Consider the following 224,312-nt stretch of genomic DNA (forward strand, 5'->3'; position numbering starts at 1 on the left):
CAGGAAGCGCGCTACGAGGCCGTCGGCCAAGTGGTGTTCATGTGCCAGCGCGCCGGCATCGTCAAGGTCGGCTTCATCACGCAGCCACCGCCCAGAGGCTGAAACAGCGGGTCGCGGCTTGCGCCGCGCCTACCGACACCTGCGTAGGAGCGGCGCGAGCCGCGACCGCTTCAAGAGGAACGAAACATGGCAATGAGCGTAGGCACGAGCGGCTCCGGTGATCCGGAAACGATGGTGGACATCAACACCACGCCGTTGATCGACGTGATGCTGGTGCTGCTGATCATGCTGATCATCACGATTCCGGTGCAGACGCATGCGGTGAAGCTGGACATGCCGCAGGCGACACCGCCGAGCCAGGCGACACCGCCACCGGCAGTGGAGCTGGAGATCGACTTCGACGGCACGATTTTGTGGAACGGCCAGGTGATGGACGAAGCGACGGTGGAACGTCAGTTCCAGGTCGAAGGCGCCAAGCCGGTTGATCAGCAGGCGGAGTTTCATATTCGCCCGAACAAGCTGGTCGAATACAAGTACGTGGCCTTCGTGCTCGCCGCGGCGCAGCGCAACGGCGTCAACAAGATCGGACTGGTTGGAAACGAGGGAATGTAAGGGGGCACCGCCGCGATGCGGTGGTGGCCCCGTCAAGGTGTTTCGTGGTGCAAGCGCGGTTGCAGTAGAGGAAAAAGCAGCGGCTCCGTTTCGGTGCGGTCCCGCTTTGAAATTAGACAAGGCCGCCGGCTCGGAAGCGCTGAGCGATCGGAATAAGGGGAAGATAGATGAAGAACAGGTTTGCAGTCTGCGCAGGCCTCGTATTGAGCCTGATCGCCGGATCGGCTTTTGCGCAGGATGACGCCGCGTCGAACGGGATCGACGGGCGTTTCTATATCTCGCCGATGTTTTCGTACTCGTTCGCCGACAGCTCGCGGAAGACCGATGGCGGACTGGGCGGCACGCTGGCGATCGGCAAGGAGCTGGTGCCGAAGCTCAATCTGGAATTGAGCAGCAGCTATACGGACTTTTCGGCCAAGAGCGGCAGCGGCAGCGAAAAACTGACGGGCGTCGGCGTCGATGTGCTGCTGTTTCCGCTGAACTCGGTACCCGGCCTCTACGGCGCCGCCGGCATGGCGTATGGCTTCGGTTCTTCGAATGTGTCCGACGTTCCGGGCGCAGGGAATAACGGGCATATCTTCAATGTCGGCCTCGGCTACCTGTTCGGGCCGATCAGCTGGCTGAATGACGGCAGCCTGCGCTTCGATGTGCGTGAGCGCTTCGACGACAAGTTCAAGAAGGCGGAGACCAACAAGTTCGCCGATACGGTGGTGTCGATCGGTCTGCTGTATCCGCTGGGTGCACGACCGGTGAAGGCGGCGCCGCCGCAGGAACCGGTCCAGGTCGTGGCGCCGGTCGCGCCGACGGACAGTGATGCCGACGGCGTGCCCGACGATCGGGATCAGTGCCCGAACACGCCGAGCGGCACGCAGGTCAATGACGTGGGTTGTGCGTTGCCGCCACCGCCGCCGCCATGCAATCCGCCGCTGCCGGGGCAGCATGTCGACCTCGCCGGTTGCGGCGTCGGCGACACGATCACGCTCAGCGGCGTCAATTTCGACTTCGACAAGTCGACGCTGACGCTCAATGCCAAGACCATCCTCGATGACGTGGCCGCCGCTTTGATTGCGGCACCCGATATTCACGTCGAGGTGGCCGGCCATACCGACAGCCGCGGCAGCGATGCGTACAACCAGAAACTGTCGCAGGCCCGTGCCGAGGCGGTGATGGCGTATCTCGGCGAGCACGGCGTCGCTGCGGATCGCATGACGGCGCACGGCTATGGCGAGACCGAGCCGGTGGCGGACAACGACACCGATGAAGGTCGCGAGCGCAATCGTCGCGTCGAGTTGCGGATTACCGAATCCGCGAACCCCGCGGCACCACCCGCAGCGCAGGACAATGGCAGCGTACCGGCACCGGATGCGCCCACCCCGTTACCTGAGCCGGCCCCGGCCCCGGCCGCCGACGATACGTCGGCGCCGTCCCAGGGCTTCTGACGAACGGTTGCAACCATCATTGTTCATCGTTGTCGTCTAGTTTGTCGGTCATGCTTTCGACGATTGCAGTGCAGCTCCGTCGAACGACAACGGTCAGTTTCGGCGACTTGATGAAAGGCGCGCCGGCCGTCGGTCCCGTCGTGTGGATGGCTGACGGTACCGGCGTTGCCGTCTTGAGGAGGAGAGAGAGATGAGCGGCGAATTTGTATTGGAGTCCGGCACGGACCCGAAGGTGAAGTTTTCGGTGCTCGCGGCCATCATCGCAGCGTTCGCAATCGGCGCGGTCCTGCTGATGAAACCCGGTAGCACGACGCATGTCGCGGCTGCCAAGCCGGCAGCGGCTGCGCCTGCAGCTCGGGTGCCGGCGCAGCCTGCCGCGCCGCCGGCGCAGAGCGCAGACCCGTATGGTGATGCCGCAACGGCGGACGCCGCAGAGCCTGCACAGTCCTGGCCTGATGCCGCGCCGCCGGCGGAGACGTCTGCACCGACCACGTTCCAGGCGGCGACGGAGGCCACGACGGCGATGCCGTCGACCGCCGACAGCGGGTCGCCGGCGGCAAGCGCGGCACAGGCTAAGACGGCCACCGCCAGCAGCGCCGACGACTCCGCGTCGCAGCCACTGCAAACCTTTGATGATTCGGCCGACGCCGACGCCGACGCCGATGCCGGCGACGCGCTGTCGGCGAACGCGGGTGCCCAGCCGACCGACATGAACGACCTGATGGCGTCGCCGCCGGCGGCCAGCGCATCGTCACACCGTCGCGCCGAAGATCACCCGCGCCCGGCGGTTCGCGCGCCGTCCGCTCCGGCGATCGAGGCACTGCATGCCTGGTGGCGCAGCGACAAGTCCGGTGCGCTGGCCGTGCAGTACGTCGGTCCGGTGGCGGGCGAGCAGGCCCTGGTGGTGCGCCTGTCGCAGAGCGTTGCGAACGCCAATGACGCGGCGCAGCACATTCATGTCGTCGATCAGGCGGGCGCCAACGTGGCCGGCAACTGGAGCCTGGGCAGCAATCCGTACGTGCTGGTCTATCAGGGCGTGCAGCCGGGCCGCTACACGGTGCGCATCGATCCGGCGCTGCGCAGCGCCAGCGGTACCATGCTGGGCACGACGCTGCAGGGGCCGGTCTTTGTGCAGTGATGATGCGGTTGTGACGATCCCGCCGCGGGCGCCGCACATCGTCGGCGCTCTCGGCGGGCATCAACCGGTGATGCCGGCACCGGTTTCGAGTGTTTCGGCGAGCGTGCCGGCGTAAAGCGTCAGTCGCGTTTCGCGGGTGAAGCCGGCGAGTGTGATGCCGGCTTCGTTGGCGATGCGGATCGCCAGGGCCGTCGGTGCCGAGATCGCGGCGACAATCGGGCAGTCGGCCTGCGCGGCCTTGTGTACGACTTCGTACGATGCGCGTGACGTCACCAGCATCGCGTCGCCGCGTACGCCACGGCGCGCGGCGGCGCCGACCAGCTTGTCGATGGCGTTGTGACGGCCGACGTCTTCGCGAACCAGCAACTGTCCCTGGCCATGAATGAATGCCGCGGCGTGCGTCGCGCCGCATTGATCGTTGAGCGGCTGCGCGGCTTCGAGTGCCGACATGCCGGCCAACAGAGTGGCCATGTCGAGCTGCGCCGATATGCTGACGCGGCGCACCGGCCGTATTGCGTTCTGCAGCGAATCGGTCCCGCATAGGCCGCAGCCGGTGCGGCCGGTCAGGTTGCGATGACGAGAGTCGACGGCGGCATAGTGACGTTGCGGGATCAGCATCTGCAACGAAATGCCATGCGCGGTGTGCAAGCGATCGACGACCTCGATCTCGTCGGCGCGCGTGACGATGCCTTCGCTCAGTGAGAACCCGACCGCGAAGTCGTCGAGATCGGCGGGTGTGGCCATCATCACGGCGTACGGTCGACCGTTGTAAACGAGGGCGATCGGCGTTTCCTCGGCAACGGTTTCGACACTGGTCCGGTGCTCGGTGCCGTGCCGACGCTCGGCGGCGACGTCCTGTAGCGGAGTCCGGCTCATTACGCGCGCTCCAGGTGCTCACGCGCACGCGCTGTCAGGTGCAGGCGAGCAGGCTCCCCGTCATCGACCACAATGAGATCGAGGCCGCCGATCGTCGTGTCCGGCCCCAGCGCCGCCAGCAGGCGGCGCAGCTGACTCTGGCTCAGCTGCAGCGCCTTGGCGGCGCGTGCCAGCGACAGGCCATCATGGCGACCGACCAGATCAAGCAGCGCGGCAGCGGTCTCATCCATCAGGCAGCTACGTCGATGCTGCTGCGCTGCAGACGCACCGGAATCGACTTCGAGGTCGGTGTACGTGCGCGCTCGGCGTAGGAATCCAGCGGCACCAGTGGATTGGTCTCCGGGTAGTACGCACCGATGCAACCCGCCGGGATGTTGTACTCGACGAGGCGAAAGTGCGTGGCGACGCGCTCGCCGTCGTGCCAGACCGACACGATATCGACCCAATCGCCTTCGGCGTAGCCAAGCCGGTCGAGATCGCTGCGGCTGATGAAGCACACGCGACGTTCGCCCTTGATGCCGCGATAGCGGTCATGCAGGCCGTAGATCGTGGTGTTGTATTGATCGTGGCTGCGCATCGTCATCAGCGTCAGCAGCTGCGTATCGGGTGCGACCGTCGGTGCCAGCGGATGTACGCAGAACAGCGCCTTGCCGGCGTCGTTGCGCCACTGCCGATCGCGCGCCGAATTGCCGAGATAGAAGCCGCCCGGCTGGTGGACACGAGCATTGAAGTCGTCAAAGCCGTCGACGACCATCGCGATGCGATCGCGAATGCGGTCGTAGTCGGCGACCAGGTCCTGCCATGGCGTGCGGCTGTTCGGCAGCGTAGCCATCGCGATGCCGGCGATGATCGCCGGCTCCGAGCGCAGCTGCGGCGAGGCTGGCGCATTCATGCCGGTCGAGATGTGCACCATGCTCATCGAATCCTCGACGCTGACGCCCTGTACGCCACCGGCCTGCATGTCGATCTCGGTGCGGCCGAGGCAGGGCAGGATCAGCGCGTCGCGACCCTGCACGAGATGCGAGCGATTGAGCTTGGTTGACACCTGCACGGTCAGCGCGCAGTTGCGCAGCGCCGCCTGCGTGCGTTCGCTGTCCGGCGTGGCGACCGCGAAATTGCCGCCCATGCCGATGAAGACCTTGGCGTCGCCGGCGATCATCGCTTCGATCGCGCCGACCACGTCATGACCGTGGGCGCGCGGCGGCTCGAACGCGAAGGCACTGCCGAGCTTGTCGAGGAAGCGCGGCGACGGCTTTTCGTAAATGCCCATCGTGCGGTCACCCTGCACATTGGAGTGACCGCGCACCGGGCACAGGCCGGCGCCCGGCTTGCCGATGTGTCCGCGACTGAGCAGCAGATTGCCGATCATCTGGATCGTCGCGACCGCGCGCTTGTGCTGGGTAATGCCCATGCCCCAGCAGGCGATGGCGGCCTTGGACTGGCGGAAGATCGTTGCCGCCTGTTCGATCTGTTCGCGCGACAGGCCGGATTCGATCTCGATCGTCGCCCAATCGGCCGCACGCACGCTGTCGGCGATGGCGTCGAAGCCGGTCGTGTGGGCGTCGATGAATGCACGATCGATATCGCCGGCTTCGATCACGCACTTGAGCATGCCGGTGACGACGGCGAGGTCACCGCCCAGCCGCGGCTGGTAGTAGTGCGTGGCGATCGTGGTCGAGCCGCCGGTCGTCATTTCGACCGGCGACTGCGGATTGGCGAAGCGTTCGAGGCCGCGTTCCCGCACCGGATTGAACGCCAGAATCTTGCACCCGCGCTTGGCCGCGGTGCGCAACTCGCCGAGCATGCGCGGATGGTTGGTGCCGGGGTTGTGACCGAAGCTGAAAATCACATCGGCCTTCTCGAAGTCGTCGAGCGTGACCGTGCCCTTGCCGATGCCGATCTGTTCGGCGAGGCCGACGCTGGTCGGCTCGTGACACATGTTCGAGCAGTCCGGCATGTTGTTGGTGCCGTACTCGCGGGCGAGCAGCTGGTAAAGAAACGCGGCTTCGTTGGATGTGCGGCCGGAGGTATAGAACAGCGCCTGGTTCGGGTCGTCCAGCGCCTGCAAATGTGCGGCGATCCTGGCGAACGCGTCGTCCCAGCTGATCGGCACGTAGTGGTCGCTGGCGGCGTCGTACCGCATCGGTTCGGTGAGGCGGCCCTGGCCTTCGAGCCAGTAGTCGTCGTGCGTGGCCAGTTCGCTGACGCTGTACTCGGCGAAGAAGGCCGGCGTGACGCGTCGCGCCGTGGCTTCGGCGGCGACCGCCTTGACGCCGTTTTCGCAGAACTCGAATGTCGAATGATGGTTCTTGTCCGGCCATGCGCAGCCGGGGCAGTCGAAACCCTCGGGCTGGTTGGCCTTGAGCATGGTCAGCGAACCAAGACTGACGATGCCTTGCTCCTTGATGTGCTGATAGGAACTCAGCAATGCGTCCCAGCCGCCCGCTGCACCCTTGTAGGTTTCCTTGCTCATCTATCCTCCGCCGGGTTCGTCTCTGGTGTGAACCCGTCTGACCAGCCGATCCGCGATCATTGTAGGCGCCTGCCGCATGGTCGGCACAGTGAAACCCGGCGAACGTCGTTGCGCCCGTCGCGATGACGCGCGCGAGTGCAAAGCGGGGGCGATTGCGGCACACTGCGCCAGCCTCCGTCGGCGTTGCCGCGGACGAGCCCACCGCGGCCCCGCGCCGCCGAACAGAGCCGCCGATCGCCGCGGCCTTTTTATTGCACTCATTCACGAAAACAAGATCTGCATGTCCGTCAAAGCCGACGAAATCGCCCGTCTCATCGCTACTGAAATCGCCGCCCAGCCACGTCAGGTCGCCGCCGCCGTCGAGTTGCTCGACGAGGGTGCGACGGTGCCGTTCATCGCCCGTTACCGCAAGGAAGTGACCGGCGGTCTCGACGACACGCAGCTGCGCCTGCTCGAAGAGCGTCTGGGCTATCTGCGCGAGCTTGAAGCGCGCCGCGACACGGTGCTCGAGTCGATACGCTCGCAGGGCAAGCTGACCGAAGAGCTCGAATCGAAAATTGCCGGTGTGATGACCAAGGCCGAGCTCGAGGACTTGTACCTGCCTTACAAGCCCAAGCGTCGCACGCGCGCCGAAATCGCTCGCGAGCGCGGGCTGCAGACCCTGGCGGATGCGTTGATGGACGACCGCACGCTGGTGCCGACCGATGTCGCCGCCGCCTACGTCAAGGATGAGGTCGCCGACGTCAAGGCAGCGCTCGACGGTGCGCGCGACATTCTGATGGAGCGCTTCGCCGAAGACGCCGATCTGCTCGGTCGTCTGCGTACGCACATGAAGACGCATGCGTCGCTGCGCGCCAAGGTGCTCGACGGCAAGGAGCAGGCCGGCGCCAAGTTTTCCGATTACTTCGACCATCACGAGCGCTGGGCGACGGCGCCGAGCCATCGCGTGCTGGCGATGCTGCGCGGGCGCAATGAGGACGTGCTGTCGCTGGAGATCGAAGTCGACGTCGACGATCCATCGCCGCTTAAGCCGGCCGAGAAGATGATCGCCGACGCATTCGCGATTCCGGAGCGCGGTGCTGCGGCCGACGGCTGGCTGCTCGATGTTGCCAAATGGACCTGGCGCGTGAAGCTGTCGTTCTCGCTGGCGATGGACTTGATGACGGAGATGCGCGAGCGCGCCGAGGAAGAGGCGATTCATGTGTTCGCCAAGAACCTCAAGGATCTGCTGCTCGCCGCACCGGCTGGCGCCAAGGCGACGATGGGCCTCGATCCGGGCATTCGCACCGGCGTCAAGGTCGCAGTCGTCGACAACACCGGCAAGCTGCTCGATACGGCGACGGTCTATCCGTTCCAGCCGAAGAATGACGTGCGCGGCGCGCAGGCCGAGTTGGCGCGGTTGATCGCCAAGCACCAGGTCGAGTTGATCGCCATCGGCAACGGCACGGCGAGTCGCGAGACCGACAAGCTGGTCGCCGAACTGCTCTCGCATCTGGCGCCGCCGAAGCCGATCAAGATCGTCGTCAGCGAGGCCGGTGCGTCGGTCTATTCGGCGTCGGCCACCGCTGCCGCGGAGTTCCCGAACCTCGACGTGTCGCTGCGCGGCGCGGTGTCGATTGCGCGGCGCCTGCAGGATCCGCTGGCCGAGCTGGTGAAGATCGAACCGAAGGCGATCGGCGTCGGCCAGTACCAGCACGACGTTGATCAGTACCGGCTGGCGCGTGCGCTCGATGCGGTGGTCGAGGACGCGGTCAACGCGGTGGGGGTCGACCTCAACATGGCGTCGGCGCCGCTGCTGGCGCGCGTGTCGGGTCTGGGCGCGTCGCTGGCCGAAGCTATCGTCGCGCATCGCGATCAGCAGGGCGCGTTCAAGACGCGCAAGGATCTGCTCGATGTTGCGCGCCTGGGGCCGAAGACCTTCGAACAGTGCGCCGGCTTTCTGCGCATTTCCGGTGGTGCACAGCCGCTCGATGCGTCGTCGGTGCACCCGGAAGCCTATGACGTGGCGACGCGCATCGTCGCTGCCTGCGGCCGCGACGTGCGTGCGCTGATGGGTGACAGCAAGGCGTTGAAGGCCCTCGATCCGCGCGTGTTCGTCGACGAGCGTTTCGGCCTGCCGACGGTGCGCGACATCATTGCCGAACTGGAAAAGCCGGGCCGCGATCCGCGCCCGGAGTTCCGCACGGCGACGTTCGCCGACGACGTGCACGAGATCAGCGATCTCAAGCCCGGCATGGTGCTCGAAGGCACGGTGACCAATGTTGCGGCGTTCGGCGCCTTCGTCGACATCGGCGTTCACCAGGACGGCCTCGTTCACGTTTCGCAGCTCGCCGATCGCTTCGTCAAGGACCCGCATGAGGTGGTCAAGGCCGGCGACGTGGTGAAGGTGCGCGTGGTCGACGTCGATGCGGCGCGCAAGCGCATCGCGCTGTCGATGAAGAAGGACGACGGTAGTGCGACGCGTCAGCCGGGGCCACGGGCCAATGCGCCACGCGGTCGCGATGCCCCGCGCGGCAAGCCGCAACAGGGCTCGCTCGGCGACGCGCTGCTGGAAGCCTTGCGGCGCAAGTAGGCCAAGGTCGACGCGCGGTGTCAGCGCGTCGACGTCGCGTTGCGGAAGCGCTCGCGCTTGGCGTGCTTGCTGCGATACATCGCGCCGTCGGCCTCACGCATCAGTGCATCGGCCGTGGTCGCTGGCTGGTCGGCGGTCCAGTGCGCGAGGCCGACGCTGACGTCGACATACTGCGCCCGGCCATCGAGCATGACGGCAGCACCGGCGATGGCCTGTTGCAGCGCGATCGCGAGGGCCTCGGCGCCGGCCTCATCGTCGTCGGCGAGCAGCACGGTGAACTCGTCGCCTGCCAGTCGTGCCAGTAGGGCGCCCGGCGGCAGGCACGCCGACAGCCGCTCGGCGGCCTGTCGCAGCAGCGCATCGCCGACTTCGTGGCCCATCGAATCGTTGACCCGCTTGAAGCCGTCAAGATCGAGAAACAGCACGGACAGCGTGCTGTGCTCGGCGCGGGCGCGCTCGATCGCCAGCGGCAGTTGCTCGAACAGCGCACGTCGATTCGGCAGTCCGGTCAGTGCATCCTGGCGCGCCTCGCGTTCGCGGCGCAGCTCGGCCTGACGGCGCTCGGTGATGTCGTGCAGGAAGGCACTGAACAGCGTCCGACCATTGAGTTCGATCGGGCAGATGCGCAGTTCGATCGGAAACAGCTGGCCGTCGCGCCGTACCGCGCTGAGTTCCAGGCGCTTGTTCAGCACAGGGCCGTCGCCGCTGTTCAGGTAGTGGGCGAGGCCGCGACGGTGGGCCTCGCGCATGTCGGGCGGCACGATCAGCGTATCCAGCGCACGCCCCAGCGCTTCTATACGCGTCCAGCCGAACGTGATTTCCGCCTGATGGTTCCAGTCGGTGACCAGGCCCTGGGCGTCGATGCAGACATAGGCGTCGTGGGCGTTTTCGATCACCGAGCGCAGTTCCGCCTCGGAGTCGCCGAGGCGCCGGTTCGCTGCTTCCAGCGCCCGGGTGCGGTGTTCGACGCGGCGTTCCAGATCGTGCTGCAGACGGCGCAGCGCCTGCTCGGTTTCCTTTTGCTCGGTGATGTCTTCGATGACCGAGATGAAGTGATGTGGCCCTCCATCCGCATGACGGCGCAGTGCCACCGACAGCGTCGCCCAGATGACGTGTCCGTCCTTGCGGCGATAGCGCTTTTCCATGCGGTAGCGGTCGATCCAGCCGTCGCGCAGGTCCTGTAGCTGGGTGAGATCCGCGTCGAGATCCTCAGGGTGCGTCAAATCCTGAAAGGTCAGTCGCATCAGCTCCGATTCGCTGTAGCCGAGTATCTTGCACAGCGCCGAGTTGACCTTCATCCAGCTGCCGTCCAGGCCCACCAGGGCGATGCCGGCGGCGGCGAGTTCGAAGGCTGACTGATAGCGCACCGCGGTCTCTTCCAGGCGCTCCTGCAGGTTCAGGATTAGCCGCTGAACCGACAGCGCTTCCTGCCGCTGCTCGAGCTCGCGGGCGATGACGGCCGCCAAGTCCGTCAGCACCTGTTGCTGCGCGTCGGACAAGGTTCGCGGTTGCGGGGCTAGCGCGTACAACGTGCCGACGACGGCACCGTAAGTCGTGCGGATCGGTGCGCCCGCGTAGAAATGCAGTTGGGGCTGTTCGATGACCAGCGGGTGCTGCGAGAAGCGCGGATCGGCGTGCAAGTCGTCGACGATCAGCACAGTGCCTGGGGCGAGCGCCAGCTGCGTGCACAACGCCCGATCGCGCTGTGATTGGCGTGGATTCAGCCCGACGCAGGACTTGATCAGCGGGCGATCGTGCTCGGTCAGTGCCAGGACCACGATCGGCACGCCCAGCGCCGAGGCCAGGATGCGCGTGACCTGCTCGAATGCCGGTTCGGCTGGCGCGTCGAGCAGATCGAACAGATCGGACCGCGGCGGGCGGATCGGCTCGTCGGCGGAACCTTGGGCAGCAGACATGGGCGTGTCAGGCGTGCTCGGATGTACACGCAGTGTGCGATGCCTGAGCGCCGACGCCTAGCGTCACCCGACCAGCGTAGGGGTGCAGGGTTCCCTGCGGCCGGATCGCGGCGAGCGCGCGATCCGGCCTTTTCGCGCTGCGGTGCTAGCAGCCCAGCTGCTTGAGCGTGCGTTGCACGGCGCTCCGCAGGGCCCGCTCTTCGGTACCGGCCTGCGGGTCGGCCGGCCAGGCGTCGCCGAGGTCGGTGGCGATTGCCGTGCGCAGCTCTTCGGCGTCCGGGTGCGCATCGATCAGCGCGCGCAGCGCCAGGGTGTTGGCGATTTCGGCGCCACGCAGCTCGATGAGCTGTTCTTCGATTTTGTGTACCAGGCTGGCGATTGCCTGCGTTTCTTCTCTGTCCATCGTGATTGAAGGGGCAAGGGGAGGCCGCGCACTTTAGCGCCGTGTGCCGGAGGCTGCATGTCGCGACCGTTCGTCAGGTCTTACACTGCGCGCCGTATCGGAGCGTGGCCGCGATGTTTGAAACCTGGGATCCGCAGTTGCTGTCGAGTCTGCTCGCCTGTGCGTGCATGAGCGCGGCGGCGCTCGGTTTGCCGGTGCCGACGCTGCCCGCGCTGATCTATGCCGGCAGCATGGCCGCCTTGAGCCCGCACGCCCATGCCGGCTTTGCGGCGCTGGCGTTCAGCGGCGCCGTGGCCGGCGGCATGCTCGGCGACAGCCTCTGGTATTACGCCGGCCGTCGGCATGGGTTCCGGGTCTTGCGCCTGTTGTGCCGTCTGTCGCTGTCGCAGGACAGCTGCGTACGGCAGACCGAGACCTTTTTTGCGCGCCGCGGCATCCGCATCCTGCTGGTCGCGCGTTTTGTGCCGGGCCTGTCGGTGGTGTCGGTGCCGATGTCCGGAGTCGCCGCCGTGCCCTTCGCGCGCTTTGCGCTGCACGACATCCTGGGCGTGGTGCTGTGGGTCGCGGCCGGCCTGTGCATCGGTTACGCGTTTGCTGGCCAGGTCGATGCCGTGCTGGGCCTGCTGCAGCGCTTCGGCCTCGGCATCGGTGCGGCCGTGATGACCGTTCTCGTGATCTTCGTCGGTTTTCGCGCCTGGCGGCGTCGGCGCCTGCTGCAGGCCCTGGAAATGAGCCGGATTTCGGTCGACGAACTCTATGATCTGATGGCCGCCGGCACGACGCCGATCGTCATCGACGCGCGCTCTGCGGAGGGGCAGCAGCAGGACCCGTGGCGCATCCCGGGGGCGCGGCTCATCGATCTGGCGCAGCTCGAACACGCGGTCGGCGACCTGACACGGCGCGAACAGGTCGTGCTGTATTGCGCCTGCCCGAACGAGGTCTCGGCGGCGCTGGTCGCCCAGCGCTTGCGCAGCCTGGGCTTCAACGACGTGCGGCCGCTACTCGGCGGGCTCGACGCCTGGCGTGGAGCCGGCTGGGACCTCGAACCGATTGCCACGGTCCTTCGCGACGACGGCACCAGTGAAATCGGCATCGCCGCGCACGACTGACGACGTTTTCCGACAGCCGCCGGGAATGGATTTTGCTGCAATGCGGTAAAATCACGGCTCGGCGCGCCAAGGATGGGCGCCGGTTCCATCTGCGAATCGATGCGGTTGCCCGGGCAGTGACGCCCCGGCAGCACGGCGAATCACATGCTGAAAAACTGGCGAGTCCGGAGCCTTGTGGCGCTGCTGGGCCTGTGTCTTGCACTGCCGGCCGCCGGCAGTACGGCAAGCTCTTATGCCGAGGTACCGTTGACGGCGCTGTCGTCGCTGTACTGGTCGGCGGATTTCTACCGCAACCTGCTGCAGAAGATCGGCAGCGCCACGCTGGCGGCCGGCGAGCGCAGCGTGATGCGGATTCCCATGGCGCCGCGCTACAACTCCAACGTTCGTGCCGAGCTGCATTTTCAGGTGTCCGACGGCATCGGCCCGACCCTGCGGCAGCAGCTGGCCCAGCGCATGGTCTACGCCAATCCGCAGCAGGCGGTGCAAATCCGTACGGCGCTGAGCAGCGACTGGCTGTGGCAGGAATTCGATCATCACCTGTCGCGCGAGGGCTATGACAGCCGCGATCTGGGCGATGTGATGACCGCCTACTACGTCAGCAGCTGGGAGGTCGTGCACCACGCTGACGTCAGCTCCGAACAGTATCGCGCGGCGCGCAACCAGATCGTCTGGTATCTGCGCCGCAGCCCGGAAATCATGTTCATGACCGACATCGAAAAGCAGCGCGCCGCCGAGGCCTTTGCGCTACTGGTGTCGACGATACAAAGCGGCCGGCGCGATCTGCGACAGAAGCGCGACGACACTGGGCTGGCTTACCTGCAGAACCTGGTCTATCAATCGGTACTGACGCAGGGGGTCGACCTCAAGCGTCTGGACATCGGCCATCGCGGCTTCATTCCGGCGGCGCCGCCGAATCCCTGTGCGCAGCCGGCGCCGCCGGGCCAGCCGCCGCATTTTGGCTGCCGGCGCTGAGCGCTCAAGCCGCGCTGCGATGCAGCGGCGCGCCCTTCAGGCCGTTCTTGGTGTAGAGCTTCCACAGCAGCATCGGGATGTCATGCCCCTGGCGGATGCTCTTGCGCGGCAGCGCCAGCAGATCGAGTGCCGGATAGGCCGCGCCACGTTGGCAGGTGACGGCCGAGCTGTAGCCGGCCGCTGCGCAGGCATCGATCGCGGCCTGATCGACCGAGCCGAACGGGTAGCAGAAGTGCGGCACCGCGCGCCCCAGTTGGTCCTCGATGATGCGTTTGCTGTCGGCCAGCTCGGCGCGCAGCGTTGGCGCATCGACGCCCTTGAGTGCCGTGTGGAACAGGCCGTGTGAGCCGACTTCCATGCCCAGCGCCGGCAGGCGACGCACCTCGTCCCAGGTCATCAGCGGCGGCGTCGGCTGGCCGTCAACGGCGTACCAGCCGGCGTCGTCGCCAGCCTTGCTGGCCAGCACATAGACGATCGCCGGAAAGCCGTACTCCTGCAGGACCGGCACGGCGGTATCGATGAACGAGCGATAGCCGTCGTCGAACGTCAGCACCACCGCGCGTGGCGGGATCGGCCGTTCGCCGCGCAATGCGGCAACCGCCTCGGTCATCGTCAGTACGTTGGCGCCCCAGCGTTTGAGGAACGCCATCTGCCGGCGGAAATGCACCAGGTTGGTATAGCTGGCACGGTGCAGCTTGACGGTCGGAAAGTTGCCGACCTGGTGGTACATCAGGATCGAGATGCCGTTCATGCGCAGTGGGGGACGTCGCGGTACGCGCATCTTAGCCGACCGCGCACCGGCCGCTGACAGCCGCGCGCGCGTCGCGCAGAATGCCGGCCTTTATGCGCAACGAAGTGGGTGCCCGGTCCATGCGGATCGCTTTCTACTGCAATCTGATGGGCTGGCCGAAGAAGTCGGGCGGCGGGGTCCGGCAATGGGTGTTGGCACTGGCCAACGGCCTGGTGGCGCGCGGCCATACGGTCGACGTCCTGACCGAAGCGCCGCCGGCCAAGTTCCGCGACGAGCCGCGGCTCGACCCACGCATCGGCCGTGTGGTGCTCGGCCGCCGTGGCCCGCGCGCAACGCGGCGCCTGCGCGATTACTTGCTCGAAAGCGGCGACGTGCGCCTGGTCGCGGCGCTCAACGATTTCAATCTGACCGCCGCGCGGCTCAAGCCCAGGGTTGGCGCGCGTGCGCAGATCATGTTGACGCAGCACGAGAATCTGTCCGGCGACCGGGTTTGGCGCAAGAAGCTCAAGTACTGGTTGCTGGGCCGCGCCGTGCGCCGGGATTTTCGCCGCGCCGACAGCGTGGTTTGCGTCAGTCACGGCGTTGCCGACGATCTGCGCGAGCAGTTCGGCGTGCCGGCGGCCTTGCTGCACACGATCTACAACCCGGCGTTCAGCGAAGACTTCGTACGTGGTATGGATGCGCCGGTCGAGCATGCTTGGTTGCGCGACAAAACCGTGCCGGTCGTCATCGCGGTCGGGCGCCTGCATCCGGTGAAGGGCTTTGACGACTTGCTGCGCGCCTTCGCGCGTTTGCTCGAGCGGCGCGATGCGCGGCTGATCATTCTCGGGGAAGGGCGCTCGCGCGCCGATCTCGAAGCGCAGGTCGCGCGCGACGGGCTCACCGACAAGGTGGCGTTGCCCGGCCGGGTCGAGAACGTCGCGGCGTGGATGGCGCGTAGCGATCTGTTTGCGCTGACCTCGCACGCCGAAGGCTTCGGCAATGCGCTGGTCGAGGGGCTCGCGGCCGGGCTGCGCATCGTTGCCACCCGCTGCCCGAGCGGCCCGGCCGAAATCCTCGAGGACGGACGCTGGGGCACGCTGGTACCGGTTGGGGATCCGCAGGCGTTTGCCGATGCCATGGATCGGGCGCTGTCGGCACCATCGCCGGACCGTGAAGCACAGCTGGCCCGCGCCCGCGCGTTCTCGCTCGACGCGGCGCTCGATCAGTACCTGGCGCTCTGGTCACAGGCCCCGCGCGGCTGACCGTTCGTCAACGCAGCAGCGCCTGGATGCGCCCGACGACGCGGGCCAGATCGTCGTCATCTTCGGCGCGGTACGGGCGCTGAGCGGCCCGCTGCCCGAACAGCCCGATATGGCCGTCGTCGGCCAGTTGCCGTAGCCAGCGGTTGATATCGAGTGCCGCAGCGCTGCGTCCGGCACGCATCGTTGCCTGCGGAATCAGATGCCGGCTCTGGCGCTTGAGCCAATAGCGTGGCGTGTAGCGCAGCGGCCAGACCCACACCGGCTTGGTGCTGCGCCAGCATTCGGCCAGCATCGACGGCGAGTCGCCGCTGAGCACGATTTCATCGGCTTGGTGCAGATAGGCGGCGAATGGATTCTGAGCATCGCCGCGCACGAAGCGATAGGTTTCGCCGGGGAGTGCCGGCCGCCGGTCGAGCAGGCGCAGAACGTCGTTCGGCGTGCGCGGGCTGGTGGCGATCAGCAGGGTGCCGCGCTGACGTTCGACGCGGGCCGTGGTCGCCGCCAGCAAGCGCCCGGCGGTGGCGGCGTCGAAGCGGTACTGACGACTCACGCCGCCCAGCACCAGCAGCGTCCATGGCCGTGGCCAGTCTTGTGCGTGCAGGCGCTCGACGATCGCCGCGTCGGGTGCCGGCGGCGCCGGGTTGAACGGCATGCGGATCTTCTGGATGTTGTCGCCGTCCGGTATCACGTCCTGTGGCATGGGCACGATCAGGTCGATCTGGTCCCAGGCGACGCCGCGCGGCCGGCCGATCTGCACGAGCCGCACCTGCGGCGCGCGGTGACGCAGTTCGACGGCGGCGTCCAGCGTCTTGCCGAACGAGATCGCGATCTTCGGCCATGGCGGCTGCAGCGCTGCAAAGTCGAATTCGGCATGTCCACCGGCCAGCGGCTGGCGAGCGACGGCCAGTTCGCGAAACGGCAGCCCCAGTGCGTGGGCGAGGGCGCGCTGCTGGGTGATCTCGCCCGGTCGTGTGCCGGTCAGCAGCCAGACCGGAACGGCAGCGTCAGTGGCCAAAAAGCCGGCGCCAGCTGAAGGCGGGGCGCGTCACCGGGTTGCCCTTGTGGCGCCGCTCCGACTTCTTCGGGAAGTCACCGAAGATGGGCTGCGCGCGATAGTCGTCCGGCGACCGGCCGGCGGCCAGCGCGTCCTGGTATTCGGCCTCGAACAATGCCGCCAGATCGCTGCGCGGATGGCGCATGACCTTGCCGTCGAACCAGTGCGAGCGGCCCTCGGCATGCAGCCTGGCGAAGGTACGCTCGTGCGTGAACTGCGTGCCCATGTCCGAGTAGTGCAGGATCTTGATTGCGTCGGCCGGGCCGTCTTCGCCGTCGATGTTGTTGAATGCCGGGTCCATCGCCTGCACGCGCTCACGATGCTCGGCGCACCAGCGCGTCATCTCGCGGTGCGCTTCCGGGCGTGCGCGTAGCTGCTCGACATCCGGCAGGATCTCGCGTGCCGCCGCGCAGTCCCAGAGCATCACGCAATAACGCGGCATGTCGAGGTCGGTGCGCGCCGCGAACACGGCCGGGGCCGGCATCGGCATGGTCCACAGCTCGGCGATGTCGCCGAGCACGAGCATGTCGGTGTCCATATAGATGGCGCGGCCTTCGTAGCCGCAGCGCGACGGCACGCCCCAACGAAAACCGGAAAACGGGGTCGCCCAGCGCTCGGTCCGCCAGCCTTCACCGCGGCTGGGATCTGAATACCAGTGGCTGGCGGGGTCGCGGGACAGGCGCATCCACTCGATCTCGACCGGCAGGGAACTGCGCTTCCGGACGCTGTGTTCGAGCACCATCATCTGCTCGAGGTCGCAGTCGTTGGGATCGCAGCCGGCAAAGATTTTCACGAACGGTTCACGCATCACAGTATCGTATAGAGGCCGAGAGATGCCGGCCAGACGCAGAACCCGACAATGTCGTCGGCGGTCCGGTCGCTTGGTGAGACGAGGACGATGTAAATGGGTTATGGCGATGAGTTGATGGCGATCGGCGATGCCTGGCGCCTTCATCAGGCGGACCCGCAGAAGCGCCGTGTCGCGATCGGCGACGGCCGCTGCCGTCGCATCGATTACCCCGAATTGACGCATGGCCTCGATTTCCTCGCCAGCGAGGCGGAGGCGGCATCCGGTGAACTGCCGTGGGTCATCTCGTATCGCGCCTACCGTCCGTACCACGATCATGCGGCGATGCGCCGCGCATTTCGTGAGCGCCACCCGCTGCGCAGCCGGCTCCGGCGTCGGGTGCCCGATACACGGCTGGTCGATCTGCTCGGGTTTTTCCGCTACCGCCTCGATTACCGCCCGGCTCCGGCCCCGCTGGTGCTGACCGATGCCGAGCAAGCGGTCCGCGAGCAGTGGGCGCAGCGTCGCTTCGTACTGATCGAGCCGCATTGCAAGCAGGAGGCGGCGCCCGGCAAACGCTGGCCGTTCGAGCGCTACGCCGAGGTGGCGCAACAGCTGGCGGAGACGATCGAGGTCTGGCAAGTCGGTGCGCCAGAGACGCCACTGCTGCCGGGCGTGATGCGCGTGCCGACCCATAGCTTTCGCGATGTGCTGCCGTTTCTGGCGGCGGCACGGCTCTATATTGGGCCGGAGGGTGGCTTGCATCATGCAGCGGCAGCGATGAAGACGCCTGCAGTTGTCCTGTTCGGGGGATATACGCCGCCGCAGGTGACGGGTTATGACTTTCATGTCTGCCTCACCGGGAACTCCGACGAAGCTTGCGGAGTCCATCACAGTGAATGTGCACACTGCCGTGCGGCGATGACGGCGATTACGGTGGATCAGGTTGTCGCAGAGGCGCGGAGCTTGCTCGATCAATGAAGATCGTCTTTCCCTACATCGCTCAGTTTCATCAGATTCCGCACTCGCTGCCGATTGCGATCGAGCTGGCGCGCCGTCACCCGGAATGCGAGGTGCACATCGCTTACCCGGGCGAGCGCTACCTGCCGTTCATCCAGCGCCTGGTCAACGAGTACGCCCCGGGCGTCCCGCTGCATTTCGATTGCCTGCGGCTCGACCCGATCAACCGTGCCCGCGTCGCGAGCGAGCGGCTGGCCTGGAAGCAGTTCGCGCTGTGGCTCAACCGTGACTACTTCAACGGCTTCGACGCCATTGCCACGCCGGAGCGCACGTCGCTGTTCCTGCGCCGCATCGGGGTCACCAGGCCGAAGCTGATCTGGACCCGCCACGGCGCCGGCGACCGCGAAATCGGCTTCGCCAAGGACGTCGTCAAATTCGACTTCGTGTTGATGGCCGGGCATCGCATCGAAAAGCGCCTGCTCGAAAAGCGCTTGATCCGGCCGGGCGATTACGCGGTCGGCGTCTACGCCAAGTTCGACTGGCTGCGGCCGGGCGCCAGCGCCGCGCCGCACCTGTTCGACAACGATCGGCCGACCGTGCTGTACAACCCGCATTTCCGCGGATCGCTGTCGTCATGGCCGCATTTCGGGATGTCGGTGCTTGAGCAGTTTGCCGACAGCCAGCGCTACAACCTGATTTTTGCGCCGCACGTGCGCCTGTTCGATCCGCCGCGGGCCTCGAATCTGAAGCCGTTCCAGCGCTTTGTCGGCCTGCCGCATCTGCACATCGATCTGGGCAGCGAGCGCAGCATCGACATGAGCTATACGCGCGCCGCTGATCTGTATCTGGGCGATGTCAGCAGCCAGGTCTCCGAATTCGTGTTCCGGCCGCGGCCGTGCCTGTTCCTGAATGCGCACGGTGTCGAATGGCAGCGTGACCCCAGCTATGGTTTCTGGCAGCTGGGCCCGGTCAGCAACACGGCCGCCGCGATCGAGCATCAAGTGTCCTTGGCGTTCGATGCGCATCACGACTACCTCGACGTGCAGCGCCGTTACATCGATGAAACCTTCGCGCTGCCGCCGGGCAGCTGCTCCGCCGCCGGCGGGGCAGGCGCCATCGTGGCGTTCCTGCGGCGCAGCGCGCTACGGCAGACCCTGACGTCGGTGCCGCGGCCGCCAGCGCCCGGACCGGTGGCCGCCGATGCCCTGGTCGGTCAGATCATGGACGGCAACTATGATGCGGCGTCCGGGCGTTTCGGCCCTTCGACGATGGCGCCGACGGTCTATGCGTCGACCGTTCACGTCGGGCAGGGCGACGGTCCCACGGTTTCGGCCGAGGCCTGGGCGGCGGCGCTCGACGCGCCCCCCGCGGCGGGCACCCAGGATGCTCCGCGGCGGGTGCCTGCCGCGCTCGGCATTCCCTAAGCCCGACGGGCACTACCAGGCGGTGAACGCGGCCTGCACGGGCTGCGTCGTGTCCTGAGCGGCGCGCTTGCGCCGGGTCGGCGCGCGAGTGCGGGGTGACGCCGCGGCTGTTTCGATCGAATGCGCGTTTCTTGCCCCACGATCGTGTCCGCGACGCCGGTGGGAGCGCAACGACGATGGGGTCTGGCGCGTGCTCTTGAGGCTGACCGGCCGGCGGCCATCGCGCATCTGCGCCTGCCACGCGCTGCTGATATCGCTGGCTGCGACGACGCTTGGGCGTTCGCCCAGTTCGGTCTCCAGCTGCCGCAGCAACCGCATCGCATCCTCCGCCCAGGCGCGGCGCTGCTCGGCGGTCGGGCTTACCGCGCCGCGGCGCTCGAACATCCCGCACACCGCGTCGATCGCCCGCTTCAGCGCAAGGTCCGCCGTGCTGACGCCCAGTTCGTACTTGACGCGGCGCAGGACGGTCACCGTCTCCGGCGCCCAGCGCCGGCGCTCATCGCCGGTCCATGCCTGGTTCGGATGATTACGGGTCTCATACTGCGTGGCCAGCAACTGCGTGTCGCGCTGCAAAAGGTGAATTTCAGGAATCACGGACGGCTCCGGAGCTTTGGCTCCGTACAGCCTAAGTAGCGGCAGGCTCAATACCTGAGCTTGTTGCTGCCGGCAGCGGCATGGCTTCCCAAGCGAGCGGAGCGCGCTGCTTTTTTTGGCATCTGCAGCTGACTGATGGTGTGGCAGTCGCGTGATAAGGTCGGCGGCAGACGGGCCCACGGGTGATCGACATGACCGTGCGTGGCCCGTGGTCTATTCACCGACGCGAAGGCCGCCGTGCTCGATCAGTTCGCCGATCTCCCGACGCTCGCAGCGCGTCGGCTCAGGATGTGGTCCGGGTTACGCCCGGACATTCGCGCGTGGTCGATGCCGTGCTGGCCGGCGTCTGCGGCTGGTGGTGAGGCGCGCGCAGGCTCATGAGCTTGCCAGCCGAATACGATCTACGGCAGGGCGTGCCGCCCGCAAGCAGGCTGGCATTTGGCCGGCCCGGCTTCGATGCTGCTGCGGTCGCGGTCTTGTTCTGCGCCTACGCTGTCACGCTCTACGTCACGCATGAGCAACGGCTGAGTCAGGCCGTATGGGGTGCGGCCGCCAATATTGTGCCGGTGGTGGTGTTCGGGGGCGCGGCGCGGCGGGTCATCATTGCCCGGATCGTGGGACGCAGTGGATGGCGGCAGTTCGTGGGGCACCTCGGCCTCGGGCTGGCGTTCTCGGCGCTATCGCTCTGGCTGTTGCTGGTGCTGCTGGCCATGCTCAACGAACTGTCGGTCGCACACTTCACCGTGGTGCCGTTATCGGCGCGCGGCAATGCCTGGCAATTCCTGGAGAATGCGACGACGTATGCGGTGATCGCGATGCTGTCTTACCTACAGGCCTGGCAGCGCCAGCTGTGGCTGGCGTCGCATCCGGCCGTGCCCGAGGTCTCGCCGCCGCTTCCTGTGCCACCCCCGCCTGCGGCGCCACCCCGCGACGCGTCCCGACATTTCATTCGACGCGGGGAGGATATCCTGCCGGTCGACCTGGATCGAATCGTCTGCATCACCGGGGCCGACGACTATGTAGAAGTGAGTGCTGTGGATGGCACCTACCTGGTGAAAATGACGCTGACGGAGTTCACCCGCACGCTCGATCCGGTGCGCTTCCTGCGCGTTCATCGCTCGTCGATTATCAACGTGGCGTGCATCGAGCGCGCCGAGTCTGCGGGCGGCGGGCGCTTGCTGGTGCACATGAGCAATGGCCGCACGGTCAGGGCGAGTCGCGCCGGATCGCAACTGCTCCGCACACGCATCCTTTGACCGTTTTGCCGTGCCCGTTCGCTTGAGTCACGGGTTCGTTGACCGATTTTCCGTCTGACGCGCTTCCGGCGCCGCTACCGTGCGCTTGAACGGAGGCGCTCACGATGCGGATATTCCTGACTTTTTCTCTGGCCGGCGGGGCCTTGATCGCCGCCAGCGTGTTCACGGTTGCGAGTGCCACTGTCCAGCCCGAGCGGGCGCCGCCGTTGCGCGTAGCGCCCGACACGACCGTCGAAACGGCGGCGCCCGCCATGGCCAAGCTGGCGCTCGCTGTACTGGATCGCGAAATTCCCGGCGATCGCGAGACGCGACTGGACATGCGTTTCCGCCTGCAGTCGATCGCCGGGCAGCCGGCGAGGGCCGCCGCCACGCTTGCGGCGTTGCGTGACGCGCGGATTCGACGGCATGTCATGCAGGCCGGCGCCCGCGATCTGCAGTTCGCGATGCTGGCGCGCGCACGCCGTGATGGCCGGCTGACGGCAGCGCGTTTTGCCAAGGCCTTCCACGAGGTCGTCGACCCTCTCGATGACCGGACGGCTGCCTTGCTTGTGCGCCAAATCGACATCAGCCCGATCTACTACCCCTTTGCGCAACGCTTTGCCGAAGCCCTGAAGGCGGCGAAAACCCAAGCTGAACTATCGGTTGCCGAGTCCCTGGCCTTATTGAGCGCCTACCAGCGATACGATGCCTACCAGGCGTTCGCCGAATATGCACGACCGCTGATCGAGGCCGAGGACGCACGGCGCTACATCATCGAGGACGTGCAGGTGCCGACGGCCGATGGCGCCAGCATTTCGGTTCGTGTGGTCAGGCTGCGCCGGCTTTCAGGCAAGCTGCCGGCCTTGCTGAATTTCACGATCTACGCGGATCCCCAGAGTAGCCTCAACGAAGCGCGTCGCAGCGCCGCTCATGGCTATGTGGGCGTGGAAGGATTCACGCGCGGGAAATGGCGCAGTCCGGATGCGCCGGTCGCCTACGAGGACGACGGCCGGGACGCCGATGCCGTGATCGACTGGATCGCGCGCCAGCCGTGGAGCGACGGCCGCGTCGGCATGTATGGCGGTAGCTACGAGGGCTTTACGCAATGGGCGGCGGCCAAGCGTTTGCCGAAGGCCTTGAAGGCGCTGATGCCTTCCGTTTCCGCCGCGCCCGGTATCGACGTACCGATGGAGGGCAACGTCTTCCAGAGCTTTGTCTACTACTGGCCGTTGTACAGCTTGTCCAACAAGACGCTGGACGATGCGATGCTGAACGATCGCGCGCGCTGGTTTCGTATGCAGGACCACTGGTACGACAGCGGCCGGGCCTACCGCGACCTGCCAAAGATCGACGGCACGCCCAATCCGGCGTTCGAGCGCTGGCTCGACCACCCGTCCTACGACGCGTACTGGCAATCGATGATTCCGTATCGCCAGGATTTCGCCAAGATCGACATTCCGGTTCTGACGACCACGGGCTATTACGACGGTGGCCAGATCGGCGCGCTGTACTACTACCAACAGCACCGCGAGTACGCCCCCAACGCGGAAAGCTATCTTCTGATCGGCCCTTACGATCACGCGGCCGGGCAGCGCGGCACCATCAACGCCCTCGGTGAGCCGCGCGACAGCATCGACGGCTATCAGATCGACCCGGCTGCGCGTATCGATCTGGGGGCCTTGCGCTATGACTGGTTTGACTATGTGTTCAAACACAAACCCAGGCCGGCGATTCTCAAGGATCGCGTCAATTTCGAGGTGATGGGTGCGAACGTCTGGCGCCACGTGCCGTCGATTGCCGCGATGCATGCGGCGGAGCGGCGCTTCTACCTCACTCCGGGCGAGGGGGAATCGCGTCAGCGCCTTTCCGCCTCGCCGCGAAACGCCGCGGTCACGCCGCTGATTGTCGACCTGGCAGAACGCAAAGCGCAGGATCCGTTCGATGAGTACGGCCAGATTCCGACGCGCAGCATCGATGACTGGAACGGCTTGGTGTTCGTCAGTGCGCCCTTCGATCAAGCCGTACAGCTCAACGGACTGTTTCGCGGCGACTTCGATGTCGTCGCCAACAAGAAAGACTTCGACTTCGAGGTTGATCTCTACGAGCAGCGGCCCGATGGCCGCTACTTCCGGCTCTCGTACTACATGGCCCGTGCCAGCTACGTGCAGGACCGCAGCACCCGCCATCTCCTGACGCCCGGCGCGCACACGCACCTCCGCTTTGTCGCCGGCCGCATGACCAGTCGCGCGATGGCCAAGGGCAGTCGGCTGGTCATGGTGCTGAGCGTGATCAAGAACCCCTACGCGCAGATCAACTACGGCACCGGGCAGGACGTCAGCGCCGAGACCATCGCCGACGCGGGGGCGCCGCTCAAGTTGCGTTGGTACGGAGATAGCGCGCTCACCATTCCGCTTTGGTGATGACACGCTGGGTGCGTATGAACATGAGGAGAGCGGTCTCTTCTTGTGCGTTTAGCGGCCAGAAACACGTGTGCCCCCGGAGGGGCACACGTGGCACAGTAAACGCATCGAGCAAAAATCGCCCAGCGCAAGCCTCTGAATTTATTGGTGGTGATGGCTGAATCGCGCTGCACGCTGAAAAGGCCGCGTGAGTTGGAACAAAGCGGCCCTGCAGTCCTTTATTCATGCCGTACCACTGGTACGGCGCAGGCCCGGCATGCCTGCTGCTGAGCCCCATTATTTACTACCCAACCAGTCAGCGATCTGATGGAATTCTCGACCACTCTGAATGAGTGGTTTCGCATTGGCGCATTCTGAAGATTGTCAGATCGAATCAAGCAGGCGTTAGCCTACAAATCAAGTGATCTACGATACTTGGTATACGCGGGGCCAATCACATAGTCATCCAACTCCAATTCCGGGTTCATCATCGAAGTGGTGAAAATGATCTGAAAGGGCGCCGTCAGCTCTGTTGCTCGCTCGACAATTAGCTTCTGGAAGAGATGACTCCGTTCGAGTTCCATTCCCTTGTCTTCGATATTGTCCAGCAGCAGAAAACGCGGATGATTAAATTCGCGGTCAACCCCTGCCGCCAGAAGCAGGGAAAGGATTGCGGAATTTTTCAGAAATACATTGCTGCTCTCCGCAAAATTAACCTTGCCGTCGACGGACATGGCGTCATTAGCGAAGGCAAACTCCACCTTGGCGGCGGCGGTAAATTCCTCCTGACGATCCATGTCCGCATGAAGTAGCGAAACTGCGATTTCTGAAACGCGGCCGAGCGCAACATTGCGCCGCTTCTGAGAAGCCTTGTTTAGTGCTTCTGCCCGATTTTTTAAGCTCTGGACCTCCGCATCCAGCTCAGTGCGACGGCTTCTAAGTCTATCGACCTCTAAAACCGCATCGAGGTCACGCGTCAGATATTTCAGCTCGGTATCGGTCTTTCCAATCGCGCTGTTCTTTGAAGCCAAGTAAGCCTCTCGGGGGCCGTTTGCTCCCGAATACTTCATCACGAACTCGGCGAGTTCTGTCTCGTGTTCTCTGTTGAGGTAGCGTAGCTTCCTCTTGGCATCGGCAACACCGGCAATCTTATGCTCCTCAAGTTGGGTGGTCTCCCTTATTTGAGCATCGATATCAAAGCGAATCCGACCGTAGCGTGACTTCTCCTGAACCAAATCTCGCGGAGATTTGCAAAGATCGCATTCGTTTGGATTCTCAGAACTCTGGACGGGCTTTCCGCACGACGGGCAGTGAGTGATCTTAATTGAGCCAATCACCTCAGATGCTTTCTCGGCGATTTTGAGTTTCTCAGATAAGTCGACGAGATATTTTTTGAAAGCTTCGATTTCTCGAAGCTCGTACTCATCGTCGACGATCGTCCTTTCAATCTGTGTCGTGCGTCCACGAGCTTTCTCCAGTCGCGCTTGCGCTTCAGTTCGCTCTTTCAGAAAGCCTCGTATCTCCTCCGGGCGCACATTGCTGTCCACATTGGCAGCATCCCGCTGCAGGGTCTCCTTTTGGGCGCGCAACTCTTGCATCTGGGCATACAGTGTCTGGGGAGTTCGCAAAGCTTGGTCGGGAGGCAATGCTTTCAGTAGCGCATCAAGACTTCCGCTAATCTCTTCCAATTCTCGTTGCTTGTCTCGCAAAGAAAGCGAGGCTTCATAAGCTTCGTAGCCGCTGATGCCGCAGATCAGATCGCCGACCGCCTCCCGGATTCCCTGTGTATCGAAGCCTTCATAGCGAAACAATCGACTGCTGGGGGTTCGTTGGTCTGAGTAACAGAGACGAAGAATCTGATGGGATGTAATGTTTGAAGCTTTCTCGCTTTGAGCTTCGGGAATTCCGAGATTTCTAAAAAGCAGCTGTGAAAAGCTGTCGTGCGTCCCTCGGCGGCGAATCGGAAATCGCTCCCAGCCCTCTAGGGCATGCCTCATTGCAGCTTCTGCATCCCCGAAGAAGACATCTATAGGGGCAAGCTTAGAGTCGGTACTGCGACGCAACGTCAACGTCGTTGGTCCAGCACTTATCTCCGCTTGCACCTCATCACACCGGCTGGCCGCGTCCTTCCAGTCATCAAATTCGCCTCCGAGTATGAAGAAAATGAAATCCGCTATCGTCGACTTTCCAGAGCCGTTGTGGCCGCGGATTATGTTGACTCCTTCATGGAACCGCTCGTCATAAACCGGCTGGCCTCGCGACATTATGCGAAGGCGGTTTATCAGAAGGTTGAAATTATCTTTTGTCACATGACCCTCGAAAGGCCTGTTCGCCGCTTCAGCTCGAGATTTCCAATGTCCTCTGGCCCCAGAAAGGCTTCGACGATGAAGCGACAGAGTTTCAACTCCTCCTCGTTGCCAAGATCGGATAGCGACTGCACCACAGAGGTTTTTGACAGCCAGTACTTCCCGGACATCGCCAAGTCGTTGGATAGCAGCCCTCGCCCAAGCATCGCATCAACTGCATCCTTTTGAGTGGGTTCCATCCGCCTGAATAGCAGCGGCGCTGAAGGATAGGTGAGGAACGATTTCTCTGGCTTCGTGATCTGCAACGAGAGAAACACTTTGCGCACCTCAGCCGGCATGGATGCATGATGGAGTAAAGGCGGATTGGCCAAATAGAAATCCGCGATGCACAGTCGCTCGAACCCCGGTGCCGACGTGAATGCCCGCAGTAAAGTCGCAAGCCGGCGTATCGTGTCTATCAGGTCGAGTTGTGGATACCAGAGATGTGAGTTCATCCCGGGTTGTCCCACCGAATGTAGCACTGCTCAGTTAGGTAGTAGAGCGCGCTCACGATGTCCTTCGCGCTGAAGGTTGTGCCGCCAACCTTTCGGGAAGAGAGGGCATCAACAATCTGCGATTGAAGGGCCTCTCGCACTTCGGAGTCAGGACGATCTTTGCAGATCAAAGCGTGGAATACATGTGTGACAAAGCGAGTTTCCACTTCCCCGAGAAGTCGCTCATGATCGTCCTTCGCAGCAGTCAGTAGTCCCGAGCCGATAAACCTTCGCGCAAAGCGGTTCTGAGCCTCGTTAGCAAACGTGTATTCATGCTCTCTGCCTGCGTCAATCAGCTTCTGCAAAAGATCCCGTCGATCCGACTCGTGCGGCTTCACATACTCGCCATCGCTTACCGACACTGCGCGCTCTGCTTCAGATGCGGCAGATACGATCTTCACAACATGCCGCTTAATCCCTAAATAAATAGCGTCATTTTCCCCCTCTGGTTTGCAGAGCGAGATGTGATCCTTGTCCACCGGTACCGGCTCAACTCCAACAACACCGGGATCTGCGGACTCTCGACTCACAACGGTTACGGACTTGGTCGAGTATTTCTCGTAGTAAGCACGAGTAGCCAGGGTTGCCCGGCGTTGCTCAGCGTATCGGCGATAGAAATGATTGAGGTCTTGCAAGAAGCCCGTATCGTTTGCCAGAAAAGACACATGCTTGGAAGCCCCAGGAATCACACTTAGTACTTCCGCCAGATAGCTCCCTGTATGCGGTGTGCCCAAGAAGATCACCAGCTGTGTCGCATTGCCAACACGAACGTAGTCTTGGTCGCTAGAGTCGACAGCGGTCCGAAGCAGCACCTTGATTAGGAGGCCGCCTAGACTATGGGCGACTATCGCGATAGGGCGATTTCCCAGCCCCAGTCCAGCCCAGTAATCGAGCACCGCAGTGGAGCGCTCGAAAATATCCATCTCTTTCTTGAACCAGCGGTCGAACATGCTGGCGGAGTAGCCCAGTGTATAAATCGCTATGCGTCCGGGGTCCGATGAAAGCCATAGAGGCCAGAATGTTTTTGTCTTCGCGCACATCCATGTTTCATTCGCATCACCGGTTAGACCGTGAATGAAAACAAGGTCAATCAATGGATTTGAGCAAGAGTCCACTCGCTTGAAGACGAACTCGCTCATAGGGGAAAAAACCCCCACACGGACCGCCCCAGAACTGCCACCCCTATCGGGTCCGTGCCAGGCCCGATATCGATCTCCCGCATTCGCATCATTCCCCCGCTGGTAGCCGTCGCCTTTACCTTTGAGGCCGTGACGCCAATCCCGAGGCGCGATCAACGCCTGACGCCCCATCCGAGCGCCACCTCGAACTGGCGAGCACTTACCCCGATGCACATTTAACAGCGTGTGCGAAGAAAAATTAAGGGGACCGAGCATGGGGCGTGGACGGTTGCGCGCAAGCCGTAGGATAGAGGGTATAATTATTTATACCTTGTAGCGCGACGTTTCGCCAAGCGTTGGCACCCATGGACGCACTCACAGACCGGCAATCGCGTCTTCTCGCATATCTGCGGAAATACCAGGCAGAGAACGAGCTATCGCCGTCGATACCGGACATCTGCTCTTATTTCGGGTATGCCTCCCCTCGGGCGGCAGCCAAGCTGCTCGATAAATTGGTCGAAAAGGGAGCTATCGCCCGCGAACCAGGATCGCGGCGCGCTATCCGAATTCTGGATCGGCTTTCTTTTGATCCCAAGCGGCAATTGCCGCTGGTTGGTCGTATCGCAGCTGGCGCACCGATTTCATCGGGGGAGCACGCCGCCGAGTATGTCGATATAGGCGCCGATGTCTTTCGGCCTCGGGCCGATCTGCTGTTTAGGGTCCGGGGCGAGTCGATGCTTAACGCAGGGATCTGGGATGGAGATGTTGTCGGCGTACATCGTCAGGATACGGCGGCCGATGGACAGATCGTCGCGGTCGTTTCCGTCGATCCGGTAACTGACGATCCACAACTGACCCTCAAGCGATACCAGCGACGAGGCTCTGTAATTCGCCTGACCTCAGAGAACGACGATCAGGAGCGGTATGCGCCATTGACGTTCGACACCGCACGAGACGCTATTGAGATCGTGGGACTTTTCTGCGGCTTGATCCGCGCAGGCCTTTAGGTGGCTAGGTGGCGCTGAGTACAGCAAGTTCATTGCTAACGTTTGACGTTAGTATCGACAGGCGATAGTATCATCCATGATCAAATCATTCCGTTGCGCCGACACGGAAAGGCTGTACGGCGGCAAGCGCGTCCGGCGCTTCGTCAACATCGAGGCGGTCGCCATGCGCAAGCTCGCCATGCTCAATGCGGCCGGGCGGCTGGATGACTTGAGGATTCCGCCTGCCAACCGGCTTGAAGCTCTGAAAGGCGACCGGAAAGGGCGGTACAGCATCCGCATCAACGACCAGTGGCGGGTGTGCTTCATCTGGACGGCGGCCGGCCCGGAAGCGGTCGAAATTGTGGACTATCACTGAGAACAGTCATGCGCCAAGTTGCCTACCCGAAGCCCGGCGAAATCCTGCTGGAAGAGTTCTTGAAGCCGATGGGCATCACCCAGTACCGGCTAGCCAAGGAAATCAATGTGCCGCAGCGGCGCATCGGGGAAATTGTCGCCGGCACGCGCGCGATTACGGCCGATACGGGGTTGCGGCTGGCGAAGTTCTTCGGAACGTCTGAGGGGTTCTGGATTGCGCTGCAGTCGGACTATGAGCGGGAAATGACCAAGGACGCGCTGGCAGGGGTGCTGGCGGAGATCAAGCCTTGGTCGGAGGCGCGGGCGGCGTGAGAGAGTATGAGCTTGTCGGTTCAGGCGTGAGTCTCGTCAGCCAGGTTCTACCCCGATAGCGCGGACATATGCGAGAAAGCCGGGGCCGGTGAGGTCTACTACAGCAGGAGGTCCAGCCTTGCGGGAAATGGGCTGTCGGCGCTCGCCTCGCATAAGATGGTGCTGCGGTATTCGCACCTATCGGCGAGTCACTTGCTCGCACATGCGGAGCGTATTTCTGGCGCGTTGTAGAGGCTAGAAACGCGTGTGCCCCCGGAGGGGCACAAATTTGGCACAGTGGACGTATTGAGCAAAAATTGCCCAACGCAAGTCTCTGAATTTGTTGGTGGTGATGGCTGGAATCGAACCAGCGACCTCAGCATTATGAGTGCCGCGCTCTAACCGTCTGAGCTACATCACCGCCGTGGGGCGCGAATTGTAGGGAAAACGCGCGCGGACGTCGAGCGTTGTGTTCATCCGGCGTCTTCGTAGAGGTAGTTGCGGGTCAGTGGCAGGCGCTCGAGTTCCTTGGTCAGCTGCAGGTGGAAGACGCACAGGCCGCCCCAGCGGAACGCTGATTCGCAGGCGACCAGGTAGAACTCCCACATTCGGCAGAAGCGCTCGCCGAGTTTGTCGTGGAAGTGCTCGCGCGTGCGTTGGAAGCGGCGGTTCCACTCGGCCAGGGTTTCGGCGTAGTGCAGCCGCCAGATTTCGAGGTCGGTCATCAGCAGGTCGCTGGCTTCGACGACGCGGGTCATCTCCGAGGCGGCCGGAATGTAGCCGCCGGGAAAGATGTACTTGCGAATCCAGGCGTTGCCGGCGCCGGGCGGAGTCAGGCGGCCGATGGTGTGGATCAGCGCCGTGCCGTCCTGTTTGAGCAGTTCGCGGACGCGCTTGAAGAAGGTGCGGTACTGCGGACGGCCGACATGCTCGAACATGCCGACGCTGACGATGGCGTCGAACTCGCCGACGGTCTTGCGGTAGTCCTCGAGTCTGAATTCGATGCTGCCGGTGAGCCCGAGCTTTTCAATGCTGGCTTGTGCGACGGCCAGCTGTTCGCTGGACAAGGTAATGCCGGTGACGTGGACACCATGGTGGGTGGCGAGGTGAATGGCCAGGCCGCCCCAGCCGCAGCCGATGTCGAGGACGCGCATGCCGGGCTTGAGGTTGAGCTTGCGTGCGATCAGCGCGCACTTGGCCTGCTGCGCCTGTTCAAGCGTCATGTCCGGGCGCTCGAAGTAGGCACACGAGTAAAACATGCCCTCGTCGAGGAAGTACCGGTACAGCTCGGCATCGAGGTTGTAGTGATGCTCGACGTTCTTCTGGCTGGCCAGTGGGTTGTTGACCTCCATCATCTGGCCGAGCAGGGCGCGCACCTGATGGCCCTTGAGCCGGTGCTCTAGGTCTTCCTCGAATTTGACGCCGACTTCGAGGGCGCGCTGCAGGCCGCCTTCACCGGGCTCCCAATCGCCTTCCATGTAGGTTTCGCCGAAGCGCAGCGAGGGGCGCATCAGAATGTCGCGGAGTACGCTGGCATCACGCATCTTGATGTCGGCGACCGGTTCGCCGTGGCCCAGCATCCATGCTTCGTCGCCAGCGGTGAACTTCAGGGTGCCGCCGTTAAAGCCGTGGCCCAGCGCGGCAAGCAGCATCTGCATCGGGCTCATCGAATCTCCTTTGGAGCATCCCGCTCCGCTGTCGTTCCTGTGAGGTTGCCCCGGCAGGCTCGGCCGGCGCAGTCATCGGATCGTCATTCGATCGTCAGTTTCGCAGTCGATGATACGAAAACCGAGCTGTACTGTCGGTTGCTGGGCGGTTGCCGGCAAGCCTTCCGGGCCTGGCCCAAAAAAAGGCCGGCAATCAGCCGGCCTTGAGGCGTCCCGCGTGGACCTGCTCAGACGTTGAAGCGGAAATGCATGACGTCGCCTTCCTGGACGATGTATTCCTTGCCTTCGAGCCGCCACTTGCCGGCCTCCTTGGCGCCGGCCTCGCCGTTGTACTGAATGTAGTCGGCGTAGGCGATGACCTCGGCGCGGATGAAGCCTTTCTCGAAGTCGGTATGAATCACGCCGGCAGCCTGCGGACCGGTGGCGCCGATCTTGACCGTCCACGCGCGGACCTCCTGCACGCCGGCGGTGAAATAGGTCTGCAGGCCGAGCAGGGCGTACGCCGCGCGGATCACGCGGTTGAGGCCCGGCTCTTCGAGGCCCAGATCCTTGAGGAATTCGACTTTGTCGGCTTCGTCGAGCTGGGCGATCTCGGCTTCGATGGCGGCGCACACGGCAACCACCTGCGCACCTTCCTGCTTCGCGTATTCCTGCACGCGCGTCAGGTATTCATTGCCGTTCTTGAGGCCGGCTTCGTCGACATTGGCGATGTACAGCGCCGGCTTGGCGGTGATCAGGTGCAGGTCGCGCAGTTGCAGCTTTTCTTCGGCGTCCAGGCTCATCGCCCGCACCGGCGCGCCGCTGTCCAGGTGCGCCTGCACGCGCTTGAGCAGCTCGTGCCTGGCCAGCGCTTCCTTGTTGCCGGACTTGGCGGTCCTGGCGAGCCGTTCGGCGGCCTTGGTCACGCTTTCGAGATCGGCGAGCGCCAGCTCGGTGTTGATCACCTCGATGTCGCGAATCGGATCCGGGCTGCCGGCGACGTGGATGACATCCGGGTCGTCGAAGCAGCGGGCAACCTGCGCGATCGCATCGGTCTCGCGGATGTGGCCGAGGAACTGGTTGCCCAGGCCTTCACCCTTGGACGCACCGGCGACCAGACCGGCGATGTCGACGAACTCCACGGCCGCCGGCAGGATGCGCTGCGGCTTGACGATGGCGGCCAGTGCGTCGAGACGCGGGTCCGGCACGCCGACCACGCCGACATTGGGTTCGATCGTGCAGAACGGGTAGTTCTCGGCGGCGATCTGTGCCTTCGTCAGCGCGTTGAAGAGGGTCGACTTGCCGACGTTCGGTAGACCGACGATGCCGCATTGAATGCCCATGAATAGTCCTTCAGTCCTGATGCGCTCTTCGTCGCGTGATGTGCTCGAAGAGCCGGGGTGCGCCTAAAAATTCTGTGTCCGCGCATGGCATGTGCCGCCACGCCGGGGTTCAGCTCTTTGCCGTGTGCAACTGCGTGACCGCGCGCTCCCAGCCTCGCGACAGCCAGGTCTCGATGGCGGCGCCGGCATCATCGAACGCGTCGAGTATCGATTGCTCGTCGTTCTTGCTGGCGCGGCCGAGCACGTAGTTCAGCACCAGGTTCTTGTCGCCCGGATGTCCGATGCCGATGCGCAGGCGCAGATAGCTCTCGCCCAGAACCTTGTGAATGTCGCGCAGTCCGTTGTGGCCGCCGTGCCCGCCGCCGGCCTTGAGCCGCATGGTGCCGGCGGGCAGATCGAGTTCGTCGTGCGCGATCAGGATCGACGTCGGCGCCAGCTTGTAGAACTGCGCCAGCGCCTGCACGGCCTGGCCGCTGCGATTCATGAACGTCGATGGCTTGAGCAGCAGCACGTCCTGGCCGCCGAGGCTGATGCGCGCCAGCTGACCATGGAATTTCGATTCGGTGCGGAACGGCACACCGGCGCCGGCGGCGAGGCCGTCGACGAACCAGAAACCGGTGTTGTGACGCGTGCGCGCGTATTCGGGACCCGGGTTGCCGAGGCCGACGATGGCGTGAAGTTCGGAGGCAGGCATGATCTTCGACGGTGAGCGGAAAAGAAAAACCGCCCGTCCGGGTGAGGGACGAGCGGTTTTCGCTTCGACGGAAGCAAGCCGGGCGGTCGCGGCGCGCCATTCCCGAAGGGACGCGCCACGCCGCGTAGGGCCTTACTTCTTCTTCTCGTCCTTCTTCTCACCGGCCGCTTCAGCGGCGGCCGCGGCTTCAGCGGCTTCAGCCGCTTCTTCCTCGATGGCGCCACGCGGCAGATGGATGGAGACGACCGGCTGGTCGTTGTCGTGCTTGAGCTCGACGAGCGTCACGCCTTCCGGCAGCGGCAGCTCCGACAGATGGACGGAGCCGTTCAGTTCGAGCGCCGACAGGTCGACTTCGATGAACTCCGGCAGGTCCTTCGGCAGGCACTCGACCTGAACCTGGTTCAGGTGATGCTCGACGATGCCGCCGCCGGTCTTGACGCCCGGCGCGATGTCGGCGCCCTTGAAGTGCAGCGGCACCTGCATGTGCAGCAGCTTGTCGGCGAGCACGCGCTGGAAGTCGGCGTGGATCGCATAGCCGGTGACCGGGTGACGCTGCAGGTCCTTGAGGACGATCTGCTGCGAGTTGTCGCCGAGCTTCAGGGTCAGCAGGTGCGAGTAGAACGCCTCGACCTTCAGATGCTTGCCGAGCTCGTTGGCCGACAGGCTGATCGACAGCGGCGCTTCGGTGCCACCGTAGACGACGGCCGGGACCTTGCCCTCGCGACGCAGGCGGCGGCTCGCACCTTTGCCCTGGTCCGCGCGGTCTTCCGCGACCACAACAAAATTTTCTTTCATGGAACGCTCCAAAAATGCGTAAAACGACGAATCTGACGCCCGCGACCAGGCGGCAGGGGCGCGGATTGTACAGAAAACGGTAAAAAAATGCCCGGCGCGGGGCCGGGCATGGGGTGCAGCGCGAGGCTGACGGCTCAGTCGACGTAGAGCGAGCTGACCGATTCCTCGGCGGAAATGCGGCGGATCGTTTCGGCCAGCAGGCCGCCGATCGACAGCTGACGCACCTTCGGGCAGGCCTTGGCGGCGGCCGACAGCGGCATGGTGTCGGTGACGACCAGTTCGTCGAGCACCGAGTTGCTGATGTTGGTGATCGCCGGGCCGGACAGCACCGCGTGCGTGACATAGGCGACGACCTTGATTGCGCCTTCTTCCTTCAGCGCGGCGGCGGCCTTGCACAGCGTGCCGGCGGTATCGACCATGTCGTCGACAACGACGCAGGTGCGGCCTTTGACGTCGCCGATGATGTTCATCACGCGCGACTCGTTCGGCTTCGGCCGGCGCTTGTCGATGATCGCCAGGTCCGCGTCGTCGAGGCGCTTGGCGACCGCGCGGGCGCGCACCACGCCGCCGACGTCCGGCGCGACGACGATCAGCTTTTCGTATTTCTGACGCCAGATCTCGCCGAGCAGCACCGGGCTGGCGTAGACGTTGTCGACCGGGATGTTGAAGAAGCCCTGAATCTGGTCGGCATGCAGGTCGACCGTCAGCACGCGGTCGGCACCGACCTCGGCGATCATGTCGGCGACCACCTTGGCCGAGATCGGTACGCGCGCGCTGCGCGGGCGGCGATCCTGGCGGGCATAGCCGAAGTAGGGGATCACGGCGGTGACGCGGCCGGCCGACGAGCGCTTCAGCGCGTCGATCAGCATCATCAGCTCCATGACGTTGTCGTTGGTCGGCACGCAGGTCGGCTGAATGACGAACACGTCCTTGCCGCGCACGTTCTCCAGAATTTCGACCTGAACCTCGCCGTCCGAGAACTTGCCGACGATGGCCTGGCCTAGCGGCATCTTCAGATAGCCGGAGATATCCTGGGCGAGTTTCGGGTTCGCGTTACCGGCGAACAGCATCAACTTGTGATCGACCATGCGTGCGTTTTCTGTCGTGCGTGTGGCGATGGGCTCAGGACTGACTGCCGACTTCAGGGCCGACGACTGCGGCATTTGCCGTCAATCGGCGGCGAACAAACTTGGCTGGGGCGGATGGACTCGAACCACCGAATGGCGGGATCAAAACCCGCTGCCTTACCACTTGGCTACGCCCCAACATTTGCAAGAACGGACCGGCCGCTCAAACGGGCCGGCATTATAGTCGCATGCGTGCGTCGCTGCGATTGTCGGCAGCGACAACATCGCATCAGGAGCGGGCGATGGCGTCGAGCAGCGGCGAACGATTGCGCCCCTGCGTGACGAACGCCTGCCAGCCGTCCGGGACTTCGGCGGCGACTTCCTCGGCCTGATCGCGATAGGCGAAGGCGGCGAACACCGACGCGCCAGTGCCGGACATGCGCGCCTTCGACGCGCGCTTGCGCAGCCAGGCCAGCGCCTCGCCGACCTGCGGATAGCGCGCGCAGGTGATCGGCTCGCAGTCATTGCGGCCGCGGCCGGCAAGAAAATCGGCGAACTCGATCGGGAAATGATCGCGCGGCAGTTCCGGTGCCTGGAAGATGTCGCGGGTGCTGACCTCGACCGGCGGCACGACGATGACATAGGTCGGTTCGTCGATGACGACCGGCCGCAAGCGCTCGCCGACGCCCTCTGCCCAGGCCGACAGGCCGCGGACGAAGACCGGCACGTCGGCGCCCAGCGACAGGCCGATGTAGGCGAGCTCGTCGTTGGGCATGCCCAGATTCCACAGGCGATCCAGGGCGACCAGCGTGGTCGCCGCATTGCTCGAGCCGCCGCCTAGACCGGCGCCGAGCGGGATGCGCTTTTCGAGGCGGATATCGGCGCCCAGGCCATAGGCGCCCGATGCCTGGCGCAGCGCATTGGCGGCGCGCAGGATCAGATCGTCCTCGGCGCGGATGCCATCCGGCAGGCCGCTGACGTTGAATTCGCCATCGCCGCGCGGCGTGAAATACAGCATGTCCGCCAGCTCGACGAACTGGAACAGCGTCTGCAGCTCGTGATAGCCGTCCGCGCGGCGCCCGGTGACGTGCAGAAACAGATTCAGTTTGGCAGGCGCCGGCCACGCGAATCCGGTGGTGAAGGGGCGGGCCGGGGACGTCGGGTCAGAGTTCATGAACGATCTAGATGGGCGCGGAGCGCCGGCACAAATACGGTTCGGTCGCGAAAACGGCGCCCGTTGGCGGCGTTCGGCGAGCGTTCAGCCGCACAGTTTACGAGGATGCCGGGGGATTGTGGGAGGTTTCGATGTCCTGCCACTGATCGACCACCAGGCGCAGATCGATTTGCGCGCTGGTCGCCGCGAAGCGATGCGGCAGCGACAGGTCGCCGACCTCCTGGTAGTCCAGGTACTGCAGCGTCCAGCCATCCTGGGTCAGCGTTGCCAGCCGGCCCTGTGCGTCGAAGGTCGTCTTCGCCGGCGTTCCGGGCGCCGGCAGGCCCAGCGCCCACCAGCGCAGTCCGTCGATCGGAAACGTCCAGCCGGCCCGCTGCAGCATCCAGCCTTCCGGATCGGTGGTCTGTTCAGTGCCGTCCTTGGTGCGGATCTCGACGTCGTGCGGTGTGCCGCTGATGGCGACGGCGCCGGCGCCGAACGGCCCGGCGATGCGCGCCTCGAAGCGCGCGCCGGCGTATTGCCGCCAGCGCAGGTCGGCCTTGATCCCGTTGCCGGCGCCGGCACGGCCGTTGAGCTGGAACGACGAGATCGCGGCGACGGCCGTACGGTGTGCCTGCCATTTGCCGGCGACCTGTGCGGCGTCGACGGTGTCGGGCTTGGGCAGCGTCGCGCAGGCGCCGAGCGCCAGCAGGCTGACGGCGGCGGTCGCGTGCAGCAGCCAGCGCAGCGGCGAACGGATCATCTCGTTGACGGCCGGTGTCAGTGCTCGAAGCGCTCGACGGTCGCCTTCAGCACCGGATGATTCGGGTTGGCGCGCAGCGCCTGATCCCAAATGCCACGCGCCTCATCCTTGTGGCCTTGCGTCCACAGCACCTCGCCGAGATGGGCGGCGACTTCCGGGTCCGGGAAGTCGGCGAACGCGCGCTTCAGCAACTGGCTGGCGGCTTCGGTATTGCCGCGCTTGTATTCGACCCAGCCCATGCTGTCGATGATCGAAGCGTCGCTCGGGTCGAGCTTGAGCGCGCGGCTGATCAGATCGTGCGCCTCGTCGAGCCGCTTGGTGTGCACGGCCAGCATGTAGCCCAGCGCATTGAGCGCGCGCGGGTCGTCCGGCTGCGAGGCGATGATCTTGCGCAGGTCCTTTTCGGCGTCGTCGATGCGATTCAGGCGTTCGTAGACCAGCGAGCGGCTGTAGAGCAGGTCGTTGTCGTCGGGCTGCTGCTTGAGCGCGTCGTCCAGCGTTTGCAGCGCGTCGTCGTTGCGGTTGGCGTCGAGCAGCAACTCGGCTTCCGACAGCGTGAAGCGCTTGGCGAACTGCGGGAAGTTGTCGCGCAGCAGATGCAGTTGGTCGCGGGCTTCGTCGATCTTGCCAAGCTTGGCCAGCACGAACGACTGGCGCACCGCGGCCTCGATGGCCTGCGGGCCGTGGTCGACACGGTCGTAATAGTCGAGCGCGTCTTCGTTATCGCCCTTGGCCTCATACAGGCGACCGAGCTGGAAGGCGGCGTCTTCGCTGCGCTCGCCGTCGAGCAGCGCCTTCAGGTAGCTCTCGGCGGTGTCGTAGTCATGGTCGTTGATCGCCATCACCGCCAGTGCAAACATCGCGTCTGGCTGGTTGGCGGTGTGGTCGAGCACCTTGTGCAGCTGCGTGCGGGCCGGCTCGCGCTGGTTCGATTCGAGCAGCAGCTTGGCGTAGGCCAGGCGCAGATCGTCGGCGTTCTTGGTCTTGCGCGCCAGCTTGTCCATCATCGCGTCGCTTTCGCTGATGCGGCCGAGCTTGGTCAGCACGCCGATGCGCAGCAACTGCTCGTCGCGGCTGTCCGGCGCGCGCGCCAGCGCCTGCTGCGAAGCCCGATCGGCCAGCTCGTCGCGCTTGAAGCGCAGCGCCACCAGCGCCACCGCGTGCGGTGCGGCGGCGGTCTTCGGGTACTTCGCGGCGAGCTTCTGCATGACCGCGATCGCCGCGTCGGCGTCGGAGGTCTTGGCCTGGCTGAGAATCGAGGCCGCGATATGCAGGCCGTCGTCGGTGCCACCGGCGTGGCCATCGACGATCGCCGTCACTTGCTCGGTGGCGGTCTGCAGGTCGCCGTGGCTGATCGCCACGCGGGCGATGACTTCGCGCGGCTCCATCGCCGTCGGTTCGACCTGCAACCAACGCTGCGCGGCCTGCATCGCCAGGCCCTCGTCACCGGCGGCGATCGCCAGCCCGGTCGCGCGGCGCGCCAGTTCCGGGTCGGCGACGGTCTGCAGCGCTTCGATGAATTCCTGCGCGGCGATCGCCGGCTGCTGGCGACCGGCCGCCATTTCGCCGGCCATGACGTGGTACTGCGCCTCGGCGGCGGCCTCCTCGTCGATCGGCGGCTGCGCTGTGGCGGCGCTGGCGCTGTTGTGGTCCGGCGCCGGAGCGGGCGTGGCCTCCGGCGGGGCGGTCGGCGCCGTCGCGGGCGGCGGTGTGACCGGTGCGGTCGGGGTCGGCGCCGTTGCCGGGGGCGCGGCCGGTGTCGTTGACGTCTTGGGCTGCGGCACGGTGGCGCAGGCGGCGAACATCAGGCAGAGGCCGGAGGAGCACAGAAGCGGGGCAAGGCGCATGTCGAACGGTCTGACGGTTTACGAACAGACATTATGCGCTGATAGCCGGTTCCCCGTGACTGCGGCAGCGGGCGGTTCAGCGTAGTAAAATAGCGCGGAAATTCTGCACTGATAGCCAATGGCCCTCGTCACGCTCGGTCTCAGCCATCATCGTGCGCCTGTCGAGGCGCGCGAGCGGCTGGCGTTCACCGACGCCGACCTGGGGGCTTCGCTACAGCGCCTGCGGGCGCTGCCGGATGTGCACGAGGCGGCCATTGTCTCGACCTGCAATCGCACCGAAATCATGACGGTCACCAGCCTCGAGGCCGAGGCGCGACTGATCGAATGGTGGCGGCGCGAGCGCCAGGCGCCGGAAGGCTATATCGAGAAGTTCGCCTATACGCATCGCGACCTTTGCAGCATCACCCACAGCCTGCGCGTGGCCTCTGGTCTGGATTCGATGATCGTCGGCGAACCGCAGATTCTCGGGCAGATGAAGGACTCGTTCGCGGTCGCCAGCGAGGTCAAGTCGGTTGGGCCGGTGCTGTCGCGGCTGTTCCAGCACGCGTTCTCGGTGGCCAAGCTGGTGCGTTCGCAGACCCAGGTCGGCGCGCATCCGGTGTCGGTCGCCTATGCGGCGCTGCAGATGGCGCGGCGCATCTTCGCCGACATGAAGAACCAGACGGCGGTGCTGATCGGCGCCGGCGAGATGATCACGCTGGTGGCGCGTCACCTTCAGCAACACGGCGTCGGCCGCATCGTCGTCGCCAACCGCTCGCTGGAACGCGCCGAGCGCCTGGCCCGCGAGGTGCGCGGCTACGCGGTCAGCCTCGATGATCTGTCGACCTATCTGCCGGATGCCGATCTGGTGATCTCGTCGACGGCGGCGCGTGACTATGTGCTCGGCTCCGAAGTGATGCGTCGTGCGGTGGGTTCGCGGCGGCGCAAGCCGGTGCTGATGATCGACCTGGCGGTGCCGCGCGACATCGATCCGAAGATCGCGCAGATCGAAGACATTTATCTGTACACGATCGACGATCTGCGCGCGGTCATCGCCGAAAACATGAAGCTGCGTGAGGAAGCCGCGCGTCAGGCCGAGGTCTTGATCACGACGCAGGCCCAGCAGTTCTCGCGCTGGCTTGAAAGCCGCGATGCCGGCAACACGATCCGCTTGATTCGTGCGCAGGCGCGCGATCGTCGCGACGAGGTGCTGGACAAGGCGCGGCGCAAGCTGGCGGCCGGCGAGTCCATCGACGAGGTGCTCGGCTTCGTCGCCGACACGCTCAGCAACAAGATTCTGCATTCGCCATCGCAGGTGCTGCGTCGCGCCGATGCCGTCGAACAGGCACTGCTGCTCAACAGTGCGCGCAAACTGTTCGATCTCCCCGACGACGAGCCTTAGCAGCGCCCGTCCGCTGTCCGCTATCGCGCGGCCCGCCCGGGCCGTCGCTTTTCGTCTCGTCTGCTCCGTTTCAAAATTCCGTCGATGAAAGACAGTCTGCTCGCCAAGCTCGAAGCCATGGCCGAACGGCGCGAAGAAATTTCGCACGAACTCGGTGATCCGGATGTGATCGGCGACCAGGACAAGTTCCGCCGCCTGTCGCAGGAATACGCGCAGCTCGGCCCGCTGGCCGACAGCTTCGGCGCCTATCAGCAGTCCGTGCAGGCCTTGGCGGACCTGGAAGCCATGCAAAGCGACAGCGATCCGGACATGCGCGCGATGGCGCAGGCCGAGTGGCCCGAGGTGCGCGCGCGCATCGAAGCGCTTGAAGCCGAGCTGCACCAGTATCTGGTGCCCAAGGATCCGCTCGACAACAACAACGTCTTCCTCGAAGTCCGCGCCGGCACCGGCGGCGACGAGGCGGCGATCTTCGCTGGTGACCTGTTCCGCATGTACTCCAAGTACGCGGAAACGCGCGGCTGGCAGGTCGAGGTGCTCAGCGCCAACGAGGGCGAGCATGGCGGCTTCAAGGAAATCATCGCGCGCATCATTGGTTTCGGCGCGTATTCGCAGCTCAAGTACGAGTCCGGCGCGCATCGCGTGCAACGCGTGCCGGAAACCGAAGCGCAGGGTCGCATCCATACATCGGCGGCGACCGTCGCGGTGCTGCCGGAGGTCGAGGAATCGCAGATCACGATCAACCCGGCCGATCTGAAGTTCGACACCTTTCGTTCGAGCGGTGCCGGCGGTCAGCACGTCAACAAGACCGAGTCGGCGATTCGTGTCACGCACGTGCCGAGCGGCGTGGTCGTCGAATGTCAGGAAGAGCGCTCGCAGCACAAGAACCGCGCCAAGGCGCTGTCGTTGCTGCAGGCGCGGCTGTCGGAGGCCGAGCGCGAAAAGCACGCCAGCAGCCGCGCCGCCGAGCGCAAGAAGCTGGTCGGCTCCGGCGATCGTTCCGAGCGCATCCGCACCTACAACTTCCCGCAGGGGCGGGTCACCGACCACCGCATCAACCTGACGCTGTACCAGCTAGAACGCGTCATCGTCGGCGATCTTGATCCGGTGATTCAGCCGCTGCTCGCCGAGGCACAGGCCGAGGCGCTGGCCGAACTCGGCGAGGCATGAGCGAGGCTACGACGCTGCGCGCGGCGCTGCGCGACGCACAGACCGCGATCGCCGCGAGCAGCGACAGCGCGCGCCTCGACGCCGAGTGGCTGCTCGCGCATGTTCTGGGCTGCAGCCGCACGCAACTGATGATGCGCGGCGACGACGCACTGGCCGCAGCGGATGTACAGCGCTATGCCGCGCTCGTTGCGCGTCGCCGTGACGGCGAACCGGTCGCCTATCTGCTTGGCAACCAGGGATTCTGGTCGCTGGAGCTGCAGGTGACGCCGGACGTGCTGGTGCCGCGCCCGGAGACCGAGTTGCTCGTCGAGTGGGCGCTCGAATGCCTGCCGGCGGACGTTGCGGCGCAGGTCGTCGATCTCGGTACCGGCAGCGGCGCGATCGCGCTGGCGCTGGCCCGCGAGCGACCGACGGCGACGGTGACGGCGACCGATGTCTCGGCCGCGGCGCTGGCGATCGCGAGCGGCAATGCCGAACGCCTGGGGCTGGCGGTCGAGTTTCGCGAAGGCGCGTGGTGGCAGGCCTGCGCCGATCAATGTTTCGATCTGGTCGTCTCGAATCCGCCGTATATCGCGGCGGGCGACGAGCATTTGCCGGCGCTGCGTCATGAGCCCTTGCTGGCCTTGAGCGACGGCGCCGACGGCCTGCAGGCGCTGCGCGACATCATTGCCGGCGCACCGGCGCGGTTGCGCGCCGGCGGTAGGCTGCTGCTCGAGCATGGCTACGATCAGGGCGCCGCGGTGCGTGCACTGCTGAGCGCGGCGGGTTTTACCGAGGTGAGCACGCGCCGCGATCTGGAAGGTCGCGAACGCGCCAGTGGAGGGCGCCGATCATGAGTGACTTGATGCGCTACAGCCGGCAGATCGTGCTGCGCGAAGTGGGCGTCAACGGCCAGGAACTGCTGCGCGATTCGTCGGTGTTGGTGATCGGGCTCGGCGGCCTGGGTTCGACCGCCGCCAGCCATCTGGCCGGCGCCGGCATCGGCCGGTTGCTGCTGTGCGATCGCGATCGCGTCGAACTCAGCAACTTGCAGCGCCAAGTGTTGTACCGGCAAAGCGATGTCGGCCGTGCCAAGACCGTGGCCGCCGCTGCGCAGTTGGCGGCGCTGAACCGTGACGTCGAGATCGAGACCTTCGATGCCGACGACGGCCTGGCCGCCGTGCGTGACGCCGACATCGTGCTCGACTGTACCGATAATTTTCCGGCCCGCTATGCGATCAACGCCGCCTGCGTGGCGGCGCGCCGGCCGCTGGTTTCCGGCGCCGCGATCCGCTTCGAGGGCCAGCTCGCGGTCTTCGATCCGTCGCGTGGCGGGGCCTGCTACCGTTGCCTGTACGCCGATGACGGCGAGGCGGCCGAAACCTGCGAAGAGGCCGGTATTCTCGGGCCGGTGGTCGCCACGGTCGGCAGTCTGCAGGCGCTGGCGGCGATCAAATGGCTGCTCGGCCGGCGCGACGACGCCGGCACCCTGACGACTTGGGATGCGCTGCGCATGCAGTGGCGCACCCATCGCATCCCGGCCGATCCGGATTGCCCGGTTTGCGGCACCTCGCATCGTGGAGAATGACGTTCATGAATGAAGTCCTGGTAATGCCGCGCAATCTGGCGATCCGCATCCTGCACGCGGCGCAGATCGCGCAGCCGGAATCGATACGCGGTGCGGTGTACGCGCGTGGCGGCGAGCCGGCGTCGTTCGTTCAGGGGGATGATGCCGCCGCGCGCGGCGACGGTCTGTGGGCGGTGCTGTGGTCGCACCCGCAGGCCGAGGCAGTGCCGGCCGCGAGTGAGCTGAAGGTCGGGCTGCTGAGCCTGGTCGTGTCGCTGAACATCAAGGGCGTGCTGGAAATGCGCGCGTGGCGGCTGGTCGACGGCGCCGCACAGGAACAGGTGCTGACGATTCGCGACTGAGCCGCCGGCGGCTCAGCGCAGAACGTCGCGCACCGGCGGTAACGCGTCGGGCAGGGCAGTCTCGCCGAGCATTTCGCGCAGTGTGATTTCGATATTGCGGCTCATCGCTTCTAGCGCCAGATCATTCGGCTCGGTGCCGAACGGGTCCTGGATTTCCTCGGCCAGCGCTTCGAGGGCAAAGAAGGTGTAGGCGATGAACGCGACGATCGGCGGCGTCATCGCACCGATGGTGGCGACGAGCCCGAACGGCAGCAGAAAACTATAGAGATAGATCGTGCGGTGCAGTAGCACCGAGTACGCGAACGGGATCGGCGTGCCGGCGATGCGTTCGCAGCCGCCGACCGAATCGGTAAGCCGCGCCAGCGTGCGGTCGAGTTCGATCATCAGCACCGCGTCGATATGGCCAGCGGCACGCCAGCGCTGCAGCTCCTCGGCCAGCGTCAACAGAATCATCGACGATGGAAAGCGCGCACCGCTGCAGCGCGCTTGCCATTCGGGTGCCAGCAGGCGTGTGAGATCGGCGCTGGCGTCGCTGCGGCGCAATTCGTGATGCAGCGCCTGCACGAACGCGATGATGCCGTGCACGAGCCGCGTACGCTCGTCGGGGGCCGCCGACGTCAGGGTCAGCACCTGACGGGTCAGGCTGCGGCTGTCGTTGAGGACGGCGCCCCAGAGCTTGCGCGCTTCCCAGTAGCGGTCGTAGCTGACCGTGTTGCGAAAGCCGAGGAAGATTGCCAGCGTGATGCCGAGCAGCGTGAACGGCACGGCCGTCAGCAGCAGGCCGTGTGCAATCAGACGCTGTCGGACCAGCGTCACGGCCAGGGCCAGCAGCGTGACCAGCGCCAGCTGCGGCACGATGCGGTAGACCACCGAACCGCGCCACGCGAACAGCATGCGCAACCAGTGCGAGCGGGGGCGGACGATCATGATGCGGCGGTGGCGGGCGAGATGCGGGCGCGCAGTATATCGGCGCCACCTGGATCTACATCCGGTCCGGGGTCGCCCGACGTTGCAGCGCGTAGAGTCGATAGGTGCCGAACTGCTTGGCGAATTCCACTTCGCCGGCGTAGTCGAGCGCGAAGTGGTGCGCCTGCTCGAGCGTCAGCCGCGCCGCGAAGGCTTCGGTGACGTAGATCATGCCCGGCGGCACCACGGGCTCGATGCGCGCGGCGAACAGCAACTGCGTGCCGTAGTGGACGACGCGCTCTTCGATGGGATCGTAGCCGACGTAGCACGGCGCATAGTGCGCGGCGATGCGCAGCTCCAGGTCGGCCAGCACGTCGTGTGCGTCGCGTCGGCGTGCTTCGATCAGCTGCTGGATGTCGGCGACGATCTGTGCGGCAGTGCGGGCGTCTTCGGTGACGACGTGCAGTGCATCACCCCAGGTCTTGCGCAGCAGGATGTGTTCGCGATGGCGGTTCAGCAGCGCCGCGAGGCTCTGCATGATCTGCGCGTAGTACCGCGGAAACAATGGCTCGCGCAGGCGGCGGAAGCTGGCGAAGTCCGCAAACACCAGGCCGGCCATGCGCCGCTCGGCCGCACGGCCTGTTGCAGGGGGGCGGCGGCCCTGCGCTGCGATGGCGGCGCCGAGCCGTTCGATCCGCAGGCGTTGGCCGAGGCGTTCGGCGGCGAGGCGCGCGAGCCCAAGGCTGGTGTCGCGTGCCTCGCGCGTCGCCCATTCCCATTCGGTCTGCAGGAAGCCTTGCAGCGATGCGACGCCATCGGCAGCGTCGAGCAAGCGTGGCAGCCGATGTGCAACACCGGGCAGGCGCCGTCGCCAGCGCCGCGCGATCTCGGCAGCGGGCGCCGGCAAGCTCAGATGCAGGCGCGCGCCGTGCGCGACCAGTTGTTCGCCGATCTGCACATCGAATGGTGTGCACAGCGCCAGATGCAACTGCGCCCGTGCGGCGGCGTGGCGGAGCAGCGCGGGCGCCAGCGTCGCGCTGCTGGCGTCAGCGTCGTTCGATGTCTGCAGCTGCACCAGCGGCGGCATGCGCAGGCGTTCGACCGCAGCCGGATCGCGGCCAAGCTGATGGCTGAGGCGGCGCAGCTGTTGGCGGGTGCGGCCGCGGCGCGTGAAGTCGTCCGGCAGCAAGCGGTTGGCGGCACTGAGCTGGTGGCGGAATGTTGCGTCGTCGCCGAGCAGCAGCGCTGCCTCGGCGTGCGTGGCGTGCGCGTAGAAGCGTTCCAGATCATTGCGTGGCGGGCGCAGCTGGCGCAGCGCGCGTCGCGCATATTGGTGTGCGCGGCGACGTTCGCCGGCCAGCAGATACATCGAGGCGGCATTGATCGCGCTGTATGAGCCGTTGTGCAGGGCATGGGCCTCGGCGTACGCGTCGGCGGCGCGCGCGAACGCGGTGGGATCGGCGGCGTTTTGCAGCGCGAGGTCTTTCTGTAGTCGCCCGTGCAGGGCCAGCCAATCCTCGTCGATTTCGTCGTCACGCAGGTCGAGTGCGCGATAGCAGTCGAGCGCTGCGCGCACGTTGCCGGTATTGGCGAGCGCCTGGATGCGCAGATAGTCGAGGCGTGGCGCGCGTAGTCCGGCGCGCATCGCCTGATTGACGATGTCATGGCACTGCAGCTCGTTGCCGGCGCGTCGCGCCAGTTCCGCGTCGCGCAGGACCTCGGTCAGCGTATCCGGCGGCTCTGCGGCGCCGTGGCTTGCGGCTGCGCGATCGCAGGGATCGACGAGGTGGGTTTGTCGCTGTGCCGCACAGTGCGCATCGTGCAGGTGCAGCACGGCGGGAATCTGCGCCGCGTCTTCACGCCAGGCGACGATCTCGGCAGTGCCGCCGGGCTCGACGCCGTGCGCGGGACGCATGATCGCCACGAGATGATCGGCGTGCTGCGCGAGGATCGCCGCGAGGCGCCGATATTGCTGCTGACGGAAGCTGCGCGAACCCAATACGGCGGCGTCGACGTCGTCCGGGTAGAGCGGCACGATCGTCGTGCAGCGCTGCAGCAGGCTTTCGGCCTCCCGCGCCAGCGACTGACGTAGCGCGCGGGTCACACGGCGCTGTTCGTCCTCGGCGCGCAGCACCCAATCGGCGATCAGCTTGTCGACCGGCACCGGCAGCAGCGCGGTCATCTCGAACGGCAGCTCATGCTCGCGCAGCCAGGCCGCCGCCGTTTCGAGGAACAGCATGTCGGCCCCGGGCGCCATGCCGACGAACAGCGACAGGCGCCGCGCGCCATCCGCAACCAGTGCCGGCAGTACGTGATCGGTCAGCTGGCGGCGCACCTGCGCCGCCTCCCGGCGACTCAGCATCAGGTGGCCACATGCGCCGACGCGCAGCTGCGCGGCACCGTCACCGCTGCGGTGGTGCAGGGCAAGCCAGTCACGCAACGCCAGTCGCGCGGTGCCGCTCGCCGTCAACAGCGGGTCCTTGCTCATCGACGAAGTATTTTCGCGTGTCGGAATGCCAGTCATTATCATGCCGCGACGGGGCGTTTGGGGGCGGGGTGCAAGAGTCGTATCGCTATTGGGCGTTCATCAGCTACAGCCATCACGATCGTGGCTGGGCACGCTGGCTGCACCGCCGCCTCGAGTCCTACCGGGTCCCACGCCGCCTGGTTGGACGCACGCACGCAGCCGGCGAAGTGCCGCGGCGCCTCTATCCCATTTTCCGCGACCGCGACGAACTGCCGAGCTCGGCGGACCTCGGCGGCGTCGTCCAGCAGGCGCTGCGCGAATCGCGCTATCTGATCGTCATCTGTTCGGCACGCTCGGCGCGCTCGCGCTGGGTCAACGAGGAAGTCGAGTCGTTCAAGAAGCTCGGGCGCGAGGAACGCATCCTCTGCCTGCGTATCGACGACGACACGGCGTTTGCGCCAGCCCTGCTGCAACACTTCGACGCCAATGGCCAACCCAGCGGGCGCTGGATCGAGCCGCTGGCGGCCGACGCGACGCCGGCTGCGGACGGCCGCGACGGTGCAGCACTGAAGCTGGTCGCCGGGCTGATCGGCGTCGGTTACGACGAACTGCGCCGTCGTGAACGCCGTCGCAGCCTGTTGCGGCAGGCGGTCTATGCCACCGCGACCGCGGCACTGGTGGCGGCCTGCGCGTTCGGCTGGCAGTGGCAGCAGGGCGAAAAGCGTGCGGCGCTCGCTGCGCAGGCACTGCGTGTCCGCATCGATCGGTTCTACGACGCCGGGCGCAGCGAACTGCTCGCGCACAATGAGGCGCGCGCCGCGGTCTATCTGAACGAGGTGCGCCGGCTCGGTATTGACACACCGGCGCTGCGCTACATGCTGGCGCGTGCGCTGCAGATCGTCGATGCCCAACAACTGCGCATCGATATGGGGCAGACGGTGGTGCGCACCGACATCAGCCCCGACGGCCGTCAGGTTTTCGGCATCGGCACCGACCGTGTGCTGCATGCCTACGACGCCGCCAGTGGTGCGCCGCAGTTCAGCATCGACCTGGGTGCGATGCCGACCTTCGATGCCGGCTATGGCCACGGCGGGCGGGTGATCTGGGTCGATTACCGTCTGGCAGACGACAAGCACCGGCTCTTGCGACTGTTCGCGGCAAACGACGGTCGGCTGCTCGCGCGATTCGCGGTGAACGCCGACACCGATGGCGTCGGCATCAACCCACTCAACGACGACGAAACGCAGGTGGCGACCGTGACGCCTGACGGTGCGGTCCGGCTCGCCGAACTGGGTGGCGACACGCGGCGTATCGCCGGCGTGTTTGCCAAGACCGCCTTTTGCCATGACGGTCGCTCGCTGCTAACGGCGCGCGCCGACGGCGTGATCGAGTTGCGCGATGCGGCGAGCACGGCGGTGCGCCATCGCTACGACGGCCTGCATGGCCGACCGACGACCCTGGCATCGACGCCTGGCTGCACGCTGATCGCCGCGGGCACCGCCGACGGCGAAGTCCGTGTCTGGGATGCGGCCAGCGGCCGGGTGCGAATGAGCAGCGGCCACCGCGCGCACATCTCCAGCCTGGTGTTCAGCAACGACGGCACGCGTATGCTGAGCGTCAGCCCGGTCGCCGCCGGTGTCTGGGACATGCGCAGTGGGGCGCTGATCTACGCCGTGCGCCTGCGTGGCGGCAGCAACGGCTTTCAGATGCATGCCGACGGCGGCGAGGTTGGGCAGTTGCTCGGTGGTCGGCTGGTGATTTCCGATGTGGTGTCGGGCGAGGTGCTGTACACGCTCGACGGCCATCAGGGCTCGCCGAACATGTTCGCGTTCTCGGAGCAGGGCGACGAACTGGTCAGCGGCGGCAGTGATGGGGCACTGCTGATCTGGAAGTTGCCGCAGCGGCCGCATGCGCAACTGGGCGGGGTCGCGCCGCCGCTGGCGCCGCCGACGGCGATCAGTCGCGACAGCCGCCAGTTGTTCGCCGGCACGCAGAGTGGCGGCACGCTCTACGCGCGCGAGCCGCTGCGACCGGTTCACCGCTTCGGCGCCGAGTTGGGACCGCTGGCGAGCGCAAGCTTCAGTGCCGATGGGCAGTGGATTGCGATGGGCGCGCGCGACGGCCGCATTGATGTGGCGCGGACCGATGGCCAGGAGCCGGTGTTGCATTTAAGCCGGCCGGTGCGAGCGACCGCTCTGCATTTCGATCCCGGCGCGCGGCATCTGAGCGCCGACCTTGCCGACGACGGCATCGCCGCCTGGGATCTGACGCGCGGCGACGAGAGCTTGTCGCTGCCGGCGGGTAGCGCGCATATCACCGCGATGTCGCCAACTGCCCCCTTGCTCGCTGTCGGCTTTCACGACGGCGTGGTTCGCGCCCGCGATCTGGCGGCCGGCCGCTGGCGCTGGTCGACGACGCTGCCGATCGATCGCGACAGTGACCGCATGATCACGGTGCTGTCGTTCAGCGCCGACGGCCGCCGTCTGCTGGCGACGGCCAAGCGTGCTCAGGCATTCGTGCTGGATGTCGACAGTGGTCGCATCCTCTACCAGACGCGCGACCCGGCGTCGGCGTACTTCATTTACGGCGCGCTCAACGCAGATGGTTCGAAGGCACTGCTCAGCGACTGGGCCAACCTTGCCTATCTGTGGTGGCCGGGCAGTGGCCACTGGCTGACGCTGAGCGGCCATACCAGCCCGGTCGAAACGGTGTCGCTGACGCCAGATGCGTCGCTCGCCTTGACGGGTAGCGAGGATGGCGCGATTCGACTCTGGGATGCCGAAAACGGTGAGCTGCTCGACGCGTTCAGCGCGCACCAGGCGTTGATCCAGTGGGGTGCGGCGATGTTCACGCCCGACGGCAGTGCCGTGCTGAGCAGCGGCCGCGACGGCGCAGCGCGGCTGTGGCCGTTACCGCGGTTGACGCGTGATGTCGCGGCGGTGGCCCGGGACCTACGCTGCCGCGCGCCGTGGCGCATCAGCGGTGACAGTCTCACGCCGAGTTCGACCGACCCGCACGCCTGCGTGGCCGAGCACCCCGAGCGTGCAATAAAAAACGGCGACTGACCTGGAAGTCAGTCGCCGTTGATTCAACGGCACCGAGCGGTCCGTTTACTTCTTCTTCGCCTTCTTGGCCGCCTTCTTCACGACCTTCTTGGCCGGCGCCTTCTTGGCAACCTTCTTGACGGCCTTCTTCGCGACCTTCTTGGCCGGCGCCTTCTTGGCGGCCTTCTTCGGAGCCTTCTTCGCCGTCACCTTCTTTGCCGGTGCTTTCTTGGCGACTTTCTTCGCGGCCTTCTTGGCAACCTTCTTCGTTGCCTTGGCGGCCTTCTTGGCAACCTTGGCTGCCTTCTTCACGACCTTCTTGGCGGCCTTCTTCGCAGCTGCCTTCTTGGCCGGCTTTTTCTTCGTCACCTTCTTCTTCGGCGGCGGCGTTGCGGCCGGCATTTCAGCCACCAGCGACTTCACCTCACCCGGTCCCGGCGTGTCATCCATCATCGTCATCACTCCCTCATCGTTTCTCAAAAAGGTTCCGCAGCACTGCCCCGATTCGACGCTTCCGACGATCCTGATCGCGGCCGCGACATCACTTGTTTCATGCTACGGCGATGAAGCTAACCGACTCATGCGACTTGCGCAAAGTGATTGTCATCGTTGCCGTGTAAGGCGCGCGCGCTTCGGTCGTTGAAAACCAGCGCCGCCTCTTCGCAATGAGCGCGTCGATGACGATGGGTGCACTCGCGCACGTAGGGCGCGTACATCCGTCCGGCGGCTGGTTCTGACGCGCTGCGCGCGCACCGCTACAATCCGCGGCTTCGATTTCCAACGCCGCTTTCACGCCATGCGCCTTTCGCAATTTCCGCTGTCGACGACCAAGGAGACGCCTGCCGACGCGCAGGTCGTCAGCCATCAGCTCATGCTGCGTGCGGGTTATATCCGCCAACTCGGCAGTGGCCTGTATTCGTGGTTGCCGATCGGTCTGCGTACGCTGACCAAGATTGCCGCGATCGTGCGCGAGGAAATGAACCGCGCCGGCGCGCTGGAAATGCTGATGCCGTCGGTGCAGCCGGCGGAGCTGTGGCAGGAGTCCGGACGCTGGGATCAGATGGGCGCGGAGATGCTGCGTTTCCGCGACCGGCACCAGAACGATTTCTGCCTGGGCCCGACGCACGAGGAGGTGATCTGTCATCACTTCCGCCAGGACTTCCGCAGCTACCGCCAGCTGCCGGTGAACTTCTATCAGATCCAGACCAAGTTCCGTGACGAACGTCGGCCGCGTTTCGGCGTCATGCGTTCGCGCGAATTCCTGATGAAGGACGCGTACTCGTTCCATATGACAGCCGAGGATCTGAACCGCGAGTACCAGAACATGCGCGACGCCTACGTGCGCATCTTCACGCGTCTGGGCGCGGAGTTTCGTCCGGTCAAGGCAGACTCCGGCAACATCGGCGGTGCGCTGTCCGAAGAGTTCCACATCCTCGCCGGCTCCGGCGAAGACCTGCTGGCGGTGGCGCAGGGCGGTACGTATGCCGCCAATGTCGAGGCAGCCGAAACCAAGCCGTCCGGCGCAGCGCGTGCGACCGCCGCCCAGTCTCTGGAGAAGGTGTCGACGCCGGGGCAGAAGACCTGCGAGCAGGTCAGCAAGTTCTTGAACGTGCCGCTGACCGGCAAGGTCAAGCTGCTGGTCGTCAAGGGCGAGGACGGTGGTCTGGTTGGCATCGCGCTGCGCGGCGACCATCAGCTCAACGAGATCAAGGCGGCCAAGCATCCGCTGGTGGCGAGCCCGCTGACGATGGCCGATCCGGCCGACGTGCTGAAGGTGTTCGGCTGCGAAGTCGGTTATCTCGGCCCGGTCGGCTGTCCGATTCCAGTGATCGCCGACTTTGCCGCTGCCGAGATCGCCGACTTCGTCTGCGGCGCCAACGACAACGATCATCACCTGCGCGGCGTGAACTGGGGCCGTGACTGCGCCGAGCCGGCGACCGCCGATCTGCGCATGATCGCCGAGGGTGACCCGAGCCCGGACGGGATCGGCACGATCAAGTTCTACCGCGGCATCGAAGGCGGTCATATCTTCCAGCTCGGCACCAAGTACACGAAGGCGATGAGCGTCAGCGTGCTCGACGCGGCCGGGCAGGCGGTGACGCCGGAGATGGGCTGCTACGGCATCGGCGTGACGCGGCTGGCGGCGGCGGTGATCGAACAGTCGCATGACGAGCGCGGCATCATCTGGCCGGACGCCATTGCGCCGTTCCGCGTCATCATCTGCCCGATCGGCAGCGACAAGTCGGCGGCGGTCAAGGATGCGGCGGAAGGCCTGCACGCCGATCTGTTGGCGGCCGGCATCGACGTCGTGCTCGACGACCGCGGTAACCGTCCCGGCTCGATGTTTGCCGACGCCGAGCTGATCGGCGTTCCGCACCGCATCGTCATCGGCGACAAGGGACTGGCGACGCAGCAGTTCGAGTACAAGCATCGCCGCGCCGACAAGGCCGAGATGATTGCGGCGACGACGGCTGCGGTGCTCGAGAAGCTGGCCGCGGTCTGAGCCTCAGCGCAGATTGCGGACCGACAGGGTGATCGGGCGGGCGCGGCGGGTGGGCGGCGGCTGGCAGTCACCGGCGATCCGCGCCGTGCTCGCGACCGGTCTGCTGCTTTGTGCCGCCGCCGCGCACGCCGGTCCGATCGGCGAGCCCGATCCGGAGCTGCGCGCGCTGCTCGCGAAAAACATCGACGCTGCCGACGGCTTCGAGCACCGCTACGATGCCGAGGTCTGGTTTGTCGATATGTCGGGGCGCCTGCAGCCGTTCATGGCGGACGATGCGCAGCGGCTGCAGCTGCTGCGCATCGTGCACAGCGAAGCGCGACGCGCCAAGCTGGCGCCGGAACTGGTGATGTCGGTGATCGAAGTCGAGAGCCGCTTCAACCGCTATGCGATCTCACGTTCCGGCGCGCAGGGGCTGATGCAGATCATGCCGTTCTGGCTCAAGGAAATCGGCAAGCCCGACGACAACCTGTTTCACACGCGCACCAATTTGCGCATGGGCTGCACGATCCTGAAGTACTACCTGGACAAGGAACGCGGCAACCTGATCAATGCGCTGGCGCGCTACAACGGCAGCTACGGCAAGCCGGACTATCCGATGCTGGTCGTCAACGCCCTGAACCGCCACTGGTACCGACGCTGACGCGACCACGCGCGCCGCTTCGGTCAGGGGGCGTGCCAGAGCACTGTGAGAATGCCGCTGTCGTGCAGCGTTTCGATCAGCAGCATGATGCCCGCCGCCCAGGTGAACCACAGCGCATCGAACAGATGGCGGCGGAACTGCTGCGGGTGGATGGTGTAGCGCTCCGGCTCTTCGAGCTGCGACAGCTTGGGCCAGAAGCGCGGCACGCGCGCTACGTACTGGCGCCAGGTGTCGCCGTGCAGCCCTTCGAGACGTTGTTCCTCGGCGCGGATTACGGCCCGATAGGTCGCGACGAACAGCAGGGCGATCGTCGCCGTGACGGTCAGGCTTTCGCTCATCAGACCGACGCCGACGGCGCCTAGGCTGCTGAAGAAGTACAGCGGATTGCGAGACACCGAGTACGGTCCGGACATCAGCAGCACGTTGTTCTTGTAGCCGACGATGTAGGCGTTGCACCAGAGTCGGCCGACCGTGGCGATGCCGATCAGCCCCAGGCCGACCGTGGTCAGCAGGTCGCCGAGCATCATGCCCTTACTGTCCCAGTAGCTGCCGTTGAACAGCAGCACCGCGATCAGTGAGGCTGCGAAGGCTCGCGAAAGAGGAATGCGCAGTCGGGAAGCGCGGGCCAGCGTCGTCATGGCAGAGGTACAGGTCGAGTGTGCGGGTATTGCAGCGCGCGGTGCGTCAACGCTCCGTCAACGTCCGGCTTGCTCAGGATGATGGTCGCGCCAGGCAGCGAGCCGCGTCGCCGCCTGCACCTGAACCTTGCGCTGCAACCACTGGGTGCCGCCGAACAGGCGGCCCGGCAGGCCCAAGGCCTGCGTCGCCCAGCGATGGAAGTCGAAGACGTCGCGATGCTCGACGATCAGGCCATCGCGAAAGCTGAACTGTGCATCGATGCGGTTAAGCACGGCGCGGCCGGTGCCGGAGAAGGTGTAGTGCGCATCCCAATGCGCCCGACCGTGCTGATCGTCGGCGTCGATCGCACTGTACTCGACACGCAGATCCTTGCCGGCGGCGCAGAGCATGGTCCACATTGCCCGCACGCCAGCGGCATCGAGGTCGGGGAATGCGGGATCGGAAAAGTGAGCATCGGCGTGGTAGCAGGCGCCCATCGCCGCAGCGTCGCGTCGTGCGAACGACGCATAGAACGTTTCGATCAAAACCGCGTGCGGATGCATCAGCGCTCTCCCCCCGGAGACTGCGGCATAGAATAGCCCGTTTAGATGACAGGAAGTTCCATGCCCGAAATCCTCGTGCTGTATTACTCGCGCCACGGCTCGGTTGCGAAGATGGCGCGGCTGATTGCGCGCGGCGTCGAAAGCGTCGACGGTGCGACGGCGCGGCTGCGGACCGTGCCGCCGGTCACGGCCGATCATGCGCAGCGCGGGCCGGCCGTGCCGGATGACGGTCCGCCGTACGCCGAGCCGCGCGATCTGACCGAATGCAGCGGCCTGATCCTGGGTAGCCCGACGCGCTTCGGTAACATGGCGGCACCGATGAAATACTTCCTCGACGGCACGTCGGCGCAGTGGTTGTCGGGCGCGCTGAACGGCAAGCCCGGCGCGGTGTTCACGTCGACCAGCAGCCTGCACGGCGGGCAGGAGTCGACGCTGTTGTCGATGATGCTGCCGCTGTTGCATCACGGCATGTTGATTGCCGGCCTGCCGTACAGCGAGCCGCAGCTGGCCGCGACCAGCTCGGGTGGGACGCCTTACGGTGCCAGCCATCACGCCGGCACCGGCAACGAGCCGCGCGCATTGAGCAAGGACGAAGAGGCCTTGTGTCTGGCGCTGGGACGTCGCGTCGCACAGATCGCCTGCAAGCTCGTCTGAAGATGACGACGCCCCCGAGCCCGACCCCGACCCCGGTGCGCTTGATGCGTGGCCTGGTGATGGCCGCGCACCTGGCGCTGATCGCGCTGCTGATCGGTACGGCGCGCTCGTCGATCGGGGTTGTCGCCGGGCTGCTGCTGTTCGCGCCTTTGCCCGGCCTACTGCGCGGCAGCCGTTACGTGCACGCCTGGGCGAGCATGTTGCTGGTCGTCTACTGCGCGCTGCTGCTGGCCGGCGGCTATTCGGACATCGCCGACCGCCTGCGCCTGTTCGGTTTCGCGGCGCTGGCCGCATTCGATTTCTGCGCGATGGTGATGTACGTGCGCGTCAGCGCGGCGGCGGCGCGGCGGGTGAGGGGCTCTTGATGTAGTAGACCCAAGTGCCGGTGATCGGCCGGCGCTGCGCGTCGATGTAAACGCGTCGCCCCGCACTGGTGAAATGACCGTTGTCGTAAGCCAGAATCTGCTTCCCCGTGTCCAGCGCGACCACGCATTCGCGTACCGATCGGCTGCCTCCGCGGCACTCGAGTGTTTTGCCGTATCGATGCACGCCCACCGCCTTCGGCTGATCGAGCATGAACCAAAGGAAAGCACCGACGACGATTGACGTGGCGCCGACCATCATCCACGCGGCCTGATCCATTCGTCTCGCCGGCGGCCCATCCTCGGGAAGGTGATCGAGTCCACTCATGTCGCGTGTGGCCTGCGTTGCCGGTAGCTCCAGTAAACGACGGCGAGGGCGATGGCGCCACAGGCTGGCAGCGCCAGCGCGCGGAATTGCAGATGTGCGAAGGCGAGGGCGCCGATCGTGCCGCCGGCGATGAAGCCGACGATCAGCAGCGTGTAGAGCACCGCGCGGCGACGATCGAAGGGATGGCCTCGCAGGCGCCAGCCGATCATGTTGCCGATGTCGGTGAACATGCCGGACAGGTGCGTGGTGCGGATCGTCGCGCCGCTGTAGGTGCTGGCCATGCCGTTCTGCAGGCCGCAGGCGGCCGATGCCAGAAAGTGACCGGTGGCCGAGCCGTGGGTGAGCACATGCATCGCGGCGAACAGCAGTGCCGCTTCGATCAGCAGTGCGACGCCGTAGCGATGGCCGAGTTGCAAGGCGGCGTTGCCGATCAAGGCGCCGCTGAGCACGGCGCCGGCGACGAACGACAGCAGGATCAGCAGCAGATGGCCGGCGGTCAGCAGGTCGTCGCCGGCGACCGCCGCACCGAGCAGTGACGAGGTGCCGGTCAGGTGCGAGACCGCTTGATGCTTGAAGCCGAGCAGGCCGACGGCGTTGACGGCGCCGGCGATCGCCGCGAGGCAGAAGCCGCCGACTTCGACCCAGCGCGGCAGCCGCGTCATCACGGTAACGGCTCTGCCTTTGCGGTGTTGCCCAGTACCGATTGCACGAACGGCAGTGTCAGGCGCCGCTTCTCGCGCAGCGACGCGCGATCAAGCGCGTCGAGCGCGTCGACCAGCGCGCCTGTGGTGCGCGCCTGGGTGTTGAGCATCCAGCGCGTGACGTCGTCGCCGAGTGTCAGGCCGCGGGCCTGCGCGCGGGCCTGCAGCAGCGCCGCGCGCTCGGCGTCGCTCATCGGCATCAGTCCGAGCACCACACAGGCCGCGAGGCGGGTACGCAGATCGGCAAGCGCCAGCGTCAGGTGTTCGGGCGGTGCGCCGGTCGACAGCACGAACGACTGGCCGGCCGCGCGCCGACGATCGATCAGGCGCAGCAGGGCGACGGCCCACTCGCGGTCGGCGGCGACGGCGTCGAGGTCATCCAGCACCAACAGCGCTTGCATGTCGAAGCCGTCGAGCGCTTCCGGGCCGTAGCCGGAAATCTCGCGCAACGGCAGATAGGCGCCGCCGTGCGTGCGGCAGACCGCCTGCAGCAGGTGCGTGCGACCGGATTGCGGCGGTCCGTAGAGCAGCGTCGGATGGCGCAGCTCGCGCAGTGCCGCGACGGTCTCGTCGTTGCCGCCGGGCCAATAGCTTTCGAAGCTTGCCGTGTCGCGCAGTTGCACGGCGAGTGCCAGCTGACGCCCCTTCATACGTCGGGCGGCGTGTCCGGCGGATCGTTCGCCGGCGGGCCGGAGGCGGCGCCGAGGTAGAGCGGACTGCGCAGCCAGTGCTCCTTGGCATGGCGCAGGGCGACGGCGATCACCGCCGACACCGGCAGTGCGACGAGTACGCCGATGAAGCCGAACAGCTGGCCGCCGGCCATCACCGCGAAAATGACCGCGACCGGATGCATGCCGATCTTGTCGCCGACCAGGATCGGCGTCAGCACCGCGCTTTCGAGCACCTGGCCGATGCCGAACACCAGGCAGATCCACACCAGCGGCAGCCACTCGTGCGTTTGCACCAGCATGGCGATCAGCGCCGCGCCGAAGCCGACGGCGAAGCCGAGATACGGCACGAAGCTGAGCAGGCCGGCGATGACGCCGATGATCAGGCCGAGCTTGAGGCCGGTCAGCGTCAGGCCGATCGAGTAGGCGGCGGCGAGCGCCGCCATCACCAGCAGCTGGCCGCGGATGAACGAGCCGAGCACGTCGTCGGCCTCACGCGCGAAGCCGCTGACATACGGCAGCATGCGCGGCGGAATCAGGGTGCCGATCCAGGCGACGAGGCGGTCCCAGTCGCGCATCAGATAGAAGCTGACGATCGGAATCATCAGCAGATTGGCGGCCACCGTCACGAAGGCCTTGCCGGATTCGGAAACGCGCAGCCACAGGCCTTTGACGACGCCGCTGGCCTGCGACCAGTGATCGCTGACGATCTGCTGCAGGCTGGCTGCGTCGAGGCTGGTGCCCTCGGGCGGATGGATGCCGAGCTTGGGCAGTCCGCTTTCGAGAATCCAGTTGACCCAGGCCGGCAGGTTGTGGATCAGCGCCACGCTCTGCTCGTAGAGCATCGGCGCCAGCAGCACCAGCAGGATCAGCACCACGACGACGATGGCGGCAAACACGATGGCTACCGACAGCGTGCGCGATAACCGCAGACGTTCGAGGCGGTCGGCGAGCGGGTCGCCGAGATAGGCGATGCCGGCACCGATCACGAATGGCGCCAGGATCGGCGTCAGACACCACAGCAGCAGTAGCGCCGCCAGCGCACCGGCGTACCACGGCCAGTGGCGCCGGAACGACAGATCGACGCCGTCGCGCTCGTTCATCGGGCGAGACGCAGCCCCAGGGTGCCGGGCGCGGCGTTCGGGTCACGGAGGAACTGTGGCCCGTTGCCGAGCGCCGAAACCAGACGCGCGGCGCCACCGTCGGCGTCGACGGCCAGTGACAGGCGGTCGCCGGTAGCGCCGAGCACGGCGATCTTGCGTACGCCCGGCACGGCACGCAGGGCGGTCAGCACGGTGCGATAGTCGGCGCTACCTTGCACGCCGGTCACCGTCAGATCGGCATTCTCGGCTGGAGCCGAGGCGTAGCCGAACATCGGCAGGCCGGCCGCTTGCAGCTGGCGGTCGACGGCGGCCTTGTCGAATACCGCGACCAGTTCGAGGCTGCCGTCGGCGGTACGGTCGAAGCCGTACTGCTGGACCAGCTGCGGTGCCTGGCCGACGAGTGTCGGAACCCCGGCCGCGGCGCCGTTGCCGCTGATGCCGTCGATCACCTGCGCGAATGCGGCGCGCAGCCCCTGATCGCGGCTGGCCTGGCTCTGATCGCTGACCGGCACGCGGCCCTGGTAGGGATTGGCTGGCGCCATGGGCGTGTCGGCGGGGCCGACGGTACTTGCGGTCGGTGCGGCGGCAGGGCCCTGGGCCAGGGCCGGCAGGGCGAATGCGGCGAAAACGAAGGCGATGAAGGTACGCATGGACGAATTATCGGGTGCGTCCCGCTAAAATGACAGGCAAAAGGTCGCGCCGACTCCCGGCGCCGCATTCCACCGTACCGAAAAAACCTCAAGGCTGATGGCAATGAAGAAAAGCAGCGGGCTGAGCTACCGCGACGCCGGCGTCGACATCGATGCAGGCGATGCCCTGGTCGACGACATCAAGAAGATCGTCAAGTCGACGCGACGGCCGGAGGTGCTGGCCGGCGTTGGCGGCTTCGGCGCATTGGTCGGCCTGCCGAAGAAATACAAGAAGCCGGTGCTGGTGTCGGGCACTGATGGCGTCGGCACCAAGTTGCGGCTCGGCATCGACACCGGCCGCGTGCAGGGCCTCGGCCAGGATCTGGTCGGCATGTGCGTCAACGACGTGCTGGTGTCGGGCGCCGAACCGCTGTTCTTCCTCGACTACTACGCGACCGGCAAGCTCGACCAGAAAATGGCCGCGCAGGTCATCAAGGGCATCGCCCAGGGCTGCAAGCTGGCCGGCTGCGCGCTGGTCGGCGGTGAGACGGCCGAAATGCCGGGCATGTACGAGGGTTCGGATTTCGACCTCGCCGGCTTCTGCGTCGCCGTTGCCGAACAGTCGAAGATCATCGATGGCAGCAAGATCAAGGCCGGCGATGTGCTGATCGGCCTGCCGTCGTCGGGGCCGCACTCGAACGGCTACTCGCTGATCCGCAAGATTCTCAAGGTCGCCAAGGCCAAGCTTGATCAACCGCTGGGCAAGGGCACGCTCGGCGATGCGCTGCTGGCGCCGACGCAGATCTACGTCAAGCCGGTGCTCAAGCTGCTGGAGCAGGGCATCAAGGTGCGCGGCATGTCGCACATCACCGGTGGCGGCATTACCGGCAATCTGCCGCGCTGCTTCCCCAAGGGCGTTGCCGCCGTGATCGACACCCAGGCGTGGAAGCGCCCGGCGGTGTTCGACTGGTTGCAGGAAAAGGGCAAGGTTGCCGACGACGAGATGTGGCGTGTTTTCAACTGCGGCGTCGGCTTCATCGTCATCGTGCCGCGCCTCGAAGCCGATGCGGCGCTCGCCAGCCTCAAGAAATCCGGCGCCAAGCCGTTCCTGATGGGTGAGATCGTCAAGGGCAAGCAGGACGTGCGCTACGCCTGAGCCGTTGCGCCGGGCTGCCGCGCGGCAGTCCGGCCACCTGCACGACGTTTCCTGGGGAGGAACATGAGTGCCCGCATCGCGGTGCTGATCTCCGGCACCGGCCGCAATCTGCAGGCGCTGATCGAAGCCTGCGCCGATGGCCGTATCGACGGCCACATTGTCTGCGTACTCAGTAATCGCGCCGACGCCGCAGGCCTCGAGCGCGCGCAGCAGGTTGGCATTGCCACCGAAGTGCTGTCGCATCGCGATTACGAAAGCCGTGAGGCCTTCGATACGGCGATGATCGCGCGGCTGTTGTCACATACACCGGATATCGTGGTGATGGCCGGGTTCATGCGCATCCTGACACCGGCATTCATCGCGGCGTTTGCCGGGCGCATGCTCAACATCCACCCGTCGCTGTTGCCACGCCATCCGGGCCTGCGCACGCACGAGGCGGTGCTGGCGGCCGGCGAGCGCAAGCACGGCGCAACCGTGCACTTCGTCACCGAGGAGCTCGATGGCGGCCCCCTGATTATTCAGGACGAATTAATCGTGCGGGCCGACGATGATGTCATGACGCTCGCGCAACGCGTGATGAGCGGGATCGAACTGAAAATCTACCCGCAGGCCGTTGCCTGGATGGCACGTGGCGAGCTCGAGCTGGCCGGACGGCAGGTCCGGTTCAAGGGGCAAATCCTCGCGGGACCTTTGGGGCGCGACGCAGTCGAGGAGAAATTTAGATGAGGCAGTTACGCAAGGCGGCGTGGTTGGCAGCCGCGGTCGCCGCCGCACTGGCGAGCAGTAGCGGCTGGGCGCAGAAGACGGATGCGTCCGGCGATGACGACGATGCGGCCTATGTGGCGCCGACGCCGGCGACCGAAGCGGCAACACAGGCCGCTGACAGCGCCAGTGCGACGAAGAAGGTCGACGCCAGCTTCTGGGCGGCGCGTGCCGACAAATACACCGTGCAGTGGGGCGGTATCTCGCTCGGTGACGGCGTGATCACGCTGACGCCGGTCGGCAAGGATTGTTACGAATACCGCTCCGAGACCGACCCCGTCGCGCTGGTGCGCTGGACTTATGGCTCGCCGAGCGAGACCAGCCAGTTCTGCCTGCGCGACGGCGACGTCTACCCGACACACTTCGAATACAAGAACGGCAAGTCGGACGACAACTTCACGGTCGATTTCGACGCCGCCAATCACCGCGCGAAGATCATTCGCGGCGGTGAAGTCAACGAGTTCTCGGTGCCGACCCACGTCTACGACGCGTTCTCGATCCAGGAGGCGGTGCGCTTCTGGGCCGCGCGCAACGCCGCCAATATCGGCGCCGAGCACGACTTCGCCTTCGTCGACAAGAAGAAGCTGCGCTCCTACACCTTCAAGATCCAGGGCAAGGAAACGGTCGATACGCCGGCCGGCTCGTTCGAGACTCTCCTCGTCGAACGCGTCGACAATCCGAACAAGTCCTACCGCTACTGGCTGGCGCCGTCACGCGACTACATCCCGGTGCGCATCAAGCACATCAACAAGGGCAAGACCGAGCTGCAGATGGCACTGGAGAAGTAGTGCGGCGAGCGGCGGCTCAGACGCCGCCGGCCGCCGCTGGTGTGCTTCGGGTCTGGCGGCGCAGGAAGATGATTTGCGCTGTGACGCCAACGACGAGTGCCACCAGCAGGCTGCCCTGAGCGCCGATCAGCAATGGGGCGTGCGGGTCGGTGACCAGCGGATGCCCGTCCGGAACCCGGCGCAGCGTTTCGGTGACGGTGCGCACCATCAGGAAAAACGCGGTCAGGCTCAGGCAGATCGTTTCGACGTAGCGGCCGCTGCGGCCCGGGCTCGGCAGTCGTCCGGCGCCATAGCCCGCGAGCAGCGTCAATAGCGTGACCGCGGCGATGGCATTGCCGACCGGCTCCCGGGCCACCGCGAACGCGGTCACGGCGCCGATCAGCATCGTGACGAAATAAACGGTACCGGGTTTCGATCGCGGCACGATACGGCCATGGCGCGCGAACATGTAAGCGGCTACCGGAATGGCGGGCAGGCTACCCAGGGTGTGTACCCAGCCCAGCGGGGAAATTCCAAACATGCGTGAGACTCCTATCCAGGAACAACGAAGCAATCAATAACTACCTATTAGTTGGTAGGTAATTTGGGCGCGGCTGTCATGGTTGCCGGTCCGATTTTCAGTGCGCGATCAGGCGATCGAGCAAGGGCTGCGTGATGACGCCGAAGATCTGCGCATCGCCATAGGCGCGCGCCGACAGCATGGCGCCGTGCACGGTCGCCATGAAGGTTTCAGCTTCGGTTTTTGCGGAGCCGCCGAGATGGATGTCGCCGTGTTTGGCGCCGCGCTCGAGGACCGATACCAGCCAGGCGGACAGCGCACGAAAGTGTGCGCGGACCTCGAACGCGACTGGCTCCGGGAGGACGGGCAGCTGTGCGGCCAGCAGCGCACAGAGGCAGAACGGGGCACTCGCGTCGGTGATGCACGCTTCCCAGTACCCGACATAGGCGCGCAGTGCGGCGGATGGTTCGGGTGCAGTTCGTTCCAGCGCCGCGATGCCGGCTTCGGCGTCGTGCCGGTAGTCGGCAACCAGTGCGCAGACCAGATCGACCTTGCTCGGAAAATGGTGATGAATGCTCGCATTGCGAATGCCGACCACTTTCGAAATGTCGGCGTAACTGAAGCCGTTGTAGCCGCCGTCGACGATCAGCGTGTGGGCGCTCTGCAAGATGGCCTGGGCGGTGGCGGAATGTGCACTCATGGCTGAAAAATTACCTACTAATAGGTAGTCCGTCAAGATCCGATGGAATGCGGCCGAGTCGTACGCTCCATGCTGTTGCCGGACGAAACGAAGCGCAGGGGGGCGCCCCTGCTCAGCTCAGGATGCGACGGCGGCGATCGTGCCTTCGGCGCGCAGCTTGTCGAGATGGCTCTCGATGTTGAGCTTGGCCAGGCCCAGCAGGCGCGGATCGACGTCGGCATAGATGGTTTTCAGCATGGCGTCGGTGTCATGGCCGTCGCGCCAAAGCTGCAGGACTTGCGCCTCGCGCTGGCGACGGTGCTTGAGGGTCTCCTCGAGACGGAACACCGTGCCAAGTGCCGAGCCGTGCGACGGAATGATGACCTTCGGTGCCAACGCGATCAGGCGTTCAAGCGATGCGAAGTATTTGCGCATGTCGCCTTCGGGGCTGGCGATGACGACGGTGCCGACGCCCTGGATCAGGTCGCCGACGATGCACCAGGCACGATCGGCCGACATCAGGGCCAGCTGACCCTCGTCATGTCCCGGAACTTCGAGGACATGGATCGGTCGGCCCAGCCAGCGCGTCAGCACGTCGCCTTCGCGGTAATGATGAACGGCCAGACCGCGGAAATAGTCCGCGCCCTTTTCTTCCTGGATGCGCTGCTGGGTGTCGAGCGACATGCCGATCGGCACGTTGAGGCGCCGCGCCAGATCCGGCGCCCGCTCGTGATGGTCCGGATGGTGATGGGTCAGGAAGACCTCGTGGATGCCGAAGCGCTCGACGACGTCGCAGAGCCGTTCGAGCTCTTCGTCGCTGTGCGGCGACGGGTCGATCAGCACGCGATGGCTCTGCGAATCGCCAAGCAGGAAGCAGTTCGTGTACTGCGCCGGCGGCAGGGTATGCGAGCGCACGTACAGGTTGCGCACGCCGTGCACCTGTTCGATGAGCGGCAATGCGTAGTCGATGCGCGTACGGAAATCGAGGCCCGGGACCTCGGTGGCCTGCGGATCGGCGGCCAGTGTTTCGATGACGGCGACGGTTGGCGGCGCCATCAGCAGCTGGCCGTCGCGAAAGCGTGCCAGCCACGTCGCCAGCGTTGCCCACTGCGCCGATTCGATTTCGTTGAGATCGACCTCGATCGGCGGCTTCTCGGGCAGTTCGACGACGAAGAAGTGCGTGTTGAAACGTACTGGCTGGGTCGGCGGCGTGAGGGCGATGCCGATGAAGCGGACCGCTGCGTCGTGCCGCGACAGGTCCAGCGACAGCTCCTCGCGCAACTCGCGCAGCAGGCCGCGCAGCACGCGCGCGTCAAAGCCGTCGCAGAACGCCGGCAGTGCGTCACCGTCGCTGTCCTCGGCGTCGATCTTGCCGCCGGGGAAGGCCGAGAAGCCTGGAAACGATTTGAGAAACGGCTGCCGCCGCACGACCAGCAGTTCGTCGCCGCAGACGATGACGGCAGTGACGGCGTCGACGATCTTGCTCATGGTGGCTCCGGTTCGATGAGGGTCTTGCATTATCGCGCGTTGCAGCCGGCCGTCGCACGGCGTCGATCCGGGCGATAATGCGCCATGCATCTGAAACTTCCTTCCGCCCGCGCCATGCCGGCTGGCGGCGTGTGCGACCGGTGAGCGCGCAGCCGATCGAGCAGGCGGCGATCGACGCGGCCGCGGTCGCGCCCGACGCGACGTCGCCGGGCGCGCGCCGACGCCTTGGTGCGCTGCGTGCGCTCGGACCGTATCTGCGCCGCTATCGCGGCCGCATGACGCTGGCGTTCGTGCTGCTGTGCACAAGTTCCGGCGCCTTTCTGGCGGTGCCGCTGGCGTTTCGCGGCCTGATCGATCACGGCTTCGTCGCCGGCCAGTCGATCAGTGGCCACTTCCTGGCCTTGTTCGGCATCGCGGTGCTGTGGGGCATGGCGTCGGCGGCGCGCTTCTATCAGGTCAGCTGGATCGGCGAACGCGTGACGGCGGACCTGCGCAGCGCCGTCTATCGGCGCATGCTCGAGCAATCGCCGCAGTATTTCGAGACCACGCGTACCGGCGAGGTGCTGTCGCGCCTGACCGGCGATACGACCCTGGTGCAGACCGTGGTCGGGTCGTCGATGTCGATGGGCCTGCGCAGTTTCTTCCAGCTGTTCGGTGGCCTGGTGATGCTCGCGGTGACCAGCGCCAAACTGTTTGCGCTGACGCTGTTGCTGCTGATCGTCGTGGTCGTGCCAATGGTCTGGGCCGGTCGACGTGTGCGGCGTCTGTCGCGCGAATCGCAGGATCGCATCGCCGACAGCTCCGCGGTCGCCGGCGAAGTGCTCAATGCGATCCCGACGGTGCAGGCTTACACCAACGAGCCCTACGAGTCCGGCCGCTTCGACAGCGCCGTCGAGCGCAGCTTCGGTTCGGCGATCCGTCGCGCGCGGATGCGCGCGTTTCTGACCGCCGGGGTCATCGTCGGCGTGTTCGGCTCCATCGTCTTTGTGCTGTGGCTAGGGGCGCAGGCGGTGTCGGGCGGCATGATGACGGCCGGTACGCTGGCGTCCTTCATCATGTACGCGGCGATCACCGCCGGCGGCTTCGGCACCATCGCCGAGGTCTGGGGCGACGTGATGCGTGCCGCCGGCGCCACCGAGCGGCTGATGGAACTGCTCCACGCCGAACCGCAGATTGCGCCGCCGGCCGCGCCGCAGATCCTGCCGGCATCGCGTCAGGCCCGGCTCGATTTCGAGCGCGTCGACTTCCGCTATCCGTCGCGGCCGCAGCATGCGGCGCTCGACGGCCTGACGCTGTCGATTCGCGAGGGCGAGACGGTGGCCCTGGTCGGCCCCAGCGGCGCCGGCAAGACCACGGTGTTCCAGCTGCTGCAGCGCTTCTACGACGTGGGCGGTGGCAGCATCCGCTTCAACGGCGTCGATCTACGCGAGCTCGACCCGCGTGCGCTGCGCGCGCAGATCGGCCTGGTGCCGCAGGAGCCGGTGGTGTTTTCGGCCGACGCGCGCGAGAACATCCGTTACGGTCGCCGCGACGCCAGCGACGCCGACGTGCTGGCGGCGGCGCGCACGGCGCTGGCCGACGAATTCATTGCGCGCTTGCCGCAAGGCTACGAAACCTTCGTCGGCGAGCGCGGCACGCGCCTGTCCGGCGGCCAGCGCCAGCGCATTGCGATTGCCCGCGCAATCCTCAAGAACCCGCCGTTGCTGCTGCTCGACGAGGCGACCAGTGCGCTCGACGCCGAAAGCGAAGCCCTGGTCCAGCGCGGTCTGGAGGCGGCGATGCAGGGCCGCACGACGCTGGTCATCGCCCATCGTCTGGCGACGGTGCAGCGCGCCGATCGCATCGTCGTGCTCGAGGACGGCCGCATCGTCGAAATCGGTACGCCGGCGGAGCTGGCCAGGAGCGGCGGACTGTATGCGCGGCTGGCGAGCCTGCAACTGGTCGGGTGAAAAGCGAAAAAAGCGTCAACCACGGATTGCACAGATTTCACAGATGAGGGGCCGGCTGCTTGAGGCGCCCGTGCCACTCCGCTTTTGCGGACGCTGGCCATGCCGGAATCGCTCCAGAGGCGGGTTTCGCACGCTATTGCGGCTACGGCCGTTCTGCGAAATCTGTGTAATCTGTCGTTCTTAAAATTTCTCCCATCCTTTCATTCGCGGAATTCAGCAGGAACATGAATCGTCTACAGGCCGTGCACGCTTTGGGTCAGTCGATCTGGCTCGACTTCATCAGCCGCGAGTTGCTGTCATCCGGCTCGCTGCGCCGTCTGATCGAGGACGATGCCGTGACCGGCCTGACCTCCAATCCGGCGATCTTCGAAAAGGCCATCGGCAGCAGCAGCGACTACGACGCAGCGTTGCAGGCGCTGGTCGAAGGTGGCGTCAGCGATCCGGCCGAGCTGTTCGAGCGGGTCGCGATCGACGACATCCGCGCCGCTGCCGACGAGTTCCGCAAGACCTATGACGGCACCCGCGCCGTCGACGGGTACGTCAGCCTCGAAGTGTCGCCGCGCCTGGCGCACGACAGCGCGGGCACCATCGAGCAGGCACGCCGTCTGTGGAAGGCGGTCGGCCGCGACAATCTGATGATCAAGGTGCCGGGCACGCCGGCCGGCGTCGACGCGTTGCGCACGCTGATCGGCGAGGGCATCAACGTCAACGTCACGCTGCTGTTTTCGCGCGAGGCCTACCGCGCGGTCGCAGAAGCCTATGTGGACGGCATCGAAATCTGGACGCAGCGCAGCGGCGATGCCGGCAATATCGCCAGTGTTGCCAGCTTCTTCGTCAGCCGCATCGATGCGGCGGTCGACGCCGAGATCGCGCGCCGGGTTGCCGCCGGCGACTCCGACGCCGCGCGCCTGCAGGTGCTGGCTGGCAAGGTGGCAATCGCCAATGCGCGTCTGGCCTATCAGGATTACAAGGCGATCTTCGGCTCGCCGCGCTGGCTCAAGCTCGCGCAGCAGTATCGGGCGCGGCCGCAGCGTCTGTTGTGGGCGAGCACCGGCACCAAGAATCCGCAGTATCGCGACACCCTCTACGTCGAGGAGCTGATCGGCGCCAACACCGTCGACACGGTGCCGCCGGCCACGCTCGATGCGTTCCGCGACCACGGCGAGGCGCGCTCGACGCTGGAACTCGATATCGATGCCGCGCGGGCGGTGTTTGCCGAAGTCGAGGCGCTGCAGCTGCCGTTTTCGGCCATCGTCGACAAGCTCGTCGATGACGGTGTGCAGCTGTTCGTCGATGCCGACGACAAGCTGCTGGCGGCCGTCGCCGGCAAGCGCGATCTGGTCGCCAAGGCCTGATCCAGGGCGCGTCTCGCGCGCGTCTGCCGGCTCGCGCCTGAGTCCGGCATGAACGCAAAAGTCAGTTCAAATTCAGAGGCTCACGTCAACATGGTGAGCACCGGAAACAAGCCGGTGCCCACCCGGGATCAGTGGCAAGGACGCCACGACTCCCGACGGACATGGAGAGTCAGATGAAGATGAAAGCGATGTTGATTGCAGCGACGATGACGTTCACCGCCGTGCCGATGCTGGCGCAGGCCGATGCAGCGACCAAGAAGGACGAGACCGCGCAATACATCTCCGATTCGGCGACGACCGCCAAGGTCAAGGCCGCGCTGCTGGCCGAGAAGGGTCTGAAGTCGACCGACATCAGCGTCGAGACTGAAAACGGCGTCGTGCAACTGTCCGGCTTCGTGATCTCGTCGGCGCAGATCGATCAGGCCGTCGACGTCACGAAACACGTGAATGGCGTGAAGGACGTGAAGAACGACCTTCGCCTGAAGACCGCCACCGAGTAACGGTGCGGGTCTTCGACCCCGCCGCGGCCTTGCGTCGCGGCGGGATTTTTTATGGGCATGGGGTCGTGATGGTCTTCGCGAGCACGGACGGCAATGGCTGCCGGCGCTTCAATCCTGGCCCCAATCGCGCTTGAGGCGCTCGATCATGCGCCGGCCCTTCTTGCTCGGACGTTCGTTGCCGAAGCTCGGTCCTGCGGCCTGGCGCATCAGGCGCGCCTGTTCGCGGCGAGCGGTGCTGTCGGGCGTCTCGTCGTAAAGCTGCTGCGCCTGCGGTGCGCCACCACGCACGGTCGACAAGCCGGCCACCACCACGGCAAATTCCTCGCCGCCGCGGCGCACCGTCAAGTTCATGCCGGCATGCACGCTCTTGGCGACCTTGCAGCGCTCGCCGTCGCAGCGCACATGGCCGGCCTCGATGGCTTCCTTGGCCAGCGTGCGGGTACGAAAGAAGCGCGCGGCCCACAGCCACTGATCGAGACGAACCGTTTCACTCATGCGCGCATCGTAACGCGCGGCCCCACGCCGTTCAGCGGTGCAGGCCGCACTCGGTCTTCGGCTTGCCGATCCAGCGCCCGCTGCGACCTTCGCCCGGCACCGTGCAGTGCACGCAACCGATGGATTGATAGCCCTTGGCGACCAGCGGATGGAAGGGCAGATCGTGCTCGCGGATATAGGCGTCGCGCTGCGCGTGGGTGACGTCGATCATCGGATTGAATTTCACGATGCCGCCGCGAATCTCGAAGATGTCGAGCTGTGCGCGATGCTCGGTATCCGAGCGCATCAGGCTCGACACCCAGATGTCGTAGTTCGGCTTGACTGCGTCGAGCGGCTCGACCTTGTTGATCGCGCAGCAGAAGTCCGGATCGCGCTCGTAGGTTTTGTCGTCGACCGTGAACTGATGCTTCCAGCCTTCGGCCTGCAGGCTGAAGACCTTCAGTCCGAACAGCTCGGTCAGGTAGTCGCGGTAGGCCAGCGTCTCCGGAAAGTGGTAGCCGGTGTCGATGAACGCGAACTTCTGGCGCGGCTCGATGCGCGAGATCAGGTGCAGAAAATAGGCCGAGGTGGCGGCGAACGACGAGGTCACCAGCACCCGGTCGACGTCGAACTCGCGATACAACTGGCGAATGCGTTCGGAGAAGTCGAGCTGGGCATAGCGCGCATTGAGTTCGACGATCTGCGCCTCGCTGAGGGCGGGCACGGGGCTCGGCGGCACACTGGGGGCGGTGGCGACGGTGGACACGGCGGTCTTCCTGCTTCGGTACGGCGGACGCGAAGTGTAAGGGAAGGCGGCTGCGCGCCGGCCCCATGTTCCGAAACGGTATAAGCAAAGAACCGCGCGGGCGGGTGGCGCTGCGGCGCTACACTGCGCCGATGTCGATCCGGTGGCTCTCTGCGCTAGGCGCGCTGCTTCTGATGTTGTCGGCGCCGTCGATCGCGGCGCCGACCGCACCGCCGATGCCGGGCGATATCGCGCCGGACGCGGTCGGCATGACGGTGCACGGCCGCCCGGTACGGATCAGCGACTACCGTGGCCGTGTCATCGTGCTGACGTTCTGGGCGTCGTGGTGCGCGCCGTGCCGTGACGAGCTGGTGCTGCTTGAGCGATTGCAGCGCAGTGCTGGTGCGCAGCGCCTGCGTGTGATCGCCGTCAACTGGCATGAGGCACGAGGCCGGTTCCCGGCCCTGGTCGCGCAGCTCGGGCCGGCCGAGCTGACGCTCAGCAGCGATGCCGATGGCCGGGCTGGTGACCGCTATGGCGTTCGCATGATCCCGCGCATGTTCATCATCGATCGTGATGGCCGCGTGGCTTATACGCATACCGGCTATGACCCCAAGGCCTCGATCGGCACCATCGTCGATGAGGTCAACACCCTGCTGGCACAGACGCCACCTGATCTGCGACCGCCGCCGTAGATCCCGCCCGCCGTGCCGCGCAGCCGCTGCGCCCAGCCGTTCGTCATGCCGTGCCTGCGCCGCCGTGGCGCCGCGCCGCTAGTGCTCGTGAACGGCCCTGAAGAGGCCCGGCCATCAGGAGGAGTGGAGTGCGCCCGTTGCTGTCTGCGCGCCGCATGATCGCGGCCGGCCCGATCACGGTCTTCGCAATCTGGATGACGCTCGCGCTGTCGGGTTTCTGGATGGCGTTCATCGCGCCGGCGCAGGCACAACGCAACGACGCGGTGGCGGCACTGGCCGCGGCCGCTCCGCAGCTGCGGCAATGGCGCTTGCAGCATGCGGCAGAGACGGCGCGCGGCACCCTGGTCCAGCTGCCCGCTCTGCGCTGTCCGTGTGCCGCAGCGCCGACGCTCGATACCCAGACCCTGCGCGTGCTGACGGCGCGCGCCGGCGTGGCCTTCGAGCAAGCCTCGGCGACGGCGGCGCTGCCGAATGCGGCTCTGGTGCCTGGTCAGGACCTGCTGTTGTTCGCGGCCGATGGCGAGATCGTCGCGGCCGGTAGTACCCAGGGCGGTCCCCTGTGCGGCTCGCCGCGAGCGGCCGTGGCGTTGCTGATCTCGACGCTGGCCGGTCATCGCAATGGCGCGATGCCGATCGGTCTGGGCTTGCGTTGCCAGTGCGGCGGCGACGACTCACGACTTTACGAAGGTTCAAAAACATGAATACGACACTTGCCTATCTGACTCAGCTGCGTGCCCACGCGGACCGCATGTTTCTGGCGCTGATCTGGTTGCTGCTGATCGCCAGCGTCGGCCTCGCCCCGTGGCACGAGACCTGGCGTGCGGTACTGCTGGTCGGTGCGCCGACCGTGGTCCTGAGTACCGTGCAGGTGCGGCTGTGGCCGGGCCATGCGATGACGCGCGTGATGATCGGCTGCGCGTTCATGGCGATGTCGGCGCTGATGATTCATCAGGGACACGGCATGATCGAGCTGCATTTCGGCATCTTCGTGCTGCTCGCATTTCTGCTGCTTTACCGCGACTGGGTTCCGGTCATTGCCGCCGCCGCCTTTATCGCGGTTCACCACCTGGGTTTCGACTGGCTGCAGCGTCGTGGGCTCGGCGTCTGGGTGTTCGCCGCCAACACTGGCTGGCACATCGTGCTGATCCATGCGCTCTACGTGGTGCTGGAGTCGGCGATCCTGTGTCTGATCGCATTGAACCTGCGCCGGGAAAGCCTGCTGGTTGGCGCCGATCCGCGCGATCTGGCGCAGCGCGCGCAGGCCATGGCGATGGGCGATATCAGCGGTGACGCGACCCTGGCGCAAGCCGCGCCGGGTAGCATTGCAGCGGCAACGCACGAACTGGCGACGTCGCTTGCGGCCATCCTCGGCGAGGTGCGCGACGTCGTGCAGGCGCAGTCGGCCGGCGACTTCTCGCGACGCGTCGGCACCGACGGCCACAGCGGCGTGATCGTCGATCTGGCCCACGACATCAATGTCGCCTGTGAGCGGCTCGAAGGGGCGATGCAAGAGGCCGTCGACGTGCTCGAAGCGGTGGGGCGCGGCGAACTCGAGCGGCGCATCGAGTTCGACGGCCTGGGCATGCTGGGCCGCCTGCAGCAGCAGACCAATCATACGGTGAGCTTCCTGTCGACGTTCTGTGCCGAGCAGCAGCGCGTGGTCGACGCCGCCGTGCGTGGGGAGCTCGATGGGCGTGTCGCGCTCGACGGTCTGAGCGGTTATCAGCACGAACTGGGCGGCGGCATCAATCGTCTTCTCGATGCCGTCGACGCGGTCATGACGGCCTTGGGCCAGCAGATGGCGGCCTTGGCCGAGGGTGACCTGCGCGCGGCCGGTGCGATCGATGGGCAGGGCCGCTATGCGGAACTCGCCGATCATGTGCGGGCGTCGGTGGAGAAGCTCAATCACATCGTCGGCGAGGTGCGCGACGGCAGTGACGAGATTCACACCGCGGCGCGCGAAATTGCGGCCGGCAACGCCGACCTGTCGGTGCGCACCGAGCAACAGGCGTCCAGCCTGGAGGAAACCGCCAGTTCACTCGAAGAGCTGACGACCAGCGTCCAGCAGAGCGCCGACAACGCACACGATGCGGTGAAGCTGACCGAGGACGCGCGGCAGGTGGCCGAACGCGGCGGTGCAGTGGTCGCGCAGGTCGTGGCGACGATGCAGAACATCCACAAGTCGAGCCGGCGCATCGAGGAAATCATCGGCGTGATCGACGGCATCGCCTTCCAGACCAATATTCTGGCGCTCAATGCCGCCGTCGAGGCGGCGCGCGCCGGCGCCGAAGGACGCGGCTTTGCGGTCGTTGCCGGCGAGGTGCGCAGCCTGGCGCAGCGCAGCGCGACGGCCGCCCGCGAGATCAACGAGCTGATCTCGCAGTCGGTCGCGCAGGTCGACAGCGGCACGGCGCTGGTGCAGGACGCCGGGGGGACGATGCAGTCGATCGTCGAATCGATCGGACGCGTCGCTGGCTTCATGCGCGACATCGCCAACACCACGCGCGAACAGAGCGACGGGATTCGCCAGATCAATCAGGCTGTGACGCAGATGGATCAGGGCACGCAGCAGAATGCGGCGATGGTGGAGCAGGCGGCGGCCGCGTCGAAGGCGATGAGTGGGCGCGCCGAATCGCTGGCGACGCTGGTCGCGCGCTTCCGCACCGAAGATCGGCAGGCGCCGGTGCTGGTGCGCTCGCGCGCGGCCTGATGACGGCGGCAAGCCGGACTCGGGCTATGATGGGAGATGGCGGCCGCGGCAACGCACGTGGCCGTCATCGTCCCCTTATTCCGATGTGGCAATGTCCGAATCCCTGCATGACCGCCTAGGCGGCGAACCGGCGATCCGCGCGATCGTCGACCGTTTCTACGATCAAATGGACTGCCAGCCGGCGTTCGCCGGTCTGCGCGCGCAACACCCGGCCGACCTGAGCGGCTCGCGCGACAAGCTGTACTGGTATCTCTGTGGCTGGACCGGCGGCGCGTCGCACTATGTCGAGCGCTTCGGCCACCCGCGACTGCGCGCGCGGCATCTGCCGTTCACCATTACCAGCGACGAGCGCGATCAGTGGCTGGCGTGCATGGCGGTGGCGCTGCGCGATGTCGAGGTCGAATCGGTGCTGGCCGATGAGCTGTTGGCGGCCCTGGTGCCGGTCGCCGACTGGATGCGCAATCGCCCCGATCCCGAGCCGGCCGGCTAACGTTCAGTGCCAAATCAGCATGGCGCGATCTAGACTGCGCGTCTGGATAGCCGAGCGGGAGAGGTGGCTGCGACGGCCGCCGTTCGATGCACCCTAGCGAATTCATTGTCTGCGAGCACTGCGACGTGGTCTATCAGCGTGCGGATCTGATCCGCAAGCAGAGTGCGTGCTGCGTTCGTTGCGGCGCGGAGCTGTACCGTGCGCCGGCAATGCACCTGCAGACCATGTTGGCGCTGGTCGTCACCAGCCTGTTCCTGTTCGTGATCGCCAACGCCTATCCGCTGATTTCGATGCAGATGAACGGTATCGATCACGCCAGCACGCTGATCGACTCGGTTGCGGCCGCGTGGCACAGCGGGGTCGGCCCGATCGCGGTGATGACGGCGCTCGCCGTCGTGCTGTTTCCGCTGACGCAGATCGTGCTGCTCGGCTATCTGTTGACGAGCCTGATCATGCTGCACCGCGATCCGCCGGGCTTCGTTGACCTCATGCACGCCCTGCGTCTGATGCGGCCGTGGAGCATGGTCGAGGTCTATCTGATCGGCGCACTGGTCGCGGTCGTCAAGATGGCCGGCATGGCGTCGGTCCGTGCCGAGCCGGGACTCTATGCGCTCGGTGCGCTGACGTTCCTGTTGGCGCTGATCAACGCCTTCGACCTGCGCCTGCTGTGGGATGCGCGCGACAGGCTCGTCGAATGAAGTACCGCACCGCAACCGAGATGGGCCTGCTGCCGTGCGAAGCCTGCGGCATGGTCTGCCGCGAGACCGCCTACATCGAGCATCCGTGCTGTCCGCGCTGCGACGCGCCGTTGCACCATCGCAAGTTCGACAGCCTGCGCCGCAGCTGGGCGTTTCTGATCGCGGCGGCCGTGTTGTACATCCCGGCCAACACCTTGCCGATCATGCGCACCAAGACGCTGATCTACGACTTGAACAGCACGATCATCGGCGGCATTCGCGTGCTCTGGGAGGACGGCTCCTGGGATCTGGCGCTGATCGTGTTCGTCGCCAGTATTTGCGTGCCCATCCTCAAGATCGTCACGCTGACGATCCTGCTGATCAGTGCGCGCCGGCGCTCGCGCTGGGCGCGGCGCGGCCGCGCACGGCTTTACCGCATCCTCGAATTCGTCGGCCAATGGTCGATGCTCGACGTCTTCGTCGTCGCGCTGCTGGTTTCGCTGGTCGACTTCGGCAAGGTTGCCGAAGTGCATGCCGGCCCCGGCGCGATTGCCTTCGGTGCCGTCGTCGTGCTGACGATGCTGGCATCGATGAGTTTCGACCCGCGACTGATCTGGGACGAGTTTCCGGACGAGAATCCTTCATGAGCGACCCTACATCGAACGAACCCGAAACCCCGTTCCCGAAACCGGAAGTCCGCACCGGCCGGCGCTGGAGCCTGTCGCTGATCTGGCTGGTACCGGCGGTCGCGGCGCTGGCCGGGTTCATCCTGCTGCTGCGCGCGTGGCTGGCATCGGGGCCGCTGATCACGATCAGTTTTCTCAGCGCCGAGGGCCTGGAAGCCGGCACCACCGAAGTGCGCTACAAGGATGTCGTGGTCGGCAAGGTCAAGCGCATTCGTCTCAGCGACGATCACCAGCATGTGCTGGTGCGCGTCGAATTGACCAATGACGCTGCCGACCTGGCGGTCGATGACACGCGCTTCTGGATCGTCCGTCCGCGCATCGGTCTCGGCGGCGTGTCGGGCCTCAACACCCTGCTGTCCGGCGCCTACATCGGCATCGACGTCGGACACTCGGACAAGAGTCGCTCCGAGTTCACCGGCCTGGAAGTGCCGCCGGCGGTGACCACCGACCAGAAGGGGCGACGCTTCGTGCTCGAGGCCTCCGATCTCGGCTCGCTCGACATCGGCTCGCCGGTCTATTTCCGCCGCGTCCAGGTCGGCCGTGTGGTCGCCGACAAGCTGCGCGACGATGGCCGCGGCGTGACGCTCGAGGTCTTCGTCAACGCGCCCTATGATCACTTCGTGACCGCCAACACGCGCTTCTGGAATGCCAGCGGCGTCGATCTGTCGGTCAACGCCGCCGGGTTCCGGCTCGACACCGAATCGCTGGCGGCCGTGGTGGCCGGCGGCGTTGCCTTCGAGGCCCCGGTCGGCGGCGCCGATCAGCCGGCACCGGAGAACACCCATTTCGGTCTGTTCGGCGATCGCACCAGTGCGATGGCGCCGCCGGACGGCGTGGCGATGGAGGTGCGCATGCGCTTCGATCAGTCGATGCGCGGTCTGAAGGTCGGTGCGCCGGTCGATTTCCGCGGCATCGAGATCGGCAACGTCACCGCCACGTCGCTGGACTTCGATCGGACCAAGCGCCAGCTCGTCGCGGTCGTCGACGCCCGCGTGTATCCGGATCGGCTCGGCGCCTTGTTCAAGCGCCAGATCGAGCGCAGCGGCGACGAGCGCAAGGCCGGGCCGGCGTTCTTCGCGCGAATGGCCGGCTATGGGCTGCGTGCGCAGATGCGCCCGGGCAATCTGCTGACCGGTCAGCTCTATGTATCGCTCGACTTCGATCGCAAGGCGAAAAAGATCAAGGTCGACCCCGACGCGCAGCCGTTCGAGCTGCCGACGTCGTCCGGCGGTCTCGAGGAGATCCAGCAGCAGATCAGCGACATCGTCAACAAGCTCGACCGCATTCCGTTCGACGAAATCGGGCAGAACCTCAACAGCACGCTGAAGAATGCCGACAGCCTGTTGCGCCAGCTCGACACCGAGGTCGCGCCGCAGGCCAAGCAGATGATCGAGCAGGCCCAGCAGGCCTTGCAGGCGGCCAATCAGAACATGCTGTCGAGCGGCTCGCCGCTGCAGCGCAATGCGCAGGACACGCTGCAATCGGTCGATCGCATGGCGCGTTCGCTGCGCGAGCTTGCCGACTACCTCAAGCGCCACCCCGAGTCACTGGTGTTCGGCAAGCCCAATGGCACCGAACCGAGCGGCGATGGCAAATCGGAGAACGACAAATGAGCCGCTTCCATTACAGGGCCGGCGTCGCTGCCGCGCTCGCTGCTGGTCTGCTACTGGCGGGGTGCGCGCATGACCGTACGCATTTCTACACGCTGCTGCCGCCACCGCATCAGACTGCATCGAGCGCCGGCGGCGGCGACTACGCCATCGACGTGCAGCGCGTGAACATTCCCCCGCAGGTCGATCAGCCGGAGCTGATTGTGCGTCAGGGCTCCGGCGAGCTGGCGCTGGTCGAGACCCGCCGCTGGATCGGTCCCCTGGCCGATGAGGTGCGCGGCGCGCTGTCGTCGGCACTGACGCAACAGCTCGGGGTGCAGGATGTCTCCGGTGTTGCGCCGCCGGATGCACCGGTCTACCGCGTGCTGGTTGACGTACGCCGCTTCGAAGGCTGGCTGGCGCACGATGTGACGGTCGACGCGGTGTGGACGGTCACCGAGCTCGGCGCCAAGGCCGCCGACGGCAAGCCGCGCAGCTGGACCTGCTCGACGATGTCGAAGCAGGCGGTGGCGCCGGGTTACGCGGCCTACGTCAGCGGCGCGCAGCAGGGCGTGACGGCAGTCGCGACGCAGATCGGCGCGCTGATCCGTGCCGCGCAGCAGGCGCCGAGCGCCTCGGCGATCGCCTGCCCCGCGGCGTGAGCCGCCCGCAGCCTCAGTCCGCCTTGGTGTAGAAGCGTCGCTTCCAGTCGCGGTGTCGCGCATTGGCGCGGCGCAGCAGCGGCAGGAACTGCGCGGTGCCGAGCAGTGCGCGATTCATCAGATGCCAGGGTTGGCGCAGCGGCCGTGCGAAATCGATGAACAACACCACGCGCCAGCCGTCGGTGTCGTTCCAGACTTCGTGATTGAAACTGTCGTCGAAAATCAACGTTTCGCCTTCGCGCCAATGGCAGATCTGATTGCCGACGCGGATCGCCACATGCTCGGCTGGCTGCGGCACGATCAGGCCCAGATGACAGCGCAGGATGCCGTTGTAGGCGCCGCGATGCGGCGGAATCTTCTTGCCGGGCGCCAGGATCGAAAAGAATGCGGTCGAAGCCGCCGGAATCTGCCGCAGCAGGCGCGTCGTTTCCGGGCACTGCCGCTGGTTCTCCGAGCAGTCCATGCCGGCGCTGAGCAGCCAGTAGGTCTTCCACAGATCGTCGGTCGTGATCGTGCGGACTTCGTCGAGAATCTGGTGGAAGGCCGGCAGATTGTCGCGCTGCGTCATCACCTGTTCGAGTTCGCGGCGCACCAGCATCCAGTTTGCTTCCAGCTCGCGCGTCCAGGGGAACTGCGCGCTGTCGTAGACCGGCGCATCGGGTTCGCGCGATGCCCAGGCGACGAAGCTTTCTAGTCCGTTCTGCAGGCCGATCCCGAGGCGCTGCGTCAGCGAGCGGTTCGCGCCGAGCGTATGGGCGCGGGAATTCAGATCGGCGCCTTGCTTGCCGATGTCCGCCTTGCTGCTGTCGTTCATCTCACCTGCCTGAGTCTTGTTCTGTGCGGGTCGCCATCGATCACGGCGGCCATTGGCGCCGCATCGTGCGACAGATCGCGGCCGTTGAGAAGTCGTTTGCTGGCGGTCTGTGCTGCCGATACCGGGCGCGCTGTCTCGCGAGCGGCGGCGCACGCTAACGGTCGCGCCGTGAATCCATCCTGAACCCTGGCATCAGACCGATGCGCCGCCGGCACGCCGCTGCCAGCCGAAGCCGGTGATCGCGTATCCGCGAGTGGCGAATCCGTAGCGCCAGAGCGCCGACGCGAGTCCCAGGCAGCTGATCGTGCGGACCATCCACAACGCGTCCGGGTATGCCGGCATGCGGACGACGTCAGCGATGGCGCATCCCGCCAGCAGGGCGGCGATCAGCAGATGCCCCTGCAGCCGCAGTCCCCAACGGCAGCGGCGCATCGCGCACAGCCCCAGCCACACCGACAGCAGGCCGATGGCGGCGCCGGTCAGTACGTCGACCGGCCAGTGCGCGCCGACCGCGACGCGGCTGACGCCGATTGCCATCGCCATCAGTATCAGCACCGCGCGCATCGCGATCGACGGGGTGGCGCAGGCCAGCACGCCGGCGCCGACGAAAGCCGTGACCGTATGCCCGGACGGGAAGCTGTTGCGATGCCAGGCCGGACCGATGAGGCGAAAGCTGTCGGCGGCCAACGCGCCGGCCGGGCGCGGCAGATGCGCGATGATCTTGACGCCGTGCGACAGCAGTGTGGCGATCAGCGCCGCAAGCACGGCGTGCCAGACGGCCTGTGGATAGCGCCAGATCAGCAGCAGAAACAGGTTCAGCATGACCAGGCTGTCGCCGGTCTGGGTGATGTTCTGCAGCAACGGCGCCGACAGCGGGCGCGCGGCGTCGTTGAGCCAGTGAAAGCCGATGTGGTAGCCGCCGGCGGCGATCAAGGCCGCAGCGAATACGGTCATCTGGCCGGCGACGATCAGTAGCCAGCGATGGTCGTCGGCGGTCGGCCGCGGTTGCTGCAGGCGATGAAGCAGGGTGGCGGACATGTGCGGATCTCCTTCAGGGCGCGCGGCGGAGCAGCGCGACGCCTCCGCGTTGAAACTCGGTGCTCCACTCGACACCGGGCAGCGCGTCATGCAGCGCGGCCAGCTTGTCGATGCGCGCGAATACCAGGGTTCCGGGCGCCGGCAATCCGGACGGTGTCGGCGCGCCGCGGTAAACGCTGAAACTCGGCAGGTGGGTGCGATAGCTCACGGTCGGCAGCCGGAGATCGCGCGCGCGAAGTGCCGCGTCGCGAGTCGGCTCCTGATAGGCGCGCGCGAAGCGCGGTGCGGCGACACCCCAGATCAGCCCCGCCTGAAGGCCGGCGATCAGCAGCAGTGCCAGCGGCCAGCGCCGCGGCGCGACGGCGATCGCGCCGAGTGCGATCAGTACCGCCAGACCCGCGAATCGCGCGTACGCGATGTCGAACTGCGGCGCCGCAAGCGTCAGCACGCCGAACTCGTAGGCGCGATGCGTCTGCGCGGCAATCCGTGGCAGAGCCCAGGGCAGGGCGGCGAGCAGTACGAGTAACAGCAGTGCCGGCAGTAAGGCGAGGCGGCGCCAGCGGACCTGACGATGGTGCCGGCCGATCAACACGAACAACGGCGTGGCGCCGTAGAGCAGGTAATGCGGCAACTGCGTGGCCGAGAACGAAAACAGCAACAGAACCACGACGAACCAGATCAGGCCATAACGGTCGAAGGTATCGTGGCCGTCTTGTGGCCACAGCGCGGCGCGCAGCACGCCGGTGAACGGCAGCACGATGACGGGTAGCGCTGCCAGATAGAACCACCAGTGGCCGCCGTGATGCTGCATCGTGTCTTCGTAGCGGCCGACGTTATGGTCGAGCAGAAAATGGCGTAGGAACGTGCCGCCGTCCTGGTGCAGGGACAAGGTCACCCACGGGGCGACGACTGCTGCGATCAGCAGCCAGCCGAGCGGATCGAGCACGGCGCGCCACCACAGGCGCATCCGGCCCTGCGAGGCAAAGAAGATCAGCGAGGCGGCGCCGGGGATCGCCAGTGCCACCGGCCCTTTGGCGAGCAGGCCGAGGCCGATTGCCAGATAGACGCGCATCAGCAGCCGGCGGCGTGGCCGCTCGTACCAGCGGAAGATGTCGAGGCCGGCCGACGCGATCAGCAGATTGAGCAGCGCATCGGCTGTCGCCGCATGGCCGACGATGCTGCTCATCAGGCCCAGCGACACAGCACCGGCCGCAACCAGCGCTTCACCGCGTTCGTGTTCGCGCTCGCGGACGAAGCCGTAGATCAGCCACATCCACAATGTCGCGCAGAGAATCGACGGCAGGCGAAACGCCAGTTCGTGACGGCCGAGCAGATGCACGCTGATGCCCTGCAGCCAGTAGGTCAGCATCGGCTTGTCGTAGCGCGGGGCGTCGTCGAGCGTGGTCGAGATGTAGTTGCCGCTGTCGAGCATCTCCAGCGTCGCCTCGCTGAACGCGCCCTCGTCGAGATCGAATAGCGGCACATTCCAGGCTCCGAGCAGGAAGCCCAGGGCCGCAAACAGCAACAGGCAGCCGCGCTCAGTCATGCGTGCGCATCCAGTCGGCATCCGTCGCCAGCGGCCGGCGCGCGTCGATCGTCAGCCGCGGCTGATGCAGGATGCGCGTCATGATTTCGGCGAGGATGCCGGTGGTGACGAACTGCGCGGCGAACATCAACAGCAGGATCGCGATGAAGAACAGTGGCCGGCCGCCGATGTCGTGACCGAGTACGAATTTGACGAAGGCCAGATGCAGCATCGCGATGCTGCCGAGCGCGCCCAGCGCCAGGCCGATCGCACCGAAGAAGTGGCCGGGGCGGGCCTGGAAGCGCAGAAAGAAGAACGCCGTCAGCAGATCGAGCATCACGCGGAAGGTCCGCGACAGTCCGTAGTTCGACCTGCCGTGTAATCGCGGATGGTGGCAGACCGGCGTTTCGCCGATGCGCTCTGGTGACGTGACCATGGCCACCCAGACCGGAATCAGACGGTGCATTTCGCCGTACAGGCGTACGCCGGTGATCACGTCGCGGCGCATCAGCTTCAGACTGCAGCCGTAATCATGCAGTCGCACGCCGGTGACGCGCGCGATCACGCGGTTGGCGATGCGCGACGGCAGCTTGCGCGATAACCAGTGATCCTTGCGATCGGCGCGCAGCCCGCAGAGCAGATCGAGATCGCGCGCGTACAGTTCGTCGATCATTCGCACAATGTCATACGGATCGTTCTGCAGATCGCCATCGATCGTCGCGATCAGCTCGCCGCGCGCCGCATCGATGCCGGCCTGCATCGCCGCCGTCTGGCCGCGGTTACGGGCGTGTCGGAGCCGACGGACGTGCCGACCGTAACGGGCGCTTTCGGCATCGATGCGCACCGCGCTGTCGTCACGACTGCCATCGTCGACCAGCAACAGCTCCCAGTCGCCGCCGTAGGTGGCCAGCGCCTCGTGAATACGCGCCACAAGCGGCGCGATGTTGTCGGCTTCGTTGTAGATCGGCACGACGATCGACAGCGACGGCGGCCGCGCAACGGCGACACCGGGCTCAGCATGCGAGGGCATCATGGCGATTCAAGACCGGCAGTTCGGGCAGCGACAGCAGCACCGTGCCGAGCGTGGTGCCGATGATCAGCAGGTGCAGGGTGACGGCGGCGGCGACGGCCTGTCCGGCGGCGGACATCCCGAGGACGACGCCGGCTTCGAAGGTGCCGGCGCCGCCGGGTGCGTGGATCGGCAGCAAGGTACTGGCGTCGCCGCCGATCGCGCCGAGCAGCGCAACGGCTGATCCAGTGCCGGCAATGGTCCGCAGGACGATCGCGAATCCTGCCAGCTTGAGCGTCCACGCCGACCAGCTGAGCGCCAGTTCGCGCAGCAGCGCCGGCGACGACGGCGGCACCGCGGTCAGCGCCTGACGCCAGTGCGACAGCGGCGTCGCGTCGGCTTGCTGCAGGCGGCGGCGAACGATGAAGGCGAGCAGCGGCATACTCGCAGCGGCGCCCATCGCCAGCATGATCAGCCCCGCCGCGGTTGCGCCTTGATCGCGTTGCATGAGGGCCAGCAGCGCCAGCACCGCGACACAATGCAGATCCAGCAGGCGTAGCCACAGCAGCAGTCCGGTAGCGCGCGGCCAGGCCAGCCCGAGACGGCGCCGCAAGAGCCACGGCAAGGCGGCTTCGCCGACGCGTGCCGGCAACAGCAGATTGCAGGCATTGTGCAGCCACAGCAGACGCAAGCTCACCAGATAGGCGCCGGCGGGGATGTCCGGACAGCTGGTGTAGAGGCGCAGTGCGCGCAGTAGCCAGCTGCTCAGTGATGTGGCGAGAAAGCTCGCCAGCAGCCACGACGGCAGGTCCACCCACAGGTTCAATAATGGGCGCCAACCGCAGCACCATTCGATCGCGGCACCGTAGGCGGCGAACGTCAGCAGCAGGATCAGCGCGGTACGCAGGCGGGTGGAAATCGACAAGCGAATACGGGCGACGACGGGCGATCCGGTCACTCTAGGAACCGGGCGTGACAGTGTGGCGACAGCGCCTTGCGCTTATGCTTGACGGTCAGGCGGGTGTGGCGCATGCCGTGCCGGCGCCCGCGTCAAAACCCTGACAAGCTTACGGAGACTCGATGAAAACCTCCGCTTCGCTGGCCCTGACGGCCGGCCTGATGATGAGTGCCGGCGATGCGCTGGCCGATTCCGATTCGAAACTGGCGAGCCAGCCGTTCGTGCGGCCGAGCAGCCTGCCGTACGCGCTGCCGCCGTTCGATCGCATCGGTGATGGCGACTATGAACCGGCCTTCGTCGCCGGCATGGCCGAGCAGCGACGCGAAGTCGACGCGATCGCGCATGATCCCGCGGCGCCGAGCTTCGACAACACCATCGTCGCGCTCGAACGATCCGGCACTTTGCTCAACCGTGTCTCGGCGGTGTTCTTCAATCTGGCGGCGTCGAACACCAACGATGCCATTGACGCCTTGCAGGCGCGCATGGCGCCGCAGCTGGCCGCGCATCGCGATGCGATCTTTCTTGATCCGCGGCTCTACGCGCGCGTGCAAGCGCTGTACAACACGCGACGCCTGCTCGAACTCGACGCCGAATCCGCACGTCTGCTCGAGCGCTATCACACGATGTTCGTGCGTGCCGGGGCTGAACTGGCGGATGCGCAGAAGGCCGAGCTGCGCCAGATCAATGCGCAGCTTTCGGAATTGCACACCCAGTTCAGTCAGAACCTGCTGAAGGACACCAATGCCGCGGCCGTCGTCGTCGACGAGCGCATCGAACTCGACGGTCTGAGTGACGCCGAGATCGCCGCAGCTGCCGCGGCTGCGCAGCAGCGCGGTCTCGATGGCAAATATGTCATCACGCTGATGAACACCAGCGGCCAGCCGCCGTTGGCTGATCTGAAGAATCGCGCGGTCCGTGAACGCGTCTACCGTGCTTCCATCACCCGTGGCGCCAACGGCAACGCATTCGACAATCGCGCCATCATCCTGCAGATCGTCGGACTGACCGCGCGGCGCGCCGAGCTGCTCGGCTATGCCAGCCACGCCGCGTACGTTCTGGACGACGAGACGGCGCGGACGCCGGCAGCCGTCAATGCGATGCTCGGCCAATTGGCGCCGGCGGCGGTGGCCAATGCACGACGCGAGATGGCCGACATGCAGCAGCTGGTCGATGCCGAAGGCGGCACGTTCGAGCTGGCGGCCTGGGACTGGGCGTACTACGCCGAGAAGCTGCGCAAGGCCCGCTACGACTTCGACGAGTCGCAGATGAAGCCGTATCTGGAGATGGATCGTGTGCTGCGCGACGGCGTGTTCTATGCGGCGCAGCGCCTGTACGGGCTGAGCTTCAGCGAGCGCAAGGATCTGCCGGTCTATCACCCCGACGTCCGCGTCTTCGAGGTGTTCAATGAAGACGGCTCGCCGCTCGGCCTGTTTCTCGCCGATTTCTACAAGCGTGACGCCAAGCGTGGTGGCGCGTGGATGAGCGAATTCGTTTCGCAATCGGGCCTGTTTGGAACCCGGCCGGTGGTCGTCAACAACCTCAACGTGCCGAAGCCGCCGGACGGCGAACCGACGCTGCTGAGCTTCGACGAGGTGACGACGATGTTCCACGAGTTCGGCCACGCGCTGCATGGCTTGTTCTCGGACGTGAAGTATCCGCTGTTCACCGGGACGTCGGTGCCCCGCGATTTCGTCGAATATCCGTCTCAGCTCAATGAAATGTGGGCGACCGATCCCGAGGTGCTGCGCCACTATGCGCGTCATCATCGCAGCGGCGAGCCGATGCCGGCGGCGCTGCTCGACAAGGTCCTGGCGGCACAGAAATTCAACCAGGGCTTCGCGACCACCGAATATCTCGGTGCAGCGCTGCTCGACCAGCAGTGGTATCAGCAAGCGGCGGGACCGGTGACGATCGACGATGTCGAGGCTTTCGAAACGCAGGCGCTGCAGCAGGCCGGCGTAGCGCTGGCGCAGGTGCCACCGCGCTATCGCAGCAGCTACTTCGCGCATGTCTTCACCGGTGGCTATGACGCGGGCTATTACGCCTACATCTGGAGTGAGGTGCTCGACGCAGACACGGCGCAGTGGTTCCGCGCCGAGGGCGGCGCGAAGCGCGAGAGCGGCGAGCGATTCCGCCGCATGGTGCTCGCGCGCGGCGGCAGCGCCGACGCGATCGGCCTGTTTCGCGCGTTCATCGGCCACGACCCGCAGATCGGGCCGTTGCTCGAACGTCGGGGACTGGCCGAGCCGGGGCGCTGAGCCGGCCGCGACAAAAAAGAAGGGCCGCTCAGGGTAGCGGCCCTTCTTCATTCAGCCATGCAACGCGTTCAGCGCGAGTAGTACTTGCGCAGCACGTAGGACTCGGCGATCGCCGGGCGTGCCTGCCGCTTGCTCGCTGCCGCAGTCACAGCGTTTGCACTCGGCAACGTCTCGCTGTCGCTGAACTGCTGCACGACCGTGGTTGTGACCGTACCGTCGTCGGCGACGATGAGGTCGAACACGTGCCAGTACGGCGCGCTCGGATCGCCACTGGCGGCGTCCGGTGAGAACACCCGCACCTGGCCCTGGAGGTTCAGCTCCACACGTGCCGGCGACGCTGCGATCGTCGAACTGCCGGCGTACAGATTGACGTAATAGTGATAAGTGCCGGGCAGCGGGAAGCGCGGAATCGTGATGATTTCCGGACCGAAGCTTTGCGTGTCGTCGACGTCCAGCGAGATCAGCGTGCCATCGATGATTTCCGACTTGTTCCCGTAGTAGATGTGGAACATGCCGTCACTGCCGTCGACGTCGGATGGGCCGGTCAGGTGGCTGTCGAGATCGCGTGGATTCTCGCCCCAGGTCAGCTTGATCGTCGCCGCGCTCGGCGCCAGGATCAGACACTGTTGCAGCGTCTGGTCGCTGTCGCCGGTTTCGACCGTGATCGTCTGGCTTTGCGTGCTCGATGTGCCCGAAATCAACACCTGCGAATTCACTCGCGCCGCCACACTGAAGTTGCCGTCGGCATCCGATCGGGTGGTTGCCGAGCCGTTGTAGTCCTGGCCGAAGCTGCTGACGCTGACGTCGCTGAGCATCTGCCCGTCGGCGTCTTGCACGCAGCCGCTGATATTGACGGTGTTGTAGACCTGATCGGCGTTCCAGGTCGTGAAGTGGCTGACGGTGCCGACGTACGCCCAGCCGGCGTCGGTCTGGGTCAGCGTGGCCGTGCCTTCCTCGACCCAGTAGCCACTGCTCTCATCGAAGTAGTAGAGCGGGATCGTTGCCGCAGCACTGCCGGGGTCGACCGAGGCGGCGAGCGGAATGCGCAGCGTCGCACTCGCACCGTCAGCCAGTTGCAGGGCCTGACCGTCGGCATCCGTGAAGGACGCATCGAGCGCGCCGAACGACTCGATCTGCTGTACACCGCCGCCGGCCGTATCGACCGTCTGGTAGTCGCCCGGCATGACGCTGGCGTCGGCACTCGGATCGATGACCGTCACATTGGCGCTGACGTTGCCGCTCGGCGCCTGGCCGTCGGCATCGACGAACGCATTGGCCGGCAGGCTGACGACATTCATGCCGCCGATGCTGAGATCAGAGGCTGCGGTCGGGTCGAAGTCACTGCTCAGCTGCGCCGGCAGCAGACGCTCGTCGACCGAGATGGTGGCGTTTTCCGATGGGATCGGAAGGTTCTTCGACTGCGCACCGAAACCCGGCGAGCGTGCGGTCAATACCAGGCGATTCGTGCGATCAGAGCCCTGCAGCGTATAGCTTCCGTCGTCGCTGGTCTGCGTTTGCGCGACGACGTGTGGGGCGCCGTCCTGCAGGGTCGACAGGATCACCGTGGCACCGGTCAGCGGCTCGCCCGAGTAGTAGTTACTGATCGTGCCGTTGATCGTGTATTTCTGTTGCGTCGGCGTACCGCCGTCGTTGCCACCGGAACCTCCACCGCAGGCGGTCAATATGCCGCCCAACAGCAGGATTCCCAGAACTTTCATGTTCATGGACTGCTCCTTGCTTCATTGCGTATCGGATGGATGCACGGCGCCGGGAAATGGAAACCTCGTCAGCGTTGCGCGGTGTGCGTTCGCGCGACGCCCCTGAAGACGAGAAATGGCGCCTGAGTGTTCGTCCCCCTCTTTGCGAACAATCAGCCGTTCGAGCCTAGGTAATTAACGCGGCATCGAACAGCGCACCAGCGTCGTTTTGGCCGCACAAACTTGCGCTAGGTCACAAAACCGGTACGAAAACGGTCGATGACGGGCCACGGCGACGCGGCCGAGCTGCAAATCCGCAGGGTCGCCACTTGCCGCACAATCGCCGCCATCACATGACGAGCAGGATATCGACGATGCGTTTTTCGCAGGTGCTGGAAGCGATGACGGGCGAGGGCGGCACCTGGCGTGCGCCAGTGAGTGAGACCTGGACGCAGGGACGGACGCTGTTCGGCGGCCTGCAGGCGGCGCTGGCCTGGCGCGCGATGCGCGATCTGGTCGGCGCGGACGCGCCGCTGCGAACCTTGCAGACGACGTTCATCGCGCCGGTGCCGGCGGGTGAGGTGCGCGTCACGGCACGGGTTCTGCGTCGCGGCAAGTCGGCGACGCATGTCGAGGCCCAGTTATTCGACGGTGAGCAACTGGCCTGTGCGGTGCTCGGGGTGTTCGGACTGCCGCGCGAATCGGTGATTCGCATCGAGCCGACGCATCCGCAAGATCTGCCGGCTACGGATTCGCTGCGCGAGATGCCGTATCTGGACGGGCGCACGCCGGCTTTCACCCAGCATCTGGCGTTTCGCTGGGCGCATGGCAAGTTGCCGTTTCAGGGCGGCGCCGAGGCGCGCACCCAGATCTATGTGCGATTGCGCGATGAAACCGTCGCGAGCGGCGAAGCGCAATTGATCGCGTTGGCCGATTCGATTCCGTCACCGGGGCTGTCGGTGCTGAGCCGTCCGGCGATGGCCAGCTCGATGACGTGGACGCTGGAGCTGCTGGGTGGCGACTACGATGCCCGGCCCGACGCCTGGTGGCTGATGGATGCGGAAGTCACCGCCGCGCGTGATGGCTATTTGAGCCAGACAGCGACGCTGTGGAGCGCGGATGGCCGCGCCGTCGCACTGAGCCGGCAAAGCGTCGTCGCATTCGGCTGACGATCGCCGCTGCCTGGGTGGTGGTGCCGGCAGTGCCGAGCCGGCGCCACCACCCATCATCAGAGCCCGGTCGAGGCTGGGCGCATCTGGCTGAAGTCGTTGACGGCGTCCTTGCAGCCGCGCACGAAATCCGGGCCGTAGTGCTTGTTGTCACAAGGCTTGTCGCTTTCCAGCGCGCCGCGCATCGCCCATTGATATCCCTCTTCGTGTGTCATGCAGCTGCCGCTGCAGGGCGGTGGCGGCGGAACCTGCGGAGCACTGGCGCAGGCGCCGAGCAGGCTGAGGGTCAGGGCGATGGCAAACAGGCGGATATGATTCATGGCGCGATGCGTGGCGGACCCCGGGGGGAGTGGCTGATCCGCACTCATTATCGTCGATCGTCGGCGCAATGCGAGTTCAGGGGTAATTCATAGCGGCGCGTCGATAGTGAGGTCGTTGTCATCAGCAAGGAGTGCGAGATGAACAGCGATACGCTCAAGGGTCAGTGGAAGCAGTTGCGCGCGCATGCCAAGGCGGCATGGGCACGGCTGACGGATGACGAAGCCCTGCGCATCGAAGGCCGCTTATTGCGGTTTTCCGGGGCATTCGAGTCGCGTTACGGCGCGATACGGGATGCCGCGCAATGTCAGGTGGAGCGCTTGCTCACGGCTACCCGGCCACCATCCTGGCACTAGGTGCACGCGTACCGCGACATCGCCATCGAGGGAACAAGGAGGTTCACCATGCTGTATTACGCCATCGTGTTTTTCATCATTGCTCTGGTCGCCGCGTTTTTCGGCTTCTCGGGAATTGCCGCCGGCGCCGTTTCGATCGGCAAGATTCTGTTCTTCGTCTTCCTGATCATGGCGGTGGTATCGCTGCTGGTGGGGCGCCGATCGCCGCGAATGTAAGCGTCGGGATCCAGCAAAAAGCCGGCCTTTGAGGCCGGCTTTTTTTATGTGCGCCATCGCGACGGTCGGGACTATTGTTTCTGATGACGTTCGCCGAACGGCATTTGTAACGCAGCGCCGACCAGGATCGACCCGTCGCGGTGGTCGCTCAGGTTCTCACGCGGATAGCTGTAGCCGAGCACCCATTCGGTATAGAGCTTGCCGCCGAAGATCGGGTTGCGGAATGTGGTCTGCACGCCGTACTCGTGGATCGGCACATCGTCGTCGGTTTCGCCACGAACGAAGACTTCATAAGCGATGCCACTCTTGATGCGCAGCAGGGCCTGGTAGACGGTCAGCGACGAGCGCCAGTCCAGGCCGGCAGTGGTCTGTGCCCAGGTGCCGACGTTGCCGAAACGCAGCAGCATCTTCTTGCTCAGCACGTGGCTGTAGTCGGCGCCGACGGTGATGCCGAGCCGTTCGCGCGTGGTCCAGAACGGTGTCGCGCGCAGATTGATCAGGTTGTTGTTGTCGGCGTAGGCATTGAGCTGCGCGCGGCCCTGCAGAAACGCTTCCGGATGGGCGAAGCCGCGCACGCCGGCACGCAGGTTGGTCTGCAGGCGGTGATGGTCGGGTAGCGAGTAGCCGAGGCCGGCGAAGACCTTCTCGTGATCGTCGACCTGCGGAAAGCTGTTGCGCAGCGTCGTGTTGTCGAAACGGTCCTGAATGAAGTCGTTGCCGTTGTCGCGACCGATGAACGCCGACAGGCGATGGTTGATGTTCGGCAGATCGACCTGCGCGTCGAAGCGCAGTCGCGTCTTGTTGCCGTAGAACTGCGACCAGTTGTTGCTCAGTTCGACCGTGCCGTAGACCTTGCGTGACTGGGCGACGTAGTACTGATCGCCGAACAGGCCGTCGAACCACATCGACGCCGTGCAGACCATTTCCTCGACGCGGCGCCGCGTATGGTCGATGACCTGCTCGTTGTCGGGTGGCCGTTGATCGCAGAGGTGCGACGGGTCGAGTGGCCGGTCGTCCTTGGCGTGCATGCCGATCGGTACGACCTCGCCAGGATGTGTCTCACCCCGCAGATCGGTTTCGAAACGGGTATCGCGCGACGGCTGGGTCTCCGATGCCTTGGAGGCCGGCGGCGGTGGTGCCTGGCCTGGATCGGGCTCCGGTGCGGCCGGATGATCGGCCGGCGTTTGCGTCGGCGCCTGCATCGCCGACACGCCCTTGGTCGGTGGCTCGTGACCGCTCTCGTCTTGCGGCGCGACCGCGACCGGTGTCTCGCTGCGCTGTGTCGATGGATTTGCATGCCCTGCCGTGACCATCGCCGTCGTCGCCGGATGCGTACGATGCGAGGCGCAGCCGCCGAGCAGCACGGTGCTCGCAATAGCCGTCAGCGCCAGCGTTCCGGCGAATGATGTTGACCCTGTTGGTTTCGGCTTCCCCATCGGCGCTGATTGGTCGGCTCCCTTTTTGCCACAATGACCTACTGCGATTTACACGCCCTGAATCGGCGACCTGCGTCAGCAACGGGCCGATGTGCGTCGTCGGTCGATCAGCCGTCGCGGTCGACGCGTTGCCGCTCTTCGGCCTGCAGCGCGGCGAACGCATCGCGAATCATGGCGCGGAACACCGGCCGTGTCTGCGTGCCGATCGTCGGGGGAATGCCGCGTGCGAAGCGTGCCGTCGACATCGCCAGCTGCATGACCAGCGCGCAGGCGGCGAGGGTGCGGTCGGCGTCGACATGCGGGAACCAGGGCGCGCAGACGCTTTGTAGATAACGGCCGTTCTGCAGGCTGTCATCGATGTCGATGCGCTGCAGTTCGGCGTCGGTCTGCACGATCGACCACAGCCCGTTGAACAGCGGGTCTTGTTGATGCAGCGCGAAGTACTGCTCGAAAGCTGATTCCATCGCCACGACGAAGCTGGGGGCGTCGGTGCTGCGCGATGCGTAGTCGTGGAGCATCAGCCGCACCGCGGCGTTGTGCTGCATCAGGATCGCGCGATGGATCGCCGACTTGTCGGCGAAATACTGATACAGCGAGCCCATCGCCACATTCGCGCGCTGTGCGATTTCCGTCATCGTCACATCGACGCCCTGTTCCGCGATCAGTTCGGTGGCGGCGGTCAGGATGCTCTGGACGGTGGTCTTCGAGCGCGCCTGGCGGGCGCGGCGCCGAATCGGCGGTTTTGTGGTCTTCAACGGGCGGTTTTCCAGATCCATGGGTGGTCGCTCGATAGGCTGATTCTACTGTGCGCCCACGGCTTGCGTGGCGCTTGCCAGCCAAAATATGATGAGTCGTCACGTTTTTGCTGATCTTCCAGCCAGCCGTGCGCGGCCTTGCGCGCGGCGAGGGGGCGTATGACGAAGGTGGCGCTGATCACGGGTGGGGCGGGCGGCATCGCGGCCAGACTGGCGCCGCGCCTGCAGGCGCGCGGCTATCGTCTGTTGCTGGTCGATGTCGACGCGGCACGGCTGGCCGCTGCGGCTGACGTGTCGGGGCCGGGCACCGCACATCTTGCGGCTGATCTGTCGACGGCCGCGGGGCGCGCCTGCGTGGTCGAGGCGATCGCGGCCGAGCCGGCGCTCGACCTGCTCGTCAACGCTGCCGGCATTGTCGAGCCGGGTTCGGTCGCCGCGCTGGACGGCGATGCACTGGAACGACACATCGCGATCAATCTGCTGGCGCCGATGCGGCTCAGTCAGGCGGCGGCGCGGGCGTTCGTGCCGCGCGGACGCGGCTGCATTCTGTCGCTGGTGTCGGTGGCCGGGCTGGTGGCGCTGCCCGGCAGCGCCGCCTACAGCGCGTCGAAATTCGGGCTGCGCGGCTTCCAGATCGCCTTGAGCGAGGAACTGGCCGGCTCTGGCGTTCGCGTCCGTGGCGTGTTTCCCGGCGCCGTCGATACGCCGATGTTGCGTCACGAAGCGACGCACGGCGGCTCGGTGCTCAACTTTCTCAACCGCGACGTCCTGAGTGCCGACGCGGTGGCCGAGGTGTGCCTGCGTGCGATCGACGGCACGCGGCTCGAAACCTTTCTGCCGGCCGGCGACGGTTGGAGCGCGCGCCTGCTCAGCGCCTGGCCCGGTTTGCTGCCACGGCTGATGCCGTTGTTGCGACGGCAGGGTGAGGCCGGACTGCAACGTTTCCTGCAATCTCGCGGTCTGACGGCAGCGCCGCGAGACGATTCCCCACCCACCTGAAGCGACGCGCCGCGCGGGGCGGCGAGGCTACGCGGGAGATGTGAATGGACGAGGTATTGCGCGCCCAGGCCCGGCAGTTCGAAACCGGTCGGCGTCGCCAGCCGTTGAAGACGCAGCGCATCGTGTTTCTGGTGGTGGCCGCTGCTGCGCCGCTGGCGGCGATGATGGGCAATCTGCCGATCGCGCTGGGCCGTGGCAATGGCGCCGGTACGCCCGGCGCCTATCTGTTCGCCGGACTGGTATTGCTGCTGTTCGCGATCGGCTACGCGGCGATGAGCCGTCGCGTCGTCAATTCCGGCGCGTTCTATACCTATGTTGCACGGGGCCTCGGCCGTCCGCCGGGCGTCGCCGCCGCATTCGTGGCCTTGCTCGCCTACATCTCGTTCACGTTCGGCATGGCGGCGTTTTTCGGCTATGTCGTCGACGCGATGCTGACCACGATCGGCGTGCCGGGGCCGTGGCTGGCCTATTCGGTGGCGGGACTGCTGGCCATCGCCTGGCTGGGTTATCGATCGATCGACCTGTCGTCGCGCATCCTCGGCATTCTGATGATCGCCGAAGTCGCGGTGCTGGCGATCTTCGACGTCAGCGTGCTGTTATCGCGTGGCGCCGCCGCGCTGCCGTTCGACGCCTTCGCACCGCAGACGGTGTTCGTGCCGGGGCTTGGCGTGTCGCTGATGTTCGCGTTCACCTCGTTCGTCGGCTTCGAGTCGGCGGCGCTGTACGGCGAGGAAGCGCGCGATCCGCGGCGCAGCGTGCCGGTGGCGACGTATGCGGCGGTGCTGCTGATCGGCACCTTCTATCTGTTGACCGCCTGGATCACGGTCGGTGCGATACCGCGCGAGACGCTGGCGGCGCGCACGGCCAGCGACGGCGGCATGCTGATTTACAAGCTGCTGGTCCACTACAGCGGCGAAACCGTCGCTGGTGTCACCGCATTACTGTTGTGCACCTCGGTGCTGGCGTCGTATCTGGCGCTGCACAATGCCGCGTCGCGCTACATCTTCGTGCTGGCACGCGACCGCTTGCTGCCGGCTCCGCTTGGGCGTTTTCATCCGCGTCGCTACGCGCCGTCGAACGCCAGCCTGCTGGTCAGCGGCCTGACGGCGCTGAGCCTGATCGCGCTCGGCGTCACGCAGCTCGATCCGTATCGTGCCGGCATGCCGGTGCTGATCGGCTTCGGCACACTCGGCATCGTGCTGCTGCAGGCGCTGGCCGGCTTCGCCATCGTCGCGTACTTCGTGCGCCGTCGCGGCGCCGGCATCGGCACACTGATCGCCGCCAGTCTGGGCGCGGTCGGTTTGAGCCTGGCCACCGCGCTGGCGACACTGAATTTCGATCTGTTGACGACCAGCCAGCTGGCCTGGGTGCCGTGGCTGCCGCTGGTCTATCTGCTGGCGATGCTCGCCGGTGTCGCTTACGCACTGCGCCTGCGCCGTGCGCAGCCAAAGCTGTACGACGCGCTGGCGCAGAGCGACTTGCGCACCGACAGCGCGCGGCGTGCGCACACTGTGCCGACGCGTTATGACGGCAGCTGGTGCATCGTCGGTGGTGGACCTTGCGGCCTGCTCGCAGCGCGCGCGTTCAAGCTGGCCGGCATTCCGTACGAGCAATTCGAGCGTCACGCCGACGTCGGCGGCATCTGGGATCTCGACAACCCCGGATCGTCGATGTACGAGTCAGCGCATTTCATCTCGTCGAAGTACACGTCCGGCTTCTACGGCATGCCGATGCCCGACCAGTTTCCGGACTATCCGAGCCATCGCCAGATCCTGTCGTACATCCGCGACTTCGCCGACACCTACGGGCTGCGCTCGGCGATCCGCTTCGGCGTCGAGGTGCGCGACGCGCAGCCGCTGGGCGAGGGCGCCTGCGACGGCTGGCGGGTCACACTGTCGACCGGCGAGACGCGTGTCTATCGCGGTCTGGTCTGCGCCAACGGCGTGACCTGGCATCCGAACCGGCCGCAATATCCGGGCCTCGACCAGTTTGCCGGCGAAGTCCGCCACACTGTCGATTACCGCAGCGCCGATGCACTGCGCGGCCGTCGCGTGCTGATCATCGGTGCCGGCAATTCCGGCGTCGACATCGCCTGTGACGCGGCACGTCACGCGCAGTCGGCAGTGATCAGCCTGCGTCGCGGTTACCACTTCATTCCCAAGCACATCTTCGGCGTGCCGACCGATGTGTTTCTCGCCGGCGGCGTTCACCCGCCGGACGGTGTCGTGATTCCCGACGATCCGCAGAAGATGATGGCGGCGCTGGTCGGCGACCTGACCCGGTACGGCCTGCCGGCGCCCGACCATCAGGTCATGGAATCGCACCCGATCATGAACTCGCAGATCCTGCACTACCTCGCGCACGGTGATCTGCGCGCGCAGGGCGAAGTGCGAAGCTTCACGCGCGACGGCGTGATCTTCGCTGACGGCACGCAGGAATGCTTCGATCTGGTGTTGTTCGCCACCGGTTACGAGTACCGCATACCGTATCTCGACGAGCGCCTGTTCACGTGGAAGCAGGGCCATCCGGAGCTGTATCTGAATATCTTCCACCGGCAGTTGCAGGGCCTGGCGGTGGTTGGTTTCGTCGAGTTTGCCAGTGCCGGCTATCAGCGCTTCGACGAGATCGCGCAAATGGCGGCGATGGATGCCTGCTTGATGCAATCGCCGCGCGAGGGCGATGCCTGGCGTGCGATGAAAGCCGAACACCGGCCCAACCTGCGCGGCGAGATGCAGTACATCGACTCGCCGCGCCACGCCAATTACGTCGACGTGCGCGTCTACCGGCGCGTGCTCGCCGAGATTCGTGAGCGCTTCGGCTGGCCGGACCCGGATCACGGTTTGTACGAGGGCTTGCGTGCACGCGACGGCACGGCGTCGCGTGTCCCGGCGGCGGCCTGAGCCCGCCTTGAACATGAGCGAGTCTCAGATTCTGTGAGTGCCGGCGGTACATCGCCCGCACCCGGACTCCGGGGCGCTTGCGGCATCATGTACGGGTATGGCCGAAGCTCCGCAGCGCAAGATCATTCACGTCGACATGGACGCGTTCTACGCGTCGGTCGAGCAGCGTGACGACCCGGCACTGCGTGGCCGGCCGGTGGTCGTCGCCTGGCGCGGTCAGCGCTCGGTGGTCTGTGCGGCGTCGTACGAGGCGCGCACGTTCGGTGTGCGTTCGGCGATGCCGGCGCTGCGCGCCGAGCGGCTCTGCCCGGAGGCGGTGTTCGTGCCGCCCGATTTCACGCGCTATCGCGCGGCGTCGCGCGCGGTGCGTGAAATCCTGCTGTCGCACACCGATCTGGTCGAACCGCTGTCGCTGGACGAGGCCTACCTCGACGTTACCGAGAACAAACAAGGCATCGGCTCGGCGACCGAGATCGCGCAACACATCCGCGCCGAGATTCGATCCAGCCTGCAACTGACGGCATCGGCGGGCGTGGCGCCCAACAAGTTCCTGGCCAAGATCGCGTCGGACTGGAAAAAGCCGGACGGTCTGTTCGTCGTCCGGCCCAGGGACGTCGCCGCGTTTCTCGAACCCTTGCCGGTCGGCCGCTTGCCGGGCGTCGGCAAGGTGATGGACGAACGGCTCGCGGCCTTGGGGGTGCGCACGGTCGGGCAGTTGCGTGCCCGCGCCCCCGACGAGCTTGAAAGGCTGTTCGGCCGTTACGGGCGGCGCCTTGCCGAACTGGCACGAGGCATCGACCACAACCGCGTACAACCGGACCGGCCGACACAGTCGGTATCGGCCGAGGACACCTTCAGCGAGGACTTGCCGCTGGACGCGCTGGCGCCGCACATCGAACGCCTGGCGCAAAAGACCTGGCAGGCCGCGCGCAAGACCGCGCGCGTGCCACGCACCGTCGTGCTCAAGTTGAAGACCCGCGAATTCCGCATTCTGACCCGCAGCCTGACCTCGCCGCGGCCACCGGCGTCGGCCGCCGAACTGGCCGCCGCGGCGATCACGCTGAGCGAGCGCGTGCGCGACGGTGATGATCGTGATGCCGCGCAAGCCCTGTATCGCCTGGTCGGCGTTGGCCTGGCGAATTTCCACGACGCCGACGATCCGCGTCTGCAGCCCGATTTGTTTGCCGCCGACTAAGCATTCTGTCAGTGGCAAGCTTTTAGCTGATATTTTCCACCTCGAATGAAAGCGGATCACAAATCGCCCGTTATCGGTCTGGCGCTGGGCAGCGGCTCGGCGCGCGGCTGGTCGCATATCGGCATCATCCTTGAGCTGGAGGCGATGGGGATTCACCCGCAGGTCGTCGCCGGCACCTCGGTCGGCGCGCTGGTCGGCGGGGTTTATGTGTCCGGGCAGCTCGAGGAGTTCGCCGACTGGGTCAGCAAGCTCACCGTACGGGACGTCGTCGGCCTGATGGACTTCACGTTCTCCGGCGGCTTCGTCAAGGGCGAGCGGCTGTTCGGTTTCTTCAACGAGCACCACCGCAACCCCAACATCGAGGAGCTGGAGCAGAAGTTCGTGTCGGTGGCGACCGAGATGCAGACCGGTCGCGAAATCTGGATCACCAAGGGCCCGGTCTGGGCCGCATCGCGTGCGTCGTGCGCGATTCCGGGGCTGTTCACGCCGGTCAAGCACGAGGAACGCTGGATGCTCGACGGCGGTCTCGTCAATCCAGTGCCGGTCTCGGCCTGTCGCGCGCTCGGGGCCGACATCGTCATCGCCGTCAACCTCAATGCGCAGCTGGTCGGGAGCCACATGTCGACGGCGAGCCGCGACGAGGTGCAGCGCGAAGCCGCCGCCGATGCCAGCCGCGATGCCCGGAACAAGAGCTTTTGGCAGAAAGTCGTCGACTATCTGCAGAGCAGCAACACCGATACGCCGAGCTTCTTCGATGCGGTGGCGTCCAGCGTCAACATCATGCAGGACCGGCTGACACGCTCGCGCATGGCGGGCGATCCGCCGGAGATCACGCTGATTCCGCATCTCGATGACTTCGCCCTGATGGACTTCCACCGCGCCGGCGAGGCGATCGAGGAAGGGCGGCGGCTGGTGCGCCAGCACGAGATCGAAATCCGCCGATGGACCGGAGTCAGCAGCCCGGCCGAACTGCCGCCGCCCGGCGAGGCGATATTGGAATCACCGCCGGAACCGGACGGTGACGTACAGCCCGCACCGGGCTGATCGCGTGTGCGGTGGCGTGCTATGGCGCCAGACCGCTCATCGACAACATCTCGAAGATCGACACGATCCGGTAGCCGGCCGGGTCGGCGAAGAAGGACGCCGGCAGTGCTGCGTGCGAGATCGATTTCAGCGAGCCGGCCCCGGCGTACTGGCCGGCGCCGAGGCTACCGCTGTAGCGGATCGGCAGGCCCGGCACGCTCGCGGCCGGCAGCCAGGGGCCGTGCGTGTCGCGCAGCAGGCCGATCGCGGTCTGCAGGGTTTGCGTGTCGGCGGCAGACAGGCCCAGCGTTGCGTAGGGCGCGACGCACAGGCGGCGCGGGTCGCCGTCCGGTCCCCGTTGCTCGTAGATCGTGCAGGCGATGCCGACTACGCGGTCACGCTGCGCGGTTTTGGTGAACGGGAGGTTCTGCTCGCGCTGCGATTGCTGCAGCAATGCCTGCGCCTGCTGGCGCTGCGCATCGGGCAGATGGTCGAGCGCCATTTGCAGCAGCGGCTGCGTCGCCGGATCGCGGGCGCCATCGAGACTGGCGGCCAGTGCCTGCAGTTGCTCGACCGCCGCCGTCGCCGTGGCCTGCTGCCCCGGATTGATTTGCGTGACCGTGCGTGATTCGAGGTCGAGCACGGTGTAGGCATTGCCCGGTGCATAAGCGATGTCGACGCGCAGTTTGTCGGCGCCGATGGCGATGCGTGACTGTGGCTTGCCGGTGCGGGTGTCAACGAATTGCAGCAGAGCGTCGGCGCGTGCGGCGCCGGGCAGGGTCATCAGCAGAAAAACGACAGCGGCGGTGCGGATCGACATGCGCGCAGTCTGCTGCGCCGATCCGCACCGCCGCTGAACGGTGGAGCCTTACGCCGGCGCTTTCGCGGCGCTGAGATAGAGCAGCCAGGCGACGACGGCGAGCACGACGAGGCCGACGATCTGACCGAACTGGAAGGTCTCCGGCAGCGCCAGCACGTCGGCGTGGCCGGAGACAACGATCGGGATCGCGATGATGATGCCGGTCAGCGCCTCGCCGGTGATCAGGCCGGCCGAGAACAGCGTGCCCGGTCGGTGAATGCGGTCGCGGCGCTCTTTGTCGCCGGCCTTGAGCTTGTGCTTGCGCTCGACGAGGTGGGCGATCAGGCCGCCGATGAAGATCGGCACCATCAGTTCCAGCGGCAGGTAGATGCCGATCGCGGCGCCGAGCACCGGCACGCGGAACGACGCGCCACGCGCCTTGAGGAACTCGTCGAGGGCGATGACCAGCGCGCCGATCACGCAGCCGATGCCGATCATGGTCCACGGCAGGTGGCCGCCGAACAGGCCCTTGGCGACCGACGCCATCAGCACCGCCTGCGGCGCCGACAAGGCATTGGGGTGCTCGGCAGTCGGCGCGCCGATGCCGTAGGCGGCGGCGAGCAGGTTCAGCACCGGCGCCATCACCAGCGCGCACGAGAAAGCGCCGATGCCGATCATCAACTGCTGCTTCCACGGCGTGGCGCCGACGATATAACCGGCCTTGAGATCCTGCAGGTTGTCGCCGCCGACCGCCGCCGCGCAGCAGACCACGGCGCCGATCATGATGGCCGCTACCGCGCCGATCGGCGACTGGCCGCCGAGCAGGATCAGCAGCACCACCGACGCGAACAGGATGGTGGCGATGGTGATGCCGGACACCGGGTTGTTCGATGAGCCGACCAGGCCGGCCAGGTAGCCGGAAACCGAGACGAACAGAAAGCCGGTGACGATCATGATGATGGTCATCGGGATGCTGACCATCCAGTTGTGGACGATGGCCTGGTACAGCGCCGCCAGCGGCAGGATGAACAGCACCAGCGCGATCAGCATCCACTTCATCGGCAGGTCGCGCTCGGTTTCGGCGACGGCGGTGCCGGCGCCCTTGCGTGCGGCGGCCAAGCCCGACTTGATGCCGGACATCAGCGAGCGGCGCAGCGAGAACAGCGTCCAGATACCACCGATCAGCATGGTGCCGACACCGAGGTAGCGGATCTTGGCCGACCAGATTGCGTAGCCGACGTCTTCGGCGTGCTGGCCGGCAATCTTCGCTGCCAGCGCCGGATCGCTGTCGAGGAAAAACGCGTGGTAGATCGGGATCGCGATGTTCCACGAGAAAATCGAGCCGGAGACGATGACGATGCCGACGTTGAGGCCGACGATGTAGCCGACGCCGAGCAGCGCCGGCGACAGATTGGTCGCCATGAACGCGAAGTAGCGGCCGAAGAAGGTCGCGCCGACCGCCGAATCCGGAATCACGCGCAGGCCGGACGCGGCGGCGAGCTTGAGCAGCGAGCCGATCGCGCCGGCCAGCGCCAGAATCTTGATGCCGGGGCCCGGGTTTTCACCGGCCTTCAGCACTTCGGCGGCAGCCTTGCCCTCGGGAAACGCCAGCGGCTCCTCGACGATCATCGAACGGCGCAGCGGCACCGAGAACAGCACGCCGAGCAGACCGCCAAGGCCGGCGATCGCCAGCACCCACGAATATTTGAAGTCCTGCCAGTAACCGAGAATGACCAGCGCCGGAATCGTGAAGATCACGCCGGCAGCGATCGACGAGCCGGCCGACGCGCCGGTCTGCACGATGTTGTTTTCGAGAATCGAGCCGCCACCGAGCACGCGCAGCACGCCCATCGAGACGACGGCGGCCGGAATGGCGGTGGCGATGGTCAGGCCGGCGAACAGGCCCAGATAAGCGTTGGCGGCGGCGAGAATCATCGCCAGCAGCATCGACAGAATGATGGCGCGCAGCGTCAGCTGCGGCACGGCCGGCGCGGGTGCGCTCATCGGCAGTTTCCCCCAGTGCATCGGCCTCGCGGGCCACGAAGCCCGGATTGTCGCACGGTGATTGCGCAGGGGAACCGCGACCGGCCGTTTTGGGGGATTTTCCGCGCCGGGTCTCAGGCGTGCGCTGGGCGCTTCGCTGCGCGTGGCCAGGTGCTGCACGCGATGCAAGCCAGCAGCAGGATTTGCACGATCAGCCGCGCGCCGAGCAGCGCCGGGGCCATCTGCGGGAAGCGTTCCGGGTGCTGCCACATGTAGAGATTGGCGGGCGTCACGCACAACGTCAGTACGAACAGGCCGATGCCGGCCGCGCGCCGTGTGGCCGGCAGCAGGATGCCGATCGCGCCCAGCATCTCGAAGATGCCGCTGACGATGACCGCTGCGCCCGGCCACGGAATGTATGGCGGCACGATGCCGACGAAGAAGCGGTAGGCGAAGGCGTGGCCGAGACTGCCGAAGAAGAACCAGCAGAAGACGATGGCGAGGCCGGCGCGTTGCGCGACGCTCATGCGGGTGATGTCGCTGCGTCGAGATAGTGCACGCCGGTGGCGGCTTGCGACCAGTTCCACAGCCGTGCGCCGAGCGTTGCATCGCTGGCGGTTTCGCTGGCCTGAACACGGCGCGGAGCGCCGCGCAGCTCCTTGAAGCCGGACGGGCCGAAGTATTCACCACTGCGCACGTCGGGTGCGGTGGCCGCGTACAGCATCGGCAATGCGCCGATCGCCGGCGACTGCGCGAACAGCTTGGTCGACAGGCGGATGAAGGCGTTGCCGAGATCGGTGTTGGTGGCTGTGTAGCCGGGGTGCGCGGCGACTGCGCGGATCGGTAGCTGCGCGCGGCGCAGGCGGCGATCGAGCTCGAAGGTGAATGACAGTGCGGCGATCTTGCTGGCGCCGTAGGCGTCCATCTCTTTGTAGCGGCGCCGCGCGTAGTCGCTGTCATCGAGGTCGAGCCCGCTGCTCATGCGGTGCGCGAGGCTGCCGGTACTGACGATGCGCGCTGCCGGGGCCGCGCGCAGACTGTCGAGCAGCAGACCGGTCAGTGCGAACGGGCCGAGATGATTGGTGCCGATGTGTGACTCGAAGCCGTCGACGGTGCGGCCGTGCGGCACCATGATCGCCGCGGCGTTGTGGCAGAGCACGTCGAGCTTGCCGTGCGTGGCGGCGAACTTGTCGGCGAAGCGCCGGATCGATGCCAGGTCGGCCATGTCGATGCTCATCGGCTCGACGTCGGCGCGCGGTGCGCCATTGCGGATCGAGGCGACCGCGAGCGCCAACTTGGCCATGTCGCGCCCGGCGACGACGACGTGTGCGCCATGCATCGCGAACTGGCTGGCCAGCACCAGGCCGAGGCCGCGGTTGGCGCCGGTCACGAGCACGGTCTGGCCGGCGAGCGGCGGAATGTCGGTCTGCGACCACGGCGTTGGGCTGGGCATGCGGGGCCTCGCGTTGCGGCGCGTCATGCGCCGGGTGCATCGTGCGCAGCTGCGCTCGCGCCGGCCTCACGCGAACGGGTGGGGTCAGGCCGCCGCCGCGGCTTCGCTGCGATTGCGCCCACGGGTCTTGGCGCGATACAGCGCCGCATCGGCGGCGATCAGCCAGTCACGAACCTCGCGGCAGTCGGCGTCGATCTCGGCAGCGCCGATGCTGATCGTACAGGCTTCGGCCAGCGTCGGATCGGACGGTTGGGCTTCGACCTGCGCGCGAATCCGTTCGGCGACGAGCATCGCGTCGTCGATCGAGACGCCCGTCAGCACCACGCCGAATTCGTCGCCGCCGTAGCGCCCGGCGACGTCGACGACACGCACGCTGTCGGTGATTGCCGCCGCGACGCTGCGCAAGACCTTGTCGCCGGTCAGGTGTCCGCAGCGATCGTTGACGTCCTTGAAGTGGTCGATGTCGATCATCAGCAAGGTGGCGTGCGTCGCGGTACGGCCGGCGCGGATGAATTCATGCGCGACCTCGACTTCCCAGGCCGCGCGGTTGAGCAGGCCGGTCAACGCGTCGACGCGACTCAGCTGCGCGAGCTGGTGATTCTGGCGGCGGACTTTGCGCACCAGCGCGTAAGTCGCGGTGCTGACCGCCAGCGGGTAGCAGACCAGCAGTGGCAGGCAGGCCACGATCACCGGCAGCGGCGCCGCCAGATCGACGCGGAAACCGTTGAACAGGCCGCCGAGTAGGGCGCCGATCAGCTGCGCCGACGCCGTTCGCGCGAGGAAGCGCCAGCCGCCGACGGCGAGCTTGTCCATCGACAGCATCGTCACCAGCAGTGCGCTGGGCAGCAGCATGAAATGCATGCAGCCGACCCAGAAGCCGCCCAGCGCGGAGTCGGCGATCAGACTGCGGAATTCGATGGTCTGTGGCTGCGGACTGCGCCGCGCCAGCCAAGCGACAGCATGGGGCCAGACGAGTCCATGCAGCAGCATGCCGACCCAAACCACGACGCTGGCGCCGACGCTGTGCAGTGCCGCGCCGACCGCCAGCGCGCCGGCGCCCAGGCCCAGCACGCGTAAGCCGTAAACCCTGGCGACAAAGCGCAACTGCTCGTGTCTCTCGTCTGCGCTGCTATGCGTCGCCACTGCCATGCCTGACTGCCGTGTCCGCCGGATCTTGACCGGTGCACAGTCTGCCAGCGGACTTGCTGCTGTGCACCGATGGCGATTCGCAAGAACGAAAATGCACCGACTATTCAGGGCCTTCAGGACGGATTCAGTCCCCGGCGGGCAGTTTCACCGGGCGAGCCAGGAGGGCTCGAAATCGTCCACGGAGGGAGTTACCGATGATGTCCAAGCCAAAATTCAGCCCCGCACTTCGGCGTTTGATGCCGTTCGCCGTGATCGGCTGCATCGCCGCGCCGTTGCCGGCGCTGGCGGCCGACCTGCCGCATCAGGAGCCCGGCTTCTTTGCCGGTGGCGGTGCCATCTACACGCGTCTGCAGAACAAGTTCACCGATCAGAGCTTTCCGGACGACAGCGACGACTTCGACGACGATCGCGTGTCGTGGAAGGCGTTTGCCGGTGTGCGCGTCAACCCCATCCTGTCGATCGAAGGCCAGTACGTCGACTTCGGCGATGCCGAAAACGATGCGGCTCGTGTCGAGGCTGATGGCTGGACCGCGGCGCTCGTCGCCGACATCCCGCTGCACTACGTCCAGCCCTACGCGAAGGCCGGTGCGCTGTTTTGGCATACCGACGCGCATCTGCGCGGCGCGTTGAGCAGTGCCAGCAAGGTCAAGAGTGATGGCACGGACTTCTTCTGGGGTCTGGGGCTGCGCATCCCGCTCAACGAAGCTGTCGAGCTGCGCGCCGAATACGAGCGCTACAAGCTCAACGGCGATGCCGATGGCGATGACGACTACAGCGTCGATTCTAAGGTCGACGCCGCGTCACTGAACCTGCAGTTCAACTTCTGAGGTTTGAAGGCCCGGCGCCCTGGCGCGCCGGGCCTGCTTGTTAAGGCGCCGGCCACACCTGCGGTACGTGGTGCAGCTGCGTGATGTCGTAGCCCATGGCCGCGATGCGCGCTTCGGCTGCCTTCATGTCGGCGTCCGATACGCTCGGCGTGCGTGCCATGTACCAGACGTAATCGCGCTTGTCGCGGGCGACGATCACCTGCGAATAGTCGTCCGCCAGCCAGGCGATCAAATACTGCGCGCGAAACGGCCAGATGAACTGCACGCCCCAGCGTGCGTTGCTGTCGTGATCGTCGACATAGGCAGTCGAATGCAGCGTCTTCAGCGGGCCGTCCGGGCGCTTCTTGTGGTACGTGAACGTGGTCGCGATGCTGCCGTCGTCGGCGAGTTCGTAATGCTCGATCGAATTGCAGGCGGGCTTTTCGATGCCCGGCGGGATGTTGGCGATCACATACCAGTCGCCGACGTAGCGGGACAGCTCGACCTTGGGCACGGTCTCGATCGGTGGCTGCGCCGTTGTCGCACAAGCGGCAAGCGTGCTGAGCAAGACGGTGATGGCGGCGGCGCGGCGGGTGGTCATGGCGGGCTCGTGAGGGCGGATCGTTCTGTCACATACGAGCATGGCGGCGTTACGGATGCGGTGTGTCGATATCCTCGTACGCGTCCCAGCGGAAGCGCGGTGTGCACAGCGCCAGAAACAATAGATCGACCTCGCCGTCGTTATGGATGCGTTGCCGAAGGCCGGCGTCGATCTGCACGACGTCGCCCGCCACCACGGCTTGTGGGGCCGCGTCGCCAACCTCGACCTGCCCGTGACCCTCGAGGATCACATAGCGCTCGACGATTCCGTGCAGGTGGTGCCAGCGCGTCCACACGCCCGGTGCGACACGGGCGCGGGCGATCGACAGCGCCGGGTCGGCATCGTCGTTCGACCATTCGCTGATGGTGCAGCGCTCGGGCGTCAGCGTTTCGGTCGCGGCGGCGCCGTGGCGCAGGATGCCGCCGTCAGTCGTCGCGTGCGACATGCCGCGTGGCCCACATGTTGTCGACGAGGTTCGGATAGCGGCGGCCAGCCGCCGCGGCGCGCGCTCGCGCCGCGGCTTTCTGGGCGGCACTGAGCGGCTGCGCACGGCCCGGCGGCTGCGGGCGCTGACAGGGAGGCGATTTTTGTCGGCTCACGGCGTGCGGGCTCAGTGGCCGATCTGATACGGGCCGCCGCGCTCCAGCGCGCGCTGGTACGCGGGGCGCGCGTGAATCTTCTCGACGAACGCGCCGATGTGCGGCCGCGGGGCGTCACCACGGGCCATCGCCGCCTCGCAGTCGAAGCTCATCTGGATGTCGGCGGCGCTGAAGGCTTCGCCGGCGAACCACGTGTGCGCCGCCAGCTCCTGGTCGACATAGTCGAGTTGCGTCTTCAGGTTCGGTCCGAGAAATTGCTTGTGCACGCCATTGACGATGGCGCGCGCGATCGGACGGAACAGCGCCGGCGTCGACGGCACGATGCGGCTGAAGATCAACGTCATCACCAGCAGCGGCATCAGCGAGCCTTCGGCATAGTGCATCCAGTAGCTGTAGCGCAGCCGTTCCGGGGTGCCCGGTTGTGGCTGCAGGCGACCGTTGCCGTAACGCTCGAGGATGTATTCGAAAATCGCGCCGGACTCGGCGATGGTGTGGGTGCCGTCGGTGGTGGCGTCGGTGATGACCGGCGACTTGCCGAGCGGGTGGACGGCCTTGAGCGCCGCTGGCGCGAGCATGGTCTTGGCGTCGCGCTCGTAGCGCTTGACCTCATACGGCAGTCCCAGCTCTTCGAGCAGCCACAGGACGCGCTGCGAGCGGGAGTTGTTGAGGTGATGGACGGTGATCATGCGGAAGGAATCCAGTTCCAGAAATCCGGTTGTGTGTTGAGCCAGTCGTGCGCGGCCTTCTTCGACGCATGATCGGTTTCGGCGATCGAGAAGATCGGCCCCCAATCGCGCTCGTCCGCCTCGACACGCATGCCGATCTTCTCGGCTTCTTCGCGCAGAAAGGCGATATAGGCCTGAATCTGGCCGTCGTAGGCAATCGTGGCCTCGGCGCTGTCGTTTTCGATTTTCAATGCCGCGCGGCGGTGCGTCGGCAGATGAACGGTGATGATGGTGTGCGGCATGGGCACTCCTTTTTGGACCGTGGGCGTTCCAGTGTTGGCCGAATGGCGCCTCGCCGCAAGCGCATCAGTCGCCGAAGTGCAGGTGCGCCTTGACCGCACCTGAAGGCGGCATCTGCAAGTAGTAACCGGTTTGCTGCAACTGTTCGATCACGCGCAGCACGTCGGCGCGTGCCAGCGTACGCTGCGGGTGCAGGCTCAGATTCATTACCGCCGTCGTCGCACCGGTATGGCGGCGCAGCGCTTCGGGCAGATCGTCCGGTGACAGGCCGGCACGCAGATACAGGTACATTTCGCTCTGCCGCGCGCAGCGGTAGACAGTGCATTCGACGTTCATCGGCCTATTGTCGACGCAGCCGGGTTGGGGCGCGACCAGAATCTTTACAAAAAAATCCGCTGAATGCGTCGCGAGCCGGCGGCTCAACGCCTATGATGGGAGCGCGCCGACCCGCGGCGCAGGGAAAGGGACCGAGGTGAAGGATCATCGAGTGGCGCCGGACGGCGCCGGAGCGCGCATCACGACCGGCGTTCCAGGGCTGGACACCGTTCTCAATGGCGGGCTGCTGCCGGGCGGGGTCTACATCGTTCAGGGTTCGCCGGGCGCCGGCAAGACGATCCTCGCCAACCAGATCTGCTTCCATCGCGTCCATCGCGGTGAAAAAGTGCTGTACGTCACGCTGCTCGCCGAGTCGCATAGCCGGCTGATGCAGCACCTCAGCCGCATGTCGTTCTACGACGCGGACTGCATTCCGTCCTCGGTGTTCTACCTGTCCGGTTACGACGATCTCGAGAACGAAGGGCTCGAAGGCATCCTGCGTCTGATCAACCGCGAGAGCCAGAAGCGTGGCGCGTCGCTGATCGTCATCGACGGCGTCTTCGTGCTCGAGGAAACGGTTCATTCGGAGCGCGAGTTCCGCAAGTTCGTCAACTATCTTTCGACGCTTGCCGCGTTGCTGAAGGCGACGATCCTGATGCTGACCAACAGCAAGCGCACGCAAGCCAGCCCCGAATACACGATGGTCGACGGCTGGTTCGAACTGGCCACGTCCACGGAAGGCTATCGCAGCCGCCGCCACGTGCAGGTGCACAAGTTCCGCGGCAGTGGCTTCATTGCCGGGCTGCACAACACCGAGATCAGCAACGACGGCATGCGCGTGCTGCCGCGTCTGGAGATGACCGAGGGCATCGGTGCCGATGAAGCCGAGCTGGGCCGTCGCACGACCAGCGGCCTCGAACAGCTCGACGGCTTGCTCGGCGGCGGGGTGCCGGTCGGCTCGACGACGCTGGTGCTGGGCCCGACCGGCATCGGCAAGACCAGCCTCGGCCTGCATTTCATCTCGCGGAGTTCGGATGAGGCGCCTGGCCTGATCTTCGGCTTCTATGAGACCCAGCGGCGCCTGGAGATGCGTGCCAAGTCGATCGGCATCGACCTGGCCGGCCTGACGCAACAGGGGCGGGTCGAGGTGCTCTGGCAGCCGCCGACCGAGCATGTGCTCGATGCGCTGGGCTACCGACTGCTCGAAGCCGTGCGGCGCAGCGGCGCCAAGCGCGTGTTCGTCGACGGCATCGGCGGCATCGAACAGTCGGCCGCCTATCCGCAGCGCATTCCGTCGTTCCTGGCGGCGCTGACCAAGGAATTGCGCGACGAGGGCGTGACGTCGATGTACAGCGCCGAGGTGCCGCAGGTGCTGGGCCATCAGTCCGACCTCTCGTTCGGGCGCATCTCGGCGGTTGCGGAAAACATCGTGTTGCTGCGCTATGTCGAACTTGATTCGCGTCTGCGGCGCCTGATCTCGCTGCTCAAGGTGCGCGAAAGCGACTTCGACGCGGCGATACGCGAGTTCGAGATCACCGACCAGGGGGTCCGCGTGGGCCAGGTGTTCCGTCACGCGGAAGGTTTGCTCACGGGCCACGCGCATCGTCAGCCGCCGGCAGATGTGTGATGGCGACGCAGCCACAGCACATCCTGTTGGTCGAGGATGAGCCCGGCACACTGAACACCACGGCGATGCTGCTGGAGATGTCCGGCTTTCGTGTCAGCAAGGCGCCGAACGGCCGCAGAGGCCTGGACATGCTGCTCAGCGAGCGGCCCGACCTGCTGGTCACCGACTACATGATGCCGCACATGGACGGTCTGCAATTGATCGCAGCGGTGCGCGCCGAGCCAACGCTCGAGGGGCTACCGATCCTGCTGATGAGCGCGGCACTGCCGGCAGAGGCTGCCCGTCAACAGGTCGCCGACGGCTTCATCAGCAAACCGTTCGATTACGACGAGTTCGAGCGCCGCGTGCGCGCGCTGCTGGGGGGCTAGCTGCCCAGCGCACGCGCCAGCGACGTCAGCAGGCGGTCGACGTCCGTTGCCGTGTTGTAGTGCGCCAGCGAGACGCGCACGACGCCGAGTGCCGGATCGATGCCGAGGGCCTCGCACAAGCGCGTCGAATAGAAGTTGCCGCTGCCGGTCAGCACGCCATCACGGCCCAGCGTCTCGACCAGTGCCAGCGGCGGCGTCGCTGCCGGAACGAATGCGACGAGGCCGGCACGTGTGTGGGCGCTGCGTGGGCCGAGCAGCCGCAACGCCGGATGGGCATCGACGAACTCGAGGATCGGCTGCAACAGGGCCGCGTCGTCGCCGAGCAGTGCGCGCACGCGCGCCGCGCGGCCCGACACATCGCCGCCACCGTGATGTGCATCGAGCACGTCGAAGTATTCGGCGATGCCGGTCATCGCCGCGACCTGCGCGTGATCCGGGCCAGCCGGAACGTAGCGACGATGCGGCAGCGGCGCATGGAAGTAATGCGCTTCGTTGCCCAGCTCGTCGAGCAGCGGCCGCCGGATCACCATCACGCCCTGGTGCGGGCCGAAGGTCTTGTACGCCGAGAACAGATAGATGTCGGCGCCGAGTGCGGGCACGTCCGGCAGGCCATGGGGGGCATACGACACGCCGTCGACGACGCTGACGGCGCCAGCTGCGCGGATCTTGGCGCAGATCGCGGTGACCGGATTGACCTCGCCGAGCAGATTCGACACCTGCGGGAACGCCACCAGCCGGGTGCGCGGTCCCAGCAGCGCATCGAGGTCGGCTGGATCGAGGCTGCCGCTGTCGCGCTGGACGCGCCACTCGCGCACGACGATGCCGTTCTCGGCCAGACGCCGCCACGCGCCGCTGTTGGCCTCGTGATCCTGATCGGTGACGACGATTTCGTCGCCCGGCCGCAGGCGCCGGCGAAAGGCTTGCGCCAACACGTATGCGTTCTGTGAGGTCGACGGACCGAACTGCACCTCGTCCGATGTCACGCCCAGGTATTCGGCGATGCGGACATAGGCGGCATCCATCCATGCGCCGGCCTCCTGCGCCGCCGGGTACGCGTGGTAGGGCTGCACCTTGAGCCGTCGGTAATATTCGCCGAGACGATCGACGACCTGCCGGCAGGGCAAGGAACCGCCGGCGTTTTCGAAGAATGCGGCGTCGCGCCACTCGTCGAACGCGTAGGCGGGGAACTGGGAACGGACGAAGCTGGTATCGAGTCGGGACACGGTAGTCGCTGGGCTGGAATACGGATCAGCGCTCGAGTTCGTCGAGCGTCTTCGGCCAGTTGGCCTTGAGCAGGCGCGACAGCGCGCGGTCGGCAAGCAACCGCCCGGCCGTCTGGCAGCGCGCACAGTAGTTTGCCTCGTTGTCGGCATAGACGATGCGTTGCACCGGCGCGCCGCAATCCGGGCACGGTTGGCGGTAGCGGCCATGCACGGCCATCTCCGGACGAAATGCGGTGACCTTGTCCGGCCAGCCGTCGCCGGCTTCGCGGCGCAGGCGTTCGGTCCACTCACGCAGGACGTCTTGCGTGGCGGCATACAGGCGCGCGTGCTCGTCGGCATCCAGCGCCTGCGTCTGCTTGAACGGCGACAGTCGCGCGCGATGCAGAATTTCGTCCGAGTAAGCATTGCCGATGCCGGCGAGCACCCGCGGATCGGTCAGCGCGCGCTTGAGTGTGTGGTTCTCGCGCATCAGCGCCACGCGAAAGCCGGCGGCGTCCACCTCCAGCGGCTCGACGCCGCCGCGCGTGAACGCCTGCAGGGCGGCCTCGCCGGCGAGCAGATGCAATGCGGCGCGGCGCTTGCTGCCATGCTCGACGAGCAACAGCGTGCCGCGATCGAAATCGAAGGCGGCGAGGCCATTCGATTTCGGCAGGGCGGCGCCGGCCCGGGTCCAGCGCAGGCGACCGAGAATCATCAGGTGGATCACCGCGTGCAGATCGTGCTCGAAGTCCAGCACCAGCCGTTTGCCGAGCCGTCGCGTGGCGCGCAGGCGGTGTCCGATGAAAGCTGCCGGTGGCGGTTCAACCGTGCGCAACACGAAGGGTTTGCCGATGCGCAGGTCGCGCAACTCGGCGCCGACAGCCAGGGTGTCGAGCCGCTCGAGATAGACCGTCAGATCCGGCAATTCAGGCATCGTTCGGTGCGCGGGCGAATGATCGTGATCACACGATAGCGGTGTTTGTCGCGACATGCTGACCGCTTGACAGCTCAGGGTCACGCGCCGACGCTGCCGATGGAGGAAGAAAAGCAGCTCGATGAGCATTCTGCAGATTCCGCATGCGCATCCGACCGTCATTCTGTTCGACTGGCATGCGACGCTGGCCGACACCATGGACGCGATGTACTACGCGCTCGACGATGTGATGCCGCGCCTGCGGCCGCTGGGTCTGATCGAGCGTCTGGTGCCGCCGGGCCGTTCGAAGACGCTGGAAGACGAAAAGCTCGTCAAGTACGTGCGCGAGCATTCCAGCCTGCATCCCAAGGTGCGTGCCGAGCGCAAGATTTCGCGGACCGACATCTTCGAAGTCCTGTTCGGCGACGATCAAGAAGCCAAGGCCCGCGCGCATCAGGAGTTCGATCGAACCTACGAGCAGCACTTCGGCGCCGTACGGCCGATGGAGGCCGGGGCGCGTCAACGTCTGCAGGCACTCAAGGACCTCGGCGTCGAAGTCGGCGTCCTGTCGAATCGCGCACGACGCTTCATGGCGCATGAGCTCTACATGATCGACGGCGACGGCTGGCATGAACTCGTCGACACCATGGTCTGCGGTGACGATGTCGCGCGGCGCAAGCCGCATCCCGATCTGGTGCTCAAGGCGCTCGACAATCTGGGCCGTGCGCCGGGCCTGGACTGCTGGTATGTCGGCGACAGCACCACCGACGTGATCGCCGCCAAGCGTGCCGGGGTGACGTCGGTGTTCTACAACGGCGTCGGTTGGGATCGGCACTGGCTCGACAAGATCTTTCCCGGCACGGTGCGCCACCCGCATGTGCCCGATGCCGTGGTCGGTGATCTGCCGGAGTTGCTGGCGCTGGCGCGACGATTGATTGCGGCGTCCGCCGAGCAGGCCTGAAGCAACGCGGACATTCAGGCTCGGGGCGGGCCGCGCGTGCGCTAATGGTGGGCAGCGGCGACAGCCGCAGGAGCGATCCCCCGATGGATGGAGTCAAGACCGACAAGCCGATACGCGCAGCCGCTGGCTGGGACGATGTGGTCTTCGTCTGCGGCAAGTGCATGCGCAAGATGAAGCGTGACGACGAGGCGCCGCCACTGCGCAAATGGCTGAAGCGGGAACTGAAGGCCCGCGGCGCCGGCAAGCGGCTGCGCATCGTTGAATGCGGATGCCTGGACTTGTGCCCCAAGCACGGCGTGACGCTGGCTCGTGGCCGCGAACTCGGCGAGGGCCGCAAGAAGTTGCGCGTGCTGCGCCCCGGCGACGACCCGCAGTGCGTGCTCGACTGGCTGCTCGATCCGCCAGCCGATCAGTTCGGAACCTGATACTCGACGCGGAACGTCAGGTTCAGCGGAAACTCCATCGCACACCGCTTGCCGCCACAGTTGGCCGGTTTGAACGGCTCACGCAGCATCACATAGGTCACGACCTTGGCAACGTCCTTGCTCGGCATCGCGTAGAACGCGACGTTCTTGACCTTGCCGTAGGGGTCGACGTTGACGATTGCCGACAGCTCGCCGTTCTCCTGCAGCGCCTGCTGGGCGATGGAGATGCTCTTCATCATGTGCCGCGTGCCGTGCAGCGGGTACGGCGGGTCGGTGTCGGCCGGCAGGTTTTCGTACTGCGAGCGAAACGCTTGCTTCTGCGCCGGCGTCAGCTCGTCGTAAGTGGCATCGAGCGGGAAGCTGTCGACCGCGATCGGCTTGGTGATGTGCGTGCCGGTGGTCGGTGTGTCCTGGTAGATCGTATTCGGATTTTCGGCCGAGGCGACGCCTGTGGTGCCGATGGCGACCAACGATGCGGCGGCGATGGCGCATCGCGCAATGAACAAAGACATAAACGCCCCCCGGCGCTGATCAGTGTCAGCGGAGCGTCATGCAAACGCCGCGCCACCGTCCGTGGCCGCGCGGTGCTGGAGACCGTCGAAGCGCTGTTCGGGCCTCAGTTCGACGGGGGCGTGCCCGACGTCGTCGAATTCAGGCGCTGACAGATCGGACGGCTGGGGTTGGCCTTGCATGCGGCTTCGAGCTTGGCGCGGCGCTCGTCCTTGCAGGCCTGCGGGTTCGACTGACACTCAGCCGCTTTCTCCGCCATTTTCTGCTTGGCCTCTTCGCACTTGGCCGGATCGGCATCGCACTTGGCCTTGAGGCGCGTCTTCATTGCCTCGCAGCGGTCGGGGTGCGCCTGGCACCAGGCTGCGGCGGTCGGCGGTGGCGCGCTCGAACCGTCGTCGGCCATGGCCTGAAAGCTGACACCGCCGAGCATGGTCGCGGCCATCAGCAGTGCGGACAGCATGCGCATCGGATTCATCGGGGCACTCCTGTCGAAATGGAACCTCGGCAGTGTGCCGTATGGGCCGTGCCGCCGCGTAACAGTTTGTAGCGATGAGCGCTGGCAACCTTCGTGAGCCGCCCATATCGAGCCCTGAAGCGGCGTTTTCCGCTGTGTCGCCGCTGGCTAGCGCGACTGGCCGTAGCGATTGTTGAGATAGACCGCGTCGCGCAGTTGCTTGACGTTCTCGCGCAGGATGTCGGCCACCAGCTCGTCGGTACGGGGGTCGGACAGCACTTCCTCGACGATGCGAAAGCCGGCGTCAACCACCGCCTCGCTGATGTCCTTGTAGAACGGCAGGCGCGACAGCCGGCCGGCCTTGGGGTCTTCGCGCAGCTTTTCGAACATCATGTTGCGCAGCGAGCCCTGATTCTCGCGCAGCGCCTTGGACACATTGCGGGTGTAGGTGCCGTGCACCAGCACCTCGGCAACCTCGTCGAGCACCGCGACGGTGACCGCGTCGCTGATCGATTCGACGATCGCGTTCTTGAAGCGGTTGACGAACAGGTAGGTGAAGTCCTCACCGAGCGCGCGGTCGGCGGCGGCGCCGAGGCGCGAGAACATGACGATCACGCGCACCACGCGAAACAGGCGGAACGCGCGCAGCGCCGGATGCGCGGCCGGAATCATGCCGAGGATTTCGTACCAATTGCGCTTCAGGAACGCCAGTTCCCAGCGGGCACGGCGCCAGCGCCACATGAACTCGACGAAGAAGATTGCGCAAAACGCCAGATCGCCGATTACGATCCAGTGCTCCTGCGCTTCGGTGGCCGGTCCCCAGGTGTCGTAGCCGAGCAGAGCGATCGAGGCCAGCGCCAGGATCAGCATCACCCAGTCGATGATGGCGATGCGGCGGCGCTCCGATGTGCGCTGGTGTTCGTGCATGGTTCTCGCGGCGAGCCCGTCGATGAGGAAAAGCCCGCTCTTGTCGTTGTGGTCCGGCCGCTATCATGCGGGCACTTGGGGAGGACCGCATCCATGAACCGCATGACCCTGCTGGCGCGCAGCGCTGCCGCCATCCTGCTTTCCGTTGCCGCGATGGCCCGTGCCGACGCCGGCACCGCCGCCGATACCGCCGTCGATCGGCAATTCCATCGCCAGTTCGGCGACGACTTCCTGTCCGCATACTGGAAACTGCATCCGGACTTCGCGATCGCCGTCGGCTATTACGACGACGCGGCCGAACTGCCGGCGCCGGACGCCGCATACCGCAAGCGCCTGCAGCAGTTCCTCGACACCTCGATCGGCAAGCTCGATGCGATGCCGGCGGCGCAGATGAGCGATGGCGTGCGCACCGACCGCGAGATGCTGCTCAACCAGCTGCGCTACGAGCGCTGGTCGCTCGATACGCTGCGCGACTGGCAGTGGGAGCCGTCGGACTACAACGTCGCCGACGCGTTCTCGCTGCTGCTCAACACGCCGTACGCCGACGAGGCGACGCGCCTGCGCACGGTGTCCAGGCGGCTGGCGCAGGTGCCGGCGTATTACGCCGCGGCCGAGAAAGCGATTTCGCATCCGACGCGCGTGCATACGCAGATGGCGATCGCGCAAAACGAGGGCGCGCTCGACGTATTCGGCGACGCGCTGGAGAAGCAGGTTGCCGGCTCCCAACTGAGCGCCGATGAACGCGTGACTTTCCTGCATCACCTCAAGGCGGCGCGCGCGGCGATCGAGGCTTATGTCGACTTCCTGAAGACCCTGGACGCGAAGCAGGCCAAGGACGGCGGCGCGCGCGACTTCCGCCTAGGTCAGCCGTACTACGACCAGGCCTTCGCCTATGAAGTGCAGGCCGGCATGAGTGCCAAGCAGCTTTACGAGCGCGCCGTCGCCGAGAAGCAGCGCCTGCATGCGCGCATGAGCGTGCTCGCCGATCAGCTGTGGCCGAAGTACTTCCCGGACACGCCGCCGCCGGCCGAGCCGCTGGTGAAGATCCGCACGTTGATCGAGAAGCTGTCGGACAACCACGTCCAGCCGTCGGAGTTCTATCCGCAGATCAAGGCGCTGATTCCGAAGCTCGAAGCCTGGGTCACCGACCACGATCTGCTGACGCTGGACCCGAGCCGGCCCTTGGATGTGCGCATCACGCCGCCGTATCAGCGCGGTTACGCGATGGCGTCGCTGGCCGCGCCGGGGCCTTATGACCCGACCGCCAAGACGTATTTCAACGTCACGCCGATGGACGGCTATACGCCAGCGCAGGCCGATAGCTTCCTGCGCGAATACAACCACTGGCTGATGCAGATTCTGGCCATCCATGAAGCGGTGCCCGGTCACTACGTGCAGTTGCTGTACGCCAACAAGTCGCCGAGCCGCATCAAGGCGATCTTCGGCAACAGCGCGATGATCGAGGGCTGGGCCGTCTACAGCGAACGCATGATGCTCGAAAGCGGTTGGGGCGATCACGCGCCGGAAATGGAGCTGATGTATTCGAAGTGGGTACTGCGCGTGGTCTGCAACACCATCCTCGACTACGGCGTGCACGTGCTCGGCATGAGCCAGGACCAGGCGATGAAACTGCTCACCGACGAAGCCTTCCAGAGCCGCACCGAGGCCGAAGGCAAGTGGCATCGCGTACAGGTGTCGAGCGTGCAGCTGACGTTCTATTACGCGGGCTTTTCGGCGATCTACGGCTATCGCCAGCAGCTCAAGGACGAACTCGGCGATCGCTTCGATCTGAAGAAATTCAACGAGAAGTTTCTCAGCTACGGCAGCGCGCCGGTGGCGGTGATCGAACAGTTGATGAAGCCGGCCGACGTCGCCAGGCCCTGAGGCGAAGCTGGCGCTGGCGACGGCCCGGATCGGCCGCCGCCAGCGCCGGCGATCAGGTCGCCAGGTCGCGTCGGTGCGCGAAGGCGTAGAGCACCGGCAGTACCAGCAGACTCAAGGTGGTGGCGGAGATGATGCCGCCGATCACCACGGTTGCCAGCGGGCGCTGCACCTCGGCGCCGGTGCCGGTGTTCAGCGCCATCGGCAGAAAGCCCAGCGAGGCAACCAGCGCCACCATCAGGATCGGCCGCAGTCGCGCCAGCGCACCCTCGGTGATCGCCGCGTCCAGCGACCGGCCCTCGGCGACCAGACTGCGGAACATCGAGACCATGACCACACCGGTCAGTACCGCGACGCCGCACAGCGTGATGAAGCCGACGCCTGCCGAGATCGACAGCGGGATGTCGCGTAGCCACAGCGCGACGATGCCGCCGGTCAGCGCCAGCGGCACGCCGGAGAACACCAGCAGCGCGTCCTTGACCGACGCGAACGTCAGATACAGCAGGCCGAAGATCATCAGCAGGGCGATCGGTACGACGATCGCCAGCCGTGTTGCCGCCGACGCCAGCTGCTCGAAGGTGCCGCCCCAGCGCACGTAGTAGCCGGTTGGCAGTGCGACATCGGTGGCGACGGCGCCGCTGGCCTCTTCGACGAAGCCGCCGAGGTCGCGGCCGCGCACATTGGCGGTGACGACGATGCGTCGTGCGCCGTTTTCGCGCGAGATCTGATTCGGGCCGAGGGTGCGCGTGATGGTCGCGACTTCCGACAGCGGCACGTAACCGCCGCCGGCCAGCGGTACCGGCAGCGTCGCCAAGGCCGCCGGATCGGTACGCGAAGTCTCCGGCAGGCGCACGACGACGGCGTAGCGCGCGTCGCCTTCGAAGATCGTGCCGGCGCGACTGCCGCCGACCGCGGTGGCGACCAGATCCTGGATGTCGGCGATGCGCAGGCCGTAGCGCGCCAGTTGCATGCGATCCGGCTGCACGGCCAGCATCGGCAGGCCGCTGGCCTGTTCGACCTTGACGTCGGCCGCGCCGGCCACGCGGCCGATGCGTGCAGCGATGCGGCTGCCGAGCCGCTGCAGCGTATCGAGATCGTCGCCGAACACCTTGATTGCGACGTCGGCACGCACGCCGGAGATCAACTCGTTGAAGCGCATCTGGATCGGCTGCGTGAAGCTGTAGGCGGCGCCGGGAATCGCGTCGACGACGGCCGCCAGCTCGCCGATCAGCGTCGCTTTCGACTTGCCGGGGTCTGGCCACTGCGCGTGCGGTTTGAGCATCACGAAGGTGTCGGTCTCACCGGGCGACATCGGATCGGTGGCGGCCTCGTTGGTGCCGGTACGGGCGAACACGCGCGCGACTTCCGGCACGTTCATCAGCGCCGCGTTGACCAGCTTCTGCGTCGCCACCGCCTGTTCGATGCCGATGCCCGGTACGCGCGTCGGCTGGATGATGAGATCGCCTTCGTCGAGATTGGGAATGAACTCGGTGCCGAGCCGAGTGGCCAGCACGCCGCAGCCCAGCGTCAGCAGCAGCGCCGTGCCGAGCACGGTACTGCGGTGGCCGAGCGCCCAGGCCAGCATCGGCGCATAGCCGCGCCGCGCGCCGCGCACGATGGCATTGTCCTTCTCGGCGATCGGCCCGTTGAGGGCGATCGCGATCAGTGCCGGCACCAGCGTCACCGACAGCAGCAGCGCTGCGAGCAGGGCGATGATCACGGTCAGCGCCATCGGGTGAAACATCTTGCCCTCGACGCCGCTGAGCGCCAGGATCGGCAGATTGACGAGCACCACGACCAGCACGCTGACCAGGCTCGGTCGGAACACTTCGGCGGTCGCCTCGTGCACCACGGCCAGGCGGTGCGTCAGCGGCAGCACGCCGCCGTGTCCGCGTTGCGCATGACCAAGTCGCATCAGACAGTTCTCGACGATGATCACCGAGCCGTCGACGATCAGGCCGAAGTCCAGGGCGCCGAGGCTCATCAGATTGGCGCTGATGTGGCCGCCGACCATGCCGGTGAAGGTCATCAGCAGCGACAGCGGAATCACCAGCGCCGTCAGCAGCGCGGCGCGTAGATTGCCGAGCATGACGAACAGCACGACGATCACCAGCAACGCGCCTTCGATCAGGTTCTTTTGCACGGTGTGGATGGTCTTGCCGACCAGATCGGTGCGGTCGTAGACGGTCAGCGCCTCGACGCCGGCCGGTAGCTGCCTGCGGATGTCGTCGAGCTTGTCGGCGACTCGCTTGGCGACCACACGGCTGTTCTCGCCGATCAGCATGAAGGCGGTCGACAGCACTGTCTCGTCGGTGCCGAGCTGCGCGGCGCCGGTGCGCAGCGGCGCGCCGATCTCGACATCGGCGACGTCGGCGACGGTGACCGGGATGCCATCGTGCGAAGCGACCACGACGCGACGCAGATCGTCGACGCCGCGCAATTCGCCGGGGACGCGGACCAGCAACTGCTCGCCATTGCGCTCGATGTAGCCGGCGCCGCGATTGCCGTTGGCGGCGATCAGCGCCGTGCGCAGATCGTCGACGCTGAGCTGCTGTGCGAGCAGGCGCGACGGGTCGGGCAGGACGTGAAATTCCTTGACGCGACCGCCGATGGTGTCGACTTCGGTGATGCCGGGTGTCTGCCGCAACTGCGGACGAATGATCCAGTCCTGGATCGAGCGCAGCGCGGTGGCGTCGTACGGGGTGCCGTCGGGCTGACGGGCTTCGGGGTCGGCGCGCAGCGCGTACATGAAGATCTCGCCGAGGCCGGTGGTGATCGGGCCAAGCGACGGTTCGACATCGGCCGGCAGGTTGGCGCGCACGTCCTGCAGCCGTTCATTGACGAGCTGGCGCGCGCGGTAGATGTCGGAGCCGTCGGCGAACACCGCCGTGATCTGCGACAGGCCGTATTTCGAGAGCGAGCGGGTGCTGACCAGGCCGGGGATGCCGCCGAGCGAGGTTTCGATCGGAAACGTCACGCGTCTTTCGGTTTCGAGCGGTGAATAGCCGGGTGCGCGCGCGGCGATCATCACCTGCACATTGGTGATGTCGGGCACGGCGTCGAGCGGCAGGCGCTGGTACGACAGCACACCGAGCACGGCGAACGCCAGTGCCATCAGCACCATCATCCAGCGTCGGTGAATCGCGAGGTGGAGCAGGGCATTGATCATGGTTCAGTCCTCTGCCTCGGCGAGCCACTCGGACTTCAACAGGAAGCTGTTGCCGACCGCGACGCGCTCGCCGGCCTGCAAACCGTCGATGACCTCGACGTGCCGGCGATCGCGCTTGCCGGTGCGCAGGGCGCGCGGGACGAAGCCTGCAGCCGTTTCGACGAAGACCGACGCTTGACCGTCGAGGTCCTGAATCGCGGCTTGTGACACGGCGAGCGCGACGTCGTGTGCCGCGATCTCCAGATCGGCGCTAATGAACTGACCCGGGCGCCAGCGGCCGCTGGCGTTGTCGAGCGTCGCGCGCAGCGGAATGCTGCGGCGCTGCGGATCGCTGGACGGAGCGATGTAGTCGAGCTGTGCCTGCACCGGCGCTTGCGTGCGATCGGCATGGATGTCGACGCGCTGTCCGATCTGCAGGCCAACGGCATCTCGCGGAAAGACTTCGAGCTGTGCCCAGACCTGTGACAGGTCGGCGATCACGAACAGCGTGTCGCTGCCCAGCGCTTCGCCGTCGTTGACGTGCCGTTCGACGACGAGTCCGGCAATCGGGGCCTTGATGCGGTAGGGCTGCAGGCTGTCGTTCGACTCGACGATCAGCAAGGTCTCGCCGGCGGCGACCGAATCGCCGATGTTCTTCATCACGCGTCGCGCGATGCCCGGGTAACGGGCCGCGACATGGCGGACGCGGTCGGCGACGGCAGCGATGTGACCATAGACCGGTACGACTTCGATGATACTGGCGGCGCCAACGCTGGCGATCTCGATACCGGCATCGCGGCGTTGCTGGTCGTCGAGCTTGATCGCCGCTCGTGCCGCGGGCGCTTCGATGCGGTCGGAGGGCGCCACCGGTGACGTCGATGGGCCACAGGCGGAAAGGGTGAGGGCCAGCACGGCTGGCGTCAGAAAAGGTGTGCGGATCATGGCTGGAGGCTTGCGTTCGTATCGGGGGCGAGCGCCGTCATGCGGTCGACGGCGGCCAGCGTGCGGTGGTAGTCGGCGACATTCGTCAGCCATTCCTGCTCGAGGTCGAGGCGCGTCTGCTGCGCGTCGAGCAGGTCGATTTGCGAATAGCGGCCGTTGGCGTAGCCACGGCGCGTCAGCATCAAGGCCTCGTCGGCCTGTGGCAGCAGCACGCTGCGCAGCGACTCGGCCATCGTCCGTGCGTGACGCAACGCCTGGACGAAGTCGTAGAGCACCGTTTCGCTTTCGACGGCGGCGGCCTGGCGATCGACGGCGACGCGATCGCGCAGTGCTTCAGCCTCGACAATCGCGCCCTGGTTGCGGTTGCTGATCGATAACGGCAACAGCAGCGAGGCGACCAGTGCATAGTCGCCGCTGCCCTGCAGGCGACGGACGCCGGCGCTGAACCGCGGGTCGTCGTTCGACTCCTGGCGAGCCAGGCGCAGCTGTGCCTCGCGAAGCCGCTGTTCCACGTCGTAGCGCGCATAGTCCGGACTGCGCCGCAGGCGTTCGAGCAGTGCGGTGTAGTCCGGTGCGTCTGGAAGCTGGCCCAGTTCGCCGTCGGCGCGCTCGAACTGCGGCACGGTTTCGCCCCACTGCGCACCGAGGCGGCGGCGCTGCGTCGCCAGCAGATGCTCGTAATGCTCGTGTTCGAGCTGAACACGCTCGAGCGCGATACGGGCGCGATTGACCTCCAGGCTTGATGCTGCGCCGATCGCGACGCGGCGCTTGGCGGCCGCCAAGGTCTGCTCGGCATAGCCGACACCGCGTGCGGCGAGCGCCAGCTGCGCCTGCGATTCGATGACATCGAGGAAGCGACGCGTGGTTTCGGCGACGACGTCGAGTCGCGCCATGATCTCGGTGTGGTCGAGCTGCGCGAGCCGGGCATCGGTGACGCCGATTCGGGCCTGACGCTTGGCGATACGCTGCCAGGCGATGGTCAGACGTAGCGTTGCCTCGATCGAGTCGGCGCCGCGATAGGGGCCGGTGCCGCCGAAATTTTCAAGCTCGATGCCGAGTTCGGGGCGTGGGCCGAGACCGGCTTGCAGGCGCTGGCCGCCGGCTGCGGCTCGGTCGTAGACGAAGCGCGCCAGCTTCGGATTGGCCTTGATTGCAAGTGCCGTGGCGTCGGCCAGCGTCAACGGCCCGCTGGGGTGTGGCGCCTCCGGTGCCGGGCTGGCGGCTGTGGCCGCCATCGCAAGCCCCAGCAGCAGCGCGAGGCCGGCCGCGGGGCGACAACATGAGGACAGCATGGGGGAACTCCCGACTGTGATGCAGGCGTCCGCAGATCGCGGACGAGGCGGACGTACGTCAGGTGTGACGTCGCCCGTCGGTGGACACGCGCATGCGCCAGCGTCCGCTTCGACAGCGGACGCCGCGGCTGCGGTGGTCGTCGGGATTTAGCGCGGTGGGCCGCGCAGCGGTGGGGGGAGTTGAGGGCTTCGGTAGCGGTCGCCGGGTGGCGCCGCGGCTTCGGGGTGCGGCAGCCGCAATGCCGGACGCAGCAGGGCCAGTAGTGGCGGCAGCAGCAGAATCAGCGCTAAGCCCCAATCCGGCAGTGGCACTGGCAGGGGGGCGGTGCCGCCATCACCGAACATGCTGACGTCGTGATCCTGATCAGCGGCCAGATGCGGGGTCGCGGCACTGGCGACATAGGTCACCGGCATGATGCGGCCGTCGTCCATCGTCAGCGCAGTGTTCAGGTGCTGATGCCAGTGCAGATCGACGATGCGCACGACGCTGATCGCCCCCAACAGGAGGACGAGGAGCAGCGTGACGGGCATTGAGCCGTGGCGGCGCTTCATCGGGCTTCAGGCGGTCGTGCGGATCCGGAACACGGCGATTGTAAGGCATGATGCGCGCCGGATCTGGCGCTGAAGTGGCGCGGACGCCATTCGCTGACCGGCGTGAAAGGCTGGCATCAAACGTGCTGGGGGTTTCCCCGACGGATCGACACCGATTTCGACTTGGGGGAATGACGTGCGCCACTGCCTTCGCGGGCTGTCGTTGCGTGCCGCTTTGCCGGCCGCCTTGATGTTTGCGTTTTCGCTGCCGGCTTTCGCCGACGCTCCGGCCCGACCGCATCTGGTGCCGTTTTCCGAAATCAGTGCCGGCGATACCGCCTGGATGCTGTCGTCGACGGCCCTGGTGCTGTTGATGACGATTCCCGGCCTGGCGATGTTCTACGCCGGCATGGTGCGCAAGAAGAACGTCCTAGCCACGGCGCTGCAGAGCTTCTTCATTACCGCGCTGGTCTCGGTGCTGTGGGTGATCGTCGGTTACAGCCTGGCGTTCACGCCCGGCAGCCCGTGGATCGGCAGCCTCGACCGCTTCGCGCTACAGGGCATGGAATATCTGAAGGACGCCGGCAAGCTGTCGGTGAGCCACATCGCGCCAACGATTCCCGAATCGGTGTTCGTGATGTTCCAGATGACCTTCGCCATCATCACGCCGGCGCTGATCGCCGGTGCGTTCGCCGAGCGCATGCGCTTTGGCGCGATGGTGTTGTTCATGGCGCTGTGGTCGCTGCTGGTCTACGCGCCGGTCGCGCACTGGGTCTGGGAGCCGACCGGTTGGCTGGCCAGCCTCGGGGCGATGGACTTTGCCGGCGGCACCGTCGTGCACATCAATGCCGGCGCTGCCGGCCTGGCCTGTGCGTTCATGCTCGGCAAGCGTACGCACTACGGCAGCGAGCCGTTCATCCCGTTCAACCTCGGCTTCACGATGATGGGCGCGTCGCTGCTCTGGGTCGGCTGGTTCGGTTTCAATGCCGGCTCGGCGGTGGCCTCCGACGGTCGCGCCGGCATGGCGATGCTGGTCACGCAGACGGCGACGGCGATGGCGGTGCTGGCCTGGTGCACGATGGAATGGCTGATCCGTGCCCGCGTGTCGCTGCTCGGTGCGGTGTCCGGCGCGGTTGCCGGTCTGGTCGCGATCACGCCAGCGTCCGGCTTCGTCAACGTCGGCGGTGCGCTGGCGATCGGCGCTGCGGCCGGTGTGGCCTGCTACTGGGGCGCGACCGGTCTCAAGCGCATGCTCGGCGCCGACGACTCGCTGGACGTGTTCGGCATTCACGGTATCGGCGGCATCGTCGGGGCCTTGCTGACCGGTGTGTTCGCCGACAAGAACATCTGCGGTGCCGACGGCAACATCGTCACGCAGGCAATCGGGGTCGGCGCGACGCTGCTCTACAGCGGCGTGATGTCGTTACTGATTCTCGTCATTCTCAAATACACCGTCGGGCTACGCGTCACGGCGGACGAAGAGCTTGCAGGCCTCGATCTCTCGCTGCACGGCGAGACGATTCCCTAGCCCCGCAAGCCAACGAAAAGCAGTCCCGTGCATGGAGGAGAACGTGCGTCACCGTAGCGACCGGCCCGGGGCCGGTCGACTGGAGATCTCGTCATGACCGAAAACGAAGCACTGTTGATCGCCACGCGGCTCTACGTGCGCATGCGCGCGAACGGCGGCCGCGTCATCGATGCGGTGTGGATCACACAGAACGCCGATTACGCGCGTGAAATCCTCAGGCTGGCCTATGCGCACAGCGACGATGAGGTGCAACGCCTGGCGCTCAAGCTCGAGGAAATGCTGTTCGGTGCGGTGCAGCCGCGTAGCGCTATCGCACCGGCCGCGCCGCGTGAGCCGGCCGCGTCTGCCGCAGCACCGAAAGGCATCAGCAAGTACATCGGCGTATTGCGCTGACGCGCGAGGCGCGGTTACGACGAGCAGCTGACCTCGATGTGGCGCGCGTCGGGCGGCGGCTCGGCGGCGTAAGCGTCGAAGCCGGGCTGTTCGTCGAACGGCCGGCGCAGCACCGTCAGTAGACGCTCGATCTCGCTGCCGTCGTTGTCGCGCTCGGCCGCTTCGATCGCCCGCTGTGCCAGATGGTTGCGCAGCACATATTTCGGATTCACCGCCTGCATCGCCACGCGCCGGACGTCGTCGGCCAGGCCCTGCGCACGCAGCCGTGCCCGGTAGTCGGGCAGCCAGGCATCGAACGCCGCCGGGTCGCGCATTTCGTCACGCAGCGGGCCGGCGCTGCCGTCGGCCATCGGCACGTCGCCGAGCAGGCGGAAGCTGCGCGTGAAGTCGTTGTGCGATTGGTGCAGCAGCGTCAGATAGCGGTTGATCAGCTCGACGTCGCTGTCGCGTGCGTCCTGCAGGCCGAGCTTGGCGCGCCAACTCGCGGTGGCTGCAGCGGAAAAGATCGGGCCATAGGGCTCAAGCAGGCTTTCGGCGATCTCGACCGCGCGGTTCTCGTCGTCGGCCAGCAGCGGCAAACAGGCTTGCAACAGCCGCGAGCAATTCCAGTAGCCGATGCCGGGCTGCTGGTCATAGGCGTAACGGCCGCCTTCGTCGCTGTGATTGCAGACGTGATGTGCATCGAAGGCATCCATGAAGCCGTAGGGGCCGTAGTCCAGCGTCAGTCCGAGCACCGACATGTTGTCGGTGTTCATGACGCCGTGACAGAAGCCGACGGCCTGCCACTGCGCCATCAGCTGTGCGGTGCGCCGGACGACCTCTGCCAGCCAACGTGCGTAACGGTCCGGCGTGCCGGACAGCTCGCCAAAGTGCTCATTGATGACGTAATCGGCCAACGGTGCCAGATGCTGTGGCTGATTGCGGTAATAGAACACCTCGAAGCTGCCGAACCGCACCAGCGATGGGGCAACCCGGCAGATCACCGCGGCGCGCTCGATGGTTTCGCGACGTACGCGGTCGTCGGCGACGATCAGGCTCAGCGCCCGCGTTGTTGGAATGCCGAGATGGTGCAGCGCTTCGCCGGCCAGATATTCACGGACGCTGGAGCGGATCACGGCGCGGCCGTCAGCGAAGCGCGAGTACGGCGTCTGCCCGCTGCCCTTGAGCTGCAGATCCCAGCTGCGGCTTTCGCGATCGCGCAACTGGCCGAGCAGGATCGCGCGGCCATCGCCGAGCTGCGGCACGAAGCTGCCGAACTGATGTCCTGCATACAGCGCCGCGAAGGGAGCGCCACCGGGCAAGGCGCGATTGCCGGCGAAGATGTCGGTGAACGCATCGCTGTCGAGATCGGCAGGCTCGAATCCGAGTTCGGCTGCCAGTTCGCGATTGACGTGCAACAGCCGCGGCGCTTGCAGCGGCGTCGGCTCGACCCGGCTGCCGTAGGTCGGGCCGAGTGCGGCGTAGCGGTTGTCGAGCGGCGGTTGGTCGAGCGTGAAAGTCACGATGCACGAGCGGCGAGGGTGGCCGGTCACTCTAACGCCGACGGCGGTGCGTTGCTGGTGCTTCCGTTCAGCTGGCTCTGCTATAAATCGTTTATCGAGACCACGGGGACGGAGCGGACATGCATATGGAATACGGCGGCTTGTGGGGTTTGATCGTCTTGATCGCCGACATCTGGGCGATCGTCAGCATCGTCCAGAGCGGCGAGACCACCGGCAAGAAGGTGCTGTGGATTCTGCTGGTGCTGTTCCTGCCGGTGCTCGGTTTCATCATCTGGCTACTTGCCGGGCCCCGCGGACGCTGACGTTCATACACCCAGCTCGCGGCGCAGCGCCGCCGCCGATCGATACGGCGGCGGCTGCAGTCCGTGCAGGGCCTGCACCTTGTCGACCAGCGCGGCATTGAGCGGCGCGTCGAGGCCGTGCGCGCGGGCATGGCGAACGATTTCGCCGTTGAGTTCGTCGACTTCGGTCGGTCGCCCCGCTGCGATGTCGGACATCATCGACGGATAGGCGCGCTCGCGCAAGCCGTTGCGGCGTCGGGCCACCTGCCACGGCAGTTGACTGCGACCACGCAGCAACGCGCGGTAGAGCGTGTACGGCACCGGCATCGGCAATGTGAACGCGGTGTCGGTGCGGCGCAGGATGCCAACCGCCTCGTCGAGTACCGCGGCGTAGACCTGGCGCAGATCGCCGGCGCGAAACAAATCCTCGAACGTCGCATGCGTCAACGCGCAGACCGCGTTGGCGAGGTTGATCAGCAGCTTGCCCCACACGCCACGTTCGCCGCGGGCGTGGTCGATGGCGACGCCCGGCGCGGCGAACGCCCGGCGCAGTCGCGCGTCGTGGCCGCTGATGACCAGATGTGCGCGTGTGGTCAGCTCGGTGTGCAGCGGCGCCAGCCACTGCGCGTTGAACATGACCGAGACCGCCACGATGGGCGCGCCCGGCAGGCGTTCGCGCAGCTGCCGGGTTGCTGACAGGCCGTTGAGCGTCGAAACCACCGTGCAGCCGGGCGGCAGCGGCGGCAGGGCGTCGAGCAGCGCCGTGAGTTGCGGATGCTTGACGGCGATCACCAGATAGTCGACGTCGTGCAGGTCGAGGACACTGCGTAGCGGTGGGCGCGGTACGCACAGGGCGCCGCCATGGCGGTCGACACGCAGCTGCGTCAGTGCCTCGAACGCGGCACGATCCTTGTCGCGTGTGTAGAGCTGCACCGGTTCGCGACCGGCGGCCGCGGCCAGCGTAGCCAGCGTCGTGCCGACGGCGCCGGCACCGATGAACATCATCATGAGCGAATGGCCTCCCTGCGGGGCTGATACCCTTGCATGAGGGACCGCGGCAGACAAGCGGGGGAGGAGTCGCGACGATGAAGGCCTGTACGAGCTGTCACGCGCAAAACGCGGTCGATGCGCGTTACTGCAATCAGTGCGGCACGCGCTTGGGCGACGACGGTGCGGCGCCGGCGGTCGCTGCCTATACGCCGCCCCACCTTCGCGATGGCGCGCTGCGCTCGGCGGGCATTGCCGGCGAGCGCAAGCAGGTCACGGTGCTGTTTGCCGACATCAAGGGCTCGACGCGGCTTGCCGAGCAAGCCGGTGCGGAACGCTGGCACGCGGTGCTCGACCGCGTTTTCACGTTGCTCGGTCAGGCTGTGCATCGCTACGACGGCACCATCAACCAATATACCGGCGACGGCGTCATGGCCCTGTTCGGGGCACCGCTGGCGCTCGAGGACCACGCCCTGCACGCAGCGCTGGCGGCGCTCGACATGCAGCAGCTCGTGCGTCGCTATGCCGACGATCTGCGCCTGGCGCACGGACTCAACCTGTCGATGCGGATCGGCCTCAACAGCGGCGAAGTCGTGGTCGGCCGCATCGGCGACGATCTGCGGCAGGACTACACCGCGCAAGGGCCGACCGTGCATCTGGCGGCGCGCCTTGAAAGCCTCTGCGAGCCGGGGCGCGTTTACGTGTCGCAGGCCAGCGCCCGGCAGCTCGAAGGGTATTGCCGGCTACGCGCGCTGGGCGCGGCGCAGCTGCCCGGTTACGACCAGCCGCAGGCGGTGTTCGAACTCGAAGCGGTCGAACGCTCGCCCGCGCGTCTGCGACGGAGCTTGGCGCGCAGCGATTCGCCCTTCCTCGGGCGGCAGCACGAGTTCGAGCGTCTGCGCGCCGCGCTGCAGGCCGTGAGCGACGGTCGTGGGCGGGTGCTGGCCGTGGTCGGCGACGCGGGCCTCGGCAAGTCGCGCTTGTGCCATGAGTTCACCGAACAGTGCGCGCGCGACGGCATTGTCGTGCATCGCTGCAGCGCCGTGCCGTACGCGCGCCGCGTGCCGCTGCTGCCGGTGCGTGAACTGCTGCGCAGTCGTCTCGGGGTGCCGGCCACGGCCGACGACGCACAGGCCCGGCAGTGGATTGCCGGCGCGCTGGCGCTGGAGGGCTCGGAAGCGGTGCAGATGCTGCCGCAGGTGCTTGAGTTCCTCGGTATCGCCGAGGCGCCGCTGCGTGGCGCGGTGGAGGCGCCAGCGGATCTGCAGGCACGCATGCTCGATCTGCTGGCCGAATATCTGTGTTGCGGACCGCGCAAGGTGCTGCTGGTCGAGGATCTGCATTTTCTCGACCCGGCGACCGAGGCCTTTCTCGAACGTCTGGCGCAGGCGGCGCGGCGCGCGTCGTGTCTGCTGCTGCTGAACTACCGGCCGCAGGCTGTGCTGGCGCGTATTGAGGTGGACGAGACGTTGCGGCTGCGCGCGCTCGACGACGCCGACCTGCGCGCGCTGGCGAGCACGTTGCTTGGCCCCCATCCGTCGCTGCAAGCGATCGTCGACACCTTGGTGACGCGAGCCGCCGGGCACCCGTATTTCGTCGAGGAAGCGGTGCTGGCGCTGGCGGACGGCGGTTGGCTGCAGGGCACGCCACGAGCCTGGACACTGGGACGTGCGCTCGATGCATGGCCACTACCCGACAGCGTGCAGGCGCTGCTGGCGGCGCGCATCGACCGGCTGGCACCGGCGCTGCGCGCGCTGCTGCAGACCGCGGCGGTGATCGGCCAGCAATTCGATGCGGCGCTGTTGGCCGCGGCTGCGCGCGAGGACTTGCATGCGGTCGAGGCGCAGTTGCAGGCGCTGGCCGACGCCGGCCTGGTGCGCGCCGAGGCCGATCACTGGAGCTTCGTGCACCCGTTGCTGCAGGACGTGGCCTATCGCACACAGCTCGATGTCGCACGCCGCGCCGTGCACGCGACGCTGGCCGGCCTGCTCGAACGGCGACACGGCGCGGCCGATGCGCCGCATGAGGTCTCCGAGCAGCCCTGCGAGGCGGCGACGGCGATCGCGTATCACTGGCGCCGCGCCGGCGAGATGGCGCGCGCCGGTCGCTGGGGGCTGCACGCTGCGCAGTGGATGCAGGCGCGCAATTTCGATACGGCCACCGAGCTGTGCCGCACCGCGATCGCCGATCTGGATCGCGCTGGCGACGATCTGCAGGTCCGCGCTGCTGGTGTGCGCGGGCGTGCGATGTTGATCCGTCTGTCGCAGTTCTCGGCGGTCGACGATGACGAGATCGAGCGTGCGTACCGCGACGCGCAAAGCTTGGCCGCCACCGATGCCGCCGGACAGATCGAGCTGCAGCTGTCGTACGGCAATCGCCAGCTGTATCTGGGCCGCGCCGATGCCGCCGCACAGATTCACGAGCAAGCCGTGACCCGGGCCATGGCCTCCGGGCAGGCGGCTCTGATCAACCGCTTCCGGCTGACGGTGCTGATGTCGTTTCACGGCGCCGGTCGGCTGCGCCAGGTGCTGACGCTGCTCGATCGCGCCGGTGACGACTGGCGCAGCCGGCCGGTCGACGCCGAGAACTACATGTCGCGCGCGTATTACGGAATGATGATCGGCTGGATGGGACAGCTCGACGCGGCGCGCACGCATCTGCGCGATGCGATGCAGGTGGCGGCGGTCGAAAATGGCCGTGCGATGAGCTGGATGCATCAGGGCCTGGTCGATCTGGCGCTGCTCAGCGGCGAGTTTTCGGCGGCGCTGCCGGCCGCCGAGACCGGCATGCGCATTGCCGCTGACGCCGGCAGCCCGTTTCTGCGTGCGCTGGCGCTGCGCGCCTATGGCCTGGCGCTGGCCCTCGACGAGCAATGCGACGAGGCGGTCGACGCCTTGCGCGAGGCACTGCCGGCCACGGCGCCCGGCGCGCTGGCGCATGCCTATCAGGCGCCGACGCTGGCAACACTGGCGCTGGTTGAACAACTGTCGGAGCACGACGCCGTGGCACGGCAGCTGGCACAGCAGGCATGTCACAGCGCGCGCGCTGCGGGCTCGCGCGTTTGGGAAATCCTGGCGCTGCTGGTGTGGTTGCGGGGTGTCGGCGACTCGGCTTCGCGTGACGAGATCGGCACGGCGTTGCAGCGCGTTCGCGAACTACTGGATTTCACCGGCGCCGACGGCTTGCGGCCGTGGCTGTCGCTGGCCGAGGCGCAGCATGATCCGGCCAACGCCGCGGCGCTGGCCGAGCGGGCCCGCGCCGGTTTCGTCGCGATCGGTGCGCAGGCCTATGCCGAGCAACCGCCGTTTGCGCATTGGCCGGCGGTCTCTGGTGGCGCTGACGTGCCGGCCTGAGCGCCGGCCGGGCCGACAATGCGAGAATCAGGGAGCGGTGGCGGGGCATCGGCCACCCGCACGGACCGGGGAGTGAGATGAAAAAGACAATCAGCGTGGGCCTGTTGGCCCTGGCGACGGCCTGGGGACCGCAAGCAATCGCGGCGACGGCCGACTCGATCACCGCCTGCATGCGCGCCAATGTGCCGAAGTCGCTGACGGTGCGGCAGGTCCAGCTCGACGCCAGCGATGCCGAAGGTCACACGCGGACGCTGCACGGCCGCTTCTATGCAACGCGCGAAGACGACCGCCTGCGCGCGATGATCCGCATTTCATCGCCGTCCGATCTGGCCGGCGCCTCGTATCTGCTGCGCGAGCGTGACAGCGGCGACGAGATGTACATGTACATGCCGGCACTGCAGAAGGTGCGCCGCATCACCGGCGGTGCGGTCGACGGTTCGTTGTGGGGCACGGATCTGTCCTATGCCGACATCAAGCAGATCGGCAATGTCTTCGACGGGCGTCAGCCGACGCTGGAGCCGGACACGACGCTCGACGGTCGTGCCGTGCATGTGCTCAGCGTCACGCCCGGCGACGGCGAGAGCGCCAAGTTCAGTCGCGTGCAGGCCTGGGTCGATGCCCAGCACTGTGTGGCGCTGCGCGTCGATTTCTACGAGGGCCAGACCGTGCGCAAGCGCCTGAGCGTCGACCCCAAGGATGTACGCCAGGACGGCGCGTACTGGTACGCCTCGCAACTGCGCGTGCAGGACCTGTCGCAGAAGACGCAGACGATCCTCAAGGTGCTCGACGTGCAGGCCGACGATTCGCTGGCCGGCCGTTTGTTCAATCCCGGCACGTTCTACGTCGGCAACTGATGAGCGCCCGCCTGCGCGGCACGGAGTTGCGATGCAGCGCCTGATTGCCTGGATCGCGACGCGGCCGTGGACGGTATTGCTGATCACGGCGCTGCTCGGCATTGCCGCGACCTTGCTGCTGATCGATCCGAAGACGCACGGATTGCGTCTGGCGATCGACCCGTCGATCGAGCGTCTGTTGCCGCCGAACAATGCCGAGCGTGCGCTCTACGATCGCATGCGCCGCCAGTTCGGCGACAGCGATGCCGTGATCGTCGCCGTGCAGCTCGACGATCTGTACACGCCGGCCGGCATGGCCAAGGTCGAGGCGCTGACGCGTCGCTATCAGAAGCTGCCCGGCGCGGCGGGCGTGATCTCGCTGGCGACGGTGCCCAACCCGGTTGCCGACGGCGACGATCTCGATGTCAGCACGTTCACGCAGCAGGCACGCGAGCATCCCGAGCGCATCGCCGGCTTTGCGCAACGCATCGCCGCCAGCCCGCTGTTCCGCAACACGCTGGCGTCGAGCGACGGACGCCAGGCGGCGTTCGCGATCCTGATGGGCGATCTCGATGCGCGCGCGTTCATGGCGGCCGACTATCCCGGACGGATTCGTGCGCTGACGCATGAAGTGGTCGGCGATGCGCCGCTGTGGATCACCGGCCGGCCGATCGGCGCCGCAGCGACCGCGCGGGCCTTGATCGATGCGCTGAAGTTCACCGTGCCGACGGTGTTCGCGATCATCGTCGTGCTGCTGTTCGTCGCGTTCCGCGACTGGCGGGCGACGCTGGCGTCGACGCTGACGGTGGGTCTGACGCTGGTCGGCACGCTGGCGGTCGCCGTGCTGCTGCGCATGCCGTTCAATCTGGTCACGGCGATCGTGCCGGCACTGGTCGTGACGCTGGGGCTGTCGTACACCATTTATCTGCTGTCGGCGTTCTACGATTCGTTCGCCAAGCCGTGGATCGGTCATGGGCACGCGCGCACGCGCTGGGTGATCAACCGCGCCGGCATCGGCCTGATGTTGTCGGGCGCGACGACCGCCGCAAGCTTTCTGTCGCTGCTGATCAGCAGCCTGCCGGCGATTCGCAACTTCGCAGTCCTGGCAGCGGCCGGTTCGGTGATCGGGATGATCCTGACGCTGACGTTCCTGCCGTCACTGCTGGCCGTCAGCCGCTGCGCGCGCGATACGCGGGCGCCGTCGGCGACGCGCTGGTTCGCCGGCGCCGCGCGCTGGCTGGCGGCCTTCGATCAGCGCCATCGGACGCTGATCATCGCCATCGCATTGCTGCTGATTCCGGTCGACGCCTTGCTCGCTTTGCGCATCCACGCCGGCGCCGAGTTCAGCAAGAGCTTCCCGCAAAGCTCGGTGGTGCGTCGCGACTACGAGCGCATCAATGCCGACTTCAACGGCGCCAACGTCATCTCGATCTTCATCGACACGCACGTCAACGACGCGTTGACGGATCCGGCGCAGGTCGCACGGCTCGACGAACTCGAACAATGGTTGCGCCGCCAGCCGGAAGTCGGTTCGGTCGTGTCGTACGTCGATCATCTCAAGCTGCTCAACCGCGCGTTCAACGGCGACGATCCACAGCACTATGCGATCCCCGACAGCGCCGCGGCGATCAAACAGTTGCTGATCTTTGGTGGCGGCGATGCGATTCGCCACGTCGTCGACCCGCAATTCCGCTCGGCGGCGATCACCTTGCGCATCAAGGTCGACGGCTCGCGTCAGGTCGATGCCTTGTCCAAGCGCATCAGCGAGCGACTGGCGACGATGCCGCCGCCGCTCAATGGCGTCGTCACCGGCTCGCCGATCCTGGCGACGCGCACCGTGCAGGAGATCGTCTCCGGGCAGTTCTATTCGATCGTCATCGCCAGCGTCGCGATCTGGCTGCTGCTGTCGGCGATGTTCTCGTCGCCGCGTGCCGGTTTCATTGCGCTGCTGCCGACCGTGGTGCCGGTGGCGATCTACTTCGGCACGCTGGGCCTGCTCGACATCGCGTTGTCGCCGACCACCTGTCTGATCGCCTGCATCGTCATCGGCATCGCCGTCGACGACACCATCCAGTTTCTTGCGCGCTTCAATGCCGACGCACGCGCCGGTGCCGACGAAGGGCCGGCTGTGGCCAGTGCGCTGGGCGCGGTGCTGCGGCCGGTGACGCTGAGCACGATCGCGCTGTGCTCGGGCTTCCTCGCGTTTGCCGGCAGCACCTTGTCGACACAGGTGCAGTTCGGCTTGCTGTCGGCATTCACGCTGTTTCTGGCGTGGATCATGAACATCACGTTGACGCCGGCGTTGGGCTCGAAGCTGCGCATCGTCACGTTCTGGGATCTGCTGCGCGTCGATCTCGGCGAGTCGCCACAGCACACGATTCCGCTGTTGTCCGGACTGTCGCTGCGCCAGGCGCGCGTGTTCGCGCTGATGTCCAAGCTCGAGAAGCATGCGCCGGGCACGCGCGTCATCGAGGAAGGCGATCAGGCGCGCGACATCTATGTGGTGGTCGACGGCCAGCTCGAGGTTTGGGTCGATCGGCACGGCGAGCACAAGCACCTGACGACGCTGGGCCGCGGCGCGACGGTCGGCGAGGCGGGCTACTTCGGCCAGCGCCGCACGGCGAACGTGCAGGCGACCACCGACGTGCGTCTGCTGCGTTTCGACTCGCAGGACATCGAGCGCCTGCGTATTCGTTACCCGCGCGTTGCGGCCCTGGTGCTGCGCAACCTCAACCGGATCCAGGCCGAGCGTCTGGCGCGTGCCACGGCGATGCTGCAATAGCGGCGATGCGGGTCAAGGTGATTCGGCGAGCAAGGCGTCGATGCGTGCTTCGATCGCTCGCGCGCGACGGTCGCCGGCATGGGTCTCGCCGACGAATACATCGCGGACGATGCCCTGGCGGTCGATGAGGTAGAACGCCGGCCAGTATTGATTGCCGAGCGCTCGCCAGTACGAGCCGTCGTTGTCGATCATCACGGGATTTTCGATGTGGAATTCGTCGACCTTGGCGAGCAGACGATCGCGCTGCCGCTCGATCGGCAATTCCGGTGTGTGAACGCTGACGATCGTCAGGCCGCGCGTCTGGTAGCGGGCATTGAGCGCATTGAGCCACGGCGTCGTGTGATAGCAGTTCCAGCACTCGAAGGCCCAGAAATCGACGAGTGTGACATGGCCTTTCAGGTCGGCAACGGTCAGCGGCGCCGAGTTGAGCCAGTCGGCGCGCGACGTGTGCGTGAACGCTGGCAGCGGCCGGTCTGACGGTGCTGCGCGCGCACTGCCGGCAGCGCCAAGCAGGGCGGTCAGCAGCATCACGACTAGACCTCGTCCGAACGGTGTTTTGACGGCAACGGGCATCGGCTCAAGCTCCAGGGGCATCCGCAACGCAGTCTGCGCGCCGCTGCGCTGCGGCACGATTCCCCGGCGTCCGCCGATCGTGACCGGACGTCCGCCACGGCCAGGGCCGACAGGCGCCGCAATCGCCGCTACGATCTGCACCAGGACAAGGCTGGCCATCCGGACCGGCTTCAATATGAGGAGAGCACTGTGAGCTTGAAAGGCAAGACGCTGTTCATTACCGGTGGGTCGCGCGGGATCGGTCTGGCGATCGCGGTTCGTGCTGCGCGTGACGGCGCCAACGTTGCGATTGCCGCCAAGACTGCCGATCCGCATCCGAAGCTGCCCGGCACGATCTACAGCGCGGCCGAGGAGATCGAGCGCGCCGGTGGCAAGGCGCTGCCGATCCTCTGCGACCTGCGCGACGAAGCGCAGCTGGCGGCGGCCGTCGAGCAGACCGCATCGACCTTCGGCGGCATCGACATCCTCGTCAACAATGCCAGCGCGATTTCGCTGACCGGCACGTTGGCGACCGATATGAAGAAGTACGACTTGATGAACGGCATCAATGCGCGCGGCACCTACATGGCCGGCCGCCATTGCATCCCGCATCTGAAGCGGGCCAGCAACCCGCACATCCTGACGTTGTCGCCGCCGCTCGACATGCGCACCAAGTGGTTCGCACCGCACGTCGCCTATTCGATGGCCAAGTACGGCATGAGCCTGTGCACGCTGGGCTGGGCCGAGGAGTTCCGCCGAGACGGCATCGCCGTCAATTCGCTGTGGCCGCGTACCGCCATCGCCACCGCCGCGATCAAGATGGTCGGTGGCGACGCGGCGATGAAAGCCTCGCGCACGCCGGAGATCATGGCCGACGCGGCGCACATCATGCTTTGCAAGCCGTCCCGCGAATTCAGCGGCAACTTCTGCATCGACGATATCGTCCTGCACGAAGCGGGCGTGCGCGACTTTTCGTCATACGCCGCCGTGCCCGGCACCCCCGAATCGCAGCTTGCCCCGGACTTCTTCCTGCCCGACGATCTGCCGCGCGTCGGCTGAAAAACAGCTTCAACCACAGATTTCACAGATTTCACAGATTTCACAGACATCGGCATGAAGCATTTTTACGTTTTTTCTCTGTGTCATCTGTGTAATCTGTGGTTTTAGATCCGTTGCGCTTTGCTGCCCATGTCCCGTTGGCGTCCGCCGTCCGAGAAATCATCGCCGTACATCACCGCCGAAGGCCACGCACGGCTGAAAGCGGAGTTCGAACAGTTGTGGCGGGTGCGCCGGCCGGAGGTCGTGCGCGCATTGTCTGCGGCTGCTGCCGAGGGTGATCGCAGCGAGAACGCCGAATACCAGTACCGCAAGAAGGAGCTGCGCGAGATCGATGCGCGGCTCAAGTATCTGACGCGGCGGCTGGAGGACGTGAAAGTGGTCGAGCCTCAGGCGCGCGGCGACGGACGCGTGTTCTTCGGCGTCTGGGTTGAAGTCGCCGACGAGGACGGCGAGGCCCGCCACTTCCGCATCGTCGGCGCGGACGAGACCGATACCTCACGCGGCTGGATCAGCGTCGACTCTCCGGTCGCCCGCGCATTGCTCGGCCGCGCCGAAGGCGATTCGGTGAAAGTTCACCTGCCGGTCGGCGAGGTCGAGTACGAGATCGTCGCGGTGCGCCAGACCGCTGCCTAGAAACGCCACTCGATCCGACTGCTCCAGGCGCGTACGCCGTTGTCTTGCGTCGGTCGATACAGTTCGACGCCGGTGCCGACCGACAGATGGGTGCCCAGATCGAGCATCAGCGAGGCGCCGAGCAGAATGCCGAAGCCGTCGCGGTTGCCACCGATGCGATGTCCATCGACCTCGTAGTGTCTTGTGTCTCGCCAGTAGAAAGTGCCGCTGCGGGCTTGCAGGTGCAAGGCGCGGTAGCGCGGACCATCGAGGCGCATTGCGAGGTAGACGGCGTCACCGGCGACGGGGCGTGCTGCGGCCACGCGCTGGGTCAGGGCCACCGGATCGGTTCCCGGTGCGCTGACGACGGCGATGTCGTAGGCGCCGAGGTTCGTGTAGCCCAGCTCGGCGGCAACGAACGGCGTGATGCGGTAGCCGCCGTACAGCGACCAGAGAAACGAGGAGCGGTCGACACCCGCGATCGCTGCGGTTCCTTCCGACGACAAGTCCTGTTCGATCTGGTCGCTGCGTCGCCCGGTTTGCGAGCGGCCGGCCTGAAGGCCCAGGTAGAGGTGATCGCTCCAGGCCCGCGCCGGTGCGGCGGCCGACGCCGCAGGAAGCGCCTGGGCGCCGGCCGTGACGCTCAGCAGCAGACCGGCCGTGGCCAATGACCAGCCCCAGGGCGGGCGCCGGCTATGTTCGCGGCCGCTCATCCCGCGCGACGCCGCAGCAAGCCGAACCCCGCCAGGATCAGCAGCGAGAGTGTGCCGAAGGCGCCACCGCCGGAGTCTTTGACGACGATGGGTTCGGTCGGGGCGAAGTCGTCGTTGACGATGGTGAGCGTCGCGCCGGCCGGGGTGTCGAGTGTGGCGCCCTGGGCATGGTTCAGCGTCACGTTGACGGTTCTGTCGGGCTCCACCGTGCTGTTGTCGGTGGTCGGCACGAGGATGCGCTTTGGCGTGTCGTCACCGTCCGCCCAGGTCAGCGCGCCGCTGACGGCGGTGTAGTCCTGGCCGTCGACCGCGTTGCCGCCGCTGGTCGTGAAGTCGACGCTGGCCACGCCGTCGCTGCCATTCGTGCGCAATACGACCAGCTCGCCTTGCGCCCCTTCGGCAGCGCTGTAGCTGGCGGTGCTGAAGGCGATCGTGCCGTGTGCAGCGGCTGGGGGCGCGTCGTCGTCGAGGATGGTGACCGTCGACGTGATCGGTGCGCCCAGCGTGGCGCCGCCGCTCGGGGTGTCGAGCGACAACGCAAACGTCTTGCTCGGCTCGGCCGTCTGATCGTCGATGATGGGGACGCTGATCGTCTGCGGCGCGGCGTCACCGTCCGGCCAGTTCAGGGTGAGATCGACAGCCCCGTAGTCGCTGCCGGCGAGGGCCTCGTGGTCCGCGGTTCGCACATGCACGCTGATGTCGCCATCGCTGCCGCCGATGCGGCTGACGGTCACGACGGCAGCGCCGCCGTTTTCGGCAACGCTGTAATTCGCTGCGCCGAATTGCACGCTGCCGGGCAGGACCGTGCCGCTGTCGACGCTCGTGCTCGTCGTCGCCAGATCGTTGCCGGCGTTGCGGTCGTATTGGTCGCCGTTGATGCGGGCGCTGGCGGTGGCGGCGGCCACGCCGGGGGCGGCGCGCGCCGCAATCGTCAGCGCGGCCGCGGTGCCACCGGGCGCAATGACGGCCTCGTAGCGGCAGTGCACGGGACCGGTGCCTGAACAGGTCCAGCCCGGGCCGTTCGCGTTGTCGAAGGCCGCGCCGGACAGCGAGACGTCGGCCGTCAGTCCCGTCGACTGGCCGGGCACCGTCTCGGTGGCGGCGGCATGCCGGTTGTCGATGAACAGGGTGTAGTCGATCTCCTGGCCCGCGGCGGCCGTCGCCCGGCTGCCTTGCAATGCGGCGTTGAGGTCGATGTCCTCGGTGCTGGCGAAGCGCTGCACTTGGCCAAAGCCTGCACCGGTCCAGTTCTCACTGGCCACGACGACATTGCCGTCGCGGTCCATGGCCGCAGACGGGGCCGATGTACTGATCATCGCGGGATGTTCGGCGCCGATGCTGTTGCCATCGGCGCCGTAAAGGCGTGTATGAACTCGCGGTCCGCTTCCGCCGACCCAAGCGATGGCGAAGTCGCCTTGAGGGCGCATGGCAATCGACGGATAGAATTCGAAGTTCGAGAAGATGTCGGTCGAGTCCGGCGTGTTGACGACCCAGGGATCCCCCAACGCGGTTCCGGACGCGTCGAAGCGGCGCGCCAGCAGATCACCGGAGGGCGAGGGTTTGCGCCATGCAACGACGAACGCCCCCAGCGCATCGACGGCGACGACCGGCTTGTCGAGTGTCGTCGGCGAGGGCTGCGGATTGACCGGGATGGGAGCGCCCAGCGGCGTGCCGTCCGCGTTCAGGCGTTGGGCCAGAATCTGCCATTCGGTATTGCCGTCTGCATCGGCATCGCTATGCCCCCAGACCACGACTGTCGCGCCGCTGGCGTTCGATGCGACATCGAGCAGGATGCCCGTCGAGTGGTCGTCGAGTTGAGTGTCCGCGCCGCGCGTGCCGTCCGCTTCAATGTGACGGATGCGGACCGAGTGGCTCTGCTGATCGGCCGCCCTGACCAGCGACGCGACCGCTAAATTGCCCTGTGCGTCCATCGCCAGGCGTGCAGAGAACAAGGTGCCGGAATTCACAAGCGCCTGGGGTAGTGCGGTGCGAAGCTGATCGTCCGCATCGTAAAGCGCGAGCTTGTATCCCATCGCTGAGGTGATCCAACCGATCGCATAGCCACCGTCGGCGTCGAAGGCGATCGACGGTAAGCCTTCCAGTGAGTTTCCGGCGGTGGTGCCGACCTGAAACGCGTCGCCGCGCGGCGTACCGCCTGCGGCGAAGTGTTGTGCCCAGACCTGCCCCCCCGGAATCAGCCAGGCCGTGACGAAACTGCCATCCGGTGCGATGGCCACATCCGGGTAACGATTGGTCGCGTCGGCGTCGCCGAACGGCACGCTGTAAAGCAGCGTGCCCGGCGATGGTGTCGCCAATACGGGCGTCGCGATCAGCAGCAGGATGGCGCCTATCCATGAGCGCCTCCGGGTGGGTCCGAAGATCGTTGTCGCTGGCGTCGGGCACTGGTGTGCCGTCTTGATCCCTGTCATTTCCCGCTCCCTGAAGAGGCGCTCGGATGAGGCCGTTAGACTCAGGAACGCAATACCGCGGCGAAAGCGGCCACCGGGCGCATAAAAGACCTATATCGGCCGCCGCGCTTGCGGCACACTGCGGTCATGGAAGCCCCGATCCCGGATGCCGGTGCCGATACGCTGATCAGCGAGCTCTATCGCGATCTGCGCCGTATCGCCCATGCCGAGCGTCTGCGGGTGGGGCAGCCGATGACGCTGCAGACCACGGCCCTGATCCATGAGAGTTATTTCAAGCTGCAGCGTGCCGGCGGCTGGCAGGACCGGCAGCACTTCCTGCGTACGGCGGCCGCGGCGATGCGGCAGATTCTGATCGACGGTGCGCGGGCGCGGACCGCCGCCAAGCGCGGCGCCGGCGAAGCCGCGCTGCCGCTGGAGTTCGCCGAGGCGCTCCTGGATATCCCCGATGAGACCCTGATCCGGCTCGGCGAGGCGCTGGAAGAACTGGACCGCGTCGATCCACGCTTGTCGCAGATCGTCGAATGCCGTTTCTTCGCTGGCTACAGCGAAACCGAGACAGCGGAAATCATGGGCAGCAGCGAACGCACTGTGCGCCGCGACTGGACTCGCGCACGGGCCTGGCTGTATCGGGAGATCGGCGAAAGCTGAGCGTCTATTCGCGTGTCGTCGGGCTTTCCGGTGCGTCGTAGCGGCGGCTGGCGGCCAGCGCCCGGGCACGCCACTGCGCAGCCTGGCTGGCATCGCCGGCGGTGCTCAGCGCGTCGGCGTAAATGCGCCACAGGTAAGGCCCCATGCGGACATCGATGAAACCCTGCGCCTGATCGAAGCGGTCGATTGCAGCTTTGGCCTGGTGCACGGCGCCATCGATGTCGCCACTGATCAGCGCAACCCGAGCGAGATCGCCCTGCGCGAGCGCGATATGCGAAAGCGGCCGGTCGTGCGCTTGCGCCATGACCTCGTCGAACTGTGCCTTGGCGCCGCGCGTATCGCCGTGGTCGAGGAGAAAGCGCCCCCAGCGTTCGCGGATCGCCAGTACCGGCTGGAAATCCGGCGGGTCCTTGGCGACGCGCTCGTCCAGCGCCAGCTTGAGCATGCGCCGCGCGTCGTCTGTGCGGCCGGCTCGGTCGTAGGCGTCGCCCAGCGTCGCGCGTACACGCGGCAGCGCGAAGTCGTAGTCGGCAGCTTGGCGATACTGCCGCTCTGCAGCTTCGAGCAGCGGGATCGCCGGCAGCGGCCGCCCCTCGGCGGCCAGACAGTTGCCGTACCACTCGCCGACCTGTGCGGCATCGATGGCATCGGCGGGTGACGGCGTACGGGGGAGCTGTGCCATCAGCGCGGCGAATTGCGTCATCGCCTGCTGACGGTCGCCGAGCAAATGCATCATGCGCGCGCGAAACGCCGCGGGAATCCAGTACGGCCGGGCCTGTTCGCCGTACGTGCGGCGCGCATAGTCGACGACTTCGTCGTAGGCCTGTTCGGCGCCGCGAATGTCGCCCTCAAATTGCAGCGCTCTGGCCAGATTGCCGTAGATCGTCTGCCGCTCGGCATCGTCGCGGCGCAGGTCGGGAACCTTGACCGCCAGTGCCTGCTGGAAGCGTGACGCGGCGTGGTGATAGTCGAGCCGCGCGGCATAGACCGTGCCGAGGTTGCTGAGCGCCGTCACGTAGCCGGGCGCCTGCGGCGCGACGCGTGCATACAGCGCGATTGCTTGTTGCAAGGCCTGCTCCTGCGGTTGTTGCATCTGTCCGTCGTGCATCAGCAGGTTGCTGCGTAGTAGCCACCAGCGCGCGCGCAGCTCGGATTGGTCGGCGCCGGCCTGATGCAGGCGTCGATCGGCCTGCGCCAGCCAACGTTGCGCGCAGGCGTCGTCGAGTTGCGTCAGACACTCTTCGGCATCGTCGAGCAGGCCGCCGATGACGGCGGGGTGCAGGTCGCCGAACCGTGAGCGCGCCAGCTCGATCTGCTGCCGATGCAGCGCGTGATATCGATCGGTCTCGCCAAGCTCGCCGTAGATGTCGGCGACCGTGCCGAGCAGTTCGATTTCCGTCTGCGGATCATTGGCGAACTGCGTGGTGATGCGGCCGGCGCTTTGATCGAGTAGCTCGCGTGCGGTGATCTGTCCGCGCGGCTTGTCGGACGCGACGCGGGGATCGCTGGCGCGGAAGACCCCGATCAGAAAATCACGCGTGGCCTGGGCGCGGTCGGCTTCGCGTTGCGCACGCAGGGATTGCCAGACGATACCGCTGACGCCGGCGACGACCGTCAGTGCCAGCACGGCGCCGGCCGCCACCCACCCACGGCGGCGGCGCAGAAAGCGGCGGAGGCGATAGCTCAGATGCTCGCCGCGAGCATGGACCGGCTTGAGCTGAAGATGGCGCTCCAGATCGTCCCACAACGCGGACGCGCTGGCGTAGCGGCGCTCGATTTCCGGTCTCAAAGCCTTGAGCACGATCGCATCGAGATCGCCGCGGATCTGCGCGACGCTGATCGGACTTTCGGAAGACGCGCCGGCGACGACGCTCGGCGGTGGCGGCAACGCCCGCTCGGCGCGCTGCAGCAGCGACGGCAGCGAATGGCCGCCACGCCACGGCGGCCGGCCGCTGAGCAGCGTGTAGAGCACCGCCCCGAGCGCGTAGACGTCGGTGGCCGTGGTCGGAATGCGGCCCTCGATCTGCTCAGGCGCCGCGTAGTCGGGCGTCAGCAGGGCTTGCGTGTGCGTCGCGCCGTCATCGTCGACCAGCAGCCGGGCGATGCCGAAATCGAGCAGCTTGATCTGGCCATCGGGGGTGACGTGGATGTTTGAAGGCTTCAGGTCACGATGGACGACGAGATGGCGGTGCGCATAACTGACCGCTTCGCAAATCTGCCTGAACAGCGCGAGCCGCTGCGCAACATCGAGCCCGTGATGGCGGCAATGCGTCAGCAGGTCATCACCGTCGACGTATTCCATCGCCATATACGGCCGCCCGTCGGCGGCGATGCCGCCATCGACGAGCCGCGCGATGCCGGGATGTTCGAGTGTGGCGAGGATGCGCCGTTCATTGTGGAAGTGCTCGGCGCGGCCGACCGCTTCGGGGCGCAACAGCTTCAGCGCCACCTGTTGCGCAAACGACGGGTCGCATCGTTCCGCCAGATAGACCTCGCCCATGCCGCCGCGGCCGATCAGACGCAATACGCGGAATGCGCCGACCTTGGTGTCGGCACTCAGCGAGCTGTAGGGGGTCGTGCCGACCAGGCGCCGTTCGAGAAACGCGTCCGGCACGGCAAACATGTCATCGAGTGCCGCGACCAGCGCCGGCTCGCCCGACAGGGCGGTGAGCCGCTCGGCGCGCTGCGCAGGCGTCAGATCGAACAGCTCATCGAACAGCTGATGGATTCGTTGCGCATCTGCTGCCGATTCATCGTCAGTTCCGCTCAAGGCGATTTCCCCCAATCCCCTTTTAAAAGGTAGCGCACGTCGCCGAGCGGCGCGACGTGGCCGGTTTCGCCGCCGCTTCGCGTTCTAGGTGTCAGGAACAGGGAGCACACCATGAAGGGCTGCATTCGTTTACGTTCGGCGGCGATGGCCGCATGGCGGTCACGTGCCGGTGGTTTCGGCACGGCGGGTAGTGGTCGGGCGCGCGGCAGTGACCGCGCCCTCAATGCGCCGGCCTTGACGGCGTCACTCGTGCTGGGCGGGTTCAGCTGCTTGGGGCTGACGTTACTGCTGTGTGCGGTGATGCTGACGGCCTGCGGCGGCGGTGGCGGCGCGTCCGGCGATGGCGCCCCGGCCACGCCGAGCGCAACGCTCAGCGCGTCAGCCGACACCATCGCGCAAGGGGCCTCGGTGACGCTGAGCTGGATCTCGTCCGACGTCAGCCGTTGTAGCGCGATGAGCAACGATCCGGGGTGGAGCGGCGACTTGCCGACGCACGGGCAGAAAACCGTGACACCGCCGGGACCCGGTGACTACACCTACGCGCTCTCGTGCACGGGCGCCGACGGTGTGGCGAAGAGTTCGCTGACCGTCACCGTCAGCGGCGCAACGACGGCGAAGATCGGCTGGGTCGATGGCTACTACGCCGCATACAAGGCACAGGACCTGCCGGTCAGCGCGGTGCCGTTCAGTTCCATGACGCATGTGATCCACTTCTCGCTGGTGCCTGCGCACCGCGCCGGCAGCGGCAGCAGCCAGGCGACCGAAGGCACGGTCGGCACGCTGACCGATCCTTTCGGCCTCAAGGCACAGAGCGCCGATCTGGTGAGCGCCGCACATGCGGCGGGCATCAAGGTCTTGCTCGGCATCGGCGGCGACACGTCGGTCGATGCGCCGTTGGGGTTTCAGCAGGCCACGGCCGACACGCAACATCGCAATGCGCTGGTCAATGCGATCGTCGCTGCGGTGCAGGCCGGCGCTTACGACGGTGTCGACGTCAACTGGGAATCCGTGAATCTGCAGACCGATGTGTCGGCGGTGCAGGACTTGTTGCATGCGCTGCGCATGGCGCTCGACGAAGCCTCGCCGCAGACGCATCTGCTGCTGGCTTATCCGGCCGCCACCGCCAGCAACAGTTCCGACTATGCGGCGCTGGCGCAGATGCTGCTGCCGATCCAGAACGATCTGGATCAGATCAACCTGCAGACCTATGTGATGGCCGGGCCGTATCCGGGCTGGGTGACGTGGTTCAACTCGCCGCTGCACGCCGGCGACTGCACGTTTGCGAGCACCGGACAGAAGCCGCCGGCGATCGACAGTACCGTCAGCGCTTTCGTTGCGGCCGGTATCGATCCGTCGCGCATCGGCATCGGCGTGCAACTCGTCGGCGTCGATTGGCAAGGCGGCAGCGGTACCGACACCGGCGGCGTCAGCAAGCCCTGCCAGAGCTGGGATACCAGCGCTCAGGCTGCAGACGGTCAGGATCGCGGCGCGCCGGACTATGGCAACTGGCGCTTCCGGGACGTCGCCGATGTCCTGCGCGACGACACGCAGGCGAACGGCTACGTCGCCGGCTATGACAGTCAGGCGGCCGCGGCGTGGCTCGGCAGGGACGAAGCGGGTGACAGTAATGACCACTTCGTCAGCCTCGAGACCGCGCAGTCCATCGCGGCCAAGGCGCAGTTCATTCAAGCCCAGGGGCTGGGCGGAATGATCGTGTTCGAGATTTCGCAGGACTACATGCCCGAAGCGCAGGGCAGCGATGCGCAGCATCCCTTGATGACGGATATCCGTCGGGCGATGACCGCCAGCAACGGCCTTTGACGGCATCGATCGATCACGACGTGGAGCAGACGATGAAGATGAAGACGACGACACTGATGGCGTTGTGGGGAGCGGCTGCGCTTTGCGCACAATCGACAGCCTGGGCCGACGTGCAGGCTGCGGCCAGGCTGACGCCGCCGCAGCGGATCGAAGCGCCCACGACGGCGAAAGGTTTGTCGTTGTTGGGCGTACTCAAAACGCCCAAGCCGGTTGTCTGGGGCAATGCGGCATCGGCTGCGGTGCTGTTCACCGCCGGCTGCTCCGCGAGCGTGACCGGCTACGACCGCTGCGTCGATGTATCGCCGGGCATGCCAGCGGCCTACGACATACGCGATCTGTCGAGTGTGACGCTGCCGGCGCGCGCCAGCCGTACGCTGGTCTGCCCGCTGATCAGCAATCACTATCTGTACAACCTCATGAACACGGTCGTGAGTTACACGACCGGTGGCGGTGTGCGCTTCGATCCGTATTACACGATCGATTCGGCCACGTTGGACGATCCGTCGTTGATCGATCCGAGCACCGGGCAGGCCTACGCCGGCAAGCTCGATCTCAGTGCCTCCGCGACGTATTCATACGGCACCAACAATTTGCGGCCCGGATTGCCGGAGTCGCAGCAGGGCGAAGTCAGCCGCAGTTGTGTGGGTGGCCTGACGGCCGATTTCTTCGAATCGGTTTACGGATTGCCGTCGGCGACGGCCGAGAAACTCATCGCCGGGGCACTCACCATCCACCTGAATCTACGCGGTGAGACCACCAATTTGCATGACGGCAGTTATCTGCTCGGATTGCGCTTGATCAGTGATTAAGACCCCTTCTTTGGCACTGCGCAACGATTTTGGGCGCCGGCCGAATCGCATGATGTTCATCCAGACGGAGCACATCGATGTTATTGACGCCTTTCGCGCGGCAGACATGCCGGGCAAGCAGATTAACCCTGTTGCTTTGTACGATCGCCGGCGCCGGGCTGTTGCCTGCGTGTGGAGGCGGCTCGTCCGGCGGCGGTGCGACGATGGCCGATGTTTACGGCGTCGGCGGCACGATCACCGGTCTGCTTGCGGGGCAGAGCATCATCTTGCGCGACAACGGCGGTGATGATTTATCGCTGGCCGGAACCGGTGCCGATCAGCACTTTGTCTTTTCCTCACGCCTGGCGAGCGGAAGCGATTTCGACGTCACGGTCGAACAGCAGGCCGAGGATCAGGTCTGCACGGTCATCAACGGCAGCGGCACGGTCCCCGACGGCGATATCGATGAAGTCGCGGTGCGCTGTTACCGCTATCGCCAGCTCTATTCGTTCAAGGGCCAGCCGGACGGTGATACGCCATCCGGGCGTCTGGCGTTGGATTCGCATGGCAACCTGCTGGGAACCACGGCATACGGTGGAGCCGCATCGGGCGGTACGATCTTCAAGATTGCCCCGCAGGGCGCGGAATCCATCGCCTATTCGTTCGGTGCCGACGCGGCTGGTGGGCTTTATCCGAAAGGCCTGGTCACCGGCCGTGACGGCGTGTTGTACGGCACGACGCAGCAGGACGAAGACCCCAACACCAACGGCACCGTGTTCAGCTTCGATCCCGACGCGCAGATGTTGCGCGATTTATGGGAGTTTTCATCGTCGGACAACGACGGCGCGTTTCCCAGTCCGGATCTGACCGAAGATGCAGAAGGCGTGTTGTACGGCACCACCTATGCAGGAGGTTCATCTGGCAAGGGCGTGGTCTATCGTCTGGTGCCTCAAGGCGGGCAGCGCGTCGAACAGGTGCTGCACTCGTTTTCCGGCGCCGATGGCGACGGGCAGAATCCGGTCGGTGGGCTGGTCCTGGATCTCGCCGGCAATCTCTACGGCGTCACGCAAAATGGCGGGGCCGGGCAGCAGGGCATGATCTTCAAGATCGAAGCGGACGGCACTCTGATCGACGTGCATGATTTCGGTGCCGACGGCGATGGGGGTCAACCACTGGCCGGACTGGTGGCCGGGGCCGATGGAAAACTCTATGGCACGACCTTGCGCGGCGGCCAGTTCGACGATGGCACGGTCTACCGATTCGATCCGCAACGCAACACCGAAGATGTCGTGCTGTCATTCGATCCGGCGACGGTCGGCAGCGCGCCGTACGGTGGCCTGCTGGTCGACGAGGCCGGCAATCTGTTCGGCACGGCGTCGAACGACAGCGGGGCTAATCAGCGCGGCGCCGTGTTCATGATCGAAGCGACGACGAACAACGTCTATGTGTTGTACCGCTTCGATGACGAGTTGCCGGCGGCCCACAACCCGCGCGCGACCTTGATCATGGATGCGGACGGCAACATTTACGGCACGACGCAAAGCGGTGGCACGAACAACGTCGGGACGGTGTTCACGCTATCGGCACACGGCTGATGCGTCGCCGGCGCGCTAGGCGGTGCGCGTGATGCGAGCGTGACAAGACAAAGCGGCTGCGCCGGCAACGAGATGTTCTTTCGTGGTGGCGCAGCCGCTTGTGTGCAGCGGCACTGTGGTCTCAATCAGTGATGATCGTGTCCGTGCCCATGACCATGGCCTTCGTCATGACGGTCGTGGCCGGGCGGACCGTGGCGGCGTTGATAGTCCGGCACGTAGACCGAGTTGTACCAGTTGTCCTGCACGAAATAGACCGGGCGGCCGCAGGCGTGGTACTGCGCGCAATGCTGGCTCCAGTGCTTTTCGTGACCGGGCGGGACATGCAGGTAGACCGGCGGCGGCGGTGCGGCGACGCGCTGCACGATGACCGCCTGCGGGTAGACCAGCTGTGGGGCTGGCATGTTGCCGACATTGATCTGGCCGTAGAAACCCGGCTGGCCGACCGAAACCGAGACGCCGACATCCGCCTGCGCAGCGCCGCAGGCGAGGGCGCCGATCAGCGCCACTGCGTACTTGATCATGACGAGAACTCCGTATCCCTGACGGCCGGCACCCTAGCGCCACGGCCCTGAACGCCAGCCGCAGGCCGTCGGTCAGTTCATTCGTCCCAGAGTGGCGGCGGGTCCGGCAGCATCGACGGTAGGTGATCGAGCGGTACCGCGTCCATTTGCTGCTTGTTGGCGCCGATCTTGGCGGCGATCCACTCGCGCAGTTTCTTGCGGTTGTCGGCAATGACCGGCTGGTCCGGTTCGAGGCGCGCAGCGCGATCGAGCAGCTGAAGCGCGGTGTATACATCGCCATCGCGCGTGCGGACTACGGCCAGATTGTTGAGCTGTACCGGATCGAACGGATTATCGCCGAGCGAATCTTCGAGGGTCGTGACGGCTTGCGAGACCTTGCCGTTCTCAAGCAGCGACTGCAGCTGCGCCGAGGTGGGCGCGGCACCGGACTGTGCCACGGCGACGGTCGGTACCAGCAACAGCGCGGCGATCCAGGCTTTCATGCAGGCGCTCATGGCAGCGGCCCCTTGAAGATGCTCGGTATTTGCGGTTCGGTCGGCACCATCTGTACGCCGCCGAAGTAGTAGCGCAGATAGCCGATCAGATTGATTTCCTGATAGTCGCGGGCATTGTCGACGCTCAGCGTGCCGCCGAGCTGGAAGTTGTCGGTCAGGCGGTACTGCGCGGCGCCGCCGAAGCGGTAGCCGAGGCCGGTGTTCTTCTGCGAGGCGTAGCCGGTGGGGATGTCGGACGACGCTTCGTAGTCGGCCAGTTCTTCGACTTCGTCCTGCAGCGCGCCGTTGTTGGGATACAGCGCCGTACCGTCCTCGCGGAAGCTCTGGATACCCATCGCCGCGTCGAGGCGGTAGCTCAGTGAGCCGACCGAGCCGGTGAACGACGCCGGTATCGTCAGCGCACTGAAGAACTGCGGACTGAAGTAGCCGCCATGGCCGAAGCTGTAATAGCGCAGATTCTTGTCGTAGCCGAAGCTGGTCAGATTGACGCCGACCGTCAGCGTCTGCGTGCCGCGCTGGTAGGCACGTACGAACAGGCCGCCGCCCAGTTCGAACTGCGTGTTCTCATCGACGTTGCGACCGGTCAGCGCGTAATAGCCGCCGTTGCCGTACAGGCCGTAGCGGCCGAAGTCGTAGGCGATGTCGGCGCGCGCACCGCTGCGCACAACGCCGCCCCAGTCGCGACCGGTCAGCGGATCGTAGGCGCCGGCATACGACAGCAGGCTGTCGGTGACGGCACGACGCGAAAGATCCAGCGTCAGACTCCACGCCCCGAACGACGGCGACCACTGCAGGCCGCCGACCAGGCTCTCGACGCGAAAGCCCAGCGGCGTGGTGCCGAGGTCGGCGACGAAGTCGCCGATCTGGTAGGCGGCGCCGACGGCTAGGCCGCTGTCGGTCTGATCGAGGTTGTCGCTCTCGCCGTTGATCAGCGCCAGCGTGCCGTACTTCATCAGCGTGGTGGTGCCCGACACCGTGCCGGCGTCGAGATAGGCGGGGCGCAGGCGGATGCCGATGCGGCCGCCACGGAACTCGCGGCTTACCCAGTCGATCGGCGTTTCCAGATCGAACAGCTTGCCCAGTCCGGCTTCACCATCGCGCGTGCGGCTGTTGAACCCGCCGAGCATCCAGCCGCTGACTTCGCCTTCGAGGCGGTCCATCGGCTTGACCTGCGAGGCGTCGAACGGCGGCGTCCATTGCGAGTCGGCCACCGGCGTGTGCATGCGACGATCCATCTGCAGCGCCACCGGCGTGCCCGAGGTGGCGCTGCCGCTCGTGCCCGTCGTGCTGCCGGCGGCGCCGAGCTGGGCGTCGAGGTGATAGCCGCCGTAGCGCGCATCCTGTGCCGAGATGGGGCGACGTACTGGTGCCGGCAGCGGCGCTTCGGTGCCGGCGTCCGGCGCACGCGGCAGCAGCGGGCCGATCGGCACGTCGGTGCCTTGCAGCAGGTCCTGCATCGGACCGGGCAGCGACTTGGCGCCGCCGGTGGCCGGGTCGATCAGCATCAGCTCCGGCGGCGCGGCCGTGTAGTCGCGCTGCTGTTTGGCCAGCGCGTCGGCTTCGCGATAGTGCGCCAGTGCTTCGGCCTGGCGGCCACGCAGCTCGGCGAGCCGGCCGGCCGCGCGGTGCGCGGCAACGAGATCGGTCTTGCGGTTAAAGGCGACGTCGATCCACTGCGCTGCGGTGTCCTTGTCGCCCGCCGCCAGCGCCGCGTCGATCGATGCATACAACTGCTCGTCGGTCGGCTGCGGCTGGCTCATCAGCGAACGGGCGATGGCCAATGCCTTGTCCGGCTCACCGGCCGATGCGAACAGACGCGCCAGCGCCATCTGTACACGCGGCTGATCCGGATAGCGCGCGACGACTTCGCGCAGCTGCTTGTAGGCGGCGCCGAAGTTGCCTTCCTCGCGTGCACGGTCGGCCAGCTTGATGCGATAGCCGACGATCAGGTCTTCGAGCGTCTTCGACTGCTGCGGCGACATATCGCCTTTCTGGATCAGCGTCGTGCTGACGGCTTCGAATTCGGCGTCCTGATCGAGCTGCAGCAGCAGCGCGGCGTACTGGATGCGATCGCCGGGATCCGGCTCGCCGCGCTTGGCGAAGCTGCGGCGCAGCACCGCGACCGCGCGCGCCGGATCGCCGAGTGCGGCCCAGCCCTGCGCCAGTGCCGAGGCCAGCGACGGGTCGTCACCGGCGGCGGTGACGGCGTCGCCAAGCCACTCGGCCGCATGGCTGGCGTCGCCTTGCTTGGCCGCCTGCGTCGAACGTTGAACCTGATAGCGGACCCAGGCCTCGCGCTGCAGCTTGCGCGCGTCCGGCGTGCGATCGGCCGTGGGCAAGCCTTCCAGCGCCATCAGCGCGTCGTACCAGCGCTGTTGCTCGGTGAAGGCGTAGGCCTGCGCCAGATGCGCCTGGGCACTGTTGCCCGCGGCCTCGGTCATCGAGTTCAGCAGCTGCTCGGCGTCATCGTCGCGACCGGTGCGGCGATAAAGGCGCGCCAGATCGAGGCGTATCCACGGCGATTCCGGTGCGGCGGTCAGCGCCTCGCGCAACTTCTGCTCGGCTTCGGCGTTGCGGCCGGCCGCCATCAGCGCCTCGGCCTGCTGGCGTGCCAGCTCGGCCTGGGTGGTGCGGAACTCCGCGCGCGAGGCTTCCGGCGCCGTGGCCAGCAGCTTGCTCGCCTCGTCGCTGCGGCCACCCTTGTAGAGCAGGGCGGCGAGACCGCTGACCAGCTGCGGGTCGTTCGGGTGCGCGCGCAGGCCGGTACGCAGCTGCTGCTCGGCGAGTTTGGATTGGTTGTTGGCGACCAGCGTGTCGGCATAGGCGCGGGTGATCGCCGACGGCACGCCGCCCGGCGGCGGGCTGGCGACGGCCTGGGCGTAAAGCGCCTCGGCGCTGCGAGTGTTGCCGGCGTCGCTGGCGCGCTGCGCATCATGCGCGCGGCTCCAGAACAAGGCCGTGCGGCGCGCCTCGCGATAGCGCGGTTCCAGCGACGGCTTGGCACGAATGGCCGTGTCGAACAGCGACGTGGCGTCCTTGAAGCGCTGCTGACGCAAGCGGATCAGGCCCAGACCGGCGCGTGCATCGGCAGCGCTGCTGCCGCCTTTGCCGACCAGGCGTTCGAAGCTCGATTCGGCGGCGTCGAGTTCGCCGGCATTGAGATTGCGGAACGCGCGCGCGAGTTCGGCGCCTTCCGCTTCGCTGGCCTGCGCGGCGACGGCGCCGGCCTTGGCGTTCTTCAGCGCGTCGAGCTTTTCTGCAACCTGCGGATCGTTGCCGGCATTGTCGAGATAGGCTTGGTACAGCGCCTGATCGGCCGGCGTCGCCTGCAGCCAGATCAGCGCCTGGCGCCAGGCCTTGCGTGCGTCGAGACCGTACTTCGGATCGCCGGCCATCTCGCGCAGCTTGGCGATGCCGTCGCGGCGCGTGTTGGCGCGGTAAGTCAGCACGCGAGCATAGGTCAGCGCGTAACGCGGATCGTCCGGGTTGCGCTGCGCAAGCTTGGCCAGGGCGTCGCGTGCCTCGCCGTAGCGCGATTCGATGCCGGCCATCGTCTCGTAGTACTCGAGCGCGGTCAGATCGTCGGGCGGCTGGTGGCCACCGAAGACCTGGTCGTAGACGCCGATGGCATCGGCGGCGCGGCCCTGCTGCGCAAGCTGGCGTGCACGGCTGATGGTGGCGGCATTCGTTGCGCCGGACAGTTGTTGCTGGGCGCGCTGCGTGGCGCTCGAATCCGGGGCGACGCGGCGCAAGGTGTCGAGATAGCGCTGCGCCTCGCCGCGGTTGCCGTTCTGGTTCTCGATCTCGGCGAGCCGTGCCAGCGCCTGGGCATTGTTCGGGTCGGCCTGCAGCACGCGCTTCCAGCTTTCGAGCGCGAGGTCGGGGCGTTGCTTGGCGTCCCAGAACTGCGCCTGCTGCACGAGCTGGCTGACGGCCGCGTTGTCCTGTGCCCAGGCCGCCATCAGCGGGCTCGCGGCGATCAAGCCGGAGCACAGCCCCAGGGCGACGCCGTACTGTTTCGCGGCTCTCATTGCCATGTCATTGCCATGAAGGAATCAGTCTGCCTTTGGCGTCGAAGCGGAAGCGACCGTCGACGAAGCCTTTGCCGAACAGCGCGAGCACCTGGTCATAGTAACGGGCCGGCTTGCCGTAGAGGCCATCGACCTGTGTCTCCTGCAGATGCGTACGCGCCTTGTTGTAGGAATCGGGGTCGCCGAGACGGCGCAGGAACGGCATCAGCGCCGCATAGAAGCCCGGCGGCGCATTGCCGCTGATCCCGCTGTTGCCAGTCGTCCAGTGTTCCGGGATCTGTCCTTGCAGGGCTTTGACCATGTCGCGATAGCCGCGCAGTACGCCGCACAATTTCTGTCCGTTGTTGTCCCCTGGCGGCATCATACCGGCCCACAGATAGACGCGAATCGCGTCATAGCTGCCGGCGCCGCCGGTCTGCGGATCGACGACGATGCGGTCGGTATGCCAGCTGGTCCAGTCCGGCACGCGGCCGAGCGGCGCGATCTGCGGCAGCAGCGCCGCATAGTCGCCGAGCAGGCGCAGCCACGGACCGTTCGGCTCGTGCGTCTGCAGGCCGACCAGCTGCATCGGCACGTAGTAGCTCGGATTGAAGCGCACGCTGCCGTCCTGGCCAACGAAGCCCTGCGGTCCGGGCAGCAGCAGCATCGGCCCGCCCGGCACCTGCACGATCTCCTGAGCCTCGACCAGCTTGAGCAGCGCGTCGGCAGTCTTGACGTAGTCCGGCACGTTCCAGAGCCGCCCGGCTTCGAGCAGCGTGTAGGCCAGCCACAGGTCGGCGTCGCTGGCCGAGTTCGGGTCGAGCACGCCCCAGCTGCCGTCCTGGCGCTCGCCCCACAACCAGGCGGGCAGGTTGTGCTGCAAATCGCCCTTGGCGAGGTTCTGCTCGGTCCAGCTCAGCAGCTGCGCGAAGCGCCGGCGGTCATTGGCGACCAAGGAGAAGAACAGCGCGTAGGCCTGGCCTTCGGACACCGTACGGGCGTGATCGGTCCAGTCGATCACCCGGCCCTGCGGGTCGATGAACGCGGTATCGAACGACTGCCAGTCTGGCCAGTCGATGGCGTGTGGCGCCGCCGGCCACGCGGCCGTTGTCAGCAAGGCCGACAACGCCGCAAGCCAGGCTCCGGCAGTCCTGATGATCGTTCTGGGCATCCGCATCCTGATGTCAGCGATCGCTGTGCCTCATTTGCCTTGCAGACGCGCCTTGGCGCGGCGGCGCAGCACCGCGTTGAGCAACACCGCGACGATGATCACCAGAATCAGCGCCAGCGGCCAGATCAGGTAGGGATGCTGGCTGAACCAGCGCTTCAGCGCGAACCACCATGGCAGATGGCCGACGTCGTAATGGCTGCCGAAGTCGTAGCCGCTGACCTGATCGCCACGGACCAGTGTCAGGCCGCCGCGGATGAACTGCGATTCGCCCGGATCGGTCAGTGCCAACGCCGCGTCACGCACATCGCCGTCACGGCCGGCGGTCAGCATCACGACGCTGTGGTGCGCCGACAGCGGCGACTCGAAGCCCATCAGTGCCGCGAAGTCCTGGCCGGCCTGGACGATGACGCTGCTGGCGTGCGCACGCGCCGAATCGACGTCGCGGTCGAACAGATAGCGTTCATTGATCGCGGTCAGCCAGCCGATCGGCACCAGCTGCAGGCGGGTGCCGTCGAGCCGCAGCGGCATCTGCTGGGCCCAACCCTCGGGCAGTGCCAGGCGGTCGAGGCGGCCGACGACCAGCAGATCGCGATCCTTGACGGTGTCGAGCGCGTCGATCGTCGTCACCACCACGCGGCTCGCGGCATCACGCGTCCAGCGGCCGATATGGCCGAGCGCGATCAGCGCCGCCGAAATGTCGTTCTCGTTCGGCGTGCTCGGCAGCACGATCGCGGTATCGGCAAGATCGGCGAGGCGCGAGTACGGGAAGGCGCCGTCGGCGAACTTCTCGAGGGCCGGCATCTCGGTGAAGTGCGCGTAGTTGTGAATGTCCAGCGTCGAGGCGGGATCGATCGAACCCTGCAGGCTGGTCGCGTCGAAATCCTGGCAGACGGTATTGGTGTCGCGGCGGAAGTGGTACTGCGCGTCGAGACGGTTGTGCGCGTGCAGGGCCTCCGGCGGCAGCGTCACGTCGAGCGTCGAGCTGCGATCGACCTTGGCGCCGGGTTTGCTGCTGCGGTTGAGCGCGACACCGCCGGCGAACTGATCATTGATCAGTACGTTGAGCGACGAGTTGACGGCGGCGATCGGCGCGGCGCGGTACTTCAGGTCGGCCTGGATGCTCTTGTCGCTGAGCGGGTACAGGTCGGGCGGCAGCGAGAACTCGAAGCTGATCGGCCCCGGCACCAGGCCGGTGACCGACATCGGGCCGGTGGCGGCGTCGGCCAGCGGGAACGGCTTGCTCGGGTCGACCCAGCGCGACGACGTCCAGGGCGCGCGCGGCGGCGGCAGTTCGAGTGCACTGATCTGCGCCTGGGCGCCATGCAGGGCGATGCGGCCCAGCGCCAGCGCCTGCGCCGCTTCGACCAGGCCGCTCGCATTTGGCGCCGAGAACACTAGCACCTGCGCGCCCGGAGCGACCGGGTTTTCGGCGACGGAGATGGTCGGTTCGCGCGCATTGGCGTAGCGCTCGAAGCCGGCCGGCGCGTTGGCGCCGTCGATGAACAGTACCGCATAGCCGGCCGGCAGCGTGCCGAACGAGACCGGGAAGTTGGCGCCGCGATAATCGGCCTGTCCACCGAACCAGGCGGCGACGATGCCGGCTGCCTTCACCGTGTCGTTGTCGGGCGCGCCGTTGAACACGAACGGCAGATACAGGCGCCGCTCGTCACCGCTGTCGAACAGCGGGGCCGGCAGGCGATCGAGCGACGGCACCGTCGCCAGCGGCGACAGGCTCAGCTCGATCTTCGAGTCGTTGCTGATGTCGGCCCACAAGGTGCTATGCGCCGGGTCCTCGCATTCATTGGGCTTGGCGTAGTGCGCAACCAGTTCGAAACGCAGCTGGTTGTGCGGCAGCAGCAGACGCGGGTCGATCGGAATGCGCACCGTATTGCCGGACGCAGTTTCCGCGCTCAGCGGCATGGTCTTGAGCAGCTGATCGTTGAGATAGACGCTCAAATGGCTGAGGTCGAAGCGCAGCGACGGCGAGTGCGCGTAATGCAGGTCCAGTGTGGCGGCGGTCACGATCTGGTCGGAGCGCAGATTCAGCGGCAGCGATGCCTGCCCGTACACGGTCCGCAGCTTCATGCTGTAGATCATGCCGAGATCCTTGAAGCTGATCGTTCTTGCGGTCTGCGCGAAGGCGCGGTCGGTCGTTACCGTTACCGTTACCGGGGTCGTCGCCGTGCTCGACACGTCGGTGGCAGCGGCCGCACTGGCGGCCACCAGCAGTGCGGACATGCCGCTCAACAACTTCGCAATATTCTTGTTTACACGCATGAAACGCTGCTCCCTTGATGAGCATGGGCTCGGCGCCATTGCCGAACGAACCTCTCAGAGCCAGTGAATGAATCGCCCGCCCGACATTTTGCGCCCCCGCGGCGCTGCACCCCAACTGATTCCCACGGCCACAAGGGCCGCATTGCCTGCGCTTAGGCCGCCTTGGTCGGCGCGGTTCGGGTACCGCGCTGCCAGATCGCTTTGACCACCCAGGCAAAGAAGTCGCGGCCACCGCGAATGCCGTAACGACCGACCTCGAACAAGGCCCTCAACGGCCGGTCCGGCTTCTGATGCTCGCGCCACTGGATCCATGCGTCGGCGCGGCCGAACAGCGCCTGGACCAGCGCACTCTCCTGCGGGATCGACATCTCGTTGAGCTTGGCGGCGACCAGGCCGCGACCGGCACGCATGACCTTGGCGTCGAGCCAGACATCGTTGCGCTCCGGCATCAGCAGAATCTGCAGGCTGTCGCCTTGCTTGAGATCGACCGCTTCCGGCAGGCGCAGCGCGACGCCGCTGTACGACACGTCCAGCGTCTCGGTCATGTAGGCGCCGCTGTCGGCATGGCTGCGGATGGCCGCCTGCAGCTTGGTGCGCACCCGTACTGCACTGCGCACCTGGCGCTTCTCATTGGCGACCGCCAGCGCACCGCCGGCAATGATGAGGTTGTAGACCGTCCAGCCGATGTTGAGCATCAGCGTGTCGGCATGCGGACCGCCGATCAGCAGCCGGATGATGCCGACCGTGAAGCCGATCAGGTTCAGCGAGAACAGCAGGTAGTACGGCCGCGCGATGTCCTTGTCGAAGTAGTCGCGATCGACGATGCCGCCCTTGGCGGTGACGTTGAACTTGCCGAGCTTGGGGTTGATGACGGCCAGCAGCGTCGGCACCAGGATGAAGGTCGCCAGCACCGTCTCGTAGATTTCGGCCCAGAACGAATGGCGGAACGGCCCCTGCAGGCGACTGTTGGTGGTGGTGGCCAACATTACGTGCGGCGCGGCATAGGCCAGCACCATCCAGCCCTGTGCCTTGATGATCTCGGCGCCGAGCAGCAGATAGGCCAAGGGCGAGGTCAGAAAGATCAGACGCGGCAGTCCGTAGAAGAAATGCAGCATCGCGTTCGAGTAGCAGATGCGCTGGCCGAACTTCAGGCCCGGCATCACCATCGGATTGTTGACGCGGAAGATCTGCGCCATGCCGCGAGCCCAGCGAATACGTTGGCCGACGTGCGCCGACAGCGATTCGGTGGCCAGGCCAGCCGCCTGCGGGATATTGATGTACGCGCTCTTCCAGCCGCGCGTGTGCATGCGCAGCGAGGTGTGCGCGTCTTCGGTGACGGTCTCGGTGGCGATGCCGCCGATCTGTTCGAGCGCTTCGCGGCGCAGCACCGCGCACGAGCCGCAGAAAAATGATGCGTCCCAGAAATCGTTGCCGTCCTGGATCAGGCCGTAGAACAGCTCGCCCTCGTTCGGCACCTTGCGGAAGGTCGCCAGATTCTTCTCGAACGGGTCGGGCGAGAAGAAGTGGTGGGGCGTCTGCACCAGCGAAACGGTCTTGTCCTGCAGCATCGACCCCATCGTCATCTGCAGGAACGAGCGCACCGGAATGTGATCGCAGTCGAAGATCGCGATGTACTCGCCACCCGTCTTCTTCAGCGCCGCGTTGATGTTGCCGGCCTTGGCGTGCTTGTTGTCGGTGCGCGTGACATGTGTGACGCCGACGGTTTCGCAGAACTGGCGGAACTCGTCGCGGCGACCGTCGTCGAGCACGTAGACCCGGAACTTGTCGCGGGGCCAGTCCATGGCCAGCGCCGCGAGCACCGTCGGACGGACGACGGCCAGCGGCTCGTTGTAGGTCGGGATATAGATGTCGACGGTCGGCCACTGGGAGGGATCGTCGGGCAGTGGCGCCGGCTTGCGGTGCAGTGGCCAGATGGTCTGCACGAAGCCGAGAATCAGGATCACGTAGGCGTAGATTTCAGCGCCGACCAGGCCCAGCGACAGGAACAGGTCCCAGGCGTTGAATTCGGGGCCGATCGGCAGGGTCTGCGTCAGTCGCCAGTACAGGTAGCGCGTGCTGGCGATGGTCGACAGGCCCATCATCGCCAATGCCCATCGATAGTCCTTGAGGCGGATCAGCAGATTGGCCGTGATGACCATGCCGATCGCCGTGAAGGTCTGCCAGAACAGTGACAACGGGGCCGTCACCAGTGCGTAGACCGGGATCGCAAGCGACGCGATCAGCAGCAGGCTCAGCAGCCGCATGCAGTTCCTCCCTGATCAGCTAGCGGCCCGCCGTTCAGCCTCCGCATTGTCGAGCGGCGGGGGGCTGGTTCAGGCCGTTGAACAGCTCGCGCAGCGTGCGCTGCTGCAGACGCTCGAGGCGTTCCGGCAGCGTGACGCGATAGCGGGGCGGCAGCTGCAGGTGGAGCAGCGTGCCCTGCGCACGGGCCGGAACCGCCTGGCGGCGCAGGCGTTCGAACGTGAAGTTGAGCGGGCTTTCGTGCACCTTGGCGCGCGGCGCGGCCGGCGCAGCGGTCGGGCCGGCGCGCTCGGTCGCCAGCGTGGTCGGCAGCGTCACGACCGGCGTTGTCGGCCGTTCTGTGGCGACGAGGACCGGCGGCGCCAGAGGGGCACTCGGGGCCGCCGGTACATCGACCGGCGTCAACGGCGCCGCGTCAGCGAGTTTGATCGTCGCAGCGTGACCGGGGTTGAACTCGCGATACTGAAGGTCGCCGAGCCGCCGGTCTTTCATCAACTGGTCGACATCGTCGGACGACTTGCGGTCAGGCATGAGTTCAGACTCCAAACGACGATTCGTGAGCGAAACGCAGGCGGACGACCCCGCTGGCCAGGGTTTGATCCTCGATTTCGCGGACATCGAGCCGCTCGTCGGCACCCAGCTGCGTCATCCACTCCGCATACAGGCCTTCGAGCAGTCCAGCCGACCATTCCGCGGCGGCCGCGCCAAACCAAGCCTTCAGCGGGGCAGCACCATGCAAGAAGTCTACCGCGCCCGACACCTCTTCGACCTGCATCCAGCCCAGATCGAGGTCAGCCAGACGCCGCGACGCGAAGCCTTCGAATTCTGCCAGGGTTTTGATGCCGTCGGCGGCGTGTTCGCGCGCAATCGAGCGGCCGACGCGATACAGCAATGCCCGCAGCTGCGGTACCGGCACCTGCTCGGCGAGTTCGCCGCCGAGCGCACGCAAGGTCAGAGCCGCCGCGGTGGTCCGGGGCAGCTGCATCAGATACGTGAATGACCGTTCGTCCACCGGAACTCCCTTTACGGTGCAATTTGATGATCCATCGGGATTTTCCATTGCTCACCCTGGGACCGCAATTGGAATAATTGTCTAACCGGGCTGGGTAAGTCACGAATAGGCGCCAAACGGAGAGGCGTGGCGGCCAGGCGGCTTGATTTCGCGAGGGGCATGGGCGACAGTGATTTCGATCCGCGGCGCCGCCGACGGATCGACGCTGTACCAGACCATGGACATTTTTCAGTTCACACGACTCAGGGAAGAGTTCGCGTCATGTGGTCGCCGCTCAGTGCCGAGCCTTCGGGTTTGCGGCGTGCGGCGCGGCCGACGAGCGCCTTGACCATGGTTGCCGCTCCTCCCTGTGCAAGGACTCGGGACCTTCACTATGGCCCATGAAACCAGCGTGCCGTCCACGCTGCTGGCCGATTGCGACCGCGAGCCGATCCACATTCCCGGCGCTATCCAGCCGCAGGGCGTGTTGCTGTGCCTGCGCGAACCTGAGCTGACGATCGCGCAGGCCAGCGCCAATTTGCAGCAACTGACCGGTCAGCCGGCCGAGCAGGCACTCGACCAACCGCTGGCGGCCGTCTGTGGCGAGGATGCCGCGGCGATGTTGCGTCGTGCGCTGGCGTCGGCCGCGGTCGATGCGCGGCCGTTGTATGTGGGGCTGATCGGGATCGGCGGGCATGGTGTCGATGCCATCGTCCATCGCCACGAGGGCGTGCTGATCCTCGAGCTGGAGTTCACCACGCGCGAGGATGCGAACCGTTACACCGCGATGTATCCGTTGGTGCGCTCGTTCGTCGCCAGCCTGCAAAGCGTGCACTCAGTGCCCGAGCTGTGTCAGCTCGCGGCCGGCGAGATGCAGCGCATCACCGGCTTCGGGCGAGTGCTCGTCTATCGTTTCAACGAGGACGGCCATGGACACGTCATCGCCGAGACCCGCGCGCCGGAGTACCCGTCGTACCTTGATCTGTATTTTCCGGAGTCGGACATTCCACGTCAGGCACGTGCGCTCTATCAGCTCAACCACATCCGCCTGATTGCCGATGCCGAATACCAGCCGTCGCCGCTGGTTCCGGCCGTCAACCCGATGACCCAGCGGTCGACCGATCTGAGCTATGCGGCGCTGCGCAGCGTGTCGCCAGTGCATGTGCAGTACATGAAGAACATGGGCACGCTGGCGTCGATGTCGATTTCGATCGTCGTCGATGGCGCGCTCTGGGGGCTTATTTCCTGTCACCACGCGACCGCGCGCCACGTGCCGTTCGAGCTGCGCACTGCTTGCGAGCATCTGGGGCAGATCCTGTCGCTGCAGATCGAGGCCAAGGAGGATCGCACCGAATCGGCGCACCGCCTCGAGCTGCGCCGCATGCTGGTCGATCTGCTCGGCGCGATGGCCGAGACCGACGTCATCAACGGTCTCAAGGCGAATCCGGCCGACCTGCTGCGCTTTGCGGCCGCCAGTGGTGCGGCGATCGTCGCCGATGGCGGCTGTGAGCTATTCGGTGACACGCCGTCGGCGGCCGAGGTGACGCGGCTCGCGGACTGGATCGCCGCACACACGACCAGTGGCGTCTATGCCACCACCAGCCTGGCCGGCGATTATCCCGACGCCGAACACCTGCAGCCCCAGGTCGCTGGGGTGCTGGCCGCGTCGATTTCGCAGATTCACCGCAACTATCTGATCTGGTTCCGGCCCGAGGTGGTGCGCACCGTGAAGTGGGCTGGCCGGCCGCAGAAGACGGCGGGCGAGGGCGATGATGCGCCAGTGGTGCTGCATCCGCGCAGCAGCTTTGACGCCTGGGCGCAGACCGTGCGTGGCAGCTCACTGCCGTGGCGCAAGAGCGAGATCGAGGCCGCCGAGGAGTTTCGTGATGCGATCCTCGCCATCGTGCTGCGCCGCGCCGAGGAAATGGCGGCGCTGGCCGGCGAGCTGGAGCGCTCCAACCGCGAGCTCGAAGCCTTTTCGTATTCGGTGTCGCATGACCTGCGTGCGCCCTTGCGCCATATCGTCGGCTATGCGGATCTGCTCGATGAATTCGAGGGCGCGCAGCTCAGTGAGCGCGGCCGGCGCTTTTTGCGCAACATCGGCGAGTCGGCACATTTCGCGGGTACGCTGGTCGATGATCTGCTGACGTTCTCGCAGATGGGCCGCGCTGCACTGCGTATCACCCGTGTCGATCTCAATGCGCTGGTGGAATCGGTGCTGCGCGACCTGGCGCCCGACCTGCGTGGGCGTGACATTCAGTGGAAGATTGGGACCTTGCCGACGGTCCGCGCCGACCCCAGCTTTTTGCTGCTGGCGTTACGCAACCTGCTATCGAATGCCATCAAGTACACGCGGACGCGGCAGACGGCGGAGATTCAGCTAGAGGCGGAGGAGGACGCCGACAGTCATATTGTTCATGTTCGAGACAACGGCGTCGGTTTCAATATGCAGTATGCTCCAAAATTGTTCGGCGTCTTTCAGCGTTTGCATCGCATGGAAGACTTCGAAGGCACAGGAATCGGTCTTGCCAACGTCCGTCGCATCATCGAGCGACATGATGGGCGCGTGTGGGCGCGTGGCGAGCCGGATCGCGGAGCGGAGTTTTCTTTTTCACTTCCGAAGATTCCGGTGCCGGTCAGTTAGGACATCCGTGCATGCTCAAGCCTATCCTGCTCGTCGAAGACAATCCCAAGGACCTCGAACTCACGCTCATTGCGCTGGAGAAAAGCCAGCTCGCGAATGAAGTCGTGGTGGCCCGCGATGGCGCCGAGGCCGTCGACTATCTGCATAACCGCGGCGATTACGCCGAGCGCCCGACCGGCAATCCAGCGGTGATCCTGCTCGACCTCAAACTGCCGAAGATCGATGGCATCGAGGTCTTGCAGATGGTCCGCTCGACCCCGGAGCTCAAAAGCATTCCGGTCGTGATGTTGACCTCCTCGCGTGAAGAGCGCGACCTGCTGCGCAGCTACGAACTCGGCGTCAACGCCTACGTCGTCAAACCGGTGGCGTTCCGTGAGTTCGTCGAGGCGATTGCCGACCTCGGCGTATTCTGGGCCGTGCTCAATGAGCCGCCGCCGGGCTCGACGCGTGTCGTGCGCCGAGGCAACGGCGGATGAGTGCCGACGACGCGCCCGCGATCGCGGCACTGCGGGTGCTGTTGGTCGAGGACAGCTCGCTCGATGCGGAGCTGACCCAGGCACGCCTCGAAGCGCTGGACTATCCGCTGCGGGTCGACGTGGTCGACAACGAGCGTGATTTTCGCGCGTGCCTGGCGGCCAACGACTACGACATCATCCTCGCCGACTTCATGCTGCCGCAGTTCTCCGGGCCCGAGGCCCTGGTGATTTCGCGCAAGCAGGCGCCGGACGTGCCGTTTGTGTTCGTCTCCGGGGTGCTCGGCGAGGAGCACGCGGTCGACATGCTCAAGCAAGGCGCGACCGACTATGTGCTCAAGCAGCGCCTGCAGCGTCTGCCGACCGTGGTGCAGCGCGCGCTGGCGCAGGCCCGCGAGCGCCACGATCGCATTCGTGCCGAACGCGCGCTGCGTGAGTACGAAACCAGCTTTCGCCTGTTGATCAACGCGCTGCGCGACTATGCGGTGATCGGTCTCGACGTCGATGGCCGGATTCGCAGCTGGAACAGCGCGTCCGAACACCTGCTGGGCTATCCGGCCGAGCGCATCATGGGCGAGACGATTGGTCGTCTCTATGAGTCGAGCGACGGTGAAGCCGGTGTCGAGCACTCGCTGGCGACCGCGGCACGCGACGGCAGCCACGTGCGCGATCTGTGGATGAAGAGCCGCAGTGGCGAGGCGTTCTTCGCCTCTGTGGTGACGACGGCCATTCACAGCGAAAGCGGCGAGCTGATCGGCTTTTCCAAGATCATTCGCGACATGACCGAAGCGCGTCGCTCGGCCGATGCGCTGAAGGCGGCGAAGGATCAGGCCGAAGCCGCCAATGCCGCCAAGGACCGGTTCCTGGCAATGCTCTCGCACGAGCTGCGCACACCGCTGACGCCGGTGATGGCGGCGGTCACGCTGCTCGAGCGCAAGGCCGCGCTCAGCGACGAATTGTCCGAACTGGTGCCGATGATCCGTCGCAATATCGAGCTTGAGGCGCGCCTGATCGACGATCTGCTCGACCTGACATCGATCGCACACGGCAAGACCGATATCCATGTCGCCCGTCTCGATCTGCACGACACGCTCGGCGATGTGTTGGCGACGGTGCGCGTCGAAGTGCAGGCGAAGAACCTGCAGCTCGAAACCCGGCTTGATGCGCGTCGCAGTCAGGTCGATGGCGACTTCGCGCGCCTGCAGCAGATCGTCTCCAACCTGCTGCGCAACGCCATCAAATTCACGCCGCCGGGCGGTTGTGTCAGCCTGCGCTCGTACAACCCGGACGACGAGCATGTCGCGATCCGTATCGAGGATTCCGGCATCGGCATCAGCGAAGCGGCGATGCCGCGTATCTTCACCGCCTTCGAGCAGGCCGACACGTCGATCACCCGGCAGTTCGGCGGTCTCGGGCTGGGCCTGGCGATTGCCCAGGCGTTGGCCCGCAAGCACGGCGGCGAGTTGCTGGCGGAAAGCCACGGCACCGGACGGGGTTCTGCGTTCACGATGATCCTGCCATTGATCGGCGAGATGCGCGTCGCCGAGGCGCCGTCGCGTCCGGTGGTCAGCGACAAATCCGCTGGACAGCGTTCGCTGCATATCCTGCTGGTCGAGGACAATCACGACACCACGATTGCGATGGTGACGCTGCTCGAACTCAGCGGACACAGCGTCTCCACTGCCGGTACGATCGGCGAGGCGCAGCAACGCATAAGCGATGAGCGTTTCGATCTGCTGATCAGCGACCTGGGGCTGCCCGACGGTGATGGCGCGGACGTTGCCCGTGCGTTTTCGCAGCACCAGCAGGCGCCGTCGATCGCCATGACCGGCTATGGCATGGACGAAGACCTGCGGCGCTGCCGCGAGGCCGGGTTCACGGCGCATGTGACCAAGCCGATCGGCTTCGATCAGCTCAACGAATTGATACGCTCGCTCGCCTGAGTGCTTTTCCAAGGCGGGGCAGTAGTTTGTCCCTACATCCACCGTATAGAACCGCATCCCGGCAACGGGGCGCGTTTGCTAGAGTTCGCGTTCCCCGGACCATGATCTACCCGCCGATGACCGTCTCCCGCCTTTGCTGTGCCGCCGCCCTCGCGCTGCTGACGCTCGCTGCCGGTTGCAACTCGCAGGATGACAACATCGACACCCCTGTGGTGCGGACTGAAAGCAGCGGCCCGGCTGGCATTTACGAAGGAACGATGACGTCCACCGACAGCGGCGACGTCACTGACGTGACCGCGTTCGTCGACGACAACGAGACCTTCATGCTGTTCGACAGCACCGGCGCACTGATCGGCTCCGGCATCTATACCACCGTCGAGGCGGCGCGCAGCATCAACTGGTCGGCGCGGCTGTTCACGACCGCCGACACGACGGATGACACCACCGGCGACACGACCAGCAGCACGACCATTACCACGCTGACGGCGCAGGGCTCCTATGAGGAGCAGGCCAGTATCCTCGTCAGCTACAGCGAATCGAGCGGAGACAGCGGCACCCTGTCGCTGACTTACGACGAGACCGCCTACGAAACGCGTTCCGACGTGTCGCTGGTGCAGGGTACGTGGGGACTGAAGGACGCCTACGGCGCTGTGACCAGCAGTATCACCGTCGATTCCGGCGGCAGCTTCTCCGGCTCCGACGACGACGACTGCACGTACAGCGGCTCGTTTACGATCGTCAATCAGCACTACAACCTCTACGACGTCACGCTGGACAGCACGTGCAGCACGTCGACGACCACCGACGGCACGACCACGACGACCAGTACGTCGTCAACGACCACCGGCTTGGCGACGATACAGGCTGCGACAACGGCCAGCGGTACCGACACACTGGTCGCCGTTTCCGCGTCGACCAAGGCCGCTGCGCTCTGGCAACTCAAGCCGCTCTAAGCCAGCCTGATCGCCTACAATGCGCGCCACGCGCCTGTAGCTCAGTTGGATAGAGCATCGGCCTTCTAAGCCGGCGGTCGCAGGTTCGACTCCTGCCAGGCGCGCCACTCGCGAACATCCCGCGAACGTCGATCGAGCGGACCAGCCGATCCGGCGTCCGGTCGAACCTGCGACAAACAACGGACAGGTTCGGCAAGCCGGCATCGCCGGCTTGAGCGTCGCCGTGCAACGGCGACGACCCGCAGGGCGAGGCGTAGCCGAGTACTCCTGCCAGGCGCGCCACTCGCGAATATTCCACGAACGTTGATCGAGCGGACCAGCCGATCCGGCGTCCCGTCGAACCTGCGACAAACAACGGACAGGTTCGGCAAGCCGGCATCGCCGGCTTGAGCGTCGCCGTGCAACGGCGACGACCCGCAGGGCGAGGCGCAGCCGAGTACTCCTGCCAGGCGAGATTTCGTTGGATGGTCTGGCGGATTGCCCACCCAATGACCTTGCACGAAAACAAGTCCAGGACGATGGCCAGTTAGACCCAGCCCTGCCATGTTCGGACATAGGTGATGTCGGTGCCCCAGATTCGGTCAGGCTGCGAAACATCAAGGATGTGCTTGACCACATTCGGGATGAGCTCGGCTGGCTTGCCACCCGAGAGGAATCGGCGTGTGCGATAGCCGCCCTTGGCGCGCATGTGGTTCTCGCGCATCAGCCGCGTGACGCGATGCTTGCAGCATGTCTCGCCGGCCTCCCGCAGGTCGAGAAAGACGCGCGGCGCACCATACACGGCCTGATTCTCGTTGAATGACGCCCGGATCAGACGGAGCAACCGTTTGTCCTCACGAGCCCGATCGGAGACCGGCTTGTCGATCCATGCGGAGTCGCCGCTGGGAGCCACGCCCAGCAACCGACACATCATCTGAACGCTATGCTCCTTCCGGTTCAACCTGATGAACTCGTACTTGCGCCGAACGACACTGCGTTTCGGATTCTTGGGCAGCGGCTGGCCTACTACCGCCAGATCGTCGAGGCGTTCGAGCACGCCGCAGGAGCCCCGGAGCGTGGACGAGACCGAAGCCTGTTCGGCGAAGGAATGCGCTCCGTCAATTGTCAGAAGCACGTTATTTTCTACAAGCGGATCAAGGCTGCCGATGATGCCGTGGTCGTGCTCAGGATCGTCCATCAGCAACGGAATCTGCCCGCGCTGGCGTACTACGATGATCTCGATGCGCCAACGTAAAGCCTCGGCATGCCCTATCGCTCAATGAGTTAAATCAGTGCCACGGCGCGCTCGTTGACCCGCCGCTCCACGATGGTGCGTGTTTGTCCGTGTTCGAACCGGCGATGACATGCGGCGAGTCGCGCGCCCCGGTCATCGATCGCTGCCGGTGATCGCCGCTGCAAGGCCTGAGCGGTGCTGACGCCGTCGGCGCGCAGGCGAGTACGCACGGGTTTTTCCTAGCAAACCTGCAGTACTCGGCGGCGTGCCGGCGTCTATGGCAGTGAGGCATCGTGAGTCCCTTTCCCTGCCTGCATCGGCACTGGCATGTTTGATGCTGCCTCTTACTGTAGAGACAGCTTAAAGACATTTTTAAGCCAGCTCTGTATGGAAAAGTCCAGTTTCGCAGGAGAAGGGCAACCGCCACGGCGGGTGTCTACCGAAGGCGCAATCTCCCATAAACGCTCAGGTACCTGTACTGCGAGGCTGATGTTGCCGTCTGAAGAGTGACGCACGCGCAAAGCGTGGGTCCGCCGAAGAAGCAACGTGGCGCCGGATGCGCTGCGGAATCTTTCAGGCTCCAGGACAGCGGGAGCGGCAAACGACCCGAGGTTGGGTACGTTGCCGCTGTGTCGTACCGCTGACGAGGATGGCGATGTCTCGAGTTTGTCTAAACGATGGCCGGTGCAGATCCGCACCGCTTGCTGCTGCTCGTGCGGCGTGCGCGCCAGGTCGCGCCACGTCCCTTTTGTTCGCGATGTATTTCCTTTTGGTCTCTTTCGTTCGGCCGTCTCCTGATCGGCTTCGAGCGTCGTTTTAGTCTTCACGCAACGTGCGGTGGGCGTCGGTTCGCCGCAACATCTGGAGAAGTCCCTCAATGATGAAAAAAACCTTCACCGCAGCGCTTGGCGGTGCGTGCATGTTGGCGATGCCACTGTTTGCGCTTGCACAGGCCGGAGCGACGGAGACGTCGCTGGACGACCATTTCGATGCGCAGCTGAGCACGGCGGACCAGCTCAAATGGCTGAAGTCGATGTCGTCCGAGCCGAATCACGTTGGCTCGCCACACGACAAGGCGAATGCCGAGTGGATGCTGGCGCAGTTCCGCAAGTGGGGCTGGGACGCCAAGATCGAAACCTTTCACGTATTGTTTCCGACGCCGATCGAAGAAGCGGTCGAGATGGGCAGCTTCAAGGCGACGCTGACCGAGCCGCCGATCCCCGGCGATTCCACGTCGCGCTTCACGCAGCCTGAATTGCCGGGCTATCTGGCCTATCAGGGCGACGGCGATGTCACCGCGCCGCTGGTCTATGTCAACTACGGCACCGAGGCCGACTATCGGCAGCTGGCGCTGATGGGCGTCAGCGTCAAGGGCAAGATTGTCATCGCGCGTTACGGCCAGGTCTGGCGCGGCGTGAAGCCGCTGCTGGCGGCGCAGCACGGTGCGATTGGTTGCCTGATCTATTCCGACCCCGCCGATGACGGCTATGCGGTCGGCGCGCCTTATCCGAAGGGGCCGAGCCGGCCGCCGCGGGGCATTCAGCGCGGTTCGGTGATGGACATGATGCTGTACCCGGGCGACCCGCTGACGCCCGGGATCGGTGCGACCACCGACGCGAAGCGGTTGACGCGCGAGACGGCCGGTTCGCTGGTGAAGATTCCGGCGCTGCCGATTTCCTATGCGGATGCGCAGGTGCTGTTGTCCGAGCTGACCGGGCCGGTCGCGCCGAAGAACTGGCGCGGCGCGTTGCCGATCACCTACCGCGCCGGCCCCGGCTCGGGCCCGGTGCATCTCAAGGTCAAGTCGGACTGGTCGCTCAAGCCGGTTTACGACGTGATCGCCAAGATCAAGGGTTCGACCTGGCCGGACCAGTGGGTGGTGCGCGGCAATCACCACGACGGCTGGGTGGCGGGCGCGAGCGATCCGCTGAGTGGCATGGTGCCGATGATGGATGAAGCGCGCGCACTGGGATCGTTGCTCAAGACCGGCTGGCGGCCCAAGCGCACCATCGTCTACACCAGCTGGGATGGCGAAGAGCCGATGCTGCTGGGCTCGACCGAATGGGCCGAACAGCACGCTGCCGAGTTGCGCAAGAATGCCGTGATCTACCTCAACACCGACGGTATTTCGCGCGGCTTCCTGCATGTCGGCGGCAGTCAGGATCTCGGTCGCTTCGTGACCGGACTGGCGGACGGCATTGCCGACCCCGAAACCGATGTTTCGGTCGGCAAGCGTGCGCGCTACCGCGTGCTGACGCAGGCCTTGGAGCCGGGCGCCAGCGCCGGCGAAAAGATGACGGCCAAGATGTTGGGCGGTGTCGACGGCACCTTGCCGGTGGCGCCGATCGGGTCCGGCTCGGACTTCTCGCCGTTCATCGACCATCTCGGCGTTGCGACGCTGAACGTGGGCTTCGGCGGCGAGGCGGAAGGCGGCGGCGTCTACCACTCGGCCTATGACACCTACGAGCACGTCGTGCGCTTCTCGAACCCCGGTATGGTCTACGGCAAGGTGGTCGCACAGTTCGTCGGTCATGCGGTCATTCGCGCTGCGGACTCGCAACTGCCGCTGCAAAGCCCGGCAGGTTTCGCCACGGCGGCGGCGCACTATGTGAAGCAGGTCGAATCGCTGGCGTCGAATCAGCGTGACGATGCGGCTGAGCAGAAGACCCTGATGGCTGACCACGCGTTCGAGACGGCGGCCAATCTGAGCGAATCGCATGGCGATCCGGTACCGCTCGAGACGGTGCCGGCGATCGACTTCTCGCCGCTCGACAACGCGGTCACGAAGCTCGACGCGAGCGCGCAGAAATACCAGGCAGCGCTCGACGCCAAGGGTGCGTCGCTCAGTGCCGCGAAGCGCGCGCAGCTGTTCGCGATGATGAAGGACATCGCGCAGACCTTGTGTTCGGATCAGGGCCTGCATGGCCGGCCGTGGTTCAAGAACCTGATCTACGCACCGGGCCGCTACATCGGTTACGGCGTCACCACCTTGCCTGACGTGACCGAGGCCATCACCGAGCAGCGTTGGAGCGATGTGCCGAGCTCGATCGCAATGGCAGCCGGTGCGTTGACGCGCTATGCCGATCGCCTGGATCAGGCCACTGCACTGCTGACGGCCGGCTAAGCGGCAATTCCGGGTGCGGGCGCGAGGTTGGCGCTCGCATCAGCCGTCAGATGCGGGCGGCGGCACGAACGGGGCTTGGGTTCCGTTGGTGCCGCCGCCCGCTTTTTTGACAGCGAGGCGCGGCGACATGAATCGCCGACGTCAGTCGCTGAAATCTGAACCCACGCCGATGATGTCGTCGCTGTAGAGGTTGATGCGGTTGATGATGTCGTAGCGATCCTGCTCATCGAGCGGGAATTCGCTGAGCGTTTCGAACAGATGGTCGGCAAAGCGCTGGAAGTGCGGCCGGCCGATATCGAGGCCTTGATGTGCGTGCGCGACGACGCGACCCTGATATTCGCCGGGGCCGCCGAGCGCCGCGGTGAAGAATTCGCATTGCATGCGCCGCAGGCGGTCGATCGGAATATCGAGGAAGAAAGGCGCCAACAGCGGATCCGCGAGCACGCGCTCGTAGAATTTCACGACCAGCGATTCAACGCCGTCGCGTCCGCCGATCGCGTCATAACGTGAACCTTCGTCCGTGCCGTGGTCCATGACCGGCTCCTCTGCGTCGTCGAGTTCACATCAAGCCTGCCGGCTACGCGTCACGGCGACATTGATCCGGATCATGAATGCCGCTGTACGCTTTAGCGCGCCGGCAGCCGCCAATTGGCGTGATGCTCCCAGAATTCGACGCTGCGGCGGTAGGCATCGCGATCCATGGCCACGCCGGAGCCGCCTTCCTCGACGCCGAGCGCATTGCGCATCATCGTGATCGGCGCCATCGGGATCTCCTCGGGCTGCGCGGTCGCCAGACAGCCGACGATGCCCCAATCAGCGTCGACTGCTTCGCCTTCCTTGGCCATTTGCTCGCGGCTGTAAAGAATCACCACCAGATAGTCGGCGACCGGCGCTTCGAGTTCCTCGAACCAGCGCACCAGCACCGGCAGTTCGGCCTTGGTCCGCGCCTCGTAGCCGCTGCGCAGCAGATGGCGGTTGTCGTCGGTGATCGGAATCGTCAGGCAGCGCGTCTGCGTCCAGTTGCGATGCACGTGCAGCTTGCAGAACGGCGCATAGCCGTCGAGCACTTTGAGCGGCGCCTGCGCGTTGAGGTGCTGCTCGAATGCGGCGGGCGTGCAGCCTTGAATGGCATTGCGCCGGCCGTCCTTGGGGAACAGGCGGGCGCGGGCGAACGGCGTCAGGGCGATGGACATCGAAGCGAGGGTTTGAAAACGATCGCCAAGGATATCGTCTGCGGCGCGCTGCATTAAGCCCCGCGCCGCAGACGAGGCAAGGTGCTTACGACGGGCAGCTCGCCGGCGTACCGCTGACGGTGAACGGACTGCTCAGCGCTTCGTACGGCGTTGGCGGCTCGCTCGCCGAGGTGCGGTAGACCCCTTCGTGACGCAGGCGGTAGGTGCCGGCCGGCAGGTTCAGCGGCAGTTTCCACAGCGCTTCTGCGGTCGACGAGCCGGCGAGATTGAGCTCGGTGAGGATCAGGCTCGAGCGCGTGTTCCAGACGAAGCGCAGCTCCGGATCCTTGTCGGTGGCGACCACGGTCCAACTGCCGTCGGCGTTCTCGCGCTCGGCATACAGATACGAGGCCATGGTCTTCAGGTCGTTGCCCGGATAGCCGGCGACCCAGGTCACGTCGACCTCGTCGCCCTGCGTATAGCTGGCGTTGGCATCGGTGACGATGCTGCCGTAGTCACCGGGTACGTCGGTGGTGATCGGCGCGTCGTTGCCGATCGTGATGTCGGTGGCGGCGACGCCGGTTGGTGCCGGTTCGCCGCTGGCCATGGTCAGCGCCAGCTTGCGCGCTTCCTGCTGCGTCGCCGCGAGCTGCCAGGGGCCGGCGTAGGTCGACGCGCCTTCGTACATCTGCGCCGAGTATTCCTCGCGCGTCGCCATGTAGTGCAGGTAATCGTTGGACAGGCCGGCGATGACGACGGTGTCGACCCCGGCCGGCGAGAGCGCATCAAGCACGGTCTTGCGCAGGCGCCGGCCGGCCATGGTCGTGACCTCGAACGGCACGCCGAGCACCGCCAGATTGCCGATGCGGAAGATCTGGAACGGCACCGGATCGGTTTCCGACGGGGTGAACACCGGCTTTTCCTTCTGGCAGGAGTAGCCGGGCGTCAGCGTTTGCAGGCACAGCACCGGCGTCACCGCGGCGGTCACGAGCACGCCCGGCAGCGGCACCTTGATCGGCGTGTCGTTCTGCTCGACGGTGAGATAGCCGGTGCCGTTGAACAGGCCGTTGTAGCCGGTGCGGATCTCGGTCTTGTATTCGCTGGGCGCGTCGTTGACGCAGGTGAAACCGGCCGCGCCGGGGCCGGGACCGTTGACGCCGCCAACCGCGAAGCCGAAGCCGAGTGCGGTCGTGCAAGTGGTCTTGTCGCCGGTGTACAGGTCGTCGGGCGAGCCGGGGGCCTGCAGATCGGCGAGTACCTCCGGATCGGTGACCTCGTCGTCGCTGAAATCTGCATAGAAGAAGCGGTAGTCGACCGGGCCGTGCAGCGCCGTGCCCTGGCCGAAGTCGCTCAGCGCCTGCGCGAGCTGCTTGGTGCCGTTGATAGCGGCCGCTTCGGGCTGGCCGTACTGATAGCCCGGCTCATCGAATTCGTAAGGCTCATCGGTGCCGCCGCGCATGCCGTACGGCACGCCTTGGCCGGGCCCGTTGCCGCCGTCGATGTCGGCATCGAACACGAACAGATCGGGGATGGTGTCGCCTTCGTCGGTTTGCGCGAATGAGGCGACGAAGTTGTCGGTGCCGTCCGGCGTATCGCTGCTGTCGGGCGTGTATTGCGTGCCCATCAGCTTTTCGAAGCGCAGCGCCGCCCAGCCCTTGTTGTCGCTGGAGATCAGCAGATCATGGTTGCCCATCGACGTCGGGTGCACGGCGAACCAGTTCAGCACGCCGGCCGCCTTGCCGTCGTTGCGAATCAGGCTCAGCTGCAGGAAGCGCTTGTCGACATTGACCTCGTGACCATTCTCGTCGAGGTATTGCGCGCGCTCGGATTCGGCGTTCTGCGCATAGGCCGGCGGCGAGCGATTGACGTTGGCGTTGAGCAACTGCGAGATCGACATGCGGATCGGTGCGCTGTCGCCATGCGTTTCGAGATTGGCGTGCGCGCGGCGGATCGCTTCGACGATGCCGTTGACGATGGCGTTGAAATTGTCGCTGTCGAATGCGGCGTCGCTGAAGATCAGGCTTTCGACCCATTCGACCGGATCGTTGATCGCCTCCGGCAGCGTTGACGACAGGTCCGGTAGTTCCGGTACGCCGAAGCCGCCGGGTGCGGTATGTGTATGCGTCGCCGAGATCATCACATTGTCGGCCGTGTACAGCCCGCCGAGCGTCGCGTCGGCAGCCAGCTTCTTCAGTACTTCCTGATGAATGATCGCCGACATTGCGCCGAGGTCGACCGACACGAACACCACGCGCTTGCCGTTGCACGGCGACTCGATATCGAAGGCGCGGGCGTAGAGGCGCGTGTCGATGCCCTTCGGTGCCTGCGGCGGCACGACCATGCCGAACATGTCGCCGTGGCCGGTCGGATTGCCGCCGATCGGGCCGGTGGTGTCGTAAATGCCGGTGCCGAAGCGGAACTGCTCGTTGCCGGCGCAGCTGCCGGTGGCGGCGCCGGCATCGTCGATCGGTGTCTCCAGTGCGCTCGGTGCATCCGGCTGATGCGTCTTGGTGATCGTCGTGCCGTCGATGACCAGGTCCGCCGTGGTGCCGACCTGCAAGGCTGAGCTGTCGAGGATGCATTGCGCGGCGGCGCTGTCGACGACATCGGTGGCGTCGCCGCTGCTGTTGCCGTCACCACTGCCGCCGTCAGGCGAACTGACGCTCTGGCTGCTGCCGCAAGCGGCGAGCGCCGCGAGCAGGACAAAACACGCTCCGAAACGAACGAACGGGTTGAGCATCATGGCCGCCTCCCTGCAGTCGGATGATTCGCCGCGGCGCCGTCAGTCCCCCTTCGGCGTTTGCGACGGTTTGCAGGGATGGTGAGGCCAGCTTGCGCTCAGGGGAATGACAGCTGGCGCCACATTGCGCAGCGCCGCGGCATCGCTGAAGCCGCCCCGCCGGCGTTGGGCGCCGGCAGGGCGTGGACCTCAGAGGAACATGCCGCCCGAGGCTTCGATGCGCTGCGCGTTGATCCAGCCGTTGGCTGGCGACAGCAGCGAGGCGACCACGCCGCCGATGTCGTCTGCCTTGCCGGCGCGGCCCAAGGCCGTCTGCGAGGCGACGAACTGGTTGAGCTGCGCGTTGTCGCGCAGGCGGCCGCCGCCGAAGTCGGTTTCGATCGCGCCCGGCGCGACGACGTTGACGGCGATGCCGCGCGGGCCGAGTTCCTTGGCCAGATAGCGGGTCAGCACTTCGACGCCGCCCTTCATCGTCGCGTACGCGGCGTAGCCCGGTAGCGAGAAGCGCGCGAGGCCGGTCGAGATATTGACGATGCGACCGCCGTCGGCGATCAGCGGCAGCAGCTTCTGGGTCAGGAAGAACGGTCCTTTGAGGTGGATGTTCATCAGCTCGTCGAACTGCGCTTCGGTCGTGTCGGCGAACGGCGTGTGCAGGCCGACGCCGGCGTTGTTGACCAGTGCGTCGAACGTGTCGCGCTGCCAGTGCGACTGCAGCGCCTCGCGCACGGCGGTGACGAAGGCATCGAAGCTGGCGCTGTCGCCAACGTCCAGTTGCAGCGCCACGGCGCGGCGGCCCAGCGCTTCGATTTCGGCGACGACGTTCTTCGCCTCATCGGCGCGGCTGCGGTAGGTGATGATGACGTCCTGGCCCTGGCGGGCGACGGCGACGGCGGCATTGCGGCCGAGGCCGCGGCTGCCGCCGGTGATGAGGGTGATCGGGGTCTGTTCGCTCATGGGAGGTCTCCAGTGAAAGCGCGGGCTTGCGCGATGGAGATCACTTTATTGATTGAATGATTTACGATAAACGATGATAAATTGATTTATCTGTTCGCGAAAAATGAACAATTGGAAGGCCGATGAATCGTCTCGATGCCATGCAGATCTTTGCGCGGGTGGCCGAGCTGAGCAGTTTCACGCGCGCCGCCGAGCTGCTGGGGCTGCCCAAGGCCAGCGTTTCGACGGCGGTGCAGCAGCTCGAGAGCGAACTGGGCGTGCGTCTGCTGCACCGCACGACGCGTCGCGTCGAGCTGACGCAGGACGGTCGTGCGTTCTACGAGCGTTGCCTCGATCTGCTGGCCGACGTCGACGAGCTGTCGACAATGTTCCAGCACGATCAGGCGCTGTCGGGGCGGCTGCGCGTCGACATGTCGAGCGGACTGGCGAGCCTGTTCGTCGTGCCGCGACTGCCGGAATTTCTCGACGCACATCCACAACTGCAGTTGGAGCTGAGCAGCACCGATCGCCGCGTCGACCTGGTGCGTGAGGGTTTCGACTGCGTGCTCCGCGTCGGCATCCTCGGCGACAGCACGCTGGTGGCGCGGCCGTTGGGGGCGCTGCGCATCGTCAATTGTGCGAGTCCTGACTACCTGCGCCGCTACGGTACGCCGCGCACGCTGGACGATCTGGCCGGGCATCGGCTCGTCGACTACGTGCCGACGCTGGGCGCGCGCAGCAGCGGTTGGGAATATCCAGACGGCGAGGGCGGCTACCGCACCTTGCAGATGCCGGTGGCGCTGACCGTCAACAATGCCGAGGCCTATGAGGCGGCGTGCCTCGCCGGACTCGGCTTGGTGCAGATTCCGTCCGCCGGCAAGCAGGCGCTGTTCGATGACGGGCGTCTGGTCGAGGTGTTGACCGACTTTCCGGCCGAGCCGATGCCGGTCACCGCGCTGTACGCGCATCGCCGCAACCTGTCGAAGCGGGTGCGCGTGTTCATGGACTGGGTGGCGGACATCCTGCGACCGCATCTGCTGGACCTGCACTGAGCAGCCCGCGTGCGGCGGGCATGCCGCTACACTCGGCACTCTTCCCTGCGACCCGGCATCCCGATATGAGCCAACTTGTTTCCGGTGCGTTCGAGGTCCAGCTTGAACCGCTCGATGTGGCGCTCGCCGACGAAGCGGGCGGCGCCACGCGCGGCCGTATGTCGATCGACAAGCAGTACCGTGGCGCACTCGACGGCCGCAGCCGTGGCGAAATGCTGACGGCAATGACGTCGACGCCGGGTTCGGCCGGCTATGTCGCGATCGAAAAATTCGTCGGCACGCTGCAGAGCCGGCGCGGCAGCTTCGTGCTGCAGCATCACGCAACGATGACGCGCGGTGCGCCGCAGCTCAACATCGTCGTCGTGCCGGACTCCGGTACCGACGAACTGCTTGGAATCAGCGGGCGCATGGACATCGTCGTCGAGGCGGGCGCGCATCGCTACCGCTTTGACTACGAGCTGCCCGCAGCGGCTGCCTGAGCGGGCGCGGCCGGCTATACTGCGCGCAGGAGATGGCATACCTCCTCGAACCGCCCGCAATGGGCTGATGATGCCTACTGTGCCTCGCGTGGCGAGGCCGTCGGTAGGCGCGATCTCCACGGCTTCCCCGCAGGCTTACTCGAACCTGGAGATGAGGGAATGACGGCCTCTGGCTTGCTCGCAGTCGGTGTCGGTGCCGCTCTCGGCGCGTGGTTGCGCTGGGCGCTCGGCCTGCTGCTCAACGGACTGTTTCCGGCGGTGCCGCCCGGCACGCTCGCCGCCAATCTGCTCGGCGCCTATGTGATCGGCGTCGGCATCGCGTTCTTCGCGCAAATGCCGCAGCTGGCGCCGGAGTGGCGCTTGTTGATCGTCACCGGTTTTTGCGGCGCGCTGACGACGTTTTCGACGTTTTCCGCGGAACTGTCATCGCTGTTCCAGCAAGGGCGCTTCGGCGTGCTGGCTGGCGCGGTGGCGGTGCACGTCGCCGGTTCGCTGGCGATGACGCTGGCCGGCATGGGCACCGTGCAGGTGCTGTCGCATCGATAAGTGGAGAACACGATGAACGGATATCAGATCAGCTTCTACATGCAGCAGAACGACCGTCATGACGGTCACGCGCTCTGCGACTGGCTCGTCAAGCTGGCCGGCGAACTCGAGCTGCGCGGCGTCACCGTGATCGCCGGCACCGAAGGCATCGGCCACGACGGCCGTCTGCATTCGGCGCACTTCTTCGAACTTGGCGATCAGCCGGTCAAGGTGATGATGGCGGTCAATGAAGAGCAGTCGGACAAGCTGTTCGCGCGCCTCAAGGGCGAAAAGCTGCGCCTGTTCTACATCAAGGCGCCGGTCGAGTTCGGCGTCGTCGGCGAAGACTGATCGGCCGCTGCAGCTTGGCCGTAGTGCTGCTCGGCCCAGGCCGGGTGGCGCACGAGAATGCGCGGATCGCGATAACGCCAGACGTCGCGCAGCAGGGTGCCGAGTTCGTGTAGCTGCAGATAGAACGGATTGCGTGAGCGCGACTGACGCTCGGTGACGCCGTAGGCGATCTCGCCGGCGTCGGCCTCGGCGCGGAAAGTGCCGAACAGCCGGTCCCAGATGATCAGCACGCCGCCGAAGTTGCGGTCGATCTGCTGCGGGTTCGAGCCGTGATGCACGCGGTGGTGCGACGGCGTGTTGAGTACCGCGCCGAAGCGGTCGAGCACGCTCGGTGCCTCGGTGTGCAGGAAGAACTGGTAGAGCAGATTCAGTTCGAGCGCGACGATCGCCCAGGTCTTGTCGAAGCCGACCAGCGCGATCGCGCCGGCGATCATCAGATTGCCGCCATTGAGCGCAACCAGATAGTTCTGGCGCAGCGCCGTCGAATAATTCATGCGCTGCGACGAGTGATGCACGGCGTGCGAGGTCCAGAACCAGCGCACCTTGTGCCAGACATAGTGCGAGACGTAGAACGTGAAGTCGGTGATTACAAAGATCAGCAGCACGCTCCAGACGCCATGCACCGGCTGGTATTGCAGGCCGTAAGGGTGGACGAGCGAGAAGAATGCGCCGCCGGCCAGCGCCACGACCACGCCGTCGACGACCTTGTAGCTCAGGCCCATGGTCATGTTCGACAGCGTGTCGGCCAGCTCGTATTGCTCGGGGCGGCCGCGTCGCTTCCAGTACCAGGCTTCGGAGGCGACGACGCCGACGAAGATGACGCCGGCGGCGGCGATGAACATCAGGGCGTGCAGTACGTCTTGCATCGGAGTCCTCCATGCCGGCCTGCGGACCGGTCGACGATGGCGCCATCATCGCCGTTCGCCGTAGGCCTGTATTGACGCCCGATTTTCATTTTTGACATTCTCCGCCACCGAGGAGAATGCGGTCATGGCGGAAAACGTCTACGTCTCGGCGTCACTGGCCGAGTTGCTGCGCCAGTATCTGGACGACGAAAAGCTCGACATCGGCGGCCTGCGCGAGCGGCTCGGCACGCTGGCGGCGCAGCCGCGCATGGCGGCCGAAACCTGGTGGGCGCTGTTGCAGCAGATCGCCGACGCGCGGCCGCGGCCGGTCACCGGCCTGTGGATCGGCCGCAGCGCGCGGCCGCATCACGTCGGCGTGCTCGGCTATCTGGCGATGTCCTGCGAGACGCTCGGCCAGGCCTTGCTGCGCTTCCAGCGCTTCCAGCCGCTGCTGCACAACCTGACGCCGACCCTCGCGCAGCGCCGCGGCGACGAATTCCGCCTCAGTTGGGATGCGTCATATGCGCGCTCGACGCGGCTTTCCGACGAGGTGCTGGTGTCGGCGCTGCTGACGCTGGCGCGCCAGCTCAGCGGTCGCGGCGATCTGCGCCTGCGCGCCGTCGAATTTCCGGGCGAGGCGCCAGCGGACCTCACGCCGTACACGGATTTCCTGCAGTGCGCGGTGCACTTCGGCAGCCATTCGCTGGTCGTCCATCTCGACGCCGCGACCCTGGCGCTGCCCATCGACACCCGCGATCCGCATCTGCGCGCACTGCTCGACCAGCAGGCCGAAGCCTTGCTGCAGACGCTGCCGCGGGTCGATGCGCTGGTCGGGCAGTTGCAGCAGGCCATCGTCCAGGCCCTGCAAGACGGCGAGCCGACGCTGGAACAACTGGCGCGGCGCATGGGCCAGTCGTCGCGCACGCTGTATCGGCAACTACAGGCCCGCGGCCTGACCTACAAGTCCATGCTCGCCGACACGCGCCTGGCCTTGGCGCAGCGCTATCTGGCCGATCCGAAGCTGAGCCTGCCGGAAATCGCGCTGTTGCTCGGCTACTCCGAGCAAAGCGCGTTCACGCGCGCGTTCAAAAGCTGGTGCGGCGACACGCCGCTGCGCTATCGCCGTGCCGGCGCGGCGCTTACGCCTGCGTCGCCTCGCGATCCTGCTGCGCGAAAATCTCTGCGGCCAGGCTGAAGGCGTGGTTGGCGGCCGGCACGCCGCAATAGATCGCCGCCTGCATCAGCAGCTCCTTGATCTCGTCGCGGGTCACGCCGTTGTGGCGCGCGGCGTTCAGATGCAGCTTCAGCTCGCCGTCGCGACCGAGCGCGATCAGCATCGCGATCGTCAGCAGCGAGCGGGTGTGACCCGGCAGGCCGGCGCGCGTCCAGATCTCGCCCCAGGCGTTGCGCGTGATGGCGTCCTGGAATTCGGCATTGAACGGTGTGACGTTCTGCAGCGAGCGGTCGACATGCGCACTGCCCAGCGTTTCGCGGCGGCGCGCCAGGCCGATCGCATAGCGCGCGTCCTCGTGCAGATGCTGGACCACGTCGACGCCGAGGAAGCGCAGCACGGCGGCATCGAAGGCCGCCTGCGACTCGATGTTCGACAGGTGCGCGCCGGAGATTTCGGCGACGCGGCCGTCGGCAACGCCAGCGGCGATGAAGCGTGCGTCGGCGACCGTCGTCACCTGATCGCCACGGCCGCCGACGACCAGGGTCGGTACCGTGATCGCCGCGAGTGCGCCGCGAAAGTCGGCATCGCGGACCGCCGCGCAGCCGCCGCAATAGCCGGGCGTCGTGAGCGATAGCAACTGGCGGTGTACGGCGTCGACCGCGGCCGGGTCGCGGTCGACGAATTCCGCCGTGAACCAGCGCCCGATCGAGGCGGCGGCGACATCGGTCATGCCCTTGGCGCGGACCTGGGCGATGCGCGCGTTCCAGCCGTCGGCCTGTCCGATCTTGGCCGCGGTGTTGCAGACGATCAGGCGCTGCAGACGCGCCGCGGCGTGGAGGCCCAGCCACTGGCCGGTCAGGCCGCCGATCGACAGGCCGCAGAAGTGCACGCGTTGCAGGCCCAGTGCGTCGAGCAGACCGACGACGTCGCGGCCGAGCGTCTCGATGCTGTAGTCGCCGTCCGGTGCATCGGAATCGCCATGGCCGCGCATGTCGTAGCGCAATACGCGGAAATGTTCGGTGAACGCCGCGATCTGCGGATCCCACATCGCCAGCGTGGTGCCGAGCGAGTTGGACAGCACCAGCACCGGTGCGTCGGCGGCGCCGTCGCGGCGCTCGTCGAAGCGGTAATGCAGGCGGATACCGTTGGCTTGAACGTGAGGCATTACGAATGTCCGGAGGCAGGGACGTCGGCGAGCACGCGGTCGATGAACGCGTCGTTGTCGCCCAGCGTCGTCAGGGGATCGAACAGGGCGGCGAGCGCCGCGTCGTCCAGCAGCGCTGCGACCTGCGGGTCGTCGCCGAGCACCGCGCGTAGCGGTCGCTGTTCGGCGAGCACGCGCTTCGAAGCCTGTTCGACCAGGTGATGGGCAGTCGATTTGCCGAGCGCTTCGGCCAGTTTCATCGACGCGCGTTCGGCGAACAGCAGGCCGTGTGTGGCGTCGAGGTTGCGACGCATGCGCGCGGTGTCGACATCGAGGCCGGCGAGCACGTCCTGCATCGCGGCAAGGCTGCCGCCGGTCAAGCCGATCAGTTCGGGCAGGGTCTCCCATTCGGCCGGCCAGTTGCCGAGGCCGCGCTCGTGTTCCTGCGCCATCGCGCTGTACAGCGTCGCGACCAGATGCGGAGTGCGGATCGCGGCGGCCAGCGCGACGGCGCAGCCGACCGGATTGCGCTTGTGCGGCATCGCCGATGAGCCGCCACGGCCGGCGCCGGCCGGTTCGAAGACCTCGGCGACCTCGGTCTGCATCATCAGCGACAGATCGCGGGCGATCTTGCCCAGCGTGCCGGCCAGCAGGCCGAACCAGGCGCCGACCTCGACGATGCGGTCGCGCTGCGTATGCCAGGGCAGGGCGGCTGCGCCGAGTTGCAGCTCGGCAGCGAGTGCACGACTCACGGCGTCGGCGTGCTCGCCGAGTGATGCCAGGGTGCCGGCGGCGCCGCCGAATTGCAGGACCAGCACGCGCGGCCGCAGTTCGTGCAGACGCGCGCGATGGCGCAGCAAGGCGTCGAGCCAGCCGGCGGTCTTCAGGCCGAAGGTGGTCGGCACCGCCTGCTGCAGCCAGGTGCGGCCGGCCATGACGCTGCGACGATGCGTGCGCGTCAGCGCCGCTAGGGTCTCGATCATTCGCGCCAGCGCGGCATCGACGTGATCGAAGACGTCACGCAATTGCAGGACCAGCCCGGTGTCGATCACGTCCTGACTGGTCGCGCCCCAGTGCACCCAACGGGCGGCATCGGCGTCGTGCGCCTTGACCTCGGCGGTCAGCGCCTTGATCAGCGGAATGGCGAGGTTGCCGGCCAGCCGTGCGGCATCGCCGAGTGCCGCGACATCGTAATGACGGGCGTCGCAGGCGGCTGCGATCGGAGCCAGCGCCGATGTCGGCACCAGGCCGCAGCGCGACTGCGCGCGCGCCAGCGCCGCCTCGAACGCGAGCATCGCGTCGAGCCGCCGCGCGTCGCCCAGCAGCGCACGCGTCGCGTTGTCGACGAAGGTCCGGCCCAACAGCGAATCGTGGATGGACATGCGGCGATTATCGCGCGTCGCGGCGTTTAGTAGCTGAAGAACACCGTTTCGTCGGCACCCTGCATGTGCAGGTCCCAGACGTAGCTGCCGTCCGTCGACGGCTTGGCGATCAGCGTCGCGCGCCGCGTGACGGGAACGAGCGCGAGGATCGGGTCTTCGCCGTTGGCCGCTTCGTCGTCGAAATAAACGCGCGTCGGGGCGTGCTTGAGCAGGCCGCGCATGAAGACGTTGACGACCAGATGCGGCGCTTGCAGCGTGCCGTTCGGTCCGGCGACGCGGCCGGGCTTGACGGTACGAAGTGTGAAGTTTCCGTCGGCGTCGAGCGGCACGCGCAGGAAGCCGGCGTCGCTGGCGTCGGCGTAGTGGCCGTTGGCGTCGGCCTGCCAGAACTCGAGGACGCCGTCGGTCACCGGCGTGCCCTTGCCGTCGAACACGCGGCCGTGGATGGTCACCGCGCCGGCCTGATCGCCGGCGTTGTCCGTGTGCACGCCGTTCTGGAAGCCGATGATGAAATACGGGCCGACGGTTTGCGAGGCGGTTTGCTGAAAGCTCATTTCACTGCTCCCAAGGCGTTTCGAGGCGACCGCGCAGGACGACGTCGAAGCGGTATGCGAGGGCGTACTCGGAGACGCAGTTTTCCCAGTCCAGCGATGAGACCAGGCGCATGCGTGCGGCTTCGTCGGCGGTCGCGCGGAAGATCGGATCGACGTCGAGCATCGGGTCGCCCGGGAAATACATCTGCGTGACCAGGCGCTGCGCCATGGCGTCGCCGAACACCGAGAAATGAATATGCGCCGGGCGCCAGGCGTTGTAGTGATTGCGCCACGGGTAGGCGCCGGGCTTGATGGTCTTGAAGCGGTAGCGGCCGTGCTCGTCGGTCATCACGCGACCTTCGCCGGAGAAATGCGGATCGAGCGGCGCATCGTGCTGATCGCGCTGATGCAGATAGCGGCCGGCGGCATTGGCCTGCCAGACTTCGACCAGGGTGTTGCGCACCGGTCTGCCGTTTTCGTCGAGTACGCGACCGGAGACGATGATGCGCTCGCCCTGCGGCGCGCCGCCGTTGCCGACGGTCATGTCGTCTTCGGCCTCGCCGAGGATGTCGCGCGAGAAGCGCGGGCCGGTCACTTCCGACAGCGTGCTCGGCATGGCGATCGGCGTCTGCGTCGGGCCGCGCAGCACGGTCGACGCATACGGCTCGAAGATGTAGTCGGGCTGCGTATTCCAGAACGGTTTGCGGTAGCCCCGAACTTCGTCAGACATGCGCTTCTCCTCGGTGAAACAGGCCGCGCGCGATGGCGCGGCGTGATGATCTAGACTTTTTCGACCGCCAGCGCGAGGCCTTGGCCGACGCCGATGCACAGCGTCGCGAGGCCGCGCTTGCCGCCGCTCGCTTCAAGCTGGTGGACCAGTGTCATCGCCAGCCGCGCGCCGCTCATGCCGAGCGGATGGCCGAGCGCGATCGCGCCGCCATTGGCGTTGACGTGGGCCGCATTGTCGGCCAGGCCCAGCGTGCGCAGCACCGCCAGCGACTGGCTGGCGAACGCTTCGTTGAGTTCGATCGCGTCGAAATCGTCGATGCCGAGCTTGAGCATGGCCAGCAGCTTGCGCGTCGCCGGCACCGGGCCGATGCCCATTACCCGTGGCTCGACGCCGGCGCTGGCGGCGCCGAGGATGCGCGCGCGCGGCCGCAGGCCGTAGCGCTTCGCCGCGTCTTCGCTGGCGACGATCAGCGCCGCCGCGCCGTCATTGATGCCGGACGCATTGCCGGCGGTGACCGTGGCGTCGGCGCCGAACAGCGGCTTGAGCTTGGCCAGTGTTTCGAGTGTGGTGTCGCCGCGCGGATGCTCGTCGCGCTCGACGCGAATGATTTCGCCTTTCTTGCGGCCGGGCACATCGACGCCGACGATTTCCTCGGCGAAATAGCCGCGATCCTGGGCGGCGGCGGTGCGCTGCTGGCTGCGCAGCGCGAAGGCGTCCTGGTCGGCGCGCGAGACGCCGTAATCCTCGGCGACGTTCTCGCCGGTGCGCGGCATCGTCTCGACGCCGTAGGCGGCCTGCATCTTCGGATTGACGAAGCGCCAGCCCATGGTCGTGTCTTCCATGGTCTGCGCGCGGCCGTAGGCGCCCGCCGACTTGCCAATCACGAACGGCGCGCGCGTCATCGACTCGACGCCGCCGGCGATCGCCAGCTGCATCTCGCCGCAGCGGATTGCGCGCGCGGCGCTGGCCACGGCCTCGAGGCCGGACGCACAAAGCCGGTTCAGCGTCACGCCGGGCACCGTCACCGGCAGGCCGGCCAGCAGCGCGCTCATGCGCGCGACATTGCGATTGTCCTCGCCGGACTGATTGGCGCAGCCGTAGTACAGCTCCTCGATCGCCGCCGGATCCAGCGACGGATTGCGCTCGAGCAGCGCCTTGATCGGCAGCGCACCGAGGTCGTCGGCGCGGACCGCCGCCAGGGCGCCGCCGTAGCGGCCGATCGGCGTGCGGATTGCGTCGCAGATGAATGCATCGTTCATGAAAGTCTCCTTGCGGCTCAGGCGCTGACCGTCGCGTCGTTGAGCGACAGGCCGGTGAGCGTGCGCAGCTCGTCGATCGACAGGCCGTCGACCATTTCGATCACGCTGGCGCCGTTCGCGCCCAGGTCGAAGACCGCGAGATCGGTGTAGACGCGCGACACGCAGCGCAGGCCGGTCAGCGGATAGCTGCATTCGGCGACCAGCTTGCTGTCGCCGCCCTTGGTCAGCAGGTCCATCATCACGAAAACTTGCTTGGCGCCGATTGCCAGGTCCATGGCACCACCGACGGCGGGGATCGCATCGGGCGCGCCGGTATGCCAATTGGCCAAATCACCGTGCTGAGAAACCTGAAACGCGCCGAGCACGCAGATGTCGAGGTGGCCGCCGCGCATCATCGCGAACGAATCGGCGTGGTGGAAATAGCAGCCGCCGGTCAGCAGCGTCACCGGCTGCTTGCCGGCGTTGATCAAGTCCGGATCTTCCTCGCCCTTGGCCGGGGCCGGGCCCATGCCGAGCAGACCGTTTTCGCTCTGCAGGAAGATTTCCTTGTCGGCCGGCAGAAAGTTGGCGACCTTGGTCGGCAGGCCGATGCCGAGATTGACGTAGGCGCCTTCAGGAATGTCGAGCGCGACGCGGGCCGCCATTTGGTCGCGGGTAAGCTTGTTCATCGCGGGCTCCTCAGGCGGCGGCGCGCACGGCATTGCCGATGGCGACCAGTCGCTGCACGAAAATACCCGGCGTGACGACCCCTTCCGGATCGAGTGCGCCGAGCGGCACGATGTCGCTGACTTGTGCAATCGTGCACTTGGCGGCCATCGCCATGATCGGGCCGAAGTTGCGCGCGGTCTTGCGGTAGACCAGGTTGCCCCAGCGGTCGCCGTGCAGCGCCTTGATCAGCGCGAAGTCGGCGTGGATCGGGTATTCGAGGACGTATTGACGGCCGTCGATTTCACGCGTCTCCTTGCCGTCGGCGAGCAGCGTGCCGTAGCCGGTTGGCGTGTAGATCGCGCCGAGCCCGGCGCCGGCGGCCTGGATGCGCGCCGCGAGATTGCCCTGCGGCACCAGTTCCAGCTCGATCTCGCCGGCGTGATAGAGCGCGTCGAAATGGTAGGAGTCGCTCTGGCGCGGAAACGAGCAGACGATCTTGCGCACACGCTTGGCTTTCAGCAGCGCCGCCAGACCGGTGTCGCCGTTGCCGGCGTTGTTGTTGATGATCGTCAGATCCTTGGCGCCATGCGCGATCAGCGCATCGATCAGCTGATCGGGCATGCCGGCGGTACCGAAGCCGCCGATCATGACGCGCGCGCCGTCGAAGATGTCGGCGACCGCGGCTTCCGCCGACGCGACGCTCTTGTCGATCACGATGAGACCTCCGTTGCCATGGCCCGGCGGGCGGCAAACGCGAAATTCGAGAGTGGCATGATGATCATGCGGGGCTCCTCCGACGGCGTGAGAGGCCGTTCTGATGGTGGCCGCACGTTACGCCGCGTGTGCGCTATCCTCAAGATCGTTTATCGAATATCTGTGCGATAATCGAACATCTCGAGGAGATCAATCGTGCGACAAAAGCGAGCCGGCAAAGCCCCGGATGACGAAACCACGAGCAGCGCGGCGAGCGGCGAACAACGCATGCCGGTTGACGAAATCGATGCTTTCAGCGGCGATCCGAATTTCATGACCTCGCTGGCGCGCGGGCTCGCCGTCTTGCAGGCCTTCGACCTCAGGCAGCGCTCGCTGACGGTGTCGCAGGTCAGCCAGGCCACCGGCATTCCCCGCGCCGCGGCGCGGCGCTGTCTCTACACCCTGCTGCAGCTCGGCTACGTCGCCGAACAGCATGGCCATTTCAGCCTGCGCCCGAAAGTCTTGACGCTGGGCTTTGCGCACCTGTCGTCGCGACCGCTTGCGGCGGCAGCCCAGCCGCTGCTCGACCGCTGCCGCGATCGCCTGCACGAATCCTGCTCACTGGCGCTGCTCGACGGTGGCGAGGTCTATTACCAGGCGCGTGCGGAAACCACGCGCATCATGTCGATTGCGCTGTACGTGGGTACGCGGCTGCCGGCTTATTGCACATCGATGGGACGGGTACTGCTGGCAGCGCTGCCGGAGGACGAGCTCGACAAGTATCTGGCGCGGACCACGCTGCACCCACGCACCGTGAAGACGGTGACGTCGGTGGCCAAGCTGCGCGAGATCCTGGTCGGTGTTCGTCGTCAGGGCTATGCGCTCGTCGATCAGGAACTGGAGGTCGGTCTGCGTTCGATCGCCGTGCCGGTCTTCGACCGCCACGGCCACGTCGTGGCGGCGCTCAATACCGGTACGCAGGCGGCGCGTACGCCGTTGCGTGACCTGACCCAGCTCTTTCTCCCCGAATTGCGCGCGGCGGCGGCGGAGCTGCGGCAGTAAGGGCGCTCGCCGTTCGTCGGCTGGAACCATGGATTGCGCGATAATCGCACGCTAAATCGATTAACGGACTTGTGCCGAATTACTCGCGCCGCCTAAGGTGCGGCCGTTGGTCATAGCGTTCATAAGCGGTCAACAGGCGCGATGAGTCGCGAACTGTGGAGGAGCGAAGTCATGAGTCTTGTCGAGTGCGGCCCGATGCACGGCTGCCGATTTCCGATACCTGCGCGTGCGATGGATGAGCGCGCATCGAGGTCATCGTGAGCGCCCGGACCGGCGCGCCGGCGTCGCTGGCGACGGCAGGCGACGGTTGCCGCATTCAGCCGGCTGACGTCGTCGACGTCCAGCAGTTCATCGACGGCAACCGCTTGGGCGCCATGCAGTGGCTGACGGTGGCGCTGTGCTTCCTGGTCGTCGCGCTCGATGGATTCGACACCGCGATCATGGGCTTCGTCGCGCCGGCTCTCGCGGACGCCTGGCATGTGGCGCGTGCGGACCTGGCGCCGGTGCTCAGCGCGGCGCTGTTCGGTCTGGCGATCGGTGCGCTCTGCGCCGGCCCGCTGTCGGATCGTTACGGACGTCGCCGTGTGCTGCTGGTGTCGGTGCTGACCTTCGGTCTGTTCACGCTCGCAGCGGCCGCCGCTTCGTCGATGACGGGGCTGATCGCGTTTCGCTTCCTGACCGGACTGGGCCTGGGCGCGGCGATGCCGAACGCCATTACCCTGACGTCGGAGTACGGCCCCGCGCGGCGCCGTGCTTTCATCACGATGATCATGTTTGCCGGCTTTACGCTCGGCTCGGCCGCCGGCGGCTTTATCGCCGCGGCGATGATTCCGATGTTCGGTTGGCAGAGCATGCTGGCGCTGGGCGGCGTGCTGCCCCTGGGCCTGTTCGTGCTGCTGTGGCTGTGGCTGCCGGAGTCGCCGCGCTTTCTAGTGGTTCGGCAGCGGCCGGCCGCCGAGGTCGCGGCGCTGTTGCGGCGTATTGCGCCGCTGGCATTCACCGAGCGTACGCGCTTCGTGATCCCGGAAAAGGCCGATGTCAGCGGGCGCAGCTCGATCGCGGTGTTATTCGTCGACCGCCTGGCAAGCGGCACCGTGCTGCTCTGGCTCACGTATTTCATGGGCCTGGCGATCATCTACATGCTCGGCAGCTGGCTGCCGACCTTGATCCGCGATGCTGGTTTCGACCTCGAGCAGGCGGCGGTCGTCACCGGTCTGTTCCAGCTCGGCGGCACGGTCGGTGCGATTCTGGTCGGCTGGCTGATGGATCGCATCAGCCCGTATCGCGTGATCGCGGCGGCCTACGCGTTCGGTGCCGTCTTCATCTTCGCGGTCGGCCGCGGTAGCGGCGACATCGTGCTGCTCGCTGGGTTTGTGCTTGGCGCCGGTTTCTGCATGAGCGGCGCGCAGTCGGCGATGTCGGCATTGGCTGCCGCGTTCTACCCGACGCGCGGCCGCGCGACCGGCGTCGCCTGGATGCTCGGCATCGGCCGCTTCGGCGCGATCGCCGGCGCGATGCTGGGCGGCGTGCTGCTACAGCTCGGCTGGCATTTCGCGTCGATCTTCGCGCTGTTGGCGGTGCCCGCGTTGATCGCGGCGGCGGCACTGCTCATCAAAGAAAAAATTTACCGTTAACGGAGGGGATCATGAACCGTTCTTTCATGGTGGCGGCCTTCGGGCTGCTGGGTTCGCTCGTGCTCGTTGCCCCGGCGCTGGCGGCGCCGGCAGCGGACGTGCTGGCCGTCACGCACTACAGCGATGACGATGCGCAGGGCAGCCTGCGCTGGGCGATCGAGACCGCCAATCGCAATCCCGGCCACTATCGCATCGAGATCGAGGCGGTCGGCAAGCCGCCCTACGTGATCCGCCCACAGTCGCCGCTGCCGGAGATCAAGGGGCCGGTGCAGATCGTCGGCCTGCCGCGCGACCGCGACGGTGCGTACATCGCCATCGACGGCTCGGCCTATGTGGTCGGCGATGGCGTCAAGGCCTGCCCCGGTGCGGTGCCCGGCCAGTACGGCACCAATGTGCGGACCATGACGTCGCCGGGACTGGTGCTGCGCGACACCGAAGGGGTCGAGCTGAGCGGGCTGGAGATTCGCAATTTCTGCATTGGCGTGCTGATCAACCGCGCCAGCGGCAACTATCTGCACGACAACCGCATCGTCGGCAATCGTGGCGGCTCGGGCGTGATGCTGACCGGCGACGACGGTCACGGCAAGCCGACGGCGACGACCACGGTGCACAACCGGATCGAGCGCAATGAATTTCTCGACAACGGCGACGGCCTGGAGCTGACGCGCGGCGCCGCGTTCAATCTCGTTGCCGAGAACCGTTTCGTGTCGACCGATGCCAATCCCGAACCCTCGCAGGGTATCGAGATCCTGTGGGGCAACGACAATTTCGTGCTCCGCAATCTTTTCGAGCACTACTCCGACGGCCTGCAGATCAACTGGGGCAATCGCAACACGATCGCCGCCAACACCTTCACCGGCAACGCGGTGGGCGTCAACGTCAGCGGCGACGGCAACATCGTCGACGGCAATACGATCACGGGCAACAGCATCGGCATCGGCGTGCGTCCGGAGGCGCAGCACACGTCGAACCGCTTCACGAAGAACGCGATCTACGGCAACGGCCTGAAGATCAACCGCTGCTTCGCCGGTGGGGTCTGCGATCCGTCGATTCCGCGTGTCGGCATCCTGTTCGGTCTGCCCGGCCTCGAGCACTGGGTGTTCAAGGGCAACCGTGGCGGTGGCGTCGTCGCCGATCCGGCCAAAGCGATCTACATCTGTCCCGACCATGCGCCGAATTGCCAGCCGATGCCGAACGGTGGCATCGCGCCGCCGCAGCTCGACGCCGGGCATTGGACGTCGCAGCGACTGCAGCTGTCCGGCCATCTGCGCGGTGCGGCCCATCGTCGCTTTCACGTCGAGCTGTTCGCCAATCGGCCGGTGCCGGCGGGTGCGATCGCCGAGGGCGAGATGTATCTCGGCAGTGTCGACGCCTACAGCGACGCACAGGGCCGGGCGCGCTTTGAGTTCGACGCCGACAACGCCCATCCGCTGGGCACCGCCGGCGACGCCATCGCGGTCACCGCGACGGTCACCGCCAGCGACGGCGCGACCTCTGAATTCAGTTCGGCGCTGACACTGCATCGACAGTGAATGCAGCGCCTTTGATCGTCAAAACCAGGAGTGAGAACCCCATGAACCGCCGCGAATTGTTGATGGCCAGCACGGGATTGCTGGCGACGAATCTGCTCAGCGTTGCGCAGGCCGCCGATGCCGATGGTGTGGAGTCGGTCAAGCCGACGATGCGTCCGATCAAGGTCAAGGATGTCGTCATCGGCGAAGGGCGCGTCAAGGCGATCGTGCCGATCACCGGCGCGACGGCCGAGCAGGCCTTGGCGCAGGCCAAGGTGATCGGTGCCAGTCGCGACACCGATGTCGTCGAGTTCCGCGTCGATTTCCTCGATATCGGTCTCGATGCCGAACGGCTCGCGGCTCTGGGGCCGAAGATCGCCGCCGAGCTGGGCGGCAAGCCGATGATCGTGACGTTCCGCACCAAGGCGGAAGGCGGCAAGAAGGCGATCAGCGACGCCGACTATGAAGCGCTTTATACGCGTCTGCTGCAGGCCGGGTTCGCCGATCTGATCGATGTCGAGATGTATCGTGACACCAGCGTCGTTCGCCGTCTGGTGGCGGCGGCGCACGCGGCTGGCGCCTACGTGGTGATGTCGAATCACGACTTCGGCGGCACGCCGCCAGCGGCCGAGCTGCTGGCACGCCTGCGTCGTCAGCAGGCGTTGGGCGCCGATGTGCTGAAGCTGGCGATGATGCCGCGCAACCCGGGCGACGTGCTGGAGCTGCTGCGTGCGACCTGGGAAATGTCGGCGCGCTACGCCGAGCGGCCGATGATGACGATGTCGATGGGCGGCACCGGCGTGGTGTCGCGTCTGGCCGGCGAGATCTTCGGATCGGCGATGTGCTTCGGCATGATCGGCCACGCATCGGCGCCGGGTCAGGTCGAGATCGACCGCCTGGTCGGCGTGCTCGATCTGATTCACGGCTCGCTGGAGGGCGCATGAACGCGTCCGCGACCGGCATGACGACCCGCTCGGTATGGTGCGGCGCGGCGTTGGCGGCGCTATGCGTCAGCCCGATGGCCGCCGCCGAGCCGATGTCGGCCGACGCGATGGATACGCAGTACCTGACCGGCAGCTGGGGCGGGGCGCGCGCCGAGCTCGCGCAGCGTGGATACCGTCTGCGCGGCGATCTGGTGTCGGAAACCATGGGGGTGGTCGACGGCGGACTTGAAAACGGTCTGCGTTACGCGCAGCAGCTGCGCGTCGGCGCGGACTTCGATCTGCAGGCGCTGCTCGGCTGGCAGGGTGCGGCCTTCCACGTGACGGTCAACGATCGGCGCGGGCGCAGCACCTCTGCTGACCTGGCCGGCAATCGTTTCCCGATCCAGGAAACCTTCGGCGGCCTTTACACCAAGCCGACCGAGCTGAGCTACACACAGAACTTCTTCGACGGCCGTCTCGACATCAAGGCGGGCTTCTACGCGATGGGCAACAACTTCGCGTCGCTGAAGTTCGGCCCGGAATTCGTCAACGCGGCGTTTTGCGCGCATCCGTTGTCGCTGTCGGGCAACAGCGGTTGGTACAACTATCCGACGGCGCGTTGGGGGGCGGAGTTCGGCTTCAAGCTGACGCCGGAACTGGCCGTGCGCACCGGCTGGTTCCAGGTCAATCCGCGCTACGCGCATTCGGACGTGGCCTGGGATTTGGGCGCCAGCGGCACCACCGGCAGCCTCGTGCCGGTCGAGCTGCACTGGACGCCGGGCAGTGCGAGCGGCGGCCGTTATCCGGGCTATTACCGCGTCGGTTACTACTACGACAGCTCCGACGTGGCCAAGAAGGGCCAGGATGGCACCGCGCATCACCGTCAGGGCGCGTGGATCTTTGCCGAGCAGAAGGTCTACAGCGAGTCCGATGCGAACGCCCGCGGCCTGTTCGTCTTCGCGCAGTACACGTTCTCCGATGCGGCGAGCTCGCAGATCATCGACTGGACGTCGCTCGGTGCCGTCTACCAGGGTACGTTCCGCAGTCGCCCACAAGACCGCTTGTCGCTGGGTTGGGTGCGCGCCCGCATCAACGACCATCTGCTCGACGCGCAGACCGCGGCGCTCGCTGCGCAAGGGCAGGACGGCCAGCTGACGGTCGCCGAGTCCGCGATCGAGATGGCGTACAGCTTTCAGTACCGCCCGTGGCTGCTGTTGCGGCCCGACATGCAATACATCATCGACCCGGGGACGTTCTCCTATCGCGATACCGACAACGCACTGGCGGTCGGTATGCAGCTGAAGCTGACGTTCTGAGGTTTTTTGCGTTCTGTTGATCAGGAGGTTCCCATGTCTCAGACATCTTCATCGCCCGTGGTGCGCGCGCTTGCGGCCGTACTCGGCGTCGTCATTGCCGTCGCCGGCTTGGTGCTCGCGGTCGGCGGAGTGCGACTGCTGACGCTCGGCGGCAGCGCGTACTTCGTGTTGATGGGCGTCGCCATGCTGGCATCCGGCGTTCTGCTCGTGCGCCGCCGGCCGGCCGGCGTGACGCTTTATCTGCTCGCACTGCTGGCAACCGCGGTCTGGGCAGTCTTTGATGCCGGCTGGCATTTCTGGCCGCTGGTGTCGCGCCTGGCGATGCCGCTCGGTTTTGGCCTGCTGGCGTTGCTGGTGTTGCCGACGCTGAAAGCGGCGCAGGGCGGCGGCGGCGGTCGCGGCGCCTATGCCGGCGCCGCCCTGCTGGCGCTGGTCTTCGTCGCCGGTTTCGTCCACGCGTTTCGCGTCGAGCCGGTCGTCGCGCCGACCTCGGAACCGGCGGTGATGCCGGTTGCGGCCGGCAAGGCCCAGAAGAACTGGGAAAGTTGGGGCAATACGACGGCCGGCACGCGCTTCGCCGCGCTCGATCAGATCAACAAGCAGAACGTCGGACAGCTGCAAGTGGCGTGGACCGCGCATACCGGTGACGTGCCGGACAGCAACGGGTTCGGCGCCGAGGATCAGGACACGCCGCTGCAGATCGGCGACACGCTTTACATCTGCACGGCGCACAACCGTGTGGTTGCGCTCGATGCGGACAGCGGCGCGACGCGCTGGTCGTACGACTCGAAGGCGACCGCGCCGAACTGGCAGCGTTGCCGCGGTCTCGGTTACTACGCCGATGCCGACAATGGATCCGCGACGAGGGACGCCGAATGCGCGCAGCGCATTCTGATGACGACGGTCGATGCGCGACTGATCGCGCTGGACGCGAAAAGCGGCAAGCCATGCACCGATTTCGGCGATGCGGGCACCGTCGACCTCAAGGCCGGCATGGGGGAGGTCAAGCCGGGTTTCTATACGCTGACGGCGGCGCCGTTGGTGGCCGGCGACTTGATCGTCGTCGGGGGCCGTGTGGCCGACAATATCGAGGTCAATGAGCCCAGCGGTGTGGTGCGCGCGTTCGACGTGCATAGCGGCAAGCTGGTCTGGGCCTGGGATCTGTCGAAGGAAAAGCCGGACACGCCGCTCGACCCGAACATCAACTACACGCGTGCCACGCCCAACGTCTGGACCTCGATGGCCTACGACGCCAAGCTCGGCCTGATCTACTTGCCGACCGGCAACACCACGCCCGACCAGTGGGGTGGCGAGCGCACGCCGCAGGACGACAAGTACAACTCGGCGGTGGTGGCCCTCGACGTCAAGACCGGCACCGAGCGCTGGCTCTTTCAGACCGTGCGCCACGACCTTTGGGACTACGATCTGCCGGCGCAGCCGGCGCTGATCGATCTGCCGGACGGCACGCCGGCGCTGGCACAGGTGACCAAGGCCGGGCAGATCTTCCTGCTCAACCGGCAGACCGGTGAGCCGATTACCAAGGTCGAGGACATCCCGGCGCCGCAGGGCAATGCCAGTGGCGAGCGCTACGCGAAGACGCAGCCGGTATCGACCGGCCTGCCGCAGATCGGTACCGAACGCCTGACCGAGTCGGACATGTGGGGCGCGACGCCGTTCGATCAACTCGCCTGCCGCATCCAGTTCAAGCAAATGCGCTACGACGGCTTGTTCACGCCGCCCGGCGAAGACATGGCCTTGCAGTGGCCGGGTTCGCTCGGCGGCATGAATTGGGGCAGCGTCGCTTACGACCCCACGAATCACTACCTGTTCGTCAACGACATGCGCCTGGGTTTGTGGACCCGGCTCATTCCGCGCGCGCAGATGCAAAGCGGTGCTGGCGGCGTCGAAATGGGCGCGGCCTCGCAGACCGGCACGCCGTACGGCTCGCTGCGCAACCGCTTCCTGTCGCCGCTCGGCATTCCGTGCCAGAAGCCGCCGTACGGAACCATGTCGGCCGTCGATCTGACGACCGGCAAGCTCGCCTGGCAGGTGCCGGTCGGCACGGTCGAGGATACCGGGCCGCTGGGCATCAAGATGCACATGGGTATTCCGATCGGCATGCCGACGCTGGGGCCGTCGCTGGCGACGCAATCCGGCCTGCTGTTCTTCGCCGGTACCCAGGACTACTACCTGCGGGCGTTCGACAGCGGCAGTGGCCGCGAAGTCTGGAAGGCACGCCTGCCGGTCGGTAGCCAGGGTGGCCCGATGACCTACGTGTCGCCGAAGACCGGTCGGCAGTACATCGTCGTCACGGCCGGCGGCGCGCGCCAGTCGCCGGACCGCGGCGACTACGTGGTGGCGTACGCGCTGCCGAAGCCGAACTGACGCGTCCGGCCTGGTGGCCGTCACGATGCCCGCAGTGTTCCGGACACTGCGGGCATCGTCGTTTCAGCTGACGCTTTCCGCGCTGTAGCGCGCCAGCAGTCCGCTGCGTACCGCCTTGCGATGCACGGCGGCGAAGCACCAGGCGGCGGCGACGATCTGCGCGATCGCCAGCACCAGGCCACCGATCAGCGAGGCCCATGAAAAGCCGTGGCCGGCGACGATGGCGCGCATGCCTTCGAAGACATATGAGGGCGGCAGCAAGTGGCCGATCCACTGCATCCACGGCGGCAGCGTCGCCAGCGGGTAGAAGACGCCGGCGAACGGTGACAGCAGTGCCGGGATCGGCCAGACCAGCCATTCCGATGCGGGCCCCAGGCGCAGCACCATCGCGCAGGCGAGAATGCCGAGCGCGATGCCGAACAGGAACAGCACCAGCAGGAACGGGATCAGCAGCAGGCCGTAACTGAAGAACGAAAAGCCGAACACGCCGGTTGCCAGCAACAGCATGACGGCGAGGCCGACGATGCTGGTGGCGACGCTGGTCAGCACCAGGCCGCTGACGTATTCGCCGATCGACAAGGGCGTGGCGAAGATGTTGAGGAAGTTGCGCGCCCAGACATCCTCGAAGAAGGCCACGGTCACGCCTTGCATGACGCGCGAGAAGAAATCCCACATCAGCACCGCACCGAGCAGGGTCGGCACGAAATTCATGCCCGGTGTGCCGACCGAGTTCAGATAGCGGGTGATGAAGCCCCACAGCACGATGTCGATCGCCACCCAGGCGAAGGTCGGCAGCACGCGCGTCGGGCTGCTGCGCATCAGGTAATACTGACGCAGGATGACGCCGGCGACGCGGCGCGGATTGAAGCCGGCGCTCATGCGGTCTGGGTTCCGAACGACAGCGGCTCGTTGGCGGCCTGGATGAACAGTTCTTCGAGGCTGGCGACGCCGTGCTGGCCGGGCAGGGTCTTGGGATCGCCGGCCAGCAGCACACGGCCGCGCGAGACGAACAGTACGCGGTCGCAGACTTCCTCGACCTCGTACATGTTGTGCGAGGTCCACAGCACGGCGCTGTGACCGTCGGCGGCGATGTCGCGAATCATGCCGCGAATGTCGCGCGCGGTGGCCGGGTCGATCGACGCGGTCGGTTCGTCGAGCAGCAGCAGCCGCGGCGCGTTGAGCATGGCCTTGGCCAGGCACACGCGGGTCTGCTCGCCGGACGACAGCACACCGCACTTGGCGTCGCGGAAGCGCTGCAGGTCGAAGCGTTCGATCAGGGTTTCGATGCGCGTGTCGAGATCGGGTACATCGTAGATCAGGCCGAAGACCTTGAGGTTCTGGCGCACCGTCAGGTTGCCCGGCAACGGCGCGTAGACGGCGGCGAAGTTGGTGCGCGCCAGCGCCTGCGCGCGTTGCGTCGTCACGTCATAGCCTTCGATGGTGATGCGGCCGCTGCTGGGCGCCAGCACGCCGAGGATCATGTTGATGGTCGTCGTCTTTCCGGCGCCGTTGGGGCCGAGCAGGCCGACGATGTGGCCGGGCGCAACGTCGAACGAGATGTCGTCGACCGCCAGCGTGCTGCCGTACTGCTTGCGCAGCGCGGAGACCGAGAGCACGGGGCGGGGTGTTTCGCGGGTCTGCATCGTCGAGATCATGGTGCCGGGCGGCGCGGGGCCGGGCGCGCCATCATATCGGCTTGCCGGTGCAGGCGCCCCGGGCGCCGCTGGCTCGCGTAAGCTCTGCGCTTCTCCTTATTAATAGTCCACAACACGGAGTCACGATCGATGAAGCTCTACTACACGCCGGGTGCCTGTTCGTTGTCGCCGCATATCGCGCTGCGCGAGGCCGGCATGACGTTCGAGCTCAAGGCCGTGAACCTGAAGAACGGCACGCTGGCCGACGGCACGCGCTTTCGCGACATCAACCCCAAGGGCTATGTGCCGGCGCTGCAGCTCGACGACGGCACGTTGCTGACCGAAGGTCCGGCGATCGTCCAGTACATCGCCGATCAGGTGCCCGACAAGCAGCTGGCGCCCGCCGCCGGCACGATGGCGCGTTATCAACTCCAGGAGTGGCTGACGTTCATTGGCACCGAATTGCACAAGACCTTCACGCCGCTGTTCGCCGGTGCCGGTGACGAAGCCAAGTCGACGGCCACTGCGCAGCTGCAGCGTCGCCTGCCGCTGGTCGAGGCGGCGCTGAAGGCGCATCCGTATCTGCTCGGTGAGACCTACAGCGTTGCCGACGCCTATCTGTTCGTGGTGCTGAGCTGGGCGGGCTATGTTGGCTTCGATCTGTCGCCGTGGCCGGCACTCGGCGAATTCCGGGCTCGGGTCGCGGCGCGGCCGGCGGTGCAGGAGGCGCTGCGCGCCGAAGGGCTTTTGCAGTAGAATCCGCGGCCCGTTGGTGGCGTGGCGGGCGGGGCAGCAAATTTTCGATAAAGGAATTGTTGCGCCGGGATTCGTTCTGGTATGATTCGCGCCCCTGAGCGGTCCCCGGAGGGGAAAGCTCCCGGTGGTGGGCGTAGCTCAGTTGGTTAGAGTCCCAGATTGTGATTCTGGTTGTCGGGGGTTCGAGTCCCCTCGCTCACCCCACTCTAATTAGCGGTAAATTTGTCGGAAACGACGACCTGACGCGAAGCGGCGGGTGTCGGAAAAATGCGGGCTGTTAGCTCAATGGTAGAGCAGCTGACTCTTAATCAGTAGGTTCGGGGTTCGAGTCCCTGACAGCCCACCAAATCAAAAAAGCCCGGCACCGCCGGGCTTTTTGCTAACGACGACCGTAAAGCAGTCGAGAGAGTACAGGCATGCTGCAAAGTATCCGGGATCGCACGTCCGGCATCGTCGCCGGCTTCATCATCGCCCTGCTGGTCGTGCCGTTTGCGTTCTGGGGCATCCAGTCGTTCTCGGGCGGCGGCGGCGACCCGGTGGTGGTCAAGGTCGGCAGCGAGAAGATCAAGGAATCGCAGTTCCGCCGCGCTTACGAGCAGCGCTATCAGCAGTACCTGCAGCTGATGGGCGACAACTTCAACGCCGCCGACTTCAAGCAGGCGGAGTTCCAGAAGACCGTGCTCGACGACATGACGCGCGAGTCGCAGCTGCGCCAGCACGCCGACAAGCTCGGCTACCACGCCGACGACGCATCGCTGTTCAAGTCGATCTCGGCGATTCCGGCCTTCCAGTCGGACGGCAAGTTCAACACACAGGCCTACCGCACCATGCTCGGTGCGCAGGGCCTGACGCCGGAGCGCTTCGAGGCGCAGATGCGTCGCTCGCTGGAAATCGACCAGATGCGCGAGGCGATCACCGACACCGCCTTCATGGTGCCGGTCGAGCGTGATCAGCTGATGCAGGCGGTTGGCCAGCTGCGCCTGGTCCGCTATGCGGAACTGAATGTCGGCAGCTATGCCGGCAAGATTCAGATCAGCGACGATGCGGCGAAGCAGCAGTACGAAGACAGCAAGAGCCAGTACATGGCGCCGGAGCGCATCAAGCTGTCGTACGTCGAGCTGTCGCAGGACAACCTGCCGACCGCCAAGGCGCCGAGCGACGATGAACTCAAGGCGCTGTACAGCGCCGAAAAGGCCGGCCGCTTCACGACGCCGGAACAGCGCAAGGTCAGCCACATCCTGATCAAGTTCGGTGCCGACAAGGCGGCCGCCAAGAAGAAGGCCGAGGCGATCAAGGCCCAGCTCGATGGCGGCGCCGATTTCGTGGCGCTGGCCAAGCAGGACTCGGAAGACGCCGGCTCCAAGGCCAAGGGCGGTGACCTGGGCTGGCTGAAGCGCGGCGACATGCCGGAAAGCTTCGAGAAGACCGAGTGGTCGCTGAAGAAGGGCGAGACCAGCGATCCGGTCGAGACCGAATTCGGCTGGCACCTGATTCATATCGATGACATCAAGCCGGCCACGGTGAAGCCGTTCGACGATCCGGACGTCAAGCGCGAGCTGACACAGCTCTATCAGAACAAGGAAAAGCAGCAGCATTTCCAGGATCTCAGCGACAAGCTCGACCAGTTGGCGTTCGAGAATCCGACCTCGCTGGAACCGGTGGCAAAGCAGCTGGGCCTGAAGGTCGAGACCACGGACTGGTTCACGCGCGAGGGTGGCGAAGGCATTGCCGCCAACGATGCGGTCAAGCAGACGGCGTTCTCGCAGGAAGTGCTGAAGGACGACGAGAACAGCAAGCCGATCACGCTCAACGACAGCACCCTGGTCGTGGTTCGCAAGAACCAGTACGACGCGCCGCGCCAGCGCACCTTCGACGAGGTCAAGGACCAGGTCATCAAGTCCATGCAGGAAGCGCAGGGCAAGACCCAGGCCGAGGCTGACGCCAAAGCGATGATCGCCGACCTCAAGGCCGGCAAGTCGCTCGACGAGGTTGCCAAGGCCAAGAGCGCCGAGGTCAAGGATGCCGGTGCGCTGAGCAGCAACGACACCAATGCCGATCCGGCGCTGGTCAAGGCCGCGTTCAAGATCCCGCATCCGGCCGATGGCAAGGACAGCTACGGCGAGGCGACACTGAAGGACGGCAATCTGGCGGTGATGGTGCTGAGCAAGATCGTCCCGGCGCCGGCGCAGGCGATGCCGTCCGCGGCGCAGTTCAACCAGCTCGCTGCCGGTAAGGAATACGAGGCGTTCCGCGACAACCTGGCCGACGAGATCAAGGTCAAGATCGTCAACTCGCCGGCCGACGCGATTCCGGATCCGGAATCCGAATAAGCCGAAGCTTCATGAAAAAGGCCGCTTGCGATCGTCTCGCAAGCGGCCTTTTTCGTGGCCGTCGATGCCGGGCGCCGCGCGTGGCGGTGCCCGGCGCATGATCAGCCAGCGGGCGTCAGCTCCAGGCAGTCGAAGCGCACGTCGGGATCGACGTCGGCGTCGTAGTCGACGTCGCTGCGCGTAAAGCCGAACAACTTGAGGAACTCCTGTTTGTAGCTGGCGTAGTCGGTCAGCTCGAACAGGTTCTCGGTCGTGACCTGCGGCCACAGTGCCTTGCAGGGGCCTTGCACGTCATCGCGCAGTTCCCAGTCGTCGAGGCGCAGGCGCTGCTCGTCGTCCCTCACCGGCGGCTGGCCATCTTCGCGGTACAGGCGCTCGCGGAACAGGCGGTTGAGCTGTTCGATCGTGCCTTCGTGCAGACCCTTTTCCTTCATGATCTTGTAGACCATGGAGATGTACAGGGGCATCACCGGAATCGCGGCGCTGGCCTGGGTGACGACCGACTTCAGCACCGCGACGTTGGCGTGTCCGCCGCTGGCCTGCAGCTTGGCGTCGAGACGCTTGGCGGTGGCGTCGAGATCGGCCTTGGCGCGGCCCAGCGCGCCATGCCAGTAGATCGGCCAGGTGATTTCGGTGCCGATGTAGCTGAACGCGACGGTGCGCGCGGCGGGCGCGAGCACGCCGGCGCTGGACAGTGCGTCGATCCACAGTTCCCAGTCCTGGCCGCCCATGACGGTGACGGTGTCCTCGATCTCCTGATCGCTGGCCGGTTCGACCGACGCCTGGATGATCATGTCCTTGTTGGTGTCGATCGCCGTCGCCGTGTAGGTCTGGCCGATCGGCTTGAGCGCCGAGCGCTTCACTTCGCCGGTGGTCGGCAGCTTGCGTACCGGCGACGCCAGCGAGTAGACGACCAGATCGACCTGGCCGCCCATGTCGGACTTGATCAGCTCGATGACCTTGGCGCGCGCATCGTCGGAGAACGCATCGCCATTGATCGAACGGCTATAGCGGCCGTCGGCCTTGGCGAACTTGTCGAATGCGGCGGAGTTGTACCAGCCGGCGGTGCCGGCCTTCTTCTCGCTGCCCGGCTTTTCGAAGAACACGCCGAGCGTATCGGCGCCGAAGCCGAACGCCGCGGTGATGCGCGCGGCGAGGCCGTAGCCGCTCGACGCGCCGATGACCAGCACCTTCTTCGGGCCGTCGCTGCGCACGCCCTGGGCGCGCGTGGCTTCGATCTGTTCGAGCACGTTGCGTTCGCAGCCGAGCGGATGCGTGGTGGTGCAGATGAAGCCTCGAACCTTCGGATGGATGATCAACTTGTTGTCCTCGCTGCTGTGAGTGCGTCAATTCTACTGACTGCAGCGCCGTCTCGCGTGCGGCGCTATGGCGAATCGGCCAGCGATTGCGGCCGATAAAAAAGGCGCCGGTTGCCCGGCGCCTCGATCATCGCATCTTGCCGTCAGGACGGCAGGAAGTTGATCGGATAGTTCGGATAGGTGAACGCCGGGACGTTCTTGGCGCCGAAGTTGAGCAGCTTCACACGCTGCACGACCTTGCGCTCCAGATCCGGATTGTTGAACGTGCTGGAGACGACGTGACAGTCGGTGACGCTGCCGTCCGGCGCGATCGTCAGGCTGACCACGATCTTGCCGGGGCCGACGCTGGGGTCCTCGCGCATCGCCCGGTTGAAGATCGCGTAGAACGCGCCCTTGTTGCGGTCGAAGGTCAGCTGGATTTCCTCGAGCGTACGGCCGGCGATCAGCTTGTCGCCGCCCTGGCCGGGCTTGGTCTTGTCCGGACCGGTGCCGCGCGGCGCCTTGACCGTCGTCGTACGGCGTTCGCCGAGGCCGGCGCCGGACTGCAGACGGGTCTCGCTGCCGCTGCCGGACGCGCCGATGCCGCCGCTACCGCTGGCGGCCGACGCGGCGAACTGGTCGCTCGACCCCCCTGAGGCGCCGGTGCCGGCCTGCGCCGTCAGTCGGTCATTGCGCAGCGCATGCGAAGAATCAAGGCCGTGCAGCGACTGGTCGCGCAGCTCGGCGAGCTGATCGGCCATCGCCAGCACGCCGCTGTTCTTGGCCACGGCACGGGCCTGGGCCTGCTGTTCGGCCTGGGTCGGCTGCGGTTTCGGCGGGTTGGGCGCCTTGTCCTGCTTGGGTTGCGGGGACTTGGCGGGCTGCTCCGGTGGCTTCTTCGACTCTTCCGGCTGCGGCTTCGGTTCTTCGACCTGATCGGCGACTTGCGCGTCCGGCAGGATGTTGACGTAGCGCTGCTCGGTGGTCTCGCCGCCGCCGCTCTTCAGGCCGGTCAGCTTGATCAGCGGGATGGCGATGCCGAGGATCACGAAGACGATCAGCGCCGCGCGGTAGATCTTGCGGAAGCGCCGGTCGGCGTCGTCGGTGAAGCTCCAGCCGTCGAAGGCGGTGACGAAGCTGGCGTTCATGCACCACCTCCGTCACGTTTCTCGATGACCGACAGCGAGATCTTCGCGAAGCGGGCTTCGGTGCAGGTCGCCATGACCTTCTTCAGCACCTCGTACGGAATTTCCTTGTCGGCCATGATGTTGACGTCGCCGCGCGTGACGGCTCCGGCGTCGGCGCCCTCGACGCGCATCAACGGCTTGCGCAATAGCTCGGACTTGAGTTGCGGGATGAAGCTGCCGTCGACCTTGGCGACGTCGGCGGTGTTCATCACCCGCACGTTGTCGACGAGGATGGAGTCCTTGCTGACCACCACCACCGGCACCTGCTTCGGCGCTGCGCGCACCTGTGACTGCGGCAGGTGCAGCGAGTTCGGGTTCGGCAGGATTTCCACCGCCAGTGCATTGACCAGCAGGTAGAAGACCAGGATCGCGAAGATGTCGATCAGCGAGACGACGTTCATCTCGACTTCGTGACCGGCGAGGCGGAACTTGCGCTGTGCGCGCTTGCCCATGCGCTGTCTCATGGCGCACCTCCCGCAGCGTCACCGAGCGACACGTTCGGGAACATCTCGGGCGGCAGGCCGTCGGCGCGGGCCTCGGCCGGCGTGAAGCGCGCCGTGTCCATGATGCGGATCAGGTCGTCGTACGGGATATCCGGTTCGAGCAGTAGCGTCACCGTATCCTCCGTCGGTGCCGACTTCTTGACCTGTACCAGCAGCTCCGACAGCGCCTGCAGGTTGTAGCCCTGCGGCGTGTTGTCGAGGTGACGCAGGCCGCCGTTGCGGTCGGATACATCGAGACCGTTGTGGCGCAATGTGATGGTCAGCTGCAGCGGCGGCTTGTCGGGCTTGAGGGCCTGGTCCTGCGACGGCAGGTTGAGGTCGATGACATTGAGCTTGGCGGCGGTGATCGACGAGCTGACGAGCAGGAAGAACACCAGCACGGCAAAGACGTCGATCATCGACACGATGTTCAGCGACACCGCGCGCGCCCTCATTCTCTGATGGCGTTCGAGGCGCCGCGTTCGGCGGGACGTTTTCATCCGTGAACCCCCGTTGAGATCAGGGACGGACGGATCACTTGCGCGCGGCGGCGCTGACGAACTTGGCGCAGGCGGCCTCGAGGCTGTCGACCAGCTCCGTGGTCTTGGCCTGCAGCCAGGCGTGCACGATCAGCGTCGGGATCGCGACCATCAGACCGAAGGCCGTGCAGTTCATGGCCTCGGAGATGCCGCGCGACAGCAGGTCGGCCTTTTCGGTCGGGTCGGCATTGCCGAGCGCCGCGAACGCGCCGATCAGGCCGATGACGGTGCCGAGCAGGCCGAGCAGCGTCGACATGTTCGAGAACGTCGCCAGATAGTGCGTGCGCTTCTCGACCGCCGGCAGCACTTCCATCAGCGCTTCTTCGGTGGCGGTCTCGACTTCGTTGCGGTGCGGGTCGACCTTGGCCTGCGCGGCACCGGCCTGGAAGATGCGCGCGACGGCCGATTCGCCGCCCGACGCCATCTGCTCGACCGTGACGATGTCGCCCTTGGCCAGCAGCGGGAAGGCTTCGCGCCACAGTTGTGCGTTCTCACGCTCGACGCGGCTCAGGAACAGCCAGCGTTCGATGGCGATGGCGATGCTGAGCGCCAGCACGATCGCGATCGGGTACATCATGAAGCCGCCCTTCTGGAAGAAGTGCAGGATGGTCACAAAGAAATCCATGTCGCGTTTCCTCGAGTGTTCAAGCGATACCGGGGTACAAACTGGGGAGGGGAGTGCGGCTCGTCGTTGAGCCGGGGGCGGTTCAGTTCTGTTCGGGCGTCACGACACCCTTGCTCTTCAGTGCGGTCGACAGTGCGTCGTAGTACTGCACTTGCCGCTTGAACACGACCCGATCGATGGGTAGTGCCTTTTCTTGCAAAAGCCGCGCCGGTCGGTCGATGCCCTTCTCGGCATAGGCGTCGCGCCACGGCGTAATGTATAGGCCGATCGGCGATTCGTCGCCATTGCCGACGATCGTCGTCCCACTGTCGCCCTTCCCATTGTCGGCGGCGGCCGGCTTGGCGCTGGTCGGCACGGCCGGTTCGGCGGCGGTCGGGCTGGCCGGATGACTGGTGTCGACTGCTGGCATGTCGTCCTGTTGGGCGGCGGCGACCGCGATCTGGCCGCCCAACAACAGGGCGAGCGGCAGCAGCGTGAGGCGGCGCAGGATCGGCTGGAATTCGTTCATGGCGTCTGCTGGCTGGTCGGGGCGGGCGCCGTCGGCGCATTGGCCGGCGTCGCGGCGGCGGCCGGCGGTGTCGTCGGACCGACCTGCGCCTCGAGCGCGGCGACCCAGGCCGTCACCGCCAGGTCTTCCTTCGGTGTGAGGCTCTGATATTGCTTGTACTGCTCGATCGCCGCCTGTGGCTGCTTGAGGTAGGCGTCGAGCAGGATCGCGTAGTTACGGTGCGTCATCGCATCGTCGGGCGCGGCCTGCAAGCCGCGCTCGTAGGCGAGCTTGGCCCGGTCGTAGTAACCGGCCTGGCGGTTGAGGATGCCGAGCCAGTTCCAGGCGATGACGTTATTCGGATCAAGCTGTGTGGCATGACCGAGCGCGTCGATTGCCGGCGCCACGCGGTTGGACTTCGCGTAAATGATGCCGAGGTTGACCCACGGCCCCGGAAATTGCGGGAAATCCTGGGTCAACGACAAAAAGGCCTGTTCGGCACCGCCGCGGTCGCCACCCTTGAGCTGCGTCAGCGCGGCGTCGAAGCGTGCCTGCGGATCGCCCTTGTCGGGTGGCTTCACCGCCGGTGCGGCGGGTTTGCTCGGCGGCGCGGGGCGCTCCTGCACCGGCGCGCTCGAGCACGCCGCCAGCACCAGCAGGCCGGCTGCGGCCAGTGCCTGGCGCGTCATCGCGGTCTTACTTGAGACGGTCATCGTAATCCTGCCCGCGTTCGTGCTTCTGGTACTGCGCCGGCGCCAGCGTGGCCAACTGCGCGGCGCTCTTGGCGACCCACTCGTCATAGACGCCCTGGCTGATGCGGCGCAGATTGTCCTCGTAGGTGGAGATCGCCTTCTCCTGGAACGGATCGGCCTGTTCCTCGAGCAGCAGGTTGTACTGGTCGAGTTCCAGGGCGCTGAGATTCTTCGGCCGCTCGGAGTCGAGCAGCGCGCGGCCGAAGGTCTGGTAGACCAGGCCGGTCTCGTAAGTCGCCGCCGTGGTGACATCGGCGTAGCCGTAGCTGGCCGCCTTGTCGAACCAGTTCAGCGCCTGCTGCATCGACTGCTTGCGCTGCGCCAGGCTTTGCTGCAGCGGGGCCTTGAGGGCGATCGCCTGCGTCTGCCTGGAGGCGATGCGGCCCAGCTCCAGCGCGGCACGCGCGGCCAGTGCCCGCGAGCGATCGTTGGCGCCGGCTCCGGCACGGTCGTTGACGGCGATCTGATCGCGCAGTGCGGTGCTCAGCGCTGCGGCGTCGCCGCTGCTGCGTGCGTAGTCGACGAGCTTGGCGCGGGCCTCGACGTTGCGGTCGAACGAGGCCGGGAAGTTCTGCACGTAATACGTGTAGGCGCCGCGCGCATCGGCCGGCGCCTTGCCCTGTTCGTAGAGCGTGGCCGACAGCCACGCGGCTTCTTCGCGGGTCTGCGCACTTTCGCTGTTGCGGCGGGCGATACGGCCGTAGACCGGCGCCGCCTGCAGCGGCCGGTTGTCCTTCTGATAGGCGACCGCGAGCTTCTTGTCGACGTCCGGAATCAGCTTGTGGTCCGGGAACAGCTGACGGAAGTTCTCGAGTACCGCCGCGGCGCGGCCCCAGGCCTGCATCGCGATCAGCGCGGCGGCGCCGTCGTAGTCGGCGGTGGCGCGAATCTTGGCGTTCGGCGTGACCTTGCCGACGCGCAGGAAGTTCTGCGCCGCCGTGTCCATGTCGCCGGCATCACGCGCCGCTTCGCCCTGTTTGTAGATCGACGCGGCGAGCTGCTCGACGACGTCGGCACGACCGGGGTCGTTGGCCGCCGTCAGCTTCAATTGCTCGCTGAACGCCGATTCGGCCTGCGGGTAGTGGGTGAGGGCGAACTGCGAATTGCCGGTCACGCTCCAGGCGATGCGCTGCTGCTCCGGCGTGACGTTGCCCTGCGCCTTGATCACGCGGTCGGCGACAGTGATGGCCTTGTCGTACTGCTTGAGTTCGTACAAGTCCTCGGCCGCCTGCGTCAGTACCGCATTGCGCTTGACGTGCGCCGGATAGGTGTCGGCGAGCTTGAGGCTTTCGTCGATCGCCATCTGCAGCGCCTGCGGGCGCTGCGCCTTCGGCACTTCGGTGGCGTACTGCTCGTAGGCCTGAACGGCGGCGAACGCGGCTTCCGGCGCCTTGGTGTGCGGGCGGTAGCCGTAGGCGGTCTTGCTGTATTCCTTGGCCGCTTCGAGGGTATGGCCGCCGTCGAGCAACGCGTCGCCGAGCAGGAAGTTGATATCCGGCAGCTTCGGGTCCTGCGGGTACAGCTCGATGATGCGGCGGTAGGACTTGGCGGCGACGGCGAAGCCGGCCGGCGGCTGCGGCAAGGTCTTGTGCGCGTCCTGCGCGGCGCGCAGTTCCTGCTGCGCCTGCGCGTGGTAGTACTTGGCGATGTCTTCGAGGTCGACGCGCAACGCCTTCATGACCTCCGGCGTTGCCGGCTTGCCGGCCCAGTAGGGCGCGGCCGGATCGTAGGTCGCGACGTAGCGTTCCTTTTCCTTCAGCGACAGCTGGTCGAAGCCGCCAGCGTCGTAGGCGGCGATCACGCGCGCCTGGAAGGCCGGTGCCAGCGGCGATTGCGGATAGCGCTCGATGAACGCGGCACTGGTCTTGGCGGCGTCGGTGTAGCGGCGCTTTTCGAGCATCGCGTCGCCGAGCGCGGTGTACAGCAGCGGATAGAAACGCGGGTCGCTGTGCGAGGCGAGGTAGTCGTTGAGCGCTTCGCCGCCGCCGAGCGTGGTCAGCGACAGCACGATGACGCGCAGCGAGTCCTTGGCGAGGTCGAACTTGCCCTTCGACACGCCGGCCAATGCCGCGTCCGGATCGGTGACCTCGCCGGTCGGCAGCTCACGGTCGAGGATGTCGATGAAGGTCGAGATCGCCGGGTCGTACTTGCTTTGCTTGTACAGCGACCAGCCGTACTTGTACTGCGCCTGCTCGAAGAACGGCGTGCCGTCCTTCATCGCCATGACGACGTGGTACTCGTCTTCGGCTTCGTGATAGCGCTTGAGCGTGAACAGCAGCTCGGCGCGGCGGAAGTGCGCATCGCCCGCGAGCTTGGACTCCGGCAGGCGGTCGGTCAGCTGCTTGAGCGTGGCGATCGCCGCTTCCGGTTCGCCGATGTTCTGCTGCGCGCGCGCCAGCTGATAGTAGATGCGTGCGTTGTCGGGATCGTTCGGGTGTTGCGCCAGAAGCTGGTTGTAAAGCTTCATCGACTCGCGCAGCCGTTGTTCGGACTCCGGCGTCGAGCCGCCGGCGTCGGCCATCTGCACCTGCAGATCGGCGAGGCGCCGCGTCGACTCGGTCTGGGTTGCCGCGTCCGGCTTGAGCTTGAGCAGCTCGCGGTAGTTGTCGGCGGCCTTTTGCGCGTCCGGCGCGATGTTCTCGGACTTGATGATCGGCAGCTCGTCCTGCGACGGCGCTTTTTCCTTGCCGATGGTCTGCCGGATCGGCGGCGCCGAATCCTTGACGACCTGCGGCGTGCAGGCGGACAGCGCCAGCGCGGCCTGGGCGATTGCGGCCAGCGCGAGCGCCGGCGGCAGTCGGAACCGGGAGGACGGGGTAGGGGTCATCGGGTCGGTCACGGCTTTTGCTCGCCCTGTTGGGCGCGGTCATACAGACGCGCGAGTGCGAAACGGGCCTCGATCAGATAGCGCTCGATCTGGCGCTGCTGACCGTCGAGTTCCTGCAGCGACATGTCCTGCAGCAGCTGTGCCTGATCGCGGCCGGCGGCGGTCAGCTGTTCGAGCAGATTGTTGACGCGCGACTGCAGCGCCTCCGCGCGCTCGTACGGGCCGTTGAAGCGGGTCGGCGGCGCGGCCAAAGCCAGCGGTGGCACCGGTGCGCGCACGACGGGCGCACGCACGTCGTAGGTCCCCGGCGCGGCCAGATGCGTGGCCAGGCCCAGCGTCACGCGCGTGCCGGCGTAGGCCGGCTCGGCATCGCGCAGCGCGCGGCGCAACAGGGCGTCGGCGTCGCCGGGCTCGCGGGCGGTCGACAGATAGTCATGCTGGATGCTGGCGAGTTTGTTGCGCCAGGTTTCGACGTTGCGCGTCAGCATGCGCAGGTCGCGGTAATTCTTCAGCGCTTCCTGGAAGCGGTGCGTGGCCAGCAGGTCCTGCAGGAAATAGGTTTCCGGCGCGTCGGGCAGATCGCGCAGCTTCCAGTCCCAGCCGGAGCCGGTATCGATGTCGCGACGGACGATGGTTTCGACCATGCGCCCCTGCTTGATCGAACGCACCGCCGCGTCCATGCGCTTGCGCGCATCCTCGAGCACGCCGACGGCTTTCTCGTAGTACTGTAGCGCCTCGGTATGCGCGCCGAGTTGATCGAGCGTGTAGGCGATCGCCAGCCACGCTTCCTGCACCGCCGGGTCCATCGGGTCGCGCTTCGTCAGCTCGAGCCAGGGCACGAGCGCGCGGCGCATCGCCGCCTGCGTTTCCGGATTGCGGTTGTCGCGCCGGAAGGAGGACATGCCGGTATTGTCGAAGACGTCGTGATCGAGATAGCCGCGCCGGATCAGGACGCCGAGCAGCGATATCGAAGTCTGCGCCTTTTCCCATGCGCCTTCGTCGCGTGACAGGTCCTTTTCGTTGCGTGAACCCTGCGGCGACAGCTGCGCCCAGCCCAGGCCCAGCAGTGCGCGGTTCGAGAACGGCCCCTCGACGCGGACGCGGCTCAGCACCGGCTTGGCGGTGGCGGCCTGCTGCGCCTGCAGGAATTGCCAACCCAGCGTCAGATTGGCACGGTCACGCAGGGCCAGATCATCTTCGGTGAGCGGGCGCATCTTGCCGACGTCGTCGAGCTGCGTCTGGCCCGGTGTCGGCTGGCCGCTGTTGATCAGCGCGATGCCCAGGTTGTAGCGCATGAAATCGTCGATTGACGCATCACTCTTGCGCTTCTGTAACAGGCCGGCCGCCTCACTGTATTGGCCGTCGGCCATCATCACGCGCGACATCAGGTCGACCCACTGCGAGATCAGATCCTTGGGCAGCTTTTCGCGGATGCGGTACAGCGTGGCGCGCGCCTCGGCGTTGTAGCCGCGCTCGAAATCGAGTTCGGCGAGCCGCAGGTAGGCCTCGCCCACCTTTTCAGGATCCGGATCGATCGCCGCCAGGTTGCGATACAGCGCCTCGGCGCGGTCACGCATGCCGAAGCCGAGATAGTTGTCGGCGAGCTCCCACTCGAACTCGGCCGGCATTTTCAGCGGATCGGTCTGCCCGGCCACCTGCAGCAGCGTCACGAGGGCGGAGAAATGCTCACGGTTCTTATCGAGATAGCTCGACATGCGGACCTGCGGGTCCTTGCTGCTGCCGGGCTGATAGGTCTCGACGGCCGACGCCGTCAGCGGCAGCAGCGCCGCGGCAGCCACGATCGGGAGCAGGCGCAGACGCTTCATTGTGCGGGCCGCCATTGTTTCATCGACAGTCTGGGTTTGCCGCCGAAGCGACTCTGGCGCGCGATCATGAATTCGACGTCGGTCGTCTGCGCCGACTTGTCGATCGTCGTCGAATACTGATCGGTGATCGGCGGCGAGTCCGGCTTGGCGTCGGCGTACTTGCCGGAGAAGCTGATATGCAGCTTGTGCGGGCCGGGCTGGGCCGCAACACGGAGCAGGCGCTGCGTGCTGCCCTTGGTCAGGATCGCGCGCGAGTCGAAGGCATCGTAGTGATAGGTTTCGGGCGTCTGGTCGTCGAGCGAGACCGTCACCTTGTCGAGCAGCAGGCCGGGGGCCTCGACGCTCAAATAGACGTTCAGGCGCAGATAGTCGGGCAGCACGGCGTCGACTTCGGCTTTCGACGCTTCCTTGTTGAATTCCAGGACCTCGTCCTTCAGCGCCTGAACGTTCTGATCGAGCTGTACGGCGCGGTCGTCCAGGTCCTGGGTCGCGGCGAGGACAGGAAGGCTGAACATCATGACAAGGCTTGCGCCCAGGGCCTTGTAACGGCCTCGAATTCTCGGCATCGGCGGCATGGGTCCGGTCGGGCTGGGGAGTGTAGCAAAGCGGTTCGCACAATATAGAAGCAGCAATGGGCGACAAAAGCGACTCTTTTCGCAGGCCTTTGCGTACACCGGTGTACAGCGTTGATTGCAATATGCAGGGACTGTGACGAGCGGCTCACGGCGGCTGACTTTTGTCTGTATGGGGGCTTGATTTTTTCGGCGTCTTCGGGGCGCATCGCCGTCTGCGGCGATGCGCTGCATTTCTCTCGTTTTTCGTGTTGACGCTCGAACGAGCCGCTTGTTATAAATCGCCGCAACCCACGCTACCTATCACATCGCGCGAGACGTGATCGGCGGCGTTTTGACTATTGTCAGACGCGGTACGGTCGGATGAGCGTCGCCAAATAATGATGTGGGTCTCTAGGCGGCGGCAGCGTCGCGACTTACAACTCTTTCCCAGGGGATGTTTCTCAAGATGAACAAGACTGAATTGATCGCGGCGCTGGCCGACAAGGCGGACCTGTCGAAGGCCGACGCCGGTCGTGCGGTCGACGCGTTTTTCGAAGTCGTCGGCAAGGCGCTCAAGAAGAAGGACAAGGTGTCGCTGGTCGGCTTCGGCACGTTCATGGTGCGCGAGCGCTCGGCTCGCTCGGGCCGCAACCCGAAGACCGGCGCCACCATCAAGATCAAGGCGAGCAAGACGCCGTCATTTAAGGCTGGTAAAGCGCTAAAAGACCTGGTAAAGTAGCGGTCTTTCCACGGTTGGTTGCTTGATCGGGCACATCGTCCGTCAAGGGTGCTTAGCTCAGCTGGTAGAGCGTCGCCCTTACAAGGCGAATGTCGGCGGTTCGAACCCGTCAGCACCCACCAAACAGTTTTGAAGTGGAGCGGTAGTTCAGTTGGTTAGAATACCGGCCTGTCACGCCGGGGGTCGCGGGTTCGAGTCCCGTCCGCTCCGCCACAGTAGCAACAAAAAAGGCGCCCTTCGGGGCGCCTTTTTTGTTTGTGCTCGATGATCTTGAGCGCCGCGCCGTACTCGGCGTCGCACATTCGATAAGCGACCGGCGCCCGGTATGGCGCCTTGTCTGCGTCATCGCGGTGCGTATCGTCCCTCGTCGTGCCGTCGCCATGATGTCGGCGCGCGGTCGAAAGGCCGCCAGCCTCGCCGCGATCAGCGATGGCGCTCAATTTGCTTCGTCTTCGCCGCAGTCTCATCCGTTGTCGGAACGCTCGCCCACCGGGAGCCGCGATCGTTCCGGATGAGCGCTGTCATCGGCTGCGCAGGCGCGCATCCGATGCTCATGGCGAAAATGAAGGAAAGGCAATGCGTGCTTGGGCTCTCGGCTGTGCTGCGGCGTGCGCCGCGGTTTCGTTTTCATTGATCGGTATCACGCCGGCTGCTGCCTCGACGAAGGCGGCCTACGGCGGCGGCGAAATTCTCTGGGACCAATTCGGCGTCCCGCATATCTACGCGAAGACGGAAGCCGGGGCGTTCTATGGTTTCGGCTACGCGCAGGCGCACAACCACGGCAACATCCTGTTGCAGATGTACGGTGAATCGCGCGCGCGTGGTGCCGAATACTGGGGCAGCGAGTACGAGGCGCAGGATCGCTGGCTGGTCGCCAACGATGTGCCGCAGCGCGCAATCCGCTGGTATCACGAGCAGACGCCGCAGATGCGCGCTGATCTCGACGCGTTCGCGGCCGGCATCAATGCCTATGCGCAGGCGCACCTCGACGAGATCGATCCCAAGGTTCGGCAGGTGCTGCCCATCCATGGCGTCGACGTGATGGCGCACACGCACCGCCTGATGAATTTCACGTATGTAGCGTCGGCGAAGAAAATCCTCGTCAATCCGGAAACCAACGAAGCGGGCGGCTCGAACGCCTGGGCCGTGGCGCCGTCGCGCTCGGCGAGCGGTCACGCAATGCTGCTCGCCAACCCGCACCTGCCGTGGGCGCCGGGGCCGCTGACGTATATGGAAGCGCAGCTCAATGCGCCGGGGCTGAGCATTTACGGTGCGACGCAGGTCGGCTTGCCGGTGCTGCGCTTCGGCTTCAACCACAATCTCGGCTTCACCAATACCGTCAACACCATGCTCGGCTACACGAGCTACGAGCTGACGTTGAAGGACGGCGGTTATCTGTTCGATGGCAAGGTGCTGCCGTTCCGCACCGAGCAGAAGCACTACGAGGTGAAACAGGCCGACGGCAGCGAGAAGACGGTGAGCTTCACGCAACGCTATACCGTGCAAGGGCCGGTCTTCGAACTGCCGGGCGGCAAGGAGACGATTGCGCTGAAAGTCGCCGGCCTCGATCGACCGGGGGTGCTGCAGCAGTATCTCGACATGGGCAAGGCGCAGAACTGGTCACAGTTCGAGGCGGCGCTGCGCCGCGTACAGGCGCCGATGTTCAACATCGTCTACGCCGATCGCGACGGCAACATTCTGTATCTCGACAACGGCATCCTGCCCAAGCACGCCGATGGTTCGGTCCAGCACTGGCGCGAACCGGTGCCCGGCGACACGTCGGCGACGCTGTGGAAGGACGTGTTCAGCTACGACGAACTGCCGAAGGTGTTCGATCCGGTCAGCGGCTTCGTGCAGAACGCCAACGATCCACCGTGGCTCAGCACCTGGCCGCGCGTACTCGACCCCAAGGACTATCCGGCCTATGTCGCGCCGGTCGGGCCGATGAGCCAGCGCGCGCAGATGTCGGTCAAGCTGCTCAGTGAAGGCCCGAAACTGAGCTTCGACGACTTCGTGTCGAAGAAGCTGACGACGCGGTCGCTGATGGCCGATCGCATGGTGCCGGCGCTGATGCAGGCGGCGCAGGGCAGTGACGACCCCGATATCAAAGCGGCAATTGCCTTGCTGTCGTCCTGGGATCATCGCGACGAGGCCGACAGCCGCGCGGCACTGTTGTTCGAGACCTGGGCATCGTTGTTCTCGCCACACAACTTCACCGGCCAAGACAACTATGCGGTGCCGTGGACGCTCGACGATCCGCTGCAGACGCCACGGGGACTCCAGGATCCGGCCGCGGCATTGGCGATGCTCAAGCAGGCGGTGGCGCTGACTCGCCAGCGCTATGGGGCGATCGACCGTCCGTTCGGCGAGGTTTCGCGGTTCCACCTGCGCGATGTCGATCTGCCGGGCAATGGCGGCTTCGGCAATACCGGCGTGTTCCGCACCATCACCTGGGGGCCGATGAAGGACGGCGAGCGCACGCCGCTGCACGGCGAAACCTGGATGTCGCTGGTCGAGTTCACGACCCCGCTCAAGGCCGTCGGCCTGATGAGCTACGGCAACGCGACGCAGCCGGATTCGCCGCATCGCAGCGACCAGCTGCAGTACATGGCATCGAAGACGTTCCGCACGCTGTGGATCGATCGCAGCGAGGTCGAAAAACACCTCGAGGACACCACCACGTTCTGATGGCTGCGCTGTGGTTTTTGATGAGACGCACGAGATGAAGTACGACGACGCCTATTGGCATTACAGCGGCGATTTCCCCGCGGACCTACCGCCGACGGCGGCGGCCACGCACGCCGGCATGTTCCTGGCGTGGGCGCTGCTCAGCGGACTCGGCGGCGAGCTGCACGTCATCGATTGCCCGGACAACCTGCTCAGCCTGCAGCAGCGGCGCGAGACGCCGGGGCAATTCCTGTGCCGCGCCTGCGACGAGAAATTCATCGAAGAAGACCTCAATGACGAGGGCCGAGCGTTCGCGCAGGCGTACTTCGACTTCGATAGCGGCCGCTACATGCTCGACTACGAGAACGTCCTCAGCCGTGAACTGCCTAGCCTCTATCACGTGCCCGATACCTGGGAGACCTACGCCAGCCTGAAACCGATCCTCGATCAGCGCCTCGCCGACTGGCGCACCCAGCAGCGCTGAGCGCTGTCGGCGCGTACATTCGATGCGGCGCGGCAGGCGGAGGCTGCGTTACAGTCCGCCCCAGGGAGCGGGCACAACGCCCGTCGGCTTTCGATGATCGATGGGGGCGGGTATGGGCTATCCGGTGGTCCTGGTACACGGGATGTGGTGCACCAGCGCGAGCTGGAAGCGAGTCGTCGATATTCTGTCGCCGCGCGGCTACGACTGCTACGTGCCGTCGCTGCCGGCGCACGATGACTCGACCGATCAACCGCTGCAGGTGCGGCGCCAGAGCCTGCGCGATTATCTGGACGCGATCGAACGCGGTGTCGCCGAACGCGACTTCGCGCATCCCCCGATCGTCATCGGCCACTCGATGGGCGGATTGCTCGCGCAGCAGCTGGCCACCCGCATCAAGCCCTTGGCGATGGTGCTCCTGACGCCGGCGACGCCACGCGGGATCAATGCACTGACGCCGACGGTATTCGCCGCCTTCCTGCCGTGGCTGTTGGGCGGCGCATTCTGGCGTAACCCGCACAAGCTGGGCTTCGCGCACGCGCAGCGCTACGCGTTCAATGGCGTGCCGGTCGATCGTCATCGCGCCCTGTATGAAAGTCTGGTGCATGAATCCGGACGCGCCGCTTTTGAACTCGGCCTCTGGCCACTGGATTTTTCGCGCGCCTCCCTCGTCCATTCGGCCAAGGTCGAATGTCCTGTCTACATCGTAAGCTGCGGAAAAGATCGCCTGACGCCGGCCGGGGTCGTGCGCAAGCTGATGAAGCGTTATCGGCACGCCACGCTGCGGCACTACGCCGAACGCGGGCATTGGGTGATCGACGACGACGAGACGGAGGAGATGATGCACGCGATCTGCGGCTGGCTGCGCCCCTACGAACAACGACATCTGCGTTCGGTTTCCTGACGTGTCCTTGGCGCTAGGGAAGGCGCGCTTGCCGTGGTGGATGGCGGCGGCATGCCTGGCCGTGCCGCTGATGGCGCGCGCCGCTGCCGACGACGCGTTGTCGCAGTCCATCGACACGGTCAAGCGTACGCAGCAGGCCAGCGTTGCGTCACAGCAACGCATCGACAAACTCGACGATCAGACTCGCGCGTTGCTCGAGCGCTATCGCTCGGCGATCTGGCAGACGCAGCAACTCAACGTCTACGCCGAGCAGCTCAACGAGCTGCTGCAGCAGCAGACCACGCAACTGGCCAGCCTGCAGCAGCAGATGAGCGACCTCGACCGCGCCGGCGAGGACTTGATGCCGCTGATGCTGCGCATGACCGACAGCCTCGAAAAATTCATCGCGCTCGATCTGCCGTTTCTCAAGGACGAGCGCCGCGAGCGCATCGCCAGTCTCAAGCAAGTACTGGGCGATCCGCAGGTCAATGCCGGCGAGAAATTCCGCCGCATTCTCGAGGCTTATCAGATCGAAATCGATTACGGCCGCAGCCTCGGCGTCGAGCGCCAGCAGATCGGTAGCGACACCATGGATGTGTTGCGTGTCGGTCGTGTCGCGCTCTATGCGCTGGCGCCGGATGGCGGCGATCCAAAAGTCTGGAACGCCGGCGCCAATCAGTGGGAAGACCTGCCGGGTGGCGACGCCGCGGCGATTCGCGACGGCCTGAAAATGGCGCGTGAATTGATGCCGGTGAATCTGCTCGAATTGCCGCTGCCGGCCGCCGGAGGCACGCCATGAGGCGCCTTTCGACGACACGCTGGTTGGCGGTGTTGCTGCTCTCTTTTTCGGGCCTGGCGTGGGCCGCCGAGCCGCAGGGGCTGGATGCGTTGTTGCAGCAGGTGCAGCAGGCTGCCGGCCAGGACGCCAAGCTCAATGCCGAGCGCGAGCAACGCTTTCTCGCCGACAAGAATCAGCAGGCGGCGATGGTGGGCAAGGCCGAGGCCGATCTGGCGCAAGCCAAGGCCAAGGCCGACGCCGTGCGCGCACGCTTCGCTGCCAATCAGAAGGCAATCGCCGACCTCAAGGACAAGCTCAAGGCGCGGGCTGGCGACTACATTCAAGTGCAGGGCGCGGTGAAGGAAGCGGCCGGCGCGTTTCGCGCGATCGCCAGCGAGTCCCTGGTCAGCGCGCAGGTGCCGGATCGCATGCCGACGCTCGATGCGCTGGCCGACCAGGACGGCTATCCGTCGGTCGCCGATCTCGAACACTTCTGGGTCGGTTTGCAGCAGGAGCTGGTGCAGGGCGGCCGTATCGCACGTTTCACGGCGCCGGTGGTCGATGCCGACGGCAAGCGCGAGTCGCGCGAGGTGATCCGCATCGGCAGCTTTACGGCGTTTTCCGGCGGGCACTACCTGGTTTTCGACCCACAGGCCGGTGCGCTCACCGAACTGACGCGCCAGCCCAGCCACCATTGGCGCGCGCTGGCGGCCGACTTTGCCGATGCCAAGGACGACGGCCGACATGAAGCGATGATCGACCCGTCGCACGGCAGCCTGCTCGTCCAGGAAGCGCTGCGGCCGACGTTGCGTCAGCGCATCGCGCAGGGCGGCACCATCGCCTACGTCATCATCACCATCGGCGTATTCGGTGCGGCATTGGCGGTCTGGCAGCTGGTCTTCCTGTTGCGCACCGGGCGCCGTGTGCGGGCACAGCTCGGCGATATCGGCCATCCGCGTACCGACAATCCGTTGGGCCGTGTGCTCGCGGCGTTTCGCGGCGATGCCGCGGCCGGCGTCGGCGACGGGGAGGTGCTGGAACTGCGCCTGTCGGAAGCCATTCTGCGCGAGATCCCGGCGCTCGAACGCTTCCAGCCCTTGCTGCGCCTGATCATCGCCGCCGGCCCGCTGCTCGGCCTGGTCGGCACCGTGACCGGCATGATCATCACCTTCCAGGTCATCCAGGAGCAGGGCGCCGGCGATCCGCGGCTGATGGCCGGCGGCATCTCGCAGGCGATGATCACCACCGTGCTCGGCCTCGGCGTCGCGGTGCCGATGCTGTTCATCAACGCCATCCTGTCGGCGCGGTCGCGCGTGCTGGTGCAAATCCTCGACGAGCAGAGCGCGGGTCTGTTGGCGCGGCATATCGAAACGCAGCAGGAGCAGGGCGATGCCCCGCGTGCTTGAGCTGCTGGCCTTGCCGTTCAGTTCGGTCTCGAACCTGATCGGCGCCGGTGGCTGGGTGCTGCCCTTGATCTTCATCTGCGCCTTGCTGATGTGGACGCTGATCGCCGAGCGCTGGTGGTTCTTTCGTGTGATCTATCCGGCACGGCGCGCGGCGCTGCAGGCCGAATGGCGCGCGCGTGCCGACCGGCATTCGTGGGCCGCGCGGCAGGTGCGGCAGATGCTGATCTCGCAGGCACGCGTGGCGATGGATGCGCCGCTGCCGCTGCTGCGTGTGACGGTGCCGATCGCGCCGCTGCTCGGTCTGCTCGGTACGGTGACCGGCATGCTCGAGGTCTTCGACGGCATGCTGGTCAACGGCAGCGCCGATTCGCGGACCATGGCCTTCGGCGTGTCGCACGCGATGATCGCGACGCTCGCCGGTCTGGTCGTCAGTGTCAGCGGCATGTTCTTTTTGAACCGCTTCCAGACGCGTATCGCCCGCGAGGCGGAGCGTTTTGGCGACACCCTCGAATTCGAGGCGATGCGCTGATGCGCGCCCGCCGCCACACGCATCCGCCCGACGAAACCGGCATCGATCTGGCGCCGATGCTCGACTTCGTCCTGAATCTGCTGATCTTCTTCATCATCACCAACACCTTCGTCTCCGAAGCCGGCATTCACGTCGATAGACCGGCGGCAACCACCGCAGTCAAGCAGGAACGCGCCAACGTGCTGGTCGCGGTGGCGCCGAACGGCGAGGTCTGGACCAACGGCCAGCGCGTCGACATTCGCGCGCTGCGCGCCAACCTGCAGAAGCGCCGCCAGGAGAATCCGAATGCGGCGGTCATCGTCCAGGCCGATCGCGACGCGCGCGCCGGTTTGGTCGTCGAAGTGATGGATCAGGCACGGCTGGCCGGCTTCAAGGACGTCGCGATCGCGGCGACACCGAAGTCGCAGCCCTGAGTCATGGCGGCGATGCGCTTGGCGACCGTCATGCAGGACGCGCGTTGGTCGCGCTTCGTCGTGCCGCCGCTGCTCGGCCTGTTGGTGGCGACGCTGCTGTTCTGGTGGATGTACCACCTGATCCGGCCGGCGTCGCATGGCGGGCCAGGGCCCAAGCTCATCGATCAGGTTGCGGTGGTGCCGCCGCCGGCGCAGGACGACACGCCGCCGGAGCAGGCAATCGCCAACGCACCGCCACCGCCGCCCGATGCACCGCCGTCGCTGGCCCGGCCGGATCTGCCGTCGCTGTCGGCGGCGGCGATGCCGACCGCGCCGCTCGACGTCGGCCCGGTGTCGGTGCCGGTGACGCTCGGCGGTAGCGGTTTGAGCCTGACGGGGGCCACCGGCTTTGCTGGTTTTGCCGGCAAGGGGAGTGGCGGCGGCGGAGGCGGGGGCGGGGGCGGTGACGGATTCGGCACCGGCCAGGGTTTCAAGGGCAAGCCGCTGGTGCCGCTGTCGACGGCGCGTCCGCAGATGCCGGAATGGGCCTGCAAGCAGAAAATCCGCGGCTGGGTCGAGGTCGTTTTCACGGTACTGCCGAACGGCCACGTCACCAACGTCAAGCTGGTCGACGCCAGCCCCCGCGGTGTCTTCGAGGCGGCGGCGATCGACAGTATCTCGAACTGGATCTACGAGGCGACCCAGCAGACACGCGAGGTCAAGCAGCGGGTCGAGATGAATCCGGAAGATTGCGTCTACAACTGGCAGCAATGACGCGCCCGGCCGCCATCGTCGTCGCGCTTGCGTTCGGTAGCCTGCTGGCCGTGGCGGCGCACGCTGATCAGTACCGCAGCGAACAGCGCATCGTCGAGCAAGCGCCGGCGCAGCAAAAGCCCGAGGACCCGCAGAAGCTGCTGCAGATCACCACCGATCCCTACGCCAAGGCCTTGCTGCTGCGCGACCTGGCGGCGCAGGCGGTGCAGAAGCACGACTATCAGCAGGCCGCCCAATATCTGGAACAGGCGCTCGGCCAGCACGCATTGTCCGGCCCGGCTGCCGCACAGATGCGCAATGACCTGTCGCAGCTCTACATGTCGAGTGGCGACGTGCAGAAGATGGTGCCGCAGCTCGAAGCGCAGGTGAAAAGCGGGCAGGCGTCGCCGCAGGCGCTGGCCGCGCTCGGTGCTGCCTACGTCAACCAGAAGCGCTACGCCGATGCGGCGAACCTGCTGCAGAAAGCCGGCGCCGACAAACCCGGCGCCGATCCCGGTTGGCGCCGCGCGCTGGCGGCGGCCTATATCGGCAGTGGCCGCGATCGCGAAGCGTTGCCGCTGCTTGAGCAATTGCTCAAACAAGACCCCAGCCATCGCGAGGACTGGATGCGGCTGGCGGCGGTGCAGCTCAAGGCCGACCGGCGCGACGACGCGGCGGTGACGATGGAGCTGGCCAATCGCCTCGGCTTTCTGAAGAGCGCTGACGAACAGCTCAAGCTGGTGACGCTGACTGCGCAGATCGGCGCGCCATTCGAGGCGGGATCGCTGCTCAAATCATTGATCGAGCGCAAGGCCGTGGCCGACAACACCGCCAATCGCAAGCTGCTCGCGCAGCTGTGGCTGGCGGCGCGCGAAGACAGTCTGGCGCTGCCGGCTTTGCAGGCGGTGGTCGGCCAGTCGCCGAGTGTTGCGCTGTATCAGCAGATTGCGCAGCTGCAGATGGACCGAGACGACTACGCGGCGGCGGCTGCTGCATTGCAGCAGGTGATCAAGCTCGGCAAGCCGGACGGCAAGACCTGGCTGGCGCTGGGCTTCGCGCAATACCAGCAGGCCGACGTCGAGGCGGCGCTGCAATCGTTCCAGTCGGCGCAGAAGCTGGCCGACACGCGCGAGGCAGCAAGCAAATGGGTGCAATACCTCGAATCCGGGCGTGCACGCGAGCAGGCGCTGAGCGCCGCCGCCGACCGTGCGCACCGCGCACAACAGGATGTGCAGCTCAGCGACCGGTTCGACGGCAGCGTGGCGCTGGCCAGCGGCGGCACGTCGTCGGCGGTGGCGGCCGGTGCGTCCGGGCAACTGACGCCGATCGGTGCCGACGCCGCCGGCAATGCGGCCGGCACCATTCCAGCCTGGACCGGTGGCCTGCAGCACGCGCAGTGGCCGAAGTCCTTCCGTGCCGGCCAGCGGCTCGCCGATCCGTATCCCGACGACAAGCCGCTGTTCGTCATCACCCGTGCCAATCTCGCGCAGTACCGTCCCTATCTGAGCCGCGGCCATCTCGAACTGTTCGCCAAGTATCCGGACTACCGCATGCCGGTCTATCGCACGCGGCGCAGCGTGGCCTATCCGCAGGCGATCTACGACGCCAGCCAGGCCAATATCGGCCACGCCAAGTTGACCGGCAGCGATGAACTGACCGGTGCGCATCTGGGCGTGCCGTTTCCCAAGCCGCAGTCCGGCGTCGAGATCATGTGGAATCACCGCACGCGCTTTCGCGGTAATTCGCTGGTGACGCAGTCGACACAGGCCATCGTTCAGCCCAGCGGCAGCGTTCCGGAAATGCTCAAGCAGACCGAGCGCGTCCTGTTTCGCTACGCCAACACCCAGGATCCGATTGACCTCACCCACGACAACACGCTGCTGTACTACCTGACCTGGTTCGGCAAGACGCGCAACGACATCGATTTCGTGGCGCTGGTCCACGAAACCGCCAATTCAGTGAAACAGCCGCGCAACATCTGGGTGATCCCGCCGGGTATTCCGAAGATGTTCCGCATTCCGCCGGTCGGCTACGACCAGCCGTTTCCGGGGTCGGGCGGGCTGATGTTCATCGACATGCTCGACATGTACAACGGCGCGTTCGACCGCTACGTCTGGAAGCTGGCCGGCAAGCGCGAGCTGTACATCCCGTACAACAGCTACCGGCTCAGCGACGGCCGCTATTCGTATTCGCAGCTGCTGACCCCGAAGTTCTTCAACCCGGAAGGCACGCGCTACGAGTTGCACCGCGTCTGGGTCATCGAGGCCACCGAGCGTGGCGGTACCCACCACGCGTTTGGCAAGCGCACCTTCTATGTCGATGAGGACAGCTGGAACGTGGTGCTGGTCGAAAACGAAGACCACCAAGGCAATCTGTGGCGCTTCCAGGAGGGCCACCTGCTGCCGGACTACGCGGCGCAGACCGCCAACTGTGCGCCGGTCGTCACTTACGACTTCAAGGATGGGCGCTACTTCGTCAATCGCCTGCTGGGGCAGGATCCGCCGGCCGAGGTCGACGTGCCGATGCGCAAATCCGATTTCATGCCATCCGCGGTCCGCGCCCGCTACGGCCGTTTCTGAAAATTCGGTCAGTGGTGCAACCTTTTGCCCCGCTCCGACATCCAAGGGATGAATGCGAATTTTTGCATTCACTCCCAAGTTGCCGGGGCCGCCTCATCAGCGGTGCCCGGCTCTTTTTTGCGCGAAGGGTGGCGTTGCCTACAGATAGCCGCGGATCAGCGAGCCCAGCGCCGGGATCGCGGCCTCGATTTCGCTCTCGGCACTGCCGCGCATGCGCTTGTAGGCTGATTTGAGGCCGCCGTTGCTGCTGGCGGCGACCCGACGGTCGGCCACCGACAGCAGGGCCTCCCGCGCGTCGTCGGTGTTTTTCTGCAGGAATACGGCGAAATCGCCGCCCGGCTGATTCAGAAAGCTTTCATACAAGGGTTCGAGGGCGGCGATAAACTGCGGGGCATTACGCCGCAGTGCACCATCGAGCAGATCGGGTTTGGCGGCCTTGAGCAACGACAGCCCGGTCTTCAGGCCGATGCCGCGCAGACCGCGCGTATTGGCGACATGTTGCTCGACGAGCTTGACCAGATCGGCGGCAAAGGCCTCGCGTTGTGCGGGTGCCCAGAGAATATCGTTCAGGGTTTTCACGAGTGACGGCTTATGGCATCGCGTGATGAGGGTGGCAGGAAGAAGAGTAGCATCGTGACATTGAAGACCAAGCCGTTCGAGCGCAGTCTGGCGCTCACGCGCCTGGGCGTCGGCGCGGGGGCCAAGATCATGGCGCACTCCCTGACCAATATCTTTCGCGGCGAGATTTCACGTGATTCGGCCAACCGCGATTTCTATGAGCGGCAGGCGCAGATCCTGGCCGACGAACTCGGGCGGCTGAAGGGCAGTGTGATGAAGGCCGGGCAGATGCTGTCGCTGTACGGACAGTACTTTCTGCCGGAAGAGGCGGTGATCGTGTTGTCGCAGTTGCAGGACGATACGCCGCCGGTGGCCTGGAAGGTGGTGCAGCCGGTGCTCGAGCGCAATCTCGGCAAGACGCGGCTGCGCGAGCTGGACATCGACACCGAGGCCATGGCGGCGGCGTCGCTCGGGCAGGTGCATCGTGCGCGACGCAAGTCCGACGGACTCGAGCTGTGCGTGAAGATCCAGTACCCGGGGGTCGCAGACGCCATCGAGAGCGACATCAATACGCTGTCGCGGCTGCTGATCATGACGCGGCTGACGCCCAAGGGTCTCAACCTCGGGCCGGTCTTCAACGAAGTGCGGGAGATGCTGTACCGCGAGGTCGACTACAAGAGCGAAGCCGACTTCACGCGGCGTTTCGCGCAGCGGCTGGCCGGTGACGATCGGTTCGTGGTCCCGCAGGTCATCGACGACTACAGCACGCCGCAGGTGCTGACCACCACGTACGAAGCCAATGTCTCGGTGCGCAGTCCCCAGGTGCAGAAGCTCGGCCTGGCACGGCGCAACCGGCTGGGTGAGGCGTTCTTCGAGCTGTTCTGCAACGAGTTCTTCCGCTGGGGCATGGTTCAGTCCGACCCCCACTTTGGTAACTATCGCTTCCGTATCGGCGAGCGCGCCGAGGATGATCGCATCGTACTGCTCGACTTCGGGGCGACACGGCTGTTCCCGCGGCCGTTCGTTTCTGCGTACAGCGATATCGTTGAAGGCGCGCTGCGTCACGATCGCGCGCAGGTCGTGCGCGGCGCCAAGGCCATTGGCCTGATGAACGAGAAGATGCCGGACGCTGCGCTCGATGCCTTCGTCGCGATGTGCGAAGCCATCGTCGAACCGTTCGAGCCGGCCGACAGCGAACGTGCCGACGCCAAGCTGCGCAATGCCAACGGGGCTTATCGTTGGGGCGACAGTGACCTGCCGATGCGCATGGGGCGGGTCGCAGCGACCAACGCGCTATCCGTGCACTTCCGCGTGCCGCCACGCGAGATCGTCTTTCTGCACCGGCGCCTGGCCGGCGTCTTCATCATGCTGGCGACGCTGCGCTGCGAGCTCGACGCGCGCGAGCCGTTGCTTGCTGCACTGCACGATGCGCATGACGGGAGAGCCAAGAGCACCGCGGAATAAGGGTTTGACGCCACCTGTGAGATCGCTGTACGAATCGGCTTAGGCCGTACAGACACGCGCGCGTGGCAGGCGTTCAATTGTGGCGGTCTTCACGCTTGGATTACGATCGGGCGGTTAGTTTGCAAAAGAAGGCCGTCAAAGCGGCCGCCCATCCCCAGAGGAGAGCGAAGATGAGAAAGCAGTACGCACTCTTGACCGGAGCGCTGTTCCTGACGCTGGCTGCAGGTCAGGCATCGGCGAAGGTTTCGGCTGAAGAAGCCGCGCAGCTTGGCAAGACCCTGACGCCGGTCGGCGCCGAGAAGGCTGGCAACAAGGACGGCACGATCCCGGCGTGGGAGCCGGAACCGCAGCACGGCGCGTTGAGCGGCGAGTTCCCGCATAACGACAAGATCGACGGCGAGAAGCCGCTGTTCACGATCACCAAGGCCAACATGGCCAAGTACGCCGACAAGCTGACCGAAGGTCACAAGAAGCTGCTGTCGATGTACGACGATTACAAGATGAACGTCTATCCGACGCATCGCCTGGTCGACTGGCCGGCGAAGATCAAGGAGATGACGATCAAGAACGCCACGACCTGCTCGATTCAGGGCACCGACGTTCTCGACAACTGCACGGGTGGCTTCCCGTTCCCGATTCCGAAGACCGGCGCCGAGCCGATCTGGAACCACAAGCTGAAGTGGCGCGGCGAAGCGGTGACGCGCTACAACAACCAGATGATCGTGCAGCTCAATGGTGACTACCAGCTCACCAAGATCATCGAAGACGTGAAGTTCCCGTACGCGTCGATCAAGGACCCGGGCACGCTGAAGGCTGGCGGCAACGGCGAATTCCTCGAGTACCTGTCGCACGTCGTCGCGCCGCCGCGTCTGGCCGGCACCTACATCCTCGTGCACGACAAGACCGGCACCGGTGCCGACGGCCGCGCCGCGTGGCTGTACTCGCCGGGCCTGAAGCGTATCCGCCGCGCGCCGACAGTGTGCTGCGACAATCCGTACGAAGGCACCGACGGTCACCAGTTCTACGATCAGGTCGACATGTTCAACGGTGTGCTCGAGCGCTACACCTGGAAGATCGTCGGCAAGAAGGAAATGTACATCCCGTACGATTCCAACAAGATCGCCGGCAACACGGTCAAGTACAAGGACCTCGTCCGTCCGCGTCACCTGAACCAGGATCTGCCGCGCTATGAGCTGCATCGCGTCTGGGTCGTCGAAGCGACGCTGCGTCCGGGCATGAGCCATACGTTCAAGACCCGCCGCTTCTACATCGACGAAGACAGCTGGACCATCGCCGCGGTCGACGACTACGACAACCGCGATCAGCTGTTCCAGTTCCAGGAAGGCCACATCATCAATGCGCCGAACCTGCAGGCTGCGACGACCGTGCCGGAAGTGATCTATCACTTCGACTCGGGCCGTTACTTCATCACCGCGGCCTGGAATGAAGACAAGCCGATCGATGCGACGGTGCACTTCAACGACAGCTACTTCACGGCGCCGTCCGTGCAGAAGATGACGACGCGCTGACGCTCACTCGCAGCACGTGTCTCAAGGGAGGCCGCCGGAGCGATCCGGCGGCTTTCCTGTTCGAGGGGATAGAAAAGGAAATCAAATCAGATGAAACAGGAACTCAAGCAGACGTTCGACAAGCCGGCCAGCACCGTCATCAAGATGTTTGGCGATCGCCAGTACTTTGAGCGCAAGTACGCCGAGCTGGGCTTCAAGAACGTGCAAGTGCTCGAACACGACAAGAAGGGCGATCAGTTCACGATCCGCGTGCGCTACACGGCCAAGGCCGATGTCGCGCTGCCGGACTTCGCGAAGAAGTTCGTGCCGGCGGAGATGACGATCACCCAGCGCGACAGCTGGGACATGGCGAAGAAGGTCGGCCAGCTGGAAGTCGAGCTCGCCGGCCTGCCGCTGAAGGTGGGTGCCGCGATGCGCCTGGTCGACAGCGGCAAGGGCTCGACCAATACCATTGCCTGGGAAATCAAATGCTCGGTGCCCTTGGTCGGCGGCAAGCTGGAAAAGCTGCTGATGTCGGATATCGAGGCCAAGGCGGACGCCGATCTGGCCGCGTCGCGCAAGATTCTCGCCGACTACTGACGCCGTCGCGGCGCACCGCGCCGCCGTCGCCGCTTGTGTTGGCGAGGTGATCCCGCGCAACATCGCAGCCGAGGAGAGGGCGCGCATTCGACGTGCCGGGGAGGCGAGATGAACGACGGGAACCACGACGAGCGCGAGGTGCCACCCCGTGGACTGACGCTCTGGCAGACGCTGCAAAGCGTGACGGCGTCGATGTTCGGCGTGCAGAGTCGCCGCAACCGCGAGCGCGACTTCACACGGGGCAAGGCGTCGCATTTCATCATCATCGGCTTGCTGGCGGTCATCGCCTTCGTGTTGGTGTTGGTTGCCATCGTCCAGTTGCTGCTGCGTCACGCCGGGATGTAACGCGCGGCACACCATGCGGGTCAGGGAGAGGCACATGAAGAAGCTGCTGGCCGTGTCGGCCGCACTGATGCTGACGATGTCCGCGGCGCGAGCCGCGGACGCGCCGGCCTGGGTCGCCGAGAGCAATCGCAACGCCGAAGTCCTGCTCAAGGTTATGGCCGAGTTCTCGCCGGAAGACGCCGGTAGCCTCGGCGTCGATGGCTATGACGAGCAGGTCATCGATTTGGGGCCGAAGCTCAGTGAGCGCAGCCGCGCCGCGCTGCAGCAGGCCATCGTCGAGATCAAGGCGCGCTGCCAGAAGGAAACCGATGCCGCGGTGCTCGAGGATTGCCAGATCCTCATCGACTCGGCACAGCGCAGCGAGGACACGTCGGAACTCGACGACAAGCTGCTGCTGCCGTACTACGACGTGCCGAACATCGTCTTCAGTGGCATCAGAGCGCTTCTCGATCCGCGCGTGCCGAAAGCGCGGCAGGCCGCGGCGCTGGTGCGCCTGCGTCGCTACGCCGGCCTGATGCCGGGCTCGACACCCATCGTCGATCTGGCCGAGGCACGAACGCAGGAACGTTTCGTCGATCAGGGCTTGATCGGGCCGTATCGCGGTGAGGTCGAGCAGAACCTGTCCGATGCGCCGCGCTATATCGACGGCATCGAAAAATTGTTCGCCGACTCGGGCCTGAAAGGCTACGAACAGCCACTGGCGACGCTGCGCCAGCAACTCGGCACTTACAACGATTGGGTGCGCAAGACCATCCTGCCGCGCGCCCGCAGCGATCATCGCCTGCCGCCGGCGATCTACGCCGACAACCTCAAGCAGGTCGGCGTCGACCTCGACCCCGACGAGCTGATCCACCGCGCACAGCTGAGCTTTGCCGAAATCCAGAACGAGATGCGTGCGCTGGCGCCGCTGGTCGCCAAGGAGAAGGGCTACAAGGTCACCGACTATCCCAGCGTCATCGCCGAGTTGAAAAAAGACCAAGTCACCGGCGAAGCGATCCTGCCGTTGTACCGCGATACGCTCAAGGCGATCGAAGACACCATTCGCCGCGACCACATCGTCACGTTGCCGAAGCGCGAAGCCAAAATCCGCCTCGCCAGCGAGGCCGAGTCCGCACAGATTCCGGCACCGTTCATGAGCCCGCCGCGGCTGATCGGCAATACCGGCGAATACGGCGAGTTCGTGCTGCCGCTGAAAGTGCCGGGCAAAGACGGCAAGGCCGACCTGAAGACCGACGACTTCACGTTCCGCGCCGCCGCCTGGACCCTGACCGCCCACGAGGCGCGGCCCGGCCACGAACTGCAGTTCGCCAAGATGATCGAAAAAGGTGTGTCGACGGCGCGCGCCGTATTCGCGTTCAACAGCGTCAACGCCGAAGGCTGGGCGCTGTACGCCGAAGCGATCATGAAGCCCACATTCCCGCTCGACGGTCAGTTGATCGGCCTGCAGTTCCGCCTGATGCGCGCCGCACGCGCCTTCCTCGACCCCATGGTCAACCTCGGCCGCATCACACCGGACCAGGTCGATGCCTTCCTGCAGCGGGAAGTCGGCCTGTCGCCGGGCATGGCGCGCTCGGAAACCGACCGCTACGTGTTCCGCATGCCAGGGCAGGCGACCGCGTACTTCGTCGGTTATCAGGCGATGATGGGCATCCGCGCCGAAACCGAACTGGCGCTCGGCGACAAGTTCAACCAGCAGCGCTTCCACGACTTCCTGCTTGCCCAGGGCCTGCTACCGCCCAAGCTGCTCGAAAAAGCCGTGCTCGAACAGTTCATCCCGGCCGAACTCGCCCGCAAGCCCTGACGCCCCAAACTGGCCCCGCCGCTCCGGGCCTACAAAAACCGAGGCAGCACCGTGCTGCCTCGGCAGTCCCTGGTCGCTGTCCTCGAAATGAGGGCGAGTAGCGGCGAACGCCAAATGTGAACTGCATCTCACAAGGGCTTGATCCGGCACGGGACAAACGCCAATCGATCACGGCATCATGAGGCGGGGTTTACTCGCCGCGCTTATACGGCCTCGCCGGGGGATTGCAGATGCAGAACATCGGCTTATCGCCATTCGGCGTCACGTCGTCGCCGATGTATATGCGGCCCTGGGGTCCGTTTAATAGCTGTTGGACGGCACAGCATGAATGAGCGCCTCATCAAACAGTGGGCAATATCGGAGAAGCTTCTTTCCGAAGCC

At 65.9% G+C, this 224,312-nt stretch carries 201 protein-coding genes, 7 tRNA genes, 1 pseudogene and 2 riboswitches; of the genes and pseudogenes, 103 read left to right on the forward strand and 106 right to left on the reverse strand.

Going from position 1 to position 224,312, the window contains the following annotated elements; all coding sequences use genetic code 11:
- Window positions 1-186 precede the first annotated feature (186 nt).
- From G7Y82_RS14835 to G7Y82_RS14845, 3 genes are all read left to right on the forward strand, one after another.
- Window positions 187-612 carry an ExbD/TolR family protein gene (locus G7Y82_RS14835; RefSeq protein WP_168148926.1) on the forward strand — a complete coding sequence of 142 codons (426 nt, stop codon included), beginning with the start codon at window positions 187-189 and terminating at the stop codon, window positions 610-612.
- Between the two features lie 167 nt (window positions 613-779).
- Window positions 780-2,051 (forward strand): OmpA family protein, encoded by a 1,272-nt coding sequence (locus tag G7Y82_RS14840; protein ID WP_168148927.1) that lies wholly within the window; start codon window positions 780-782, stop codon window positions 2,049-2,051.
- A 190-nt stretch (window positions 2,052-2,241) separates the two neighbouring features.
- Window positions 2,242-3,189 (forward strand): hypothetical protein, encoded by a 948-nt coding sequence (locus G7Y82_RS14845; protein WP_168148928.1) that lies wholly within the window; start codon window positions 2,242-2,244, stop codon window positions 3,187-3,189.
- Window positions 3,190-3,249: 60 nt separating this feature from the next.
- Here G7Y82_RS14845 and fdhD read toward each other — a convergent pair whose 3' ends face one another.
- The 3 genes from fdhD to G7Y82_RS14860 are packed head-to-tail and all read right to left on the reverse strand — an operon-like array spanning window position 3,250 to window position 6,538.
- Window positions 3,250-4,065 (reverse strand): formate dehydrogenase accessory sulfurtransferase FdhD, encoded by an 816-nt coding sequence (gene fdhD, locus G7Y82_RS14850; RefSeq protein WP_168148929.1) that lies wholly within the window; start codon window positions 4,063-4,065, stop codon window positions 3,250-3,252.
- Window positions 4,065-4,295 carry a hypothetical protein gene (locus G7Y82_RS14855; protein WP_168148930.1) on the reverse strand — a complete coding sequence of 77 codons (231 nt, stop codon included), beginning with the start codon at window positions 4,293-4,295 and terminating at the stop codon, window positions 4,065-4,067. The genes fdhD and G7Y82_RS14855 overlap by 1 nt, the downstream gene beginning before the upstream one ends.
- Window positions 4,295-6,538, reverse strand: a complete 2,244-nt coding sequence (locus tag G7Y82_RS14860; protein ID WP_168148931.1) for an FdhF/YdeP family oxidoreductase — start codon at window positions 6,536-6,538, stop codon at window positions 4,295-4,297. Before G7Y82_RS14860 ends, G7Y82_RS14855 begins: the two co-directional genes overlap by 1 nt.
- Before the next feature lie 280 nt (window positions 6,539-6,818).
- On the opposite strand from G7Y82_RS14860, the gene G7Y82_RS14865 reads away from it, so the two are divergent.
- Window positions 6,819-9,110 carry a Tex family protein gene (locus tag G7Y82_RS14865; protein ID WP_168148932.1) on the forward strand — a complete coding sequence of 764 codons (2,292 nt, stop codon included), beginning with the start codon at window positions 6,819-6,821 and terminating at the stop codon, window positions 9,108-9,110.
- A gap of 20 nt (window positions 9,111-9,130) precedes the next feature.
- On the opposite strand, the gene G7Y82_RS14870 is transcribed toward G7Y82_RS14865, so the two are convergent.
- Together G7Y82_RS14870 and G7Y82_RS14875 are read right to left on the reverse strand one after the other, a co-directional pair.
- Window positions 9,131-11,026: a PAS domain S-box protein gene (locus G7Y82_RS14870; protein ID WP_168148933.1), complete on the reverse strand. Its 1,896-nt coding sequence runs from the start codon at window positions 11,024-11,026 to the stop codon at window positions 9,131-9,133.
- 145 nt (window positions 11,027-11,171) lie between these two features.
- On the reverse strand, window positions 11,172-11,429 hold the full coding sequence (locus G7Y82_RS14875; protein WP_168148934.1) for a hypothetical protein: 258 nt from the start codon (window positions 11,427-11,429) through the stop codon (window positions 11,172-11,174).
- Window positions 11,430-11,542: 113 nt separating this feature from the next.
- Here G7Y82_RS14875 and G7Y82_RS14880 point away from each other — a divergent pair, with 113 nt between their 5' ends.
- Together G7Y82_RS14880 and G7Y82_RS14885 are read left to right on the forward strand one after the other, a co-directional pair.
- Window positions 11,543-12,538, forward strand: coding sequence for a DedA family protein/thiosulfate sulfurtransferase GlpE (locus tag G7Y82_RS14880; protein WP_168149106.1), 996 nt, complete (start codon window positions 11,543-11,545; stop codon window positions 12,536-12,538).
- A gap of 174 nt (window positions 12,539-12,712) precedes the next feature.
- Window positions 12,713-13,510, forward strand: coding sequence for a DUF6683 family protein (locus G7Y82_RS14885; RefSeq protein ID WP_168148935.1), 798 nt, complete (start codon window positions 12,713-12,715; stop codon window positions 13,508-13,510).
- 4 nt (window positions 13,511-13,514) lie between these two features.
- Here the strand turns inward: G7Y82_RS14885 and G7Y82_RS14890 are convergent, their stop codons facing one another.
- Window positions 13,515-14,261: a polysaccharide deacetylase family protein gene (locus tag G7Y82_RS14890; RefSeq protein ID WP_168148936.1), complete on the reverse strand. Its 747-nt coding sequence runs from the start codon at window positions 14,259-14,261 to the stop codon at window positions 13,515-13,517.
- 119 nt (window positions 14,262-14,380) lie between these two features.
- Between G7Y82_RS14890 and G7Y82_RS14895 the strand changes: the two genes are divergently transcribed.
- Window positions 14,381-15,505 carry a glycosyltransferase gene (locus tag G7Y82_RS14895; RefSeq protein WP_168148937.1) on the forward strand — a complete coding sequence of 375 codons (1,125 nt, stop codon included), beginning with the start codon at window positions 14,381-14,383 and terminating at the stop codon, window positions 15,503-15,505.
- A gap of 7 nt (window positions 15,506-15,512) precedes the next feature.
- Here the strand turns inward: G7Y82_RS14895 and G7Y82_RS14900 are convergent, their stop codons facing one another.
- Together G7Y82_RS14900 and G7Y82_RS14905 are read right to left on the reverse strand one after the other, a co-directional pair.
- On the reverse strand, window positions 15,513-16,520 hold the full coding sequence (locus G7Y82_RS14900) for an ELM1/GtrOC1 family putative glycosyltransferase (RefSeq protein ID WP_168148938.1): 1,008 nt from the start codon (window positions 16,518-16,520) through the stop codon (window positions 15,513-15,515).
- Entirely contained in the window at window positions 16,510-17,367 is an 858-nt protein-coding gene (locus G7Y82_RS14905) for a glycosyltransferase family protein (protein ID WP_168148939.1), read from the reverse strand. Before G7Y82_RS14905 ends, G7Y82_RS14900 begins: the two co-directional genes overlap by 11 nt.
- A 96-nt stretch (window positions 17,368-17,463) precedes the next feature.
- On the opposite strand from G7Y82_RS14905, the gene G7Y82_RS14910 reads away from it, so the two are divergent.
- Window positions 17,464-18,327, forward strand: coding sequence for a glycosyltransferase family 9 protein (locus G7Y82_RS14910; protein WP_168148940.1), 864 nt, complete (start codon window positions 17,464-17,466; stop codon window positions 18,325-18,327).
- Window positions 18,324-19,448: pseudogene (locus tag G7Y82_RS14915) on the forward strand (sensor domain-containing protein); the annotation flags it as partial. The gene G7Y82_RS14910 and the pseudogene G7Y82_RS14915, both read left to right, overlap by 4 nt.
- 294 nt (window positions 19,449-19,742) lie before the next feature.
- On the opposite strand, the gene G7Y82_RS14920 reads toward G7Y82_RS14915, so the two are convergent.
- Window positions 19,743-20,324, reverse strand: a complete 582-nt coding sequence (locus G7Y82_RS14920) for a hypothetical protein (protein WP_168148941.1) — start codon at window positions 20,322-20,324, stop codon at window positions 19,743-19,745.
- A 377-nt stretch (window positions 20,325-20,701) separates the two neighbouring features.
- Here G7Y82_RS14920 and G7Y82_RS14925 point away from each other — a divergent pair, with 377 nt between their 5' ends.
- Window positions 20,702-21,580, forward strand: coding sequence for a LytTR family DNA-binding domain-containing protein (locus G7Y82_RS14925; RefSeq protein ID WP_168148942.1), 879 nt, complete (start codon window positions 20,702-20,704; stop codon window positions 21,578-21,580).
- A 443-nt stretch (window positions 21,581-22,023) separates the two neighbouring features.
- Window positions 22,024-23,979, forward strand: a complete 1,956-nt coding sequence (locus G7Y82_RS14930; protein WP_168148943.1) for a CocE/NonD family hydrolase — start codon at window positions 22,024-22,026, stop codon at window positions 23,977-23,979.
- Window positions 23,980-24,368: 389 nt separating this feature from the next.
- On the opposite strand, the gene G7Y82_RS14935 is transcribed toward G7Y82_RS14930, so the two are convergent.
- The 3 genes from G7Y82_RS14935 to G7Y82_RS14945 are packed head-to-tail and all read right to left on the reverse strand — an operon-like array spanning window position 24,369 to window position 27,936.
- The gene (locus G7Y82_RS14935) at window positions 24,369-26,267 is read right to left on the reverse strand and encodes an AAA family ATPase (protein WP_206370746.1); all 1,899 of its coding nucleotides are present in this window, start codon (window positions 26,265-26,267) and stop codon (window positions 24,369-24,371) included.
- Window positions 26,264-26,758, reverse strand: coding sequence for an ABC-three component system middle component 5 (locus tag G7Y82_RS14940; RefSeq protein ID WP_168148944.1), 495 nt, complete (start codon window positions 26,756-26,758; stop codon window positions 26,264-26,266). Before G7Y82_RS14940 ends, G7Y82_RS14935 begins: the two co-directional genes overlap by 4 nt.
- The gene (locus tag G7Y82_RS14945; RefSeq protein WP_168148945.1) at window positions 26,755-27,936 is read right to left on the reverse strand and encodes an ABC-three component system protein; all 1,182 of its coding nucleotides are present in this window, start codon (window positions 27,934-27,936) and stop codon (window positions 26,755-26,757) included. Before G7Y82_RS14945 ends, G7Y82_RS14940 begins: the two co-directional genes overlap by 4 nt.
- 344 nt (window positions 27,937-28,280) lie before the next feature.
- Between G7Y82_RS14945 and lexA the strand changes: the two genes are divergently transcribed.
- The 3 genes from lexA to G7Y82_RS14960 all read left to right on the forward strand — a co-directional run bounded on the left by lexA (window position 28,281) and on the right by G7Y82_RS14960 (window position 29,588).
- Complete coding sequence (lexA, locus tag G7Y82_RS14950) at window positions 28,281-28,922, forward strand: transcriptional repressor LexA (protein WP_168148946.1); 642 nt, start codon at window positions 28,281-28,283, stop codon at window positions 28,920-28,922.
- Window positions 28,923-28,998: 76 nt separating this feature from the next.
- Window positions 28,999-29,277 carry a type II toxin-antitoxin system RelE/ParE family toxin gene (locus G7Y82_RS14955; protein WP_168148947.1) on the forward strand — a complete coding sequence of 93 codons (279 nt, stop codon included), beginning with the start codon at window positions 28,999-29,001 and terminating at the stop codon, window positions 29,275-29,277.
- Between the two features lie 8 nt (window positions 29,278-29,285).
- Window positions 29,286-29,588, forward strand: a complete 303-nt coding sequence (locus tag G7Y82_RS14960; protein WP_168148948.1) for a HigA family addiction module antitoxin — start codon at window positions 29,286-29,288, stop codon at window positions 29,586-29,588.
- Window positions 29,589-29,911: 323 nt separating this feature from the next.
- On the opposite strand, the gene G7Y82_RS14965 is transcribed toward G7Y82_RS14960, so the two are convergent.
- The 10 genes from G7Y82_RS14965 to G7Y82_RS15010 form a co-directional block, all read right to left on the reverse strand.
- Window positions 29,912-29,988, reverse strand: a tRNA-Met gene (locus G7Y82_RS14965).
- 52 nt (window positions 29,989-30,040) lie between these two features.
- Complete coding sequence (locus tag G7Y82_RS14970) at window positions 30,041-31,234, reverse strand: SAM-dependent methyltransferase (protein WP_168148949.1); 1,194 nt, start codon at window positions 31,232-31,234, stop codon at window positions 30,041-30,043.
- A 227-nt stretch (window positions 31,235-31,461) separates the two neighbouring features.
- Window positions 31,462-32,556, reverse strand: a complete 1,095-nt coding sequence (gene ychF, locus G7Y82_RS14975; RefSeq protein ID WP_168148950.1) for a redox-regulated ATPase YchF — start codon at window positions 32,554-32,556, stop codon at window positions 31,462-31,464.
- Window positions 32,557-32,665: 109 nt separating this feature from the next.
- Complete coding sequence (gene pth / locus G7Y82_RS14980) at window positions 32,666-33,250, reverse strand: aminoacyl-tRNA hydrolase (RefSeq protein ID WP_168148951.1); 585 nt, start codon at window positions 33,248-33,250, stop codon at window positions 32,666-32,668.
- Window positions 33,251-33,382: 132 nt separating this feature from the next.
- Window positions 33,383-34,045, reverse strand: a complete 663-nt coding sequence (locus tag G7Y82_RS14985; RefSeq protein WP_168148952.1) for a 50S ribosomal protein L25/general stress protein Ctc — start codon at window positions 34,043-34,045, stop codon at window positions 33,383-33,385.
- 134 nt (window positions 34,046-34,179) lie between these two features.
- Window positions 34,180-35,133: a ribose-phosphate diphosphokinase gene (locus G7Y82_RS14990; protein ID WP_168148953.1), complete on the reverse strand. Its 954-nt coding sequence runs from the start codon at window positions 35,131-35,133 to the stop codon at window positions 34,180-34,182.
- A gap of 102 nt (window positions 35,134-35,235) precedes the next feature.
- Window positions 35,236-35,310: transfer RNA gene (locus tag G7Y82_RS14995), tRNA-Gln, on the reverse strand.
- Window positions 35,311-35,401: 91 nt separating this feature from the next.
- Window positions 35,402-36,286 carry a 4-(cytidine 5'-diphospho)-2-C-methyl-D-erythritol kinase gene (gene ispE, locus G7Y82_RS15000; protein WP_168148954.1) on the reverse strand — a complete coding sequence of 295 codons (885 nt, stop codon included), beginning with the start codon at window positions 36,284-36,286 and terminating at the stop codon, window positions 35,402-35,404.
- Between the two features lie 97 nt (window positions 36,287-36,383).
- Window positions 36,384-37,028 (reverse strand): lipoprotein insertase outer membrane protein LolB, encoded by a 645-nt coding sequence (gene lolB / locus G7Y82_RS15005; protein WP_168148955.1) that lies wholly within the window; start codon window positions 37,026-37,028, stop codon window positions 36,384-36,386.
- Between the two features lie 17 nt (window positions 37,029-37,045).
- Window positions 37,046-38,833 (reverse strand): tetratricopeptide repeat protein, encoded by a 1,788-nt coding sequence (locus tag G7Y82_RS15010; RefSeq protein WP_168148956.1) that lies wholly within the window; start codon window positions 38,831-38,833, stop codon window positions 37,046-37,048.
- A gap of 160 nt (window positions 38,834-38,993) precedes the next feature.
- Here G7Y82_RS15010 and hemA point away from each other — a divergent pair, with 160 nt between their 5' ends.
- From hemA to G7Y82_RS15035, 5 genes are all read left to right on the forward strand, one after another.
- Window positions 38,994-40,256 carry a glutamyl-tRNA reductase gene (gene hemA, locus G7Y82_RS15015; RefSeq protein WP_168148957.1) on the forward strand — a complete coding sequence of 421 codons (1,263 nt, stop codon included), beginning with the start codon at window positions 38,994-38,996 and terminating at the stop codon, window positions 40,254-40,256.
- An 84-nt stretch (window positions 40,257-40,340) separates the two neighbouring features.
- Complete coding sequence (gene prfA / locus G7Y82_RS15020; protein ID WP_168148958.1) at window positions 40,341-41,423, forward strand: peptide chain release factor 1; 1,083 nt, start codon at window positions 40,341-40,343, stop codon at window positions 41,421-41,423.
- Window positions 41,420-42,259, forward strand: coding sequence for a peptide chain release factor N(5)-glutamine methyltransferase (gene prmC / locus G7Y82_RS15025; protein ID WP_168148959.1), 840 nt, complete (start codon window positions 41,420-41,422; stop codon window positions 42,257-42,259). Before prfA ends, prmC begins: the two co-directional genes overlap by 4 nt.
- Entirely contained in the window at window positions 42,256-42,990 is a 735-nt protein-coding gene (locus tag G7Y82_RS15030) for a HesA/MoeB/ThiF family protein (RefSeq protein ID WP_206370747.1), read from the forward strand. Before prmC ends, G7Y82_RS15030 begins: the two co-directional genes overlap by 4 nt.
- A gap of 5 nt (window positions 42,991-42,995) precedes the next feature.
- Window positions 42,996-43,331 (forward strand): MPN domain-containing protein, encoded by a 336-nt coding sequence (locus G7Y82_RS15035; RefSeq protein ID WP_168148960.1) that lies wholly within the window; start codon window positions 42,996-42,998, stop codon window positions 43,329-43,331.
- Window positions 43,332-43,343: 12 nt separating this feature from the next.
- On the opposite strand, the gene G7Y82_RS15040 is transcribed toward G7Y82_RS15035, so the two are convergent.
- Window positions 43,344-44,258: a bestrophin family protein gene (locus G7Y82_RS15040; RefSeq protein ID WP_168148961.1), complete on the reverse strand. Its 915-nt coding sequence runs from the start codon at window positions 44,256-44,258 to the stop codon at window positions 43,344-43,346.
- A gap of 55 nt (window positions 44,259-44,313) precedes the next feature.
- Window positions 44,314-46,725: a tetratricopeptide repeat-containing protein gene (locus G7Y82_RS15045; RefSeq protein ID WP_168148962.1), complete on the reverse strand. Its 2,412-nt coding sequence runs from the start codon at window positions 46,723-46,725 to the stop codon at window positions 44,314-44,316.
- Between the two features lie 68 nt (window positions 46,726-46,793).
- Between G7Y82_RS15045 and G7Y82_RS15050 the strand changes: the two genes are divergently transcribed.
- Complete coding sequence (locus G7Y82_RS15050) at window positions 46,794-49,769, forward strand: toll/interleukin-1 receptor domain-containing protein (protein WP_168148963.1); 2,976 nt, start codon at window positions 46,794-46,796, stop codon at window positions 49,767-49,769.
- A 45-nt stretch (window positions 49,770-49,814) separates the two neighbouring features.
- Here the strand turns inward: G7Y82_RS15050 and G7Y82_RS15055 are convergent, their stop codons facing one another.
- Entirely contained in the window at window positions 49,815-50,207 is a 393-nt protein-coding gene (locus G7Y82_RS15055; protein ID WP_206370768.1) for a hypothetical protein, read from the reverse strand.
- A gap of 337 nt (window positions 50,208-50,544) precedes the next feature.
- On the opposite strand from G7Y82_RS15055, the gene G7Y82_RS15060 reads away from it, so the two are divergent.
- Both G7Y82_RS15060 and G7Y82_RS15065 read left to right on the forward strand, forming a co-directional pair.
- Window positions 50,545-52,251 (forward strand): proline--tRNA ligase, encoded by a 1,707-nt coding sequence (locus tag G7Y82_RS15060; protein WP_168148964.1) that lies wholly within the window; start codon window positions 50,545-50,547, stop codon window positions 52,249-52,251.
- Between the two features lie 85 nt (window positions 52,252-52,336).
- On the forward strand, window positions 52,337-52,891 hold the full coding sequence (locus G7Y82_RS15065) for a lytic transglycosylase domain-containing protein (RefSeq protein WP_366515673.1): 555 nt from the start codon (window positions 52,337-52,339) through the stop codon (window positions 52,889-52,891).
- Between the two features lie 23 nt (window positions 52,892-52,914).
- Here the strand turns inward: G7Y82_RS15065 and G7Y82_RS15070 are convergent, their stop codons facing one another.
- On the reverse strand, window positions 52,915-53,529 hold the full coding sequence (locus tag G7Y82_RS15070) for a methyltransferase family protein (RefSeq protein ID WP_168148965.1): 615 nt from the start codon (window positions 53,527-53,529) through the stop codon (window positions 52,915-52,917).
- Between the two features lie 57 nt (window positions 53,530-53,586).
- Entirely contained in the window at window positions 53,587-54,072 is a 486-nt protein-coding gene (locus tag G7Y82_RS15075; protein ID WP_168148966.1) for a nuclear transport factor 2 family protein, read from the reverse strand.
- 60 nt (window positions 54,073-54,132) lie between these two features.
- Between G7Y82_RS15075 and wrbA the strand changes: the two genes are divergently transcribed.
- Together wrbA and G7Y82_RS15085 are read left to right on the forward strand one after the other, a co-directional pair.
- Entirely contained in the window at window positions 54,133-54,726 is a 594-nt protein-coding gene (gene wrbA / locus G7Y82_RS15080) for an NAD(P)H:quinone oxidoreductase (RefSeq protein WP_168148967.1), read from the forward strand.
- Window positions 54,727-54,728: 2 nt separating this feature from the next.
- Window positions 54,729-55,091 carry a DUF2069 domain-containing protein gene (locus G7Y82_RS15085; protein WP_168148968.1) on the forward strand — a complete coding sequence of 121 codons (363 nt, stop codon included), beginning with the start codon at window positions 54,729-54,731 and terminating at the stop codon, window positions 55,089-55,091.
- Here G7Y82_RS15085 and G7Y82_RS15090 read toward each other — a convergent pair.
- Genes G7Y82_RS15090 through G7Y82_RS15110 form a run of 5 tightly spaced genes read right to left on the reverse strand, consistent with a single transcriptional unit; the run spans window position 55,054 to window position 58,538 of the window.
- The gene (locus G7Y82_RS15090; protein ID WP_168148969.1) at window positions 55,054-55,368 is read right to left on the reverse strand and encodes a hypothetical protein; all 315 of its coding nucleotides are present in this window, start codon (window positions 55,366-55,368) and stop codon (window positions 55,054-55,056) included. The genes G7Y82_RS15085 and G7Y82_RS15090 overlap by 38 nt on opposite strands.
- 44 nt (window positions 55,369-55,412) lie before the next feature.
- Window positions 55,413-56,081, reverse strand: coding sequence for a YoaK family protein (locus G7Y82_RS15095; protein WP_168148970.1), 669 nt, complete (start codon window positions 56,079-56,081; stop codon window positions 55,413-55,415).
- Complete coding sequence (gene hda / locus G7Y82_RS15100; RefSeq protein WP_168148971.1) at window positions 56,078-56,767, reverse strand: DnaA regulatory inactivator Hda; 690 nt, start codon at window positions 56,765-56,767, stop codon at window positions 56,078-56,080. Before hda ends, G7Y82_RS15095 begins: the two co-directional genes overlap by 4 nt.
- On the reverse strand, window positions 56,764-57,888 hold the full coding sequence (locus tag G7Y82_RS15105) for an AI-2E family transporter (RefSeq protein WP_168148972.1): 1,125 nt from the start codon (window positions 57,886-57,888) through the stop codon (window positions 56,764-56,766). The genes hda and G7Y82_RS15105 overlap by 4 nt, the downstream gene beginning before the upstream one ends.
- Window positions 57,885-58,538 carry a DUF8605 domain-containing protein gene (locus G7Y82_RS15110; RefSeq protein WP_168148973.1) on the reverse strand — a complete coding sequence of 218 codons (654 nt, stop codon included), beginning with the start codon at window positions 58,536-58,538 and terminating at the stop codon, window positions 57,885-57,887. The genes G7Y82_RS15105 and G7Y82_RS15110 overlap by 4 nt, the downstream gene beginning before the upstream one ends.
- Before the next feature lie 103 nt (window positions 58,539-58,641).
- Between G7Y82_RS15110 and purM the strand changes: the two genes are divergently transcribed.
- The 3 genes from purM to G7Y82_RS15125 all read left to right on the forward strand — a co-directional run bounded on the left by purM (window position 58,642) and on the right by G7Y82_RS15125 (window position 61,223).
- Complete coding sequence (purM, locus tag G7Y82_RS15115; RefSeq protein WP_168148974.1) at window positions 58,642-59,673, forward strand: phosphoribosylformylglycinamidine cyclo-ligase; 1,032 nt, start codon at window positions 58,642-58,644, stop codon at window positions 59,671-59,673.
- A 63-nt stretch (window positions 59,674-59,736) separates the two neighbouring features.
- Window positions 59,737-60,399, forward strand: a complete 663-nt coding sequence (gene purN / locus G7Y82_RS15120; protein WP_168148975.1) for a phosphoribosylglycinamide formyltransferase — start codon at window positions 59,737-59,739, stop codon at window positions 60,397-60,399.
- Complete coding sequence (locus G7Y82_RS15125) at window positions 60,396-61,223, forward strand: DUF3108 domain-containing protein (protein WP_168148976.1); 828 nt, start codon at window positions 60,396-60,398, stop codon at window positions 61,221-61,223. Before purN ends, G7Y82_RS15125 begins: the two co-directional genes overlap by 4 nt.
- A gap of 16 nt (window positions 61,224-61,239) precedes the next feature.
- Here the strand turns inward: G7Y82_RS15125 and G7Y82_RS15130 are convergent, their stop codons facing one another.
- The 3 genes from G7Y82_RS15130 to G7Y82_RS15140 form a co-directional block, all read right to left on the reverse strand.
- Window positions 61,240-61,743, reverse strand: a complete 504-nt coding sequence (locus tag G7Y82_RS15130) for a hypothetical protein (protein WP_168148977.1) — start codon at window positions 61,741-61,743, stop codon at window positions 61,240-61,242.
- A gap of 97 nt (window positions 61,744-61,840) precedes the next feature.
- Window positions 61,841-62,422, reverse strand: a complete 582-nt coding sequence (locus tag G7Y82_RS15135; protein WP_168148978.1) for a TetR/AcrR family transcriptional regulator — start codon at window positions 62,420-62,422, stop codon at window positions 61,841-61,843.
- 117 nt (window positions 62,423-62,539) lie between these two features.
- Entirely contained in the window at window positions 62,540-63,889 is a 1,350-nt protein-coding gene (locus G7Y82_RS15140) for an MBL fold metallo-hydrolase (RefSeq protein WP_168148979.1), read from the reverse strand.
- Between the two features lie 140 nt (window positions 63,890-64,029).
- Here G7Y82_RS15140 and G7Y82_RS15145 point away from each other — a divergent pair, with 140 nt between their 5' ends.
- From G7Y82_RS15145 to G7Y82_RS15155, 3 genes are all read left to right on the forward strand, one after another.
- On the forward strand, window positions 64,030-65,838 hold the full coding sequence (locus G7Y82_RS15145) for an ABC transporter transmembrane domain-containing protein (RefSeq protein WP_436286678.1): 1,809 nt from the start codon (window positions 64,030-64,032) through the stop codon (window positions 65,836-65,838).
- Window positions 65,839-66,062: 224 nt separating this feature from the next.
- A complete protein-coding gene (tal, locus tag G7Y82_RS15150) occupies window positions 66,063-67,193 on the forward strand; it encodes a transaldolase (protein WP_168148981.1) in 1,131 nt (376 codons plus the stop codon).
- Window positions 67,194-67,366: 173 nt separating this feature from the next.
- The gene (locus tag G7Y82_RS15155) at window positions 67,367-67,693 is read left to right on the forward strand and encodes a BON domain-containing protein (protein ID WP_168148982.1); all 327 of its coding nucleotides are present in this window, start codon (window positions 67,367-67,369) and stop codon (window positions 67,691-67,693) included.
- Window positions 67,694-67,801: 108 nt separating this feature from the next.
- Here G7Y82_RS15155 and G7Y82_RS15160 read toward each other — a convergent pair whose 3' ends face one another.
- Window positions 67,802-68,188 (reverse strand): RNA-binding S4 domain-containing protein, encoded by a 387-nt coding sequence (locus G7Y82_RS15160; RefSeq protein ID WP_168148983.1) that lies wholly within the window; start codon window positions 68,186-68,188, stop codon window positions 67,802-67,804.
- A gap of 31 nt (window positions 68,189-68,219) precedes the next feature.
- Entirely contained in the window at window positions 68,220-68,933 is a 714-nt protein-coding gene (locus tag G7Y82_RS15165) for a phosphoadenylyl-sulfate reductase (RefSeq protein WP_436286679.1), read from the reverse strand.
- A 173-nt stretch (window positions 68,934-69,106) separates the two neighbouring features.
- Here G7Y82_RS15165 and G7Y82_RS15170 point away from each other — a divergent pair, with 173 nt between their 5' ends.
- The 8 genes from G7Y82_RS15170 to G7Y82_RS15205 all read left to right on the forward strand — a co-directional run bounded on the left by G7Y82_RS15170 (window position 69,107) and on the right by G7Y82_RS15205 (window position 76,421).
- Window positions 69,107-69,607 (forward strand): TlpA disulfide reductase family protein, encoded by a 501-nt coding sequence (locus G7Y82_RS15170; protein ID WP_168148984.1) that lies wholly within the window; start codon window positions 69,107-69,109, stop codon window positions 69,605-69,607.
- Between the two features lie 128 nt (window positions 69,608-69,735).
- Window positions 69,736-70,308: a DUF6436 domain-containing protein gene (locus G7Y82_RS15175; RefSeq protein ID WP_168148985.1), complete on the forward strand. Its 573-nt coding sequence runs from the start codon at window positions 69,736-69,738 to the stop codon at window positions 70,306-70,308.
- On the forward strand, window positions 70,305-72,317 hold the full coding sequence (locus G7Y82_RS15180; RefSeq protein ID WP_168148986.1) for a methyl-accepting chemotaxis protein: 2,013 nt from the start codon (window positions 70,305-70,307) through the stop codon (window positions 72,315-72,317). The genes G7Y82_RS15175 and G7Y82_RS15180 overlap by 4 nt, the downstream gene beginning before the upstream one ends.
- A 91-nt stretch (window positions 72,318-72,408) precedes the next feature.
- Window positions 72,409-72,807: a group II truncated hemoglobin gene (locus tag G7Y82_RS15185; protein WP_168148987.1), complete on the forward strand. Its 399-nt coding sequence runs from the start codon at window positions 72,409-72,411 to the stop codon at window positions 72,805-72,807.
- 86 nt (window positions 72,808-72,893) lie between these two features.
- Window positions 72,894-73,505: a paraquat-inducible protein A gene (locus tag G7Y82_RS15190; RefSeq protein ID WP_168148988.1), complete on the forward strand. Its 612-nt coding sequence runs from the start codon at window positions 72,894-72,896 to the stop codon at window positions 73,503-73,505.
- Window positions 73,502-74,131: a paraquat-inducible protein A gene (locus G7Y82_RS15195; protein WP_168148989.1), complete on the forward strand. Its 630-nt coding sequence runs from the start codon at window positions 73,502-73,504 to the stop codon at window positions 74,129-74,131. Before G7Y82_RS15190 ends, G7Y82_RS15195 begins: the two co-directional genes overlap by 4 nt.
- Window positions 74,098-75,783, forward strand: coding sequence for a PqiB family protein (locus tag G7Y82_RS15200; RefSeq protein ID WP_436286680.1), 1,686 nt, complete (start codon window positions 74,098-74,100; stop codon window positions 75,781-75,783). The genes G7Y82_RS15195 and G7Y82_RS15200 overlap by 34 nt, the downstream gene beginning before the upstream one ends.
- Complete coding sequence (locus tag G7Y82_RS15205; protein ID WP_168148991.1) at window positions 75,780-76,421, forward strand: PqiC family protein; 642 nt, start codon at window positions 75,780-75,782, stop codon at window positions 76,419-76,421. The genes G7Y82_RS15200 and G7Y82_RS15205 overlap by 4 nt, the downstream gene beginning before the upstream one ends.
- 13 nt (window positions 76,422-76,434) lie before the next feature.
- Here G7Y82_RS15205 and G7Y82_RS15210 read toward each other — a convergent pair whose 3' ends face one another.
- The 5 genes from G7Y82_RS15210 to G7Y82_RS15230 form a co-directional block, all read right to left on the reverse strand.
- Window positions 76,435-77,235 (reverse strand): aspartyl/asparaginyl beta-hydroxylase domain-containing protein, encoded by an 801-nt coding sequence (locus G7Y82_RS15210; RefSeq protein WP_168148992.1) that lies wholly within the window; start codon window positions 77,233-77,235, stop codon window positions 76,435-76,437.
- A gap of 192 nt (window positions 77,236-77,427) precedes the next feature.
- Window positions 77,428-78,273, reverse strand: a complete 846-nt coding sequence (locus tag G7Y82_RS15215; protein ID WP_168148993.1) for a phosphatase PAP2 family protein — start codon at window positions 78,271-78,273, stop codon at window positions 77,428-77,430.
- 13 nt (window positions 78,274-78,286) lie between these two features.
- Window positions 78,287-79,819, reverse strand: a complete 1,533-nt coding sequence (locus tag G7Y82_RS15220; RefSeq protein ID WP_168148994.1) for an ArnT family glycosyltransferase — start codon at window positions 79,817-79,819, stop codon at window positions 78,287-78,289.
- Entirely contained in the window at window positions 79,812-80,831 is a 1,020-nt protein-coding gene (locus G7Y82_RS15225; protein WP_168148995.1) for a glycosyltransferase family 2 protein, read from the reverse strand. Before G7Y82_RS15225 ends, G7Y82_RS15220 begins: the two co-directional genes overlap by 8 nt.
- On the reverse strand, window positions 80,812-81,765 hold the full coding sequence (locus G7Y82_RS15230) for a lysylphosphatidylglycerol synthase domain-containing protein (protein WP_168148996.1): 954 nt from the start codon (window positions 81,763-81,765) through the stop codon (window positions 80,812-80,814). Before G7Y82_RS15230 ends, G7Y82_RS15225 begins: the two co-directional genes overlap by 20 nt.
- A 122-nt stretch (window positions 81,766-81,887) precedes the next feature.
- Between G7Y82_RS15230 and G7Y82_RS15235 the strand changes: the two genes are divergently transcribed.
- Window positions 81,888-84,023 carry a M3 family metallopeptidase gene (locus tag G7Y82_RS15235; RefSeq protein ID WP_168148997.1) on the forward strand — a complete coding sequence of 712 codons (2,136 nt, stop codon included), beginning with the start codon at window positions 81,888-81,890 and terminating at the stop codon, window positions 84,021-84,023.
- Window positions 84,024-84,091: 68 nt separating this feature from the next.
- Here the strand turns inward: G7Y82_RS15235 and G7Y82_RS15240 are convergent, their stop codons facing one another.
- Entirely contained in the window at window positions 84,092-85,747 is a 1,656-nt protein-coding gene (locus G7Y82_RS15240; protein ID WP_168148998.1) for a carboxypeptidase regulatory-like domain-containing protein, read from the reverse strand.
- Between the two features lie 347 nt (window positions 85,748-86,094).
- Between G7Y82_RS15240 and G7Y82_RS15245 the strand changes: the two genes are divergently transcribed.
- Window positions 86,095-86,889 carry an acyl-CoA thioesterase gene (locus tag G7Y82_RS15245; RefSeq protein WP_168148999.1) on the forward strand — a complete coding sequence of 265 codons (795 nt, stop codon included), beginning with the start codon at window positions 86,095-86,097 and terminating at the stop codon, window positions 86,887-86,889.
- A gap of 59 nt (window positions 86,890-86,948) precedes the next feature.
- Here the strand turns inward: G7Y82_RS15245 and G7Y82_RS15250 are convergent, their stop codons facing one another.
- Window positions 86,949-87,209 (reverse strand): hypothetical protein, encoded by a 261-nt coding sequence (locus G7Y82_RS15250; RefSeq protein ID WP_168149000.1) that lies wholly within the window; start codon window positions 87,207-87,209, stop codon window positions 86,949-86,951.
- A gap of 138 nt (window positions 87,210-87,347) precedes the next feature.
- Between G7Y82_RS15250 and G7Y82_RS15255 the strand changes: the two genes are divergently transcribed.
- Entirely contained in the window at window positions 87,348-87,563 is a 216-nt protein-coding gene (locus G7Y82_RS15255) for a CsbD family protein (RefSeq protein ID WP_168149001.1), read from the forward strand.
- A gap of 48 nt (window positions 87,564-87,611) precedes the next feature.
- A complete protein-coding gene (locus G7Y82_RS15260; protein WP_168149002.1) occupies window positions 87,612-87,779 on the forward strand; it encodes a DUF1328 domain-containing protein in 168 nt (55 codons plus the stop codon).
- 71 nt (window positions 87,780-87,850) lie between these two features.
- Here the strand turns inward: G7Y82_RS15260 and G7Y82_RS15265 are convergent, their stop codons facing one another.
- Together G7Y82_RS15265 and G7Y82_RS15270 are read right to left on the reverse strand one after the other, a co-directional pair.
- Complete coding sequence (locus tag G7Y82_RS15265) at window positions 87,851-89,215, reverse strand: hypothetical protein (protein WP_168149003.1); 1,365 nt, start codon at window positions 89,213-89,215, stop codon at window positions 87,851-87,853.
- Between the two features lie 107 nt (window positions 89,216-89,322).
- Window positions 89,323-89,991: a TetR/AcrR family transcriptional regulator gene (locus G7Y82_RS15270; protein WP_168149004.1), complete on the reverse strand. Its 669-nt coding sequence runs from the start codon at window positions 89,989-89,991 to the stop codon at window positions 89,323-89,325.
- Between the two features lie 138 nt (window positions 89,992-90,129).
- Here G7Y82_RS15270 and G7Y82_RS15275 point away from each other — a divergent pair, with 138 nt between their 5' ends.
- The 4 genes from G7Y82_RS15275 (at window position 90,130) to rssA (ending at window position 96,108) form a co-directional block, all read left to right on the forward strand.
- Window positions 90,130-90,969: an SDR family NAD(P)-dependent oxidoreductase gene (locus tag G7Y82_RS15275; RefSeq protein WP_168149005.1), complete on the forward strand. Its 840-nt coding sequence runs from the start codon at window positions 90,130-90,132 to the stop codon at window positions 90,967-90,969.
- A gap of 44 nt (window positions 90,970-91,013) precedes the next feature.
- Window positions 91,014-93,869, forward strand: coding sequence for an amino acid permease (locus tag G7Y82_RS15280; protein WP_168149006.1), 2,856 nt, complete (start codon window positions 91,014-91,016; stop codon window positions 93,867-93,869).
- 97 nt (window positions 93,870-93,966) lie between these two features.
- A complete protein-coding gene (dinB, locus tag G7Y82_RS15285; protein WP_168149007.1) occupies window positions 93,967-95,064 on the forward strand; it encodes a DNA polymerase IV in 1,098 nt (365 codons plus the stop codon).
- A 45-nt stretch (window positions 95,065-95,109) separates the two neighbouring features.
- The gene (gene rssA / locus G7Y82_RS15290) at window positions 95,110-96,108 is read left to right on the forward strand and encodes a patatin-like phospholipase RssA (RefSeq protein WP_168149008.1); all 999 of its coding nucleotides are present in this window, start codon (window positions 95,110-95,112) and stop codon (window positions 96,106-96,108) included.
- A gap of 19 nt (window positions 96,109-96,127) precedes the next feature.
- Here the strand turns inward: rssA and G7Y82_RS15295 are convergent, their stop codons facing one another.
- From G7Y82_RS15295 to G7Y82_RS15315, 5 genes are all read right to left on the reverse strand, one after another.
- On the reverse strand, window positions 96,128-96,907 hold the full coding sequence (locus G7Y82_RS15295; protein WP_168149009.1) for a hypothetical protein: 780 nt from the start codon (window positions 96,905-96,907) through the stop codon (window positions 96,128-96,130).
- A gap of 48 nt (window positions 96,908-96,955) precedes the next feature.
- Entirely contained in the window at window positions 96,956-98,890 is a 1,935-nt protein-coding gene (locus G7Y82_RS15300; protein WP_168149010.1) for an OPT family oligopeptide transporter, read from the reverse strand.
- 113 nt (window positions 98,891-99,003) lie between these two features.
- Window positions 99,004-99,396: a DoxX family protein gene (locus G7Y82_RS15305; protein WP_168149011.1), complete on the reverse strand. Its 393-nt coding sequence runs from the start codon at window positions 99,394-99,396 to the stop codon at window positions 99,004-99,006.
- Window positions 99,393-100,322 (reverse strand): oxidoreductase, encoded by a 930-nt coding sequence (locus G7Y82_RS15310; protein WP_168149012.1) that lies wholly within the window; start codon window positions 100,320-100,322, stop codon window positions 99,393-99,395. The genes G7Y82_RS15305 and G7Y82_RS15310 overlap by 4 nt, the downstream gene beginning before the upstream one ends.
- Before the next feature lie 84 nt (window positions 100,323-100,406).
- Window positions 100,407-101,471, reverse strand: a complete 1,065-nt coding sequence (locus tag G7Y82_RS15315) for a GGDEF domain-containing protein (protein WP_168149013.1) — start codon at window positions 101,469-101,471, stop codon at window positions 100,407-100,409.
- Between the two features lie 197 nt (window positions 101,472-101,668).
- Between G7Y82_RS15315 and G7Y82_RS15320 the strand changes: the two genes are divergently transcribed.
- Window positions 101,669-102,298, forward strand: a complete 630-nt coding sequence (locus tag G7Y82_RS15320; protein WP_168149014.1) for an outer membrane beta-barrel protein — start codon at window positions 101,669-101,671, stop codon at window positions 102,296-102,298.
- Between the two features lie 40 nt (window positions 102,299-102,338).
- Here the strand turns inward: G7Y82_RS15320 and G7Y82_RS15325 are convergent, their stop codons facing one another.
- The 5 genes from G7Y82_RS15325 to G7Y82_RS15345 form a co-directional block, all read right to left on the reverse strand.
- Window positions 102,339-102,878 carry a lipocalin family protein gene (locus G7Y82_RS15325; RefSeq protein WP_168149015.1) on the reverse strand — a complete coding sequence of 180 codons (540 nt, stop codon included), beginning with the start codon at window positions 102,876-102,878 and terminating at the stop codon, window positions 102,339-102,341.
- A 49-nt stretch (window positions 102,879-102,927) separates the two neighbouring features.
- Entirely contained in the window at window positions 102,928-103,323 is a 396-nt protein-coding gene (locus tag G7Y82_RS15330; RefSeq protein WP_168149016.1) for a cupin domain-containing protein, read from the reverse strand.
- Window positions 103,324-103,488: 165 nt separating this feature from the next.
- A complete protein-coding gene (locus G7Y82_RS15335) occupies window positions 103,489-104,163 on the reverse strand; it encodes a glutathione S-transferase family protein (protein ID WP_168149017.1) in 675 nt (224 codons plus the stop codon).
- Window positions 104,160-104,444 carry a hypothetical protein gene (locus G7Y82_RS15340; protein WP_168149018.1) on the reverse strand — a complete coding sequence of 95 codons (285 nt, stop codon included), beginning with the start codon at window positions 104,442-104,444 and terminating at the stop codon, window positions 104,160-104,162. Before G7Y82_RS15340 ends, G7Y82_RS15335 begins: the two co-directional genes overlap by 4 nt.
- Before the next feature lie 64 nt (window positions 104,445-104,508).
- On the reverse strand, window positions 104,509-104,778 hold the full coding sequence (locus G7Y82_RS15345) for a YcgL domain-containing protein (RefSeq protein ID WP_168149019.1): 270 nt from the start codon (window positions 104,776-104,778) through the stop codon (window positions 104,509-104,511).
- A gap of 136 nt (window positions 104,779-104,914) precedes the next feature.
- Here G7Y82_RS15345 and G7Y82_RS15350 point away from each other — a divergent pair, with 136 nt between their 5' ends.
- Complete coding sequence (locus tag G7Y82_RS15350) at window positions 104,915-106,384, forward strand: DUF7125 family protein (RefSeq protein WP_366515675.1); 1,470 nt, start codon at window positions 104,915-104,917, stop codon at window positions 106,382-106,384.
- Window positions 106,384-106,752 (forward strand): response regulator, encoded by a 369-nt coding sequence (locus tag G7Y82_RS15355; RefSeq protein WP_206370748.1) that lies wholly within the window; start codon window positions 106,384-106,386, stop codon window positions 106,750-106,752. The genes G7Y82_RS15350 and G7Y82_RS15355 overlap by 1 nt, the downstream gene beginning before the upstream one ends.
- On the opposite strand, the gene G7Y82_RS15360 is transcribed toward G7Y82_RS15355, so the two are convergent.
- Both G7Y82_RS15360 and G7Y82_RS15365 read right to left on the reverse strand, forming a co-directional pair.
- On the reverse strand, window positions 106,749-107,975 hold the full coding sequence (locus G7Y82_RS15360; protein ID WP_168149020.1) for an aminotransferase class V-fold PLP-dependent enzyme: 1,227 nt from the start codon (window positions 107,973-107,975) through the stop codon (window positions 106,749-106,751). The genes G7Y82_RS15355 and G7Y82_RS15360 overlap by 4 nt on opposite strands.
- Window positions 107,976-108,000: 25 nt before the next feature.
- A complete protein-coding gene (locus tag G7Y82_RS15365; RefSeq protein ID WP_168149021.1) occupies window positions 108,001-108,888 on the reverse strand; it encodes an Fpg/Nei family DNA glycosylase in 888 nt (295 codons plus the stop codon).
- Between the two features lie 121 nt (window positions 108,889-109,009).
- Between G7Y82_RS15365 and G7Y82_RS15370 the strand changes: the two genes are divergently transcribed.
- Window positions 109,010-109,828: an HAD family hydrolase gene (locus G7Y82_RS15370; RefSeq protein ID WP_168149022.1), complete on the forward strand. Its 819-nt coding sequence runs from the start codon at window positions 109,010-109,012 to the stop codon at window positions 109,826-109,828.
- Between the two features lie 83 nt (window positions 109,829-109,911).
- Window positions 109,912-110,253: a (2Fe-2S) ferredoxin domain-containing protein gene (locus tag G7Y82_RS15375; protein ID WP_168149023.1), complete on the forward strand. Its 342-nt coding sequence runs from the start codon at window positions 109,912-109,914 to the stop codon at window positions 110,251-110,253.
- Here the strand turns inward: G7Y82_RS15375 and G7Y82_RS15380 are convergent.
- The 3 genes from G7Y82_RS15380 to G7Y82_RS15390 form a co-directional block, all read right to left on the reverse strand.
- The gene (locus G7Y82_RS15380; protein ID WP_168149024.1) at window positions 110,238-110,765 is read right to left on the reverse strand and encodes a hypothetical protein; all 528 of its coding nucleotides are present in this window, start codon (window positions 110,763-110,765) and stop codon (window positions 110,238-110,240) included. The genes G7Y82_RS15375 and G7Y82_RS15380 overlap by 16 nt on opposite strands.
- A 104-nt stretch (window positions 110,766-110,869) precedes the next feature.
- The gene (locus G7Y82_RS15385; protein ID WP_168149025.1) at window positions 110,870-111,238 is read right to left on the reverse strand and encodes a hypothetical protein; all 369 of its coding nucleotides are present in this window, start codon (window positions 111,236-111,238) and stop codon (window positions 110,870-110,872) included.
- A 147-nt stretch (window positions 111,239-111,385) separates the two neighbouring features.
- The gene (locus tag G7Y82_RS15390) at window positions 111,386-112,144 is read right to left on the reverse strand and encodes an ion transporter (RefSeq protein WP_168149026.1); all 759 of its coding nucleotides are present in this window, start codon (window positions 112,142-112,144) and stop codon (window positions 111,386-111,388) included.
- 93 nt (window positions 112,145-112,237) lie between these two features.
- On the opposite strand from G7Y82_RS15390, the gene G7Y82_RS15395 reads away from it, so the two are divergent.
- Complete coding sequence (locus tag G7Y82_RS15395) at window positions 112,238-114,028, forward strand: DUF885 domain-containing protein (protein WP_206370749.1); 1,791 nt, start codon at window positions 112,238-112,240, stop codon at window positions 114,026-114,028.
- A gap of 52 nt (window positions 114,029-114,080) precedes the next feature.
- On the opposite strand, the gene G7Y82_RS15400 is transcribed toward G7Y82_RS15395, so the two are convergent.
- The 4 genes from G7Y82_RS15400 to G7Y82_RS15415 form a co-directional block, all read right to left on the reverse strand.
- The gene (locus tag G7Y82_RS15400) at window positions 114,081-117,194 is read right to left on the reverse strand and encodes an efflux RND transporter permease subunit (RefSeq protein WP_168149027.1); all 3,114 of its coding nucleotides are present in this window, start codon (window positions 117,192-117,194) and stop codon (window positions 114,081-114,083) included.
- Window positions 117,195-117,197: 3 nt separating this feature from the next.
- Window positions 117,198-118,040: an efflux RND transporter periplasmic adaptor subunit gene (locus tag G7Y82_RS15405; RefSeq protein ID WP_366515676.1), complete on the reverse strand. Its 843-nt coding sequence runs from the start codon at window positions 118,038-118,040 to the stop codon at window positions 117,198-117,200.
- Window positions 118,041-118,111: 71 nt separating this feature from the next.
- Window positions 118,112-119,407 (reverse strand): TolC family protein, encoded by a 1,296-nt coding sequence (locus tag G7Y82_RS15410; protein WP_168149029.1) that lies wholly within the window; start codon window positions 119,405-119,407, stop codon window positions 118,112-118,114.
- Between the two features lie 147 nt (window positions 119,408-119,554).
- Entirely contained in the window at window positions 119,555-119,959 is a 405-nt protein-coding gene (locus G7Y82_RS15415; protein ID WP_168149030.1) for a hypothetical protein, read from the reverse strand.
- A gap of 229 nt (window positions 119,960-120,188) precedes the next feature.
- Here G7Y82_RS15415 and G7Y82_RS15420 point away from each other — a divergent pair, with 229 nt between their 5' ends.
- Together G7Y82_RS15420 and G7Y82_RS15425 are read left to right on the forward strand one after the other, a co-directional pair.
- Entirely contained in the window at window positions 120,189-121,466 is a 1,278-nt protein-coding gene (locus G7Y82_RS15420) for an ammonium transporter (protein ID WP_168149031.1), read from the forward strand.
- 93 nt (window positions 121,467-121,559) lie between these two features.
- Window positions 121,560-121,859, forward strand: coding sequence for a hypothetical protein (locus G7Y82_RS15425; RefSeq protein ID WP_168149032.1), 300 nt, complete (start codon window positions 121,560-121,562; stop codon window positions 121,857-121,859).
- Window positions 121,860-121,873: 14 nt separating this feature from the next.
- On the opposite strand, the gene G7Y82_RS15430 is transcribed toward G7Y82_RS15425, so the two are convergent.
- Window positions 121,874-123,361, reverse strand: coding sequence for a protein adenylyltransferase SelO (locus G7Y82_RS15430; RefSeq protein WP_366515677.1), 1,488 nt, complete (start codon window positions 123,359-123,361; stop codon window positions 121,874-121,876).
- 125 nt (window positions 123,362-123,486) lie between these two features.
- Here G7Y82_RS15430 and G7Y82_RS15435 point away from each other — a divergent pair, with 125 nt between their 5' ends.
- A complete protein-coding gene (locus G7Y82_RS15435; RefSeq protein ID WP_168149116.1) occupies window positions 123,487-123,663 on the forward strand; it encodes a PLDc N-terminal domain-containing protein in 177 nt (58 codons plus the stop codon).
- A 3-nt stretch (window positions 123,664-123,666) separates the two neighbouring features.
- On the opposite strand, the gene G7Y82_RS15440 is transcribed toward G7Y82_RS15435, so the two are convergent.
- Window positions 123,667-124,650 (reverse strand): ketopantoate reductase family protein, encoded by a 984-nt coding sequence (locus G7Y82_RS15440; protein ID WP_168149033.1) that lies wholly within the window; start codon window positions 124,648-124,650, stop codon window positions 123,667-123,669.
- Between the two features lie 77 nt (window positions 124,651-124,727).
- Between G7Y82_RS15440 and G7Y82_RS15445 the strand changes: the two genes are divergently transcribed.
- From G7Y82_RS15445 to G7Y82_RS15455, 3 genes are all read left to right on the forward strand, one after another.
- The gene (locus G7Y82_RS15445; RefSeq protein ID WP_168149034.1) at window positions 124,728-127,982 is read left to right on the forward strand and encodes an adenylate/guanylate cyclase domain-containing protein; all 3,255 of its coding nucleotides are present in this window, start codon (window positions 124,728-124,730) and stop codon (window positions 127,980-127,982) included.
- Between the two features lie 77 nt (window positions 127,983-128,059).
- Window positions 128,060-128,836: an outer membrane lipoprotein-sorting protein gene (locus tag G7Y82_RS15450; RefSeq protein WP_168149035.1), complete on the forward strand. Its 777-nt coding sequence runs from the start codon at window positions 128,060-128,062 to the stop codon at window positions 128,834-128,836.
- A gap of 31 nt (window positions 128,837-128,867) precedes the next feature.
- Entirely contained in the window at window positions 128,868-131,597 is a 2,730-nt protein-coding gene (locus G7Y82_RS15455; RefSeq protein WP_206370751.1) for an MMPL family transporter, read from the forward strand.
- A gap of 12 nt (window positions 131,598-131,609) precedes the next feature.
- Here the strand turns inward: G7Y82_RS15455 and G7Y82_RS15460 are convergent, their stop codons facing one another.
- Complete coding sequence (locus G7Y82_RS15460; protein ID WP_240954351.1) at window positions 131,610-132,125, reverse strand: redoxin family protein; 516 nt, start codon at window positions 132,123-132,125, stop codon at window positions 131,610-131,612.
- A gap of 234 nt (window positions 132,126-132,359) precedes the next feature.
- Here G7Y82_RS15460 and G7Y82_RS15465 point away from each other — a divergent pair, with 234 nt between their 5' ends.
- Window positions 132,360-133,208: an SDR family oxidoreductase gene (locus G7Y82_RS15465; protein ID WP_168149037.1), complete on the forward strand. Its 849-nt coding sequence runs from the start codon at window positions 132,360-132,362 to the stop codon at window positions 133,206-133,208.
- A gap of 129 nt (window positions 133,209-133,337) precedes the next feature.
- The gene (gene greB / locus G7Y82_RS15470; protein WP_168149038.1) at window positions 133,338-133,841 is read left to right on the forward strand and encodes a transcription elongation factor GreB; all 504 of its coding nucleotides are present in this window, start codon (window positions 133,338-133,340) and stop codon (window positions 133,839-133,841) included.
- Here the strand turns inward: greB and G7Y82_RS15475 are convergent.
- On the reverse strand, window positions 133,838-134,533 hold the full coding sequence (locus G7Y82_RS15475; protein ID WP_168149039.1) for a hypothetical protein: 696 nt from the start codon (window positions 134,531-134,533) through the stop codon (window positions 133,838-133,840). The two genes, greB and G7Y82_RS15475, sit on opposite strands and share 4 nt — an antisense overlap.
- Window positions 134,530-136,962 (reverse strand): Calx-beta domain-containing protein, encoded by a 2,433-nt coding sequence (locus tag G7Y82_RS15480; RefSeq protein WP_168149040.1) that lies wholly within the window; start codon window positions 136,960-136,962, stop codon window positions 134,530-134,532. Before G7Y82_RS15480 ends, G7Y82_RS15475 begins: the two co-directional genes overlap by 4 nt.
- A gap of 126 nt (window positions 136,963-137,088) precedes the next feature.
- Here G7Y82_RS15480 and G7Y82_RS15485 point away from each other — a divergent pair, with 126 nt between their 5' ends.
- Window positions 137,089-137,610 (forward strand): ECF-type sigma factor, encoded by a 522-nt coding sequence (locus G7Y82_RS15485; RefSeq protein ID WP_168149041.1) that lies wholly within the window; start codon window positions 137,089-137,091, stop codon window positions 137,608-137,610.
- 4 nt (window positions 137,611-137,614) lie between these two features.
- Here G7Y82_RS15485 and G7Y82_RS15490 read toward each other — a convergent pair whose 3' ends face one another.
- Window positions 137,615-140,380 carry a serine/threonine-protein kinase gene (locus tag G7Y82_RS15490; protein WP_168149042.1) on the reverse strand — a complete coding sequence of 922 codons (2,766 nt, stop codon included), beginning with the start codon at window positions 140,378-140,380 and terminating at the stop codon, window positions 137,615-137,617.
- Window positions 140,381-140,491: 111 nt separating this feature from the next.
- Between G7Y82_RS15490 and G7Y82_RS15495 the strand changes: the two genes are divergently transcribed.
- The 3 genes from G7Y82_RS15495 (at window position 140,492) to G7Y82_RS15505 (ending at window position 144,584) form a co-directional block, all read left to right on the forward strand.
- On the forward strand, window positions 140,492-142,201 hold the full coding sequence (locus G7Y82_RS15495; protein WP_168149043.1) for a glycosyl hydrolase family 18 protein: 1,710 nt from the start codon (window positions 140,492-140,494) through the stop codon (window positions 142,199-142,201).
- Between the two features lie 32 nt (window positions 142,202-142,233).
- Complete coding sequence (locus G7Y82_RS15500; protein ID WP_168149044.1) at window positions 142,234-143,010, forward strand: hypothetical protein; 777 nt, start codon at window positions 142,234-142,236, stop codon at window positions 143,008-143,010.
- 203 nt (window positions 143,011-143,213) lie between these two features.
- Window positions 143,214-144,584 carry a choice-of-anchor tandem repeat GloVer-containing protein gene (locus G7Y82_RS15505; RefSeq protein WP_168149045.1) on the forward strand — a complete coding sequence of 457 codons (1,371 nt, stop codon included), beginning with the start codon at window positions 143,214-143,216 and terminating at the stop codon, window positions 144,582-144,584.
- A gap of 125 nt (window positions 144,585-144,709) precedes the next feature.
- Here the strand turns inward: G7Y82_RS15505 and G7Y82_RS15510 are convergent, their stop codons facing one another.
- The 8 genes from G7Y82_RS15510 to bcsD form a co-directional block, all read right to left on the reverse strand.
- On the reverse strand, window positions 144,710-145,105 hold the full coding sequence (locus G7Y82_RS15510; protein ID WP_168149046.1) for a hypothetical protein: 396 nt from the start codon (window positions 145,103-145,105) through the stop codon (window positions 144,710-144,712).
- 77 nt (window positions 145,106-145,182) lie between these two features.
- Entirely contained in the window at window positions 145,183-145,587 is a 405-nt protein-coding gene (locus G7Y82_RS15515; protein WP_168149047.1) for a tetratricopeptide repeat protein, read from the reverse strand.
- 8 nt (window positions 145,588-145,595) lie between these two features.
- Window positions 145,596-149,630, reverse strand: coding sequence for a cellulose biosynthesis protein BcsC (locus G7Y82_RS15520; protein WP_168149048.1), 4,035 nt, complete (start codon window positions 149,628-149,630; stop codon window positions 145,596-145,598).
- A 7-nt stretch (window positions 149,631-149,637) separates the two neighbouring features.
- Window positions 149,638-150,780, reverse strand: coding sequence for a cellulose synthase complex periplasmic endoglucanase BcsZ (gene bcsZ, locus G7Y82_RS15525; protein WP_168149049.1), 1,143 nt, complete (start codon window positions 150,778-150,780; stop codon window positions 149,638-149,640).
- Between the two features lie 30 nt (window positions 150,781-150,810).
- Window positions 150,811-153,057 (reverse strand): cellulose biosynthesis cyclic di-GMP-binding regulatory protein BcsB, encoded by a 2,247-nt coding sequence (gene bcsB, locus G7Y82_RS15530; RefSeq protein ID WP_168149050.1) that lies wholly within the window; start codon window positions 153,055-153,057, stop codon window positions 150,811-150,813.
- A gap of 152 nt (window positions 153,058-153,209) precedes the next feature.
- The gene (bcsA, locus tag G7Y82_RS15535; RefSeq protein ID WP_168149051.1) at window positions 153,210-155,321 is read right to left on the reverse strand and encodes a UDP-forming cellulose synthase catalytic subunit; all 2,112 of its coding nucleotides are present in this window, start codon (window positions 155,319-155,321) and stop codon (window positions 153,210-153,212) included.
- Window positions 155,322-155,355: 34 nt separating this feature from the next.
- The gene (locus tag G7Y82_RS15540; protein WP_168149052.1) at window positions 155,356-155,850 is read right to left on the reverse strand and encodes a hypothetical protein; all 495 of its coding nucleotides are present in this window, start codon (window positions 155,848-155,850) and stop codon (window positions 155,356-155,358) included.
- A 4-nt stretch (window positions 155,851-155,854) separates the two neighbouring features.
- Window positions 155,855-156,379 (reverse strand): cellulose biosynthesis protein BcsD, encoded by a 525-nt coding sequence (gene bcsD, locus G7Y82_RS15545; protein WP_168149053.1) that lies wholly within the window; start codon window positions 156,377-156,379, stop codon window positions 155,855-155,857.
- Between the two features lie 325 nt (window positions 156,380-156,704).
- Between bcsD and G7Y82_RS15550 the strand changes: the two genes are divergently transcribed.
- The 5 genes from G7Y82_RS15550 (at window position 156,705) to G7Y82_RS15570 (ending at window position 162,430) form a co-directional block, all read left to right on the forward strand.
- Window positions 156,705-158,954: an ATP-binding protein gene (locus tag G7Y82_RS15550; protein WP_168149054.1), complete on the forward strand. Its 2,250-nt coding sequence runs from the start codon at window positions 156,705-156,707 to the stop codon at window positions 158,952-158,954.
- Between the two features lie 11 nt (window positions 158,955-158,965).
- On the forward strand, window positions 158,966-159,430 hold the full coding sequence (locus G7Y82_RS15555; RefSeq protein WP_168149055.1) for a response regulator: 465 nt from the start codon (window positions 158,966-158,968) through the stop codon (window positions 159,428-159,430).
- Window positions 159,427-161,370 carry a hybrid sensor histidine kinase/response regulator gene (locus tag G7Y82_RS15560; RefSeq protein WP_240954339.1) on the forward strand — a complete coding sequence of 648 codons (1,944 nt, stop codon included), beginning with the start codon at window positions 159,427-159,429 and terminating at the stop codon, window positions 161,368-161,370. The genes G7Y82_RS15555 and G7Y82_RS15560 overlap by 4 nt, the downstream gene beginning before the upstream one ends.
- A 116-nt stretch (window positions 161,371-161,486) precedes the next feature.
- Window positions 161,487-162,323, forward strand: coding sequence for a hypothetical protein (locus tag G7Y82_RS15565; RefSeq protein ID WP_168149056.1), 837 nt, complete (start codon window positions 161,487-161,489; stop codon window positions 162,321-162,323).
- A gap of 30 nt (window positions 162,324-162,353) precedes the next feature.
- Window positions 162,354-162,430: transfer RNA gene (locus G7Y82_RS15570), tRNA-Arg, on the forward strand.
- 419 nt (window positions 162,431-162,849) lie between these two features.
- Here G7Y82_RS15570 and G7Y82_RS21920 read toward each other — a convergent pair.
- Entirely contained in the window at window positions 162,850-163,236 is a 387-nt protein-coding gene (locus G7Y82_RS21920) for an IS3 family transposase (RefSeq protein ID WP_366515683.1), read from the reverse strand.
- A gap of 9 nt (window positions 163,237-163,245) precedes the next feature.
- Here G7Y82_RS21920 and G7Y82_RS21925 point away from each other — a divergent pair, with 9 nt between their 5' ends.
- Complete coding sequence (locus G7Y82_RS21925; protein WP_168149058.1) at window positions 163,246-163,557, forward strand: type II toxin-antitoxin system RelE/ParE family toxin; 312 nt, start codon at window positions 163,246-163,248, stop codon at window positions 163,555-163,557.
- Between the two features lie 29 nt (window positions 163,558-163,586).
- Here G7Y82_RS21925 and G7Y82_RS15585 read toward each other — a convergent pair whose 3' ends face one another.
- On the reverse strand, window positions 163,587-163,766 hold the full coding sequence (locus G7Y82_RS15585) for a hypothetical protein (protein ID WP_168149059.1): 180 nt from the start codon (window positions 163,764-163,766) through the stop codon (window positions 163,587-163,589).
- A gap of 166 nt (window positions 163,767-163,932) precedes the next feature.
- Window positions 163,933-164,027, forward strand: a riboswitch (glycine riboswitch).
- Between the two features lie 386 nt (window positions 164,028-164,413).
- Between G7Y82_RS15585 and G7Y82_RS15590 the strand changes: the two genes are divergently transcribed.
- A complete protein-coding gene (locus G7Y82_RS15590) occupies window positions 164,414-166,660 on the forward strand; it encodes a transferrin receptor-like dimerization domain-containing protein (RefSeq protein WP_206370753.1) in 2,247 nt (748 codons plus the stop codon).
- Window positions 166,661-166,801: 141 nt separating this feature from the next.
- On the opposite strand, the gene G7Y82_RS15595 is transcribed toward G7Y82_RS15590, so the two are convergent.
- The 4 genes from G7Y82_RS15595 to G7Y82_RS15610 all read right to left on the reverse strand — a co-directional run bounded on the left by G7Y82_RS15595 (window position 166,802) and on the right by G7Y82_RS15610 (window position 171,526).
- Window positions 166,802-167,194 carry a group I truncated hemoglobin gene (locus G7Y82_RS15595; RefSeq protein WP_168149060.1) on the reverse strand — a complete coding sequence of 131 codons (393 nt, stop codon included), beginning with the start codon at window positions 167,192-167,194 and terminating at the stop codon, window positions 166,802-166,804.
- Window positions 167,195-167,286: 92 nt separating this feature from the next.
- Window positions 167,287-167,853, reverse strand: a complete 567-nt coding sequence (locus G7Y82_RS15600; protein WP_168149061.1) for a DUF3228 family protein — start codon at window positions 167,851-167,853, stop codon at window positions 167,287-167,289.
- A gap of 85 nt (window positions 167,854-167,938) precedes the next feature.
- Window positions 167,939-170,575, reverse strand: a complete 2,637-nt coding sequence (locus tag G7Y82_RS15605; protein ID WP_168149062.1) for a neutral/alkaline non-lysosomal ceramidase N-terminal domain-containing protein — start codon at window positions 170,573-170,575, stop codon at window positions 167,939-167,941.
- Between the two features lie 186 nt (window positions 170,576-170,761).
- The gene (locus G7Y82_RS15610; protein WP_168149063.1) at window positions 170,762-171,526 is read right to left on the reverse strand and encodes an SDR family NAD(P)-dependent oxidoreductase; all 765 of its coding nucleotides are present in this window, start codon (window positions 171,524-171,526) and stop codon (window positions 170,762-170,764) included.
- A 122-nt stretch (window positions 171,527-171,648) separates the two neighbouring features.
- Between G7Y82_RS15610 and G7Y82_RS15615 the strand changes: the two genes are divergently transcribed.
- The 4 genes from G7Y82_RS15615 (at window position 171,649) to G7Y82_RS15630 (ending at window position 173,912) form a co-directional block, all read left to right on the forward strand.
- Window positions 171,649-172,557, forward strand: coding sequence for a LysR family transcriptional regulator (locus G7Y82_RS15615; RefSeq protein ID WP_168149064.1), 909 nt, complete (start codon window positions 171,649-171,651; stop codon window positions 172,555-172,557).
- A 65-nt stretch (window positions 172,558-172,622) separates the two neighbouring features.
- Window positions 172,623-173,036, forward strand: a complete 414-nt coding sequence (locus G7Y82_RS15620) for a DUF3224 domain-containing protein (protein WP_168149065.1) — start codon at window positions 172,623-172,625, stop codon at window positions 173,034-173,036.
- A 19-nt stretch (window positions 173,037-173,055) separates the two neighbouring features.
- A riboswitch (Fluoride riboswitch) is annotated at window positions 173,056-173,120 on the forward strand.
- Between the two features lie 75 nt (window positions 173,121-173,195).
- Window positions 173,196-173,582 (forward strand): fluoride efflux transporter CrcB, encoded by a 387-nt coding sequence (gene crcB / locus G7Y82_RS15625; protein WP_168149066.1) that lies wholly within the window; start codon window positions 173,196-173,198, stop codon window positions 173,580-173,582.
- A 12-nt stretch (window positions 173,583-173,594) separates the two neighbouring features.
- Window positions 173,595-173,912 carry a DUF190 domain-containing protein gene (locus G7Y82_RS15630; RefSeq protein WP_168149067.1) on the forward strand — a complete coding sequence of 106 codons (318 nt, stop codon included), beginning with the start codon at window positions 173,595-173,597 and terminating at the stop codon, window positions 173,910-173,912.
- Here G7Y82_RS15630 and G7Y82_RS15635 read toward each other — a convergent pair.
- Window positions 173,867-174,778: a sterol desaturase family protein gene (locus G7Y82_RS15635; protein WP_168149068.1), complete on the reverse strand. Its 912-nt coding sequence runs from the start codon at window positions 174,776-174,778 to the stop codon at window positions 173,867-173,869. The two genes, G7Y82_RS15630 and G7Y82_RS15635, sit on opposite strands and share 46 nt — an antisense overlap.
- 124 nt (window positions 174,779-174,902) lie before the next feature.
- Between G7Y82_RS15635 and G7Y82_RS15640 the strand changes: the two genes are divergently transcribed.
- Complete coding sequence (locus tag G7Y82_RS15640; RefSeq protein WP_168149069.1) at window positions 174,903-175,952, forward strand: AraC family transcriptional regulator; 1,050 nt, start codon at window positions 174,903-174,905, stop codon at window positions 175,950-175,952.
- Here G7Y82_RS15640 and pcaDC read toward each other — a convergent pair.
- The 7 genes from pcaDC to G7Y82_RS15675 are packed head-to-tail and all read right to left on the reverse strand — an operon-like array spanning window position 175,897 to window position 182,341.
- Window positions 175,897-177,096 carry a bifunctional 3-oxoadipate enol-lactonase/4-carboxymuconolactone decarboxylase PcaDC gene (pcaDC, locus tag G7Y82_RS15645; protein WP_168149070.1) on the reverse strand — a complete coding sequence of 400 codons (1,200 nt, stop codon included), beginning with the start codon at window positions 177,094-177,096 and terminating at the stop codon, window positions 175,897-175,899. The genes G7Y82_RS15640 and pcaDC overlap by 56 nt on opposite strands.
- Complete coding sequence (locus G7Y82_RS15650; protein ID WP_168149071.1) at window positions 177,096-178,457, reverse strand: 3-carboxy-cis,cis-muconate cycloisomerase; 1,362 nt, start codon at window positions 178,455-178,457, stop codon at window positions 177,096-177,098. Before G7Y82_RS15650 ends, pcaDC begins: the two co-directional genes overlap by 1 nt.
- A 26-nt stretch (window positions 178,458-178,483) precedes the next feature.
- Entirely contained in the window at window positions 178,484-179,011 is a 528-nt protein-coding gene (pcaG, locus tag G7Y82_RS15655) for a protocatechuate 3,4-dioxygenase subunit alpha (RefSeq protein WP_168149072.1), read from the reverse strand.
- Between the two features lies 1 nt (window position 179,012).
- Window positions 179,013-179,720, reverse strand: a complete 708-nt coding sequence (gene pcaH / locus G7Y82_RS15660) for a protocatechuate 3,4-dioxygenase subunit beta (RefSeq protein ID WP_168149073.1) — start codon at window positions 179,718-179,720, stop codon at window positions 179,013-179,015.
- A gap of 50 nt (window positions 179,721-179,770) precedes the next feature.
- Window positions 179,771-180,979, reverse strand: a complete 1,209-nt coding sequence (pcaF, locus tag G7Y82_RS15665; protein WP_168149074.1) for a 3-oxoadipyl-CoA thiolase — start codon at window positions 180,977-180,979, stop codon at window positions 179,771-179,773.
- Window positions 180,980-180,996: 17 nt separating this feature from the next.
- On the reverse strand, window positions 180,997-181,647 hold the full coding sequence (locus G7Y82_RS15670; protein ID WP_168149075.1) for a 3-oxoacid CoA-transferase subunit B: 651 nt from the start codon (window positions 181,645-181,647) through the stop codon (window positions 180,997-180,999).
- A gap of 10 nt (window positions 181,648-181,657) precedes the next feature.
- Entirely contained in the window at window positions 181,658-182,341 is a 684-nt protein-coding gene (locus G7Y82_RS15675; protein WP_168149076.1) for a 3-oxoacid CoA-transferase subunit A, read from the reverse strand.
- Window positions 182,342-182,608: 267 nt separating this feature from the next.
- On the opposite strand from G7Y82_RS15675, the gene G7Y82_RS15680 reads away from it, so the two are divergent.
- The 6 genes from G7Y82_RS15680 (at window position 182,609) to G7Y82_RS15705 (ending at window position 191,151) form a co-directional block, all read left to right on the forward strand.
- A complete protein-coding gene (locus G7Y82_RS15680) occupies window positions 182,609-183,382 on the forward strand; it encodes an IclR family transcriptional regulator domain-containing protein (RefSeq protein ID WP_168149077.1) in 774 nt (257 codons plus the stop codon).
- Window positions 183,383-183,756: 374 nt separating this feature from the next.
- Window positions 183,757-185,016 carry an MFS transporter gene (locus tag G7Y82_RS15685; protein ID WP_168149120.1) on the forward strand — a complete coding sequence of 420 codons (1,260 nt, stop codon included), beginning with the start codon at window positions 183,757-183,759 and terminating at the stop codon, window positions 185,014-185,016.
- 11 nt (window positions 185,017-185,027) lie between these two features.
- Window positions 185,028-186,548 (forward strand): NosD domain-containing protein, encoded by a 1,521-nt coding sequence (locus tag G7Y82_RS15690; protein ID WP_206370755.1) that lies wholly within the window; start codon window positions 185,028-185,030, stop codon window positions 186,546-186,548.
- Window positions 186,549-186,589: 41 nt separating this feature from the next.
- Window positions 186,590-187,471 carry a type I 3-dehydroquinate dehydratase gene (aroD, locus tag G7Y82_RS15695; RefSeq protein WP_168149078.1) on the forward strand — a complete coding sequence of 294 codons (882 nt, stop codon included), beginning with the start codon at window positions 186,590-186,592 and terminating at the stop codon, window positions 187,469-187,471.
- A complete protein-coding gene (locus G7Y82_RS15700; protein ID WP_206370757.1) occupies window positions 187,468-188,766 on the forward strand; it encodes a carbohydrate porin in 1,299 nt (432 codons plus the stop codon). Before aroD ends, G7Y82_RS15700 begins: the two co-directional genes overlap by 4 nt.
- A 33-nt stretch (window positions 188,767-188,799) precedes the next feature.
- The gene (locus G7Y82_RS15705) at window positions 188,800-191,151 is read left to right on the forward strand and encodes a membrane-bound PQQ-dependent dehydrogenase, glucose/quinate/shikimate family (protein WP_168149079.1); all 2,352 of its coding nucleotides are present in this window, start codon (window positions 188,800-188,802) and stop codon (window positions 191,149-191,151) included.
- Window positions 191,152-191,214: 63 nt separating this feature from the next.
- Here G7Y82_RS15705 and G7Y82_RS15710 read toward each other — a convergent pair whose 3' ends face one another.
- Both G7Y82_RS15710 and G7Y82_RS15715 read right to left on the reverse strand, forming a co-directional pair.
- Window positions 191,215-192,030 carry an ABC transporter permease gene (locus tag G7Y82_RS15710; protein WP_168149080.1) on the reverse strand — a complete coding sequence of 272 codons (816 nt, stop codon included), beginning with the start codon at window positions 192,028-192,030 and terminating at the stop codon, window positions 191,215-191,217.
- Window positions 192,027-192,794: an ABC transporter ATP-binding protein gene (locus G7Y82_RS15715; RefSeq protein ID WP_168149081.1), complete on the reverse strand. Its 768-nt coding sequence runs from the start codon at window positions 192,792-192,794 to the stop codon at window positions 192,027-192,029. Before G7Y82_RS15715 ends, G7Y82_RS15710 begins: the two co-directional genes overlap by 4 nt.
- 141 nt (window positions 192,795-192,935) lie before the next feature.
- On the opposite strand from G7Y82_RS15715, the gene gstA reads away from it, so the two are divergent.
- The 4 genes from gstA (at window position 192,936) to G7Y82_RS15735 (ending at window position 195,871) form a co-directional block, all read left to right on the forward strand.
- Complete coding sequence (gene gstA / locus G7Y82_RS15720; protein WP_168149082.1) at window positions 192,936-193,541, forward strand: glutathione transferase GstA; 606 nt, start codon at window positions 192,936-192,938, stop codon at window positions 193,539-193,541.
- Window positions 193,542-193,668: 127 nt separating this feature from the next.
- Window positions 193,669-193,745: transfer RNA gene (locus G7Y82_RS15725), tRNA-His, on the forward strand.
- Between the two features lie 67 nt (window positions 193,746-193,812).
- Window positions 193,813-193,887, forward strand: a tRNA-Lys gene (locus G7Y82_RS15730).
- Between the two features lie 70 nt (window positions 193,888-193,957).
- Entirely contained in the window at window positions 193,958-195,871 is a 1,914-nt protein-coding gene (locus G7Y82_RS15735) for a SurA N-terminal domain-containing protein (RefSeq protein WP_168149083.1), read from the forward strand.
- A gap of 101 nt (window positions 195,872-195,972) precedes the next feature.
- On the opposite strand, the gene fabV is transcribed toward G7Y82_RS15735, so the two are convergent.
- The 10 genes from fabV to G7Y82_RS15785 all read right to left on the reverse strand — a co-directional run bounded on the left by fabV (window position 195,973) and on the right by G7Y82_RS15785 (window position 206,412).
- Window positions 195,973-197,190 (reverse strand): enoyl-ACP reductase FabV, encoded by a 1,218-nt coding sequence (gene fabV / locus G7Y82_RS15740; protein WP_168149084.1) that lies wholly within the window; start codon window positions 197,188-197,190, stop codon window positions 195,973-195,975.
- A 143-nt stretch (window positions 197,191-197,333) separates the two neighbouring features.
- Window positions 197,334-198,317, reverse strand: a complete 984-nt coding sequence (locus tag G7Y82_RS15745) for an AgmX/PglI C-terminal domain-containing protein (protein ID WP_168149085.1) — start codon at window positions 198,315-198,317, stop codon at window positions 197,334-197,336.
- On the reverse strand, window positions 198,314-198,820 hold the full coding sequence (locus G7Y82_RS15750; RefSeq protein ID WP_240954341.1) for an ExbD/TolR family protein: 507 nt from the start codon (window positions 198,818-198,820) through the stop codon (window positions 198,314-198,316). The genes G7Y82_RS15745 and G7Y82_RS15750 overlap by 4 nt, the downstream gene beginning before the upstream one ends.
- Window positions 198,817-199,278, reverse strand: a complete 462-nt coding sequence (locus G7Y82_RS15755) for an ExbD/TolR family protein (RefSeq protein WP_366515678.1) — start codon at window positions 199,276-199,278, stop codon at window positions 198,817-198,819. The genes G7Y82_RS15750 and G7Y82_RS15755 overlap by 4 nt, the downstream gene beginning before the upstream one ends.
- A 94-nt stretch (window positions 199,279-199,372) precedes the next feature.
- Window positions 199,373-200,002: a MotA/TolQ/ExbB proton channel family protein gene (locus tag G7Y82_RS15760; RefSeq protein ID WP_168149087.1), complete on the reverse strand. Its 630-nt coding sequence runs from the start codon at window positions 200,000-200,002 to the stop codon at window positions 199,373-199,375.
- Between the two features lie 82 nt (window positions 200,003-200,084).
- Entirely contained in the window at window positions 200,085-200,510 is a 426-nt protein-coding gene (locus tag G7Y82_RS15765) for a hypothetical protein (protein ID WP_168149088.1), read from the reverse strand.
- Entirely contained in the window at window positions 200,507-201,202 is a 696-nt protein-coding gene (locus G7Y82_RS15770; protein ID WP_240954343.1) for a tetratricopeptide repeat protein, read from the reverse strand. Before G7Y82_RS15770 ends, G7Y82_RS15765 begins: the two co-directional genes overlap by 4 nt.
- Window positions 201,186-204,080, reverse strand: a complete 2,895-nt coding sequence (locus G7Y82_RS15775) for a tetratricopeptide repeat protein (RefSeq protein WP_366515679.1) — start codon at window positions 204,078-204,080, stop codon at window positions 201,186-201,188. The genes G7Y82_RS15770 and G7Y82_RS15775 overlap by 17 nt, the downstream gene beginning before the upstream one ends.
- Complete coding sequence (locus tag G7Y82_RS15780) at window positions 204,077-205,909, reverse strand: tetratricopeptide repeat protein (RefSeq protein WP_168149089.1); 1,833 nt, start codon at window positions 205,907-205,909, stop codon at window positions 204,077-204,079. Before G7Y82_RS15780 ends, G7Y82_RS15775 begins: the two co-directional genes overlap by 4 nt.
- A complete protein-coding gene (locus tag G7Y82_RS15785) occupies window positions 205,891-206,412 on the reverse strand; it encodes a hypothetical protein (protein ID WP_168149090.1) in 522 nt (173 codons plus the stop codon). Before G7Y82_RS15785 ends, G7Y82_RS15780 begins: the two co-directional genes overlap by 19 nt.
- A gap of 502 nt (window positions 206,413-206,914) precedes the next feature.
- On the opposite strand from G7Y82_RS15785, the gene G7Y82_RS15790 reads away from it, so the two are divergent.
- The 12 genes from G7Y82_RS15790 to G7Y82_RS15845 all read left to right on the forward strand — a co-directional run bounded on the left by G7Y82_RS15790 (window position 206,915) and on the right by G7Y82_RS15845 (window position 217,655).
- A complete protein-coding gene (locus tag G7Y82_RS15790; protein ID WP_168149091.1) occupies window positions 206,915-207,187 on the forward strand; it encodes an HU family DNA-binding protein in 273 nt (90 codons plus the stop codon).
- A gap of 46 nt (window positions 207,188-207,233) precedes the next feature.
- Window positions 207,234-207,309, forward strand: a tRNA-Val gene (locus tag G7Y82_RS15795).
- Window positions 207,310-207,323: 14 nt separating this feature from the next.
- Window positions 207,324-207,400, forward strand: a tRNA-Asp gene (locus G7Y82_RS15800).
- 363 nt (window positions 207,401-207,763) lie between these two features.
- On the forward strand, window positions 207,764-209,875 hold the full coding sequence (locus G7Y82_RS15805) for a penicillin acylase family protein (protein ID WP_168149092.1): 2,112 nt from the start codon (window positions 207,764-207,766) through the stop codon (window positions 209,873-209,875).
- Between the two features lie 34 nt (window positions 209,876-209,909).
- Entirely contained in the window at window positions 209,910-210,338 is a 429-nt protein-coding gene (locus tag G7Y82_RS15810; protein WP_168149093.1) for a DUF7832 domain-containing protein, read from the forward strand.
- 100 nt (window positions 210,339-210,438) lie between these two features.
- Entirely contained in the window at window positions 210,439-211,239 is an 801-nt protein-coding gene (locus tag G7Y82_RS15815) for an alpha/beta hydrolase (protein WP_168149094.1), read from the forward strand.
- A gap of 7 nt (window positions 211,240-211,246) precedes the next feature.
- Window positions 211,247-212,017: a DUF3450 domain-containing protein gene (locus G7Y82_RS15820; RefSeq protein ID WP_240954344.1), complete on the forward strand. Its 771-nt coding sequence runs from the start codon at window positions 211,247-211,249 to the stop codon at window positions 212,015-212,017.
- Window positions 212,014-213,402, forward strand: coding sequence for a MotA/TolQ/ExbB proton channel family protein (locus G7Y82_RS15825; protein WP_168149095.1), 1,389 nt, complete (start codon window positions 212,014-212,016; stop codon window positions 213,400-213,402). The genes G7Y82_RS15820 and G7Y82_RS15825 overlap by 4 nt, the downstream gene beginning before the upstream one ends.
- A complete protein-coding gene (locus G7Y82_RS15830; protein ID WP_168149096.1) occupies window positions 213,386-213,931 on the forward strand; it encodes a MotA/TolQ/ExbB proton channel family protein in 546 nt (181 codons plus the stop codon). The genes G7Y82_RS15825 and G7Y82_RS15830 overlap by 17 nt, the downstream gene beginning before the upstream one ends.
- Entirely contained in the window at window positions 213,931-214,344 is a 414-nt protein-coding gene (locus G7Y82_RS15835) for an ExbD/TolR family protein (protein ID WP_168149097.1), read from the forward strand. The genes G7Y82_RS15830 and G7Y82_RS15835 overlap by 1 nt, the downstream gene beginning before the upstream one ends.
- A gap of 3 nt (window positions 214,345-214,347) precedes the next feature.
- Entirely contained in the window at window positions 214,348-215,097 is a 750-nt protein-coding gene (locus G7Y82_RS15840) for an energy transducer TonB (RefSeq protein ID WP_168149098.1), read from the forward strand.
- Complete coding sequence (locus tag G7Y82_RS15845; RefSeq protein WP_168149099.1) at window positions 215,094-217,655, forward strand: DUF1329 domain-containing protein; 2,562 nt, start codon at window positions 215,094-215,096, stop codon at window positions 217,653-217,655. Before G7Y82_RS15840 ends, G7Y82_RS15845 begins: the two co-directional genes overlap by 4 nt.
- 138 nt (window positions 217,656-217,793) lie before the next feature.
- Here G7Y82_RS15845 and G7Y82_RS15850 read toward each other — a convergent pair whose 3' ends face one another.
- Window positions 217,794-218,234 carry a DUF6918 family protein gene (locus G7Y82_RS15850; protein WP_168149100.1) on the reverse strand — a complete coding sequence of 147 codons (441 nt, stop codon included), beginning with the start codon at window positions 218,232-218,234 and terminating at the stop codon, window positions 217,794-217,796.
- A 54-nt stretch (window positions 218,235-218,288) separates the two neighbouring features.
- On the opposite strand from G7Y82_RS15850, the gene G7Y82_RS15855 reads away from it, so the two are divergent.
- The 5 genes from G7Y82_RS15855 (at window position 218,289) to G7Y82_RS15875 (ending at window position 223,931) form a co-directional block, all read left to right on the forward strand.
- The gene (locus G7Y82_RS15855; protein ID WP_366515681.1) at window positions 218,289-219,677 is read left to right on the forward strand and encodes an ABC1 kinase family protein; all 1,389 of its coding nucleotides are present in this window, start codon (window positions 218,289-218,291) and stop codon (window positions 219,675-219,677) included.
- 170 nt (window positions 219,678-219,847) lie between these two features.
- The gene (locus G7Y82_RS15860) at window positions 219,848-221,206 is read left to right on the forward strand and encodes a DUF1329 domain-containing protein (protein WP_168149102.1); all 1,359 of its coding nucleotides are present in this window, start codon (window positions 219,848-219,850) and stop codon (window positions 221,204-221,206) included.
- A gap of 90 nt (window positions 221,207-221,296) precedes the next feature.
- Window positions 221,297-221,785, forward strand: a complete 489-nt coding sequence (locus G7Y82_RS15865; RefSeq protein ID WP_168149103.1) for a DUF2505 domain-containing protein — start codon at window positions 221,297-221,299, stop codon at window positions 221,783-221,785.
- Between the two features lie 108 nt (window positions 221,786-221,893).
- Window positions 221,894-222,130 carry a DUF2970 domain-containing protein gene (locus tag G7Y82_RS15870; RefSeq protein WP_168149104.1) on the forward strand — a complete coding sequence of 79 codons (237 nt, stop codon included), beginning with the start codon at window positions 221,894-221,896 and terminating at the stop codon, window positions 222,128-222,130.
- A gap of 34 nt (window positions 222,131-222,164) precedes the next feature.
- Window positions 222,165-223,931, forward strand: a complete 1,767-nt coding sequence (locus G7Y82_RS15875; protein WP_168149105.1) for a DUF885 domain-containing protein — start codon at window positions 222,165-222,167, stop codon at window positions 223,929-223,931.
- The last annotated feature ends 381 nt before the right edge of the window (window positions 223,932-224,312 follow it).

The organism is Solimonas marina (assembly GCF_012241385.1).
Taxonomy (GTDB): domain Bacteria; phylum Pseudomonadota; class Gammaproteobacteria; order Nevskiales; family Nevskiaceae; genus Solimonas; species Solimonas marina.

What these genes read in the sequence shown, in the direction of transcription:
- G7Y82_RS15485 (WP_168149041.1), top strand. Translation starts at nt 137,089, where the DNA reads ATGGAAGCCCCGATCCCGGATGCCGGTGCCGATACGCTGATCAGCGAG.
- G7Y82_RS15355 (WP_206370748.1), top strand. Translation starts at nt 106,384, where the DNA reads ATGGCGACGCAGCCACAGCACATCCTGTTGGTCGAGGATGAGCCCGGC.
- G7Y82_RS15770 (WP_240954343.1), bottom strand. Translation starts at nt 201,202, where the DNA reads ATGACCGTCTCAAGTAAGACCGCGATGACGCGCCAGGCACTGGCCGCA.
- G7Y82_RS15030 (WP_206370747.1), top strand. Translation starts at nt 42,256, where the DNA reads ATGAGTGACTTGATGCGCTACAGCCGGCAGATCGTGCTGCGCGAAGTG.
- G7Y82_RS15380 (WP_168149024.1), bottom strand. Translation starts at nt 110,765, where the DNA reads ATGTCTTTGTTCATTGCGCGATGCGCCATCGCCGCCGCATCGTTGGTC.
- G7Y82_RS14865 (WP_168148932.1), top strand. Translation starts at nt 6,819, where the DNA reads ATGTCCGTCAAAGCCGACGAAATCGCCCGTCTCATCGCTACTGAAATC.
- G7Y82_RS15735 (WP_168149083.1), top strand. Translation starts at nt 193,958, where the DNA reads ATGCTGCAAAGTATCCGGGATCGCACGTCCGGCATCGTCGCCGGCTTC.
- G7Y82_RS14835 (WP_168148926.1), top strand. Translation starts at nt 187, where the DNA reads ATGGCAATGAGCGTAGGCACGAGCGGCTCCGGTGATCCGGAAACGATG.
- bcsB (WP_168149050.1), bottom strand. Translation starts at nt 153,057, where the DNA reads ATGCGTGTAAACAAGAATATTGCGAAGTTGTTGAGCGGCATGTCCGCA.
- G7Y82_RS15630 (WP_168149067.1), top strand. Translation starts at nt 173,595, where the DNA reads ATGAACGGATATCAGATCAGCTTCTACATGCAGCAGAACGACCGTCAT.
- G7Y82_RS15835 (WP_168149097.1), top strand. Translation starts at nt 213,931, where the DNA reads ATGCGCGCCCGCCGCCACACGCATCCGCCCGACGAAACCGGCATCGAT.
- G7Y82_RS15370 (WP_168149022.1), top strand. Translation starts at nt 109,010, where the DNA reads ATGAGCATTCTGCAGATTCCGCATGCGCATCCGACCGTCATTCTGTTC.
- G7Y82_RS15715 (WP_168149081.1), bottom strand. Translation starts at nt 192,794, where the DNA reads ATGCAGACCCGCGAAACACCCCGCCCCGTGCTCTCGGTCTCCGCGCTG.
- G7Y82_RS15635 (WP_168149068.1), bottom strand. Translation starts at nt 174,778, where the DNA reads ATGCAAGACGTACTGCACGCCCTGATGTTCATCGCCGCCGCCGGCGTC.
- G7Y82_RS15010 (WP_168148956.1), bottom strand. Translation starts at nt 38,833, where the DNA reads ATGTTCGCCGCCTGCGCCACCGTGCCGCAGCCCAAGACGTCAACGACA.
- G7Y82_RS15785 (WP_168149090.1), bottom strand. Translation starts at nt 206,412, where the DNA reads ATGATGTTCAGCCTTCCTGTCCTCGCCGCGACCCAGGACCTGGACGAC.
- G7Y82_RS15680 (WP_168149077.1), top strand. Translation starts at nt 182,609, where the DNA reads ATGCCGGTTGACGAAATCGATGCTTTCAGCGGCGATCCGAATTTCATG.
- G7Y82_RS15590 (WP_206370753.1), top strand. Translation starts at nt 164,414, where the DNA reads ATGATGAAAAAAACCTTCACCGCAGCGCTTGGCGGTGCGTGCATGTTG.
- G7Y82_RS15265 (WP_168149003.1), bottom strand. Translation starts at nt 89,215, where the DNA reads ATGGGGAAGCCGAAACCAACAGGGTCAACATCATTCGCCGGAACGCTG.
- G7Y82_RS15295 (WP_168149009.1), bottom strand. Translation starts at nt 96,907, where the DNA reads ATGTCGATCCGCACCGCCGCTGTCGTTTTTCTGCTGATGACCCTGCCC.
- G7Y82_RS15250 (WP_168149000.1), bottom strand. Translation starts at nt 87,209, where the DNA reads ATGAATCATATCCGCCTGTTTGCCATCGCCCTGACCCTCAGCCTGCTC.
- G7Y82_RS14840 (WP_168148927.1), top strand. Translation starts at nt 780, where the DNA reads ATGAAGAACAGGTTTGCAGTCTGCGCAGGCCTCGTATTGAGCCTGATC.
- purN (WP_168148975.1), top strand. Translation starts at nt 59,737, where the DNA reads ATGAGTGCCCGCATCGCGGTGCTGATCTCCGGCACCGGCCGCAATCTG.
- fdhD (WP_168148929.1), bottom strand. Translation starts at nt 4,065, where the DNA reads ATGAGCCGGACTCCGCTACAGGACGTCGCCGCCGAGCGTCGGCACGGC.
- G7Y82_RS15045 (WP_168148962.1), bottom strand. Translation starts at nt 46,725, where the DNA reads ATGAGCAAGGACCCGCTGTTGACGGCGAGCGGCACCGCGCGACTGGCG.
- G7Y82_RS15345 (WP_168149019.1), bottom strand. Translation starts at nt 104,778, where the DNA reads ATGAACGTCGAATGCACTGTCTACCGCTGCGCGCGGCAGAGCGAAATG.
- pcaH (WP_168149073.1), bottom strand. Translation starts at nt 179,720, where the DNA reads ATGTCTGACGAAGTTCGGGGCTACCGCAAACCGTTCTGGAATACGCAG.
- G7Y82_RS14895 (WP_168148937.1), top strand. Translation starts at nt 14,381, where the DNA reads ATGCGGATCGCTTTCTACTGCAATCTGATGGGCTGGCCGAAGAAGTCG.
- G7Y82_RS15460 (WP_240954351.1), bottom strand. Translation starts at nt 132,125, where the DNA reads ATGCTGCTGACCGCCCTGCTTGGCGCTGCCGGCAGTGCGCGCGCAGCA.
- G7Y82_RS15845 (WP_168149099.1), top strand. Translation starts at nt 215,094, where the DNA reads ATGACGCGCCCGGCCGCCATCGTCGTCGCGCTTGCGTTCGGTAGCCTG.
- G7Y82_RS14890 (WP_168148936.1), bottom strand. Translation starts at nt 14,261, where the DNA reads ATGAACGGCATCTCGATCCTGATGTACCACCAGGTCGGCAACTTTCCG.
- G7Y82_RS14985 (WP_168148952.1), bottom strand. Translation starts at nt 34,045, where the DNA reads ATGAAAGAAAATTTTGTTGTGGTCGCGGAAGACCGCGCGGACCAGGGC.
- pcaF (WP_168149074.1), bottom strand. Translation starts at nt 180,979, where the DNA reads ATGAACGATGCATTCATCTGCGACGCAATCCGCACGCCGATCGGCCGC.
- G7Y82_RS14910 (WP_168148940.1), top strand. Translation starts at nt 17,464, where the DNA reads ATGGGTTATGGCGATGAGTTGATGGCGATCGGCGATGCCTGGCGCCTT.
- G7Y82_RS15410 (WP_168149029.1), bottom strand. Translation starts at nt 119,407, where the DNA reads ATGCTGTCCTCATGTTGTCGCCCCGCGGCCGGCCTCGCGCTGCTGCTG.
- G7Y82_RS15705 (WP_168149079.1), top strand. Translation starts at nt 188,800, where the DNA reads ATGTCTCAGACATCTTCATCGCCCGTGGTGCGCGCGCTTGCGGCCGTA.
- G7Y82_RS15765 (WP_168149088.1), bottom strand. Translation starts at nt 200,510, where the DNA reads ATGAACGAATTCCAGCCGATCCTGCGCCGCCTCACGCTGCTGCCGCTC.
- G7Y82_RS15395 (WP_206370749.1), top strand. Translation starts at nt 112,238, where the DNA reads ATGAACCGCATGACCCTGCTGGCGCGCAGCGCTGCCGCCATCCTGCTT.
- G7Y82_RS15140 (WP_168148979.1), bottom strand. Translation starts at nt 63,889, where the DNA reads ATGAGCAAGATCGTCGACGCCGTCACTGCCGTCATCGTCTGCGGCGAC.
- G7Y82_RS15070 (WP_168148965.1), bottom strand. Translation starts at nt 53,529, where the DNA reads ATGACGACGCTGGCCCGCGCTTCCCGACTGCGCATTCCTCTTTCGCGA.
- G7Y82_RS15320 (WP_168149014.1), top strand. Translation starts at nt 101,669, where the DNA reads ATGTCCAAGCCAAAATTCAGCCCCGCACTTCGGCGTTTGATGCCGTTC.
- G7Y82_RS15225 (WP_168148995.1), bottom strand. Translation starts at nt 80,831, where the DNA reads ATGATGCCCTCGCATGCTGAGCCCGGTGTCGCCGTTGCGCGGCCGCCG.
- G7Y82_RS15480 (WP_168149040.1), bottom strand. Translation starts at nt 136,962, where the DNA reads ATGACAGGGATCAAGACGGCACACCAGTGCCCGACGCCAGCGACAACG.
- G7Y82_RS15185 (WP_168148987.1), top strand. Translation starts at nt 72,409, where the DNA reads ATGTCCGAATCCCTGCATGACCGCCTAGGCGGCGAACCGGCGATCCGC.
- G7Y82_RS15215 (WP_168148993.1), bottom strand. Translation starts at nt 78,273, where the DNA reads ATGTCCGCCACCCTGCTTCATCGCCTGCAGCAACCGCGGCCGACCGCC.
- pcaG (WP_168149072.1), bottom strand. Translation starts at nt 179,011, where the DNA reads ATGAGCTTTCAGCAAACCGCCTCGCAAACCGTCGGCCCGTATTTCATC.
- greB (WP_168149038.1), top strand. Translation starts at nt 133,338, where the DNA reads ATGTCCCGTTGGCGTCCGCCGTCCGAGAAATCATCGCCGTACATCACC.
- G7Y82_RS15750 (WP_240954341.1), bottom strand. Translation starts at nt 198,820, where the DNA reads ATGAGACAGCGCATGGGCAAGCGCGCACAGCGCAAGTTCCGCCTCGCC.
- G7Y82_RS14990 (WP_168148953.1), bottom strand. Translation starts at nt 35,133, where the DNA reads ATGGTCGATCACAAGTTGATGCTGTTCGCCGGTAACGCGAACCCGAAA.
- G7Y82_RS15210 (WP_168148992.1), bottom strand. Translation starts at nt 77,235, where the DNA reads ATGAACGACAGCAGCAAGGCGGACATCGGCAAGCAAGGCGCCGATCTG.
- G7Y82_RS14880 (WP_168149106.1), top strand. Translation starts at nt 11,543, where the DNA reads ATGTTTGAAACCTGGGATCCGCAGTTGCTGTCGAGTCTGCTCGCCTGT.
- G7Y82_RS15710 (WP_168149080.1), bottom strand. Translation starts at nt 192,030, where the DNA reads ATGAGCGCCGGCTTCAATCCGCGCCGCGTCGCCGGCGTCATCCTGCGT.
- G7Y82_RS14925 (WP_168148942.1), top strand. Translation starts at nt 20,702, where the DNA reads ATGAGCTTGCCAGCCGAATACGATCTACGGCAGGGCGTGCCGCCCGCA.
- G7Y82_RS15325 (WP_168149015.1), bottom strand. Translation starts at nt 102,878, where the DNA reads ATGACCACCCGCCGCGCCGCCGCCATCACCGTCTTGCTCAGCACGCTT.
- G7Y82_RS15805 (WP_168149092.1), top strand. Translation starts at nt 207,764, where the DNA reads ATGCGTGCTTGGGCTCTCGGCTGTGCTGCGGCGTGCGCCGCGGTTTCG.
- hda (WP_168148971.1), bottom strand. Translation starts at nt 56,767, where the DNA reads ATGAAGGGGCGTCAGCTGGCACTCGCCGTGCAACTGCGCGACACGGCA.
- G7Y82_RS15135 (WP_168148978.1), bottom strand. Translation starts at nt 62,422, where the DNA reads ATGAGTGCACATTCCGCCACCGCCCAGGCCATCTTGCAGAGCGCCCAC.
- bcsZ (WP_168149049.1), bottom strand. Translation starts at nt 150,780, where the DNA reads ATGCCCAGAACGATCATCAGGACTGCCGGAGCCTGGCTTGCGGCGTTG.
- G7Y82_RS15155 (WP_168148982.1), top strand. Translation starts at nt 67,367, where the DNA reads ATGAAGATGAAAGCGATGTTGATTGCAGCGACGATGACGTTCACCGCC.
- G7Y82_RS15275 (WP_168149005.1), top strand. Translation starts at nt 90,130, where the DNA reads ATGACGAAGGTGGCGCTGATCACGGGTGGGGCGGGCGGCATCGCGGCC.
- G7Y82_RS15830 (WP_168149096.1), top strand. Translation starts at nt 213,386, where the DNA reads ATGCCCCGCGTGCTTGAGCTGCTGGCCTTGCCGTTCAGTTCGGTCTCG.
- G7Y82_RS15605 (WP_168149062.1), bottom strand. Translation starts at nt 170,575, where the DNA reads ATGATGCTCAACCCGTTCGTTCGTTTCGGAGCGTGTTTTGTCCTGCTC.
- G7Y82_RS15650 (WP_168149071.1), bottom strand. Translation starts at nt 178,457, where the DNA reads ATGTCCATCCACGATTCGCTGTTGGGCCGGACCTTCGTCGACAACGCG.
- gstA (WP_168149082.1), top strand. Translation starts at nt 192,936, where the DNA reads ATGAAGCTCTACTACACGCCGGGTGCCTGTTCGTTGTCGCCGCATATC.
- G7Y82_RS15640 (WP_168149069.1), top strand. Translation starts at nt 174,903, where the DNA reads ATGGCGGAAAACGTCTACGTCTCGGCGTCACTGGCCGAGTTGCTGCGC.
- G7Y82_RS15540 (WP_168149052.1), bottom strand. Translation starts at nt 155,850, where the DNA reads ATGCCTGACCGCAAGTCGTCCGACGATGTCGACCAGTTGATGAAAGAC.
- G7Y82_RS15600 (WP_168149061.1), bottom strand. Translation starts at nt 167,853, where the DNA reads ATGTCCATCGCCCTGACGCCGTTCGCCCGCGCCCGCCTGTTCCCCAAG.
- G7Y82_RS15685 (WP_168149120.1), top strand. Translation starts at nt 183,757, where the DNA reads ATGCAGTGGCTGACGGTGGCGCTGTGCTTCCTGGTCGTCGCGCTCGAT.
- ychF (WP_168148950.1), bottom strand. Translation starts at nt 32,556, where the DNA reads ATGGGCATTCAATGCGGCATCGTCGGTCTACCGAACGTCGGCAAGTCG.
- G7Y82_RS15255 (WP_168149001.1), top strand. Translation starts at nt 87,348, where the DNA reads ATGAACAGCGATACGCTCAAGGGTCAGTGGAAGCAGTTGCGCGCGCAT.
- pcaDC (WP_168149070.1), bottom strand. Translation starts at nt 177,096, where the DNA reads ATGCCTCACGTTCAAGCCAACGGTATCCGCCTGCATTACCGCTTCGAC.
- G7Y82_RS15270 (WP_168149004.1), bottom strand. Translation starts at nt 89,991, where the DNA reads ATGGATCTGGAAAACCGCCCGTTGAAGACCACAAAACCGCCGATTCGG.
- G7Y82_RS15420 (WP_168149031.1), top strand. Translation starts at nt 120,189, where the DNA reads ATGTTTGCGTTTTCGCTGCCGGCTTTCGCCGACGCTCCGGCCCGACCG.
- prmC (WP_168148959.1), top strand. Translation starts at nt 41,420, where the DNA reads ATGAGCGAGGCTACGACGCTGCGCGCGGCGCTGCGCGACGCACAGACC.
- G7Y82_RS14905 (WP_168148939.1), bottom strand. Translation starts at nt 17,367, where the DNA reads ATGCGTGAACCGTTCGTGAAAATCTTTGCCGGCTGCGATCCCAACGAC.
- G7Y82_RS15875 (WP_168149105.1), top strand. Translation starts at nt 222,165, where the DNA reads ATGAAGAAGCTGCTGGCCGTGTCGGCCGCACTGATGCTGACGATGTCC.
- G7Y82_RS15870 (WP_168149104.1), top strand. Translation starts at nt 221,894, where the DNA reads ATGAACGACGGGAACCACGACGAGCGCGAGGTGCCACCCCGTGGACTG.
- tal (WP_168148981.1), top strand. Translation starts at nt 66,063, where the DNA reads ATGAATCGTCTACAGGCCGTGCACGCTTTGGGTCAGTCGATCTGGCTC.
- hemA (WP_168148957.1), top strand. Translation starts at nt 38,994, where the DNA reads ATGGCCCTCGTCACGCTCGGTCTCAGCCATCATCGTGCGCCTGTCGAG.
- G7Y82_RS15310 (WP_168149012.1), bottom strand. Translation starts at nt 100,322, where the DNA reads ATGCCCAGCCCAACGCCGTGGTCGCAGACCGACATTCCGCCGCTCGCC.
- dinB (WP_168149007.1), top strand. Translation starts at nt 93,967, where the DNA reads ATGGCCGAAGCTCCGCAGCGCAAGATCATTCACGTCGACATGGACGCG.
- G7Y82_RS15040 (WP_168148961.1), bottom strand. Translation starts at nt 44,258, where the DNA reads ATGATCGTCCGCCCCCGCTCGCACTGGTTGCGCATGCTGTTCGCGTGG.
- bcsA (WP_168149051.1), bottom strand. Translation starts at nt 155,321, where the DNA reads ATGCGGCTGCTGAGCCTGCTGCTGATCGCGTCGCTTGCGATCCCGGTC.
- G7Y82_RS14860 (WP_168148931.1), bottom strand. Translation starts at nt 6,538, where the DNA reads ATGAGCAAGGAAACCTACAAGGGTGCAGCGGGCGGCTGGGACGCATTG.
- G7Y82_RS15670 (WP_168149075.1), bottom strand. Translation starts at nt 181,647, where the DNA reads ATGAACAAGCTTACCCGCGACCAAATGGCGGCCCGCGTCGCGCTCGAC.
- G7Y82_RS15445 (WP_168149034.1), top strand. Translation starts at nt 124,728, where the DNA reads ATGAAGGCCTGTACGAGCTGTCACGCGCAAAACGCGGTCGATGCGCGT.
- G7Y82_RS14845 (WP_168148928.1), top strand. Translation starts at nt 2,242, where the DNA reads ATGAGCGGCGAATTTGTATTGGAGTCCGGCACGGACCCGAAGGTGAAG.
- G7Y82_RS14930 (WP_168148943.1), top strand. Translation starts at nt 22,024, where the DNA reads ATGCTGGCGCGCGCACGCCGTGATGGCCGGCTGACGGCAGCGCGTTTT.
- G7Y82_RS15340 (WP_168149018.1), bottom strand. Translation starts at nt 104,444, where the DNA reads ATGCCGCACACCATCATCACCGTTCATCTGCCGACGCACCGCCGCGCG.
- G7Y82_RS15865 (WP_168149103.1), top strand. Translation starts at nt 221,297, where the DNA reads ATGAAACAGGAACTCAAGCAGACGTTCGACAAGCCGGCCAGCACCGTC.
- G7Y82_RS15125 (WP_168148976.1), top strand. Translation starts at nt 60,396, where the DNA reads ATGAGGCAGTTACGCAAGGCGGCGTGGTTGGCAGCCGCGGTCGCCGCC.
- G7Y82_RS15055 (WP_206370768.1), bottom strand. Translation starts at nt 50,207, where the DNA reads ATGACGATGATGGATGACACGCCGGGACCGGGTGAGGTGAAGTCGCTG.
- G7Y82_RS21920 (WP_366515683.1), bottom strand. Translation starts at nt 163,236, where the DNA reads ATGATGTGTCGGTTGCTGGGCGTGGCTCCCAGCGGCGACTCCGCATGG.
- G7Y82_RS15815 (WP_168149094.1), top strand. Translation starts at nt 210,439, where the DNA reads ATGGGGGCGGGTATGGGCTATCCGGTGGTCCTGGTACACGGGATGTGG.
- G7Y82_RS15260 (WP_168149002.1), top strand. Translation starts at nt 87,612, where the DNA reads ATGCTGTATTACGCCATCGTGTTTTTCATCATTGCTCTGGTCGCCGCG.
- G7Y82_RS15415 (WP_168149030.1), bottom strand. Translation starts at nt 119,959, where the DNA reads ATGAAGCGCCGCCACGGCTCAATGCCCGTCACGCTGCTCCTCGTCCTC.
- G7Y82_RS15435 (WP_168149116.1), top strand. Translation starts at nt 123,487, where the DNA reads ATGGAATACGGCGGCTTGTGGGGTTTGATCGTCTTGATCGCCGACATC.
- prfA (WP_168148958.1), top strand. Translation starts at nt 40,341, where the DNA reads ATGAAAGACAGTCTGCTCGCCAAGCTCGAAGCCATGGCCGAACGGCGC.
- G7Y82_RS15440 (WP_168149033.1), bottom strand. Translation starts at nt 124,650, where the DNA reads ATGATGATGTTCATCGGTGCCGGCGCCGTCGGCACGACGCTGGCTACG.
- G7Y82_RS15190 (WP_168148988.1), top strand. Translation starts at nt 72,894, where the DNA reads ATGCACCCTAGCGAATTCATTGTCTGCGAGCACTGCGACGTGGTCTAT.
- G7Y82_RS15565 (WP_168149056.1), top strand. Translation starts at nt 161,487, where the DNA reads ATGACCGTCTCCCGCCTTTGCTGTGCCGCCGCCCTCGCGCTGCTGACG.
- ispE (WP_168148954.1), bottom strand. Translation starts at nt 36,286, where the DNA reads ATGAACTCTGACCCGACGTCCCCGGCCCGCCCCTTCACCACCGGATTC.
- G7Y82_RS15170 (WP_168148984.1), top strand. Translation starts at nt 69,107, where the DNA reads ATGTTGTCGGCGCCGTCGATCGCGGCGCCGACCGCACCGCCGATGCCG.
- G7Y82_RS15620 (WP_168149065.1), top strand. Translation starts at nt 172,623, where the DNA reads ATGAGCCAACTTGTTTCCGGTGCGTTCGAGGTCCAGCTTGAACCGCTC.
- G7Y82_RS15760 (WP_168149087.1), bottom strand. Translation starts at nt 200,002, where the DNA reads ATGGATTTCTTTGTGACCATCCTGCACTTCTTCCAGAAGGGCGGCTTC.
- G7Y82_RS15555 (WP_168149055.1), top strand. Translation starts at nt 158,966, where the DNA reads ATGCTCAAGCCTATCCTGCTCGTCGAAGACAATCCCAAGGACCTCGAA.
- G7Y82_RS15840 (WP_168149098.1), top strand. Translation starts at nt 214,348, where the DNA reads ATGGCGGCGATGCGCTTGGCGACCGTCATGCAGGACGCGCGTTGGTCG.
- G7Y82_RS15195 (WP_168148989.1), top strand. Translation starts at nt 73,502, where the DNA reads ATGAAGTACCGCACCGCAACCGAGATGGGCCTGCTGCCGTGCGAAGCC.
- G7Y82_RS15240 (WP_168148998.1), bottom strand. Translation starts at nt 85,747, where the DNA reads ATGAACATGAAAGTTCTGGGAATCCTGCTGTTGGGCGGCATATTGACC.
- G7Y82_RS15235 (WP_168148997.1), top strand. Translation starts at nt 81,888, where the DNA reads ATGAAAACCTCCGCTTCGCTGGCCCTGACGGCCGGCCTGATGATGAGT.
- aroD (WP_168149078.1), top strand. Translation starts at nt 186,590, where the DNA reads ATGAACCGCCGCGAATTGTTGATGGCCAGCACGGGATTGCTGGCGACG.
- G7Y82_RS14970 (WP_168148949.1), bottom strand. Translation starts at nt 31,234, where the DNA reads ATGAGCCCGATGCAGATGCTGCTTGCCGCGCTGGGCCACGGCTTTAAC.
- G7Y82_RS14960 (WP_168148948.1), top strand. Translation starts at nt 29,286, where the DNA reads ATGCGCCAAGTTGCCTACCCGAAGCCCGGCGAAATCCTGCTGGAAGAG.
- bcsD (WP_168149053.1), bottom strand. Translation starts at nt 156,379, where the DNA reads ATGGAAAATCCCGATGGATCATCAAATTGCACCGTAAAGGGAGTTCCG.
- lexA (WP_168148946.1), top strand. Translation starts at nt 28,281, where the DNA reads ATGGACGCACTCACAGACCGGCAATCGCGTCTTCTCGCATATCTGCGG.
- purM (WP_168148974.1), top strand. Translation starts at nt 58,642, where the DNA reads ATGAAGAAAAGCAGCGGGCTGAGCTACCGCGACGCCGGCGTCGACATC.
- G7Y82_RS15615 (WP_168149064.1), top strand. Translation starts at nt 171,649, where the DNA reads ATGAATCGTCTCGATGCCATGCAGATCTTTGCGCGGGTGGCCGAGCTG.
- G7Y82_RS15550 (WP_168149054.1), top strand. Translation starts at nt 156,705, where the DNA reads ATGGCCCATGAAACCAGCGTGCCGTCCACGCTGCTGGCCGATTGCGAC.
- G7Y82_RS14945 (WP_168148945.1), bottom strand. Translation starts at nt 27,936, where the DNA reads ATGAGCGAGTTCGTCTTCAAGCGAGTGGACTCTTGCTCAAATCCATTG.
- G7Y82_RS15160 (WP_168148983.1), bottom strand. Translation starts at nt 68,188, where the DNA reads ATGAGTGAAACGGTTCGTCTCGATCAGTGGCTGTGGGCCGCGCGCTTC.
- G7Y82_RS15825 (WP_168149095.1), top strand. Translation starts at nt 212,014, where the DNA reads ATGAGGCGCCTTTCGACGACACGCTGGTTGGCGGTGTTGCTGCTCTCT.
- G7Y82_RS15205 (WP_168148991.1), top strand. Translation starts at nt 75,780, where the DNA reads ATGAGCCGCTTCCATTACAGGGCCGGCGTCGCTGCCGCGCTCGCTGCT.
- G7Y82_RS15860 (WP_168149102.1), top strand. Translation starts at nt 219,848, where the DNA reads ATGAGAAAGCAGTACGCACTCTTGACCGGAGCGCTGTTCCTGACGCTG.
- G7Y82_RS14940 (WP_168148944.1), bottom strand. Translation starts at nt 26,758, where the DNA reads ATGAACTCACATCTCTGGTATCCACAACTCGACCTGATAGACACGATA.
- G7Y82_RS15375 (WP_168149023.1), top strand. Translation starts at nt 109,912, where the DNA reads ATGGATGGAGTCAAGACCGACAAGCCGATACGCGCAGCCGCTGGCTGG.
- G7Y82_RS21925 (WP_168149058.1), top strand. Translation starts at nt 163,246, where the DNA reads ATGCTCCTTCCGGTTCAACCTGATGAACTCGTACTTGCGCCGAACGAC.
- G7Y82_RS15090 (WP_168148969.1), bottom strand. Translation starts at nt 55,368, where the DNA reads ATGGATCAGGCCGCGTGGATGATGGTCGGCGCCACGTCAATCGTCGTC.
- G7Y82_RS15365 (WP_168149021.1), bottom strand. Translation starts at nt 108,888, where the DNA reads ATGCCTGAATTGCCGGATCTGACGGTCTATCTCGAGCGGCTCGACACC.
- G7Y82_RS15335 (WP_168149017.1), bottom strand. Translation starts at nt 104,163, where the DNA reads ATGATCACCGTCCATCACCTCAACAACTCCCGCTCGCAGCGCGTCCTG.
- G7Y82_RS15110 (WP_168148973.1), bottom strand. Translation starts at nt 58,538, where the DNA reads ATGCGTACCTTCATCGCCTTCGTTTTCGCCGCATTCGCCCTGCCGGCC.
- pth (WP_168148951.1), bottom strand. Translation starts at nt 33,250, where the DNA reads ATGCCTGCCTCCGAACTTCACGCCATCGTCGGCCTCGGCAACCCGGGT.
- G7Y82_RS15810 (WP_168149093.1), top strand. Translation starts at nt 209,910, where the DNA reads ATGAAGTACGACGACGCCTATTGGCATTACAGCGGCGATTTCCCCGCG.
- G7Y82_RS15075 (WP_168148966.1), bottom strand. Translation starts at nt 54,072, where the DNA reads ATGCATCCGCACGCGGTTTTGATCGAAACGTTCTATGCGTCGTTCGCA.
- G7Y82_RS15700 (WP_206370757.1), top strand. Translation starts at nt 187,468, where the DNA reads ATGAACGCGTCCGCGACCGGCATGACGACCCGCTCGGTATGGTGCGGC.
- G7Y82_RS15245 (WP_168148999.1), top strand. Translation starts at nt 86,095, where the DNA reads ATGCGTTTTTCGCAGGTGCTGGAAGCGATGACGGGCGAGGGCGGCACC.
- G7Y82_RS15500 (WP_168149044.1), top strand. Translation starts at nt 142,234, where the DNA reads ATGAAGATGAAGACGACGACACTGATGGCGTTGTGGGGAGCGGCTGCG.
- G7Y82_RS15180 (WP_168148986.1), top strand. Translation starts at nt 70,305, where the DNA reads ATGAATACGACACTTGCCTATCTGACTCAGCTGCGTGCCCACGCGGAC.
- G7Y82_RS15515 (WP_168149047.1), bottom strand. Translation starts at nt 145,587, where the DNA reads ATGAAAGCCTGGATCGCCGCGCTGTTGCTGGTACCGACCGTCGCCGTG.
- G7Y82_RS15690 (WP_206370755.1), top strand. Translation starts at nt 185,028, where the DNA reads ATGAACCGTTCTTTCATGGTGGCGGCCTTCGGGCTGCTGGGTTCGCTC.
- rssA (WP_168149008.1), top strand. Translation starts at nt 95,110, where the DNA reads ATGAAAGCGGATCACAAATCGCCCGTTATCGGTCTGGCGCTGGGCAGC.
- G7Y82_RS15060 (WP_168148964.1), top strand. Translation starts at nt 50,545, where the DNA reads ATGCGCCTTTCGCAATTTCCGCTGTCGACGACCAAGGAGACGCCTGCC.
- G7Y82_RS14875 (WP_168148934.1), bottom strand. Translation starts at nt 11,429, where the DNA reads ATGGACAGAGAAGAAACGCAGGCAATCGCCAGCCTGGTACACAAAATC.
- G7Y82_RS15780 (WP_168149089.1), bottom strand. Translation starts at nt 205,909, where the DNA reads ATGGCGGCCCGCACAATGAAGCGTCTGCGCCTGCTCCCGATCGTGGCT.
- G7Y82_RS14955 (WP_168148947.1), top strand. Translation starts at nt 28,999, where the DNA reads ATGATCAAATCATTCCGTTGCGCCGACACGGAAAGGCTGTACGGCGGC.
- G7Y82_RS15305 (WP_168149011.1), bottom strand. Translation starts at nt 99,396, where the DNA reads ATGAGCGTCGCGCAACGCGCCGGCCTCGCCATCGTCTTCTGCTGGTTC.
- crcB (WP_168149066.1), top strand. Translation starts at nt 173,196, where the DNA reads ATGACGGCCTCTGGCTTGCTCGCAGTCGGTGTCGGTGCCGCTCTCGGC.
- wrbA (WP_168148967.1), top strand. Translation starts at nt 54,133, where the DNA reads ATGCCCGAAATCCTCGTGCTGTATTACTCGCGCCACGGCTCGGTTGCG.
- G7Y82_RS15520 (WP_168149048.1), bottom strand. Translation starts at nt 149,630, where the DNA reads ATGAGAGCCGCGAAACAGTACGGCGTCGCCCTGGGGCTGTGCTCCGGC.
- G7Y82_RS15085 (WP_168148968.1), top strand. Translation starts at nt 54,729, where the DNA reads ATGACGACGCCCCCGAGCCCGACCCCGACCCCGGTGCGCTTGATGCGT.
- G7Y82_RS15315 (WP_168149013.1), bottom strand. Translation starts at nt 101,471, where the DNA reads ATGGCAGTGGCGACGCATAGCAGCGCAGACGAGAGACACGAGCAGTTG.
- G7Y82_RS15790 (WP_168149091.1), top strand. Translation starts at nt 206,915, where the DNA reads ATGAACAAGACTGAATTGATCGCGGCGCTGGCCGACAAGGCGGACCTG.
- G7Y82_RS15300 (WP_168149010.1), bottom strand. Translation starts at nt 98,890, where the DNA reads ATGAGCGCACCCGCGCCGGCCGTGCCGCAGCTGACGCTGCGCGCCATC.
- G7Y82_RS15035 (WP_168148960.1), top strand. Translation starts at nt 42,996, where the DNA reads ATGAATGAAGTCCTGGTAATGCCGCGCAATCTGGCGATCCGCATCCTG.
- G7Y82_RS14855 (WP_168148930.1), bottom strand. Translation starts at nt 4,295, where the DNA reads ATGGATGAGACCGCTGCCGCGCTGCTTGATCTGGTCGGTCGCCATGAT.
- G7Y82_RS15220 (WP_168148994.1), bottom strand. Translation starts at nt 79,819, where the DNA reads ATGACTGAGCGCGGCTGCCTGTTGCTGTTTGCGGCCCTGGGCTTCCTG.
- G7Y82_RS14870 (WP_168148933.1), bottom strand. Translation starts at nt 11,026, where the DNA reads ATGTCTGCTGCCCAAGGTTCCGCCGACGAGCCGATCCGCCCGCCGCGG.
- G7Y82_RS15475 (WP_168149039.1), bottom strand. Translation starts at nt 134,533, where the DNA reads ATGAGCGGCCGCGAACATAGCCGGCGCCCGCCCTGGGGCTGGTCATTG.
- G7Y82_RS15510 (WP_168149046.1), bottom strand. Translation starts at nt 145,105, where the DNA reads ATGATCAAGTACGCAGTGGCGCTGATCGGCGCCCTCGCCTGCGGCGCT.
- G7Y82_RS15390 (WP_168149026.1), bottom strand. Translation starts at nt 112,144, where the DNA reads ATGCACGAACACCAGCGCACATCGGAGCGCCGCCGCATCGCCATCATC.
- G7Y82_RS15495 (WP_168149043.1), top strand. Translation starts at nt 140,492, where the DNA reads ATGAAGGGCTGCATTCGTTTACGTTCGGCGGCGATGGCCGCATGGCGG.
- G7Y82_RS15385 (WP_168149025.1), bottom strand. Translation starts at nt 111,238, where the DNA reads ATGAATCCGATGCGCATGCTGTCCGCACTGCTGATGGCCGCGACCATG.
- G7Y82_RS15505 (WP_168149045.1), top strand. Translation starts at nt 143,214, where the DNA reads ATGGCCGATGTTTACGGCGTCGGCGGCACGATCACCGGTCTGCTTGCG.
- lolB (WP_168148955.1), bottom strand. Translation starts at nt 37,028, where the DNA reads ATGATCCGTTCGCCGCTGCGCTGGCTGCTGCACGCGACCGCCGCCGTC.
- G7Y82_RS15400 (WP_168149027.1), bottom strand. Translation starts at nt 117,194, where the DNA reads ATGATCAATGCCCTGCTCCACCTCGCGATTCACCGACGCTGGATGATG.
- G7Y82_RS15560 (WP_240954339.1), top strand. Translation starts at nt 159,427, where the DNA reads ATGAGTGCCGACGACGCGCCCGCGATCGCGGCACTGCGGGTGCTGTTG.
- G7Y82_RS15745 (WP_168149085.1), bottom strand. Translation starts at nt 198,317, where the DNA reads ATGAACGCCAGCTTCGTCACCGCCTTCGACGGCTGGAGCTTCACCGAC.
- G7Y82_RS15425 (WP_168149032.1), top strand. Translation starts at nt 121,560, where the DNA reads ATGACCGAAAACGAAGCACTGTTGATCGCCACGCGGCTCTACGTGCGC.
- G7Y82_RS15595 (WP_168149060.1), bottom strand. Translation starts at nt 167,194, where the DNA reads ATGGACCACGGCACGGACGAAGGTTCACGTTATGACGCGATCGGCGGA.
- G7Y82_RS15455 (WP_206370751.1), top strand. Translation starts at nt 128,868, where the DNA reads ATGCAGCGCCTGATTGCCTGGATCGCGACGCGGCCGTGGACGGTATTG.
- G7Y82_RS15130 (WP_168148977.1), bottom strand. Translation starts at nt 61,743, where the DNA reads ATGTTTGGAATTTCCCCGCTGGGCTGGGTACACACCCTGGGTAGCCTG.
- G7Y82_RS15610 (WP_168149063.1), bottom strand. Translation starts at nt 171,526, where the DNA reads ATGAGCGAACAGACCCCGATCACCCTCATCACCGGCGGCAGCCGCGGC.
- G7Y82_RS15105 (WP_168148972.1), bottom strand. Translation starts at nt 57,888, where the DNA reads ATGAACGAGCGCGACGGCGTCGATCTGTCGTTCCGGCGCCACTGGCCG.
- G7Y82_RS15330 (WP_168149016.1), bottom strand. Translation starts at nt 103,323, where the DNA reads ATGTCGCACGCGACGACTGACGGCGGCATCCTGCGCCACGGCGCCGCC.
- G7Y82_RS15280 (WP_168149006.1), top strand. Translation starts at nt 91,014, where the DNA reads ATGGACGAGGTATTGCGCGCCCAGGCCCGGCAGTTCGAAACCGGTCGG.
- G7Y82_RS15450 (WP_168149035.1), top strand. Translation starts at nt 128,060, where the DNA reads ATGAAAAAGACAATCAGCGTGGGCCTGTTGGCCCTGGCGACGGCCTGG.